The sequence below is a fragment of the Enterococcus massiliensis genome (assembly GCF_001050095.1).
GTDB lineage: Bacteria > Bacillota > Bacilli > Lactobacillales > Enterococcaceae > Enterococcus_C > Enterococcus_C songbeiensis.
This window is the reverse complement of the sequence record NZ_CVRN01000007.1, coordinates 402,093-632,778: the sequence shown is the minus strand read 5'-3', so window position 1 is coordinate 632,778 and position 230,686 is coordinate 402,093. Positions and strand designations below refer to the sequence as shown.

At 40.8% G+C, this 230,686-nt stretch carries 202 protein-coding genes, 3 tRNA genes, 3 rRNA genes, 2 pseudogenes, 1 CRISPR repeat array, 1 riboswitch and 4 other annotated features (2 of these 216 only partly in view); of the genes and pseudogenes, 87 read left to right on the top strand and 123 right to left on the bottom strand.

The features are described 5' to 3' along the window. Both BN1875_RS10270 and yidA read left to right on the top strand, forming a co-directional pair. Nucleotides 1-718, top strand: the 3' portion of a protein-coding gene (locus BN1875_RS10270; RefSeq protein WP_048604749.1) for an HD domain-containing protein. 653 nt of this gene lie to the left of the window's left edge; the window shows 718 of its 1,371 coding nt (coding positions 654-1,371); its start codon lies beyond the left edge, outside the window; it ends in the stop codon at nt 716-718. A gap of 9 nt (nt 719-727) precedes the next feature. Continuing rightward, on the top strand, nt 728-1,543 hold the full coding sequence (gene yidA / locus BN1875_RS10265) for a sugar-phosphatase (protein ID WP_048604748.1): 816 nt from the start codon (nt 728-730) through the stop codon (nt 1,541-1,543). Nucleotides 1,544-1,604: 61 nt separating this feature from the next. Here the strand turns inward: yidA and BN1875_RS10260 are convergent, their stop codons facing one another. Beyond that, nucleotides 1,605-2,048, bottom strand: coding sequence for an NUDIX hydrolase (locus BN1875_RS10260; RefSeq protein ID WP_048604747.1), 444 nt, complete (start codon nt 2,046-2,048; stop codon nt 1,605-1,607). Between the two features lie 166 nt (nt 2,049-2,214). Between BN1875_RS10260 and gloA the strand changes: the two genes are divergently transcribed. Together gloA and BN1875_RS10250 are read left to right on the top strand one after the other, a co-directional pair. Next, nucleotides 2,215-2,589, top strand: a complete 375-nt coding sequence (gene gloA, locus BN1875_RS10255; RefSeq protein ID WP_048604746.1) for a lactoylglutathione lyase — start codon at nt 2,215-2,217, stop codon at nt 2,587-2,589. A 23-nt stretch (nt 2,590-2,612) separates the two neighbouring features. Further along, the gene (locus BN1875_RS10250) at nt 2,613-3,317 is read left to right on the top strand and encodes a gamma-glutamyl-gamma-aminobutyrate hydrolase family protein (RefSeq protein ID WP_048604745.1); all 705 of its coding nucleotides are present in this window, start codon (nt 2,613-2,615) and stop codon (nt 3,315-3,317) included. A gap of 64 nt (nt 3,318-3,381) precedes the next feature. Here BN1875_RS10250 and BN1875_RS10245 read toward each other — a convergent pair whose 3' ends face one another. The 9 genes from BN1875_RS10245 to zapA all read right to left on the bottom strand — a co-directional run bounded on the left by BN1875_RS10245 (nt 3,382) and on the right by zapA (nt 12,781). After that, nucleotides 3,382-4,635: an ABC transporter permease gene (locus BN1875_RS10245; protein WP_048604744.1), complete on the bottom strand. Its 1,254-nt coding sequence runs from the start codon at nt 4,633-4,635 to the stop codon at nt 3,382-3,384. Continuing rightward, nucleotides 4,628-5,527, bottom strand: a complete 900-nt coding sequence (locus BN1875_RS10240; protein WP_048604743.1) for an ABC transporter ATP-binding protein — start codon at nt 5,525-5,527, stop codon at nt 4,628-4,630. The genes BN1875_RS10245 and BN1875_RS10240 overlap by 8 nt, the downstream gene beginning before the upstream one ends. 16 nt (nt 5,528-5,543) lie before the next feature. Continuing rightward, nucleotides 5,544-6,206, bottom strand: coding sequence for a DUF2812 domain-containing protein (locus tag BN1875_RS10235; RefSeq protein WP_048604742.1), 663 nt, complete (start codon nt 6,204-6,206; stop codon nt 5,544-5,546). Beyond that, nucleotides 6,184-6,519, bottom strand: a complete 336-nt coding sequence (locus BN1875_RS10230; RefSeq protein WP_048604741.1) for a PadR family transcriptional regulator — start codon at nt 6,517-6,519, stop codon at nt 6,184-6,186. Before BN1875_RS10230 ends, BN1875_RS10235 begins: the two co-directional genes overlap by 23 nt. A gap of 141 nt (nt 6,520-6,660) precedes the next feature. Then, nucleotides 6,661-8,784 carry a L,D-transpeptidase family protein gene (locus tag BN1875_RS10225; protein ID WP_053082157.1) on the bottom strand — a complete coding sequence of 708 codons (2,124 nt, stop codon included), beginning with the start codon at nt 8,782-8,784 and terminating at the stop codon, nt 6,661-6,663. A 155-nt stretch (nt 8,785-8,939) separates the two neighbouring features. Further along, nucleotides 8,940-9,254 (bottom strand): thioredoxin, encoded by a 315-nt coding sequence (gene trxA, locus BN1875_RS10220; RefSeq protein ID WP_048604740.1) that lies wholly within the window; start codon nt 9,252-9,254, stop codon nt 8,940-8,942. Between the two features lie 85 nt (nt 9,255-9,339). Then, complete coding sequence (locus BN1875_RS10215) at nt 9,340-11,700, bottom strand: endonuclease MutS2 (RefSeq protein WP_048604739.1); 2,361 nt, start codon at nt 11,698-11,700, stop codon at nt 9,340-9,342. A gap of 75 nt (nt 11,701-11,775) precedes the next feature. Continuing rightward, nucleotides 11,776-12,324 carry a CvpA family protein gene (locus BN1875_RS10210; protein WP_048604738.1) on the bottom strand — a complete coding sequence of 183 codons (549 nt, stop codon included), beginning with the start codon at nt 12,322-12,324 and terminating at the stop codon, nt 11,776-11,778. 16 nt (nt 12,325-12,340) lie between these two features. Further along, entirely contained in the window at nt 12,341-12,781 is a 441-nt protein-coding gene (gene zapA / locus BN1875_RS10205) for a cell division protein ZapA (RefSeq protein ID WP_048604737.1), read from the bottom strand. 192 nt (nt 12,782-12,973) lie between these two features. Between zapA and rnhC the strand changes: the two genes are divergently transcribed. Further along, nucleotides 12,974-13,885: a ribonuclease HIII gene (gene rnhC, locus BN1875_RS10200; protein WP_048604736.1), complete on the top strand. Its 912-nt coding sequence runs from the start codon at nt 12,974-12,976 to the stop codon at nt 13,883-13,885. A gap of 58 nt (nt 13,886-13,943) precedes the next feature. Here the strand turns inward: rnhC and BN1875_RS10195 are convergent, their stop codons facing one another. Next, the gene (locus BN1875_RS10195) at nt 13,944-15,398 is read right to left on the bottom strand and encodes an amidase (protein ID WP_048604735.1); all 1,455 of its coding nucleotides are present in this window, start codon (nt 15,396-15,398) and stop codon (nt 13,944-13,946) included. Between the two features lie 152 nt (nt 15,399-15,550). On the opposite strand from BN1875_RS10195, the gene BN1875_RS10190 reads away from it, so the two are divergent. Beyond that, nucleotides 15,551-16,648 carry an NAD(P)/FAD-dependent oxidoreductase gene (locus BN1875_RS10190; protein WP_048604734.1) on the top strand — a complete coding sequence of 366 codons (1,098 nt, stop codon included), beginning with the start codon at nt 15,551-15,553 and terminating at the stop codon, nt 16,646-16,648. Between the two features lie 83 nt (nt 16,649-16,731). Here the strand turns inward: BN1875_RS10190 and BN1875_RS10185 are convergent, their stop codons facing one another. From BN1875_RS10185 to BN1875_RS10175, 3 genes are all read right to left on the bottom strand, one after another. Next, nucleotides 16,732-17,415 (bottom strand): ABC transporter ATP-binding protein, encoded by a 684-nt coding sequence (locus tag BN1875_RS10185; protein WP_048604733.1) that lies wholly within the window; start codon nt 17,413-17,415, stop codon nt 16,732-16,734. Between the two features lie 6 nt (nt 17,416-17,421). Beyond that, entirely contained in the window at nt 17,422-18,498 is a 1,077-nt protein-coding gene (locus BN1875_RS10180) for an ABC transporter permease (RefSeq protein WP_048604732.1), read from the bottom strand. A gap of 349 nt (nt 18,499-18,847) precedes the next feature. Further along, entirely contained in the window at nt 18,848-19,240 is a 393-nt protein-coding gene (locus BN1875_RS10175; protein WP_048604731.1) for a hypothetical protein, read from the bottom strand. Between the two features lie 173 nt (nt 19,241-19,413). On the opposite strand from BN1875_RS10175, the gene BN1875_RS10170 reads away from it, so the two are divergent. From BN1875_RS10170 to BN1875_RS10155, 4 genes are all read left to right on the top strand, one after another. Further along, entirely contained in the window at nt 19,414-19,749 is a 336-nt protein-coding gene (locus BN1875_RS10170) for a PadR family transcriptional regulator (RefSeq protein WP_048605325.1), read from the top strand. Then, complete coding sequence (locus BN1875_RS10165; RefSeq protein WP_197076055.1) at nt 19,739-20,128, top strand: DUF1048 domain-containing protein; 390 nt, start codon at nt 19,739-19,741, stop codon at nt 20,126-20,128. Before BN1875_RS10170 ends, BN1875_RS10165 begins: the two co-directional genes overlap by 11 nt. Before the next feature lie 149 nt (nt 20,129-20,277). After that, the gene (locus BN1875_RS10160) at nt 20,278-21,840 is read left to right on the top strand and encodes an ATP-binding cassette domain-containing protein (protein WP_048604730.1); all 1,563 of its coding nucleotides are present in this window, start codon (nt 20,278-20,280) and stop codon (nt 21,838-21,840) included. 12 nt (nt 21,841-21,852) lie between these two features. Then, nucleotides 21,853-22,281, top strand: a complete 429-nt coding sequence (locus tag BN1875_RS10155; protein ID WP_048604729.1) for a helix-turn-helix domain-containing protein — start codon at nt 21,853-21,855, stop codon at nt 22,279-22,281. Here the strand turns inward: BN1875_RS10155 and BN1875_RS10150 are convergent. From BN1875_RS10150 to BN1875_RS10140, 3 genes are all read right to left on the bottom strand, one after another. Beyond that, on the bottom strand, nt 22,278-22,901 hold the full coding sequence (locus BN1875_RS10150) for a TetR/AcrR family transcriptional regulator (protein WP_048604728.1): 624 nt from the start codon (nt 22,899-22,901) through the stop codon (nt 22,278-22,280). The genes BN1875_RS10155 and BN1875_RS10150 overlap by 4 nt on opposite strands. 124 nt (nt 22,902-23,025) lie before the next feature. Continuing rightward, the gene (locus tag BN1875_RS10145; protein ID WP_048604727.1) at nt 23,026-23,337 is read right to left on the bottom strand and encodes a hypothetical protein; all 312 of its coding nucleotides are present in this window, start codon (nt 23,335-23,337) and stop codon (nt 23,026-23,028) included. Between the two features lie 14 nt (nt 23,338-23,351). Further along, nucleotides 23,352-23,702, bottom strand: a complete 351-nt coding sequence (locus tag BN1875_RS10140) for a hypothetical protein (protein ID WP_048604726.1) — start codon at nt 23,700-23,702, stop codon at nt 23,352-23,354. 246 nt (nt 23,703-23,948) lie between these two features. On the opposite strand from BN1875_RS10140, the gene BN1875_RS10135 reads away from it, so the two are divergent. Both BN1875_RS10135 and BN1875_RS10130 read left to right on the top strand, forming a co-directional pair. Further along, the gene (locus tag BN1875_RS10135) at nt 23,949-24,821 is read left to right on the top strand and encodes a helix-turn-helix domain-containing protein (RefSeq protein ID WP_048604725.1); all 873 of its coding nucleotides are present in this window, start codon (nt 23,949-23,951) and stop codon (nt 24,819-24,821) included. Between the two features lie 104 nt (nt 24,822-24,925). Further along, entirely contained in the window at nt 24,926-25,489 is a 564-nt protein-coding gene (locus BN1875_RS10130) for a sugar O-acetyltransferase (protein ID WP_048604724.1), read from the top strand. 112 nt (nt 25,490-25,601) lie between these two features. On the opposite strand, the gene xylB is transcribed toward BN1875_RS10130, so the two are convergent. Then, nucleotides 25,602-27,092, bottom strand: a complete 1,491-nt coding sequence (gene xylB, locus BN1875_RS10125) for a xylulokinase (RefSeq protein ID WP_048604723.1) — start codon at nt 27,090-27,092, stop codon at nt 25,602-25,604. 58 nt (nt 27,093-27,150) lie between these two features. Next, nucleotides 27,151-28,458 carry a xylose isomerase gene (gene xylA / locus BN1875_RS10120; RefSeq protein ID WP_048604722.1) on the bottom strand — a complete coding sequence of 436 codons (1,308 nt, stop codon included), beginning with the start codon at nt 28,456-28,458 and terminating at the stop codon, nt 27,151-27,153. Nucleotides 28,459-28,638: 180 nt separating this feature from the next. On the opposite strand from xylA, the gene BN1875_RS10115 reads away from it, so the two are divergent. Further along, nucleotides 28,639-29,790 carry an ROK family transcriptional regulator gene (locus BN1875_RS10115; protein WP_048604721.1) on the top strand — a complete coding sequence of 384 codons (1,152 nt, stop codon included), beginning with the start codon at nt 28,639-28,641 and terminating at the stop codon, nt 29,788-29,790. Between the two features lie 66 nt (nt 29,791-29,856). On the opposite strand, the gene BN1875_RS10110 is transcribed toward BN1875_RS10115, so the two are convergent. From BN1875_RS10110 to BN1875_RS10090, 5 genes are all read right to left on the bottom strand, one after another. Further along, nucleotides 29,857-31,062 (bottom strand): M20 family metallopeptidase, encoded by a 1,206-nt coding sequence (locus BN1875_RS10110; protein WP_048604720.1) that lies wholly within the window; start codon nt 31,060-31,062, stop codon nt 29,857-29,859. An 18-nt stretch (nt 31,063-31,080) separates the two neighbouring features. Then, the gene (locus BN1875_RS10105; protein WP_048604719.1) at nt 31,081-31,929 is read right to left on the bottom strand and encodes a MetQ/NlpA family ABC transporter substrate-binding protein; all 849 of its coding nucleotides are present in this window, start codon (nt 31,927-31,929) and stop codon (nt 31,081-31,083) included. 14 nt (nt 31,930-31,943) lie between these two features. Then, entirely contained in the window at nt 31,944-32,624 is a 681-nt protein-coding gene (locus tag BN1875_RS10100) for a methionine ABC transporter permease (protein WP_048604718.1), read from the bottom strand. Further along, on the bottom strand, nt 32,624-33,694 hold the full coding sequence (locus tag BN1875_RS10095) for a methionine ABC transporter ATP-binding protein (protein WP_048604717.1): 1,071 nt from the start codon (nt 33,692-33,694) through the stop codon (nt 32,624-32,626). Before BN1875_RS10095 ends, BN1875_RS10100 begins: the two co-directional genes overlap by 1 nt. Nucleotides 33,695-34,077: 383 nt before the next feature. After that, nucleotides 34,078-34,314: a binding site (T-box leader), on the bottom strand. A 108-nt stretch (nt 34,315-34,422) separates the two neighbouring features. Beyond that, a complete protein-coding gene (locus tag BN1875_RS10090; protein WP_048604716.1) occupies nt 34,423-36,423 on the bottom strand; it encodes a beta-galactosidase in 2,001 nt (666 codons plus the stop codon). Nucleotides 36,424-36,554: 131 nt separating this feature from the next. On the opposite strand from BN1875_RS10090, the gene BN1875_RS10085 reads away from it, so the two are divergent. Continuing rightward, nucleotides 36,555-37,361, top strand: a complete 807-nt coding sequence (locus tag BN1875_RS10085; RefSeq protein WP_048604715.1) for an AraC family transcriptional regulator — start codon at nt 36,555-36,557, stop codon at nt 37,359-37,361. A 42-nt stretch (nt 37,362-37,403) separates the two neighbouring features. On the opposite strand, the gene BN1875_RS10080 is transcribed toward BN1875_RS10085, so the two are convergent. Next, nucleotides 37,404-38,324, bottom strand: coding sequence for a LysR family transcriptional regulator (locus tag BN1875_RS10080; protein ID WP_048604714.1), 921 nt, complete (start codon nt 38,322-38,324; stop codon nt 37,404-37,406). Nucleotides 38,325-38,461: 137 nt separating this feature from the next. On the opposite strand from BN1875_RS10080, the gene metE reads away from it, so the two are divergent. Together metE and metF are read left to right on the top strand one after the other, a co-directional pair. Beyond that, on the top strand, nt 38,462-40,711 hold the full coding sequence (gene metE, locus BN1875_RS10075) for a 5-methyltetrahydropteroyltriglutamate--homocysteine S-methyltransferase (protein ID WP_048604713.1): 2,250 nt from the start codon (nt 38,462-38,464) through the stop codon (nt 40,709-40,711). A gap of 1 nt (nt 40,712) precedes the next feature. Next, entirely contained in the window at nt 40,713-41,585 is an 873-nt protein-coding gene (gene metF, locus BN1875_RS10070) for a methylenetetrahydrofolate reductase [NAD(P)H] (protein ID WP_048604712.1), read from the top strand. A gap of 59 nt (nt 41,586-41,644) precedes the next feature. Then, a CRISPR array of direct repeats spans nt 41,645-43,791; the repeat unit is 36 nt; unit sequence GTTTTGGAAGCATTCAAAACAGCATAGCTCTAAAAC. A gap of 126 nt (nt 43,792-43,917) precedes the next feature. Here metF and csn2 read toward each other — a convergent pair. The 18 genes from csn2 to BN1875_RS09980 form a co-directional block, all read right to left on the bottom strand. Further along, entirely contained in the window at nt 43,918-44,583 is a 666-nt protein-coding gene (csn2, locus tag BN1875_RS10065) for a type II-A CRISPR-associated protein Csn2 (protein WP_197076053.1), read from the bottom strand. Then, a complete protein-coding gene (cas2, locus tag BN1875_RS10060) occupies nt 44,570-44,911 on the bottom strand; it encodes a CRISPR-associated endonuclease Cas2 (protein WP_048604710.1) in 342 nt (113 codons plus the stop codon). The genes csn2 and cas2 overlap by 14 nt, the downstream gene beginning before the upstream one ends. Next, nucleotides 44,908-45,774, bottom strand: a complete 867-nt coding sequence (gene cas1, locus BN1875_RS10055; protein WP_048604709.1) for a type II CRISPR-associated endonuclease Cas1 — start codon at nt 45,772-45,774, stop codon at nt 44,908-44,910. The genes cas2 and cas1 overlap by 4 nt, the downstream gene beginning before the upstream one ends. Beyond that, nucleotides 45,775-49,767, bottom strand: coding sequence for a type II CRISPR RNA-guided endonuclease Cas9 (gene cas9 / locus BN1875_RS10050; RefSeq protein WP_048604708.1), 3,993 nt, complete (start codon nt 49,765-49,767; stop codon nt 45,775-45,777). It abuts the gene before it with no gap. 1,445 nt (nt 49,768-51,212) lie between these two features. Next, the gene (locus BN1875_RS10045) at nt 51,213-51,929 is read right to left on the bottom strand and encodes a hypothetical protein (RefSeq protein WP_048604707.1); all 717 of its coding nucleotides are present in this window, start codon (nt 51,927-51,929) and stop codon (nt 51,213-51,215) included. A gap of 177 nt (nt 51,930-52,106) precedes the next feature. Beyond that, nucleotides 52,107-52,568 carry an RtcB family protein gene (locus BN1875_RS10040; RefSeq protein ID WP_048604706.1) on the bottom strand — a complete coding sequence of 154 codons (462 nt, stop codon included), beginning with the start codon at nt 52,566-52,568 and terminating at the stop codon, nt 52,107-52,109. 552 nt (nt 52,569-53,120) lie between these two features. Further along, nucleotides 53,121-53,384: a type B 50S ribosomal protein L31 gene (locus tag BN1875_RS10035; RefSeq protein WP_048604705.1), complete on the bottom strand. Its 264-nt coding sequence runs from the start codon at nt 53,382-53,384 to the stop codon at nt 53,121-53,123. A 98-nt stretch (nt 53,385-53,482) separates the two neighbouring features. After that, a complete protein-coding gene (gene rho / locus BN1875_RS10030; RefSeq protein WP_048604704.1) occupies nt 53,483-54,778 on the bottom strand; it encodes a transcription termination factor Rho in 1,296 nt (431 codons plus the stop codon). Further along, nucleotides 54,775-56,031, bottom strand: coding sequence for a UDP-N-acetylglucosamine 1-carboxyvinyltransferase (locus BN1875_RS10025; RefSeq protein ID WP_048604703.1), 1,257 nt, complete (start codon nt 56,029-56,031; stop codon nt 54,775-54,777). The genes rho and BN1875_RS10025 overlap by 4 nt, the downstream gene beginning before the upstream one ends. Nucleotides 56,032-56,199: 168 nt before the next feature. Then, nucleotides 56,200-57,069, bottom strand: a complete 870-nt coding sequence (locus BN1875_RS10020; protein ID WP_048604702.1) for a class II fructose-bisphosphate aldolase — start codon at nt 57,067-57,069, stop codon at nt 56,200-56,202. A 321-nt stretch (nt 57,070-57,390) separates the two neighbouring features. Beyond that, nucleotides 57,391-58,998 carry a CTP synthase gene (locus BN1875_RS10015; protein WP_048604701.1) on the bottom strand — a complete coding sequence of 536 codons (1,608 nt, stop codon included), beginning with the start codon at nt 58,996-58,998 and terminating at the stop codon, nt 57,391-57,393. A gap of 246 nt (nt 58,999-59,244) precedes the next feature. Continuing rightward, complete coding sequence (gene glnA, locus BN1875_RS10010) at nt 59,245-60,585, bottom strand: type I glutamate--ammonia ligase (protein WP_048604700.1); 1,341 nt, start codon at nt 60,583-60,585, stop codon at nt 59,245-59,247. A 37-nt stretch (nt 60,586-60,622) separates the two neighbouring features. Next, a complete protein-coding gene (locus tag BN1875_RS10005; protein ID WP_048604699.1) occupies nt 60,623-60,997 on the bottom strand; it encodes a MerR family transcriptional regulator in 375 nt (124 codons plus the stop codon). Nucleotides 60,998-61,163: 166 nt separating this feature from the next. After that, nucleotides 61,164-62,423, bottom strand: a complete 1,260-nt coding sequence (locus tag BN1875_RS10000) for a methionine gamma-lyase family protein (protein WP_048604698.1) — start codon at nt 62,421-62,423, stop codon at nt 61,164-61,166. Then, complete coding sequence (gene hflX, locus BN1875_RS09995) at nt 62,407-63,651, bottom strand: GTPase HflX (RefSeq protein ID WP_048605323.1); 1,245 nt, start codon at nt 63,649-63,651, stop codon at nt 62,407-62,409. The genes BN1875_RS10000 and hflX overlap by 17 nt, the downstream gene beginning before the upstream one ends. After that, complete coding sequence (gene miaA, locus BN1875_RS09990; RefSeq protein ID WP_048604697.1) at nt 63,648-64,565, bottom strand: tRNA (adenosine(37)-N6)-dimethylallyltransferase MiaA; 918 nt, start codon at nt 64,563-64,565, stop codon at nt 63,648-63,650. Before miaA ends, hflX begins: the two co-directional genes overlap by 4 nt. Beyond that, nucleotides 64,562-65,308 (bottom strand): glycerophosphodiester phosphodiesterase family protein, encoded by a 747-nt coding sequence (locus tag BN1875_RS09985; RefSeq protein WP_048604696.1) that lies wholly within the window; start codon nt 65,306-65,308, stop codon nt 64,562-64,564. Before BN1875_RS09985 ends, miaA begins: the two co-directional genes overlap by 4 nt. A gap of 146 nt (nt 65,309-65,454) precedes the next feature. Next, on the bottom strand, nt 65,455-65,964 hold the full coding sequence (locus tag BN1875_RS09980; RefSeq protein ID WP_171000831.1) for a hypothetical protein: 510 nt from the start codon (nt 65,962-65,964) through the stop codon (nt 65,455-65,457). A gap of 440 nt (nt 65,965-66,404) precedes the next feature. On the opposite strand from BN1875_RS09980, the gene clpP reads away from it, so the two are divergent. After that, nucleotides 66,405-66,998 carry an ATP-dependent Clp endopeptidase proteolytic subunit ClpP gene (gene clpP / locus BN1875_RS09975; protein WP_048604694.1) on the top strand — a complete coding sequence of 198 codons (594 nt, stop codon included), beginning with the start codon at nt 66,405-66,407 and terminating at the stop codon, nt 66,996-66,998. A 117-nt stretch (nt 66,999-67,115) separates the two neighbouring features. On the opposite strand, the gene BN1875_RS09970 is transcribed toward clpP, so the two are convergent. From BN1875_RS09970 to BN1875_RS09960, 3 genes are all read right to left on the bottom strand, one after another. Next, entirely contained in the window at nt 67,116-68,066 is a 951-nt protein-coding gene (locus tag BN1875_RS09970) for an NADP-dependent oxidoreductase (RefSeq protein ID WP_048604693.1), read from the bottom strand. Between the two features lie 167 nt (nt 68,067-68,233). Further along, nucleotides 68,234-70,000 (bottom strand): ABC transporter ATP-binding protein, encoded by a 1,767-nt coding sequence (locus tag BN1875_RS09965; protein ID WP_048604692.1) that lies wholly within the window; start codon nt 69,998-70,000, stop codon nt 68,234-68,236. Beyond that, nucleotides 69,997-71,730, bottom strand: coding sequence for an ABC transporter ATP-binding protein (locus BN1875_RS09960; protein WP_048604691.1), 1,734 nt, complete (start codon nt 71,728-71,730; stop codon nt 69,997-69,999). The genes BN1875_RS09965 and BN1875_RS09960 overlap by 4 nt, the downstream gene beginning before the upstream one ends. A gap of 355 nt (nt 71,731-72,085) precedes the next feature. On the opposite strand from BN1875_RS09960, the gene BN1875_RS09955 reads away from it, so the two are divergent. From BN1875_RS09955 to BN1875_RS09940, 4 genes are all read left to right on the top strand, one after another. Continuing rightward, entirely contained in the window at nt 72,086-72,298 is a 213-nt protein-coding gene (locus BN1875_RS09955; RefSeq protein WP_048604690.1) for a DNA-directed RNA polymerase subunit epsilon, read from the top strand. Between the two features lies 1 nt (nt 72,299). Then, on the top strand, nt 72,300-73,979 hold the full coding sequence (rnjA, locus tag BN1875_RS09950) for a ribonuclease J1 (RefSeq protein WP_048604689.1): 1,680 nt from the start codon (nt 72,300-72,302) through the stop codon (nt 73,977-73,979). Nucleotides 73,980-74,045: 66 nt separating this feature from the next. Further along, complete coding sequence (locus BN1875_RS09945; RefSeq protein ID WP_048604688.1) at nt 74,046-74,270, top strand: hypothetical protein; 225 nt, start codon at nt 74,046-74,048, stop codon at nt 74,268-74,270. A gap of 163 nt (nt 74,271-74,433) precedes the next feature. Then, entirely contained in the window at nt 74,434-74,892 is a 459-nt protein-coding gene (locus BN1875_RS09940; RefSeq protein ID WP_048604687.1) for a TetR/AcrR family transcriptional regulator, read from the top strand. A 62-nt stretch (nt 74,893-74,954) separates the two neighbouring features. On the opposite strand, the gene BN1875_RS09935 is transcribed toward BN1875_RS09940, so the two are convergent. The 12 genes from BN1875_RS09935 to ezrA form a co-directional block, all read right to left on the bottom strand. Further along, nucleotides 74,955-75,155 (bottom strand): cold-shock protein, encoded by a 201-nt coding sequence (locus BN1875_RS09935; RefSeq protein ID WP_048604686.1) that lies wholly within the window; start codon nt 75,153-75,155, stop codon nt 74,955-74,957. A gap of 143 nt (nt 75,156-75,298) precedes the next feature. Then, nucleotides 75,299-75,985, bottom strand: a complete 687-nt coding sequence (radC, locus tag BN1875_RS09930) for a RadC family protein (protein ID WP_048604685.1) — start codon at nt 75,983-75,985, stop codon at nt 75,299-75,301. Between the two features lie 61 nt (nt 75,986-76,046). Further along, nucleotides 76,047-76,718, bottom strand: a complete 672-nt coding sequence (locus tag BN1875_RS09925; protein ID WP_048604684.1) for an HAD family hydrolase — start codon at nt 76,716-76,718, stop codon at nt 76,047-76,049. Then, nucleotides 76,711-78,030 carry a bifunctional folylpolyglutamate synthase/dihydrofolate synthase gene (locus BN1875_RS09920; RefSeq protein WP_048604683.1) on the bottom strand — a complete coding sequence of 440 codons (1,320 nt, stop codon included), beginning with the start codon at nt 78,028-78,030 and terminating at the stop codon, nt 76,711-76,713. The genes BN1875_RS09925 and BN1875_RS09920 overlap by 8 nt, the downstream gene beginning before the upstream one ends. A gap of 107 nt (nt 78,031-78,137) precedes the next feature. Further along, the gene (locus BN1875_RS13660) at nt 78,138-78,287 is read right to left on the bottom strand and encodes a hypothetical protein (protein WP_156171213.1); all 150 of its coding nucleotides are present in this window, start codon (nt 78,285-78,287) and stop codon (nt 78,138-78,140) included. Continuing rightward, the gene (locus tag BN1875_RS09915; protein ID WP_048604682.1) at nt 78,277-78,858 is read right to left on the bottom strand and encodes a DUF1700 domain-containing protein; all 582 of its coding nucleotides are present in this window, start codon (nt 78,856-78,858) and stop codon (nt 78,277-78,279) included. Before BN1875_RS09915 ends, BN1875_RS13660 begins: the two co-directional genes overlap by 11 nt. A gap of 105 nt (nt 78,859-78,963) precedes the next feature. Beyond that, entirely contained in the window at nt 78,964-81,609 is a 2,646-nt protein-coding gene (locus BN1875_RS09910) for a valine--tRNA ligase (protein WP_048604681.1), read from the bottom strand. An 87-nt stretch (nt 81,610-81,696) separates the two neighbouring features. Continuing rightward, nucleotides 81,697-81,909, bottom strand: a binding site (T-box leader). A 31-nt stretch (nt 81,910-81,940) separates the two neighbouring features. Then, nucleotides 81,941-82,438 carry a thiol peroxidase gene (gene tpx, locus BN1875_RS09905; RefSeq protein ID WP_261795779.1) on the bottom strand — a complete coding sequence of 166 codons (498 nt, stop codon included), beginning with the start codon at nt 82,436-82,438 and terminating at the stop codon, nt 81,941-81,943. 104 nt (nt 82,439-82,542) lie between these two features. After that, nucleotides 82,543-83,199, bottom strand: coding sequence for a redox-sensing transcriptional repressor Rex (locus BN1875_RS09900; RefSeq protein WP_048604680.1), 657 nt, complete (start codon nt 83,197-83,199; stop codon nt 82,543-82,545). A gap of 150 nt (nt 83,200-83,349) precedes the next feature. Then, complete coding sequence (gene thiI / locus BN1875_RS09895) at nt 83,350-84,549, bottom strand: tRNA uracil 4-sulfurtransferase ThiI (protein WP_048604679.1); 1,200 nt, start codon at nt 84,547-84,549, stop codon at nt 83,350-83,352. 101 nt (nt 84,550-84,650) lie between these two features. After that, a complete protein-coding gene (locus BN1875_RS09890) occupies nt 84,651-85,793 on the bottom strand; it encodes a cysteine desulfurase family protein (protein ID WP_048604678.1) in 1,143 nt (380 codons plus the stop codon). Nucleotides 85,794-85,936: 143 nt separating this feature from the next. Then, entirely contained in the window at nt 85,937-87,658 is a 1,722-nt protein-coding gene (gene ezrA / locus BN1875_RS09885; protein ID WP_048604677.1) for a septation ring formation regulator EzrA, read from the bottom strand. Between the two features lie 334 nt (nt 87,659-87,992). Here ezrA and BN1875_RS09880 point away from each other — a divergent pair, with 334 nt between their 5' ends. Beyond that, a complete protein-coding gene (locus BN1875_RS09880) occupies nt 87,993-89,342 on the top strand; it encodes an aspartate kinase (RefSeq protein ID WP_048604676.1) in 1,350 nt (449 codons plus the stop codon). A 22-nt stretch (nt 89,343-89,364) separates the two neighbouring features. On the opposite strand, the gene BN1875_RS09875 is transcribed toward BN1875_RS09880, so the two are convergent. The 3 genes from BN1875_RS09875 to BN1875_RS09865 are packed head-to-tail and all read right to left on the bottom strand — an operon-like array spanning nt 89,365 to nt 91,567. Continuing rightward, nucleotides 89,365-89,877 (bottom strand): pyrophosphohydrolase domain-containing protein, encoded by a 513-nt coding sequence (locus tag BN1875_RS09875; protein ID WP_231586081.1) that lies wholly within the window; start codon nt 89,875-89,877, stop codon nt 89,365-89,367. Nucleotides 89,878-89,888: 11 nt separating this feature from the next. Then, the gene (locus BN1875_RS09870) at nt 89,889-90,728 is read right to left on the bottom strand and encodes a Cof-type HAD-IIB family hydrolase (protein ID WP_048604675.1); all 840 of its coding nucleotides are present in this window, start codon (nt 90,726-90,728) and stop codon (nt 89,889-89,891) included. Nucleotides 90,729-90,736: 8 nt separating this feature from the next. After that, nucleotides 90,737-91,567, bottom strand: a complete 831-nt coding sequence (locus BN1875_RS09865) for a DUF72 domain-containing protein (RefSeq protein ID WP_048604674.1) — start codon at nt 91,565-91,567, stop codon at nt 90,737-90,739. Nucleotides 91,568-91,657: 90 nt separating this feature from the next. Here BN1875_RS09865 and BN1875_RS09860 point away from each other — a divergent pair, with 90 nt between their 5' ends. After that, complete coding sequence (locus BN1875_RS09860; RefSeq protein ID WP_048604673.1) at nt 91,658-92,626, top strand: asparaginase; 969 nt, start codon at nt 91,658-91,660, stop codon at nt 92,624-92,626. A gap of 59 nt (nt 92,627-92,685) precedes the next feature. Here BN1875_RS09860 and BN1875_RS09855 read toward each other — a convergent pair whose 3' ends face one another. The 3 genes from BN1875_RS09855 to BN1875_RS09845 form a co-directional block, all read right to left on the bottom strand. After that, nucleotides 92,686-93,423, bottom strand: coding sequence for an acyl-ACP thioesterase domain-containing protein (locus tag BN1875_RS09855; protein ID WP_048605320.1), 738 nt, complete (start codon nt 93,421-93,423; stop codon nt 92,686-92,688). 120 nt (nt 93,424-93,543) lie between these two features. Next, nucleotides 93,544-94,872 carry a C1 family peptidase gene (locus tag BN1875_RS09850; RefSeq protein ID WP_048605319.1) on the bottom strand — a complete coding sequence of 443 codons (1,329 nt, stop codon included), beginning with the start codon at nt 94,870-94,872 and terminating at the stop codon, nt 93,544-93,546. Nucleotides 94,873-94,980: 108 nt separating this feature from the next. Then, nucleotides 94,981-95,997, bottom strand: coding sequence for an acyltransferase family protein (locus BN1875_RS09845; RefSeq protein ID WP_048604672.1), 1,017 nt, complete (start codon nt 95,995-95,997; stop codon nt 94,981-94,983). A 170-nt stretch (nt 95,998-96,167) separates the two neighbouring features. Between BN1875_RS09845 and BN1875_RS09840 the strand changes: the two genes are divergently transcribed. Both BN1875_RS09840 and BN1875_RS09835 read left to right on the top strand, forming a co-directional pair. Continuing rightward, nucleotides 96,168-96,551 (top strand): GntR family transcriptional regulator, encoded by a 384-nt coding sequence (locus BN1875_RS09840; RefSeq protein WP_048604671.1) that lies wholly within the window; start codon nt 96,168-96,170, stop codon nt 96,549-96,551. A gap of 1 nt (nt 96,552) precedes the next feature. Further along, nucleotides 96,553-97,911 (top strand): PH domain-containing protein, encoded by a 1,359-nt coding sequence (locus BN1875_RS09835; protein WP_048604670.1) that lies wholly within the window; start codon nt 96,553-96,555, stop codon nt 97,909-97,911. Between the two features lie 106 nt (nt 97,912-98,017). Here BN1875_RS09835 and BN1875_RS09830 read toward each other — a convergent pair. Then, a tRNA-Asn gene (locus BN1875_RS09830) sits at nt 98,018-98,091 on the bottom strand. A 161-nt stretch (nt 98,092-98,252) separates the two neighbouring features. Here BN1875_RS09830 and BN1875_RS09825 point away from each other — a divergent pair. Further along, nucleotides 98,253-98,325, top strand: a tRNA-Thr gene (locus tag BN1875_RS09825). 62 nt (nt 98,326-98,387) lie between these two features. Continuing rightward, on the top strand, nt 98,388-98,837 hold the full coding sequence (locus BN1875_RS09820; protein WP_315968932.1) for a GNAT family N-acetyltransferase: 450 nt from the start codon (nt 98,388-98,390) through the stop codon (nt 98,835-98,837). Here the strand turns inward: BN1875_RS09820 and BN1875_RS09815 are convergent. Then, nucleotides 98,819-99,460, bottom strand: coding sequence for an HAD hydrolase-like protein (locus BN1875_RS09815; RefSeq protein WP_048604668.1), 642 nt, complete (start codon nt 99,458-99,460; stop codon nt 98,819-98,821). The genes BN1875_RS09820 and BN1875_RS09815 overlap by 19 nt on opposite strands. Before the next feature lie 153 nt (nt 99,461-99,613). Between BN1875_RS09815 and BN1875_RS09810 the strand changes: the two genes are divergently transcribed. Both BN1875_RS09810 and BN1875_RS09805 read left to right on the top strand, forming a co-directional pair. Then, entirely contained in the window at nt 99,614-100,588 is a 975-nt protein-coding gene (locus tag BN1875_RS09810) for a ring-cleaving dioxygenase (RefSeq protein ID WP_048604667.1), read from the top strand. Between the two features lie 86 nt (nt 100,589-100,674). Beyond that, nucleotides 100,675-101,292 (top strand): flavin reductase family protein, encoded by a 618-nt coding sequence (locus tag BN1875_RS09805; RefSeq protein WP_048604666.1) that lies wholly within the window; start codon nt 100,675-100,677, stop codon nt 101,290-101,292. A gap of 52 nt (nt 101,293-101,344) precedes the next feature. Here BN1875_RS09805 and BN1875_RS09800 read toward each other — a convergent pair whose 3' ends face one another. The 5 genes from BN1875_RS09800 to BN1875_RS09780 form a co-directional block, all read right to left on the bottom strand. Next, the gene (locus BN1875_RS09800; RefSeq protein ID WP_048604665.1) at nt 101,345-101,695 is read right to left on the bottom strand and encodes an iron-sulfur cluster biosynthesis family protein; all 351 of its coding nucleotides are present in this window, start codon (nt 101,693-101,695) and stop codon (nt 101,345-101,347) included. A gap of 129 nt (nt 101,696-101,824) precedes the next feature. Next, nucleotides 101,825-101,898 (bottom strand) — tRNA-Asn (locus BN1875_RS09795). 8 nt (nt 101,899-101,906) lie between these two features. Then, nucleotides 101,907-102,022 (bottom strand): 5S ribosomal RNA (rrf, locus tag BN1875_RS09790). A gap of 76 nt (nt 102,023-102,098) precedes the next feature. Then, nucleotides 102,099-105,015: ribosomal RNA gene (locus BN1875_RS09785) — 23S ribosomal RNA — on the bottom strand. A gap of 458 nt (nt 105,016-105,473) precedes the next feature. Then, nucleotides 105,474-107,033, bottom strand: a 16S ribosomal RNA gene (locus BN1875_RS09780). The 16S, 23S and 5S rRNA genes sit together here with 1 tRNA gene alongside, the layout of an rRNA operon. 676 nt (nt 107,034-107,709) lie before the next feature. Between BN1875_RS09780 and BN1875_RS09775 the strand changes: the two genes are divergently transcribed. From BN1875_RS09775 to BN1875_RS09760, 4 genes are all read left to right on the top strand, one after another. Beyond that, nucleotides 107,710-108,399: a response regulator transcription factor CroR gene (locus tag BN1875_RS09775; protein WP_048604664.1), complete on the top strand. Its 690-nt coding sequence runs from the start codon at nt 107,710-107,712 to the stop codon at nt 108,397-108,399. Next, nucleotides 108,389-109,564, top strand: coding sequence for a sensor histidine kinase (locus tag BN1875_RS09770; RefSeq protein ID WP_048604663.1), 1,176 nt, complete (start codon nt 108,389-108,391; stop codon nt 109,562-109,564). The genes BN1875_RS09775 and BN1875_RS09770 overlap by 11 nt, the downstream gene beginning before the upstream one ends. Nucleotides 109,565-109,612: 48 nt before the next feature. Next, nucleotides 109,613-109,808 (top strand) — a binding site (T-box leader). Nucleotides 109,809-109,859: 51 nt separating this feature from the next. After that, on the top strand, nt 109,860-111,131 hold the full coding sequence (gene serS, locus BN1875_RS09765; protein WP_048604662.1) for a serine--tRNA ligase: 1,272 nt from the start codon (nt 109,860-109,862) through the stop codon (nt 111,129-111,131). Nucleotides 111,132-111,243: 112 nt separating this feature from the next. Next, the gene (locus tag BN1875_RS09760; RefSeq protein WP_048604661.1) at nt 111,244-112,704 is read left to right on the top strand and encodes a polysaccharide deacetylase family protein; all 1,461 of its coding nucleotides are present in this window, start codon (nt 111,244-111,246) and stop codon (nt 112,702-112,704) included. Nucleotides 112,705-112,768: 64 nt separating this feature from the next. Here the strand turns inward: BN1875_RS09760 and BN1875_RS09755 are convergent, their stop codons facing one another. Beyond that, a complete protein-coding gene (locus BN1875_RS09755) occupies nt 112,769-113,428 on the bottom strand; it encodes a Crp/Fnr family transcriptional regulator (protein ID WP_048604660.1) in 660 nt (219 codons plus the stop codon). Between the two features lie 237 nt (nt 113,429-113,665). Between BN1875_RS09755 and BN1875_RS09750 the strand changes: the two genes are divergently transcribed. Then, complete coding sequence (locus BN1875_RS09750) at nt 113,666-113,989, top strand: hypothetical protein (protein WP_048604659.1); 324 nt, start codon at nt 113,666-113,668, stop codon at nt 113,987-113,989. Between the two features lie 36 nt (nt 113,990-114,025). Beyond that, a complete protein-coding gene (locus BN1875_RS09745) occupies nt 114,026-115,234 on the top strand; it encodes an MFS transporter (protein WP_048604658.1) in 1,209 nt (402 codons plus the stop codon). Nucleotides 115,235-115,332: 98 nt separating this feature from the next. On the opposite strand, the gene guaB is transcribed toward BN1875_RS09745, so the two are convergent. From guaB to BN1875_RS09665, 16 genes and pseudogenes are all read right to left on the bottom strand, one after another. Continuing rightward, nucleotides 115,333-116,817, bottom strand: coding sequence for an IMP dehydrogenase (guaB, locus tag BN1875_RS09740; RefSeq protein ID WP_048604657.1), 1,485 nt, complete (start codon nt 116,815-116,817; stop codon nt 115,333-115,335). A 111-nt stretch (nt 116,818-116,928) separates the two neighbouring features. Next, nucleotides 116,929-118,683, bottom strand: a complete 1,755-nt coding sequence (gene recQ, locus BN1875_RS09735; protein WP_048604656.1) for a DNA helicase RecQ — start codon at nt 118,681-118,683, stop codon at nt 116,929-116,931. A 127-nt stretch (nt 118,684-118,810) separates the two neighbouring features. Further along, nucleotides 118,811-119,503: a DUF1129 domain-containing protein gene (locus BN1875_RS09730; RefSeq protein WP_048604655.1), complete on the bottom strand. Its 693-nt coding sequence runs from the start codon at nt 119,501-119,503 to the stop codon at nt 118,811-118,813. A gap of 73 nt (nt 119,504-119,576) precedes the next feature. Then, nucleotides 119,577-120,677: a redox-regulated ATPase YchF gene (gene ychF / locus BN1875_RS09725; RefSeq protein WP_048604654.1), complete on the bottom strand. Its 1,101-nt coding sequence runs from the start codon at nt 120,675-120,677 to the stop codon at nt 119,577-119,579. Nucleotides 120,678-120,685: 8 nt separating this feature from the next. Next, nucleotides 120,686-120,868 (bottom strand): DUF951 domain-containing protein, encoded by a 183-nt coding sequence (locus tag BN1875_RS09720; protein ID WP_048605318.1) that lies wholly within the window; start codon nt 120,866-120,868, stop codon nt 120,686-120,688. A gap of 326 nt (nt 120,869-121,194) precedes the next feature. Next, the gene (locus BN1875_RS09715; RefSeq protein WP_048604653.1) at nt 121,195-122,082 is read right to left on the bottom strand and encodes a ParB/RepB/Spo0J family partition protein; all 888 of its coding nucleotides are present in this window, start codon (nt 122,080-122,082) and stop codon (nt 121,195-121,197) included. Next, nucleotides 122,072-122,836, bottom strand: coding sequence for a ParA family protein (locus tag BN1875_RS09710; protein WP_048604652.1), 765 nt, complete (start codon nt 122,834-122,836; stop codon nt 122,072-122,074). Before BN1875_RS09710 ends, BN1875_RS09715 begins: the two co-directional genes overlap by 11 nt. A gap of 81 nt (nt 122,837-122,917) precedes the next feature. Next, nucleotides 122,918-123,634, bottom strand: coding sequence for a 16S rRNA (guanine(527)-N(7))-methyltransferase RsmG (gene rsmG, locus BN1875_RS09705; RefSeq protein WP_048604651.1), 717 nt, complete (start codon nt 123,632-123,634; stop codon nt 122,918-122,920). 290 nt (nt 123,635-123,924) lie between these two features. Beyond that, complete coding sequence (locus BN1875_RS09700) at nt 123,925-125,334, bottom strand: glycoside hydrolase family 32 protein (protein WP_048604650.1); 1,410 nt, start codon at nt 125,332-125,334, stop codon at nt 123,925-123,927. A gap of 19 nt (nt 125,335-125,353) precedes the next feature. Then, nucleotides 125,354-126,757: pseudogene (locus tag BN1875_RS09695) on the bottom strand (sucrose-specific PTS transporter subunit IIBC); the annotation flags it as partial. A 111-nt stretch (nt 126,758-126,868) separates the two neighbouring features. Continuing rightward, a complete protein-coding gene (locus BN1875_RS09690) occupies nt 126,869-127,861 on the bottom strand; it encodes a LacI family DNA-binding transcriptional regulator (RefSeq protein WP_048604648.1) in 993 nt (330 codons plus the stop codon). A 126-nt stretch (nt 127,862-127,987) separates the two neighbouring features. Next, nucleotides 127,988-128,632, bottom strand: coding sequence for a FusB/FusC family EF-G-binding protein (locus tag BN1875_RS09685; RefSeq protein ID WP_048604647.1), 645 nt, complete (start codon nt 128,630-128,632; stop codon nt 127,988-127,990). Nucleotides 128,633-128,855: 223 nt separating this feature from the next. Beyond that, nucleotides 128,856-129,809, bottom strand: a complete 954-nt coding sequence (locus BN1875_RS09680; protein ID WP_048604646.1) for an SPFH domain-containing protein — start codon at nt 129,807-129,809, stop codon at nt 128,856-128,858. Then, nucleotides 129,796-130,011: a hypothetical protein gene (locus tag BN1875_RS09675; RefSeq protein ID WP_048605317.1), complete on the bottom strand. Its 216-nt coding sequence runs from the start codon at nt 130,009-130,011 to the stop codon at nt 129,796-129,798. Before BN1875_RS09675 ends, BN1875_RS09680 begins: the two co-directional genes overlap by 14 nt. A gap of 186 nt (nt 130,012-130,197) precedes the next feature. Next, nucleotides 130,198-132,090, bottom strand: a complete 1,893-nt coding sequence (locus BN1875_RS09670; protein WP_048604645.1) for a heavy metal translocating P-type ATPase — start codon at nt 132,088-132,090, stop codon at nt 130,198-130,200. Nucleotides 132,091-132,254: 164 nt separating this feature from the next. Next, nucleotides 132,255-132,635 (bottom strand): annotated as a pseudogene (locus BN1875_RS09665) (HIT family protein). 243 nt (nt 132,636-132,878) lie between these two features. Here BN1875_RS09665 and BN1875_RS09660 point away from each other — a divergent pair. Continuing rightward, the gene (locus BN1875_RS09660) at nt 132,879-133,493 is read left to right on the top strand and encodes a hypothetical protein (protein ID WP_147570594.1); all 615 of its coding nucleotides are present in this window, start codon (nt 132,879-132,881) and stop codon (nt 133,491-133,493) included. A 135-nt stretch (nt 133,494-133,628) separates the two neighbouring features. On the opposite strand, the gene BN1875_RS09655 is transcribed toward BN1875_RS09660, so the two are convergent. The 20 genes from BN1875_RS09655 to rpmH form a co-directional block, all read right to left on the bottom strand. Next, nucleotides 133,629-134,186 (bottom strand): GNAT family N-acetyltransferase, encoded by a 558-nt coding sequence (locus BN1875_RS09655; RefSeq protein ID WP_048604642.1) that lies wholly within the window; start codon nt 134,184-134,186, stop codon nt 133,629-133,631. A 194-nt stretch (nt 134,187-134,380) separates the two neighbouring features. Next, entirely contained in the window at nt 134,381-135,091 is a 711-nt protein-coding gene (locus tag BN1875_RS09650; protein WP_048604641.1) for a B3/B4 domain-containing protein, read from the bottom strand. Beyond that, a complete protein-coding gene (locus BN1875_RS09645) occupies nt 135,088-135,618 on the bottom strand; it encodes a GNAT family N-acetyltransferase (RefSeq protein ID WP_048604640.1) in 531 nt (176 codons plus the stop codon). Before BN1875_RS09645 ends, BN1875_RS09650 begins: the two co-directional genes overlap by 4 nt. 14 nt (nt 135,619-135,632) lie before the next feature. Beyond that, nucleotides 135,633-136,085 carry a MarR family winged helix-turn-helix transcriptional regulator gene (locus BN1875_RS09640; RefSeq protein WP_048604639.1) on the bottom strand — a complete coding sequence of 151 codons (453 nt, stop codon included), beginning with the start codon at nt 136,083-136,085 and terminating at the stop codon, nt 135,633-135,635. A 192-nt stretch (nt 136,086-136,277) separates the two neighbouring features. After that, on the bottom strand, nt 136,278-136,547 hold the full coding sequence (locus tag BN1875_RS09635) for a hypothetical protein (protein WP_048604638.1): 270 nt from the start codon (nt 136,545-136,547) through the stop codon (nt 136,278-136,280). A gap of 132 nt (nt 136,548-136,679) precedes the next feature. Beyond that, entirely contained in the window at nt 136,680-136,889 is a 210-nt protein-coding gene (locus BN1875_RS09630; RefSeq protein ID WP_048604637.1) for a DUF3955 domain-containing protein, read from the bottom strand. 504 nt (nt 136,890-137,393) lie between these two features. Next, on the bottom strand, nt 137,394-137,774 hold the full coding sequence (locus tag BN1875_RS13335) for a hypothetical protein (RefSeq protein WP_053082156.1): 381 nt from the start codon (nt 137,772-137,774) through the stop codon (nt 137,394-137,396). Between the two features lie 205 nt (nt 137,775-137,979). Beyond that, nucleotides 137,980-139,881 (bottom strand): tRNA uridine-5-carboxymethylaminomethyl(34) synthesis enzyme MnmG, encoded by a 1,902-nt coding sequence (mnmG, locus tag BN1875_RS09615; protein ID WP_048604635.1) that lies wholly within the window; start codon nt 139,879-139,881, stop codon nt 137,980-137,982. A 50-nt stretch (nt 139,882-139,931) separates the two neighbouring features. Next, the gene (gene mnmE, locus BN1875_RS09610) at nt 139,932-141,329 is read right to left on the bottom strand and encodes a tRNA uridine-5-carboxymethylaminomethyl(34) synthesis GTPase MnmE (RefSeq protein WP_048604634.1); all 1,398 of its coding nucleotides are present in this window, start codon (nt 141,327-141,329) and stop codon (nt 139,932-139,934) included. 273 nt (nt 141,330-141,602) lie between these two features. Then, nucleotides 141,603-142,985, bottom strand: a complete 1,383-nt coding sequence (gene nhaC, locus BN1875_RS09605; protein ID WP_048604633.1) for a Na+/H+ antiporter NhaC — start codon at nt 142,983-142,985, stop codon at nt 141,603-141,605. 72 nt (nt 142,986-143,057) lie between these two features. Further along, a complete protein-coding gene (gene tyrP / locus BN1875_RS09600; protein ID WP_048604632.1) occupies nt 143,058-144,500 on the bottom strand; it encodes a tyrosine-tyramine antiporter in 1,443 nt (480 codons plus the stop codon). Nucleotides 144,501-144,569: 69 nt separating this feature from the next. Beyond that, nucleotides 144,570-146,438 carry a tyrosine decarboxylase gene (gene tdc / locus BN1875_RS09595; RefSeq protein WP_048604631.1) on the bottom strand — a complete coding sequence of 623 codons (1,869 nt, stop codon included), beginning with the start codon at nt 146,436-146,438 and terminating at the stop codon, nt 144,570-144,572. Nucleotides 146,439-146,728: 290 nt separating this feature from the next. Continuing rightward, nucleotides 146,729-147,985: a tyrosine--tRNA ligase gene (tyrS, locus tag BN1875_RS09590; RefSeq protein WP_048604630.1), complete on the bottom strand. Its 1,257-nt coding sequence runs from the start codon at nt 147,983-147,985 to the stop codon at nt 146,729-146,731. 524 nt (nt 147,986-148,509) lie between these two features. Then, entirely contained in the window at nt 148,510-150,363 is a 1,854-nt protein-coding gene (locus BN1875_RS09585) for an ABC transporter ATP-binding protein (protein WP_048604629.1), read from the bottom strand. A gap of 15 nt (nt 150,364-150,378) precedes the next feature. Continuing rightward, nucleotides 150,379-152,784 carry an ABC transporter ATP-binding protein gene (locus tag BN1875_RS09580; RefSeq protein WP_048604628.1) on the bottom strand — a complete coding sequence of 802 codons (2,406 nt, stop codon included), beginning with the start codon at nt 152,782-152,784 and terminating at the stop codon, nt 150,379-150,381. Further along, a complete protein-coding gene (locus tag BN1875_RS09575) occupies nt 152,785-153,237 on the bottom strand; it encodes a MarR family winged helix-turn-helix transcriptional regulator (RefSeq protein ID WP_048604627.1) in 453 nt (150 codons plus the stop codon). A 446-nt stretch (nt 153,238-153,683) separates the two neighbouring features. After that, nucleotides 153,684-154,418 carry an RNA-binding cell elongation regulator Jag/EloR gene (jag, locus tag BN1875_RS09570; protein WP_048604626.1) on the bottom strand — a complete coding sequence of 245 codons (735 nt, stop codon included), beginning with the start codon at nt 154,416-154,418 and terminating at the stop codon, nt 153,684-153,686. A 17-nt stretch (nt 154,419-154,435) separates the two neighbouring features. Continuing rightward, nucleotides 154,436-155,254 (bottom strand): YidC/Oxa1 family membrane protein insertase, encoded by an 819-nt coding sequence (locus tag BN1875_RS09565; RefSeq protein ID WP_048604625.1) that lies wholly within the window; start codon nt 155,252-155,254, stop codon nt 154,436-154,438. Between the two features lie 23 nt (nt 155,255-155,277). Next, on the bottom strand, nt 155,278-155,622 hold the full coding sequence (gene rnpA, locus BN1875_RS09560; protein ID WP_048604624.1) for a ribonuclease P protein component: 345 nt from the start codon (nt 155,620-155,622) through the stop codon (nt 155,278-155,280). Between the two features lie 119 nt (nt 155,623-155,741). Beyond that, the gene (gene rpmH / locus BN1875_RS09555) at nt 155,742-155,876 is read right to left on the bottom strand and encodes a 50S ribosomal protein L34 (protein ID WP_006703104.1); all 135 of its coding nucleotides are present in this window, start codon (nt 155,874-155,876) and stop codon (nt 155,742-155,744) included. Between the two features lie 536 nt (nt 155,877-156,412). On the opposite strand from rpmH, the gene dnaA reads away from it, so the two are divergent. The 15 genes from dnaA to BN1875_RS09480 all read left to right on the top strand — a co-directional run bounded on the left by dnaA (nt 156,413) and on the right by BN1875_RS09480 (nt 174,282). Further along, nucleotides 156,413-157,741 (top strand): chromosomal replication initiator protein DnaA, encoded by a 1,329-nt coding sequence (gene dnaA, locus BN1875_RS09550; protein ID WP_048604623.1) that lies wholly within the window; start codon nt 156,413-156,415, stop codon nt 157,739-157,741. Between the two features lie 381 nt (nt 157,742-158,122). Beyond that, nucleotides 158,123-159,253 carry a DNA polymerase III subunit beta gene (dnaN, locus tag BN1875_RS09545; protein ID WP_048604622.1) on the top strand — a complete coding sequence of 377 codons (1,131 nt, stop codon included), beginning with the start codon at nt 158,123-158,125 and terminating at the stop codon, nt 159,251-159,253. 221 nt (nt 159,254-159,474) lie between these two features. Further along, nucleotides 159,475-159,714 (top strand): S4 domain-containing protein YaaA, encoded by a 240-nt coding sequence (gene yaaA, locus BN1875_RS09540; protein WP_048604621.1) that lies wholly within the window; start codon nt 159,475-159,477, stop codon nt 159,712-159,714. After that, on the top strand, nt 159,701-160,813 hold the full coding sequence (gene recF, locus BN1875_RS09535) for a DNA replication/repair protein RecF (protein ID WP_048604620.1): 1,113 nt from the start codon (nt 159,701-159,703) through the stop codon (nt 160,811-160,813). The genes yaaA and recF overlap by 14 nt, the downstream gene beginning before the upstream one ends. Further along, a complete protein-coding gene (gene gyrB / locus BN1875_RS09530) occupies nt 160,814-162,760 on the top strand; it encodes a DNA topoisomerase (ATP-hydrolyzing) subunit B (RefSeq protein WP_048604619.1) in 1,947 nt (648 codons plus the stop codon). Between the two features lie 110 nt (nt 162,761-162,870). Further along, complete coding sequence (gene gyrA / locus BN1875_RS09525) at nt 162,871-165,339, top strand: DNA gyrase subunit A (protein WP_171000814.1); 2,469 nt, start codon at nt 162,871-162,873, stop codon at nt 165,337-165,339. A gap of 196 nt (nt 165,340-165,535) precedes the next feature. Continuing rightward, entirely contained in the window at nt 165,536-166,084 is a 549-nt protein-coding gene (locus BN1875_RS09520; protein WP_048604617.1) for a DUF2922 family protein, read from the top strand. Between the two features lie 174 nt (nt 166,085-166,258). Then, nucleotides 166,259-166,558: a 30S ribosomal protein S6 gene (gene rpsF / locus BN1875_RS09515; protein ID WP_048604616.1), complete on the top strand. Its 300-nt coding sequence runs from the start codon at nt 166,259-166,261 to the stop codon at nt 166,556-166,558. A gap of 47 nt (nt 166,559-166,605) precedes the next feature. Beyond that, nucleotides 166,606-167,145, top strand: coding sequence for a single-stranded DNA-binding protein (gene ssb / locus BN1875_RS09510; RefSeq protein ID WP_048604615.1), 540 nt, complete (start codon nt 166,606-166,608; stop codon nt 167,143-167,145). A gap of 28 nt (nt 167,146-167,173) precedes the next feature. Next, complete coding sequence (gene rpsR / locus BN1875_RS09505; RefSeq protein WP_048604614.1) at nt 167,174-167,410, top strand: 30S ribosomal protein S18; 237 nt, start codon at nt 167,174-167,176, stop codon at nt 167,408-167,410. 172 nt (nt 167,411-167,582) lie between these two features. Then, complete coding sequence (locus BN1875_RS09500; protein ID WP_048604613.1) at nt 167,583-169,535, top strand: DHH family phosphoesterase; 1,953 nt, start codon at nt 167,583-167,585, stop codon at nt 169,533-169,535. After that, entirely contained in the window at nt 169,532-169,981 is a 450-nt protein-coding gene (gene rplI / locus BN1875_RS09495) for a 50S ribosomal protein L9 (RefSeq protein ID WP_048604612.1), read from the top strand. The genes BN1875_RS09500 and rplI overlap by 4 nt, the downstream gene beginning before the upstream one ends. Before the next feature lie 350 nt (nt 169,982-170,331). Further along, nucleotides 170,332-171,693, top strand: a complete 1,362-nt coding sequence (dnaB, locus tag BN1875_RS09490; protein WP_048604611.1) for a replicative DNA helicase — start codon at nt 170,332-170,334, stop codon at nt 171,691-171,693. 212 nt (nt 171,694-171,905) lie between these two features. Beyond that, entirely contained in the window at nt 171,906-173,198 is a 1,293-nt protein-coding gene (locus BN1875_RS09485; RefSeq protein ID WP_048604610.1) for an adenylosuccinate synthase, read from the top strand. A 214-nt stretch (nt 173,199-173,412) separates the two neighbouring features. Beyond that, complete coding sequence (locus BN1875_RS09480; protein WP_048604609.1) at nt 173,413-174,282, top strand: DegV family protein; 870 nt, start codon at nt 173,413-173,415, stop codon at nt 174,280-174,282. A 55-nt stretch (nt 174,283-174,337) separates the two neighbouring features. Here the strand turns inward: BN1875_RS09480 and BN1875_RS09475 are convergent, their stop codons facing one another. Continuing rightward, complete coding sequence (locus BN1875_RS09475; RefSeq protein ID WP_048604608.1) at nt 174,338-175,960, bottom strand: ABC-F family ATP-binding cassette domain-containing protein; 1,623 nt, start codon at nt 175,958-175,960, stop codon at nt 174,338-174,340. Between the two features lie 330 nt (nt 175,961-176,290). Between BN1875_RS09475 and BN1875_RS09470 the strand changes: the two genes are divergently transcribed. Beyond that, a complete protein-coding gene (locus BN1875_RS09470) occupies nt 176,291-177,109 on the top strand; it encodes a ZIP family metal transporter (protein WP_048604607.1) in 819 nt (272 codons plus the stop codon). 67 nt (nt 177,110-177,176) lie between these two features. On the opposite strand, the gene BN1875_RS09465 is transcribed toward BN1875_RS09470, so the two are convergent. Further along, complete coding sequence (locus BN1875_RS09465) at nt 177,177-177,371, bottom strand: hypothetical protein (protein WP_048604606.1); 195 nt, start codon at nt 177,369-177,371, stop codon at nt 177,177-177,179. Nucleotides 177,372-177,502: 131 nt separating this feature from the next. On the opposite strand from BN1875_RS09465, the gene BN1875_RS09460 reads away from it, so the two are divergent. Further along, complete coding sequence (locus tag BN1875_RS09460) at nt 177,503-177,928, top strand: GNAT family N-acetyltransferase (RefSeq protein WP_048604605.1); 426 nt, start codon at nt 177,503-177,505, stop codon at nt 177,926-177,928. Between the two features lie 49 nt (nt 177,929-177,977). Here the strand turns inward: BN1875_RS09460 and BN1875_RS09455 are convergent, their stop codons facing one another. Together BN1875_RS09455 and proB are read right to left on the bottom strand one after the other, a co-directional pair. Then, on the bottom strand, nt 177,978-179,225 hold the full coding sequence (locus tag BN1875_RS09455) for a glutamate-5-semialdehyde dehydrogenase (RefSeq protein ID WP_048604604.1): 1,248 nt from the start codon (nt 179,223-179,225) through the stop codon (nt 177,978-177,980). 2 nt (nt 179,226-179,227) lie between these two features. Beyond that, nucleotides 179,228-180,028 carry a glutamate 5-kinase gene (gene proB / locus BN1875_RS09450; RefSeq protein WP_048604603.1) on the bottom strand — a complete coding sequence of 267 codons (801 nt, stop codon included), beginning with the start codon at nt 180,026-180,028 and terminating at the stop codon, nt 179,228-179,230. 548 nt (nt 180,029-180,576) lie between these two features. Here proB and BN1875_RS09445 point away from each other — a divergent pair. The 12 genes from BN1875_RS09445 to BN1875_RS09390 all read left to right on the top strand — a co-directional run bounded on the left by BN1875_RS09445 (nt 180,577) and on the right by BN1875_RS09390 (nt 190,885). Continuing rightward, nucleotides 180,577-181,092, top strand: coding sequence for a dCTP deaminase/dUTPase family protein (locus BN1875_RS09445; protein ID WP_048604602.1), 516 nt, complete (start codon nt 180,577-180,579; stop codon nt 181,090-181,092). Between the two features lie 23 nt (nt 181,093-181,115). Further along, nucleotides 181,116-182,486 carry a DNA repair protein RadA gene (gene radA / locus BN1875_RS09440; RefSeq protein WP_048604601.1) on the top strand — a complete coding sequence of 457 codons (1,371 nt, stop codon included), beginning with the start codon at nt 181,116-181,118 and terminating at the stop codon, nt 182,484-182,486. Between the two features lie 58 nt (nt 182,487-182,544). After that, nucleotides 182,545-183,666 (top strand): PIN/TRAM domain-containing protein, encoded by a 1,122-nt coding sequence (locus BN1875_RS09435; protein ID WP_048604600.1) that lies wholly within the window; start codon nt 182,545-182,547, stop codon nt 183,664-183,666. 222 nt (nt 183,667-183,888) lie between these two features. Further along, nucleotides 183,889-185,346 (top strand): glutamate--tRNA ligase, encoded by a 1,458-nt coding sequence (gene gltX, locus BN1875_RS09430; RefSeq protein ID WP_048604599.1) that lies wholly within the window; start codon nt 183,889-183,891, stop codon nt 185,344-185,346. Continuing rightward, nucleotides 185,346-185,546: a binding site (T-box leader), on the top strand. Its footprint overlaps the gene before it by 1 nt. A 146-nt stretch (nt 185,547-185,692) precedes the next feature. After that, entirely contained in the window at nt 185,693-186,223 is a 531-nt protein-coding gene (gene epsC / locus BN1875_RS09425; RefSeq protein ID WP_048604598.1) for a serine O-acetyltransferase EpsC, read from the top strand. Further along, entirely contained in the window at nt 186,220-187,629 is a 1,410-nt protein-coding gene (gene cysS / locus BN1875_RS09420; RefSeq protein WP_048604597.1) for a cysteine--tRNA ligase, read from the top strand. The genes epsC and cysS overlap by 4 nt, the downstream gene beginning before the upstream one ends. After that, nucleotides 187,626-188,030, top strand: a complete 405-nt coding sequence (locus BN1875_RS09415) for a Mini-ribonuclease 3 (protein ID WP_048604596.1) — start codon at nt 187,626-187,628, stop codon at nt 188,028-188,030. Before cysS ends, BN1875_RS09415 begins: the two co-directional genes overlap by 4 nt. Continuing rightward, nucleotides 188,014-188,859, top strand: a complete 846-nt coding sequence (gene rlmB / locus BN1875_RS09410) for a 23S rRNA (guanosine(2251)-2'-O)-methyltransferase RlmB (RefSeq protein ID WP_048604595.1) — start codon at nt 188,014-188,016, stop codon at nt 188,857-188,859. The genes BN1875_RS09415 and rlmB overlap by 17 nt, the downstream gene beginning before the upstream one ends. Further along, a complete protein-coding gene (locus BN1875_RS09405) occupies nt 188,856-189,398 on the top strand; it encodes an NYN domain-containing protein (protein WP_048604594.1) in 543 nt (180 codons plus the stop codon). Before rlmB ends, BN1875_RS09405 begins: the two co-directional genes overlap by 4 nt. A gap of 62 nt (nt 189,399-189,460) precedes the next feature. Then, nucleotides 189,461-190,024, top strand: coding sequence for a sigma-70 family RNA polymerase sigma factor (locus tag BN1875_RS09400; protein WP_048604593.1), 564 nt, complete (start codon nt 189,461-189,463; stop codon nt 190,022-190,024). A gap of 56 nt (nt 190,025-190,080) precedes the next feature. Continuing rightward, nucleotides 190,081-190,383, top strand: a complete 303-nt coding sequence (locus tag BN1875_RS09395) for a Veg family protein (protein ID WP_390622596.1) — start codon at nt 190,081-190,083, stop codon at nt 190,381-190,383. Nucleotides 190,384-190,453: 70 nt separating this feature from the next. Continuing rightward, the gene (locus tag BN1875_RS09390; protein WP_048604591.1) at nt 190,454-190,885 is read left to right on the top strand and encodes a GNAT family N-acetyltransferase; all 432 of its coding nucleotides are present in this window, start codon (nt 190,454-190,456) and stop codon (nt 190,883-190,885) included. Between the two features lie 50 nt (nt 190,886-190,935). Here the strand turns inward: BN1875_RS09390 and mscL are convergent, their stop codons facing one another. Further along, nucleotides 190,936-191,376: a large conductance mechanosensitive channel protein MscL gene (gene mscL, locus BN1875_RS09385; protein ID WP_048604590.1), complete on the bottom strand. Its 441-nt coding sequence runs from the start codon at nt 191,374-191,376 to the stop codon at nt 190,936-190,938. A 170-nt stretch (nt 191,377-191,546) separates the two neighbouring features. Between mscL and yfmF the strand changes: the two genes are divergently transcribed. The 9 genes from yfmF to mprF all read left to right on the top strand — a co-directional run bounded on the left by yfmF (nt 191,547) and on the right by mprF (nt 203,826). After that, complete coding sequence (gene yfmF / locus BN1875_RS09380; protein WP_048604589.1) at nt 191,547-192,812, top strand: EF-P 5-aminopentanol modification-associated protein YfmF; 1,266 nt, start codon at nt 191,547-191,549, stop codon at nt 192,810-192,812. Further along, nucleotides 192,805-194,103 (top strand): EF-P 5-aminopentanol modification-associated protein YfmH, encoded by a 1,299-nt coding sequence (gene yfmH / locus BN1875_RS09375; RefSeq protein ID WP_048604588.1) that lies wholly within the window; start codon nt 192,805-192,807, stop codon nt 194,101-194,103. Before yfmF ends, yfmH begins: the two co-directional genes overlap by 8 nt. Nucleotides 194,104-194,108: 5 nt before the next feature. Continuing rightward, nucleotides 194,109-194,834 carry an elongation factor P 5-aminopentanone reductase gene (gene ymfI / locus BN1875_RS09370; RefSeq protein ID WP_048604587.1) on the top strand — a complete coding sequence of 242 codons (726 nt, stop codon included), beginning with the start codon at nt 194,109-194,111 and terminating at the stop codon, nt 194,832-194,834. A gap of 22 nt (nt 194,835-194,856) precedes the next feature. Further along, the gene (locus BN1875_RS09365) at nt 194,857-195,756 is read left to right on the top strand and encodes a helix-turn-helix domain-containing protein (protein WP_048604586.1); all 900 of its coding nucleotides are present in this window, start codon (nt 194,857-194,859) and stop codon (nt 195,754-195,756) included. Between the two features lie 79 nt (nt 195,757-195,835). After that, nucleotides 195,836-196,414: a CDP-diacylglycerol--glycerol-3-phosphate 3-phosphatidyltransferase gene (gene pgsA, locus BN1875_RS09360; RefSeq protein ID WP_048604585.1), complete on the top strand. Its 579-nt coding sequence runs from the start codon at nt 195,836-195,838 to the stop codon at nt 196,412-196,414. A gap of 143 nt (nt 196,415-196,557) precedes the next feature. Beyond that, the gene (locus BN1875_RS09355) at nt 196,558-197,799 is read left to right on the top strand and encodes a competence/damage-inducible protein A (protein ID WP_048604584.1); all 1,242 of its coding nucleotides are present in this window, start codon (nt 196,558-196,560) and stop codon (nt 197,797-197,799) included. Between the two features lie 107 nt (nt 197,800-197,906). Continuing rightward, complete coding sequence (gene recA / locus BN1875_RS09350; RefSeq protein WP_048604583.1) at nt 197,907-198,950, top strand: recombinase RecA; 1,044 nt, start codon at nt 197,907-197,909, stop codon at nt 198,948-198,950. A 319-nt stretch (nt 198,951-199,269) separates the two neighbouring features. Then, on the top strand, nt 199,270-200,826 hold the full coding sequence (gene rny / locus BN1875_RS09345; RefSeq protein ID WP_048604582.1) for a ribonuclease Y: 1,557 nt from the start codon (nt 199,270-199,272) through the stop codon (nt 200,824-200,826). A gap of 447 nt (nt 200,827-201,273) precedes the next feature. Beyond that, the gene (mprF, locus tag BN1875_RS09340) at nt 201,274-203,826 is read left to right on the top strand and encodes a bifunctional lysylphosphatidylglycerol flippase/synthetase MprF (protein WP_048604581.1); all 2,553 of its coding nucleotides are present in this window, start codon (nt 201,274-201,276) and stop codon (nt 203,824-203,826) included. Between the two features lie 37 nt (nt 203,827-203,863). On the opposite strand, the gene treR is transcribed toward mprF, so the two are convergent. The 3 genes from treR to BN1875_RS09325 are packed head-to-tail and all read right to left on the bottom strand — an operon-like array spanning nt 203,864 to nt 207,930. Further along, nucleotides 203,864-204,580, bottom strand: a complete 717-nt coding sequence (gene treR, locus BN1875_RS09335) for a trehalose operon repressor (protein WP_048604580.1) — start codon at nt 204,578-204,580, stop codon at nt 203,864-203,866. A 35-nt stretch (nt 204,581-204,615) separates the two neighbouring features. Next, the gene (gene pgmB / locus BN1875_RS09330) at nt 204,616-205,266 is read right to left on the bottom strand and encodes a beta-phosphoglucomutase (protein WP_048604579.1); all 651 of its coding nucleotides are present in this window, start codon (nt 205,264-205,266) and stop codon (nt 204,616-204,618) included. 51 nt (nt 205,267-205,317) lie between these two features. After that, a complete protein-coding gene (locus tag BN1875_RS09325; RefSeq protein WP_048604578.1) occupies nt 205,318-207,930 on the bottom strand; it encodes a glycoside hydrolase family 65 protein in 2,613 nt (870 codons plus the stop codon). 344 nt (nt 207,931-208,274) lie between these two features. On the opposite strand from BN1875_RS09325, the gene treP reads away from it, so the two are divergent. Continuing rightward, on the top strand, nt 208,275-210,263 hold the full coding sequence (treP, locus tag BN1875_RS09320; protein ID WP_048604577.1) for a PTS system trehalose-specific EIIBC component: 1,989 nt from the start codon (nt 208,275-208,277) through the stop codon (nt 210,261-210,263). A gap of 90 nt (nt 210,264-210,353) precedes the next feature. On the opposite strand, the gene BN1875_RS09315 is transcribed toward treP, so the two are convergent. After that, nucleotides 210,354-211,127: a helix-turn-helix domain-containing protein gene (locus BN1875_RS09315; protein WP_048604576.1), complete on the bottom strand. Its 774-nt coding sequence runs from the start codon at nt 211,125-211,127 to the stop codon at nt 210,354-210,356. A gap of 257 nt (nt 211,128-211,384) precedes the next feature. On the opposite strand from BN1875_RS09315, the gene BN1875_RS09310 reads away from it, so the two are divergent. Further along, on the top strand, nt 211,385-212,422 hold the full coding sequence (locus tag BN1875_RS09310; RefSeq protein WP_048604575.1) for an acyltransferase family protein: 1,038 nt from the start codon (nt 211,385-211,387) through the stop codon (nt 212,420-212,422). Nucleotides 212,423-212,428: 6 nt separating this feature from the next. On the opposite strand, the gene BN1875_RS09305 is transcribed toward BN1875_RS09310, so the two are convergent. Next, complete coding sequence (locus BN1875_RS09305; RefSeq protein WP_048604574.1) at nt 212,429-212,845, bottom strand: Hsp20/alpha crystallin family protein; 417 nt, start codon at nt 212,843-212,845, stop codon at nt 212,429-212,431. A 168-nt stretch (nt 212,846-213,013) separates the two neighbouring features. Between BN1875_RS09305 and ispE the strand changes: the two genes are divergently transcribed. After that, nucleotides 213,014-213,865: a 4-(cytidine 5'-diphospho)-2-C-methyl-D-erythritol kinase gene (ispE, locus tag BN1875_RS09300; RefSeq protein ID WP_048604573.1), complete on the top strand. Its 852-nt coding sequence runs from the start codon at nt 213,014-213,016 to the stop codon at nt 213,863-213,865. A 320-nt stretch (nt 213,866-214,185) separates the two neighbouring features. On the opposite strand, the gene BN1875_RS09295 is transcribed toward ispE, so the two are convergent. Next, a complete protein-coding gene (locus BN1875_RS09295; RefSeq protein ID WP_048604572.1) occupies nt 214,186-215,421 on the bottom strand; it encodes a S41 family peptidase in 1,236 nt (411 codons plus the stop codon). A 93-nt stretch (nt 215,422-215,514) separates the two neighbouring features. On the opposite strand from BN1875_RS09295, the gene BN1875_RS09290 reads away from it, so the two are divergent. From BN1875_RS09290 to BN1875_RS09280, 3 genes are all read left to right on the top strand, one after another. Beyond that, nucleotides 215,515-216,417, top strand: a complete 903-nt coding sequence (locus BN1875_RS09290; protein ID WP_048604571.1) for a helix-turn-helix domain-containing protein — start codon at nt 215,515-215,517, stop codon at nt 216,415-216,417. 128 nt (nt 216,418-216,545) lie between these two features. Continuing rightward, entirely contained in the window at nt 216,546-218,399 is a 1,854-nt protein-coding gene (locus BN1875_RS09285; RefSeq protein WP_048604570.1) for a hypothetical protein, read from the top strand. 250 nt (nt 218,400-218,649) lie between these two features. After that, on the top strand, nt 218,650-219,819 hold the full coding sequence (locus tag BN1875_RS09280; RefSeq protein WP_048604569.1) for an IS256 family transposase: 1,170 nt from the start codon (nt 218,650-218,652) through the stop codon (nt 219,817-219,819). Between the two features lie 101 nt (nt 219,820-219,920). On the opposite strand, the gene BN1875_RS09275 is transcribed toward BN1875_RS09280, so the two are convergent. Further along, on the bottom strand, nt 219,921-220,862 hold the full coding sequence (locus tag BN1875_RS09275) for an AraC family transcriptional regulator (protein WP_048604568.1): 942 nt from the start codon (nt 220,860-220,862) through the stop codon (nt 219,921-219,923). 126 nt (nt 220,863-220,988) lie between these two features. Between BN1875_RS09275 and BN1875_RS09270 the strand changes: the two genes are divergently transcribed. The 4 genes from BN1875_RS09270 to yicI all read left to right on the top strand — a co-directional run bounded on the left by BN1875_RS09270 (nt 220,989) and on the right by yicI (nt 226,342). Further along, nucleotides 220,989-222,269: an ABC transporter substrate-binding protein gene (locus tag BN1875_RS09270; RefSeq protein ID WP_048604567.1), complete on the top strand. Its 1,281-nt coding sequence runs from the start codon at nt 220,989-220,991 to the stop codon at nt 222,267-222,269. A gap of 49 nt (nt 222,270-222,318) precedes the next feature. After that, on the top strand, nt 222,319-223,185 hold the full coding sequence (locus tag BN1875_RS09265) for a carbohydrate ABC transporter permease (RefSeq protein ID WP_048604566.1): 867 nt from the start codon (nt 222,319-222,321) through the stop codon (nt 223,183-223,185). 92 nt (nt 223,186-223,277) lie between these two features. Next, nucleotides 223,278-224,072: a carbohydrate ABC transporter permease gene (locus tag BN1875_RS09260; protein WP_048605315.1), complete on the top strand. Its 795-nt coding sequence runs from the start codon at nt 223,278-223,280 to the stop codon at nt 224,070-224,072. Between the two features lie 11 nt (nt 224,073-224,083). Next, nucleotides 224,084-226,342, top strand: a complete 2,259-nt coding sequence (gene yicI / locus BN1875_RS09255) for an alpha-xylosidase (RefSeq protein WP_048604565.1) — start codon at nt 224,084-224,086, stop codon at nt 226,340-226,342. A 230-nt stretch (nt 226,343-226,572) separates the two neighbouring features. Here the strand turns inward: yicI and BN1875_RS09250 are convergent, their stop codons facing one another. Both BN1875_RS09250 and BN1875_RS09245 read right to left on the bottom strand, forming a co-directional pair. Beyond that, entirely contained in the window at nt 226,573-226,887 is a 315-nt protein-coding gene (locus BN1875_RS09250; RefSeq protein ID WP_048604564.1) for a DsrE family protein, read from the bottom strand. Nucleotides 226,888-226,901: 14 nt separating this feature from the next. Then, nucleotides 226,902-227,171 (bottom strand): metal-sensitive transcriptional regulator, encoded by a 270-nt coding sequence (locus tag BN1875_RS09245; protein WP_048604563.1) that lies wholly within the window; start codon nt 227,169-227,171, stop codon nt 226,902-226,904. A gap of 277 nt (nt 227,172-227,448) precedes the next feature. Between BN1875_RS09245 and BN1875_RS09240 the strand changes: the two genes are divergently transcribed. The 3 genes from BN1875_RS09240 (at nt 227,449) to thiT (ending at nt 230,376) form a co-directional block, all read left to right on the top strand. Further along, nucleotides 227,449-229,164 carry an FAD-dependent oxidoreductase gene (locus BN1875_RS09240; protein ID WP_261795780.1) on the top strand — a complete coding sequence of 572 codons (1,716 nt, stop codon included), beginning with the start codon at nt 227,449-227,451 and terminating at the stop codon, nt 229,162-229,164. Then, nucleotides 229,139-229,435: a rhodanese-like domain-containing protein gene (locus tag BN1875_RS09235; RefSeq protein ID WP_048604561.1), complete on the top strand. Its 297-nt coding sequence runs from the start codon at nt 229,139-229,141 to the stop codon at nt 229,433-229,435. The genes BN1875_RS09240 and BN1875_RS09235 overlap by 26 nt, the downstream gene beginning before the upstream one ends. A gap of 198 nt (nt 229,436-229,633) precedes the next feature. Then, a riboswitch (TPP riboswitch) is annotated at nt 229,634-229,735 on the top strand. A 59-nt stretch (nt 229,736-229,794) separates the two neighbouring features. After that, complete coding sequence (gene thiT, locus BN1875_RS09230; RefSeq protein WP_048604560.1) at nt 229,795-230,376, top strand: energy-coupled thiamine transporter ThiT; 582 nt, start codon at nt 229,795-229,797, stop codon at nt 230,374-230,376. A gap of 42 nt (nt 230,377-230,418) precedes the next feature. Here thiT and BN1875_RS09225 read toward each other — a convergent pair whose 3' ends face one another. Beyond that, nucleotides 230,419-230,686 carry the final stretch of a hypothetical protein gene (locus BN1875_RS09225; protein ID WP_048604559.1) on the bottom strand. It continues 506 nt past the right edge of the window, so 268 of the gene's 774 nt are visible here — the last part of the coding sequence; its start codon lies off the right edge, out of view; its stop codon occupies nt 230,419-230,421.

Sequence of the window (230,686 nt, the reverse complement as noted above, 5' to 3'; positions counted from 1 at the left end):
CGCGTTTGCAATGAACGGAATGCATGCTGTGGAAGATTACATCGTCAGTCGCTACCAAATGTATGTACAAGTCTACTTTCACTCAGTTTCCCGAAGTATGGAAGTGTTATTGGAGCACCTGCTGAATCGCGCCCATGAGCTGTATCAGGAATCCCCAGAAATTTTTGAATTGCATTCTCAACTGCTGCTGCCCTTTTTAAAACAGTGTTTCTCTCTGGAAGATTATTTAAAATTAGATGACGGTGTGCTGTCCACCTATTTTATTCAGTGGAGCGAAGAAAGCGATCCTGTTTTAAGTGATTTAGCTAAACGTTGGTTGAACCGAAAACCATTAAAATCTGCCCTGTTTTCTGGCGATAGTCAACTGCCCTTAATTGAAAAATTGCAACAGCTGGTCGAACGAGTCGGTTTCAATCCGAAATATTATACCGCAATCAATTCCAGCTATGATTTGCCTTACGATTTTTATCGTCCGGAATTAGGAAAACACCGCACGCAAATCGAACTGCAGCAAAAAGACGGAACATTGGTGGAGCTTTCCAAAATCAGTCAATTAGTGGCTGCCTTGGCAGGACAAGAACAAGTGGATCAACGCTTCTATTTTCCAAAAGAAATGGTTGACCCCATCTCGCAAGACAACTATGATTTGTTTAGTGATACCTACCAAGAATTTGCCCGTCATATTCATAATGGCGCTTTGGTGGAAACAACCCTTTAGGAGGATTTTATGTCAATCAAATTAGTTGCCATCGACATTGATGGTACCCTGGTCACAAGCAACCGTGAATTAACACAACAAGTTACAGAAACTTTGCAGGAAGCGCATCGTCAAGGAATAAAAATCGTTTTATGTACTGGCAGACCTTTGCCAGGCGTGGAGCCGGAGTTAGAAGCCTTGGGACTTACCGGTAAAGAAGATTACGTCATCACCTACAACGGCTCTCTAGTACAAGCGGTTCAATCCGAGCAAGTAATCTCTGCCTATGAATTGACTTATGAAGATTATTTGGAAATCGAGATGATGGCGCGAAAAGTCGGTGTTCATCTTCATGTTTCCGGTAAGGATGCCATCTACACTGCCAATCGTGATTTAAGTCCTTATACGATTTACGAATCCTTTTTAGTCAACATGCCGGTAAAATACCGCACGCAGGAAGAAATGAATCAAAACATCGAAATGATAAAAATGATGATGATTGATGAACCGGAAATTTTGGATGCTGCGATTGCTAAACTTCCTGACAGCTTCCGCCAACAATATACCGTTGTGAAAAGCGCCCCCTTTTATTTAGAGGTGTTGAACAAAAAAGCCAGCAAAGGTGCGGCATTAGCTAGCTTAGCGGCTCATTTAAATTTGCAATCTGAAGAAATCATGGCAATTGGTGACAATGAAAATGATTTAACAATGATCGAATACGCCGGAACCGGTGTAGCAATGAAAAATGCGATTCCCATGATTAAGGAAGCCGCTGATTATATTACCATCGGTACCAACGACGAAAACGGTGTTGCCGAAGCAATCAAAAAATTTGTGCTTCGCTAAACCAACTTTCTCTAGAAACAAAAAAAACGGGCGAGCCCATTTTTCTTTTGAAAAATGCAACTCACCTGTTTTTTTGTTTCAACCATTGCTGAACAGCCCACCGATGACTCCCCCGTTTTAACAGCAACATCGCATCATCGATACTATGCCATGAAATGTTATTCGTCGTTTCTGTAGGTTCAGCTACCTTTTCCCAAGACGTGACTGCATAAAAATAACCCGGATGATGATAATACGTATCTCGGTGACTAGAATAAAAATATTCGATGGCTTCTCCTAAATAGGAACCAATCGTTACGGTGAAGCCCAATTCCTCCAACATCTCCCGATTAATTGCCATCTCGTGTGATTCCCCGGCTTCAATTTCTCCACCTGGCAAGAAGAATGCGCCATTTGGTGCTTGCACCAAAACCAGCTCATTCTCGTTTTCAATTACAACATATGCCCCAAAGCGCGCTTTATAGGGTTTATCCTTTTCTTTTTTTCCAAAAATTGGTTGCTTCATCATTGCCTCCACATTGTGTATGCTTTATTTTACTCAATCCAATAGAAATCCACAAGTATTTCGTCAGAATATTCACAACAGGGTCTTTTTTTTCAAAAAAAGCGTAACCCTTACGAATACACAGGGTCTATGATAAGATAAATGCAGAAAAGAAAGGATGATGACTATGAAAATGGCACACACATGTGTTCGAGTAAAAAATTTGGAGGCTTCGTTGGATTTCTATCAACAAGCATTTGGTTTTGAAGAAACCCGTCGCCGAGATTTCCCAGAAAATAAATTTACGCTGGTTTACCTGTCATTGCCAAACGATCCCTATGAATTGGAATTAACCTACAACTATGACCATGCAGCATATGATTTAGGTGATGGTTATGGACATATTGCGATTGCTGTCAGCGATTTAGAAAAACTGCATCAAGAACAAAAAGAAAAAAGTTACAACGTTACTGATTTAAAAGGTCTACCCGGTACCGCTCCTTCTTATTACTTCATCGTTGATCCCGATGGCTACAAAATTGAAGTGATTCGGGAAAAATAAGCACTCGATTGGAGAATTATCCTATGAAACCAATTATTGGAATTGCCGGTAGCGATCAGCAGCTAACGGAGCCTGATGCCCACTGGATTGCCTATACACCTCGAAGTTTTGTCGAAGGTATCCAGCAGGCTGGCGGTCTGCCCTTCGTCTTGCCGGTTGGTAATCCGCAAGATGCCGCAGAGTACGTGGCAAGAATTGATAAACTTTTATTAGCCGGAGGTCATGACGTAGCTCCTGTGTTTTACCATCAGTTGCCTCATCAAAAACTAGGCGCTGTTTATCCGTTAAGAGATCGATTTGAACTGGCATTGATTCAAGAAGCCGTTAACCAAAAAAAACCGATTCTAGGTATTTGTCGCGGCATGCAGGTATTGAACGTTGCTTTTGGCGGAACCCTTTATCAGGATCTTTCTTTAAAAGAAGGAACGATCAAACATGTTCAAGCACCTACTCCGTTTCATATTCCGACACATCCAGTTCGTATTGAAGCAACAAGTCAACTGGCAAAAATCGTTGGCACAGACTATCAAGTCAATTCTTTCCATCATCAAATGATCGATCATCTTGCGGATGAATTTCGTATCATTGCAACTGCACCAGATGGCGTCGTGGAGGGCATTGAAAGTAAGCATCAAAAAATCATGGGACTGCAATGGCATCCCGAACTTACTCGAACCACGATTGCCAGTGAGCAAAAAATAATTGAATTTTTCGTCAGCGACTACTAAAAATGTCTAGCCTCCAAATTACGGGGCTAGACATTTTTGCTTGGTTTGATTCTCAGATGAATCTTTAGCGTTCGTTTTTCATTAAGGAGAAGGATTGCTTCAAGGCAGACCACACGCCGTTCTCATTGTAGATCAGCACATTTGATTTATACATTCTTGCAGAAGCCAGCATCATTACCAGTGTTGTTGCTGCTAAAATCAAAACAGAAATCACTGCCCCACCAGTTGTTACGGTATCATTCGCTAAACGAATCGGCATAGTGTAAGAAGACAAGAAGGGAATATACGAAGAGACCCGAATTACGATATTATTCGGATCAGCCGCTCCCAAAATCAAGCCTAACATGTAGCCTGCCAAAGAAAGATAGGTTACAGGCAAAATCGCTTTTGCTGTATCTTCTGCTTTATTGACCAATGAGCCGCATAAAGCTGCCAACACCGCATAAATCAAGATACCCAGCAGAACGAACAAAATGGTGAAGAAAAGAAACGGTCCGAATAAATCCCCCAATGAGAAATTGTCTAAATATTGTTTAACGATCGCCATATTCTTGATTCGGGAATAACTGATACCACCGATCAATCCATACAACGCAATTTGTGTGATAGCGACAAGCAGTACACCAGTCAATTTACCGTAAAAATGAGTTTGAGCTTTTGTACTGGACAAGATTACTTCCATAATTCGTGTCCCTTTTTCTGAAGCAATTTCTTGCGCGATAATCTGCGCATAAGTAATGATAAAAACAAACAACACGATTGTTCCTACATAGCTGACGATGTATTGAGCAAAGCTATTGTCCTCACCGGTTTCCATTTTACCGTCACTGTCGAAACTTACTTTTTGTTTCTCAAAGACAGCCGGCTGCGCCAAACTCGCCACTTGTTCTGATGATAACCCCAAGGCTTGTGCCCGAGCAGAGCTTTGCAAGTTGGATAAGGTTTGCTGAATAATCATTTCTGTCGACTGACCTAAAGAAGATTCACTGAATAAAGTCCCCTTCACTTCGTCTTCTTCCACAGCCAAAACCAGATAGGCATCTACTTTTTCTGATTTCAATTGTGATTGGGCTTTTTCCTCTGAATCGAATGCTTTAAACTGATAATCCTCCGTCTTGCTTTGCGCAAAGGCTTCTGCGACTTGCGGTTCGTCAGAATACACACCAATCGTCTTGATATCTTCTGCCTGTCCGGCAAATAATCCCGCCAAGTAAATCACACCGATGGCAATAAAGGGAATCAAGATCATGATTAGAAAGGAAATCGATTTGACATTTTTCTTGTAGACATCTGATGCAATGATCCAAAATTTATTCATGATCGGCACCTGCTTTCCATTTAAAGATTTCTTCCAGTGTTGGTGGTTGTTGATTAAACATTGGAATGTATCCATTTTGTGTTGCTCGAACAAAGATTTCTTTCCCGGCATCTGGGTCAGTCAATGTAATTTCCAAACTGCCGTCTTCCCGTGTTTTCGCTTCATAGACCCCTTCGACTTGTTGAACGTCCTCCAGTGCTAAGCCTGACTCCAAAAAGACTTTTGTTCGCCCAAAGGATTCTCGAATTTCATGTACTTTACCATTAAGAACGGTTCTGCCATCCTTTAACATAATAAGATGGTCACAAATTTTTTCCACATTGTCCATATTATGGCTAGAAAAGATGACGCAGGAACCCTTTTCCTTCAGTTCAATAATACCGTTTTTCAATAACTCGGCATTGACCGGGTCAAGTCCACTGAAAGGTTCATCTAAAATAACTAATTTTGGTTCGTGGATCAGCGTTGCAATCAATTGCACCTTTTGCTGATTTCCTTTTGACAAGGATTTGACCTTATCGTTTTTTTTTCCTTTCACTTGGAATTTTTCCATCCATTCATCAATTTTTGGTTCGATTTCCTGTTTGGTTTTCCCTCGTAACCGGGCAAAATAAATCAACTGTTCCTGAATGGAAACTTTTGGATAAAGTCCCCGTTCTTCTGGAAGATAGCCAATAATATTGTATTCTTTTGCACTTAAAGGCTGTCCATTCCATAGAACCTCGCCCCGGTCTGCTTTTAAAAAATCTAAAATCAACCGAAACGTGGTTGTTTTTCCGGCACCATTTTGACCAATCAGTCCCATAATTTGCCCATCTTGGATTGAAAAGGACAAATCATCTACCGCTGTGTATTCGCCAAAAGTTTTGACTAAATGTTTCACTTCTAACATCTTTCTTTCCTCCCAATCAATAAAAATTTCCCACGGCAAAGCCGATAATCCCGCCGATTACACCGCCAATTCCCATTAAAACCAGCATATCTCTGCCCAAACGTTGGCGCTTTGCCAGACGCTCCGGTTGGTGAAAAAATGCCGCACGGTTGCGATACTGTATCTGCATAAATAACATGGCAACGCCATAACTGAATGGATAAAGTAGTAGAACACCACCAATAATCATCAGGTATTCTCCCCATCCCCAGTCAAACAGATTTTTTCCAATCAAACTGCCAAGCAACAGGAGCGTTCCTATCAGTGCTACCCAAAAGGATTGTCGCAATAGCCAGCGCCACTCTGCAAAAATGCGTTCCTGATAACTTTTTTGATCTGAAAAAATCAGGGGTGTTCCCGGATCAGCCATAAAATAAAAATATTTGTGACGATAACTACTGATTGCTTTCCACCCACTTGCTTCATAAAATTCCAAGTACTCTGCTACTTCCGCTGGTTTTCCCGTAAAAAAATCAACGGCAAATAATTTTTCTGCCGGCTCACAAGCTTGAAAACTTAAAATACCCAGACGGTTCATCTTCAAAAATTGCCAACCCTGCCGCTTTTTTTCTTGCAGCCGTAGCATTTCTTTTTCGGGATAAAATCCCACATTTAAACTAATGCTGTACTTTCTTTTCATTTGGTTCCCCTTCAATCTTTGCCAGCAGTCCCACACCGGCTTCGTAAAACAACCGCCGTCGTTCAACTTCATGTTTCAGGCTTTTTATTCCCTTTTCAGTGATTTGATAAATTTTTTTACGGTCTGAACTTTCTTCCAACAGAATCAATTGATTTTTTTGCAGTTTTTTCAAAATCGTATACATGCTTGCTGGACCAATTTCAAATGCTCCATTTGTCAATTCGCTGATTTCCTTCATGATTGCATAGCCATGCTGCGGTTTAAGCAATGCCAACAAAATCAAATACGTCGAATCTGTTAATGACTCCTCCATTGCTACTCCTCCTCACAGACTATATCACCAAACGATATATCACATAATGATATAGTAAGCGTTGTCTCTTTTTTTGTCAATAAAAAAATACAAGTTGAAGCAGGGAAAATCCACGCTTCAGCTTGTATAGAAGATACTTTTTTATTTATAAATTTTGACAGGTGTATTGTATGGAATGTTGTAGTAAAACCATTTTGCATCAGGCACCGATAGTCGAATACATCCGTGAGAAGCTCGCTGCCCTAATTTTGCGCCCTCAATGGGATTAAAAGCAGCCGTTGTTCCTGGATAGGCAATCGGAACCGTATGGAACAAATACACCCCATGTTGATGGTAGGAACGGTAATAGGCACCGCCAGAACCGCCAAACCAGAAAGAACTTCCTTTTTCCTGTTGAATCTGGAAATTTCCATAAGGTGTTGGATTATTCCAAAGCCCGGTAGAACACAACATTGTATAAATTGTTTTAGAACCGGAACGGATGTAGACCCGCTGCTTGCTGACAGAAACTTGGATATTCAAATTATTTACCTTCAAAGATGGGTACCGGCCGCCTGTCGTATGCAACCAAAAATTATTTTGGACACTGTAGGTTTGATTGGATTTGATCCAGCCTAAATTTCCTCCCGGTAAAACCAAATAAAGATAGGTACCATTGTTGGTTTTGGCTTCTTTGATTGCCCGGGCCATGTATCCTTTGTAAGTTGCCTTTTTCCCTAACAAACGACTGTAAGGATCAGCATTAGCGAGAAAATTTCCGCTGCCATTTGAAATTTTTACAAAACGATTAATGGTCTTTTGTGAATAAATGACATTCGGTGTCGTAAAGGCACCAGAATTGCCGTAGCCAACCCATTTTCCAGCAGTAGTGTAGAGCGAATAATAGGTTGCTCCATTAAAGTGGCGGTACTTGCCTTTGACTTGTAAAATTTGATTGTAATAACTGGTCGTGTTGCTGCGTTTTTGCCATGAGAAATTTTGCCACAGGGTATAATTCTTTTTGGCGACTCGAACCTTTCGTGTTTCCTTTTGCCAAATTCCGCCGCCATTATTTGCGACTGTGGCTGCTTTGGCATTCAAGTACCCGACCCATTTTCCTTTGTTGTTATACAAAGAATAATAGACTGATCCGTTTGAATGACCGTACTTTCCTTTTGCCAAAAGTGTTTGTCCCGCAAAATTAGCGGTTTTGTTGCGTTTCACTTTCCAATTAAAGTTGCCCCAAATCGTGTAATTTTTATTAGTAATGGTCACATATTTTCCATAACTTTGATAGGTGCCCTGTGCTTGTGTTGTTGCCTTTACTCCGGCGGCATTTATATATCCCAGCCATTTTCCCTTCATGTCATAAAGAGAATAGTAACGTGCCCCGTTATAGTGTTGGTAACGCCCTTTTATTTTCACGGTCTTTCCAAAAAAGGTCGAACTGATTCCACGTTTTTTCTGCCAGCCAAAATCATTCCACAGGGTATAATTTTTACTGGTGATTGTTGCATATTGATTTTCTTTATAAAAAATTCCCTGTTGTCCACTACTTGCAGTCGTACCATTGGCGTTTAGATACCCGACAAACGTTCCGTTGTTCAGATAAAGTGCTAGGTAGTTGGCCCCATTTGTGTGGTGGAAAACTTCTCCCATGCGTAAGGTCCGTTGATAATACGAATCACTTTTGCCTAATTCTTTTGAAAAACTCGGATCTTGCCATCGGGAATAGCCTTTTTTCGTTAATGATACATAGCGATTAACCGTTTCATATGTTCCTGATAAAAAACGAACATCTGCTTTCTTGACCCAACCGATTGCTTGATTCTTTTGGTTAGAAACAGCGACAAAATCCCCTTCAGTCGTTTGCGCAATCATTGTTGTTTTGATTAGCTGTCCTGTTGGTAAGACACTGGTTGTTGGCGACAAAATCGTAGCCTGAGCAGTGTAAACTGTAACTTTTGATTGAACGGGTTGCAAATACTGCCGGTCATTTTTCTGTGAAGTGATTGTGATTTCAGCAACTTCAGCCGGCGCTGTTTCTGTTATAGCCGGTTTTATTGTTGATTCCTGCACCTCACTTGAACTGGTTGAACTGGATTCCTCTGAAGTTTCGGAAGTTAAAGAAGAACTAGTTGAACTGACTTGACTGCTGGTTGTCTCAGAAACAATTGAAGTATCTGTTGTCGTTAAAGACTCAATGGTTTCTGCAGAGCCTACAACTTGTAACCCGCTACTCAAAAATAATATTCCACAAAAAAACACAAAAAATTTCTTTTTCATTTGAATCACCCCTTTTTCATTTTCCCACACTTAATTATAACATGTGGTTTTTCATTTCAACAAACAGGAACTGATTCAATGACAAAGAAAAAATAAAAAAATAACCATCAAAAGATCCTTTACAAGATCTCTTGATGGTTTTATTTTTACATTTTTTATGCGTGGGCTGCGATCAATTGTTTCAATTGGTCTTTTGTATGAACACCGACGACTTTTTCTACAACTTCGCCGTCTTTTTTCAATAACAAGGTTGGAATACTCATGATTCCAAAAGATGCGGGTGTTTCTGGATTTTCGTCTACATCCATTTTTACGATTCGGAATTCATCTTCATCGTATTCTTCCGCTAATTGTTCTAATATTGGTGCTTGCATGCGACAAGGACCACACCATGTTGCCCAAAAATCGATCAACACTAACCCCTTATCTGTTTCTTCAGAAAAAGTTTTATCTGTAATTGCTTTTGCCATTTTTTCTGGCCTCCTCTTTATTATCTGAATCAATTATAGCATTGACCTTTTTTTCTTCCTAATTTCTTGCTTACAAATAGTAAGACTACTTAAAGGTCACAATAGTTGCTCCGTTCCCGCCTTGATTTGCTGGAGCAAATTCAAATTTCTTCACGCTGGAATGGTTTTTCAAATATTCGGTGATTCCTTGACGCAAGGCTCCGGTTCCCTTTCCGTGAACGATCGTCACCTGTGGATATCCTGCCAAAATGGCAGCATCCAAATATTGATCGACTTCGTTTAGCGCTTCTTCATACCGCTTGCCTCTCAAATCTAATTGATTGGGAACTGGGGCACTGCTTGCTGAACGGACGGAATTTACGATGCGTTGAACGGGTTCTTTTGCTGGTGCAACAGACTGAAGATCGGTTTCCGGCAACGTCATTTTTAAAATTCCCAATTGTACTTGCCATTGTTCGCCTTTTTTTTGCAACAGGATGCCCCGCTGTCCGTAAGAGGTGACGAGGACTTCATCTCCAGCTTTTAATTTCTTAGCTTGTTTGGCTTTTTGCAGTACTTTATTTTTCTTCAACTGCTCTTCTTGATGGAGATTACCTAATTTTGTCCGTACATCGATCAGCTCATGTTCTTTTACTTTTGTCTGACCGCCAGCCAGCTGCATTTTTCGCAGATCAGAGATAATTTTCTCGGCTTCTTCTTTGGCTTGTTCCACGATTTCATTGGCTTTTTCCCGTGCTTTTTTCATTTCAGTTTCTCTTTCATCAAAGAAAAAGCTGTAAGCCTCTTTTAAATCTCCGTGGAGTTTTTGCGCCTCCTCCACATAGTGACGAACTTCTAAATACTCTGTTTCCGTCATTTTGCGGCGATTTTCCAAATCTGCAATCATTTCATTCAAGTCTTGGCTTTCACCGTCCATGATTTGTCGGGCTTCATCAATGATATTTTGAGGCAGACCCAACCGCTTCGAAATCTCAAAGGCATTGCTTCGTCCCGGAACACCAATCAGCAAACGATAGGTAGGACTCAATGTATCCACATCAAATTCCATGCTGGCATTGATGGTATTCGCCCGATTATATCCATAAACTTTCAGTTCCGGATAATGGGTAGTCGCCATCACATAGGCAGATTTTGCACCTAATTCATCTAAAATTGAAATCGCCAGCGCTGCACCTTCTTGCGGGTCGGTTCCTGCGCCAAGCTCATCAAAAAGTACTAGGCTGTGGGCATCAACTTTTTCCAAAACGTTAACAATCGTGGTCATATGGGAAGAAAAAGTCGACAGACTTTGTTCGATGGACTGTTCATCCCCGATATCTGCAAAAATTTCTGTAAAAATTCCCATCTGGCTTTCTTCATCCGCTGGGATGGGCAAACCAGCCTGTCCCATTAATTGCAGCAAGCCCAAGGTCTTCAGGGTGATTGTTTTCCCACCGGTATTTGGTCCGGTAATCACGACTGCCTGGTACTCCTTACCAATCGTGATATCATTTGCCACAACCTTTTCACTGTCAATCAGTGGATGGCGGGCGTGCTTGAAAACCACGTGATTTTCCGGACTGATTTGCGGAACAACTCCTTGGACTTCTTTGGCAAAACGGGCTTTGGCATTCATAAAATCTAATTTTCCCAACACATAGGCATTGTGCAAAATATCCTTGCGGTGAGGAACCAACGCTGCGGAAAGTTCTGCTAAAATCCGTTCGATTTCTGACCGCTCAGCGATTTGATGCTGTCGCAGTCGGTTATTTGCCTCCACGATTTGTTTTGGCTCAATAAAAAGCGTTTGTCCGGAAGAACTTTGGTCGTGGACCACACCTCCAAAAACACTTCGGTATTCTTGTTTTACAGGAATAACATACCGATCATTTCGCATGGTCACAATCGTGTCGCTTAAATAGCGGGCATTTTTTCCACGAATGATTCCGTCCAATTGTTCTCGGATCGTTTGTTCGCTGCGACGGATGTTTTGGCGAATACTCCGCAGTTCAGGAGAAGCATCGTCTGTCACATAGCCGTCTTCATCAATCGCTTCCTTTAATCGACGATTCAAGTCAGGAATCGTAATCAGTTGTTCTGCCCATTCATACAAACGCAAAAAATCAATCTCGCTGTCTTCTAGATCATTGATAAATCGCTTGATTTCACTAGTTGTCGACAGTACTCGGGAAACCTGTGCCAATTCGATACCGTTCAAATCGGCACCGATTTCGATTCGCTTCATTTGCGGGCGGATATTTTCAATTTTGGGAATCGGAATTCCCCCACGCAACCGTTGAACCTTTATTCCATCTTCTGTTTCCTGCAGCCAAGAGGTGATTACCGACTCTTCGCTGACTGGCTGAAGTTGTGCCAACTCTTCTTTTCCTTGAGAAGTTGCCAAATATTGTGCCACGAGTTGTTTGACTTTATCAAACTCCATAACACTAAGAATTCGATGATTCATTTTTTCACCTACTTTTCATTCATTCAAAAAAGGCCAGATTAAATAGCTAGTAGCTCAATCTGGTCCTTTCTACATTTACGCTAAAATATTTGTTACCCAAAGCTTTTCAAAAAACCAAGATAAAAATGGTGAATGTTCTACCATTGTACGGGCTGTTACACTCTTTCGAAAGACATTTTGGATGGTCGCTAATGGAACCATCGACAACACATACAAAATCAAAAAGATAACCGTGTAAGCTAGCAACACGTTCAAAACACCACTTAACAACCAGTCATTTGCCGGCAATAACCGTCTAAATCGTAAGTTGTTAAAGAAAATTCCAATAAACTTTGTGATCAGCCAACAGATAAAAAAGACCACTAAAAAAGCAATCGCTGCATAATAAGCCTTATCTAAATCCAGTGCAGTCGTCTGATCGAAGAAAACCATTTTAGAATCTTCGGTAACTGATGGGTAAGGAATGTATAGCTCCAGCTTCTCCGCCAGATCTTTGTAAAAGACATTTGCGAGAATCATGGAGAAAACAAAACCAATCGTATACACAATCTGTAACGGTGCACCACGGCGACCGCCAACATAAAATGAAATAATTAAGATAAGAAGGAGGATCAATCCAAACATTCTTGATTCCTTTCTGCTATTCCTGCGTAGCTTTTTCTTGAATATCCCGCTTGCGCTGTTCATTCAAAATTTGTTGCGCTTCAACATGATTTTTGATTTCTACATCTTGCCGACCAGTACGATCCAGAACATCTCGAGCTTCTGCTTCAATCGCTTCAATTCGTTTGATTCGATTTTCCAATTCGGTGGATTTAATCGCCTGCTTATGTAATTCTTGGCTTTTTTTCTGAAGTTTCAAGAGTTCTTCTTGTTTTTTTAGCTGATCGGAGATCGCATTGACCGCCAATAAAATAGCCGCTTGCTCCGTATCAATTTGGGGAGACATGGCTCTGATTTCATTCAATTGTTCGTTGACCAACTTCGTAACAGTATCCATATGACGATTGCTTTCACGTCCGATGATGGTATATGTTTGGTTGGCAATCACCGCTTTGTAACGCTTTTTTTCTGTTGCCACGGGAATCAATTCCTTCCTAGTTTTACCAGCATTCCTAAATATAACACGCAGACAGCCGTTTCACTTTTCGCAAACTCTTATTTATTATAAGCGAAAAACAAGAGAATTTCTACGGCTAGTCCAAATTATCCCTCACGTTTTTTTCAATCTATGGTAAAATTTACATCAGAGAAAAAAGACAGGATGAAGAAAATGAGCCACGTAGTATTAAAAGTTTCCAAAATAAAGATCACTGAAATGAAACATGCCTATCAAAACGATCTGCTGTCAAAGCAAGTCCCTTATACGGATTTCATTGCCAAAAAAAACGGTACGACCATTACTGCCTACACTTCCGGCAAAGTCATGTTCCAAGGTCCACAAGCCGAGCAAGAAGCCGCTCGCTGGGGAAGCGTTTCAGAAAAAAAGACTCCTACAACAACTGTTCTACCAAAAGATTTTGCGCAAAAAAGCATCATCGGCAGCGACGAAGTGGGCAATGGAAGTTATTTTGGTCCGTTGGTCGTCTGTGCTGTTTATGCTGAACAACCCGTTTTACCAGCTTTACAAAAACTAGGAGTCAAAGATTCAAAGATGCTGACGGATGTTCAAATTCGAAATCTGGCACCTAAAATCAAGGAGCTAGTTCCCTATCAACAACTGATTGTTGATCCCAAGAAATACAATGCGATTCAACCCACCTACAATGCTGTTCGTATGAAGGTTGCATTGCATAATCAGGCAATTTATTTACTGCAACAAAAAATCGCTCCTAAACAGCCGGAAGCGATCCTGATCGATCAATTTACAAACGAAAAAAATTATCGGAACTATTTACGAACTGAAAAAAATCAAGTGACCGAGAAACTTTTTTTCATTACCAAAGGCGAGCAATACCATTTGGCTGTGGCTGCTGCCTCGATTCTTTGTCGAGCAGCCTTTTTGGACGCTCTAGAACAGGCTTCAACTGAAGTTGGTATTCCTTTGCCTTCAGGTGCTGGTGCAAAATCCGATGTCATTGCCGCAAAAATATTAACAAAAGGCGGACTGGCGCTTTTGACCAATTATGCCAAACTACATTTTGCCAATACGCAAAAAGCTTTGAAATTAGCTGGAATGGAATAAAAAAATTTGGTCAAAACCAACTAATCATAAAATTGATCGAGTACTCTTCATTCAACGCTCAACGATAAACCTCTGGCAATATAAATTGGTGATTTTCTTCAAAAAGTAAACCAATCTGTAACAATAAATCTTCCCGACCTTTCGACGCCATAAACTGAATCCCCATCGGCAAACCTTCTGCTGTAACGAATGTTGGCAAGCTGATGGCGGGATGTCCGGTGAGATTGGCAAGCTGAGTGTAGGGAGTGATCACTAAACTTTTTTCAAACATTTCATGGATCAAGCGATCCAATTGCTCCTTTGAAAATTCTGCGGAATGATGCAGTCGTTCACGGATGTCATCGCTTTGCAAATCCGCCAAAATTTCTGGGGCTGGGTGCGCAGTAGTAGGCGTCAGAAATAAATCATAGGAAGCGAAAAGCTGCTCCATTTTGTAGGCAGATTGATCCCATAAATGCAATCCATTAATGAATTCAGCAGCTTGAATATACTTTCCATATTGATAAATTCCCCAAGTCATTAACTCCATGTCTTCTTTTTCAACAGGACGTCCAATTCCTTCTGAAATTTCAGCAAACATCGCCGCCGTTTCACCGCCGTACATCAGATAATAACTGTCGATCAGTGCTCTGCCATCCAGCGGGTACTTGATTTCAGTTACTTCATGTCCTGCCTCGCTTAAAAAAGCCACTGCCTGTTTTACCGCCTCTTGCCCACTTGATGCCACGTCACTACCAACTGGGGATTCTGTTGTAAAGGCAATCCGTAATTTTGAATTAGACGCTGCTTTGTGGTGGTGCCATTCTTCTCGCACCGCTTGATAAGGAGCAACTTTTTCGACCCCTTCTCGCAGTCCGTAAAAAAGACGTTCCGTATCTCTCATTGAAATAGTTACCGCAAAATTAATAGCTGCTCCTTGCCACCCCCGCCAATTATTTGGTCCAGTGGGTATGGCTCCGCGTGTCGGTTTTAAGCCAATCAAGCCACAAAATGCGGCTGGGATTCGAATTGAACCGCCGCCATCACTGGCTCCGGCCATCGGAAAAATTCCTGCTGCAACCGCCGCTGCCGCACCTCCACTTGATCCCCCCGGCGAATGTGTTAACTTCCAAGGATTTCTTGTCGGTCCATAAAGCTCGGGATCAGTGATATTTTTAAATCCAAATTCCGGTGCATTTGTTTGACCAAGAGGAATCAATCCGCATTTTTCCAACTGACGAACAAAATTATCCGTTCGTTTTCCCCGACGCTGACGCAACACACGCGAACTGGAATTCGCCAACCAGCCCTGCTTTTCCTGTCCTAGCATCTTCAATGGAATTGGCAGTCCGGAAAACAATGAATCCGTCGTTTGTCTTGAATGAAATTCCCTGATTGCCTGTCCTTCATCAAACGTAATAAACGCATTCAACGCTTTTTGTTTTTCTACCTTTTGTGCAATGTCCTTCACCAATTCTTCAAAACTGACCTTCTTTTTTGCTAACTGCTCTGACCAATAGATACCATCTTTCATCTTGATCCCTCCTTAGCACTTTTCTTATTCATAGCATAGCTCAAATTTTTCTACAACCCATCTGCTTGATGGGAAGCGAATAACACACGTCACTTTTGAATTATTCCCCATTTTATGGCAAAATACTAACGAAACTCATGGGAGGAATAGGAATGAAAAAAATTGCCATTATTGGCGGAGGCATTATCGGTTTGACCCTCGCTAATTATTTGGATACGAATAAATTCTCAATCACCCTTTTTGACGAGCCCACTGGTCAGGCAACAGGCGCAAGTGCCGGTATCATTTCCCCTTGGCTGTCAAAACGGAGAAATAAAAAATGGTATCGTCTGGCTCAAGACGGCGCAGCTTTTTTTCCAAAATTGATTGCAGATATGCAGTTGGATGAAAAAATCTATCAACAAACCGGCACCCTTCTTTTGCGAGATACTGCGGAGTTGGAAACTGTTGCGCAACTTGCTGAAGAAAGAAAAGCTGGGGCACCTGAAATCGGGGATATCCAATTATTAACGGCAGCAGAAACTCAAGCATCCTTACCACTCTTAAACAAAATTCCCTCACTAAAAATTTCTGGTGGTGGAAAATTGGATGGCAAGGCTTATCTGCAACATTTGACTCGGCGAGCAAAAGCAAAAAATATCACGATTATTTCGGCGACAGCCAATCTTCGTCAGATAGAAACCGGCTGGCAAGTTCTCACGGATCAGCCATTGGATTTTGATTTAGTTGCTTTAACTCCCGGACCACGATTAAAACAACTACTGGCACCACTAGGATTTCACGTTGATCTTCGACCACAAAAAGGCCAGTTAGTCGTTTTTGAAACAAATTTCAAGGAAAGCGGCAACTGGCCAGTGGCAATGTTAGATGGGGAAGCAGATTTGATTCCATTTATGGATGGTACTATTTTATTGGGGGCTACCCATGAAAATGACGCTGGTTGGGATTTGCAGCCCACCAATGAAGCTTATTTACAACTGACGGAAAATAGTCGGCACTTCTTCCATGCACCAGATGAATTATTTTCCCACTTTAAAAAAATACAAGTAGGTACCCGTGCTTACACGGCAGATTTTGCACCATTTTTCGGACCACTGGAAACAGCCCCTTCTCTTGCGGTTGCCAGTGGCTTAGGCTCCTCCGGCCTAACAACCGGACCTTATATCGGTTATCTTTTAGCAGAATATTTCAACACTGGTCAGCTTCAAACCACCCCTTACGAAAAATCCTTGGATACCTATATCCAGTAGTGAATGACATTCCCACTGATCACCACAACATTAAACGACAAATAAGCTGAAACCCATTAACCGGATTTCAGCTTGTTTGGCACCTATTTTTTATTCGGTTCCTCAATCAAGTACCCATCTTCCATACGATACACCCGATCACTCCATTGAATCATGCGAGCATCATGGGTGACCATAACCGTAGCTTTTTCGTTTTCATGGGCTTCCTTGACCAACAGCTTGACCACCTCATAAGCATGATCTGTATCCAAGCTGGCAGTGGGTTCATCTGCCAAAATCAAACTGGGCTCGTTGAACAGTGCTCGGCCAATCGCCACTCGTTGTCTTTCCCCACCGGATAAATCCCGAGGAAACTTCTCTTTTAAATCATAAATATCTAACGAACGCAAAATACTTTCCACACGTTGGTCTTCTTTTTTTCTCTTCTCCACTTTATCGACTAAATAAAATTGCTCCTTTACCTTTAAAAAAGGAATCAAATTGGAACTTTGCAGAATAAAACCGATTTCTTTAAAACGTAGGTTAGAACGCTGTTTGTCCGGTAATTTAGAAAAGTTCGTATCATTAATAAAAATTTCTCCAGAAGTCGGATTTTGCAGTCCGCCGGCAATCGTTAGAAAGGTGCTCTTCCCTGAACCAGATGGCCCAATGATACTGACAAACTCCCCTTGCTTCACAGTAAAATCAATGCCCTTTAGCGCTGTGATTTCCGTATGACCTTTTCCAAATGTTTTGACAATATTTTTCATTACCAGAATATCTTTCATCACTTTTTACCCTCCGATTGCCGTAATAGGATCAACTTTTGCAACTGTTCGAATAGAAAACAGCCCGCCGATAATTGCTACTAACAACAAAATACCGCTGTATAATAACCACTGACCGCCCATGACCGCAAAAGGCATGGCATCAGGCAGGACAAAGCTTGTTCCATAAGCGAGGACAAAGGCAATCGCCACACCCAGCACGCCCACGATAAAGGATTGACTGATGATGGATTTCGCAATGAATTTATTGCTGATTCCCTGTGCTTTCATCACACCAAAAATAGCCGTCTTTTGCAAAGTGATTACATACATAAAAATCCCTACTACCGCAGCAACAACGAAAAATAAAAAGTAAATCATTGCACCAAGAGTCAGATTTTGTGCGGAATACCCCGGTAAGTTTTCAATGAAGTCAGTGGTTGTCAGTTTTTCCAGTTTTGTTTCACTGTCAGCATTGATTTTACCATTTTTCGATTGCAGCACGATGCCATTGATTGGCTTAGCATCCTCAGATAAAAATTGCTGTTTACTGAATTTCAACTTAGTCCAGGTATCTAATGACGTATAGGCAACCGGTGTGACTGCGTAATAAGTCTCGGGGAAAATACCTGTGATGGTTAATTTCTCCGATGAACTGCCGATTTCAACCACATCTCCAACTTTAAATCCTTTATCCGCTAAATTCTTTGAGATAATAATTTCATTTTCTTGATTGAAACCTTTTCCTTTGGTAATTTCTGGGAGCAAAAAAGCATCTTCCGATGTCCCGAACACGGAAATATTGATTTTTTCTTTTCCCTTGGTAATGGCTCCGCTATATAAACCGATAGGTGCTTTTTTTGTTCCTTCAACTGCCGCTAAATCACTTCTTGTCAATTGTGAGGCAGCAAAGGTTTTATTTGCATCCTCAGATAGAACAATTTCTTGAGCATCCCAATCAATAATTACCTTTTTCACTTCTTCTGCCAATCCACTAGCCAAGCCGGATAACATAAAAACCACATAGGCAATTAAAAACATGATACCGATTACTAAACCATAACGCAGCTTTGCATAGCGCATTTCTTTGATTGCTAAAAACATAACCTTCTCCTCCAACATATAAACTATTTCTCAGGTGACACTTTGTCACTCGATTTATTCTAAACTAAAATTCTCTCTTTGTCACAAAAAGAAGCTTGAAAAATTTTTATTTTCCTGCAACCTTTTGCTGCTTTCTATGCTCTAAATTTTTAAAACCTCCAGCGAGAAAACTTTCCCCGCTGGAGGTTTTAAAATTACCGCTCTGAAATACTTCCTTTGGTTGGAGAAAAAGCATCCGTAATTGCATCTACATAATACATGCGACGCAAGGTACTTGATAACACCATTTTTATGACGGATTGCAGTTTTTCTGCCTTATTAAGAGAATCCCCCTTCTTTTGTTTATCCCTTACCCTGTATAACCCAAACAAACCTCATGATAAGGAAACCAGTTCTCTGTTAAAACCACCTTGTCTTTATTCACTTCGTCTAAATGATGCATAAGAAACTGATCCAATTTATTTTGCTTGAAATATTTTTTTAAGTGTATCTTGGGTTGCACTCTTTTCTGATGCTGATCCACTTCTAAGAATCCAGCGATTTCATCATCTGATAAAATCAGGTAAAAACTTCTATCTAACAGCACATCTTCTTTTGAGAATATTGGGGCTTCACTCTGGTAAATTGATAAATTATATTGATTATCTTCCTTTACAAATGATTCACAAAAGATTATTTGACTAGTTTTCTTTATGATCGACAGTTCCTTTTTTTCTATCTTTTTCAATAGAATACTTTTCATGTTCCTCACTCCTATTTTTTTATCAGTTAACTGGTGTGTCATATCTTACAACCTTTTTGTTGCAAATGCAACATTTATTCGTTTTTCTTTTACAATTCAGCTAGTAAGTGGTACTATATACCAGTAGTAAGTAACACTTATTAGTGGGAAAATAAAGAGTCGAGGTGCGTTCTCTGGAAAATCTAACGGAAATGTTGAAAGGTGTGTTAGAAGGCTGTGTGCTGGAAATCATCAGTCAAGAGGAAACTTACGGCTATGGTATCACGCGTCAGCTCAATGATCTAGGGTTCACTGATGTCGTAGAAGGCACTGTCTATACGATTTTAGTGCGCTTGGAAAAAAATAAATTTGTTGCTGTCGAAAAAAGACCATCTGGAATTGGACCACCAAGAAAGTTTTATACCCTTACGGACACGGGGCAGGAAAAATTAACCACGTTCTGGGAAAAATGGAATTTTTTAAGCACACGAATTACTACTCTCAAGGAGATGAAAAAATATGGCAAATAAAATTATCAAAAACAGTTTAGACGTCATGGAAAAAGGACTGGAATCCCTAAAAAATATAAAGAAGGACAAAAAAGAATACCGAGAATTTTTAGCCCGAGTTAAAACTCTGCCTGAAGAATATCACTTTGTTTACGAAAAAATCTCTCACTACATGTGGGGAAATTTTGGCGGCGGTGATGGCTATGATTTAATGGCGATTCAAACAGATTTATTGGAATTATTTGAAGCAAGTGTGGCAGAAGGAAAGAAAGTGTTGGAAGTTACTGGTGAAGATGTAGCAGAATTTAGTGATGAACTGCTGCGAAATGCCAGAACATTGACGGAAAATCAACGGGAAAAACTCAACCGCAGCGTACAAAAAAAAATCAATAAAAAATAAATTGAAGTAAAAAAGTGAGACACATGTCTTGCTTTTTTTTATCCTTTTAATTCCTTTAATTTCCTAATTATCATTATTTTTTTCATTTTATTTCATTTTCACTAGATATATGTTACTATTTAGGAAACAAAAGGAAAGTAGTGAGAACTATGAAGGACATTTTAGGAAAAAACAAGAAATTTCTGATTATCACCTTTATGCTGGTTGGACTTACGACGGTGACAAATTTGGTCATGCCGCTTGTATTACAGGGAACGCAGGCAGAAAACGTCGGTCACTTCTCAAAAATTGTGGGAACGATTTTTGCTGGATTAAGCGGTTCTTTTCTTTTACAACTGTTTCTTTTGATCTACCGTCAAAATTACGCAGCTCATATGAATACCCGCTTTCTTTCTGAATTGATCAAAAAAATGTATCAAATGAAAGTAGCAGAATATGTTCGTCTGGAACCAACTTATCTTCTTAATCGTTGCTTCACGGCAGTCGATGCTCTTTATCTTTTTGTCACTTCTTCATTAAGCGATTTAGCTGGCAGTATTCTAATGTTAGGTGCGGTTTTGATCTTTGCCTATTTTATCCATTGGTTGATTTTTATTCTTTTACTATTTTTGATTCCGTTAAATTATTTTGGGTATCGTTTGATTAATAGGAAATTACAGGAAAAGATGCTGAAGATGCAGCTGCAATCCGCTACGGTGAATAAAGATTTGGTGGTCACCTTGAACAATGTTGATTACGTGAAACAATTTGCCGATTTCTCTTCGTTAGAAAAAATTTTTCACCAAGACCTATTAGCAAGTTATCAAACGCTTGCGGATACAAATAAATTTGCACAAGGTAGCAGCGCAACACTACAATTTATCAATCAGCTTTGCCAAAATGGTCTTTATTTATTTGTTACCTATGATATTTTTAATGAGCAGTTGCCTTTTTCCAGTATTCTGTTACTTGGCATCCTGCTCCCGCTCTTTTTTTCCGCCCTTAGCCAATTATCAAAAATAAATATCGATAAGAAAACCTTAGACACCAGTCAACTGTTTATCACAGAACAATTACAAGAAAACTGCGAGCATGAAGGTGCAACCGCAATTACTGGTATTCAAGAACTCCGATTTGAAACACCTCGTTTTTCTCGGAAAGAAATTTTTTCCTATCCATTATCAGAAAAACTGGTACCTGGAGACGTCGTTTATTTAAAAGGAATTTCTGGAAGTGGAAAATCCTCCCTGTTAAAACTGCTGCTAGGATTTTATGAAGCGGAAGGAATCACAATCAATGGCATTCCCATCAATGACATTAAAAAAAGTTCTCTGCGGCAACACATTTGCTACGTTTCACAGCAGGTCACGATTCTTTCACGAAGCTTAGAAGAAAATATCGGCTGGGGGCGAAAATTAACGCTGGAAGAAAAGCAACGAATCGAAGAGTCGGAGATATTGGCACCTATTTTAAAAACCAAGAACTGGCAGACGATTCTTAGAGAAAACGGAGAAAATCTTTCTGGCGGGGAAAGACAGCGCATTGCCCTTGCTCGGCTTTTGCTTTTACACGCAGATGTCTATATTCTTGATGAGGCAACTAGTAGTATCGACCAGGAATCAACTCAAAAAATTTTGGAAATGCTTTTTAAAAAGACAAATCAGGCAATTTTCATTTATACTAGTCATGATGAATTAAATCAACGGTTTGCAACAAAAATTATTCAATTATAACGGAGGAAGTCCATGAATGAAGAATACATTTATACCGTAGAAGATATTGCAAAAAAATTAGAAGTCACCCCTCGAACAATCCGTAATTATTTAAAATCAGAGATGCTTAGAGGAAAAAAAATAGGCGGAAAATGGCGATTTTCTGAAAAAGAATTGCTGGCCTTCAACTCTGTTGATACCGATGATCCCCATGCGCTTTTTTTCAATCAAAAACCCATTGAAACACAAGCTATGTTAGTGATTGCCTATGTTTTCGACACCACCGAACAGCTAGCTAAAACAAAAAGTCTTCTTCTGGCAGAATTTGATGCCGTCTATTCGGGAAATCAGCGCAGTTTTTATTTTCAAAAAAAAGACGATCATCATGCAGAATTCACATTGATCGGCCCTTTTCCCTATATTTTGCGTTTTGGCGGATGGATCGAAAAACAACTGAATTAATTGTTTGTCTGCGAGCCCTTTTGAAAAATTCCGTTTTTCAGCCATTGGGTTCGAAAAGCGTATTCCTGAAGCAAACGTTCCTTTGACCATTGGTAGACAAAATAATCACTTAATAAATCAATCACGATTTCCATTGTAAACCGTAAAAAAGACATGGCTTCCTCCCGGGAGGAAAATTGAAAGGCGTTTTTAATCAAAATTTGCTGCCACTGCTGATTGAGTCCTCGCATTTGCGCCGCAATTTCAGGATTGTATGTGCGGGGCAGCTTTTCTCCCAAAACCAGAAGTTTCATCCCACGATAAGTATCTGACTGCTTCTCCAATTGTAAAAAATTTAGTAAAAAGCGTTGGATTCCTTCGAAAAATAAATCTTCTTCACCATGAATATCAGCCACGATTTTTTCATGAAGAATTAAGGCGGTATCATCTAATAAGTAATGATACAGGTCATCTAAATCAGTAAAATATTTATAAAAAGTTCCCCGAGAAACCTTTAATGCTTGGATGATATCGGCAACCTTGACCTGATTTAAACTTTTGTCTTCAAATTCCCGTAAACAAACGGATAAAATCTGCTGTCTTCTTTCTTCTGAAAAATTCAAAAAAGTAAGATTTGGCATTCTTTTGCTCCTTTGCTCTCTTAGTTACTTGTACTATAGCATGGAGGTGACAGCTTGTCATTTAAGAACCTGAAAAAACCTCTCTTTGAAAAGCTCAGGCTTTCAAAGAGAGGTTTGATTTTTCTTAAGCTGCAAGAGGCTTGATTTTTACAAATTGTCCCTCTTCCGATTCCAGAATTTTTACGATTTCATGGTAACAAATCATTTCGCTCTTTTCTTCGATTTCCAACAAAAGAACCTCGTATCCTGTCATCGGCATCCCTACCACCAGATTCTTAGTTTTCAGGTGAAGTTGCATGATTTCCAGCATTTGTAGCGACAATTTTTTTAACTCCTGTGGTTTCTTATTCTGTCGCCATTGTTCTTTTTGAAATAGTTGCAGACCGCCAAATAATATGGCATTTTTGACCGTTGCTTCTTGAATGACTTTCTTCATGTAGGTCTCCTCCATCAGACAAGCTGCTGGATCGTGACAGGTTTTTCTGCATGAACAGTCACTGTTAATTTTGGTGTGTAATTTTTTGAAATTTCGTTTAACCGATTCGCCTCTTCTTGTGAGCAATCCACATAAAAGATAATCCCATCATAGTGTTCCTCAAAACGTTGCAGGAAGGCTTCCGCTTGTGACAACCATTGTTTTTTAGCCAAATTATCATAAAAAATAACTTGTTTATTGCGTAATTGTGTCTGCGGCAATTGATTGCCAAAGCCCACAACTGCAATTTTATCTCCTGTATGGTGCCGCTTGATATGTTCCCAAACCTGTGTGATTTTTCGTTCGTTTCCTTCAATAATAAACATGCTAAATCTCCTCTTTCTAAAATGATCAATTTGATTTAGTAGGCAGCAATAGCCTGACTAAAAAGGATTCTCCATGCATGGCTATCACCCCCTTTGATTAAAAAATAACAAACGGTATCAACTACATTGTAACAGGTTAAAAAATTAAAGCAAATGCTGCTACAAAAAAAGAATTTTCTTTTTTCTTGTCCATTTTTCCTCAGATACTGCTAAAATAGAGGTATCACAAACAAATGAGGCCACAAAATGAATTTTCAAACAATCCAATCAATCTATCCCGAAAGTACCTTGAATCTGCTACCAAGTGAAGACCAAGGCATTGTTAGTTTTCCTGTTAGCGAAGGATTCGCCTGGATTAAACGGACTGAGCTCGGTTTAAAGGAAGAACAGCTGTTGCAGGCACTGTTGCCGCAAAAAAAAGCTACCAGTCCGGCAATTCAGCACCAATGGTATCGTATTCTTTTCAAGGACGAACCAGCTGCCAAAGAAACGACTCTCCGAGTAATTCAATTACAGCTAAAACCTAATACCGGTTTTTTGAAAAAAGAATGGCAAAACGAAATCAGAGACATGTTCCCAGCTTTACTGGACTGCTTCTTTTTAGACGACACTCATGTCTTTATCGTGGAAGAAAAAAAAGATACCAACTATACTGCCGAAGAAATTTTCGGACTATTTCAAGCTTTAGACAGCGATTTTGATGTCTACTCGCAAATTTTTGTTGGTGCTTTTCACAAAAATATTCTTGCTATTTATGAAAATTTCCAAGAAGAACGCAAGATTTTCCAAAAACAATTAACGATTGCCGGTACTCAAAAAGAATTTCCCTTCACCCAATCAGCAATCGCCTATCTCGTAGAAGACACCATCAAAGAAAACTTTTTTATGCGCTCTTTTTATGAAGAATGGTTCGTTGATGACATGTCGACAATTTTGCAAAGCCTTTGGCATAATCAAGGAAATGTCAGTTCTACCTCAAAAGAAATGTTTTTGCACCGCAATACGCTTCTTTACCGCTTGGATAAATTCCAAGAGGAAACCAAGTTGGATGTGAAAAATATGGACGATCTGATGTTTTGTCATCTATTGATCTCCTGCTTTGGGACGAAACGATTGTAATAAACACCACCGATATTCCTTTGAAAAAGAGAACTGCCATCCAGTAATCTCTGCAATAATATGAAATCGCTTATACATTTTAATCGGATGAGGAAGGGAATCCTATGACAGAAAAAGAAAAATCTTATGCTGGTTTATTGTATCAACCCAGTGACCCTGAACTTGTTTCAGACCGCGATACCACAGTAAAAAAACTTTATGACTACAACCATCTCCATCCTCTTGACCGTGATGCCCGAAAAACAGCCATTCATGAACTATTGGGCAGTGTTGGAAAGAATTGTGTGATTGAACAGCCGCTTTTTTGCACGTACGGCTATAACACTACGGTTGGTGACAATTTTTTCTTAAATGTGAATTGCAAATTGATGGATAGTGGAAAAATTACGATTGGAAACAATGTCTTTATCGCACCGAATGTTTCTATCGTAACTGAAGAACATTCAATGAATGTTGATGAAAGAATCGCCGGCCTAGAATACGCCCATCCGGTCAATATTGGTGACAATGTCTGGATTTGCACCGGCGCAGTTATCTTACCTGGCGTAACAATTGGCGCAAACAGTGTGATTGGTTCAGGCAGTATTGTTACAAAAGATATTCCAGCAAATAGTTTAGCTGTTGGCAATCCCTGCAAAGTCATTCGTGAATTAATAAATGACAAATAAATCCTGTTAAAAAAGATTCTGCAAAACATAACAAGCCACTAAAGCTAGATTTTTCACTCTAGCTTTAGTGGCTTGTTTTCATTCTTTTTGCTTTTATCTGTGATTCCTTAACTTATCGCTGCAATTCATGGCAGATTTTTTTAGTTGCCGGATAAATTTCACGATAAATTTCATAAAGGTCTTTGTAGCGTGCTACATTTTCTGCAATTGGTTGAACAGCCGGCTGATAGCCAATAAACTGCTTGCCGCAATCGGAAAGAGAGTCATACCAACCAAGACCCACAGCAGCCAACATCGCCGCTCCAAGTCCTGGTCCTTGTTCGGCAGTCAGGCACAGAATTTCCGCATTAAAGATGTCTGCTTGCATTTGTAACCAGTCAGGATTTTTAGCACCTCCACCAACTGAAACGATTCTCTTAAAGGACTTACCGGCAACTTCTTCCATAAGAACTTGAGAATCCTTTAAAGAAAAAGTAATTCCTTCCAATACTGCTCGGGCAAAATGGTTCAATGTGTGATTTGTGTCTATTCCGATAAAACTTCCTCGAATTTTACCATCCACATGGGGCGTCCGTTCCCCTACGATATACGGAGTGAATAGTAATCCTTCCGCACCGGGAGCTATTTCCTGAAGACCGGCTAATAATTCATCAAAAGATTGTTCGGGGGCAAAGGTTTCTTTGAACCAAGTCAAACTATGACCGGCTGCCAATGTTACGCCCATTGAATAAAGCTGATCTTTTAACGCATGATTGAATAAATGAAGCTTTCCCTGATAATTTGGTTGCGCAGATTCTTCCAAAGAAAGAAAAACTCCTGAAGTCCCAATACTTGCCATAGCAGTTTTCGCATCAAAAATGCCCGCTCCTAACGCACCACAGGCATTGTCAGCACCACCGGCGAACACTTGAACTTCCTGAGAAAACCCAAATTTTTCTTTTATCTCTTGGCGAAGGATACCTGTCTTGCCGGTTGACTCAATCAATTCCGGCAAATAATTATCAGGAATAGCAAACTTTTCTAAAATCGGTGTCGCCCACGTTTTTTTTGCCTCATCCAGCAATAACGTGCCCGCTGCATCAGAGTAATCCATATGTTTGGTACCTGTCAGATAAAAACCTAAATAATCTTTAGGTAACAAAATGTGACGTACTTGCTGCCAAACTTCCGGCTCATTTTGCTGCAGCCACAAAATTTTCGGCAGTGTAAAACCTTCTAGGGCAATATTTTTCGTGAGTGTCAACATTTCCTCCCCAAAAGAAGCCATGATTTCTTGACACTGTTTCGTTGTTCGCACATCATTCCACAAAATCGATGGACGCAACACTTCATCTTGTTCATCCAAAACTACCAAGCTGTGCATCTGTCCCGAAAAACTAATCCCCGCCAATTCTTCAGTAAAATCGACGACCGTTTCTTTCAACTCGAATAAAACTTTTTCACAGGCTTCGATCCATTCTTGCGGGTTTTGTTCGCTATACCCGGCCTTAGGATGTAATAAAGGGTAATCCCCCACTGCAGAAGCAATGACTTCCCCTTTTTCGTTGACCACCAATCCCTTCAACGAACTCGTGCCCAAATCGATTCCAACTACGTAAGACATGCTCCACCTCCAATTTTGATGGAATTTCTAATTAAAAAAATGATTCCCATCAACGTTTTTAAACCAAATAATCATTCAAACGTGATTTCACATATTCTAAATGGTTGGATTCATTCGTGATATCATCATGTTCCAGTGCATATTCTGTCAAAGATTCCAAGTTTTCTTCATTAGCGACGATTTTGGCGCCGATGCCTTCTTGGTAGCTAGCATAGCGTTTTTCCTTGATTTCATCGAAGAATCGTTCTTCTTTCAGAGCAGCTGCTGCTTTTAGTCCACGAGCAAAAGTATCCATACCTGCGATATGTGCTAAAAACAAATCATCCATTTCAAATGACGTACGGCGAACTTTTGAATCGAAATTGATCCCGCCAGGTGCGATGCCGCCATTTTCTAAAATTTCATACATAGCCAAAGTGGTGTCGTAAATATTTGTTGGAAATTCATCAGTATCCCATCCTAATAGCACGTCTCCTTGGTTAGCATCGATAGAACCTAACGCATCATAACAGCGGGCTACATTCAACTCATGTTCAAAAGTATGACCCGCTAAGGTTGCATGATTGGCTTCGAGATTTAATTTGAAATCATTTTCCAAGCCGTATTTTTGAATGAATGCCATCGTTGTCGCAGCATCAAAATCGTATTGGTGTTTGCTTGGTTCCATTGGTTTTGGTTCTAGTAAAAATTGAGGTTTATGACCGATTTTTTCACCATAAGCAATCGCCATTTTGAATAGACGTGCAATGTTGTCCTGTTCAAATTTCATATCGGTATTTAATAAAGATTCATATCCTTCACGGCCGCCCCAGAAAACATAATTTTGTCCGCCAAGTTTTTTACTGATGTCCAAGCCTTTTTTGACTTGTGCTGCTGCATAGGCAAAAACTTCTGCGTTGTTTGAGGACGCTGCCCCATTGACAAAACGTGGATGAGAAAACATATTTGCTGTATTCCAAAGCAATTTCGTTCCGGTTTGTTCCATTTTTTCTTTGATTAAATCGGTAATTTCATCAATATTTTGGAAAAATTCTTCCAAAGAATCTCCTTCTGGTGCAATATCAATATCATGGAAACAGAAATATTCCACATTTAATTTTGTCAAAATTTCAAAGAAAGCTTCTACCCGATTTTTTGCTGTTTCCATCGGTGTTTCACCAAACCATGTCCGTTGATTGACCGGACTGCCGAATGGATCAGAACCATCTTGGGTCATAGTATGCCAATAAGCCACCGCAAAACGCAGCTGTTCTTTCATGGTTTTCCCCATCACGATTTCGTCAGGATTGTAATGTCGGAAGGCGAATGGATTTTTGGTTTTAACACCCTCATATTGGATTTTTTCTACATTTGGAAAATAACTCATGTCTGTTTCCTCCTTAAATTTTTCTTGCCTTTAGTTTGTTAGTACGATAAACTAACTTACAAGAAGAATATTAAACGAAACAAAAATGTTTGTCAAGCGCTTTCAAAAAAATATTTTGATAAACTATACATAATTAGGCAATCATTTTTTTACGATGTCCTTTACTATTGGAGGGTTATTATGATTTCAACAAAATACACCATTCGTGAGCACAATGAAGCGAATATTCTCAATACCATCATTAGGAAAAAAGAAATTTCTCGAGCAGAAGTCGCCCAACAAACCGGTTTGAACAAAGCCTCGGTTTCTGCTATCACCAAAAAATTATTAGACGATCAATTAATTTTCGAAACACGGGTCGGTGATGCTTCAAATGTAGGTGGTCGGAAACCCATCATGCTGACTTTTAATCGAAAATCTTCCTTGGTCATCGCCTTTGACCTTGGCTATAATTACATTGAAGGAATGTTGGCATTTATTGACGGCACGGTTGTCGATACCATTTCTAAACGCCGGATAACAGTTACAGCGGCAACGATTTTTAATGAAATGAAGCAGATCATTGATCATTTTATCGAGATTCAGCCCCCTACTCCCCATGGAATCGTCGGTCTGACTGCGGCTATTCATGGATTGGTGAAGCAAGAAAAAATTATTTTTACACCCTATTATGATTTGGATCAAAGTACGTTTATCGAAGAGCTGCAAAAAAACTATGACTTCCCTATTTTTATTCAAAATGAAGCAAATTTGGCAGCATTGGGAGAATATACTTTTACCTCTCAATACCAAAATCTAGTGAGTATCAGCGTCCATAGCGGGATTGGTGCGGGAATCGTCACCAGCGGGAAATTGCAGCAAGGAAAACACGGACAAGCCGGTGAAATTGGTCATTCCATTCTTTATCCTAACGGGCGGGAATGTCCTTGTGGCAATCACGGTTGTTTGGAACAGTATGCTTCCAACAAAGTTACCTACGATCAATTTGGCAAACTGAAAAATCTGGATTACGTGAATTCAGAAATTCTATTACGTTATGTAGAAAAACAAGATGCCGAGGCATTGGCGGCAATCCAGCAAAATGCAGCCCTTTTGAGTGTCGGTATTAATAATATTATCATGATGTACGACCCCGAAATCGTTGTAATCAACAGCTCTCTTTATCGGCGAATTCCTCAAATGGTAAATTTAGTTACCGAAGAATTAAAAAGCCGTTTTTCAGAATCTGTGATTATTCGAAATACATTGTTGGAAGACAAAGCGACTCTATATGGTGCCTTTGCTGTCTCGGCCCAAAATTTTTTAAATATCCAGAAACTGAAGTTGATTTAACCTAAAACAACCTCCAATTGTTAGATTTTTGACCAAACAATTGGAGGTTGTTTCATTTTTTTATAGTTAATTTCCTTTTGCTAAACTTTCTTTGTGTTGGGCTTTGATTGCTGCCAAAAGTTCTGGGTCTTGCAAAAGATCAAGCGCTGTATTTGCCAATAATTCAGCTGCAATCGCAATCGACGCCAAACCTTTTTCACTGCGGGCTGCGGCTTTAAACTCTTCGGAATGCCCTGCAATATAGTCGTCTGAAATGGAAACAGTCGGTTGGATGGTTGGGATAACCTGGCTGACGTTTCCAACATCAGATGAACCTAAACTTGCTCGTTCAGAAGTATCGATTTCATCCGATGGGACGCCGGCTGCTTGTGCATGATTGAAAAAGACTTCATCAAATAACGGTGTGACGATCACATCATCTACTGCATTTTGAAATAGACCAAATTCATAAGAAGTTCCCGTTGCCAATGCCGCCCCTTTTACAATGTTCTCTACCTTTTGGTACACTTCATCCAAGGTTTTGCGATTTGCCGCCCGTAGATAAAAACGTCCCGCAGCATATTCGGGAACGACATTGGCTGCGACTCCACCATCCGTGATAATTCCATGGATATTGACGTCTTTTGGCAGATGCAGGCGCAACCCATTGATTCCGTTGAATACTTGAAGCAAGGCTTCCAGCGCATTGATTCCTTTTTCAGGCGCTGCCGCTGCATGGGAAGCTTTGCCGTAGAATTTGATATCTACCGGATCATTTGCCAAAGATTTCGTGGTTTTGCTGTAACGATAGGCCGGATGAATGCAAAGAGCTGCATCGACATCATTGAAAAAACCTTCTCGCACAAAGCTGCCCTTTGCTGAGCCGTTTTCCCCGCCTTCTTCTCCCGGTGTACCATACACTCGAATCTCACCACCGATTTCATCAATGACTTGCTTCAATCCACTGGCTGCTAAAACAGAGTAGGTTCCAAATAAATTGTGTCCGCAGGCATGGCCGATTCCCGGTAAGGCATCAAATTCTGCAAGAAATGCAAGCGTGGGACCATCTTTTGCAGAAACATAGCGGGCATCAAACCCGGTACGGTGACCGGCAACCTCTTTAGTGACCGTAAAGCCTTCTTTTTCCAATTGTTGGATTAAGGCATCTGAGGAATAAAATTCATAATTGCTGACTTCCGGATGGTCGTGGATATCTAAAGCAAGTGCTTGATATTCTGGTAAACGTTGATCAATAAATTCTTTGATAGTTGCTTCAATAGTTGTAGTTGTCATAATAAATTCCTCCAATTTTTATTTACGGCCAAAGGTTTCCCAAGCTGGGATACTGGAGCCTTTTGATGTTTCTTCAATCACTTTTTCGGTTTCTTTTGTTTGGTACGCGTCAACGACTTTTTGATACACTTCGTTGTCTTTATCTTCCTTGCGGGCAACGATAATGTTCACATACGGTTTTGAATTGTCATCCACTGGTTCCAAGAAAATCGCATCTTCCGTCGGTGTAAATCCGGCATCCACTGCTACACCACTGTTGATCACAGAAATATCCACATCTGACAACGCACGGGCAGTTTGGGCGGCATCTAATTCAGAAATATCAAGATTCAATTTATTTTCCATGATATCCGAAACGGTCGGTGCTTGCGCTTTTGCCGGATCAACAGTAATCAAACCCGCTGTTTGCAGCAACAATAATGCTCGCCCCCCATTTGTAACATCATTCGGAATCGCAACTTTTGCCCCCTCTTTCAGCTCTTTAACATCTTTGATTTTTTCAGAATAAATACCTAATGGCGCATTAACGGTATTCCCGATGGAAACCAGATCCGTGCCATGTTCTTCATTGTAATTATCTAAAAAGAATTGATGTTGAAAAGAATTCAAATCAATGGATCCGTCTGCCAAAGCAGCATTTGGTTGATTGTAATCTGTGAATTTCACATATTCCAAGTTGATACCTTCTTCTTTCAATCGATCTTTCACATCATCCCAAACATCGGTATCGGCACCGATCACTCCTAATTTCACGGTTGTTTCTTTGTTTTTATCTGAAGCTTCTGAGGCTTTCCCCTGATTACTGCATCCTGCGGCTACCACCAAGAATGCTGCCGCTGCTAAAGCGATTTTAAGATATTTTTTCATTTTACTTCCTCCAATTAATGACTGATTTTTTTAATGATACGATTACTTACAAATTGACTAATAAAAACGAGAATTAAAATCAAGAGCGTAGCAACGATGGTGACATCCGTTTGAAAACGATTATAGCCTCTTGAAATTGCCAGATTGCCTAACCCGCCGGCACCAACTGCCCCAGCCATAGTAGTCAACCCGATAACATTAATGATTGTCAAAGCAGAAACCCGGACGATTCCCGGCAATCCTTCGATTAAATAAACCCGGAAAATAATTCCCGCCGGACTGGTTCCCATCGCTTGGGCGGCTTCAATCACCCCAGGATCAACTTCCAACAAGGCATTTTCGATTTGTCGGGCGAAGAAAGGAACTACGCCAACAATCAGTGGCACTAGCGCCGCTTTTTCCCCAATCGTAGTGCCGACAATAAATCGCGTGATCAATGCCAACAGTGACAGCAAAATAATAAAGGGAATCGATCGAACGATATTGATTGCTTTATCTAAAATTTCGTATACCGGACGATTTTGCAGAATTCCCTTTGGTCGGGTAACAACTAAAATCACTCCCAACAAGATACCGAAAACGCCGGCAATCAAAGCGGTCCAAACAGACATGAAGAGCGTTTGTTTCGTGGCTTCAATAAATTCATCGGTGATGCCAATGACATTGGGAAAATATTTTTCAAGAATCGTTTCCATCAGTGGTACCCTCCTTCAACTGCGATTAATTGTTCTTCTGGTTGCTTCAAAATATTCGTGTAAACTCCTTGTTTTTTCAAATAATTCAAGGCTTGTTGCCGCTGTGTGCTTTCGCCAGCCAGTGTGACAATCAAACTGCCTAATGGAACATTTTGTAAAATCTCTACGTTGCCATATAAAATATTCGTCGTTACTTGGTAGCGGCTGTAAAGTTGAGCAATCAGCGGTTCATTGGTTTGATCGCCAACATAAGCGAGTTCCACCAGCCATTCATTTTCATTCAACGAGGCAAACTTAGGATTTCCCAGAATCGTTTCCAGTGCCTGATCGATATGAGTTGCTGTTCGAATGAATTCACGGGTCAGCGCTTTTTGCGGCCGGCTGAAAATTTGGATGCTGTTACCTTGTTCAATAATTTCGCCCTCTTCCATCACCGCTACTTTATTACAAATTTCCTTGACCACTTGCATTTCATGAGTAATCAAAACAATTGTCAACCCAAGACGTTGATTCAATTCCTTTAAGAGCGCCAAAATTTGCAGCGTGGTTTTAGGGTCCAGCGCGCTGGTGGCTTCATCACAAAGTAAAATCTCTGGATCATTGGCCAATGCCCGGGCAATGGCGACCCGTTGTTTTTGCCCCCCGGATAACTGGTTGGGATACGCCAGAGTTTTATCCGACAACCCCACCAGCTCCAATAGCTCCGCAACTTTTTGATGACGTTCCTGTTTCGATTTTCCAGAATATTTTAAAGAAAAATCAACGTTATCAAAAATTGTGCGACTGTTCATCAAATTGAAATGTTGAAAAATCATGCCGATTGCCTTGCGTTTTTCCCGCAGTTGTTTGGCAGATAATTCTGTTAAGTTGGTACCATTAATGATTACCTCCCCATTGGTTGGTCGTTGCAATAAATTGATTACCCGCACCAAGGTACTTTTTCCAGCGCCGGAATAACCAACGATACCATAGACATCACCTTTATCGATTTTAACGTCCACATCTTTTACTGCTTGAATCTGTTCACCCTTTTGTTGAAAAGTGACAGTAATATTTTTTAGTTCAATCATTTTTTCTCCTCCGATTCCATATTTTTTCTAGAGGCAACACATTCGTTTCATGTCTGTCATTCCTCCCAACAAAAAAAAGCATCCTCAAATCAGCGAAAAAATCACTGACTTGAGGACGCTTTTTTGCGTGTTACCACCTCATTTTGACCTGCATTCACATACAGCTCCTCTTCGAGTACAAACATACTCTAGCGCTGTATCGGGCGCAGCCGTCATCGTCTCACATTCTCTGCTCGGGATGATTCACTCCATGACCATTTTCCAAAAATGCCCTTTTGCTTCTTCTCAGCGTTCGAAGCTCTCTGTTGAAAAGTTTCTTTTTGTACTTATCATTTCTTCGTGATGAAGGATATAAAAAAAGCCCTTTTACCGGTCTTGACCAGTAAAAGGACGAATAATCGTGTTACCACCTTTTGTTCGGAAGATACTTCTTCCCTTGACCCGACTTCTTTTCTTTCAAAGAGATCGGTGTTTCTTTTAACGGTGAAACCTCCGAGACTGCCTACTTATCGACACTCTACCCTCCAAGGCCATGTTCAGCTTTTTCGACCTGACGTTTCACACCAACCAACGTCTCTCTTCAACGCGTCCAAGCTTACTTTCCTTTTCATCGGGAACAAATTTCTTATTGACGTTAATTTACAGTAGTTTTTAATCGATGTCAACTCTTTTTCTGATTTTTTTTGAAATGCCAGAAAATCTTCTCTGAAAAAAAGAGTATCTTGTTTTTATTCGGCAATGATTTTTACATCAAAGGGCGCTAACTCAATGGTGCCGCTAAGGGCTGTTTCCGTCAGCAACTCTTTACCGGCAGTTGGTACGGTTACTGTAACAGGTTCGTTTTTATGATTCAGCAGAAAATGATAGGTTTGATTTTCTTTTACTCGGGTCTTCCATTCAATTCCTTCTGGTAAATCAAATGTTTCAATCGGCAACTCTTTTAATAGTTCATCAAATAATCGTTTCATTCCAGTTTCAGACAGCATCGTTCCCACATAATAGGCCATACCGGACCCCTTTTGATTACGGGTGATTACGGGGGTGTCAGCATAGAATTCTCCTTTACCGTAATTTGCCAACACTTCTGCTGTATTAGGATGAATAATGTCACACAGCATCCGACAATCGCTAACAGTGCCATCATTGAAAACAACCTGAGTCGTCTTTTCTGGTGGCAAAGCATCAAATTCTTCTACCCAAATACCTAAAGTTTCTTTTAATGGTCCCGGATATCCGCCAAGATGCACATTATCGGTTTCATCGACTAAACCACTCATCATTGTCGTCACAAAATGTCCACCGTTATTGACATAAGCATCGATTTTTTGTGCTTGTTCCTGATTGATCATATACAGACAAGGAGCGATTAATAGATCATATTTTTCAAAATCGCCATTGATGGAAACCATGTCAACATCAATGTTGCGGGCAAATAATTCTTGGTAGTAATGATGAATCTGATCGACATATTGTAGCTCGATCGTGGGACCACTGGTGTATTCCAGTCCCCAGTAATTCGACCAGTCAAAAATAATTCCCACTTTTGCCGGTGTCACAGCATCTAATAATGTATCCCCTAATTTTTCCAATTCCTGCCCTAACTCAGCAGTTTCTCGAAACACACGGGTATGTTCGTTACCAACATGTTCAATCACAGCTCCGTGAAATTTTTCGCACGCCCCCACGGATCGCCGCAACTGGAAGAATTGAATCGTATCTGCCCCGTGAGCTACCGCTTGATAACTCATATTTTTCATTTGTCCCGGACGTTTTAAGGAATTATAAGGCTGCCAATTTTGTTGACTTGGTGTTTGTTCCATCAACATAAAGGATTGACCGTCTTTTAGTCCCCGCATCAAATCATGGCGCATTGCTGTCAAACTGATCGGGGTATCGTAACTTGGGTAGTTGTCCCAGGAAACAATATCCATTTCCTTTGCCCATTTGAAGTAATCCAAATCTTTAAAGGTTCCCATCAAGTTGGTCGTAATTGCTGTATTAGGATCGTGTTGTTTGATTGCTGCTTTTTCATCGGTAAAATTTCGTAAAATTGAATCCGACATAAAGCGCCGGTAATCGATAGAAAGCCCGGCAAAAGCAGTTTTTTCTGTACCGATTGCATCGCCTAGTGCGTTAGGAACCACGACATCTTCCCATGAGTAAAGTGTGTGTCCCCAAAATGCCATATTCCAAGCTTTATTTAATGCCTCGATTGTATGGTATTTTTTCTTCAGCCAAACACGAAATTCTTTGGCACAATTTTCGCAATAGCAGTTGCCACCATACTCATTCGAAATATGCCAACAAACTACATTTTCCAAATGGCCGTAGCGTTCGCCTAATTTTCCCGCCAGCTTGGCACTGAATTTTCGGAAGGTTGGGCTGTTAGGACAGGCATTGTGCCGTTGACCAAACTTGTGGGCACGTCCTTCAAAGTCCGTCCGATTAACATCCGGGTAGCGACGACTCATCCATGCAGGCAGTGCCGCTGTAGAAGTTGCCAAAACGATTTGATACTTGTGCTTGGTAAGCATTTCAACAATTTTATCCAGTGTAGAAAAATCATAGGTTTCTTCATCAGGCTGTAATTGTGCCCATGAAAAAACGTTAATTGTTGCCGAGTTGATTTTTGCTAAATTCAGGATGCGCATGTCCTCCACCCAGATTTCTTCCGGCCATTGCTCTGGATTGTAGTCTCCGCCAAATAACATGTTTTTAAAAAATGCCATTACTTTTTCCTCCTTCAAAGTGAAAATAGAAAGCCTTTTCTTTTGTCTTCATTCTATCACGGTAAAATGGTAAAATAATCATAGAATCATCTTCAATTCTATAAAAATATGAAACTAAAGCAGGTGGTACCATGCGTTATACTTTTAGTCGAAAAGATTCCGGCCTTCCGTTGTTTGTCGATAGTGTCGGAATTCAATGGGATCAAGACCCTATCACTCGTCCACAAGGATATCCGTATATTCATTGGCTCCATACCCAAGAAGGCGCTGGAGAGGTGAGTGTTGACGGGAAAAGTTTTATTTTAGAAAAAAATAAGAGTATCTTAATCAATCGGTCGGTCCCCCATACGTATGTGCCGACAACCGAAAAATGGTTGACTGCCTATTTTACCTTTGGCGGTGCATTGGCAGCAGAAATTTTGACACTGCTGGGAATCGGTGACTATCTTCTGCTCAATGAGCCACTGCCGGAATTGAATCATTTTATCGAACATCTGGCAAAAGAAATTGATGTGGATGATCCCGCAGCTCCATTAAAAACCTCCGGAATGATTTATTCTTTTTTGATGCTGATCAAAGAAGTCACGGCAAACCAAACCCGCGGAAATAAATACGGCGAATTGATCCAGCCGGTGGTCCAGTATATGAACGATCATTTCGCTGAGACTATTCGCAATGAGGATTTAGCTAAGCTAGTGGGGTATAGTCCGCAATATTTATCAAAATTATTTAAAGAAACGTATCAACTTTCTCCTTATCAATATTTATTGGAGTTGCGTTTACGAAAAGCAAAGGAACTGTTGGCAAACGATGCCTTGCTGCCGATCCAGGAAATCAGCGAGCGTGTGGGCTTCAATGATGTCAGCTATTTTATCGCCGCCTTTAAACGCAGTGAACAAATGACTCCTAAAAATTTTCGTCGCTTCTATCAACAATAACTAAGCAAGGAACTCCCCCATTAAAGGCAGTTCCTTGCTTAGTTATTCGATGGAAAAACCATACCCGCGAATATGTTCCTCCAAACGCTGCAAATAATCTTGCGCAATCGGACTGAGTTCTAATTGACGATGCTTTAGCCAGCCAATCGTGATGGAGTCATCGACTTCCAAAGGGATTGCGACGATTTTGTCATCGTTTAACTCACTGCTGATAATCCCGGAACTGATCGTATAGCCGTTCAACCCCACCATCAAATTAAAAATCGTCGCCCGATCACTGACTTTAATGTTCATCTTGTGGTCCAGCGTACTGAGAATTTCCTCAGCAAAGTAAAAAGAATTAACCTCCCCTTGCTCGTAAGAAAGATAGGGATACTCTTCTAAATCGGTCAAATTGACCGATTTTTTTTGAGTCAGAGGATTTTCCCGACTGACAAATACATGGGGCAATGCCGTAAATAGCGGGGTAAATTCCAGATTTTTTTCTTTAAAGAGCTTTTGCATCACCTGCCGATTAAAAGTATTGAGGTACAAAATACCGATTTCACTTTTAAAACTGGTCAAATCGTCTAAAATATTCTGAGTTTCTGTTTCCCGTAACGTAAACTGATACTCCTCTGTATTAACCTGCCGAATCAATTCCACAAAAGCATGCACCACAAAAGCATAGTGCTGAGCTGAAACAGAAAAGACTTGTTTTCGCGGCGTTTTCTGCTTATATTTTTCCTCCATAAGATTTACCTGATCCAGAATCTGCCGGGCATAGATCATAAATTCTCGTCCCTCATCCGTCAGAGTAACCCCCATTTTATTTCGCAAAAGCAGTTGAATGCCCATCTCATTTTCCAATTCTTTTACGGCATTGGATAAGCTGGGTTGTGTTAAATACAATTCTTTTGCCGCTTCATTGATGGAGCCTCGGGCAACGATTTTTTCTAAATAAGCTAGCTGTTGAATTCGCATGCTGTGACCTCCTGCAATTTTTCTATAGTTTACACCAAGTTATAGTTTAAAACTATAACCAATGATTAGTTTTTTCAGTTATCCATAAAAAGTAAAAAGTGATAGTTTAGTCACTAACAACAAAAGGGGGCTTTTTTATGACAACAACCATCATCGGATTCCCGCGGATTGGGGAACACCGTGAATTAAAATTTCAAACAGAAAAATATTTTCGTTCGGAACTTTCAGAAGAAGAATTACAAACCAGTGCCGCTGCTTTACGGGAAAAACATTGGAAACTGGTCCATGCCAGCGGAGTCGACAGCGTACCCAGCAATGATTTTTCTTTTTATGATACGACCTTGGACACGGCTTTTTTGCTAAATATTTTACCTGAAGAAATTCAACACATCGATTTATCAGGGCTTGATAAATATTTTGCACTGGCTCGGGGATACCAAGGAGAAAAAGGCGATATCAAAGCTTGGCCGATGAAAAAATGGTTCAATACCAACTACCATTACATCGTTCCTAAATTTGAAAAAAACACAGAAATCAGCGTAGTCGGCAAGAAAATTTTTGATGAATTCCTAGAAGCAAAAGAACTGGGTATTCACACACGTCCTGTTCCTTTGGGGCCTTTCACTTTGCTACAGATCAGTGATTTTGCACCCGAAACCCAACCGGAAGATTTTGTGCCGTCTTTGATTGCTGCCTATCAGGAAATTTTTGCAACATTAGCGAATCTGGGGGCCGGTTGGCTGCAATTGGACGAACCGGCTTTAGTCAAAGACATTTCTTCTGAAGAGTGGGCGTTATTCCAAGCCCTCTATGTTCCTTTGTTGCAACAAAAAAATGGCCTGAAGATTTTGGCTCAAACCTATTTCGGTGATGTTCGGGATGTTTATTCCTCGTTGGTTCAGCTTGATTTTGATGGAATCGGTTTGGATTTTGTGGAAGGAATCAAAAATTTAGAACTGGTTGCCAACGGATTTCCTGCCGAAAAAATCTTATTTGCCGGTATTGTCAATGGAAAAAATATTTGGCGGAATCACTACGAAAAAACACTGGCACTTTTACAGAAACTGCCTGCTGAAAATGTGGTTCTAACAACCTCGTGCTCGTTGTTACACGTGCCTTTTTCTACAGAAAATGAAACATTTCCGACCACAATTCTTGACCACTTTGCTTTTGCAAAGGAAAAGTTAACGGAATTAACGGAATTGGCTGCGATTTTTTTCAACAAAGAAACTGCACTACTTGCTGAAAATCAGCAACTTTTTGCTAAAAATCGAACCAACAAAAATCATAAACTAGCAGAGAAAATTACTGCTTTATCTGCTGCTGATTTCACCCGTCAACCAGCTTTCTCTGATCGTGAACAGCTACAAAAGGTCGTTTTTGATTTGCCTCTACTGCCAACAACAACGATTGGGTCCTTCCCACAAACACGAGAAGTCAAACAAACTCGGGCAAAATACAACCGTCACGAAATCTCAGATACAGACTACGACCATTTTCTGGCAACACAAATAGATGACTGGTTGAACTGGCAGGAATCGATTGGTTTAGACGTTTTAGTTCACGGAGAATTTGAACGAAATGACATGGTGGAATATTTTGGACAGAATCTTTCCGGCTACCTCTTTAGCCAAAATGGTTGGGTCCAATCCTATGGAACCCGTGGTGTGAAACCTCCAATTATCTGGGGAGATGTCGTGCGGGAAAACCCGATCACGGTAAAATGGTCCACCTATGCCCAAAAACAAACGACCAAAATTGTCAAAGGCATGCTGACAGGACCCGTTACGATTTTGAATTGGTCTTTTCCACGAGAAGATATTTCGTTAAAAGAGTCTACTTTGCAAATCGCACTGGCAATCCAAGAAGAAGTCTTAGACCTTGAAGCCAACGGTATCCGAGTAATTCAAATTGATGAAGCAGCACTTCGAGAAAAATTGCCTTTACGAAAAACCGACTGGTATTCTGAATATCTGGATTGGGCAATCCCTGCCTTTCGTTTGGTTCATAGTCAAGTGCAGCCCACCACGCAAATCCATACCCATATGTGTTATAGCGAATTTACGGATATTATTTCGGCAATTGACCAAATGGATGCCGATGTGATTTCTTTTGAAGCTTCCCGTTCAAACTTATCTATTTTAGATGAATTGAACGCACAAAACTTTCAAACGCAAGTGGGACCAGGTGTTTACGACATCCATTCTCCACGGGTTCCTTCCACAGATGAAATTCTGCAAACAATCCATGCAATTTTAGCTAAAGTACCAAAAGAAAAACTTTGGATCAACCCAGACTGTGGCTTAAAAACTCGGGGCATTCCTGAAACTCGTGAAAGTTTGACGAATTTGACCGCAGCTGCAAAACTTGTGCGAGAGGAGCTTTAATATGAGTCAAGAGCAGAACGGAGGTGGCCCTTCCTTTTCCTTTGAAGTTTTTCCGCCAAATACCCAAACCGGTACGGAGAAAATTTTTGATACTTTGAATCAGTTACAGGATCTCGCACCGGATTTCATCAGTGTAACCTGTAGCAACAATCAAAAAAATATCGAAACCACTACCCTCAAGTTGGCCGGCTATATTACGAATCAGCTGGATATCCCAACGATTGCACATCTACCGGCTGCCTATTTATCCAAGGAGCAGGTGGATGTGATTTTAGAAAAGTTGCAACTCTTAGGCGTTCGGCGACTGTTGGCACTGCGAGGAGATATCTTTCCTGACATGCCACCAAAAACTGATTTTCATTTTGCCAGCGATTTAATCGCATATATAAAAAAACAAGCCCCGCAATTTGAAATCAGCGGTGCTTGTTATCCGGAAATCCATCCAGATTCTGCTAGTCGAGTGGCAGATGTTAAAAATCTAAAAAAGAAAACAGACGCCGGATGCAACCAACTGATTACTCAGCTTTTTTTTGACAACGAACTTTTTTATCGCTTCCAAGAACATTGTGATTTAGCAGATATCGATGTACCGATTCTCGCCGGAGTCATGCCTATTATTAACCGCAACCAAGCCTTGCGTCTGATCAAAACCAGCGAAGCCAAATTGCCTCGAAAATTTTTGGCCATATTAGAAAAATATGAACACAATCCCCTTGCATTACGAGATGCCGGCATCGCATATGCCATCGATCAAATTATTGATTTAGTCACTCAAAATGCCGCAGGAATCCACCTGTATACGATGAACAATGCGGATACCGCCCGCTCAATTTATCAAGCAACTCGGTCGTTGTTTCAGGGAGTTGGGGTGTAAAATGCAAATCGACCATCTGCTCTTATCTGGAAAAGGATAAGGGAAAATGGTCGGTTTTTGGGTTGGGAGCATTCAAAACAGCATAGCTCTAAAACGATTATTCTCTTTATCTTGAAGATTTTAAAGTTTTGGAAGCATTCAAAACAGCATAGCTCTAAAACTGAATTAAGACTTTTATTGCATTCGAATCGGTTTTGGAAGCATTCAAAACAGCATAGCTCTAAAACTACTTATAATATACGCTAGTTGTTTTTGATGTTTTGGAAGCATTCAAAACAGCATAGCTCTAAAACAATGGATGGCGATATGTACCGCAGAGATTTGTTTTGGAAGCATTCAAAACAGCATAGCTCTAAAACAATGATTACACCATCAACCTCTTTGGATAGGTTTTGGAAGCATTCAAAACAGCATAGCTCTAAAACATCGAATTTGCATAACTCGCTAACGTGGCTGTTTTGGAAGCATTCAAAACAGCATAGCTCTAAAACGTTCTGGTGTTGTGGTTGGTATTAACGAGGTTTTGGAAGCATTCAAAACAGCATAGCTCTAAAACAAGTTATTTGCAACAAAAGCGTGAGTCACAGTTTTGGAAGCATTCAAAACAGCATAGCTCTAAAACGAATCTGCTCTTTCTGCCATTCCGTCAGATGTTTTGGAAGCATTCAAAACAGCATAGCTCTAAAACCATGCACTGATAGCTGATGTAGCTCATTGGGTTTTGGAAGCATTCAAAACAGCATAGCTCTAAAACTAAATTTTCAAAAGGTTCTACGCCAAAAGGGTTTTGGAAGCATTCAAAACAGCATAGCTCTAAAACACCCTCACAACTTAGATAATTGATGGTATCGTTTTGGAAGCATTCAAAACAGCATAGCTCTAAAACATGTGAACACGTTGCAGCCTATTGCGCTCAGTTTTGGAAGCATTCAAAACAGCATAGCTCTAAAACGTGGGATAATCAAAAAATAGTAACTGAAAAGTTTTGGAAGCATTCAAAACAGCATAGCTCTAAAACGCGCAAGTGGGAAAGTGCAAGAGTCTTTGAGTTTTGGAAGCATTCAAAACAGCATAGCTCTAAAACTCACAACAAACGAGAAATCATTGATTGGCCGTTTTGGAAGCATTCAAAACAGCATAGCTCTAAAACACGATATGCGTTTTGACTATGAAAATCATAGTTTTGGAAGCATTCAAAACAGCATAGCTCTAAAACACGCCTCTGCTATTTTCTTAGGTATCTGATGTTTTGGAAGCATTCAAAACAGCATAGCTCTAAAACTTGATTGTAAAGCAATCGTTTTCTAGTATCGTTTTGGAAGCATTCAAAACAGCATAGCTCTAAAACAGCCGCTGTCAATAACCGCGATTGCATCTGGTTTTGGAAGCATTCAAAACAGCATAGCTCTAAAACTGCCTTTGTCAACTCTTTGAATTACACCTTGTTTTGGAAGCATTCAAAACAGCATAGCTCTAAAACTGAGCAATATCAACTACGTGACGATTACGAGTTTTGGAAGCATTCAAAACAGCATAGCTCTAAAACTATTGTGATGGAGTATGAGGATTTTTATACGTTTTGGAAGCATTCAAAACAGCATAGCTCTAAAACAGCAGTTTCAGTGATCGCTAATCGCTCAGCGTTTTGGAAGCATTCAAAACAGCATAGCTCTAAAACAAAGTACAGCTATCAAATGTAATTGACGAAGTTTTGGAAGCATTCAAAACAGCATAGCTCTAAAACTTCCACATGCTAACAAAAGCGTCTTTCAAAGTTTTGGAAGCATTCAAAACAGCATAGCTCTAAAACCTTGGGCTAATATCAAAGAGTTTTTCACAAGTTTTGGAAGCATTCAAAACAGCATAGCTCTAAAACTTGCTTATAGGAAATTACGTTCATTCTCATGTTTTGGAAGCATTCAAAACAGCATAGCTCTAAAACTCTTCAACAATAATTCAAAAGTATGGTCAAGTTTTGGAAGCATTCAAAACAGCATAGCTCTAAAACATTGGTAATAAAGCCGCTTGAATTTCATTTGTTTTGGAAGCATTCAAAACAGCATAGCTCTAAAACTAGTAAACTGCGTTTGGTAGTAGTCATTCTGTTTTGGAAGCATTCAAAACAGCATAGCTCTAAAACTCAATCTCAATAGCACACTCCCATGCACCTGTTTTGGAAGCATTCAAAACAGCATAGCTCTAAAACCTCGCAGAAGTTTTTTGCTTCTGAAAAATTTCGTAATCGCACTACTCGTCCATAGCAAGACTTCAGTTCTGAATGCTTCTATATCAATGTTTAATCAGTATTTTATTTTCAAAGAACACACTTTCATTATACCATGTTTTCGATATGCAAAAAATAATCCTTATCTAAAATATATTGAGGTAGTCCCCTTATTTCCCTTGGCTCTAAAAATAAAACTTCTGCATTATACAACGAGATATAATTATTTAATTCTGCTCTCTCTTTTTCAGTAAGATACGAACCGACATTAATCAAGACCAATAATTTTTTCTTAGAAAGATACTTGAAAATCTGAATAATCTCAATGAGTTTTTCAAATATCGTATCGCTGATTGTTTCAATACAAATACCTAGTGCTTTGAATAGTTCCAGCACTGTAATCTCGTCCTCTTCTAAATCAAGATCATGCTCCAGCAACTCATAACCAATTAATTCACTGATAGTGGCGGTCAATTTATTGATCATCGATTTTACTTCTGGTTTTTCATTTAGCTGATCCTCTAAATCTGAATAAATTAATTTCAACGTGGCGGCTGAATTAATATCATAGCCCAATATATCCGTGATAATCATCAACTCACTTGGTTTAACTGTACGCTGTTTTTCATCAAATAATTTCAAATCACTTTCACCATCATACTGATAGAAAAGTTTGATCAAATGAGAAAAAACTTGTACATCCTCTACGACAAAATAAGTAGATCCTGTCAGTTCTATGGGATTATCTAATAGTGTAAAATTAACTTTCATCATAACTTTCTCCTAAAAAAACAATTCTAGTATCTGAATTCCCTACGGATTTCTCTTGTTCTCCACTTAGATAAAGCATTCTAGAAAACTGTTTTTCTGTTACTGTTAGTACCGTGATCAACCCTTTTTTAGGATTATTTTGTTTCAGACGGGCAACCATCGCTTTATTTGCTGTACCATTCAGAAGAATTTTACTGTAAACAGAAAACTGATGCATAATGAACCCTTCGCTCAGTAAGAATTTCCGAAAACGGCGATAGGCTTTTCTTTCATCAGCTGTTTCTGTTGGCATATCAAACATTAAGATTAGTCTCATATATCGATAACTCATATCCTGAATTCTGGAATCCTTTCCGTTTCTTCATTCAAAACTTTCACCACTTTTTTCGTATAATCACTGGCAATATTTGTTAGGTACATTTCTTTGTTATTGTAAGTATATGTTGCCGTAAATAAATCAAAAAGAGCACGCTTGATTGTTACAAACGGATTGTTGCGATTAGCATAAACAATCTGATCCACAAGCAGACGAAAAGGCTCCATCAAATCACTTGCTAAATTGAAATCATTGAATTGATTAGCATGTTTCAAGCCGAACTGTGTCATACAACCTGATTTAACGATTTCTCGAGCAAATATACTCATTAAAAGCGTGTATCCATAATTTAGTCCTGCATTGATTGCATTATCCGTTTCTCGAGTGAACTCATTTCCAAATAGTGTATTAAAATAAATTCGAGCAGCATGTCCTTCTCGATTACTTGGATCAAAGATCTCTAAAGTTTCGTGTAATTTTAGTAATGCTTTCGATTTTTCATCATATCCTTGATACTTCAAAAACTGACTTTGATTCAAAATTTTTTGTGAGATAATTTCTGTCCAAACGACAGATTTCCGATCCATAGACCAGGAAATCTGCCGAGGTAATTGCAGACTACTATCGTGACGACCATAAAAAGGAAACAATTTTCCAATGGGCAAGCGCTTATCATCGCAAAAAAGGACAAGAATGTTTTCATCCACCAATCGTTTGATAAGCATCGTTGTTAGTGTAATATCCGTTGTTTCTAGTAAAAGCACATCTATTTCTGACAAATGAATCATCTCGTGTTGATCAGAAGATTTAAAAATCAGATGGTTATTTTTGTAAGATAGTTTTGAATGTGTATTAATAACAACCGTCCGCCATCCCATTTAGTCACCTAGTCTCCTCCGAGTTTCATATAAACCGGTAATAGATTGATTGATAATCGTTGCTTCTAATAGTTCATTTACACTTGTATAGCGTTTACGAGGAATTGTCTCCCCGAAAAACTTAAAGTCTGCTGGGGCTCCAAAAGCATTCAATTGCATCAGATCAACAAATGATTGAGCAATCTCTTTGACTTCCGAATCCATATTTTTAGCATACAAACTGAGGATCTTTTCCAAATTTTTATCAACAAGAGTATATTTCTCAGCAAAATCTTTTACATGCGCCATTATCTCTGAGAATCCGCTTTGATGTTCTGTAACATACTTCAAACTATCCGGTTTCTCATTGCAATGCTTGGCATGATATAAAAAAGTAACAAGATGGGCAGGTAAAACCATTTGATTTCCTTTTTGTGCCTCTTTTGCACTAGCAAGTAGTCGACGGCGGCCATCATCAAATTCATACAAAGAATATTTAGGTAACTTCATGCAAATTTGAGGATTTTGATATCCTTTATTTTTCAAAAATTCACGTTCATTCTTTTCAAAAGCTGCTCGTTCCATAATAGTAATTCCGACAATTGTTTTTACAAGTTTCCGAGTCTTGCCTTTTTCATAACGAATGACCACCGAATAAGCAACATTAGGGCTATCAAAACCACCATACTTTGTAGTATCCCATTCTTTTTTTCGTGAAATAAGTTTGTCAGAATCTCCTTTTGGTAAAATAGACTCTTTTGAAAAACCACCTTTTTGTATCTCCACTTTCTTCACAATATTCATCTGCCGATAATTCATTACTTTCTTGACTGTCACAATCTTCTTTTGATTCCAAAGAATCTCACCATTCTCATCAATAATCACTTTGTCTGATTTTGAAAATTCCATAAGATTCGAGTAAAACTGCTTCTTAGCAGTCGCTTTATTCTCCTTAAAGGCATTGAATCGGTGGAATTCCCCATAAACGAATTCAGGTTCGAGTTGTGGATAGATTTTAAGCAATGCAGTTGCCACTACCCCATTCAAATAGGCATCATGTGCATGATGGTAATCGTTAATCTCACGAATTTTATAAATACCGTAATTTTTCCGAAATTGGCTTGTTAGAGCAGATTTCAGGGTGATAATTCTTACTTTACGAATCAGATTGCCTTCTTCATCTTTTTCAGAATTAAAGCGCTGATGCAAAATCCGCGCAACATTTTTGGTAATTTGGCGTGTCTCCACCAACTGACGATGAATGAATCCTGCTTTATCATCCTCCGAAAGCCCACCACTTTCTGCTTTTACCAAATTATCGAATTTTTTCTTACTAATTAAGCCAGAACGATAGAGGCTTTCCCAGAAAGCTCTCATTTTCTTAACAACTTCCTTACTAGGAACATCATCTAATTTCCCTCTGTTCTTAGAAGAACTAACTAGCACACGATTATCCAAAGAATTATCTACAATAAAACTTTGAGGAATAATATGATCGATATCATAGGTAGAAAGTTTGTGGATGTCCAACTCTTCATTTGTATACATATCTTTTCCATTTTGTAAATAATACAGATACAGCCGATCTTTTTGCAATGCTTTATTGTCGACCGGATGTTTTTTTAGAATCTCACTATCCAAATCATCGATTGCTTTTTCTAAATTTTTTAATCGTGGGCGAGAATTTCTTCTACCGTTAGCAGTCGTTTGATTTTCACGTGCCATCTCCACTACGATATTCGTTGGGGCATAGCCCATGATTTCTACCAGTTCATCCACGATTTTCAGACTTTGAAAAATTCCCTTTTTGATTGCTGGACTCCCGGCAAGATTCTGAACAATTTCAATTAAGCTCTCCTCTGAATTAGCTTTTAATTGTTCTTTTTCTATTTCTTCTTTGAAAGTCAAGCGATTATCATTAATCAACTGCATGAAGTTCCGATTAATATTTTTTTTCGGTGCATCATCATTGATTAAATAATCTAGAATAGTCTTATTTGATTGTTTATCATGGATACCGTTAATAAGTTTTGCTGATAGACGTCCCCAGCCAGTATAGTGCCTCCGTTCCAAATCTTTTATCGTTTTTTCACTTAAACGATCCGAAAATTTACTCAACTGTTCTCGAAGCATTTTTCGATCCTCAAAAATCGTCAATATCTTTACAATTTCTTCAAACATCGGTTCGTTTGCTGGATCATCAAGTACTTTAGGATCAATCTTTAGCTTGAGAAAATCATGATATGTGTTAAAACTTGCATTAAATTTATTTTCTATCCCATCAATTATTACGTCATCAAGATTATATTCATTGCGCAAAAAATTGCTTAAATCTTTTTTGGTTACTTTCCGGTGCTGCTTGAATAAATCGATGAAAATTCTTTCTTTTTCCTCACTTGAAAAATTCTGTACCTTCCCTTGTTCATCCTTATACGTTACTTTCGTCAATTCATTATAAACAGTATATTTTTCGTAGAGCATGCTGTGCTTTGGCAAGACCTTCTCTGATGGTAAATACAAATCAAAGTTAGTCATACGTTCAATAAATAATTCTGCCGATTTACTTAAATCAACAACTTCTGCCAAGTTCCAAGGTCTGATTGGTTCGTCTGATTTTCTTGATAACCAGGAAAATCTACTGTTGCCATTGGCTAATGGTCCCACATAGTAAGGAATTCTAAATGTCAGTAAATCTACAAAATTTGAGAATTTTTCTTGTAAAAAAGGATAATACATTGCTTGATGATGCAAAATGGCTTTTAGTTCTTCCAAATGAATCTGGTGCGGGATAATCCCATTATCAAAAGTCCGTTGCTTTCTCAAAAAATCCTCATTTTCAATTTTTTTAAGAAAATATTCTGCTCCATCTATTTTTTCAATCAAATTCGTGATATATTTGTAAAACTTTTCTTGTGACGTTTTCTTGCTATTGTCAATATACCCTGCATAACCATCCGTATTCTTATCATTAAAAATTTCATGGTATTTTTCTGGCAAATTTTTTCGAATAAATTCTTTGAATAATTTCAAATCAGTTTTATGATCCTCGTATCGTTTTATCATGCTGGCAGATAATTTTGCCTTGGTAGAATTATCCGTTACCGTCAATATCCCTGATAACTCTACTGCATTATAGACATTTTTTGCAGCTTCAAAAACATCAGCGTATTCATCGCCAATTTCGCCTAAAAGAGCTTCTAAGGATTCATCATATTCTTCTTTAGAAAATTGTAATTTAGCATCCTCTTCAAGCTCAAACGTTTTTTTGAAATTCCCTTGATTTCCGACAATCATTTTTAAAAACTGATCAAAGGTTCCATTCCTTTTTTCATCTGGAAATAAGGCTAACACGCCTTCTGCCTTTTTAGCCCGAGAGACTTTATCCGCAAAAATAGAACCAATACTGATTGTTTCATCTACCGGATTAAAGGTTTGATTGTATTTCTGAAGGAATGTTTTAAATGTTTCTTCAGTAGATGTATTTTCTGTGCTTAATCGTCCCTCAATCAAAAAATGTCCCCGATATTTAATGATATGAGCCAATGCTAAATAAACAAGCCGTAAATCAGCTTTTTCCTCAGCGTCTGCTAATTCTTTCCGTAAATGATAAATCGTCGCATAATTTTTATGATAGGCAACTTCTTCTTCAATTGTGCCAAAAATAGGATGACGTTCGCTTAGTTTATCCTCCTCTATCAAAAAACTTTCATCTAATCGATTAAAAAAATTAGGATCTATTCGATTCATTTCCTCTTGGAAAAATGTTTGCAGGTAACTAATCCGCTGGCGCCGTCTGAAATAACGCCGACGCGTCGTTCTTTTTAGTCGCGTATCCTTTGCAGTCATCCCTTCATCAAAAAGGTCAACGCCCCAGAAATTTTTCTTTAAATAGTTTTTCTCCGTATTTCCATATACCTTCATTTTTCGTCTAACTAAATCAAGATCCTCTTGAAGAACCGCCCAGCCAACGCTATTCGTTCCGATATCTAATCCAATCGTATACTCTTTACCCACTTCTCTTCCTCCTATACATGTTACCGCTTTCTTTTTTGTGATAACTTAATTAATACGATTCATTCCTAATTACCATGTTTATGCATCTTTTGTTAAAAAGACGATGATTTTTATTGCATATTTTTTTTAATTTGCTATAATCAGTTTGTTGGAAGTTTTCAAAACAACATAGCAAGTTAAAATAAGGCTTTGTCCGTTATCAACTTTTCAAGTGGCGCTGTTCTCGGCGCTTTTTTTGTACCTAAATTCGTTGATAATCGTTGTGGAGATAACAAGCAAACCAAAATAACGTTTTTTATTTAACGTTAGTATTATACCATATTCTATTCAGCAGTTGTCGGAAATTATTCAATATTTCCCGTTAATATGAATATTGATTCCACAAAAAAAGACCTTCCTCCGAAAAGGAAAGTCTTTTTTAATTTCAAAAATGAAATTATTCTGCAGCGTTTGCGTCTTTGAGACCGTATTGAGAGCTGGATTGCTTTCTGGTGGTTCTTTTCAGGCAGAAAACAGCTTAGATACGGGATTTTCAAGAAATAGAAAAACTAATAGAGCTCAGTAAAATTTGATTGAGAAGGTCAAAAGTATGGTCAAAAAAATACTCGCCAATATCAATATATTAAAATTTTGAACTTATGAACTGAGATTTTTAGCCTGCCCGACTCCAAAAGAATGTTGCTTTATATTTTCACAAACTATCGAAAAATGTGTCCAAGGTACTGTCGTGAAACAAACCTGTAATGGATAAAGTGTGTTTAGCAGTCGACAAATGAGAAAACGAGACGTCTTGCTATAGGAAATTTACATATCTTCTTTAATATATCTGAGGTTTCAGGATGACCAGTGGGTTTCAAATAGCACATTGAACTGATATTTTTAGTCATACAAAGTTTAAATTGGCTATACTGCTTTTCAAACTACCTATTTTATACTTATAGTAACAAGCTCTCTAAACTAGCTCTACTCAATAATTCAAGAGATTTTTTCAATTCTTATACTAGCCACTCTTCTAGTGTTATTTCCCGATTGATAATAATCTTAAAGTGTTTTGAAAAGTTTTCAAATGTTCGCAAAATAATTCCGAAAAGATAACGAACAACAACATATAACATAGACTTGTTCATTTTACAGATAACTGACAAAACTTACCGCTAACGCTTTATAGTAAGTTTGGTTGAATTCTTCAATCAAAATCTCAATAATCTGATATACTTGTCACCTAAATAGTTAGACTTATAGTGTTAACAAACGCAACATCCGCTCACTCCCATCGCTAAACGGATTAATCTCAATCTTGTAAAGATCGTGATTGGCATTGGTCGTCCGAATCTTCAATTAGATCATGTGTCAATATACTGGTGCTAATACAAAACGAACTCGTTCGCTTAACTATGATTATTTAAAACAAATAATTTAATCCATTAAATATCTAGCTTTATTTCTTAGATGTCCAATAATATGGACGTAATTTTTTCGGAAAGCACTAGCCTTTGATAATATTCTTGAATATCTGAAATGGTATTAGCTCTATTAATTTCTATGTAGCTCAACCCATCTACCTTAATTTCTCCAATGATTCCGGAATTATCATAGATTATCTTGGGCCATTCACAATCTGTATGTGAATGCTTAGACAATTTAGCAATACTTTTTCCTGCACTTAGTGTGAATATTGAAGCGCCAGCAGTAATATCTAAATTATTAATTCCAAAAGCTAGTGCACTCATTTTATTAGTAATTATCTCGGTGTCCTTCCAAGAAGATGGGTGTGTATCAAAAGCTCTTTCAGTTCTTCCAACAACTAAATAATCTTTATCGAAGCTACTATTAAATTTGCTAATTACTTCAATTAATTCTTTAGGATACAACTTAATCCATGTTATAACTCTATCAAAGTCACAATACATTATTAGTTGATCTATTTTTGTTTCGGATATAGCAAACTTCAGAGCATTTCGTCTTGCATCAGCGGCACCTTTTTTCCTAATAACTTTAACATTTGAATAATTATTGGTACAAATATCAGTAATTGTTTTATCCGTTTTATCGCTAATACATATATATGTTTCTTCAAATATTTCATTAATTATAGGAGCATATAGCCTGATATCATTGATTAATTTCATATATGGATCATGAATTGTAGTTATTAGTATCATATTCTCTCCTTTTTTATTAGATATCATTCCAGTAATTGATATATGGTTTCAATTTACATAAAATATCTATTCTATCCTCAATCCCTTTTATACTAGTAGTAACATCGTCGTCTTCTTTATCTTTGTCATAGTAATATTCTCTATTTGTGATTACCTCACTACTACATTTAGAATTTTTCAGAATAGAGGTCTCGTTATTATCAATATATTTACCCGTTCCGTGCGATCTATATTTTTTTCTGATTTTAAAAAAACCAAATAAGAATGTGTACTAGTTTCACCACCAATGAGAAGTGGATAATTCCTCTTATTAGTGATTTGTAGTCCTCTAGTATGATAAATTTTACTATCTCTTTTACTAATTGAACTATGAGTCAAATCACTTATCAACTTAAAATTAACCTTTTTATTCAAAATATCATTTAAAAAGCTATTTAGAATACTCGAACTTACTTGTCTCGATGCATATGCGTAATTAATCATAAAGTTAACAAAGTCCAAATAACTTTTGCCCATTTCAGATTCATAGTCTAAAAAGAACAATTGCTTTTTTATGTCAGGTTCATTGTATATTCCATGTTTAAGAGTATTTAGAATCGAACTTTCTAAATATTTACCTGAAATAACTTTTTTTTCCAACTAATGTTCCTAGATGGATAATAATTATTACTTGTTTTTTTTAACTGGAACTCCATTTAAAACAAAATCATCATCAGCATATCGGAATTCTAAAAATGGACTTCCTGTAAGCGCAAAATTATTTATAAACTCTTCCTTTTCATTCTGGCTAAGTTCCTCATGAATATTATTACTAAATAGTGGTATATCTTCACGAGCTAATGTTAAATCGTCAATTTCGTCTAGACTATTAATGCCATATTTCTAAAGTTGTTCAAAGTCGATAGTTTGTAGCCTCTTTTTTCTTATTCTATTGTACAATCCATTCTCATCAACTAACTCATTAAGGACATTATTTTTATAATCTATAAGATCATTTATGTGTATTACCTAGAAAACTAATATGACCTGATATAGATTAAATCGCTTTACATCAATATTTTAGATAAAAGTAAAATCCCGATAATTGTTAATAAAACTTGTTCGAGAAGGTCAAAAGTATGGTCAAAAGCGAAAAAAAGCAGACTATCCCTATCAGATAGTCTGCTAAACGTTGATTTAACAATGTTTTGATTATTCCGCAGCGTTTGCGTCTTTGAGACCGTATTTTTTGTTGAAACGGTCGACACGGCCATCTGCTTGGGTAAATTTTTGACGTCCAGTATAGAATGGATGTGAGTCAGAAGTTACTTCGACACGTACCAATGGATAAGTGTTTCCGTCTTCCCATTCAACAGTTTCTTGAGAGTTCTTAGTAGAACCTGACAAGAATTTGAAGCCTGTTGTTGAATCCATAAATACGACTGGATGATAATTTGGATGGATTTCTTGTTTCATGATTTTTTTCGCTCCTTTGCCCTGGTTCATTTGCTGCGCCAGAGTTATTTGTCAATTTACAACAGTAACATAGTATCATGTTTGCTGAGAAGTTGCAATTATCTTTTCGGATTTCTTTTTGGTGCTTTTTTTCCAAAAGAAACTTCTTGAAAAGCAGAAAACAACTGTTCGTTACTTTTGGTTTTCTTTAAAAATTGAACAAACTGCTCAGTGTATTCCAATGAATCACCACTCATATTATTCCGCAATTTCCAGGTTTCTTCCAATTGTTCGGCCGTCATCAATAGTTCTTCTTTTCGAGTTCCGGACTTTTTGATATCAATCGCCGGGAAGATTCGTCGTTCCGAGAGATCACGAGAAAGATGCAATTCCATATTCCCCGTTCCTTTGAATTCTTCATAAATCACGTCATCCATTCGACTGCCGGTATCCACTAAAGCTGTCGCCAAAATCGTCAGACTGCCACCTTCTTCGATATTCCGAGCAGCACCGAAAAATTTCTTAGGTTTATACAAAGCAGCCGGATCGATTCCACCGCTCAGTGTTCGACCGCTTGGCGGTACAACTAAATTGTAGGCACGGGCCAAACGAGTGATACTGTCCATGAGAATAACGACGTCCCGCTTATCTTCAACTAAACGCATTGCACGTTCTAAAACCAATTCCGACACTCGAGTATGGTTGCTTGGCTGCAAGTCAAAGGTAGAAGATACCACATCTCCTTTGACACTACGTTCCAAATCAGTCACTTCTTCTGGTCGTTCATCAATCAACAAGACAATCAGTTCAACCTCCGGAAAATTATCCGTGATACCGTTGGCGATTTCCTTTAAGACACTGGTTTTTCCGGCTTTTGGCGGCGCTACAATCAGGCCCCGCTGACCAAATCCTACTGGTGCAAAAATATCGATCATTCGGGTAGCCAAACGCCCCGGCGTTGTTTCCAAAGTCAAATGACGGTTTGGATATAAAGGTGTAAGGGCTGGAAAATGGGGCCGTTCTTTGGCTTCTTCAGGATCTTTGCCATTCACGCTTTCAACGTGCATCAAACCATAATAACGTTCGGATTCTTTTGGTGGTCGAGCTTTTCCGGCGACTTTATCACCATTACGCAAACTGAATCGACGAATCTGGGAGGAAGAAATATAAATATCTTCCGCACTCGGTCCATAATTGATTGGCCGCAAAAAGCCGTACCCATCTTGCCCAACAATGTCTAAAATCCCTTCCATGTAAAAGAAGCCCTGCTTCTCCGCTTGCGCCCGAATAACCGCCAACGCCAATTCTTTTTTATTCATTTGACTGTAATAAGGAATTTTAAATTCTTTGGCATAGGTGTAGATTTCTTTTAGCGTACTGTTTTCCAGTTCCGCCATTGTTAAGTAGTCGCTCATAGTTGCTCCTTCATTTCAATATCTGCACCTAATGCAGTCAGTTTCTCGATGATATGATCGTATCCCCGCAAAATATATTCAACATTTGTGATGGTCGTTGTTCCTTCTGCCATCAAACCGGCGATAACTAAACACGCCCCTGCTCGTAAATCCGAAGCCACGACTTCTGCACCGTGCAGCTTGCTGGGACCGTTGATAATCACCATGTTGCCTTCTACCTGGGCATTCGCACCCATTCGCACAAGTTCTGGGATATGATTGGTTCGTTTGGCATAAATCGTATCGATCACTTCGGAAGTTCCGGCAGCTTTCAATAGAAGTGGAGTGATTGGTTGTTGCAGATCTGTCGCAAAGCCGGGATAAGGATAGGTTTTAAGGTTGGTAGGTTTCAATTCTTGAACGGGAAAAACTTCAATGGTGTCTTCGCTGATTTCCATCGGTACACCGATTTCTTCTAATTTGGCGATATAGCTTTCTAAATGTTCATAAATAACATTGTTGACCTTGATGCCTGCGCCCATCGCTGCGGCTAAAGACAGATAGGTTCCGGCTTCGATTCGATCAGGAATAATCGAGTGACGGCAGCCGTGGAGTTCACTGACGCCTTCGATACGAATCTCATTTGTACCAGCACCGCGAATTTTAGCACCCATATTGTTCAAAAGTGTTGCAACATCAATAATTTCTGGTTCACGAGCGGCATTTTCGATGACTGTTTTTCCTTCTGCCTTGACCGCCGCCAACATCACATTAATTGTTGCGCCGATTGAGACCATATCTAAGAAAATCCGATCCCCTTTTAATTTGTCAGAACGCAGATAAATCGCACCATGTTCGTTTGCCACAGAAGCACCCAATGCTTCAAAACCTTTAAAATGCAAATCAATAGGCCGTGGTCCTAAATAACATCCGCCAGGCAATCCAACGACAGCTTCGCCGAATTTTCCTAACAACGCGCCCATAAAATAATAAGAAGCCCGTAAGCTGTTGATTTTTCCGCTAGGCATAGGAATTGAAACGATTCCTCGTGGGTCGATTTCTAATTGATTATCTGCAAAATGTGTTTTTACGCCCATGATTTCTAAAATTTCAATCAAAGAGTGAACGTCTTGAATATCGGGAACACCTTCTAGAATCACCGGTGAATCAGCAAGAATCGCTGCCGGAATCAAGGCAACTGCACTATTTTTGGCACCGCTAATCGTTACCTCACCTTTTAGAGGCCGACCGCCGCGAATAATAATTTTTTTCATATATTCTCCTTTTGAAAACTTATGTACCACGACAATTTTAACATACCCCAATTAAAGAAAAAAGAGACAACCCTTTCCTGCAAATTTCTTTAGCAAAAATGGCTGTCTTTCCTTCAATTGATGAAAAAAAACGGCACGGATTTCTCCGCACCGTTGATTGATACTTAATTAAGCTTTGTTTGCTGAACCGAACCAGTCGATATGTTCTTCAGCATCTTTAACGATTGCAGCAACACCTGGTGCCAACAATTTACGAGGGTCAAAGCCTTTTCCTTCTTTATCTTTGCCAGCTTCGATGTATTCACGAGTTGCTTTAGCAAATGATAATTGGAATTCTGTATTTACGTTAACTTTTGAGATACCCATTGAGATAGCTTTTTGGATTTGTTCTTTAGGAATTCCTGATCCGCCGTGTAATACTAAAGGAACATCAGAACCTACAGCGTCAGCAATTGCTTGTAAATGGTCAAATGCTAGACCTTTCCAGTTTTCTGGGTAAACGCCGTGGATGTTACCAATACCACATGCTAGGTAATCGATACCTGTAGCAACCATTTGTACACATTCGTCAACGTCAGCTAATTCGCCAGCACCGATGATGCCGTCTTCTTCTCCGCCGATTGAACCAACTTCACATTCAACAGAAATACCTTTAGCGTGAGCTTTTTCAACAACGTCTTTAGCCAATTTCAAGTTTTCTTCAAATGGAAGATGAGAACCATCAAACATGATTGAAGTATAGCCAACTTCGATACATTCTAAAGCAGCTTCATAGTCACCATGGTCTAAGTGGATTGCAACTGGTACAGTGATACCCATTGAATCAACTAAGTTTGTGATGATATCTTTAGCAACTTTGTATCCGCCCATGTATTTTGCAGCGCCCATTGAAGTTTGAATAAGAACTGGTGCTTTTTTAGCTTCTGCGGCTTTTAGAATTGCTTGGGTCCATTCTAAGTTGTTTGTGTTAAATCCACCAACTGCATATCCGCCTTTACGTGCAGCTTTTAAGAATTCTGCTCCTGATACTACTGGCATAAAAAATTCCTCCTAAGTTTTTGATAAACTTTATTTGTTAAGCAAGCTTAACCAACGCTTCCATTTTAGCAAACATTTGCCTACTTTGCTACTAAAAAGATGAAATTTGACTTTCAATAATTGACTGAACGAATTAAAATATCAGACCTTTTCATTTTATTTTCTGAAAAGATTTCAGTCTTCTCTAGTTATTTATCTGTTTTTCTACGGGTTAAGATAACATCCATTTGAAACTGTTTCAGCCATTTTTCACGAATTTTTTCATGTGAGAATGCTGCTCCTCCTTAAAAATGGAAAGAGCAAGTCTCCTTTTTGAAAAATCTACGCTTCATGTTCAGTCAAAGCTGCGCCAACAAACGCCTTGATCAATTTTTGGGGACGATTTGGACGAGAAATCAATTCTGGATGGAATTGGCAGCCGACGAAGAATTTTTTCTCTGGTAATTCAATGATTTCCACTAAGCGATTGTCTGGTGAAACACCGGAGAATACCAATCCGTGGGCTTCAAACATTTGACGGTAGTTGTTGTTGAATTCATACCGGTGACGGTGACGTTCCTGTACGACTTCTTCTTCATCATAAGCAGTTGCCGTCACTGTGCCTTTTTTCACTTTACATGGGTACAGACCCAAGCGTAAAGTTCCACCAAGATTTTCGACATTTTCCTGATCCGCCATTAAATCAATGATATTGTTTGGTGTATTTTGATCTGTTTCAGCAGAGTTGGCATCTTCTAAACCAACCACATTTCGCGCAAATTCCACACAGGCCATTTGCATACCTAGGCAGATACCTAAGAATGGTACATCATTTTCCCGAGCATATTTGATGGCTTCGATTTTCCCTTCGATTCCGCGATCGCCAAAACCGCCGGGAACTAAAATTCCATCCGCATCCTTCAGTAAGGCATGTACATTATCTGCCGTCACTTCTTGGGCTTTCACCCAGTCGATTTCGATATCTGAATCATAGGCAAATCCTGAATGCTTCAAAGCTTCAACAACAGAGATATAAGCATCAGGTAGTTCAACATATTTTCCTACCAATGCGATTTTTGTTTTCTTCTTCAAATGTAAAACCCGTTCTTCTAATGCTCGCCATTCTGTCATGTCTGCTTGTGGAACATCTAATTTCAAATGGTCACAAACGATTTGATCCATTCCTTGCGCTTGCAGTGCCAATGGAATCGAATAAAGGGTTTCTACGTCACGGGATTCAATTACAGCTTCCGGTGCAACGTCACAAAATTGTGCCAATTTATTTTTGATACTTTGAGAAACTGGTAATTCTGTCCGTACCACCAAGATATTTGGTTGAATACCTAAACTGCGTAATTCCTTCACACTGTGTTGGGTAGGTTTTGTTTTCATTTCACCGGCTGCTCGCAAATAAGGAATCAAGGTGGTGTGAATATACATCACATTGTCCGCACCGACATCTGCCTTCATTTGACGCAACGCTTCTAAAAATGGCAACGATTCGATATCACCAACGGTTCCACCGACTTCGGTGATAATGATATCTGAATCCGTCATTTTAGCTGCCCGCATGATTTTTTCTTTGATTTCATTTGTGATATGCGGAATAACTTGGACAGTTGCCCCTAAGTATTCGCCTTTTCGTTCCTTGCGTAAAACTTCCGAATAAATTTTTCCGGTGGTGACATTTGAATATTTGTTCAAATTGATATCAATGAATCGTTCATAATGTCCTAGATCCAAATCGGTTTCCGCACCATCGTCTGTCACAAAAACTTCTCCGTGTTGGTATGGACTCATGGTTCCAGGATCGACATTGATGTATGGGTCAAACTTTTGGATTGTCACTTTCAATCCGCGGTTTTTTAGCAAACGTCCTAGTGAAGCTGCCACGATCCCTTTACCGATCGATGAAACGACGCCACCTGTTACAAAAATATATTTTGTCATAAATTGAAAAACTCCTTCTACATTTTTTCGCAGGAAAAGGTGCTGTAAAAAAGAAAGAAGCTCCCTATCCATAAATGAATAGGGAGCATAATATCCAGACCTTTTGCCCCTTTTTTCAAGGGTGCCCAAGCAGAATAATACAATCCCCGTATGAAAATGTCAAGAAAATAATGTCAATCCTTTCAGCATTTTCATAAAAAACCGCTGAGCAAATCGACTCAGCGGTACACTTTTTTTCAAGGAGGATCAGTATAATTCTAAATATTGTTCTCTTTCCCATTCAGAAACAGTTTGGCGGAAGGATGCCCATTCCAGCCGTTTTGCTTCTACAAAATTAGCAAAAATATGTTTGCCTAATGCATCCACCATCACAGGATCTTTGCGCAATTCTTTGATTGCGTTATGGATTGTGGAAGGAAGGTCTTTGATTTGAGCCGCTTCACGTTCTGCTTCATTCATCACATAAATGTTGCGGTCCACTGCTGGTGGCGGCGTGATTTCATTGCGGATACCGTCTAAGCCGGCTTGCAGCAAGACAGCCATTGCCAAATAAGGGTTAGCAGAAGGATCGACTGAACGTAATTCCAAACGAGTAGACAAACCACGAGATTCTGGCACGCGGATTAATGGGGAGCGGTTGCGTCCTGACCATGCCACATAAACAGGCGCTTCATATCCCGGAACCAAACGTTTGTAAGAATTGACGATTGGGTTGCAGACAGCTGTGTATGCCCGTGCATGTTCAATCAAGCCGCCCAAGAAATAGTAGGCTGTTTGGCTTAACTGCATGTCCCCTTTTTCATCATAAAAAACATTTTCGTCTCCTTTAAACAGAGACATGTTGCAATGCATTCCTGAGCCATTGATACCAAATAATGGTTTTGGCATGAAGGTCGCATGCAGACCATGTTTGCGGGCAATCGTTTTAACGACTAATTTGAAGGTTTGAATATTGTCACAGGCTTCAATCACATCGGCATATTTAAAGTCGATTTCATGTTGTCCTGGTGCAACTTCATGGTGGGAAGCTTCTACTTCAAAGCCAAGCTTTTCTAATTCCAGCACGATATCCCGACGACAGTTTTCGCCAAGGTCTGTCGGAGCAAAATCGAAATAACCGCCTTTGTCGTTTAGATCCATGGTGATTTCGCCATCTTCATCTAATTTAAATAAGAAAAATTCAGGTTCTGGCCCAAGGTTAAAGGAAGTAAAACCAAGTGCTTTCATGTCTGACAACGCACGTTTTAAATTGCCGCGAGGATCACCAGCAAATGGTTTTCCTTCTGGATTATAAATATCACAGATCAAGCGGGCAACCTTGCCATGTTCGCTTTCCCATGGAAAAATCATCCATGTGGTCAAATCAGGATAAAGATACATATCACTTTCTTCGATTCGAACAAATCCTTCAATGGATGAACCGTCAAACATCATTTTATCATCTAAAACTTTGTCTAATTGACTCACTGGTACTTCTACGTTTTTGATTGTTCCCATGATATCCGTAAACATGAGTCGTAAAAAGCGAACATTCTCCTCTTCTACGATTCGTCTGATATCTTCCTTTGTATTTTGCGTTTTTGGCATGGTATCCCTTCCCCTTCATTTTTCAGCTTTCGCTTTTTTACATCCGCGGTCCTTTTTGTTGAAACGGACTTTGCGGTGTCAGTCCGCCTTGTGAAAGCAGCTCATCATAGAATATTCGGCGTACATCTTCGTCAGTCAACGATTTTGCTTCCTCAGAAACTTCTTGTAGCTTCATTTGGTACACATGTTTAATCCCCGCCATATTCAACCCTTCAGAGAGATAGTCTTTGATTTCCAACAAGATATCGATATCATTTAATGAATACATTCGGCGATTGCCTTCGCTTCTCTCCGGATGAATCAAATCCTGTTCTTCATAATATCGAATTTGACGCGCCGTCAAATCAGTTAATTTCATCACCGTACCAATTGGAAACACAGACATTGAGCGGCGTAACTCTTTTTCCCGCATAATTTCTCTCCTCTCATGATAGACTTGCTTTTGAACTTGTGATAACTATACCAATTCAAAAAAAAGCTGTCAATAGTTTTATGTAAGAAAAACTGACATGAGCGATTTTTTTATTAAAAATAATTCCGACAACAAAAAAAGAGCCCTCCGCAGAAGACTCTTCTAGTTATTTCACTTGATGATACACAGCATTCACTGCATTCGCCACAGCAATTTTGACATGTTCATAGGTCAAACCTCCCTGAACGTACAGAGAATAAGGTTCCCGTAAAGGTCCATCGGCACTCAATTCAATGCTGGCTCCTTGAACAAAGGTTCCGGCAGCCATGATGATATCATCTTCATAGCCGGGCATATAGGAAGGAATTGGGGCAACGAAGGCATCAATTGGTGAAAACTTTTGAATCGCCTGAGCAAAAGTGACCATCGCCTCTTTTTTCTCTAATTCCACCAATTGAATCAAATCCGTGCGGGCTTCATCCCATTTCGGAGAGGATTCAACCCCATATTCTGCTAAGAGAGCGGCAGTAAAAACAGCGCCTTGGATGGCTTGGCTGACGACATGAGGGGCTAAAAAGAAACCCTGTAGCATTTCATGGACATTTCCTAACATCGCTCCACCTTCTGCCCCGACTCCGGGTGTGGTCATGCGATACGCACATCGTTCGATCAATTCTTTTCGTCCAACCAAATAGCCGCCGGTTTTTGCGATGCCTCCGCCGGGATTTTTGATTAAAGAGCCTGCCATAATATCCGCCCCCACCTGCGTAGGTTCTTGCAACTCTGCAAACTCTCCATAACAATTATCGACAAAAATAACGACTTCTGGTGCAATTTGATGAACGAAGTCACACATTTCTTTAATTTTTTCAATTGTAAAAGAAGGACGCGCGGCATAGCCTCGAGACCGTTGGATAGCCACGACTTTGGTTTTTTGGGTAATTTTCTTTTCGATACCATCAAAATCCACTGCCCCGTTTTCCAGCAAATCTACTTGCTCGTAGCCGATTTGATATTCTTTCATTGATCCGATTCCGTTTCCAGTCAGACCAATTACTTCTAGCAGTGTGTCATAGGGTGTACCGGTGATATAGAGCAGCTCATCTCCCGGACGCAAGATGCCAAACAAAGCTGTCGCAATGGCGTGGGTTCCAGAAACGATTTGAGGACGAACCAGGGCAGCTTCTCCACCAAAAGTTTCTGCGTAGACCGCTTCTAACGCATCCCGTCCGAGATCATCATTTCCATAGCCCGTGGAAGGCAAAAAGTGTGTTTCAGACACGTGGTGGTTTCGAAACGCCGCCAATACTTTCCCTTGATTTTCTAAAGCAACTCCGCGAATTTCTTTTAAACGATCGTCAATCTTTTGATCGACTGCCGCTATTTTTCTCACCAATTCTGCATCCAACTCATCTGTCCAGCTCATTCGTCATTCTCCTTATAATAAAAGAATCTGGTAAAGCAAATCCTTTTACTACATATTTTTGCATTTTTTCGTCAAAATCTTCTTTCAAAACTAAGGTTTCTCGTTTGGTGCGACTCAAAAGATTCCCTTCCTCTTGTCCTAAAGCAACGGTGTAGGGGGTTAAAATTTCCATTAACTGAAGTTTTACCGCATCCGTCAAATCGGTTTTGCCTCGACTGCTTTTTGCTGAAATCAGTACATTCGGAAAAAGTGTAGGAACAAAATCTTCCGAAAGCTGATCGGCCTTGTTGTAAACTGTCAACAAAGGCAATTGTTCTAAGTTTAATTCTTTCAATAATTTTATAACGGTCTGTTCCTGTTGAAGGCGATCTTCTGCGCTGGCATCTACCACATGCAGCAACAGATCCATGGATTGACTCTCCTCCAATGTAGAATGAAAGGCATCAATCAACTGAGTAGGTAGATCTTGAATAAAGCCAACTGTATCCGTCAGGGTAACCTCTAATCCTTCTGGTAGTCGCCATTTTTTGGTCAACGGATCAAGAGTGGCAAAGAGTTGGTCCTGTTCGTAGGTTTCTGCTTGAGTCAAAACATTTAAGATTGTTGATTTTCCGGCATTCGTGTACCCTAATAAACCAATTTGAATCGTTTGTCCCGCTTTGCGTTTTTGCCGCGTTCGTTCACGGTGGGCTTCTACCTGTTTCAATTCACGTTTGATGACAGTGATTTTGTTTCTGATGTGCCGACGATCCGTCTCCAACTTCGTTTCACCAGGACCACGAGTTCCGATACCGCCACCTAATCGAGACAAACTTTTTCCTTGTCCAACTAACCGAGGCAATAAGTAATCCAACTGTGCCAGTTCCACTTGCAGCTTGCCTTCTTTGGATCGCGCCCGCAAAGCAAAAATATCCAATATCAACTGCACCCGATCAATGACCGGCAACCCGATTTCTTCACCGATCAGCTGACTTTGTCGGGGTGTCAATTCGTGATTAAAAATAATCAAATCTGCTTCATGAGCATCTGCCAAATTTTTTAATTCCTGTAATTTGCCTTTGCCGATTACTGTTTGTCGATCGACTTGAGGGCGTTTTTGAATCAGAGAGAAAACCACTTCTCCATGAGCCGTCTTGGTCAAGCTTTTCAGCTCAGTCATTGATTCATCGAAATTTTTCCAGGTTTCTTCTGTTTCAACACCGACTAAGATTACACGTTCTTCTGTCATTTCTTTTCCTCCAGCCATTCTGCGACTTCTTTTTCTAAGGAACTTTTTAATGCAGGTTCTTCGATTAAATCCACCCAAACCGGCGTCATTCGATTACGAAACCAGGTCAATTGGCGCTTGGCATAGCGGCGGGAATGCAGTTTAATTTCCTCAGCAACTTCCTCCAATGTTCCCCTACCAGAAAAATATGGAAAGAATTCCTGATAGCCAATGCCTTTTGCTGCTTGAACCTCGGGAAAATCTCGTAATCTTTCCGCTTCTTGAATCAACCCGGTCGTCATCATCAGGTCTACCCGCTGATTGATTCGTTGATACAATCGTTCCCGTTTAGTGGTCAGTCCAATCAAAAAATAATCATAAAGTTTAGGAGGGGGCGTTTCCTGCGTGATACTTTTCCCAGTCAGCTCCAATACCTCAAGTGCTCGGATTACTTTCCGCTGATTGTTGGCGTGAATTTTTTCTGCAGCAACTGGATCTTTTTCCTGTAAAAGCATCCATAATTGCTGATTGCCGTTTTTTTCGGCATAACGGATATATTTTTCCCGTACAGCAGTATCGGCTTCTTTTTCAGTTCCAAGTTGATAATCATGCAACAATGCTTGAATGTACAGCCCAGTTCCACCAACAACGATTGGCAAATGTCCTCGTGCAGTGATTTCCTCGATTTTTTTTCGACCTTCTTGTTGAAATTCAGCGACAGAATAAGTCTCCTGTATTTGCCGAATATCAATCAAATGATGTGGTACTCCCGCCATTTCTTCCTGACTAACTTTGGCGGTACCGATATCTAATCCCTGATAAATCTGCATCGAATCCCCGCTGATGATTTCTCCATCGAATTTTTTTGCCAATTCAATACTTAAAGCAGTCTTGCCGACAGCCGTTGGTCCTACAATTACTAACACTTTTTTCATTTGGTCTTTCCTCGTCGATAGGCCTGCTGAATTGCTTGTGCTTTTTCAGGGAAATTGGTAATGATTCCTCTTACTCCTAATTTCAAGCAATTTAAAATCGCCTCTTCTTTGTCCAATGTCCACGGGCGAATCGCCAACGGATAGTCTGCAATTTCGTTTTGATGGGTTAAAAGCCAGTCATATTTGGGATGAATTCCTTCAATGTATTCCCGACGTACAGCCAATTCTGGTTTCTTTTCAGATTCTCCCATAATCAAATCAAGCTGTGTCTCCGGCTCCAAACGATGAATAATATCCAAGGAGTTGACATTGAAACTGCAATACCAATGCTCAAAGGGCCACTCTTGGCTTTGAATCAATTGAGAGGTTCTTTCTTCAATATCTGGATAATGGTAATTGTCTGTTTTTAATTCAATCGTTAAAACGCCACGATAATTGCGCATCAATAAAAGATCCAATACTTCTCTTAATGTAGGGACCTTCGTTGCTTGGTATTTCGCATTGAACCAACTTCCCGCATTCAATCGTTTGATTTCTTCCAATGTTTTTTCACGAATGAATCCTTTGCCGTTTGTGGTGCGGTCGACTTCTTCATCATGCATGACGATTAACTGACCGTCTTTTGATAAATGAACGTCCAATTCAATCACATCGGCGCCTACACGGACCGCCTCAGCAAATGCCGGCAATGTGTTTTCAGGTCGATTTCCGCTACTACCGCGGTGGGCAACGATTTGTGCCATGGTCCTCACTCCAATCCTTCTTATTGTATCATGGAACGAAAAGGAAGAAAGAGAAAAAAGCTCCTCTTTGTCTTCATTATTCGACAAAAAAAGTACAACGTCTTCTGTCACCTCAATAGGATTCAGATTATCGTTGTACAATTGGTTTACGAAAAATAGGTCAATGTTTCGCCAGAAATCGTCTTTAATTGATTTTTCCGTTCATTAATCAGTTCAGTCAAATCGTCCGTAAAATGCTCCAAAATGACCCGTCCACCTTTATAGGCGTACCCACCGATTTTCATGGTCTCATCCGGTGATAAAATCACCTTTCGTTGGGCGATTTTTTTGAAGAATTCTTCTAAAATATAATTTGGCAAATAAAAATTGTTTTGTGCAGCAAATGATTGCAAATAGGCAAAGTCATCAATCGTGATATAGCAATCATCAAAGCCGTCAAAACTGACGTATTCATCCATTAAAACAGCTCTTTTTTGAAGAATCTCGTTGATTTTTTTATTTAATTGGATTAGGGTCTCGATTTCTTTTACTTTGTGTTCCAACTGGCGGCGGCGTTGCTCTTTACGCTCATCATAGCGAATGCGCAAATTAAAGGCAATGGCGACGACTAACGCCCCCGTCAACACACCGATAAAACCAGAAACTGCAACTGCGATCATGAAGTCACTCCTCGTTCGTTTTAATGTAATAAATTTTCTTTTAGAAAATTTAGTTTTATTTTCACGCCGTATACCATCCCACTAGTTTTCTTGGAGATAGTGAGACTGGCATCCTCGTTTGTTTTAATGTATTAACTTTTCTTGGTAGGAAATTTTGTTTTATTCTCTCCCGCTATTTTCATACCTCTTGGACTCTTAATAAAAGTGGAACTGATATCTTCTTTTGAGAGGAGATGTACGCTATTTATTTTAGCATAAGATGCTTTCCATTTGATACCTAAAAGGCAAAGTTTTCTATTTGACCTTTATTGACCTTACGTGTATACTTTCTTTTAGATGTTGGAAATATTTTGTGGTACACTTAATTCGCAAAACATCTTATACACCCACTAACTAATTACAATTTTACCATGTATTTTAAAGGAGGAACCTGAATTATGAACTTAATTCCTACAGTTATCGAACAATCATCTCGCGGCGAAAGAGCCTACGATATTTACTCCCGCCTATTGAAGGACCGCATCATTATGTTGAGCGGACAAGTTACAGACGATTTAGCAAATTCAATCATTGCGCAACTTTTATTCTTGGATGCGCAGGATTCTGAAAAAGATATCTATTTGTATATCAACTCTCCCGGCGGCAGCGTGACTGCTGGTTTGGCGATTTTTGATACCATGAATTTTATCAAAGCCGATGTTCAAACCATCGTTTTAGGAATGGCAGCTTCCATGGGTTCATTCTTGTTGACGGCTGGCGCTAAAGGCAAACGTTTTGCCTTGCCAAATGCTGAAATCATGATCCACCAACCTCTTGGCGGTGCGCAAGGACAAGCAACTGAAATTGAAATTGCTGCTCGTCATATTTTACAAACCCGTGACCGCTTAAACCGTATCTTGGCTGAACGTACCGGTCAACCCCTGGACGTTATCGAACGAGATACCGATCGCGACAACTTCATGACAGCAGAACAAGCAAAAGAGTATGGTTTGATCGACGAAATCATGGAATCAAGCAATAACTTAGCTTAAATCTCAGAAGACGACCCATTTGTGGTCGTTTTTTTCTATTTCTCGCAAAAAAAAAAATCCTTCCAAACAAAAAAGACGGTTTCCTTTGAAAGAGACCATCTTTTTTTGTTTGGAAAACTACTTGAAACTTTCTTTGGCGAGAATAATTTTGCCAGCGGGCGGATGACCTTCCATTTTTTCATGGGCAAGAATCACACTCGCTAATTCAAAAGGCAGCACTTCTGCGATTTCGATTTCTAACTGTCCTTTTTCATAGGCAGCTAGCAAAGCGGTGAAGGCTTCTTGATCCGAATACTCTTTTGATGGACCAAAATGGAGATATTTGCCTTTTTTTACCCGCTGTTCCTCAGTAGGCAACGTGTTCAGCGCGACATATGTGCCGTTTTCCTTCATGATTCTTACTCCTGCCTCGATGCCACGACTGCCTTTTGTCGCATCAATAACGACATCTGCTTGGTTTTCAAAAATTGTCCCTGGATCTTCTTGATCGTAGGCAGCAAAACCATCAACCTGCCATTGACGCACATGGTCCTCATTATGTTTTGATGCACTAGTCAACACCCGATGCCCTTTTTGTTTCAATAATTGGACCAACAACGACCCGACACCGCCAGATGCCCCTTCTACCATAACGACATCCTCCGAATGCAGAGACAGCAAATGAAATAAGATGTTATAAGCGGTAATTCCAGTCGTCACCATGCCGGCAGCTTCCTGCCAAGACATTTCGTCCGGCAGTTTGGCAGCCTTATGAGCGGGTAAACTGATTTCTTCCCCGTAAGCACCACCGATTGGATGAAGAACGACGCGATCACCAACCCGCAAATTAGTTACATTTTCAGCTACCTCGGTCACGATTCCCCCGCCATCATTTCCCAACACGTAAGGAAATTTCAATGATCGAAAGTCTTGCATTTTCCCTTGACGAAGAGAGACATCGTAAGGATTAATGGCAAATGCTTTGATAGCTACGCGAATATGGTTGCCAGTCAATTCTTTAGGGGTTGCCTCAATTTCTTCAAATACCTCCCTAGCTGGTCCGTAATCCTTGATTGCAAATCGTTTCAATTGAATCACTCCTATTCTTATATCACTTCTTGTAAAAAGCCCCGTTTTGCTAAAAACGGTTACAGTTCCTCTTCTATAGTATAATCAAACCACGAGCAATCGCCTATTTTATTGTTTCAAAAAAAGAAAACGGCCCCTAAGAACCGTTTTCTAACATGTACTTATTTTTATTCTTCCAAAGATGCTTCTTCGGCAAACTGGCTTTGGTACAAGCGACTATAAAATCCGCCCTGTGCCAGCAAGCTTTCATGGGTCCCTTGTTCTAAAATCGCTCCTTGATTCATTACCAAAATCAGATCAGCGTCACGAATCGTTGACAAACGATGGGCAATCACAAAGCTGGTACGCCCTTTCATCACTCGATCCATCGCTTTTTGAATCAAAGCTTCCAAACGTGTGTCCACGGAGCTTGTTGCCTCATCCAAAATCAAGATTTTCGGATCAGAGATCACTGCTCGAGCAATCGTCAGTAGTTGTTTTTGCCCCAAGGAAACATTATCCCCTTCTGAGTTGATGGCCATTTCATATCCATCAGGCATTGTTCGAATAAAATGATCGACATTGGCGGTTTTTGCCGCATCAACGACTTCATAATCCGTCGCATCTAGTTTTCCAAAACGAATATTGTCCCCAATCGTTCCCTCATAAAGCCATGCGTCTTGTAGAACCATCCCAAAAATTGAGCGAACAGCACTGCGGCTCATTTTTTTCGTATCGACACCATCGATTTTAATGGCTCCCTCATTTACATCATAAAAACGCATCAATAAATTGATCAATGTGGTTTTCCCAGCACCGGTTGGTCCAACAATTGCCACTGTTTGCCCCGCTTTAACAGTAAAATTCAAATCCTTAATCAATGGTTTCCGTGGATCGTAACTAAAACCAACATGATCAAAAACAACTTCTCCCTGAATTTCTGCCGGCAGAGTTTGATCGACTTCGTTCATCGGTTCTTCCGGTTCATCAAGAATCTCAAACACTCGTTTTGCAGAAGCAGAAGCACTTTGTAGAATCGAAGACAATTGAGTGATATTACCCATTGGCTGACTCACTTGCCAAATGTATTGGATAAAAGCTTGCAGTTGTCCAACAACGATCACGCCGCCGATCACATAATAGCTTCCTAAAATCGCCATAGCAATATAGGTTGCATAAGCAGTTAATTGTACTAAAGGCATCATCAATCCCGAAATAAACGCCGCCCGAAAGCCGTAATGTTTCAAGGTATGGTTCACTTTTTTAAAGCCCGTCAGCGTCTGTTCCTCACGACCATAAACCTTCAGCACACTGAACCCAGTCATGTTTTCTTGAACGTAACCGTTCAAATCGCCTAATGAATTTTGCATTCCTTGGAAATATTTTTGAGAAATTTTCACGATTCCTCGGGAAATTAACAAGGAAGCTGGAATCATAATGATTGCGATCAACGCCATAATGGAATTGATATAAAACATCATACCAATCGACATGATGATTGCCAAAAAGGCATTGACGATCCCAATCAGTGCTTGTTGCATCGCACCGCTGACAGCATCCACGTCATTGGTTACCCGTGAAAGAATATTTCCTTGTTGGTTGCGGTCAAAATAAGATACCGGCAAACGATTGATTTTTTCATCAATATCCCGTCGCAAATCCCGCATCGCTTGTTGAACGACATTGGAGATTAAGACCCCCGCCAACAATTGGGTCACACAGTAACCGATACCGACTGCAGCAATCCAAATCAAACAGCGGATAATATAAGGAAAATTCAATTCTTCCCCCGCTGCAACATTTTTTGTAATCTCTGTTGTCGGCAAACCGGTAACGTAAGGGAGTGCTGTATTGAAAACTACAGTCAAAACCGTAAAAATCATTACTAAAATAAAGGTTGTTCGATAGGGCTTAATATAGTGGGCCAGTCGTTTCAAAGAAGAAAATGATTTCATCGTGCCAACTCCTCCTCTGACAATTGTGATGCGGCAATATCGTAATACACCGGACAAGTCGCCAATAATTCTTGATGGGTGCCCATACCGACAACATCCCCTTCATTTAAGACAATGATCTTATCTGCGTGCATGATTGTTCCCACCCGTTGAGCAACGATTAAAACGGTCGATTCTGTTGTTTCCTGTTTCAATCGTGCCCGTAATTTGGCATCAGTTTGATAATCCAATGCTGAAAAACTGTCATCAAATATATAAATCTCCGGCTGCCGGATAATTGCCCGAGCAATCGCCAATCGTTGTTTTTGTCCACCAGAAAAATTGGTGCCTCCTTCTGAAAGGTGTGCATCGAAACCATCAGGTGTTTGGGCAATAAACTCTGCGGCTTGAGCGATTTCTGCCGCACGTTCCATTTCTGCTTGAGTAGCATCTTCTTTTCCGTAACGCATATTTTCAGCAATCGTTCCGGTAAAGAGCAGTGCTTTTTGTGGAATATAGCCGATTTTTTGCCGTAATGCCGACAATCGAAACTGACGAACGTCCACACCGTCGACCAGTACTTCCCCCTCGCTCACATCATAAAAGCGGGGAATCAATTGGATTAAGGTCGATTTTCCACTACCGGTACTACCAATAAAGGCCACTGTTTCTCCCGGTTTTGCAGTAAAACTGACATTTCGAATCACAGGACTTTCTGCATGTCCCGGATAAGCAAAAGTCACGTTTTTAAATTCAAGGTAGCCTTTTTCTTTTGTTTCTGTCACTGCGTCTTCTTTTTCTACGATATCTGGTATTGCATCCAATGCTTCTTGAATCCGTCCCGCCGATACCGCCGCTCTAGGGTACATCATAAAGACAGAAGCAAACAGCATAAAGGAAAAGAGTGCATGAAAAATATACTCGATAAACGCAATTAAATCACCGACAAACAGCTCGCCATTGTTGATTTGGATACTTCCTTGCCAAATAATCAGAACCATGACTAAATTGAACAAAAAGAAAAACCCGGGCTGTGCTACTGCCATTAGTTTAAACAAACTTTTCGAACTGGAGGTATAGGCATCATTCACTTTGCCAAAACGTTTTTCTTCAAAGCGTTCGTTGACAAACGCACGAATGACCCGCAAGCCGGAAAGATTTTCTCGTAAAATACCGTTGATCTTATCCAAATTTTTCTGTTGCTTAGTGGAAAGCGGTTCGGAAATTCGAGCAATCGCAACGACTGCAATCAACAGCAAGGGCAAAGCCAGCAAGACATACATTCCCAATCTGGTACTGGTACGCATCACCATGTACAGGCTGACCACAAACATCATTGGTGTCATAAATCCTGTTCGCAAAATATTTTGCATAAAAAGCATGATTTGATAGGCATCATTGGTCACCCGGGTAATCAATGAGGATACACCGATTGCTTCATATTCATGGTGTGAATAATTTTGGATTCGTTCAAACAAATCATCCCGAATATCTGCAACGATATTGGTAGTGATTCGAGAGGTAAAATACCCCAATAAAATATTCATAATAATGCCGACGATTGTGATACCAATCATCAATAGACCCATTTTTTTAATATACTCCATGTCGTTGTTGCGGATCCCAACATCGATCATGCGCGCTAAAATCGTGGGTAATCCCAATTCGATCAAAATAAAGCCAAACACACAAATAAAATCAAAAAATAACAGCTTTTTATAGCGCATTGTGTAATGCCACATTAATTTCAAGCAAAGCCCTCCTTTTTTCGCATTACTTTTAATATAGCACAGGAGTTTTCGCAAGAGAACCACATCCCGCGATAAAAACCAAATTCCGGTAGATTTTCCTTTTCAATTGATCCACTTTCTATACTTCTTACTTCTTTTATGCTAAAATAATGATAATTAGGTATCTTTGTATACCAAACGAACGGTTGAATTTTTGTAAAAACATTCGGAAAGCAATGACGAGGCTTTCTCTTTTTGCTCACGACCTAGTCTGTAAAAAGTATTGAAAGAAAAACGAGGGGTCCCCCTTGCATTTTGTTGTGCCGCCGTTTAACTAAAAACAGTTCTGTAAAAAGCAGAAGAAGGAGAATTTTTTATGATCTATAAAGTATTTTACCAAGAAACAAAAACCCGTAACCCAAAACGGGAACAAACACAATCCCTTTATATCGATGCAGTCGATGAAGTTGCTGCTCGTCAACAAGTGGAAGAAAATACCCCATATAACATCGAGTACATTCAAGCTTTAGAAGGAAGTCATCTAGAGTACGAAAAAGAAAACACTGATTTCAAATTAACGGAGTTTTAAGATGAAAGTTTCTCTTAAAAACAATGAAACCGGCGTTTTTGGCGTCGGCGGTTTAGGTGAGATTGGGAAAAACTGTTATGGGGTTCAATTCCAAGACGAAATTATCATCATTGATGCCGGAATCAAATTTCCGGAAGATGAACTGCTTGGGATTGACTATGTCATTCCTGATTACAGCTATATCGTACAAAATTTGGCAAAAGTAAAAGCTTTGGTCATCACCCATGGTCATGAAGACCATATCGGTGGTATTCCTTATCTTTTACGTCAAGCCAACATTCCGATTTATGCCGGTCCTTTAGCGCTGGCATTGATTACAAATAAATTAGAAGAACACGGCTTGTTACGAGACGCAACCTTGCATGAGATCCACGAAGACACAGTGATCCGTTTCCGTAAAACATCCGTCAGCTTTTTCCGTACCACCCACAGTATCCCGGATGCCTTAGGAGTGGTCGTAAAAACACCTTCTGGCAATATCGTTGCGACCGGAGATTTCAAATATGATTTCACTCCAGTGGGAGAACCGGCCAATCTGCATAAAATGGCACGAATCGGTGAAGAAGGTGTGCTTTGTCTGCTTTCTGACAGTACTAATGCCGAAATTCCAACGTTTACCAAATCTGAAAAAACGATTGGTGCTTCTATTTTAAAGATTTTTGAAAAAATTGAAGGTCGGATCATTTTTGCCAGTTTTGCTTCGAATATTTTCCGATTGCAACAAGCAGCGGATGCCGCAGTAGCAACCGGTCGAAAAATTGCTGTTTTTGGTCGAAGCATGGAAAATGCCATTGTAAACGGACAAAAATTAGGCTATATCAAAGTTCCAGATGGGACGTTCATTGATGCCCATGAAATCAATCGCTTACCAGCAAATGAAACAATGATTTTATGTACCGGTTCTCAAGGGGAACCAATGGCTGCTTTGAGTCGAATTGCAAACGGAACCCATCGCCAAATCCAGATTCAACCTGATGATACCGTCATTTTTTCCAGCTCTCCGATTCCCGGCAATACTACCAGTGTCAATCATTTGATTAACTTGCTGTTAGAAGCCGGTGCGGATGTGATTCATGGAAAATTAAACAACGTCCATACTTCTGGCCATGGTGGACAAGAAGAACAAAAATTGATGCTTCGGCTCATGAAACCCAAATTCTTTATGCCGGTCCATGGAGAATTTCGGATGTTGAAGATTCATACCCAGCTTGCCCAAGACACCGGTGTACCAAAAGAAAATTGTTTCTTGATGGACAATGGCGATATTCTTGCGCTGACTGCTGACAGTGCTCGCTTAGCCGGTCATTTCAATGCCAATGATGTCTACATCGACGGCAGCGGAATCGGTGATATCGGGAATGTTGTTTTGCGGGATCGTCGGATACTTTCTGAAGAAGGTTTGGTCCTTGCTGTGGCAACCATCGACATGGCGAAAAAAGAAGTCTTGGCTGGTCCGGATATTTTATCTCGCGGGTTTGTTTACATGCGTGAATCCGGTGATATGATTAACGAAGGCCAAACAATTTTGTTTAAAGCATTGCGAGAAGCTTTGAACCAACCAAACTGCAATGAACACAAACTAAGAGAAGCAATGTCTTCGGCGTTGCAACCCTTCTTATTTGAAAAAACGGAACGTCATCCAATGATCCTATCCATGATCATGTCTCCGGATGAACAATAAACAGCTGAGGTCCCCGGATGATTTTTGACGGAGGCCTCTCTTTTTTTATTAGAAAGGACGGTTTCCATGACGCAAACCCGAGAAGAATTTATCAATGAACTGGTAGATGAACTGATTAAACGTAAAGGTAAAAAAGTAAAACGCAAAACCAGTCACTTAAAAGAAAAGCGAAAATTTGCTACTCGCCAAGCTGCCGTCGCTTACGAAAAAAAGTGGCGTCTCCGGTACGAAACAGTCCTCAACGATGAACTGGATCGTTTATTGAAAAGTTATCCCTCACCTTTTAAATAACACTGTTTCTTTAAGTCGTTAATTATCCAAAAAGGAACGTTTTCAATCATAACCCTTAATTTATTTGAATATTTTTGATACAAATAATGGTTTTTAAAAATTATCTTCGTGTTTTTTGTGGTATTATGATAACATAATCTTATTTTTTCAGGAGGATATTGTCATGGTACGCACGAAGAAAATCTACCGCCAGCATTTATTACAGGGTGCCTTTCAGCTGATTGTAGAGCAAGGTTTTGAACAATTTCACGCCCGTAACATCGCCAAAAAAATGGCCTGTTCCACGCAACCGATCTATCGTGAATTCCAGACGCTGCAGGAATACAAGCAAGCGGCAAGTACCTATATCCTTGAAAAAGTAGAACAAGCGATTCAGCTTTCTGAAACCACGACGCTTTCGGAACTAACAGAAAATATCTGCAGTTATGCACAGCAGGTCCCAAAAGAATTTCAGCGTTTTTTCCTGATGGATGATTGCTGCCGCAATGAAATCAAACAGGTTCTACGCCAACACTTTCAACAGCTTGCCCCGACAGAAGACTTTGAAACTTTCTGGTATTATACCCTAGGCAAAGCTGCGGTCAAAAGCTTTGAAAAAATCCCTAAAGTGCTCGCTAAATAATTAAGAAAAAAAGCATGACAATTCAGCAAATTGCTGATGTCATGCTTTTTATATACAGTCAACTACGCTTTAACAACGTTTGTTGCTTGTGGTCCGCGGTCAGATTCTTCTACGTCGAAAGTCACTGCTTGACCTTCTTCTAACGTTTTGAAGCCATCTCCTTGGATTGCAGAGAAATGTACGAATACATCGCTGCCGTTTTCACGAGAAATAAAGCCAAAACCTTTTTCTGCGTTAAACCATTTTACTGTTCCATTTTCCATAATAAAAAACCTCCTCGTGCAAAAGCACTTGATTGATTGTAACATTGCTCGCGTACGATAGAGGTGTAACTGCTGTTTCAACTTCTATTCCCAAACAAAATTACATAAATAGTTTACACTCTTATGGGGATTTTTGCAAGCTGTTACATTTTATCAAAAAAACCTTCTTCCCGTAAACTAATGTATTTATCATGTCCGGTGATAATATGATCCAATAAATCAATCCCCATCATATCTCCGCATTCCTTCAACCGACGAGTAAAAGCCAAATCATTTTCAGAAGGTTTGGGATTTCCGCTGGGATGATTGTGGACAACAATCAAACGGGCGGCACTAAAACGCACTGCCACTCGAAAAATTTCTCTCGGGTGGGCAATGCTTTGATTCAGCGATCCCTTGAACAGCGTTTGCTTTTGAATGATTTCATTTTTAGTATTCAAATACAAACAGATAAAATGTTCCTGCTGATAATCTTTTAATTCCTCGATTAGACGAAAAGCCAAATCAAAACTTGAGCGAACTTTGCCTAATTTTGGTTGCAGTGAGCGCTGAATCCGCTGCCCCAGTTCCATCGTTGCCTGCAATTCAATGGCCTTAATCTGACCAATGCCGCGAATCGCCATCAATTCCTCCAAGCTAGCTGCCTTTAAATCATAAAGACTTGGAAATTCTCCCAAAATATTTCCCGCTACCTCCATCACATTATCGGATTTACTACCGGTACGCAGTAAAATTGCCAACAACTCTTGATTGGAAAGAGCCTCCGGACCATAATCCAATAACCGTTCTCGGGGCAGTGAACTTTGCGGAATCATCCGTTTTGCTTCCATAAAAAAACTCCTTTACGCTTTCTGATAATAAATACGCAAAGGAGGTCAAAAATTGATGAAATTAATTATAGAAGCGTTGCAAAAATGACGGCACTTCTACTAATGAATCTAAAACTGCTACAGTCTTTTGTTTTAATTCTTCATCCGGCAATAGCAGATCCGGTACCATAATCACCGGAATTCCCGCAGCATGGGCGGCTAAAATACCATTTTGAGAATCCTCCAAAATAACCAAGCGTTCTTTCGGCAGTTGCAGACGCTGTTGCGCGACTTCAAAAATTTCCGGATCAGGTTTTGCTCGCACAACATCTTCAAAGGATATGATTTCCGTAAATTCATGACTTAGATTTGAAACTGCCAATAATCGATCGATTACTTCCCGTTGATTGCTAGAGGCAACCACACGGGGAAGACCGGCATCATCCAATGCACGCAGCAATTCCCGTACCCCCGGTTTTAAACTGGCTTGTCCCGCCTCAAACATTTCAAGCGTTTTACGGTACGATTGTTCAATAAATTGTTGGACATATTCCGTACCAAAGGTTTCATCAAACAACCGATGATACCCTTCCCATACCTCCTCGTCTGACACCCCAAGAAATCGTAGATACAATGCTTTGTCGTAAGGAATCTTCAACTCATCTGCAACGATTTGTGTTGCTTCGTAATAAATCATTTCCGTGTCAAAAATCAATCCGTCCATGTCAAAAATGACACCTGCTAATCTATTCATTGATCTCTCCCATTTCCAGTAATAATTTTCGCACATCTGAAACAAAATACAATGATCCAGTAATCAACAATAAATCTTCACTGGTCATTTTTTCTAAAATTTCTGCTAAACCAAATTGCCACAGGGAAACGATTGATACCCGCTCATTATTTGGCACAACAAAATTATCATTGAGGGAGATTGCCTTGGGATGGTCAAAGGTTGTCAGATAAATCTTCGCCTTCGGAATTTCCAAAAGAAGATCCAGCATCTCCTGTACATTTTTTGTCGTAATGGCAGAAAACAGAATACTGATTTGATAGTCTTTAAACTCTTTTTTCATGGTCTCCACGAGTCTCTTGACTGCGTGAACATTATGGGCACCGTCAATCATAATCAGTGGTTCTTGACTCAAACGCTCCATTCGCGCCGGCCATTTTGCGCGTTTCAGTCCATTCACAATGTCTTTGTTTTTCAGCGGCAATTGTTTCATTTCACAAAAAAGTTCAAACAACTGAATCGCCAATGCCGCATTTTCCGGCTGATGAGAACCAACAAGAGGAATACTTAAATTGGGCCGTTTTCCCAGCTTGCTTGAATACGTGAACACTTCTCCCCATTCTTCATCCGGATGTAAGTAGTTAACGTGATAGGCTTCACCTAACGAATAAATTGGCGCATTTTCTCGCTGTGCTTTTTGAGTGATGACTTCAAGAGCCGCTTCCGGAATATTCCCAGTGACTACGGGGACATTCTTTTTGATGATTCCTGCCTTTTGTGCAGCAATTTCTTCAATCGTATCTCCCAGCATGTCCATATGATCCATTCCGATTGTTGTAATCCCGGTTAAAAAAGGGGCCACAACATTGGTAGAATCCAACAAACCGCCGATGCCCACTTCGACGACTGCTACATCTACTTTTTTCTCCAGAAAATAATCGAAAGCCATTGCTGTAATCAATTCAAATTCTGTAATATCACCCAATCCGGCATTTTGATTGATATCTTCCACAAAAGGTTGATATTTATTGACATAACGGACCAAATCTTCATTTGAAATATCTGAGCTATTAAGTTCAATCCGATCATTAAAGCGAATAATAAAAGGCGATGTAAAGGTTCCCACGGTCAGCCCGGTTTCTTCTAACATACTGCGTAAATAGCTAACCGTTGATCCTTTGCCGTTCGTTCCCGCAATATGAATCACCGTTAATTTTTTTTCTGGATGTCCTACTCGATCCAATAACGCATTAACCCGCTCCAAACCCGGACGGGGACCATTCATTAGCCGATTGTGAATCCAGGTCACCGCTTCCTCTCCAGTTTTGACCATTTACTCACCCCATTTTCTTTTTGTAGTTTTATTATAACAAACTTCCGATTAAAAGCAGTAAAAACCAGACTCAAAAAACCAAGAGCGCTCGTCTCTTGGTTTCCTAATTAATCAAAATGAATCGTACGATACCATGCTTCCTGATGGTGTTGGTAGGCTTGAGGATTGCCACCTGTCAGAGCAAAGCCACTGACTGCGATCACTCCACCAATGGCTACCAATGCAAACCCGATTTTCCATAACCGCTTAAAATTCATAACTTGGCACCTCGTCTTTCCCACGTCTTAGTAAAAATTGAAAAGATTTTCGTGTGAGTTTAAGAATACCGACTCCTACTTGATAGGTGAAGAGAAAAGAAAGCAGGCCGACACCTATAAATGCCACACCGATTCCAAATTGTGTTAAAAAGAGAAACAAGCCATCTTGTAACGCAAAGAAACTCGTTAAAACGGAAAAAACGCCTCCTAAAATCCCCGCTATGAAAAATGAACCGGAGATCATCACCGGCAGCCACAACAAAATGTAGCCGGTAAAGACTAAACTCAAGACTACTAAAAGCAGACTTCCCCAAAGTGGAAAGCCTAAAACTAACAGCGTTCCTGTCAACCAATTCATTTTTCGTTTTGGACGACTGTTTTTAAACCCGGACTGTCGCAAAATTTCTTCCGGATCCTCCAGCATCAAAACTGCTTCATACTCACTGTAGCCTTTTGCAACCAGTCCTTCGATGATTTCGTCATACCGATTTAAAATAATTGCTTTTTCCTGCGAGTCAACATCGTCCGGCAATAATCGCAACAACTCCGCTAAAAATAATTTCTTGTCCATCCCTGAATCCTCCTTTACTTCTCCACTATACGAGAAAAAGAGCGCAGACACATCCGACCAAAGGCTGAAAAAAAGGAGCGAGACCCTCGTCTCACTCCTAGTAAACTAGCCTTCAATTGTTCGTAATTGTTGGATTCGTTCTTGAACTGCTTGTTGTTTTTCAAGGTAATCTTTTTCTTTTTCACGTTCCTGATCGACAACCTCTGCTGGTGCACTAGCAACAAAGCGTTCATTTGCTAATTTTCCTTGTACTCGTTTAACTTCTTTGTTCCACTTATCCAATTCTTTTTCCAGCCGAGTAATTTCTTCTTCGATGTTGATTAATCCGGCTAACGGCAAATAAATTTTTGCGCCGGTCAAAACAGCAGACATTGCTAATTCTGGCGCTTCCACCTTTTCTGAAATTACCAACTCTTCTGGATTGCAGAAACGTTCGATATAGTTTTTATTTTCAACCAAGAATTGATCAATTTCTTTATCTGTCGTATGGATTAGCAGAGTGATCGGTTTTGATAATGGTGTATTGACTTCTGAACGGATATTGCGGACCGAACGAATCAATTCCTTCAATACTTCCATCCCTTTTGCCGCTTTTTCATCAGTAAATTCTGCATGAACCACTGGATATTCCGCAACCACCAATGAGGTTCCTTGATGAGGCAGTTTGCTCCAGATTTCTTCCGTCACAAAAGGCATAATCGGATGAAGCAGCCGTAAAATTTGATCTAGCGTGTAAACCAAGATGCTTTTGTTGGTTTGTTTTGCTGCATCCTCTTCTCCATACAATATTTCTTTACTCATTTCAATATACCAGTCACAAAAATCATCCCAGATGAAGTTGTACAATTGACGACCCGCTTCACCAAATTCAAAACGGTCAAACAATTCAGTGACTTTTTCTACGGTTTCATTCAAACGAGTCAAAATCCAGCGATCGGCCACGGTTTTTTCACCAGATAAATCAATTTCGTCGTAGGTCATATCTTCCACATTCATCAAAACAAAACGAGAAGCATTCCAGATTTTATTGATAAAGTTCCAAGCGGCGTCCATTTTTTCATAAATAAAGCGTACGTCTTGTCCCGGTGCAGAACCATTTGACAAGAACCAGCGCAACGCATCAGCACCATATTTTTCGATGACTTCCATCGGATCGATCCCATTACCTAAGGATTTACTCATCTTCCGACCTTGTTCATCCCGAATCAAGCCGTGAATCAAAACATTTTGGAAAGGACGTTCCCCGGTAAATTCCAAACTTTGGAACATCATTCGGCTAACCCAGAAGAAAATAATATCGTATCCTGTCACTAATGTGCTGGTTGGGAAGTAGCGTTGATAGTCTTCGCTAGTCGTATCCGGCCAGCCCATCGTTGAGAAAGGCCACAAAGCAGAGCTGAACCATGTATCCAACACATCAGGGTCTTGCACCCAATTTTCTTTGTCCGCAGGAGCTTCCATGCCAACGTACATTTCGCCGGTTTCTTTATGATACCAAGCGGGGATTTGATGTCCCCACCATAATTGACGAGAAATAACCCAATCGTGGACATTTTCCATCCACCGCAAAAAGGTTTGGTTAAACCGTGGTGGAAAGAATTCTACTGCGTTATCCGTTTCTTGATTTGCCATCGCTTGTTCTGCCAAAGGAGCCATCTTAACAAACCATTGGGTAGAAAGTCTTGGTTCAACGACTACCCCGGTTCGTTCCGAGTGACCAACGCTGTGGATCATGGTTTCAATTTTGACTAATCGTCCCAGTTCCTTCAAGTCAGCAACAATAGCTTTACGAGCGGCGAAGCGATCCATACCGGTATATTTACCAGCTAGTTCGTTCATCTTGCCGTCTTCTTCCATTACATTGACCCGTGGCAAATCATGGCGATTACCGACCTCAAAGTCATTCGGATCATGAGCAGGCGTGATTTTTACAACACCTGTACCAAAATCCATATCCACATATGCATCCGCAATGATTGGAATTTCTTTGTCTACCAATGGCAAAATGACTGTTTTTCCAATCAGCTCTTGGTACCGGACATCGTCAGGGTGAACCGCTACTGCCGTATCTCCCAACATTGTTTCTGGACGTGTCGTCGCAATTTCAACTTCGCCACTGCCATCTGACAAGGGGTAGGTCATGTGGTAAAAGGCACCCTCAATATCTTTATGGATAACCTCAATATCAGAAAGGGCCGTCCGTGCTTGCGGATCCCAGTTGATAATATATTCCCCACGATAGATCAGTCCTTTTTCAAAAAGGGTTACAAACACTTTGCGAACTGCTTCGGACAATCCATCATCCAAAGTGAAACGTTCTCGGCTATAATCAAGGGAAAGTCCCATCTTTGCCCATTGTTCCCGAATATGTCCTGCGTATTCCTCTTTCCATTCCCACACTTGGTCAACAAATTTTTCCCGACCAAGATCGTAACGGGAGATGCCTTGTTCCCGTAATTTTTCTTCTACTTTTGCTTGTGTGGCGATTCCCGCATGGTCCATTCCCGGTAACCATAAGGTGTCAAAGCCCTGCATCCGTTTTTGACGGATCAGCATATCTTGTAACGTCGTATCCCATGCGTGTCCTAAATGCAATTTCCCGGTAACATTTGGTGGGGGGATCACGATTGAATAAGGTTTTGCTTTTTTGTCGCCACTTGGTTTAAACAGATCTTGGTCCAGCCATTGTTGATAACGACCAGTTTCTACCTCTTGAGGATTGTACTTGGTCGATAAATTTTTTTCTGTCATCTCAATTCCTCCTGTGTTCTCATTGTAAAAAAATATCCTTGCGGCAAGCCGCTAAAAAAAATAAAAAAGTCCTAAAATGCTTTCGCATCTTAGGACGTAAATTACGCGGTACCACCTAAATTGCAGCAAATTTTGCTGCCTCTTATCTGGTGTGTTAACGATCACCACTCGTTTGATCCTACTGCCTTCAGATCAAAGACTCCCAAGCTACCTTCACTAAGTCTAACGTAAAAGTCTTTCAGCAAGCGACTTTCTCTCTTGAACGAGTTCTTAGCTACTCCTCTTGTTCTTCATCATGGTTTATTCTACAATGAAGTTTTTTGAAAGTCAATCAGATTAGGGCATTTGCTGCGGCAAGCGCCTGCTCATAGTTTGGTTCTTGCGAGATTTCTTGGCTGATTTCTTGGTACTGAACCACACCCTTCGAATCCAATACAAAAATTGCTCGCGCCAAATGACCAAATTCAGGAATCCATAATCCATAGGCATCGCCAAATGAATGGTCCGTGTCGTGCAACATCAACATATCAACACCTTCTTGCCCACACCACGCTGCTTGCTGCTCTTTTGTATTATTGGAAATCGTCACAAAATGAATTGCCGAAATTTTGCTGGCTTCTTGATTGAAGCGTTTTGTCTGCAAGGCACAAACCCGAGTATCAATGTCAGGGATGACACTCAAAATCGTTGGTTTTCCTTTAAAATCAGGTAATGAATGACTTTTTTCCTGCAAGTCCGGCAACTGAAAAAAAGGTGCCTGTTCTCCAACTTGCGGCTGTTTGCCGGGAACCTTGTACATCGTTCCTTTTCGCGATACTTCTAAAGACACTGTAATTCCTCCTATGATTGCTTACTTCACACTGGATAGTCAGCCTATTACTTTGGGTATCTTTACAGTATAGTAGACAAAAATCAAAACAACAAAAAAATTGCCTAGCGGGTTGCTTCGCCTTGATAATTCTGATCGAAAAAAATCAACGTCTGTAATTCTGTCGTCAAATCAATGTATTGTACATGAACATTGGCTGGTACTTCCACACGATCAGGTGCAAAATTTAAAATAGCCGTGATGCCGGCTGCTACAATCTGATCAATCGCCCACTGGGAATAGTGGCTCGGCACGGTGGAGATTGCAACTGTCAATTCTTTTTCTTTCACAACCGCCGCCAAATTACGAACATCCTGTACTACATGTCCATCGATTTCTTTCCCAATGATTTCAGGATTACTATCAAAGACGCTGACGATCGTTAAATTTTCATTGCGGCGAAAATTATTATTAGCTAAGGCTTTTCCCAAATTACCAAAACCGATCAATGCGATCCGTTTTTCATCATTTGTATCTAAAATACTATTAAAAACTTCGATCAAATAGCTGACTTCATAGCCGTATCCGCTGCGGCCCAACTCTCCTAAATGAGAAAAATCCCGGCGAATCGTCGCAGAAGGAATCTGGGTGAGCTCACTGAATTCTTTCGATTTGATACGGGTTACCTCTGCATTTTTTAACATTTTTAAATACCGGAGATACAAAGGCAGCCGTTTTGCTGTCGCTTTGGGAATCGTTCTTAATTTTGTTTCTTCAACCATAACGGAACTCCTTTGTTAATTATTTCACATAATAAGTTTAGCATGAGATACCCTAGTCTGCAAGCGTTTTTAGCTCAAAATGAAAAACAATCGCCAAATAATTTTTGACGATTGCTCATTCATTCTATTTATTTTCAAAAGGCAGATAAATCAAAGTAATTCTTCAAATTCTGCAGTTTGACTGCCTTCGATGCGGTCAATTTTCAAGTTTTCCAATGCACGAAGCATCATCCCTTCGATATCCAAGCGTTCTTCGTATTCCTGCACTTTATCCAAGCGAGGGCGTGTTTTTGGTTGAGGGGGAGCAAAAATCGTACAGCAGTCTTCAAAGGGTTGGATCGCCAATTCAAAAGTATCGATGCGTTCCGCAATTTCGATGATTTCCAATTTATCCATCGTGACTACCGGCCGAATAATTGGTGTCGTAGTTACCTCATTGATTGCTACCATACTTTGTAGAGTTTGTGAGGCTACTTGCCCCAAGGACTCGCCATTGATGATGACCAAGCCCTTACGCATCTCACGAATCGCATCCGTTAAGCGGAGCATCATTCGTCGAGTCAGCGTCATCCAATACCCTTGTGGCACGTGGCGTTTGATTTCTTCTTGCACTTCAGTGAAAGGTACTTCGATAAATTGAATACTGCCCACATATGGAACCAATTTTTCAGTCAAATCCTTGGCTTTTTTCAACGCCTGCTCACTGGTATAAGGAGGGCTAGCAAAATGGACGGCTTCGATTTCTACGCCCCGTTTCATCGCCAAGTACCCCGCCACCGGTGAATCGATGCCACCTGAAAGCATCAGCATGCCACGACCGCTGGTTCCAACTGGTAAACCGCCAGCACCTTTGATCGTTTCATAAGAAAGATAGGCACCATCCAAACGAATCTCTACTCGTAAATTGATTGTTGGTTTTTTCATTTGAACTTGAATCTCAGGAAAAAGATCAAATACTGCATTCCCTAAAACTTGATTCAACTCATTGCTGTCTAGCTCAAAATCATGGTCGCTACGTTTTGCCGTAATTTTAAACGTTTCCTTTCCAGTATAGATTTCCTGCATCACTTCTTGCACAGCTTCTTTCAAAGCCGGAACCGTTTTAGCGACTTGGATACTAGGAGAAAAATTTTGGATACCGAAAACTTTTTGCAATTTAGGAATGATTTCATCACTATCAGCGCCATTCAAAAGCAGGTGCATGCGATCTCGTTCAGCATGGATTTTTACTGCTGGAAAATCCGACAGTGTCCGGCGAACATTTTCTGCCAACTGCATAATAAAACTGCGGCGATTTTTTCCTTTGGTGGATAGTTCACCATAACGAACCATAATTTCTGTATATTTCACGTGATAGACTCCCTTAGGTATTAAATTTTCACTACATATATCCTCCCACTTGCTTTTTTAGTCAAAGTGGAACGACCATCCTTTTTTTTGGACTATTCTTCTTAGTTGATTTTAGAAAATTTTTGGTAGAGTTGATTGAAAATAATCAGGAATTGCTCAACCTCTGCCATCGTATTGCTTTCATCTAAGCTGATGCGGACGGCTGATGTGGCAAGGGCATTGGGTACATGCATGGCATGCAGGGTACTGCTTGCCATCTTCTTTCGGCTGGAGCAAGCGCTTGTTGTAGAAAGGTAAATCTGTTTCTCTTCGAACGCATGCACCATTACTTCCCCACGAATACCTTTAAGGGCGAAACATAAAATATGGGGAGCAAAATTTTCTTCCTCAGAAAAAATCGTTACTTTATCATATGCTGCCAAAGCAGTACGCAAATAAGTTTTCAAAAGCTGCACATGTTGAGGCCGTTCTGCTTTTTTTTCTAAAGAAAGGCGCAATGCTTTTGCCATTGCGACGATGCCCGGCACATTTTCCGTTCCACTGCGATGATTTTGTTCCTGACCGCCACCCGTCAACAACGGAGCGATTTTCCGACCTTTTCGCCAGTAAATAAAACCGACTCCTCGCGGTCCGTGAAATTTGTGAGCAGAAAACGTTGCGAAATCCACTCGATCGGTCAGCCATTTTTCTTGGGGAACTTTGGTGATTGCCTGTACGGCATCCACATGAAAATGAATCTTAGGATGATTCTTCAATACTTCACTGATTTCCCTGATTGGTTGAATCGAACCGATCTCATTATTGACTGCCATAATTGAAACTAAAATTGTTTCTGAACAAATCAGTTTTTCTAATGCGGCAACATCTACGAATCCAGCGGCATCTACCGGTGCAATACTGATATCAAAACCAAGCTCTTGCAATTGTGCCGCAGTTTCTGAGACAGCCGGATGCTCAATACTAGAAATAATCATGTGGCGTCCGTAGGTTTGCTTTTCAATTGCGGTTCCTTTTACTACCCAGTTGTCCCCTTCTGTCCCACCGGAAGTAAACCAAATCTCCCCAGGTGCAACAGAAAGCAATTCTGCAATTTGCTTGCGGGCCTGCTGAAGCAGACGATCTGCCTGACTGCCTAAATCATGTAAACTCGATGGATTACCAATGATCCGTTGGCTGGTTTTTACATATGTATCAAGTGCCTGTGGAAAAATGGGCGTTGTTGCACTATTATCAAAATAAATCATGAAAAAATCCCTCTCTTTTGGAAATTCTTACCCATTATATACGCTGTGTCGCTTCCTTTCAAGGTACAGCTTTTTGTAAGCGATTTTCTTTTTATTCCATAAAAAAACTTGAAACACTCAAAGGAATGTTTCAAGTTCTGCATTTATACTAAATCACGGTTATTGAAGTAGAAACTTTCGATACGTTTGAAAGCACCGGGTTCTACCCGTTCCAGGGAAGCGCCGATTTCATCCAATGCTTCTTGGTAACGATAGTCTTTCGTAAACAGTTGAAGACTCTTGTCAATGGACGCCTTGATTTCTGGATGGGAATGGCGGTAACGATTGGCGTATTGCATCATTTGTTCCGTCAACGCTGCGGCATCCACAAGGTCATGGGTTTTTTCATCCAACAATTCTAAGTCTTCGTTACAAATATCAACCAGTTTGTTGACTTCTTCCATGTTGATTCGGATTTTATTCAAGGCTTTGCTTAATTCTTCTACACGATCCGTCGCTACAAAGAAGAATTCCAAATAATCTCCCGGCAAGCCAGGCAAGCGTTGTTTTTCCACGAAACGTTTTAAGTTGCGTAATTTGAATTCATATTGTTCCACTTTTTCCTGCGCAGCTTTTTCTCCCTTACGCAAGTCATGAAGAGAATCATCGATCTCTACCTGTTGGTTTTCAATGTCATCCAAAATCTTGTAAGCATCTTTGTAGAAAGATTGAACCTCTGAAAAAGGAATTTCGTGATGGGCCATCATCGGCTCGATCTCGCCATTGCGTTTTGCCAACTCATCAATTTCAGATTGGAAACCACGTACCCGGCCTAGCTCATTATGATTCAACGTATAGCTTTGTGCGGTGTGATCCAACTCGATCAATAGCTGACGATTATTTTTCGTTGCATGTTGGATATAATCTGTAATGACTTGTCGATTTTTAAGTACATATTTTTTCGAATCAATTTCCCGTTCCATTACCGTATAAAGAGAATCAATGGCACTTGAAGTATCCCGGTTAGCGACTTCTACTGCGTCGATCTCGGTCTTTTCCAAATCCTTCATGGAATTTTCCACTCGTTTTTTCACGCGATTGATTTCATCTTGGAAATTTTCTTCTGGGAACACGTAATGATCTGCCAACAAGCGTTTGTAGCCATCTTGAATTTCTTTTAACTGATCTGGGAAAGTTTTGTTCAGTTCTTCGTAAGCGGTTGGGATACGTTTGATTACATCATCCAACTCGTAAGTATGTTTTTCTGCTTTTTCCAGGACTTCTCTTGCTTCTACCGGGTCACCGGAGGTATTCAGTGTGACAAACTGTGTAAATTCGATTTCGATGTTTTTGATTTGTTTTTGTAATTCTGAATAGGCTGGACCGTATTCGTCACCATTTTCCCGTAACCCTTTTTTCAGGTCTTCGTAGATATCCAACGCTTTTTGGACTTCAAGGGAGTTGCGTTCTTCGCTTTCCCGTAGTTCCTTCAGACCGGCACGGATTTCTTCGACTTCTTTTTCCATGTGATCCATCGTTGCCTCTGCATCACCGATTGCCGTTTTCGCTTTAAGGAAGCGGAAGGTTTCATTTAAACTCTCAACTTCAAAAATTTGGCTTTCTAATTCAGCGAAATCACTGGTGGAGATATCCGTCCACTTTTGGTTCCATTCTCGAAAGGTATTCTGACTTTGTCCAACCAGATGCATTTTCTTTACATCATCGACTTCTTCGATCACTGGCAGATCAAACAGTTCTTCCTTTCGTTTCTCCAAAACTTTGAGGCGTTCCTCATTTTTCTTGCGCATGAAAAAACTAATCGAGTAGAGCACTGCCGCCACAACTATGACAGCAATTACGATTCCGATGATAACATTACTTCCCATTTAAAGTTCCTCCGCTTTCGAATATACAATGTTTGAAGCCTTAAAATAACTTTGGCTATGCTTATCTAATTGAAATTCTGCTTTTCTTCGCCTGTTTTCAACAAAAGGCATCTACGCTAGATTATATCACAAACCTATGTGGCAATCACTACGTAACGGAAAAAAACTTTTGACTTTTTTCATTGGGGGATTTTCATAAAACGACCTGATTACCAAGGTCTCTTTCTCCTTACTTTCCGTCATTTTTCAATTTATTTTTCATTTATTCTCTGAAAACTTGCTTTTTTTCTCATTTTTTTGTAATCTATATGAAATATAAAATCGAGGCGATAAGATGAAAGTAGCAAAATTTGGAGGCAGTTCACTGGCTTCTAGTGAACAGGTAAAAAAAGTAGTAGCAATCATCAAAGACGATCCCGAACGCAAATTCATCGTGGTTTCTGCGCCGGGAAAACGATCAGGCAAGGATACGAAAGTGACGGATCTGCTGATTCAATTATATAATGAAAAAATAGCGGGAAAAAATCTGGATGTACTATTGCAACTGATTTTTGATCGCTACAAAGAAATCGGTCAGGCATTTAATCTGTCCGAAGAAACGTTGAAAAAAATCTGGCAGGACCTGATGGCGTTAAAAACACTGGAAACCACAGATAATCCCCATCTCTATGATACGATTTTAGCAAGTGGTGAAGACAACAACGCTAAGCTGATTGCCGGAATTTTACAAGCGCAAGGCATTGCGGCACGCTATGTCAATCCGCAGGCTTTAGGCATTTTAGTTACTGATGAACCGGGGAACGCCCGTATCCTGCTGAAGGCTTACGAAAAAATCAATCAGTGGGCAACCTCTGAAGAAGTATTAGTCATTCCAGGATTTTTTGGCTATACCGAAGCAGGCAAAGTGTGTACTTTTTCCCGTGGCGGCTCTGATATCACAGGCTCAATCGTCGCTTCCGGGGTCAAAGCAGACCTCTACGAAAACTTTACTGATGTCGATGGTATCTACTCTGCCCATCCAGGATTTGTCTACCATCCTGAACTGATTAAAGAATTGACCTATCGGGAAATGCGGGAATTGGCTTATGCCGGCTTCACAGTTTTTCATGATGAAGCGCTCATGCCATCTTACCGGGCTAAAATTCCGGTAGTTATCAAAAATACCAATAATCCGATGGCTCCCGGAACAAAAATCACCAACCAACGGGATCGCCATGAAAAACCGGTGGTAGGAATCGCCAGCGATGAAGGATTTACGATGATTTATATCAACAAATACTTGATGAATAGAGAAATCGGTTTTACCCGCCGTATTTTGACGATCTTTGAAGATTTTGGTTTGGGTTACGAGCATATGCCTTCTGGAATTGATGATATTTCCATCGTTTTACGGGCGAATCAATTAACACCAGCAATTGAAGAAGAATTGCTGCGTACCATTGCCTATGAAATTGATCCTGATGAACTGCGAATCACCCATGACTTATCTATGATTATGGTCGTTGGTGAAGGAATGCGGCAACGGGTGGGGATCACTGCCGAAAGCACCGCTGCTCTTGCCCGCAAAAAAATCAACTTAGAAATGATCAACCAAGGTTCTTCTGAAGTTAGCATCATGTTTGGTATTCATAAGGATCAGGAAAAACTAGCTATTCGAACGTTGTATTATACCTTTTTCGATTAAAAAAATGGTCAGAAAAAACGAATTACTCGTTTTCTGACCATTTTTTTTGTTGCTCGATGGCTTTTCTAATCCGTGCTTCGGGGGCATGCTTTTCTCCCCAGTCCGCAGGTTTCAGCACTTTATTTGTTTCTGGATCATAGTGGGGCTTCCCGTCAGGAAAAAGTTTTGCCATGTTGGCTTCATGAACGATCGCCATGATCGGTTCCGGGTCCACGCCCAACAAGGAAAAGGAGCCATAAGTCAGATACAGCAAATCCGTTAACGCATCGACTTGCTCCACTAACGAATCTTCACTAGGCTTTCCTTTGGCAACAATTTTTGCCTGTCCATGATCAATCGCCTGATGGAGTGCTGCAACACCATCATTAAATACCTGCGAATCATTTCTACTGGCGGCATACAAAAATTCCACAAGCTCTTCGATTTTAAAGGCTGCTCGATGTCCTGCTTCTTCAGCTGAAAAAGCAGTTGGGTGTTGCGGCTTTCTAGGATCAAAAATATGGTGGAATTCTTCTGTCATTTCAAAGGGTTTCAATGGATCGTCTCCTATTCAATTACTTGGTAGTGACGCAACGCTTTCGCAATGCCATCTTGGTTGTTCGTATCTGTTACGTACACCGCTGTTTCTTTAACGATGGGCTGGGCATTTCCCATCGCAATTCCCACGCCCACGCCTTGCAGCATTTCAATATCATTCATGTGGTCGCCAAAGGCCATGGACTCAGAAACAGCAATACCGTGATGCTCCAAAAAGGCATGGATACCACGAATTTTAGAGCCGCCCTTTGGTACAATATCCACCGAATAGGGATTAGAACGCTGGAAGTCACACATTGTAAATTGCTGGATCAATTTTTCCGTTTCTCCCTGCACGCTTAGCATCATACATTGATAAATCGGTTGTTTCAAAATCGCCATTTTTTTATAATGGTTTTTGCTTTTGTAGAAGCTCAATTTTTGCAATGTCTGTTTTAAAATGGCTACCGGAAAATGCCGCGGCAAAAAGCGAATCATTTTTTTCCCTGCCATCGATTGACTCAACATCATCGTCCGACTGCCATCGATTTGATCCCGTGCTCCAAACATAATTTGGCGGCTATGGATATCTGCATAGTGAACGATTTGCCGCAAAGTCTCTTGTTGAAAGGCTTGTGCATGGATCGTTTCCTCTTTTGTATAAACCAATTGTCCGTTATAAGTCACGTACATATCTAATGGCAAGTCATTGAGCAACTCTGTGATTTTTACCGGACCCCGACCCGTAGCGACTCCGACAAAAATTCCCTTTGCCCGCGCTTGTTGAATGGCTTTTTTAGTACTTTCCAAAACTTCTCCCCGGCTGGAAAGCAAGGTACCGTCAATATCAAAAAAAATAGCTTTTATCATTGTTCTCCTCAAAATAAATCCAATTGACCTGGATTCAATCCTTGATAGGTCAAATTCATCCGTTCATTTAATTCCATCGCATTTTCTGCCGCATCGCCGCCTGCATTGTTGTTAAAAATCACTACCACATTTTGGGAATCCTCCGCCACTTTTTCAATCGTTGCCTGCAATTCTGCCAATTCAGTCTGTGAGTAATGATACAACGTTCGTTTGCTCTGAGCATCCGGACCTTTCGCCTGCCAGCCAACATCATTTCTTCCATGAAAACGGCAGAGTGTAAATGCAGAATTGGTGACAAAGGCATCCAACGGAACCGTAGTAGACAATTTTTTTGGTTCATCGATCACCGCCAGTGAAAACTGCTGGCTTGACATAAATTGTCGTGTTTTTTCAAGATAGCGGGGCTCATACCAAGAGTAATCCCGAAACTCAATAGCAAGGGACAGGTTTGGAAAGAGTTGCCGTAGCATTCGCAGATGCGCTACACTTTCTTTGGTACATTTAAATGTTGCCGGAAATTGGGCAAGAGCACAAAAAAGACGGTCACTGTCAATCATCGGTGCTAGATTTGTCAAAAATTCCTCTGCCATATCCTGCATCGTTTTTCCTTCCGGCAATTCGTCTTGGCAAGTCAAGCTGCTGGGAAGTTTCATAATAAATTGAAAGTTTTCGGGAATTTGAGTCAACCAATTCTCCACTACTGATTTTTTAGGAACAAAATAATAACTGGTATCTAATTCTACCACTGGTAAATGGCTGGCGTACTCAAACAACGTACTTTTCTTTTTTCCGGTCAAAAATTCGTGTTCATCAAATCGGGTCAAACCAACTCTGATCATCGTTCATTCATCACACCTATTTTTTTTCTTATTAAGATAGTATACAATAATTTTAGGAAAACAGTAAAGATTTGATTGGAGGAACATCACATGACCCGCATACTCATTTTACATACCGGCGGCACCATTGCCATGAAAGAAAATACCTTAACTGGAAAAGTCAGCCCTGATGTTGTCAACCCGTTGATGGATGCCAAAATTGACCTGCCTGACACAGCAGAAGTTATCGTGGAGGATATTTTTAATCTTCCTAGTCCTCACATTCAGCCTAGTCATATGCTGCAACTAAAGGAACGAATCCAGCTTGCTAAACTTGCCGGAATCGATGCTGTGGTGATCACTCATGGAACAGATACTTTAGAAGAAACGGCTTTTTTCTTGGATACTACAATCGGCAATCTGCTGCCGATTGTCGTGACCGGTGCCATGCGCTCCAGCAATGAGTTAGGCAGTGATGGGTTGTACAATTTTGAAAGTGCTGTTCGGGTGGCTCTTGCACCGGAAGCAATCGGCAAAGGGGTTCTAGTCGTGATGAATGATGAAATCCACTCTGCCCGCTACGTGACAAAAACTCATACGACAAACGTGGCAACCTTTCGTACGCCAACGTTGGGACCTATCGGTTTGGTGACCAAAAATCGAATTATTTTTTTACAGGAATTATTACCCACGGTTCATTGGGATGTTGATACCGTGGAGGGCATTATTCCCATCGTCAAAGCCTATGCCGGAATGGACGGGGAATTATTTGAGGCGCTGGCTCAAAATCAAATTGATGGGTTAGTCATCGAGGCCTTGGGTGCTGGCAATCTGCCGCCGCAAACCTTGCCGCCCCTGCAAAAATTATTGGAACAAAACATTCCCATTGTATTAGTTTCCCGCTGTTTCAATGGCATTGCAGAACCTGTTTACGATTATGAAGGCGGAGGGAAAGATCTTCAAGAACGAGGAATTATTTTTTGCAGTGGGATCAATTCACAAAAAGCCCGGCTCAAATTATTGATTGCCAAAAATCGTCAATTGACATCAGAGGCCCTCATTACTTTCATGGCTGATTAATCATCCGCCTTTTTCATAAAACAAAGCACGCTCCCTTGGCAAGGAAAGCGTGCTTTATTTTATTTTTTCCATGTGATGACAGCTTCACAATAGGTTTGTTCTCCCATTCGAATATTGTGTCGGGTTTCTACTTGTCCATCCGCTAATGAAATAACTTCAAAATGACTTTCAATCTCATGGCCATACTCAACTTCTTTATCAAAACGGACATTGACTTCTTGTGGCACATGAGCGCTGAGAAATTCATAGCCTAATACATCGATCATCCAATTAAAATACATCGCATTGTTGACGTGCTGATTGCTGTCGATATCGTAGAAACGAACCCGATAGGTCAAACTTTTTCCCGTTTCAATTGCCGGAATTTTCGGATACCGTTTGATTCGTTTAATTTTTTCACTTTCATAAGGCGCAATGATTTCTTCAGGAACACTGCTCATTTTGCGATTTTCAATATCCATCAAAACGAAAACTGATTCCATTTTCACCAGTTCATTGCCCTCTTGATCCTGCAGCCAAAAATTTCGGTAACAAAAGTACTTGTTGTAGGCGGTGGCTTCTGTCGTGACAAGAATCGTTTCCCCTACGCGAGGCAATCGAGTAATCGTCATCAGGTAATTCGTGATGACCCAAGTCAGCCCGAAAGAACGGACGAACGCCGAATCCCGCTCCAAAAATGCACTTTGCTCTTCGGAAGTCTTGATTGCCACACCGATCATTGCCGGAAAGGTCATGGTTTGGTTCACGTCACATTCATAATAAGCGACTTCATGCTGGTTCGTGTATTTTGCCAAAATTTGCCTCCTAAAATCCAATAGATTTTGCTCTAATACCTTTAAGTATAGCAGAAACTGCAGGAATCGTCCCTGCAAAAAAGAAGAATCAGTTTCCCGATTCTTCTTTTTGCACTTCTTTTGTTATGCTAATGCGCCCATAGGATCCCAAGGTGCTAAAACTTGTGGATCTGCGTCAAAAGCGGCTTGTTGTTCCGGAGTCAGAAAGTCTTTGCGAACAACGATTTGGTAGGTAAATTCATCCATCCACGCATCGCTCATGACAAAGAAGCCGTTGTCACCAACTTTTTCTCCCCAGCTGTTTTCAACTTTCCATTTGGTTGATTGGCCTTCTACCAAATCAACACCCGTCAATACCATCGCATGGGTCATCAAACTTTCGCCAAAATCTAGGCGTTGCGCTTTGGTCATGGTAAAGTCGACATCAAACAACTCATTCATGGAATAAGCATCCAGTGACATGATTCCTGAATCCCGCGTCGAAGATTGACCGACATCACAGCCAAACCAGACAGATTCCCCTTGTTCCAACTGCGCAATCGCTAATTTTTTGAAGGTTGCCATATCCACATTCAAATAACGAACGTCTTTCCCACCCACAACATTTCCTAACATTTCGACCGTGTAAGAACGGTTAAATGGTTTGTCTGCAGTCGGTGCATTGATGATGCTGACATAGTTGTCTAAATCCACATCTACATATTTTTTGTAAAAGGTTTGTGGTGTCAGAGCTTGATCCAGATGGTAATTTTTTTCTTCGTCACGGTATTCAAAATCAAAGCTTTCTGGTGGTGTGCCTAAAGAAATGGCTAGAAAATCATACACATCTTGAAGCATTTTCCCTTTTTCTGCTTGGATTTCTCCCGCTGTTTTTCCATCTGCTACAAGTTGGCGCAATGCGACAGCATCTTTCCGCAATTTTTTATTTAAAAAGGTGTTCAAATCCCGTGAATTTGACGAATTGCTGCTTTCTGGCATTGCCGTTTTAGGAACGACCCCGTATTTTTCAAAAATCGAGACCATCATGTCCCATTGTCCACCGTCTTGTTGAGGGGTTTGCAGCAAGAAGGCAACCTTCCGGCTTGTTACGTCTTCCTTTGCAGTTGCTAAAATATTTTCATAAAAGTAATTGGCTTTTTCGTATTTATCCCAGAAGAAGGTATAATTTTGAGAAAGTTCAAAATCCTTCAATTGGAAAGTGTTCAACATTTTATGACGGAAGGTGTTTAACGCAGCAAACATCCAGCAACGACCGGATTGTTTTTGGTTGGCAACTTTCCCAGTCGCTACATCCACAGAAAAAACCGGAACATTATTGACCTGTGCGCTGACATTTTCCGCAGAAGCCTTGATTCCATTTTTTACCACTGTGCGTTGTAGTGCCAAGTGTTTCTTATTTGCTGCAAAATCTGCAGCAAAGTTTGTAGTCATTTCTTTTGAAATTTCAGACATTTTTTTCATCCTTTCACGTACTAATCTTCCTCATTTTACTCCTCAAAGCCGTGGAAAACAAGATTTGCGGAAATATTCAGAAAATTATTTTCTATTCATGAAAGAAGATCAGCTATCGGGTGCTGTCATAGTCAGCCAATCCACCAACGCATCCAGTTTTGTTTGAAGCCGTTGATACGCCTTCGCCATTTTCCCTGAGGACAAAACAATCGTCAAAAGAACACTTCCAAGAAAAAGTCCGCATAATCCCAGCAATGTCAACTTGGTTTCTTCGATGGCCAACGCGCGCAATCCTTTGATGAAAAAGCCCTGCAAAAGATACACCAGCAACGTATTGGCTCCCCACCTTGTCAAAATGAGCTGTTTGCGGGGAACCAGCGCCAGCACCCCATAGGTTCCGATCAATCCCAACGCCAGCATCAGCATTCGTACCGCACTTCCCAACAAAGGCGAAGCCAAAAATTCTTCGTAAGGTTTCGAACCAAAAACCATGTATTTATTCAAATATTCAATGTTACGGATAAAAAGAAAAATGAAAAACAATCCGGCGATTCCTAAAAGACGATGACTTCCCCGTCTAATGTTATCCACCTGTTCTTTTGTCACATAATGTCCAATCACAAAGAAAGGCAAAAACGCAAAAGTTCGCTGCAACGTCAAATCTCGAGACATGAAAGGCAGATACCCACTTAACAAACTCAAAATAAAGCTGAAGGTGATACCAACTTCCGGTCGGAGATATTGAAAAAGATACAAGGACAACTGCCAGAAAAATAAACTAAGCAGAAACCACAGCGACCATTGGGGAACCAGCAGCTCCCACGAAAATTCCCGCTGTAAACCGATCAGAGAATAATAAGCGGAATAAATCAACTGGAACAAAATATAAGGCAATACCAATTTTTTGAATAATTTTTTGATATTTCCCGGACGATTAAAATTTTTAGTAAAGAAGCCGGCAATCAAAATAAAGGCCGGCATATGAAATGTAAAAATGAAATAATAAAGATCTGTATAAAAAGGATGGTCTTCAATAAATGGCTGCAACAGATGGGTAAAGACCACCAGAATCATCAAAAAAAATTTTGCATTATCAAAATAAGGTTCTCTATTTTGTTTCTTCATGAGGGAAACTCCTTTCGAGCCTTGATGTTTCACTTATTTTCCTAAAAAAAGCTTACTCTCTATTTTAAAATAACATTATTTCCATCCCATTACAGCTACTTAACAAATAGTCATCGATTGCTTTTATGTATCGGTTGTATTAATATATATAATACAAAGAGGTGAAGAATATGTTGTTAGAAATCGATAGTCGCTCCGAGGAACCGATTTATCGGCAAATCAGCGATCAAATCATTTTGGGAATCGCCCGTGGTGATTTACAGGTGAATGAACAGCTCCCCTCCGTTCGTCAATTAGCCGACGAATTAGGTGTCAACATGATGACCATCGCCAAAGCCTACACCTTTTTAAAAGAAGCCGGTTACCTGATTACGGATCGTCGTAAAGGGACCACCGTTCGGCTCCCAGAAAACTATCGGGAAGAGACTCAGCAGGACTATCAAAACCAGTTGGCGGTCCTTTTAGCTCAAGCCGTTTTACATCATCGCTCCGAGAAACAAATTTTAGCAGACGTTCAATATTATCTAAAAGAATTCACCGAAGGAAGGGACTAGCATGCGTATATTTTTAGTCGGCATTTTTATCATTATTCATGTTGTAATGGCACTTTCACTGCGTTTAGCAGGCACACCGCATAATCACGTCTTGTTGGAAAATACCTTAGCACCCCATCACTTAAATGCACCGGAAGTCGTAGCAATCGCGAAGGAGTACAAACTCCGGCTGCTGCAAATTGCCATTGGTCTGAGTATTTTCAGTTTTTTGATGTTACTGCCAAAATACGAAGCCTTCGTAATGACCCTGCTTTGGGTAAATTTGCTGCTACTTTCAGTGTATTATATTTGCGAAATTCTGTACATTCGCAAGCTGCATCGGCTGATCGTTGAAAAAAATTGGCAACTACCTATTGAACCGATTCTTATTGACACCCAGCTCATTCAAACAAAAAATAAAAAACTCGTCTCTTGGCTTTGGTTCCTGCCCTCCCTGGCCCTGTTGATAATTGGCAGTGTACTGACCCTGCAAAAAGATTCTCTCACCACATGGCCTTTATTGTTCAGTACTGCGCTCATTTGGCTGCTATTTATTATTTTCTGGTACTCTCTTTCTCGTTTATCCGTTCGTCCGATGACGAATGACCAAAAAATCAACCGGCAATACAACGATCTGACAAAACATTACTGGTCTCTTTTGACAGTGACCGGTGCTTACATGATTCTTCCGATCCTCTATTTGCCTTTATTCCGTCTGGATATTTCTGGGTGGGCAGGAAAACTGTGGGTCGGTGCTGGGCTTTTTATCTTGATTGCAAGTGCTTTTGCCAGTATCGGCTTTTTACTGCGATTACGTCAAAAACAAGATCAACTGCTAAGTCAGATTCCAGATTACCGCTATATGGGGGAAGATCAGTACTGGCGGTATGGCGTCTACATCAATCCTAATGACACTCGTTTGTTTTTACCGGACCGGATTGGAATGAATATGTCTGTCAATCTTGGCCGTCCTGTTGGTAAACTGATTATGGGAGCGGTTGGACTTTTGCTAGTGGGTGTGATGGTAGCAATCTTATCCACATCTTATCTCTACGACTTTACTGCCGATCCTTTTAAGTTTTCACTAGAAGAAAACCAGGTGGAATTAACTGCTCCTTTAGCCATTTCTTCTACTATTCCAGTAGAGAAAATTGAATCCGTCACATTGATTGACCATATAAACGGAGCGGTCGTTCGTACCAATGGCTATGGCACGGAAAATTATTCAGTGGGACATTTTCAAGTGGATGGCAAATCGGCGAATTTCTATCTCTCCATGCAATCTAAGCCCATTCTACTAATCAAAACCAAAAAAACCGATTATTATTACACCAACAAGAATCCCGAATTGACCAAAGAAGCTTACGAAAAACTACGATAAAAGCACTCCTCTCAAAAAAAGAAAGAGCCTTCTGGTGAGCAGAAACTTGCTACAGCGACAATAAATAGGAGACGCCAAAAAACGGCGTCTCCTATTTATTATTTAACTCCGGCAGTAGGACTCGAACCTACGACATCATGATTAACAGTCATGCGCTACTACCAACTGAGCTATGCCGGAAGAATGTACCCATATAATACCAACTCTTTAATTTTTTGGCAATCGTTTTCCATTTCGTTTGATGATTTTTTTGTTTCCTTCAAAAAATTGATTCTTCTCACCAATTTTCCATTGACAAACGGAACAGTATCAAGTATTCTATATCTTGTGTTAAATAACAGGCCGCTTTAGCTCAGCTGGTAGAGCGCATCCATGGTAAGGATGAGGTCGTCGGTTCAAGCCCGACAAGTGGCTTAAAAATTTCTTTGAAAAAACGCTGAACCTGACCACGGTTTCAGCGTTTTTTCGTACATAAAATTCAAACGAAAGAAGGATTTCTTATATTTATTCGTCCTAGTATCCCAACAGATAAGCCACTGCTACAAAAAATTTTTTACGACAGTCGAAAAGCGGCCTTTTTTTGGGAAGACTCCGCCAAGTACCAATTAACGGATTTCGACCAAAGCACACAAGAAGAACTAGTACTTGTCGCCCAAGACCAGGAAAAAATCTGCGGCTTTATTTCCCTCTACCTTCCAGAAAATTTTATCCACAATTTTTTTGTCGCACCTGAAGCAACCGGTCAGCATATTGGCAAACAATTATTGACAGCCGGACTTGCTCGGCTTGAGCGACCGGCTCGATTAAAATGTGTTTCCAAAAATCAATTGGCTTTAGCTTTCTATTTGAAAAATGGTTGGGAAAAAGAATGGGAGACCATCGCCCCAGAGAATTATTGGAATTTAATTTACACCAAAGAAAAATAATCTGCCAATGCTTGTGGCGTAGCAAATAATTTTTCTGCTCCTGCTGCCGCTAATTCCTCTTGACTGCCAAAACCATACAAAACGCCAGCGGTCGCCAATCCGTTTGCCTTTCCTCCCAGAATATCATGTTTACGGTCGCCAATCATCACGGCGGCTTCTTTGTCGATTGCCACCGTCTCCAGCGCATACGCTAACACATCTGCCTTAGCCGCTCGTTTCCCTTCCATATCTGCACCATAAATGCCTGTAAAATACTTTTCAAATCCCAGCACTGCTAAAATTTCTTCCGCAAAGTGCTCCGGTTTGGAGGTAGCAAGATACAGTGTTTTTGTTTCCGACAACTTAGCCAAAGCTTCTGGAATCCCCTCGTAAACCACGATTTGCTTGATACCCTCTTTTGCATAGTTTTCCCGATAATACCTGACTGCTAGTTCCAATTGTTTATCCGACAATCCAATCTTTTTAAAAGAATCCGCTAAGGGCGGTCCGATAAATGACCGCAGTTGTTCCTCCTCTAAAGTTGGTCCGTTGATTTTAGCCAATGAATAGCGAATGGAGGAAAAAATTCCCTGACTCGAATCAATCAAGGTGCCATCCAAATCAAAAAATAAACATTCTTTCACGCATTTCTCTCCTTTTTATTTCTTCCAAATTTATTTTCAATTCCTACTATACACTAAAATCTACAAAACAAAATAATTGCGGAAAAAAATGAAATCCGATATACTTACTTTTAGTAAGAAATATAAAAGTGAAATTTATTGGAGGCCAAATTTATGGATACACAAATTAGAGGATTACACCACGTTACCGCAATGACATCAAGTGCAGAAAAAATCTATCGTTTCTTCACGGATCTTTTAGGCTTACGTTTAATCAAAAAAACCGTCAACCAAGACGATATTGAAACTTACCATTTATACTTTACCGATGATTTAGGTTCAGCCGGTACCGATATGACCTTTTTCGACTTTCCTGGCATTCCTAAAGGGACAAAGGGAACAAATTCGATTTCCCGTAACTCTTTCCGCGTAAAAAACGATGCTGCACTAGATTATTGGGTGGATCGTTTTAATCAAAATAATGTCGATCACGGTGAAATTCAAGAACGTTTCGGCAAAAAATATCTGGAATTTGAAGATTTTGACAACCAACGCTACCAATTGATTTCTGACGAAAAAAATCAAGGTGTTGCTGCCGGTACTCCTTGGAAAAATTCCAATGTTCCTGCCGAATCAGCAATCATTGGCTTAGGCCCAGCTTTTGTTACCGTTCAAAACTTTGAACACATGCAACTTGTTTTGGTCAATGTACTAGGCTTCAAATTAGTTGACGCAGAAGGCAGCTTCCATCTTTTTGAAATCGGTGAAGGCGGAAACGGCGCAAGCATCATCGTTGAACATCGGACAGATTTGCCGCTTGCCGGTGAAGGCTTTGGAAATGTCCACCACTTGGCTTTACGGGTAGCTGATAAAGAAGCCCTTGAATGGTGGATTGATCGCATCAACCAGCTTGAATTCCCTAATTCCGGCTACACAGAGCGTTTCTACTTTGCTTCTGAATACTTTATGGCAGCACCGCAAGTTTTATTTGAATTAGCAACAGATGGTCCCGGTTTCCTAGAAGACGAAACCTATGAAGCTGCCGGAGAAATTTTATCCTTGCCAACATTCTTAGAACCAAAACGCAAAGAAATCGAGGATTACGTTCGCCCATTCGACACTTCAGATGCAAATAAAAAACGTCAATAATCATTTTTCTAAGCACCTACAAAAATAAAAAAACTGGGCATCCATTTGTGATTCCCAGTTTTTCTCTTACTAAAACGGAGGATTTCATGCTACATTACCAAGCAAACCAACTTACCCAAAAACAAAATTATAAATTCTTGACCGGAACAGTAGCCCCACGCCCAATCGCCTGGATTACTACAAAAAACAACCAGACGGATGTAATCAATGCTGCACCCTTCAGCTACTTTACAGTTGTTGCCAGCAAACACCCCCTTGTCTCCCTCTCCATCAATCGTAAAGAGGGGAAAACCAAAGATACTGCCAATAATCTTTTGGAAAATGGTGAAGGGGTCATTCATTTAGTTACCCCTTCCGTTCTTCATGATATGAACCAAACCGCCGCAACGCTTGCTCCGGCAGAAAGCGAACTGGCTCTGATTGACCAAACACTCGTGGATAGCCAGCAGGTAGCTGTTCCCGGATTTGAAGAACCATTGATTCGAATGGAAGTAAAACTGCATCAATACGTTCCTATTATTGTTGACGAAACTACCATCAGTGACCTTTTTATTCTTGAAGTGACAGACTACTACTTCAATGAAACAATTTTCGATGAGGAAAAAGAATATATTTTAACAGAAAAATTACAGCCAATTTCTCGGCTCGCCGGCAATTTCTATGGCCATCTTGGAAAAACAGAAGAAATTTCTCGTCCACAATAAAAAGAACAGGGGAGCGAAACTTGCCTCTCTGTTCTTTCTTTTTATTTTCCACTTATTTCCGCAAATCAACGATTGGTACAAAGTTATCCAGGACACCACCAGGGCTTCCCAATTTCAAGACTTGTAATCGCTGATCCACAGTAAAAATCATTTCTTCTGCCATGTATAGCTTTGAATATTCCTTGATGTAGATCTTCCCGATTTCACTAGCTATTGCTGCCTCGTAATCACTCAAATCTTGTTCTTCTGATAGGACCAATAAGCGAAAACTGGTATCTAATGAGCAAACACCCATCTTAGAATACTTTCCAACGCCGTCATCCAGATCCAATACAATGACTGCTTTTTCTGAAAGAAATGGCGCCAACTTTTCTTTTGCCTCTTTGCTGAATTGAATATTCATCAAATTACCTCCCTACAACAATCTTGTTGGACTGATCGTAACACAGACCAGCTTTTTTCTACCAACAATCTGTTTGAAGATTCTTCAGAGCACAAAAAAAAAGAGATAGCCTGTGCTATCTCGAAATTACTCCGGCAGTAGGACTCGAACCTACGACATCATGATTAACAGTCATGCGCTACTACCAACTGAGCTATGCCGGAATAAACCAGCGTGGCGACGTCCTACTCTCACAAGGGGCAACCCCTCACTACAATCGGCGCTAAGAAGCTTAACTTCTGTGTTCGGCATGGTTACAGGTGTATCCTTCCTGCTATCGCCACCACACTATTTTTTTCTGAGTAAGTCTTGCTCACTCAAAACTGGATTTGAAGTAATTCCTCAAAACTCTTCCGAGTTTCTTTTGGTTAAGTCCTCGATCGATTAGTATCAGTCCGCTCCAACCATCACTGGTCTTCCACTTCTGACCTATCTACCTGATCTTCTCTCAGGGATCTTACTTTCTTTTAGAAATGGGAAATCTCATCTTGAGGTGGGCTTCACACTTAGATGCTTTCAGCGTTTATCCCTTCCCTACATAGCTACCCAGCGATGCCTCTGGCGAGACAACTGGTACACCAGCGGTAAGTCCATCCCGGTCCTCTCGTACTAAGGACAGCTCCTCTCAAATTTCCAACGCCCGCGACGGATAGGGACCGAACTGTCTCACGACGTTCTGAACCCAGCTCGCGTGCCGCTTTAATGGGCGAACAGCCCAACCCTTGGGACCGACTACAGCCCCAGGATGCGACGAGCCGACATCGAGGTGCCAAACCTCCCCGTCGATGTGGACTCTTGGGGGAGATAAGCCTGTTATCCCCAGGGTAGCTTTTATCCGTTGAGCGATGGCCCTTCCATGCGGAACCACCGGATCACTAAGCCCGACTTTCGTCCCTGCTCGACTTGTAAGTCTCGCAGTCAAGCTCCCTTCTGCCTTTACACTCTGCGAATGATTTCCAACCATTCTGAGGGAACCTTTGGGCGCCTCCGTTACTCTTTAGGAGGCGACCGCCCCAGTCAAACTGCCCATCTGACACTGTCTCCCACCACGCTTAGTGGTGCGGGTTAGAGTGGCCATAACGCAGGGGTAGTATCCCACCAGCGCCTCCATCGAAACTAGCGTTCCGACTTCTACGGCTCCTACCTATCCTGTACATGCGGTACAGACACTCAATATCAAACTACAGTAAAGCTCCATGGGGTCTTTCCGTCCTGTCGCGGGTAACCTGCATCTTCACAGGTACTAAAATTTCACCGAGTCTCTCGTTGAGACAGTGCCCAAATCGTTACGCCTTTCGTGCGGGTCGGAACTTACCCGACAAGGAATTTCGCTACCTTAGGACCGTTATAGTTACGGCCGCCGTTTACTGGGGCTTCAATTCGTACCTTCGCTTACGCTAAGCACTCCTCTTAACCTTCCAGCACCGGGCAGGCGTCAGCCCCTATACGTCATCTTTCGATTTTGCAGAGACCTGTGTTTTTGATAAACAGTCGCTTGGGCCTATTCACTGCGGCTGCTCGTTAGAGCAGCACCCCTTCTCCCGAAGTTACGGGGTCATTTTGCCGAGTTCCTTAACGAGAGTTCTCTCGCTCACCTTAGGATTCTCTCCTCGACTACCTGTGTCGGTTTGCGGTACGGGCCGTTCAATTCTCACTAGAAGCTTTTCTTGGCAGTGTGACATCAGAAGCTTCGGTACTTAAATTTCCCTCCTCATCACAGCTTGTCCTTAACAAGAGTAAGCATTTCACTCACCCTCAGACTCACTGCTTGAACAGACATATCCATCAGTCTGCACTTCTTAGCCTCCTGCGTCCCTCCATTGCTCAAACAAATTCAACGGGTACAGGAATATCAACCTGTTGTCCATCGCCTACGCCTTTCGGCCTCGGCTTAGGTCCCGACTAACCCTGGGCGGACGAGCCTTCCCCAGGAAACCTTAGTCATTCGGTGGACAGGATTCTCACCTGTCTTTCGCTACTCATACCGGCATTCTCACTTCTAAGCGCTCCAGCAGTCCTCACGATCTGCCTTCAACGCCCTTAGAACGCTCTCCTACCATTGTACCTATTGGTACAATCCACAGCTTCGGTAGTATGTTTAGCCCCGGTACATTTTCGGCGCAGGGTCACTCGACTAGTGAGCTATTACGCACTCTTTAAATGGTGGCTGCTTCTGAGCCAACATCCTAGTTGTCTGTGCAACCCCACATCCTTTTCCACTTAACATACATTTTGGGACCTTAGCTGGTGGTCTGGGCTGTTTCCCTTTCGACTATGGATCTTATCACTCACAGTCTGACTCCCGGATATGAATGTATGGCATTCGGAGTTTATCTGAATTCGGTAACCCGAGATGGGCCCCTAGTCCAAACAGTGCTCTACCTCCATCATTCTTACTTTCCGAGGCTAGCCCTAAAGCTATTTCGGAGAGAACCAGCTATCTCCAAGTTCGTTTGGAATTTCTCCGCTACCCACACCTCATCCCCGCACTTTTCAACGTACGTGGGTTCGGTCCTCCAGTGCGTTTTACCGCACCTTCAACCTGGACATGGGTAGATCACATGGTTTCGGGTCTACGACTACATACTCATTCGCCCTATTCAGACTCGCTTTCGCTGCGGCTCCGTTTCTTCCACTTAACCTCGCATGCAATCGTAACTCGCCGGTTCATTCTACAAAAGGCACGCTATCACCCATTAACGGGCTCTAACTTGTTGTAGGCACACGGTTTCAGGTTCTATTTCACTCCCCTTCCGGGGTGCTTTTCACCTTTCCCTCACGGTACTGGTTCACTATCGGTCACTAGGGAGTATTTAGCCTTGGGAGATGGTCCTCCCGGATTCCGACGGAATTCCTCGTGTTCCGCCGTACTCAGGATCCTCCTAGGTGCTGTCCAAATTTCGTCTACGGGGTTTTTACCCTCTTTGACGGACTTTTCCAAGTCCTTCGACTATCTGAACGAACTACCAGATCGGAGTCCTACAACCCCAAGATGCAAGCATCTTGGTTTGGGCTTTTCCCGTTTCGCTCGCCGCTACTCAGGGAATCGAATTTTCTTTCTCTTCCTGCAGGTACTTAGATGTTTCAGTTCTCTGCGTCTACCTCGATTAGGCTATGTATTCACCTAATCGTAACATCCTATCAAAGATGCTGGGTTTCCCCATTCGGAAATCTCTGGATCATAGCTTACTTACAGCTCCCCAAAGCATATCGGAGTTAGTCCCGTCCTTCATCGGCTCCTAGTGCCAAGGCATCCACCGTGCGCCCTTATTCACTTAACCTTACAACCTTACGGTTGGGTTTTGAGTCGTTTCTCTAGCGATAGAGGCGTCCTCAAGATAAAGCTTTGAAAAAACTTTCTTAAAAAACTCTTTTCAACGCGGTGTTCTCGGTTTGTTTTGATTCTTTACTTCAATTATCCAGTTTTCAATGAGCAAAATTCTTTTGTTTGAGAGTGTAAACCTCTCAAAACTGAACAAAGGCAAACGAATGTGTAAGTCTTCCGAATATTTTCCTTAGAAAGGAGGTGATCCAGCCGCACCTTCCGATACGGCTACCTTGTTACGACTTCACCCCAATCATCTATCCCACCTTAGGCGGCTGGCTCCAAAAAGGTTACCTCACCGACTTCGGGTGTTACAAACTCTCGTGGTGTGACGGGCGGTGTGTACAAGGNGTAAACCTCTCAAAACTGAACAAAGGCAAACGAATGTGTAAGTCTTCCGAATATTTTCCTTAGAAAGGAGGTGATCCAGCCGCACCTTCCGATACGGCTACCTTGTTACGACTTCACCCCAATCATCTATCCCACCTTAGGCGGCTGGCTCCAAAAAGGTTACCTCACCGACTTCGGGTGTTACAAACTCTCGTGGTGTGACGGGCGGTGTGTACAAGGCCCGGGAACGTATTCACCGCGGCGTGCTGATCCGCGATTACTAGCGATTCCGGCTTCATGTAGGCGAGTTGCAGCCTACAATCCGAACTGAGAGAAGCTTTAAGAGATTAGCTTAGCCTCGCGACTTCGCAACTCGTTGTACTTCCCATTGTAGCACGTGTGTAGCCCAGGTCATAAGGGGCATGATGATTTGACGTCATCCCCACCTTCCTCCGGTTTGTCACCGGCAGTCTCGCTAGAGTGCCCAACTAAATGATGGCAACTAACAATAAGGGTTGCGCTCGTTGCGGGACTTAACCCAACATCTCACGACACGAGCTGACGACAACCATGCACCACCTGTCACTTTGTCCCCGAAGGGAAAGCTCTATCTCTAGAGTGGTCAAAGGATGTCAAGACCTGGTAAGGTTCTTCGCGTTGCTTCGAATTAAACCACATGCTCCACCGCTTGTGCGGGCCCCCGTCAATTCCTTTGAGTTTCAACCTTGCGGTCGTACTCCCCAGGCGGAGTGCTTAATGCGTTAGCTGCAGCACTGAAGGGCGGAAACCCTCCAACACTTAGCACTCATCGTTTACGGCGTGGACTACCAGGGTATCTAATCCTGTTTGCTCCCCACGCTTTCGAGCCTCAGCGTCAGTTACAGACCAGAGAGCCGCCTTCGCCACTGGTGTTCCTCCATATATCTACGCATTTCACCGCTACACATGGAATTCCACTCTCCTCTTCTGCACTCAAGTCTCCCAGTTTCCAATGACCCTCCCCGGTTAAGCCGGGGGCTTTCACATCAGACTTAAGAAACCGCCTGCGCTCGCTTTACGCCCAATAAATCCGGACAACGCTTGCCACCTACGTATTACCGCGGCTGCTGGCACGTAGTTAGCCGTGGCTTTCTGGTTAGATACCGTCAAGGGATGAACATTCTCTTCTCATCCTTGTTCTTCTCTAACAACAGAGTTTTACGATCCGAAAACCTTCTTCACTCACGCGGCGTTGCTCGGTCAGACTTTCGTCCATTGCCGAAGATTCCCTACTGCTGCCTCCCGTAGGAGTCTGGGCCGTGTCTCAGTCCCAGTGTGGCCGATCACCCTCTCAGGTCGGCTATGCATCGTGGCCTTGGTGAGCCGTTACCTCACCAACTAGCTAATGCACCGCGGGTCCATCCATCAGTGACGCAAAAGCGCCTTTCAACGAAAGACCATGTGATCCTTCGTATTATGCAGTATTAGCACCTGTTTCCAAGTGTTATCCTCCGCTGATGGGCAGGTTACCCACGTGTTACTCACCCGTTCGCCACTCTTTTTCTTTCGGTGAGATAAATCTCGGTGAAAGAAAAAGCGTTCGACTTGCATGTATTAGGCACGCCGCCAGCGTTCGTCCTGAGCCAGGATCAAACTCTCATAATAAAGTTTAAACACGATCTTGCGATCGTTAAGCTCATTTGTTTTGCTAGCTTATTGCTTGCATGTTTCTGTTGCTTCTACTAAAAGAAGCACCTTACACATTTTGGTTCGTTTGCTTGCTTTGTTCAGTTTTCAAAGGTCTACTGCGTTGTTTCAGCAACTTTTAAATCATATCAGATTGACAAGTGATTGTCAACTAAAAGTTTGAAGTTTTTTTCGTTTGAACAAAGTGTTTAAAACGAATTTTCTTCAGCTGCTTAACAGCGACTTTGTTATTTTAGCAATCTGTTTGCCGTCTGTCAATCACTTTTTTAAGTTTTTTCCAAACTTTTTTAATTGCTGTTCTCAAGCGTTGTTTCTCTCTTGCGAACATGTAATAATATACCAAGCATTCGCTTCTAAGTCAACCAAAAGATTGTTGTTCTATCAACATTTTTAAGAATCCGTTTGTAATAGAAAATAATGGTTTTTTTATTCGTTTTATTCTTTTTTATTCCGATGATTTTGTTGTTTTCAAAATAAACGTTCGTGTTTTTTCTATATGGAAGAATCATTCGCTGTTTATAAATCGGAAGTATCGCATCAAAAATGGCTTTAAGTGTCTACTTTTGCTTTTTTTTGATACTATTAAGCTGTGAAGAAGGAAAAGTTGACATTATATAGTAGGAGGAATTTATTTATGAAAATATTAGTTGCTGATGATGACAAGGAAATTGTTGAACTACTGAGCATTTATATCCACAACGAGGGCTATGAAGTGGTAAAAGCTTATGATGGCAAAGAGGCTCTTTCGAAGATTCGCACGACGCCGGATATTGAATTACTGATTTTAGATATTATGATGCCGGAAAAAGATGGGATGCAAGTAGTGAAGGAACTACGGAAAGAGTCGCAGATTCCAATTATTATGTTGACTGCCAAAACTACTGACATGGATAAAATCAAAGGCTTGGTGGCTGGAGCAGATGATTATGTGACGAAGCCCTTCAATCCTTTAGAGGTAATGGCCAGAGTCAAATCTTTGTTGCGCCGAACCAGCATGCAGGTCAAACCAGAACAACCAGATGTATTGGAGGTCAGCTCCCTGATTATCAACAAAGATTCCCACGAAGTCAAAACGGTGGAGGGTAAAGAGATCCAACTGACAGCGTTGGAGTTTGGCATTTTGTATCTCCTAGCCTCTCATCCTAATCGGGTCTTTAGTGCCGACGAAATTTTTGAACGGGTTTGGAAACAAGAAAGTGTGGTTTCTGCCAAAACCGTCATGGTACACGTCAGTCATTTGCGAGATAAAATCGAGGAAGCGACGGATGGCGAAAAGGTCATTCAAACTGTGTGGGGGGTCGGCTACAAGATAGATGCAAAATAAAACCGAAAAAAAGAAACATATCACGTTGACCTCAAAGGAAATCAGCGAGTTATTTGCAGAAGGAATCGTAACGATTATTTTATTGTTACTATTAAATGTCGCCGTTTTGGTGGTACTCTCTTCTGTCATCAACAGCTCCCCTTCATTGACAGATGCTATTTGGGATTCAAAAAATATTTTTGCCAGCCGCTTGGATTCTGACATTTTTTGGAATGGCCGCAATTTTATTTTGCCGCTTTTTCTGATTCTTGATGTGGCGGTTTTGTATTGGCGATTGATTCGCCGGTATCGGCAAATGCAGCTGCGGCATATTATCAGCGAGCTGCACTACATCGCTAACGGCAATTACGATCACCGCATTCCCTTTGAACTACGGGGAGACTTGAATCGGGTTGTTTCCAGTATCAATGGGCTGGTAGACAGTACGGTGGCTGCAATCGAAGATGAGCGGCGAATCGAAAAATCTAAGGATGAGTTGATTACAAATGTCAGTCATGATATTCGTACCCCTTTGACTTCGATCATCGGATATTTGGGGCTGATCGAGGATCGGCAGTATCATTCAGAAGAAGATTTGCTGAAATATACCCACACCGCTTACGTCAAAGCCAAGCAAATGAAGTCGCTGGTGGAGGATCTTTTTGAATACACGAAGGTTCGGCAACCAAGTGTCCCTATCAACATGACCAGTTTTGATATGGTTCAACTGGTGGAACAACTTGCTGTGGATTTTGAACTGGAAGCCAGTAAAAAAGGTGTGCAGATTCAGACGGTGGCTGATGCTCCGCAATTGATCATGGATGGTGATACGGAAAAACTGGTGCGGGTCTTTAACAATTTACTGACCAATGCCCTGAAATACGGCAAAGGTGCCACACAAATCATCATTGAAGTGGAAAAAGCCGGAACAGAAGCTGTGCTGGTGGTTAAAAACAATGGGGAAATGATTCCGAAATATGCGCTGGATTCGTTGTTTGACCGATTCTATCGGGTGGAGGAATCCCGCAATCAGGAAACTGGCGGCACCGGTTTAGGGCTGGCGATCTCCCAAAGTATTGTCGCCTTGCACGGCGGCTATATCTATGCAAAATCTACGCCCCAGTGGACTTCCTTTATCATCCATCTACCTATCAAGCGCAATAGCGCAATGGCAAAAAAGGAATAGTTGACGAAGGAGATTTTTTTCGTTATTCTTAGTACAAACAAAAGAGCTAAAATACAGAGAACCTAGTACAAATCTTCTTTTTTTCAGAGAGCTGATGGGTAGTGCAAATCAGTAAGGGGCGATTTGGAATCCACTTCTCAATGGGTCTTTCGAAAGAAGGAACGTTTGACTTATGTTACAAGTCTTCAAGGGCAACAGAAATGTTGAACTTGGGTGGCAACGCGATCGTTACTTCGTCCCAAGCATAGCTTTGGGGCGGAGTTTTTTTTATTTATAATTTATAGGGGGAACGAAAATGTTAGATGTAAAAATGATTCGGCAAAATTTTGAAGAGGTAAAAACGAAATTAAGTACACGAGGCGTACCGGCAGAAATTTTGACCCGCTTTTTGACATTGGATGAAAAACGCCGTCAATTGCTGGTTCAATCGGAAGATTTAAAAAAATACCGCAATGACGTTTCTGCAGAAATCGCACAATTGAAACGGACGAAGCAAGATGCAGCAGATAAAATCACTGAAATGAAGGAAGTCGGGACGAAAATCAAAGCCTTCGACGAGGAAATCGCCGCAATTGATGAAGAACTGCGAACGATCACGACCACTTTGCCAAATTTGCCGGCTGATTCTGTACCTGTTGGGGCAGACGAAGAGGACAACGTGGAAGTCCGCCGCTGGGAAACACCCCGAACCTTTGATTTTGAACCAAAACCACACTGGGATATCGCAGAAAAATTAGGTATTCTCGATTTTGAACGGGGAGCAAAGGTTTCCGGCAGTCGTTTCGTTTATTACCGCGGTCTTGGTGCACGTCTAGAACGTGCTTTATACAACTTTATGCTGGATCAACACATCTACGAACACGGCTACACTGAAATGATGACACCATACATCGTTAACAGCAATGCTATGTTTGGGACAGGACAATTTCCAAAATTCAAAGAAGATGTCTTTCAATTAGAAAATTCAGATTTGACATTGATCCCTACGGCGGAAGTTCCTTTGACAAACTTTTACAACGGTGAAATTTTAGATGGCAAAGAGCTGCCAATCTCTGTGACCGCCTTGAGCCCTTCTTTCCGTTCAGAAGCCGGTAGTGCCGGTCGGGATACCCGTGGTCTGATTCGTTTGCATCAATTCAACAAAGTAGAAATGGTCAAATTCAGTGATGAAGACCATTCTTATGAAGAATTAGAAAAAATGACCAACAATGCTGAAGACATTTTGCAAAAATTACATTTGCCTTATCGGGTTGTCGCTCTTTCAACCGGAGACATGGGCTTTTCTGCCGCAAAAACCTACGATCTTGAAGTCTGGATTCCTGCGCAAGACACCTATCGGGAAATCAGCTCTTGTTCTAACTGTGAAGACTTCCAAGCACGACGCGCCATGATCCGTTACCGGGATGCTGATGGAAAAATTCATTACGCCCATACCTTGAATGGCTCTGGATTAGCCGTTGGTCGGACAGTGGCAGCTGTGTTGGAAAACTACCAAAATGCAGATGGCAGCGTCACGGTACCGGATGTTTTAGTTCCTTACATGGGCGGCGTCACGGTCATCAAATAATAACGATCGTTAATTTAATTTTTTGTTTGTCTCTTGGGCTTGAAGGAATGTTACAAAGATGTTACAATGCCGTTACAGTTAATAATTTCTATTGTTTTACGGAGGTCTCTAAATGAGTGAAAATCAGCACTATTCGACCCGTAGCCAGCGCCATAGCCAACAGCCGAAAAAAAGTAACACTGGAAAAAATATTTTTACGATTATCAGTATTTTATTTGTAGCTCTCGTCCTTGTTGGCGGCTATTCGATTTTTTCAATGAAGCAGCATCAAGCCCAGGCGATGGAACACTTTACCGACAGCGCCAAAAGCTTGTTGGCAGATATTCAAGAAGAACGGGATCAAAGCGGATTAGCGAATAAGAAAACCGTTAAAGGAAACGAACAGGTCAAATTGGTGATCTACACCCCACAAAATGACAGTCCGATTCCTGATGCAGATAAAAAATTAACCGCACTTGCCAATCAAATCAAAAAACAGGTCAAAGCAGATGAAATGGCGGTTCTTGTCAGCAAAGTTGCTGTCAAGCATGTGACCGATCAATTGGATACCTACCAATTAGTGGCGGAGCATTATCGGTGGAACGAAAAAGAAAATACCTTTAAACAAGCCAAAGGTCTTAGCGAAGCCCCAGTTTATGTCTCACAAAAAACCGGTAAGGCGGTTGCCATCAAAGATGTTATCCCTTCCGAAGCAGATCTTTTGGGTATTCAGCAAGTGATCCAACAAAAAATTCTGGATGCTTCAAAGGAAAAAGGAATGATCGACAAGGTTTTGACTATGCCTCGGATCAGTTTTGATAATGAGATCACTTATACACCAGAAAATCTGACGATCTCCTTGCCAAAAAATGACACGGGAACATCGACCATCACCTTGGCTTACAAAGATATTGCAGCTTATGTCAATACGCAGCTGGTGGATCCGGCAACAGTGAAAGATGCCTTGCCGGTCATCGATCCAAAGAAAAAATATATTGCACTGACATTTGATGACGGGCCAAATGGTGTGACGACACCAAAATTATTAGATATTCTGAAGGAAAAAAATGCTAAGGCGACCTTCTTCATGCTGGGTGAAAATGTGTCTGCCAATCAAGAATTGGTAAAACGTGTCCACGAGGAAGGCCATGAAGTTGCCAGTCATTCCTATTCCCATCCTCAGTTGACGACTTTAAATGCCAAACAGGTCCAAGAAGAAGTTCGCAAGACCGACAAGGCGATTTTTGAAGCCAGCGGAATATTGCCACGAAATATTCGCCCTCCTTATGGCGCAATTGATGGAGCAACCGCAAAAACGATCGGCAAGCCGATCATTCAATGGGATATTGATTCTGAAGACTGGAAATCCAAAAACGCAGCGATCATTACGCCACGGGTGACAGGCAGTGCCTATAACGGGGCCATGATCCTGATGCATGATATCCACTCTGAAACGATTGCGGCAGTTCCCGGCATCATCGATACCCTGCAAGCACAGGGGTATGAATTTGTCACTATCGATACTTTATTGGCGGGCAAACAAAAACCTCTCCATCAATACTTCGGTATGACAGACGAACGTTATGTTGAATAAGAAAAGGCTAAGAGTTGCGGAAATTCCGCAGCCCTTAGCCTTTTTTGAATAATTGCTGAAGTTGTTAAAAAATAATGTTTTCTTTGATAATCTCCAGATTCTTGATCCAGATACGCCGATTTTTTACTGCGATGGCACCCATTTCTTTTAATTGCTGCATCATTCGATTGACAGAGCTGGCCGCTGCGATACCGCAAAAACGAGCGATTTCCTCATTGGTGACGACAAAATCGATCAAAATTCCTTTTCCCTCCACATCAACGCCGAACATATCGTAGAGTTCATAGATCTGTGCGCAGACTGCCCCAAATTTGCCGTTCATCAGCATCTGCTGCATTTTTTTCATAGAATGGAGCAAACGCAGCCGGTAATAATCTTTAACGTAATTTTGCAGCTCCAGATTACTGTTGATGTGTTTCCAAAATTCCACCCGGTCGATGCGATAAAGCTCGGCTTTTTCTGATTCCACCCGAATATTGAAGGGGGCATCGATAAATTGGGAATACTCGTCTTTTAACAAGGAGACGATTTCAAGGCCGTTGATGTATTCAATGTTGAATTCCCGTCCATCCTTTGAGATCACGCTGGTCTTGATTACCCCGCTCTTCAAAATATAGACATGCTTGTCCTGTAATCCTTCATAAATCAGATATTTCTTCTTTTCCTTCACAATGATCGGAAATGAGTGTTCATTCAGATAGTCACTTAAGACCTTACTATCCATTTTTTGGTGCACTCCCTTTTTCTAATAAACAACTTTTTCTCAACCTATAATAACAGATGTACTCATAAGATACACTAATAATTATTTCTGAAAATTTACAAAAAATAGTAACAAATGTTGTTGATTTAGGTTTCTTCCTTTTGTCATTACCGAAAAAAAACAGCAAAGTCGCATTTTTTTTGGTTTCTGTCTTGGTATAGTGACACTCGTAAAGAAAAAAGAAAAGAGGTTTTTACTATGGAACAATGGACAGAATTATTAATTGACCGGCTAGAAGCTGCCTACCGGGCACGTTTTGACCGGGAAGCTGCGTTGGTTTTCCTCAACGATGCCTACCAAGAATATTTGCTTTTGCGAACACAACCCCTAACAGAGGAGAAAGAACAGCGAGAAATCTTGGCACGCTTCATGGAAACTCGGGATTTGTTTATTCGTCAGCTGGTGGATCGCTACCCTTCAAACTATGCCGATGTGGAACAAAAAATCCAACAACTGAAAAACGTTTGTCAGGAAGAAACTGCAACGGTCGATTTTGATATGCGTCTGCACCCAGCCTTTTAACAAGAAACTAAAACTTATTGGAGTGAATGATCCGTAATGGAAGAAAAATTATTTAATAAAGGATTTATTAGTATCACTGTTATCAATTTTATCGTCTTTTTGGTTTATTATCTTTTGATGGTCATCATCGCCGTTATCGCACAAGATCATCTTGGAGCTACCCCCGGACAAGCCGGACTTGCTTCTGGGATTTACATTATCGGCACTTTGCTTGCCCGGCTTTATGTTGGGAAGAAACTGGAATTATTCGGTCGTAAAGCCGTCTTGCGTTTTGGTGCGGTATTTTACCTGCTGACCACCCTTGCTTATTTTTATATGCCAACCATTGCTATTTTGTATCTGGTACGTTTCTTAAACGGATTTGCTTATGGAACGGTATCCACTGCAACGAATGCGATTGTTACCGCCTATATCCCAGAATCCAAAAACGGCGAAGGCATCAACTATTACGGATTAAGTACCAGTTTAGCAGCAGCCATCGGACCTTTCCTTGGTATGGTTTTGCTGAATACCACCAATTTTTATTTCATTATTCTTTTCTCCGTTCTTTTGATCTTATTTACCACCATTGGTTGTTTCATGATGCCGGTAAAAAATATTACCTTATCTGAAGAACATCGGGCATTATTGAATAAATGGTCTTTAGACAGCTTTATCGAATACAAGGTCTTGTTTATTTCCTTTATCGCCTTTTTGATTGGCTTGGCTTATTCAAGTGTGTTGGCTTTTCTTTCTTCCTACGCACAAGTCATCCATTTAGTAACAGCCAGCTCCTTCTTCTTCGTGGTCTATGCTACAGTCATTACCTTTACCAGACCATTGTCCGGCAGAATTTTTGATGCCAAGGGAGAAAATTATGTCATGTATCCCAGCTATCTCTTTTTATCTTTAGGGTTGATCGTGTTGAGCTTTACTTCTGCTAGCTGGATGCTACTGCTGGCTGGTGCCTTTATCGGTTTAGGTTACGGTACTTTCATGTCAAATGGACAAGCGATTTGTTTGAAAAAGGTCAACAGCCATCGGATTGGGATCGCTCTTTCCACGTATTTCATCGGTTTGGATCTGGGCTTAGGTGTTGGTCCTTACCTTATGGGTGAATTACGCAGCTTCCTATCATTTTCCGGATTGTATCTATTTTCAGCGATCATTCCAATTCTTTGCACGGTTTTATATGCTATTTTTTATAAAAAAACCGTCAGCACCAAAGAAAAAAGCGAAGCCGTATCGGAGTCTGTCGCTGAATAATTAGACGGAAACTTCTTTCCTTTTTATCGAAAATTGATTTGTACCATCAAAAAACCCCCACAGCAACTGCTGCGGGGGTTTTGTTAGATTCTCAGTTTTTAAGATTCAACGGAATAGTTTGGTGCTTCTTTGGTGATTTGTACGTCATGAGGATGGGATTCCTTCAAGCCGTTGCCGCTCATTTGGATAAATTGTGCATTTTCCCGCAATTGCTCCAAATTGGCTGCACCCACATAACCCATACCGGATTTCAACCCACCGGTCATTTGGAAAATGATGTCTGAGACACTGCCTTTATAGGCAACTCGTCCTTCAATTCCTTCTGGGACCAATTTATTGGCTTCGTTAACGCCTCCTTGGAAATAACGGTCGCTGGAGCCTTTTTCCATTGCGCCTAACGAACCCATTCCTCGGTATGTTTTAAAACGACGACCTTGATAGATTTCAAATTCACCCGGGGATTCGTCTGTTCCTGCCAACATACTGCCTAACATAACTGCATGTCCACCGGCTGCCAAAGCTTTGACAATATCACCGGAATACTTGATTCCGCCGTCTGCGATGATTGATTTGCCATATTGACGGGCCACAGAAGCTGCATCATAAATCGCAGTTAATTGGGGAACACCCACACCGGCTACTACCCGTGTCGTACAAATTGACCCAGGTCCGATTCCCACTTTGACAACATCGACACCGACATCATAAAGGGCTTTGGTTGCTTCTGCTGTCGCCACATTTCCAGCGATCAACGTTGCTTGTGGGAAGGTTTCGCGAATTTCTTTGATTTTACGAATCACTCCGGCACTGTGACCGTGAGCTGTATCGATCACGATGGCATCTGCTCCAGCATCCAGCAAGGCTTGCGCCCGTTCAAAGGTGTCACTGGTTACGCCAACTGCCGCCGCTACTAACAAACGACCATGTTCATCTTTGGCCGCATTAGGAAATTTGATGACTTTTTCAATATCTTTGATGGTAATCAAGCCGCTTAAGCGGTTATTTTCATCCACGATTGGCAATTTTTCGATTTTATGTTTCTGTAAAATATTTTCCGCATCCGCTAATTTTGTACCAACAGGCGCCGTTACTAATTCATCTTTGGTCATGACTTCTGCGATAGGAATTCGATAATCCGTCACGAAACGCATGTCACGGTTGGTGATGATTCCGACTAATTTGCGGTTTTCCATCGTTTCAACGATTGGCACCCCGCTGATTCGGTATTTTGCCATCAAGTGCTCCGCATCCGCCACCAAATGTTCCGGCGTCAAAAAGAAAGGATCAATGATTACGCCGCTTTCCGAACGTTTCACTTTTCGCACTTCGTCAGCTTGCGCAGCGATGCTCATATTTTTATGGATGACACCCAGCCCACCTTGACGAGCCATGGCAATCGCCATTTTACTGTCCGTTACGGTATCCATACTGGCGCTGATGATTGGGATATTCAATCGAATGTTTTTGGCTAACTGCACTTGCATACTTACCTCGTTTGGCAAAACATGACTTTCTGCCGGAATCAGCAAGACATCATCAAAAGTTAAACCTTTTTTCGCGAATTTTGTTTCCCAGTTGGACATTTCCGTACCACTCCTCAAATTTAATTTTATTTATGAAATTAACAGAAAAAATCAGACAAGTCAAACAATCAAAATAAATTCTCATTTTATTGGCAAAAAAAGTAGGATTTATTAAGAATTGCCGCTGTCTTTTAAGATTTCCAGAAAGGCGGTGCCATATTTTTCCAGTTTGTTTTGACCGACCCCTTTGATCTGCAAAAAATCCAATGTTGTTTGGGGTTGTTTTTCTGCCAGCTCCTGCAACGTTTTATCAGAAAAAATCACGTACGGTGGCAGATTTTGTGCCTGCGCCAATTCGGTTCGCAACCGTCGCAGTTGTTCGAACAATTCTGTATTTTCCACAATCGTTTTGACCGTCGTTTGTTTGCGAGTAACTTTCTGTTTGCCCAGCAGGACTTCGACACCGGTTGCAGAGACCTTCAACATGGGAAACTGTCCTTCCGTTGGTGTTAAAAAACCGGCAGCAGTCAAATAATCAATCAGTTGAACCACTTCTTTTTGACTCCAGTCCTTCATCAAACCATATGTGGGCAGTCTTTCAAAATGCCACTGGCTGATTTTTTGATCCTTTGAGCCGGTCAATACTTTTCCTACAAGAGATTTCCCAAAACGCTCCCCCATCCGTTTGACACAAGACAGAACTTTTTGTGCTTCGATGGTGATATCTGTTACTTCCCGCTCATCCAAACAATTGCTGCAACGGCCGCAATCGGGACCGTCCTCGCCAAAATAGCGCAGGATATAACGTTGCAGGCAGATTTGCGAATGGGCATACTGGCTCATTTCCCGCAATTTTAAATATTCGTTTTGTTTGTAATCAATCGCCATTTCCGACTGATCAATAAAGAATTGCTGAATCTGCAAATCATGAGGAGCAAACAATAAGATTGCTTCACTGGGCAAGCCATCTCGACCGGCACGACCCGCCTCCTGATAATAAGATTCCAAATTACCGGGAACCTGCGCATGGATCACAAACCGGACATTGCTCTTATTGATTCCCATCCCAAAAGCATTGGTGGCCACCATGACCTGAATACGATCAAAAAGAAAATCTTCTTGGTTTTGAGAACGTTCCTGCTCGTTCATGCCGCCATGGTATTTGCCAACCGCAATTTTTTTGCTTTTTAATAAGTGATACAGTCGTTCGACTTCTTTCCGGGTGCTGGCATAGATAATGCCGGCTTGCTCCCGATTCACCCGCAGATATTCCAGCAGATAGGTATCTTTTTGTTCCTTAATCACTTGAAAAGCCAGATTTTCTCGGGCAAAGCCGGTCATCACTTTATTTTCTGGGGGAATCTGCAACCGTTGCAAAATATCTTCCGCAACTTGCGGAGTCGCCGTGGCCGTCAGTGCTACTACCACCGGGCGCTGATCAAACTGCTGAATCGTTTCCGCCAATTTCAAATAACTGGGGCGAAAATCATGCCCCCACTGTGAAATACAATGGGCTTCATCTACCGCTAGCAATTCAATCGGCACATGCCGCAGCAGTTGTTGAAATTCATAAGATTCCAATCGTTCCGGGGCGACATACAGCAATTTGATCTTGCCGTCCACGGCTAAACGCAGCCGTTCATTCATTTCCGGTACACTCAAGGTGCTGTTGATAAACGCTGCCGGAATTCCCATATCGTTCAATGCATCCACTTGATCCTTCATTAAAGAAATCAAGGGGGAAATAACCAAGGTCAAGCCCTCTAAAACCAGTGCCGGCAATTGATAGCAAACCGATTTTCCGCCACCTGTTGGCATAATGCCCAACACGTTTTGATGATGTAAAATTTGATCGATGATTGCTGTTTGTCCCGGACGAAAGGCATCATAGCCGAATTTTTCTTTTAATAATGTTGTTAATTCCAAATCATCCCATCCTTTGGTTCTATTATACGCAAAAAAAGGAAAGAACCCACCTCTCCATTGATTTTCTTTTCAAAACGGATTCGTGAGGTTCTTTCACCTATCAAAAAAACGTCGAAAATTTTCGACGTTAGTTTCTTGGCACGGATAGGCTGCCAACGATGTGGTATTTTTTCTTTAAATAGTAACGCAAACCAAAGGCTGCGGCACCGATGACGATTGTAATGATTGGATCGAGAACCGGATTGATGGCTTTTGGCAACAAAGGCGAACTGCTGAAAACAATAATCCATAATAAGAAGGATGGTACCAGCAATAAGATGGTCTTCCATAATTTTGGTCGTTGACTCTTGTCAGCACCTTTGCGTTCATACTGATAGATGTATTTGTACATCAGGTAGAAGACCCAACCGCCGACCATAGCGGCAAGCAAGAGTGCCAGCATTCCGTAAGATTGACCTTGACCTTTGGCGATAAAGGACATCAGACCGATCATGACGGAGAAAAGTCCCAATAATAACAGGGTATTATCCAGCCACATCAAAACCGGAGAAGATTCCTCTTTTTCGGCAGGTGCACTTAGAATAGCTTCGGTTCGTTCAGAGACAGTACCGAACAATTGGCGGGCAGTTTTGCCCCCTTTTTGTTCTTTTACTAAAACCGGCAGCATTTCATGCAGCGCAATCGTTTTTTCTTCTTCAGAAAGATTGGCAGCATCCAAAGATTTTTTCAAATCAAAGATGTATTGTTGGTTACGTTTTGTTAGTTCTTTTTCTAATTCACGATTTTCTGAAACATATGTGCGCAGAGTTTCTGGCTCCATTTGTTATTCTCCCTTCGCTCTTGACATTTCCAGAGGCAATTTTACCATACCATTTCCTCGTATGATAGTGTTTTTAGACATTAAAACGAAACAACATGACATCTCCGTCTTGCACTTCGTAGTCTTTTCCTTCTAAACGGACCCGTCCTGCTTCTTTGGCGGCGTGCATTGTGCCATATTTGTCAAGATCTTCAAAGGAAACCGTTTCAGCTCGGATAAAGCCCCGTTCAAAATCGGTATGGATAATACCGGCAGCTTGTGGTGCCTTCATTCCTTTGCGGAAGGTCCAAGCCCGAACTTCTTGTTCTCCGGCAGTAAAATAGGTTGCCAAGCCCAATAAATCGTAGGCTGCCCGAATCAATTGATCCAACCCAGATTCTTCGATGCCCATCGCTTCAAGAAAATCAGCTTTGTCTTCATCATCCAATTCAGCGATTTCTTCTTCTGCACGGGCGCAAACAGCGATGACTTCTGCATTTTCAGTCGCAGCAAAATTGCGGACTTCCTGTACATAATGGTTGTTGTCGGCATCAGCTACTTCGTCTTCTGCCACGTTTGCCACGTAAAGGACGGGTTTGCTGGTCAATAGGAATAGCCCTTTAACGATTTTTTGTTGCTCATCGGTAAATTCCACACTGCGGGCGGATTTTCCGGCTTCTAATGCAACTTTGATTTTTTCCAAAACAGCCAATTCGGCAACGGCTTCTTTGTCTTTGGTTTTCGCAACTTTTGCTACGCGATCGTAACGTTTGGTGATGGATTCTAAATCAGCCAAAATCAACTCCAAATTGATGGTGTCAATGTCGTCTAAGGGATCGACACGTCCTTCTACGTGAGTGATGTTTTCATCATCAAAACAGCGAACCACGTGACAAATCGCATCCACTTGGCGGATATGACTAAGGAATTTGTTTCCCAAGCCTTCCCCTTTGCTGGCACCTTTGACGATTCCCGCAATATCAGTAAATTCAAAGGTTGTAGGAACTGTTTTTTTCGGATGCACCAGCTCAGTCAGGCGTTGCAAGCGCCAGTCTGGTACTTCTACCATTCCCACATTGGGATCGATCGTTGCAAAAGGATAATTTGCTGCTTCTGCTCCTGCTTTTGTGATTGCGTTAAATAAAGTTGATTTTCCAACGTTAGGCAAGCCAACGATTCCGGCGGTTAATGCCATGATTTCCTTCACACTTTCTTTTCTAGAATTTTTTTCATTTTCTTTTCAAAATCGCGACGGGTCAACATTACGATGTGGCCGCAATTGGTACATTTTATTTTAATGTCTGCCCCCATGCGGATGATTTCCCAGCGATTGGCTTGGCAAGCATGGGGTTTTTTCATTTCTACAATATCACCTAAATCATACATTAAAACACCTTCTTGTTCATAGTGAGGTAGAAATTTTTTCTGAAATTTCTTCCGTTTTTCACGACGCATATCATTCCACTAGACTACTTGATAAAAGTGGAACTGACATTCTTGTTCATAGTAAGATAGAAATTTTTTCTGAAATTTCTTCCGTTTTTCACGACGCATATCATTCCACTAGATTACTTGATAAAAGTGGAACTGACATTCTTGTTCATAGTAAGGTAGAAATTTTTTTTGATGTTTCTTCCGATTTCACGACGCATATCATTCTACTAGATTACTTGATAAAAGTGGAACTGACATTCTTGTTTATAGTCACACTATCAGGCTTCGTCAAAGTGGATATCCAAAATATCCAGGATGCGGGTCAGGTCATTTTGCGAAAGGTATTCGATCTCGATTTTTCCTTTGCCGTCTTTTTCTTGGATTTCGACACTTGTACCGAATTTATCCATCAAACGGTCTTCGCTTTCCCGTAAATAATAAGGTTTGACTTTGGCGATTCGCGGCGTTTTCTTTTCTTCTTTGGCTTCGTTCATTTGTCCCACTAGCTGTTCTAGTTGACGGACAGTCAGGTTTTCCTTCACACAACGATTGGCAAGCTTCAGGATTTGATCTTTTTTCTTCAAACCTAACAGGGTACGGGCTTGTCCCATCGATAGTCGTTCATCTTGAACCATTTCCTTGACCAGCTTCGGTAAAGTCAACAGTCGCAGATAATTGGCGATGTAAGGGCGACTTTTCCCTAAACGTTCGGCTACTTCTGCTTGGGTCAGCTTGAGATTTTTCATCAACATGTCGTAAGCCTCAGCTTCTTCCAAAGGATTCAAATCTTCCCGCTGCAAATTTTCTAAAACAGCGACTTGCATCATCGCTTCTTCGTCAAACTCACGAATAATTGCCGGAATCGTTTCTTTGACCGCCAATTTTGATGCCCGGAAACGACGTTCACCTGCGATGATTTCATAGCCCTTCACTGCTGATTTGCGCACGATGATTGGCTGAAAAACCCCAGATTGGGCAATGGACGCTGCTAATTCCTGTAACGAGGCTTCGTCAAATGTTTTTCGTGGTTGATAGGGGTTGGGACGCAATTCATTCAGCGGAATCTCAACAACTGCTTCTTTTTTGACATCCACATCTTCCAAGTTGGCAAAATCCTGAAACAATGCATCGATGCCGCGACCTAAGCCCTTGCCTTTATTTTTCACGAGCTAACACTTCCTTTGCTAGAGCTTGATACACTTCAGCACCTTTTGACCGCAAATCATAATCAACAATCGACAACCCATGACTTGGCGCTTCTGACAAACGGACATTTCTTGGGATGATTGTGTCATAAACTTTTTCTTGGAAATAGCGGCGAACTTCCTCCACTACCTCTGCCCCTAAATTCGTGCGGGCATCATACATCGTCAATAAAACCCCTTCGATTTTCAACGTTGGGTTAAAATGTTTTTGCACTAAACGCACCGTATTCAGTAATTGGCTCAAACCTTCCAGCGCATAATATTCACATTGAACAGGAATCAAAATCGAATCACTGGCTGTAAACGCATTGATTGTCAAATGTCCCAATGAAGGCGGGCAATCGATAAATACAAAATCATATTCGTCTCTGACTTCTTCCAATGCTGTTTTTAACCGTGATTCCCGCGCCATCATGGAAGTCAATTCAATTTCGGCACCGGCTAATTGGATCGTTGCCGGTACGATGTCTAAATTTTCGCGAGAACTTGGTAAAATCGCATGCTTGATTGGTTCTTCGTTAACCAACACATCATACACGTCTTTCACGACATCTGGTTTACGAATACCCACACCGCTTGTTGCATTGCCTTGCGCATCGATATCCACAAGCAGGATTTTTTTGCCGGCATAAGCCAGACAAGCGCCAAGATTCACGGTAGTCGTCGTTTTACCGACCCCGCCTTTTTGATTTGCGACAGAAATAATTCTTCCCATCAAGTTTCCTCCTATTAGTTGGTCAAATGGATCAGAAAAACACTCTCATCTTCTGGTCTTGCCGGAAAAATTTTTACGGCATTATTTGATTGGTTGTTTATTGGGCAGCCCCGGTTTGCGGGGATATTTTTTAGGTGTTTCTTTTTTCTTTTCGATCACAATGATATGGCGCTCGTCACCGGTAATCGGCAGCGGAATCGCCCGTTCCTCGATAAACTTGCCGCCAAGCAGCGCAATCGCCGGTTTGGCTTCAGTTAATTCTTCGTCGCTTTTTGCGGCTTTCAGGGCAAAAAAGGTGCCGTTTTTCTTCACCAAGGGCAGACATAATTCTGCCAATACATTCAAACGAGCCACTGCACGGGCCGTCACGTAGTCAAAAGTTTCGCGAAACTGCTTGTTTTGACCGAATGTTTCTCCCCGATCATGATACAGATGAACATTTTCTAAGCCTAATTCCTGTACCAAATGGGTTAAAAAGGTGATCCGCTTGTTCAGGGAATCTACGATCGTAACCGATAGTTGCGGAAAAACGATTTTCAAAGGAATACTTGGAAACCCTGCTCCGGCACCCACATCGCACAAGGCGACTTCTTTCGTGAAATCCGCCGTCAGCGCCAACGTCAAGGAATCGTAAAAATGTTTGAGATAGACTTCTTTTTGCTCCGTGATAGCGGTAAGATTCATTTTTTCGTTCCATTCGACTAACAGCTCAAAGTAGCGGTGAAACTGCGCCATTTGCTTGTCGCTTAAAATGATCTGCTGCTGCAGCAATTGTTGCTGAAATTCTTCAGGTAACATCTCGTTTTCCTCTCTTTTTTGTGAAACAAATATTTGTTTCACGACTTCCTCTACTTTAACGCAAATGGGCTGTTTCTGCAATGGTTTGTGGGAAAATTTACTAAGAGCAGTTGAAGAACTGGCGGAACTTATTGAATAACTCCTTATAATTCTTAGATGTAAAAGCGACTATGAAACAGCCCACTTCTTTTCATTAACTGAGCTAGCATACTTTTGCATACTAGCCAGTTGAAAATGAACAAAAAAATCAACAAGGCAGGGAACATTTCTCTCTACTTTGTTGATTTATTTTATTCTAACCCTTCCATCACTTGAGACGTATCTAAAGCATAAAGAATACTCTTTCCATTGTTTTCACCTTGATAGGTGAGTTGGAGCGCTCCTTCTTCAAAGAATCGACTTGTTGCCACTGCCACACCTTCATTAACAAACAGCTCCAAGCTAGAACCATCAATGTACATTTGTAAATGAAAAAGTTCTGTTGTCAGCTTTATCTTGCGTGATTCCAATTGACCACTCACCCAATTTCTTCTTGTTAAAGAAAGGATTCGCTGTTCTTTTTCATACTTTATCTGCGTTTCATTTTTTATTTTGAAAGCAAAATCCTCAGCACCTTCTGGAAAATCTAAGAGAATTTCATAAGTCAGTTGGTCCACACTTATTTGCCAATCTTTTTGCAATGAAAATGACTTCTTCTGTGAGCGAAGCTGCTGCAATTCTTTAATTGGTTGTTGGATGAATTGATTTTCTTTTGTTGAGAGAATTCTGGGGATCGTCAATCCATGCATCCAGCCAAGAGCATTTGTTGGAAGATTTTTTTCTGCCTCTTCCATCATAGGACCCATCCAGCCAAAAAGGATTCGACTGCCATTTCTTTCAAATGTCTGGGGAGCATAAAATTCAAACCCCCAATCTATTTCATTGAACTGCGCATCTACAAGTTTATATTTTTCCTTTTCTTTTGTGACTTTAAGATAGCCGGTTTGATATAGATTGTGAAAACGGTACTCTTCCGCTTCAAATCCCTGAGGTGAAAAAATCAGAAACTCTTGTTCACCAATCGTTATCAAATCTGGGCATTCCCACATGTACCCACGTTGTGAAAGCTGGGAAATTTCCTCCTCCGAGAAAAGACTTCCCAATGCTTCCCACGTGTATAAATCTTCTGATTGATAAAGGAGACAATCTCCTAATCGAGTTTGTTTCTGGGCACCAAGAATCAATAGATAGCGTTGTTTTTTTCTATCAAACCAAACTTTTGGGTCCCGTACATGGCGTGTATACCCCTCTGGATGAGGTAAGATTGGTCCTCTTTTTTCAAAATGAAAACCATCCTCTGAAGTAGCTAAACATTGATAACTAGATCTTGTTTTGTCTTCATTAATGACATTTCCTGTGTAAAAAACATGCAGAACTCCATCTTTTTCAATCGCCGATCCCGAGTAGATTCCATCTTTATCATACCATTCAGAAGGCTCTAACGCTGCAGAATGCCGCCTCCAATGGACCAAATCCATTGAAGTAAGATGTCCCCATGATTTATTGTCATGGGTCAGTCCGGTCTGATTCCATTGATGAAACAAATGAAAGACTCCTTTAAACTCACATAGTCCATTGGGATCATTTAACAGACCATGTAAAGGAGCGATATGAAAAGCTAATTCGTAGGCTGCTTTTCCTACTTTTGTACTAAGCAACATCTAAAACTTTGCTTTCTGCTAAAATTTCTTTATCGGCAGTAACCATTTCCTTCGTGATCCCAAAAAGATAAGTTAAGATAAAGCCAGAACCGATAGACAGTACGTTTACGAACAAGTATGGTAGCAATTGCCCATTAAGATAAAGCAAGGTTCCAGGAATAACCGTCACGGACATGCCTGTTCCTGCAAGTTGCATCAAACTTGCTGCAAATCCTCCAATTGCTCCACCAATCAGACCCATGATAAATGGTCGAACGTAACGTAGGTTCACCCCGAAAATTGCCGGTTCAGTGATTCCTAGAAAAGCAGATAACGCAGATGGGAATGCTAATGCTTTTAATTTTTTCGAATCTGTTTTTATTCCTACTGCAAGAGTCGCTCCTCCTTGTGCTGCGATTGCACAAGTGATGATTGCGTTAAATGGGTTATTTCCTAGATTTGCTAATAATTGAACTTCTAAGAAATTAAAGATATGGTGGACACCTGTTACAACGATTAATTGATTAGCAAAACCGATGATCAAACCAGCCAGTCCAAATGGTAAATCTAAAATAACTTCTGTTGCAGTCAAAACTACGGTTTCCATAGAATGGAAAATCGGTCCGATTGCTAGTAAAGACAAAATACTCATCACTAACAGTGTTAGAAATGGTGTGAAAAGTAAATCAAATGTATCTGGGATTACTCTACGGAGACGCCGTTCTAATTTTGCTCCCAAAATTCCCGCAATGAAAGCCGGTAAAACCGTTCCTTGATAACCAACGATTGGAATGAAGCCAAAGAACATCAACGGGGTTGCATCACCTGCAGCAACAGCATAAGCATTCGGTAAAGCCGGATTCACTAACATCAATCCTAAAACGATTCCGATAATCGGACTTCCACCAAACACTTTAAAGGTGGACCAAGCTACTAATGCTGGTAAAAAAGCAAAAGCCGTATCAGTTAATACTTGTGTATACAGTAAAAAATGAGGATCAATCGCATCTGGTGTCGTTCCGAAAATAGATAATACTTCTGGTTGAGTCAAAAGCCCACGTAATCCCATGAAAAGCCCTGTAGCGACCAATACAGGAATGATGGGTACAAATACATCTCCAAATGTGCGAAGCATGCGCATGAAAGGATTTCCTGTTTTATTTACTTCATTTTTCAAATTATCTTTAGAACTTTCTGCTACTCCCAGACCAATGACTTCCTCATAAATCTTATTAACTGTTCCTGTACCAAAAATAATTTGATATTGACCGGAATTGAAAAAGGTCCCTTTGACTTTTTCAATCGATTCAACTTTTTCTTTATCAATTTTCTTTTCATCGTTGACCATGATTCTTAATCGTGTTGCACAATGAGCAACCTTTTGGATATTTTCCTGACCGCCCACGGCTTGGATTACTTCTTTTGCAATTTCTCGGTTGTTCAAATTTAACTCCTCCTTATGAGAGACCGTTCCCACATTCTTTTTAAAAGAATCCCACAAACAGCCATTATGTGGGAACGGTCTCATATGATGATATTAGCGTATCATGAAAGCCTATTCATTGTCAACGGTTTTTTTGAATGCGCTGTCTCTAAATAAAACAGACGTTTCAATCATCGTTTCTTTAGGAATTTCTTGTCCTTGAATTTTTTGATACAGCCTGTCAGCAGCCACTTCCCCTACTTCTTTATAATGAAAATCAACTGTCGTTAAACTTGGCAATAGGTATTCACCAAACCCATATCCCCCAAATCCAGTAATAGACACTGTTTCTCCCACCGGAAGTGCCAGTTCATGGGCAGCTTTAATCAATCCTAACGCCATATTATCTGTAGCTGCAATATATAAAGCTTTTGCCTCTTTCTTCATCAATTCTAACCCAAGTCGATACGTGTCTTCTGCACGAAAAGTAGAATGGATTATTTTTACCGAGATACCAGCTTTTTTAAAGGTATCTAATACCCCTGCCTTTCGTTCTATACCTACTGAAATATCTTTTTCTGATACACCGATGTAGACCACATTTTCAAGAGGACTCGCTAAAAGTGCAGTTGCCAACTTTTTCCCAGCTAAATAATTATCATGGTTAACGGAATAGACTTCTTTATGCGATTGACCAACAAAAATAACCGGAATCGGAATCTGATGGACTGTATTTAGATGTTCTTTACTGATTTCTGTCGCAATTAAAATAATCCCAGCAACTTTATTTTGTACCAAATAATTAAGGCTTTCTATTTCTCCTTTTTCTTCAAGATCGGTGTTGGAAATCAAAATTTGGTAGCCTGCTGCTCGTGCCTGCCGGTCGATTCCTTCCAACATTGCCATGACTGAAAGAGAATCAATCCGAGGAATGATTACTCCGATAAATTTACTTTTCTCCGCTTTAAGGTTGCGGGCAAACTCATTTGGTGAAAAATTATATTTATCAATTATTTTTTTTATTTTTTCTGCAGAGTTCTGACTCACGTAGCCCTTATTCAGGTACCGGGACACTGTACTTTTAGAGACGCCTGCTTCAGCTGCAATTTGCTTGATAGTAACCATCTTTTTTCTCCTAAATCATAATCTATGTTTTATTTCATTCAGTGTAACAGAAAGCAATTTAAGAAACAAAAATTACAAAAAAACATTACAATAAAAAGAACAGGAAGCATTACGCCCCCTGTCTCCTTATTTTCTCTTCACCCGCTGAACAAATTGTTCTAACGCTTGCAAATCATACAACTGCTGATTACATGCTTGGCTGTCGACACAAATATAGTTGCCTTTTTTCGTATAGGTGCCGTCGCCGCTTTCTTTGGTGGTTGCTAAAAATAGCGCCACCGTCGCGGTGTGGTTGCAAATGCTGCAAATATTTTTCAAATGATTCGGCGACAAATGACCAGAAACACCGGTCAACTGATCCTCTTGATAAAGTAGGATGAATTTCTTTTGACTGCCAGGATCATTCCAACCAATGTATGAATTTTCCCGCAGATCCATGCTCTCCCAGTCAGGGATTTTTAGTTTCTTGGTTTTGCGAAATACTTTTTCCACTTGCTTGTTGGAAGGTGGGGCAAAAGGAATCACATGTTCCTTTATTTCCTCAAAAAAGCGTTCTGCCCGAGCTTTCGTCAAGGTCGTGTCTAAAATAAATGGCGAGAGTTTCCTAAAAATTTCTGATGTTTCTCCAAGAATTTGTTGGATCTTTTCGATCGTCAATGCCTGCATCGTTTGTACCGTCTTCGGATCGTTAACGGATTGATAGGTATTGATCAGATGATCGACTTGTTTTTGGACGGCAAAATAATCATTGGGTTTTATTGTTGGTTGCATTGTTTTTCCTTTCTTCAAACCAGTGATACTTTGAAGAAATGCACCAAAGTATCACACTACCAGGCGACACTTTTTGGTGCAGAGGATACGAAACGTATCACATGACCACCCCCCTAAAATAATTTATCTCCTCGTTTTTTCTACAAAGGTGATAATAGCCAGTTTTTGAAAAAAATGCAACAAAAAACGTATCTTCAAGAAAAGATACGTCATCTGTTACTTATTATTTATTGCTATCTGCAGCATTCCAAATTTGTTTTAACGCAGGCACATTTCCCAGCTCTGTCATATTAGTCGGTAAAATCACCGTGTTGCCATTGTTTTCTACCACATGTTTAAAAGCTTCAATTCCAAGATAAGCCAGCATTTGATCGTTGAGTTGACTGTCTTGGATAGCCTGATTGATTTCTTTGATCCGTTGTTTTTCTGCTTCTGTGACGATACGGATACGTTCCGCTTCTGCTTGCGCATCAATATGAATACGTTCTGCCCGTGCAGTGGCATCGATTTTGGTTTGCTTCGACCGAGCAGCAGCATCGATCTCCATTTCAGAGGCTTTGGCTTCTGATTCCAAAATGACTGATTGCTTGCGGCCTTCAGAAATCGTGATTTGTGATTCTTTATCCCGACTGGCGGTAATCAATTTATTCATAGAATTAACGATTTCATCAGAAACGGAAATTTCCCCAATGTTAATCCGATCAATTGACAGCCCATAACCCGCCGTAATATCCCGAACACTTTCGTACAGTGCCACGTTGATTTCTTCCGTACCATTCAGCACTTCATTCAAATCCATCTTCCCGATAATGCCACGCAGATTAGACTGACAATCTTGAATCATTGAGAGTACAGAATTTTGGTTATCATAAACAAATGCCCGCACATCGGTTACATGGTATTTAATTGCTTCGTCGATTTCAACGATAACATTATCCTTAGTAATAACACTTTGCGGATCGATTTGAATCGGAATCTGTTTCAAAGAAACCCGTCTTTTGACGTTGTATAAAACCGGAATCAAAAAATGCAATCCTGGTTCCAAAGATTTCACGTATTTCCCAAAACTTTCAACAACTTTGACTTCTCCCTGTTCCACGATAACTACCATCTGTGAAGCCAAAAAAACGACTAAGATAATAACTAAAATCAAGATAATAATACTAAAAATTGCCAATGTAATTCACATCACTTTCCATAAGATAGTTGTTCACCTGTACCAACAATTGATTTGCGTCATATGCGACGACTTCCAACATCACTCCTACATCCGGAATTCCAGCAACTACCTTGTAATCATACCAGCTGCCGTACACTCGAACGATACCGGTATACGTTCCTGTCGTTGTCCGAAAACATTTGCCTAATGTCTTTTCCATCTGATAATCTACCACGACTGCGCCTCCACAAGTAACGATTTATCCGCATTATAGCAGAAAAAACACCCGCTATGTGAAATTTCACGCAAGAAGGAGGGTTTCCTCAAAATGTTTCACATGAAACATAAAAAAGGAAAGATGGATGCAAAATTTTGCATCCATCTTTCCTTTCCTATTAACCCAATTCTACGCTGTCTTTTCCACTAATTGTGGGACGGCTTTTTTGTTGTAGTTGATCAATCGCATAGCATTGAAGATAACCACTAAAATACTTGCTTCGTGGACAAACATTCCGCTTGCCATATAGATGAAGCCAGCCATTAGTCCAATCAGTAAGAAGGCAACTACGCTGATAGCAATGATCACATTTTCCCGTGTGTTCAATACGGTTTTCTTCGATAATTTGTAGGCATGAACCAATGCGGAAAAACTTGATTGCATCAAGACAACATCGGAGGTTTCAATAGCAACATCAGTTCCGCTGCCCATAGCAATTCCGATATCGGCAGTTGCCAATGAAGGCGAATCATTGATACCGTCACCGACAAAAGCAACCCGACGACCTTCTTTTTGGAATTGTTTAACGAATCCAACCTTTTGATCTGGCAGTAATTCAGCATGAACTTCATCAATACCTAATTTATTTGCGACATATTCGGCGGTAACTTGATTGTCACCCGTCAGCATAACCAAATGTTTGGCACCAGCGGCTTTAAGGTTGGCTAATTCTTCCGCAACTTCCGGACGAACGATATCGGAGATACCGATAATCAATTGAATCTTGCTGTCGATGGCTACGATTACGATTGAGCTGCCGGTTTGTTGCAAAGCAACCAAATCTTTTTGTTGTTGGCTGGTCAATGAGACATGGTGGGTTTCCATTAATTTAGCATTTCCGGCACAAACGGTATGACCGTCGATTTTTGCGGTGATCCCTTGTCCTTTAATGGTTTGGTTGTCGCTGATCGACAAGTCATGATACGCAATTTTCTTGTCGTCGGCGTAGCTCATGATGGCCCGACCTAAAGGATGATCCGAAAGAGTTTCAATTTTGGCAGTTAAGCCAATAAATTTTTGTTCCTCTGAGCCATAGCTTTTGATTGCCGAAACGGAAGTCGTTCCTTTTGTCAATGTTCCTGTTTTATCAAAGACAAACGTATCGATTTTTGAGAAAGTATCCATGGCTTCCCCACCCTTGACCAAAATACCGCGTTTTGCGCCATTACCGATCCCGGCAACGTTGGAGACTGGTGCGCCGATAACCAATGCACCTGGGCAGCCTAATACTAAGACTGTGATGGCTAATTTAAAATCACGGGTGAAAAGAAAGACAGCTAAAGCAATCAGTAGGACTGCAGGCGTGTAAAATTGTGAAAAACGATCAATAAATTTTTCTGCATGAGATTTTGTATCTTGGGCATCTTCTACCAATTCGATGATTTTTGCAAAAGTAGTATCGTCCCCAACTTTAGTGGCTTTGATTTTCAAAAAGCCGTCACTTAAAATAGTTCCTGAAAAAACTTCATCAGATAATTGTTTCGTCACTTCTTTTGATTCACCGGTTACAGCCGCTTCATCCGCGTACCCTTTTCCTTCAACAACGACCCCATCAACAGGAATCGCACCGCCGGTCTTGACCAGAACGATGTCTCCTTCTTCTACATCATCGATCTCAACTTCTTCTGTCGTACCATCCGCTTGCACAATCAAAGCAGTCGTTGGTGCCATTTCAGTCAACGATTTGATTGATTCACGGGTTTTTGACAAAGTTTTTTGTTCCAAGAAATTCCCGAACAAGAATAAGAAAGTAACGATGGCTGATTCATTGTATTCTCCGATAATAAACGCCCCGACTACCGCGATGGTTACCAACAGTTCAATACTGATAACTTTTGCCTTCAATGCTTGAAAGGCGTGAATTGCAATTGGGATGACAGCGATAATTGATGCCAATGCCAATGCAAGTTTATACAGTAGCATCACCCCGGCAAATTTTCCAACAAAACCTACGACAATCAACGCAGCGGTAATCCATGTAATATGGTTACTGTGGTCTTGAATCCATTTTTGAAATTTCATTTTTTACTCCTCCATCACTCATTTGATGTACCTAGTGTACGTCCAAATAAGCAGAAAGAAATTGATGGCTGTCAAGTTTTCAAAAAATTTGCACAAAAAAACTCCCGCAAAAAGCGAGAGTGATAAACGGAAAGTAACTTAATTTCTCCAAAGAGGGTTGTGAATCAATTATTGTTTCTTCGAAAATCTAATCTGTGATAATTCATTTTCTCTGGAATGACACCTCGTACCCCACCAGCAGGATTCTCTGTATCATCCTTCTATCTAGGAATCAGGTGACAATGAAAAATCGTCTGTCCAGCGACTCCTCCACAATTCAATCCAATATTATATCCTTGTGGAGAATATTGGAAATCTAACACTTTTTTTGCTTCTAACAACAATTCGCTCATATTTTTTCGCTCTTGTGGAGACAGTTGAAAAAAATTTATCCTATGCACTTTAGGGATGATTAATAGATGCCCTAAAGAAACAGGCTTCTTATCATAAAACACAATACAAGTTTCATTCTCTAAAATTACCGAAATTATTGCGGTACAAAAAATACAATCTCACACTTTATCTCACCCATTCATAATTAAAATTTTCAGTAAGTTTTCCCATTTACTCTACTAATTTTTTATCTGATAAAATAATCATACCACCCTAAAAAACGATTACAATCCGTTTATTTCCTATTTTCTAGGTCTTCTTCCCATGCTATACTTCAAGTAATTAATCTATCACAGATAAATCAGATTAGAACGAATGCACGATTTTTTAATAAAAGTTGGGAGACGGGTGATTTCTTGCTTAGTGTATGTTATTTGTTCGGTCAAGCTGCAAAAAGTCTTTTACGAACAAAAGGGATAGTCAGTATTGGAATACTAACAACTTTATTAACTTTTTTTTCCTTTCTTGCTGTTAACGCCAGTTTGTTTCTAAACCATTGGCATGGGGTGATGGTAACAGATTTACAATCAGAAATAGGCTTCGCCCAAACAGCACCCTTGTTGGCATCCACTATTTTTAAAGGAATGGCGTTTATACTCGCTGCAGCTTTATTGTTTGCGACTGTAGGTTATTTGCGACGAACCTTTCTACAATTAGCAATCATGGAAAAGGAAGAATTTTTTACGATGTATCTTCTTGGTCAAAGCATTCCCAGAATCGGTATTGAATTCGGATTGCAGGCTGTTTATGCCACAGTATTTTTCTTTAGTATCGGCATAGGTTGTGCAAATTTTTTGTTTCATCGTTTCTTGATGGATGCTGAAAAGTCGGGACTTTTCGCGAATATTATCCCTACTTTCTCTCCTTCTTGGTATAGCTATTTTCTTTTAGTTTTTACAAGTCTGCTTTATATTTTTGCTAGAACCTTTTTAGCTGTAAAAAAACAATTCAATAAAAATACCAAAGAATAATTTTCCACACAAAAACAGCCGGCTGGTTAGACCGACTGCTCTAAAGGGAAGAAATGAAAAAAAGTTTGGGTTATTGGGTTGAATAGACTATAACCGGTGCAGCTTAAAACAAACTTAATGCTATGAGCATAATTTTTATTTTTGTCGGTCTTTTTTCCAATCTTCCCGAGTCAAACGTGTAAAATGTTCTGTACGGGTGGTCGCCAACAATGGCACCGGAATATCAGAAACCGTGTGGGCGTATGTAAAACCAGCCTTTTCCTGTACTCGTTTTGATTTTTCATTGCCTTCATAATAGCCGCACCACATCACAGGAATTGCCAATTCTTCAAAGCCATAGCGTAGAATTTCTGTCATTGCTTCCGGCATCAGCCCCTTCCCCCAAAAGGGAACCCCCAGCCAGTAACCAATTTCTGCATCTGAAGAAGCCATAAAAGGCTGCCGTGCTTGTTCCTCATTTGTCATAATACCAATACTTCCGATTACTTCTTCCGGTGCTTCCCTCAAGGCAAGAGCAAAGGTCAGCGGATCAGATAACACTGTTTCAATAATCTCTCGACTATTTTCCACGCTTATATGAGGCGGCCAGCCTGCCATCGGACCCACACGATTATCTGATGCTAGTTCAAATAATTTTTCTCCATCCGCAGTCGTCCATGGTCGTAAAATCATTCGCTTAGTTTGTAACGCCATTTTTCTTCCTCTTTTCTAATACTATTGAACTTATTGTAGCATAATTTCTTTTTTCTACACCATTTTTAAAAAAGCCCACACAAAAACAGCCGGCTGGTTAGACCGACTGCTCTAAAGGGAAGAAATGAAAAAAGTTTGGATTATTGGGTTGAATAGACTATAACCGGAGCAACTTAAAACAAGCTTAACCGATTTTATTTTTCTTCAATCGTAAAAACCGGTGCATCAGCAGTCAGTTTTTGTGAACTCCCGGAAATACTGAAATAGTTTTCCATCAACCGCTGCATTTCATCCATTGCTTGATTTGCCCGCTGTGCTTGTTCTTCGTTGATGGCTTCAATGACCAACAATGCTTCAGTCGTGTCGTCCGTCAACATGGTTCGTTGGGCTTCCCGCCAATTCAAACAGCGGCACACCGCGCCTTTTTCATCATAATAAATAATTTCTTCTGGCAACGCCGGCGCATCCACTTCTGCTCCTAAAGGCAAAAAAGTTTCCCCACCGATGGCTTTGCCTAAATGCAGGTCACCGGCGATTTTTTTCAGATCTTCCCCGCCACAAGGTACGGCATATTTCAAAGAAATACTGTTGTAAATATCCACCAGCGGATTGATTGGTGAAAATTCATGTCCTTGGTTGACCCGCTTCAAGAGAGCTTCGATGGAGGAACGGGCACCTTTTTTTGTTTTAAATTGACTGAATGCTTGCCGCCATTGTGCAACAACAGGATTTTGGCTGAAGGTTTCTTCTGTCAAAAAATGTTGCGCTTCTTTGGCACCGTTTTTCAATAGTTCTTCAAAATATGCGTGATTTTCTGGCTGATTTTTTACTCCTTTAAGATGCAGGACGTTGACTTGCGCATCGGGAAAAAGTGTCCAAAATTCTGGTTCTACACTAACTTTCATAGGGATTCCTCCTCGATATTTTTTGTCATAATCCAATCTGTCTGTTTGTCATCACCCATATAAAAGGAATGAGCACCAACTTTGGCAAAGCCCATTACCTGATAAAAAGCCTTTGCTGCTTCATTGTGCTCCCACACCCCAAGCCAAACTGTCTGATTGCCTTTGCTCTTTGCCAACTGAATCGCCTGTTTCAGCAAATAACGTCCTAATCCCTGCCTTTTAAAAGACGTGCGAATATAAATCCGTTCTACTTCCAAAGCATTCGCGGCAATCGATTCTGTTTGCGCTGTTCCTGTGTTTATTTTTAAATACCCCGCCAACTGTTCCTCAAAAAAAAGAAAATAAAATTCTGAATCCATCTGTTGCAATTCTTCTGTGAGTTTTGCCGAATCGTAGGCTTGCTCTAGATAATCTTGTAGATCTTTGGCAGTATTATATGCGCCAAACGTATCTGTGAAAGTTTCGATACTAAGTTGTTGCAGAGTCGCTAAATCCTCTAATGTACATTTTTTTAGTTGTGTCGTCATTCTTTTGCCTCTTTTCAATACACTCGTTTATACCCTTTTTTTACCTCGTTCCAATCGGTATCAATATTTTTTCTGACCTTTTCCAAAGTTGCGGCAAAATTTGCCACCTCTTCAGGAGTCAGCCCAGACAAAGCCCGTTGATTGGAATAGGCGTTTTCTTTAAGAATCAGCGGAGCAGTCGCTTTGCCTTTAGCGGTGGGAAAAAGTCGTTTGATTTTACGGTTTTTTTCGTCTTCCCGCTTTTCGATAAAGCCATTTTTCTCCAATTTTTGAATCGCTCGGGCAGTGGTGGTCCGGTCTACTTTGATCCGTTCCGCCAATTTATCTTGAATGATTCCCGGATCTTCAAAAATTCGCACCAAATATAAATACTGTCCTCTTGTCAAATCAAATTCTTTGAATTCGATATTGGCGATTGAATCCAAAGCACGGGCAATTACACCGATATCTCTCAAAACTTCCGTCATTCAGATCCCCTCTTCCTTGTAGAAATAATATACAACCTTTTTATTGCATTTGCAACAAAAATATATACAAAAAAACCAGTCGGCTGGTTAGACCGACTGGTTTCTAAAGGGAAGAAATGAAAATGAAAAAGTTTTGGTTATTGGGGTTGAATAGAATATAACGCCGGTGGCTTAACTGAGGCTTAAGAATTTTTAGTGTCGTTTTTTTTCTAATTCTTTCGCCAGTTCTTTTTGTTCTTCGCTAAAGAAATTCGTTGTGCCAAGATTTTCACCCGTCATATCAATGACCCCATTTGCCGCCATCCCGCCTTTATTCAAACCTCCAAGACCCGTATCCACCATCCTATTCCAACCTTTGAGAGGATCTTTGCCTTCTGCCCGCAACTTTGCATTTTTTATCCGCAATTCTTCAGCCTTCTCACGTTTTTGTTCAGCCAACTGCTTTTTCATTTCCTCCAACATTTTGATGACCTCCCTAATTTTAGTTGAATTTTTTTCAAAAGCTCCACGCATTCTTTATAAGTTATTTTTTTGCATTATACAACAAATTCCCACAAATGACAGCCTTTTCAAAACCACTTACTATTAAAAGGCTTAGTGAAATCGCGCCCATCGATTTTTTTGATAGGTGATAATCGCAGAGATACCCGCCACAATCAAGGAAAAATACCCCAATGGAATACAGAAAAATGCGGGTTCGATCAGATACCCCTGTGCATCTACCCGTGAGCCTACTACCGCCGCAACCAAAAAGAAAATGAAGCCAAGTACAGTAAATGTTTTCGTCAACGTATACTTTTTCATACCAATCCCTCCTGTAACAAAAGTACCAGAAAAGAATTAAGAAAAAGTTGAGATGACAAAAATGTTCGTTGGCGATTGTGCAGGTATTAAAAGTGAGGCGTTTCTGCTAAAAAAGATTAGAATCCATTCATCCTGATTTCCAATCTAAAATTATTGCTCATGATAACCAGAAGAGAAAAAGTCCGTATAGCATAAAATAACAAAGGTCACTGATTATCCATGATTTTTTCCCACGGGTTGCTTTGGGAACGAAGTACAAGTCAATCGCAGATAATATCAAGATAACTATAGAAAATGCAATGAGTTGCGAAAAGTTAAAAATGAAAAAAATAGCTGCTATTAGAACAATTGCAATGATAATTGTGATTACATAAATTTTTTGCAGATTCTTGGGTAGTTTATCATAATTACCTAACATAAAAACCCTCCATTATCGAACAATTATTAGTTGTCTAAATAATAGCTAAATCATTGTTATTACGCAAATGAAAGCACTTAATAAAATTAAAGTTTTCCTACCGAAAAAAGAGATAAAATCAGTAATATCAAAGCAGAAAAATAGAGAATACTCCCGACAGTTTTGCCCGTTTCCTTTGCTTCTTCTCCTGGTGGACTAAAGATATTGCCCGCCATCAACCGCAACCACTTGCCCTGCTTGAATTTTTTTCCGACTATTTTGTTGCCGACCAACATCAGATTTCTGTGTGGATTGTTAACTGCGTTCTTTCCCCAACCAGTAGCAAATTCTTCCCAAGTTAACACAGGATCTTCAAAATAAGGACCATCAAATTCCATCCATTTCAAATCCGCCTTTGGTCCATAACTGACTTCCCATAGCGGTTTTAAATCCTCAGTGCCTACTTTCTTTAGCCAAATTTTTTCCATAGTAGCTCCTTCTCTTTGTTAATGTTATTCTACTATAGATTTTCATATTTTCGATAGTTCAATTTTCTTGAAAACAAAAAACTCATCTTTAAAAGGACACAACAGTTACCTGCGAACTTTTAAAGATGAGTTTGTTTATCTTATATAAAATAGGATTGGTAGTCACTTTTAAATGTTTCACATGAAACATCGACATTTCTTACCCTCAAGCCGTTTCCTTCGATACCTTCGCTATCTTCCCTTGTTCGATATACACCATCAAAATACTTAGATCAGCGGGGTTTACGCCGCTGATTCGGCTAGCTTGAGCGATGGTTTCGGGTTGGATCTTTTGTAGTTTTTGTTTGGCTTCTGTCGCTAAGCCGTTGATGGCAGCGTAGTCGATGTTTTCAGGAATTTTTTTGGCTTCCATTCGTTTCAACTTTTCAACTTTTTCCATGGCTTTTTTAATGTAGCCTTCATATTTGATTTGAATTTCGACTTGTTCGACTTCTTTGTGGGTCAATTCATCGTTTTCAGGAACAAATTGTATCAATTCTTGGTAGCTGATTTCTGGTCGGCGCAAAAATTCATTAGCCAACACACCGTCTTTCAGCGGGGCAGATCCTTTGGCTTCAAGAAAAGCTTGAACCTCCGGCGTTGGTTTGATTCGAATGGTTGCTAGACGAGCAATTTCTGCTTCCACAGCGGCTTTTTTCTTCAAATACGTTTGATATTGCGGTTCTCTGACTAACCCGATTCGATGCCCCATTTCTGTTAGACGTAAATCAGCATTGTCATGGCGCAAAATCAAGCGATATTCTGCACGGGAAGTCAATAAACGATACGGTTCATTGGTTCCTTTCGTCACCAAGTCATCAATCATCACACCGATGTAGCCATCGCTGCGCTTTAAAATCATTGGGTCTTTGCCTTGTACCTTCAAACCGGCGTTGATTCCGGCAATCAGACCTTGTCCAGCCGCTTCTTCATAGCCGCTGGTACCATTGGTTTGTCCAGCAGTATAAAGATTTTCAATCAATTTGGTTTCTAATGTTGGGCGTAATTGATGAGGAACCACGACATCATATTCGATGGCATAACCGGTTCGCATCATTTCTACTTTTTCCAATCCGGCGATTGACCGCAACATTTCCACTTGAACATCCTCCGGCATCGAGGTAGAAAGTCCTTGCACATATACTTCTTCCGTATTCAAGCCTTCTGGTTCTAAAAATAACTGATGGCGGGGTTTATCTGCAAAACGGACGATCTTGTCTTCGATGGAAGGGCAGTATCTAGCGCCTACTCCTTCAACGATACCGGTAAACATTGGTGCCCGATGCAAATTGGCTTGGATGATTTCATGGGTTTTTTGCCCGGTATAAGTCAACCAGCAAGGCTCTTGATCGGTTTTGTAGGCACTGTCTGGAGTGCTGTAACTAAAATGATTAGGTTCTTTGTCACCTGGCTGAATCTCGGTCACGCTGTAATCGATCGAGCTGGATTTTACCCGTGGTGGCGTACCCGTTTTGAAACGGGCAATCTCAAAGCCCAATTCCTTCAAACTATTGGCTAAACCAACAGATGGTTGTGAATTATTGGGACCGGAAGAATATTTCAATTCTCCGATAATGATTTCTCCCCGCAAAGCGGTTCCTGCAGTGATTACCACCGCTTTTGCTCCATAACGAGCACCGGTATTGGTGATGACCCCTTTACAGACACCTTCTTCTACGATTAGCTTTTCTGCCATTCCTTGACGTAGCGTCAAATTTTCTTCTTTTTCAATCGTATGTTTCATTTCTGTTGCGTAGGCATGCTTGTCCGCTTGTGCCCGCAATGCGCGAACCGCTGGACCTTTTCCGGTATTCAGCATCCGCATTTGGATATAGGTCTTGTCGATATTTTTACCCATTTCGCCGCCAAGGGCATCGATTTCCCGTACGACGACTCCTTTGGCTGGACCACCGACTGACGGATTGCAGGGCATGAACGCCACCATATCCAAATTGATCGTTAACAGCAAGGTCTTGTTGCCCATGCGCGCATTTGCCAGTGCTGCTTCTGAACCGGCATGTCCAGCACCGACAACGATGACATCATAGGTTTCTGCTTGATATTCCATAAATTTCTTTTGCTCCTTTTTTGGGTGAACTGTTTTATCGTTTTTTGCGACTATTTTCCTAAACAAAATTGACTGAATAATTGGGTAATCAACTCGTCTTGTACACTATCCCCGACGATTTCTCCCAAATAATCCCAACAACGGGTCATGTCGATCTGCACCAAGTCCACCGGCATTCCCAGAGCAATTCCGCTGCTGACTTCACCAAGAGCTTGACTGGCTTTTTCCAGCAATGCGATATGACGTGTGTTGGAAACATAAGAAGCATCCTTATCCCCGGTCTGTCCGGCAAAAAATAACGAAGCGATGGCTTGCTCTAATTGATCTAAGCCAGTATTTTCAATAACGGAAATGGTCAAGATCGTATCTGATTCTGTATATTTAGCCAATTCCGCAGCATCTAGCTGACTTGGCAAATCGGTTTTATTCAGCAAAATAATGCGTTTGCTTGCTTGCGTCAGTGTCAGTAATTCTCGATCTTCTTTGGTCAGTGCCTCGCTTTGATTCAAGACCAATAAAACCAGATCTGCCTCCTTCAAGGCTTTTTTGCTGCGTTCCACTCCGATTTTTTCCACTTGATCTTGTGTCTCACGAATGCCTGCCGTATCCACCAGTTTCAATGGCACACCGCGAACATTAACGTATTCTTCGATGACATCACGGGTCGTTCCTTCAATATCCGTGACGATTGCCTTTTCTTCCTTTAAAAGTAAATTCAATAAACTTGATTTTCCGACGTTCGGTCGACCAATAATAGCTGTGCTGAGTCCCTCCCGCAAAATTTTTCCTTGTTGAGCGGTCACTAATAATTCCTGAATTTGTCCTTGAACTTGAGTTGCTTTTTCCTGTAATAGTTTAGTGGTCAGTTCCTCCACATCATCATATTCGGGATAGTCGATATTTACTTCAACTTGTGCCAAAGTTTCCAGAATTTCCTGCCGCAAAGCTCGAATCAAATGAGAAAGATTGCCATCCAATTGATTCAACGCCAAATTCATTGCTTTATCGGTCTTTGCTCGAATCAGATCCATCACCGCTTCTGCCTGTGACAGGTCGACACGACCATTTAAAAAGGCCCGCTTGGTAAATTCTCCCGGTTCGGCTAACCGAGCACCCTGCCGCAATAAGAGCTGCAACATTTGATTCACCACAACGATTCCGCCGTGACAATTAATCTCAACCACATCTTCTCGCGTAAAGGTTTTGGGTGCCCGCATCACGGAAACCATCACTTCATCTAAAAGCTGGTCATTTTGCGGATCAACGATATGTCCATAATGAATCGTATGCGTTGCCACGTCTTGCAGGTGTTTGCTGCCAGAACGATAGACCTCACCGGCAATCTTGATGGCATCCTCTCCGCTTAAACGTACGATGCTGATAGCACCTTCTCCCGGCGGTGTCGAAATTGCGGCGATCGTATCAAATTCTTTCGTAATTTCAGCCATTTTCTTCTCCTTCGCACAAAAAAAGTGCCTACTCCACCCTTTGAGAAAACAGGGTAGACTCTGCACTTTGACTGCTTGTCTGATTAAATTCTGGTCATAGATTAGCATAATTTCAAGGGTTATGCAAGTTTGTCGAAAAAAATTGCATCATTCTTTATTTCTTAGTTTATTCCTTTATTATAGAAGCTTTCTGTATCCTTATGTACAACAATCAGCTTTTGCAGTCAAACTGACGGAAACAAAAGCTGATTGTTTCTTTACTTTATTGGCTTCCTATTTCCCCACCATATGAGGATTGGTTCGCCGTTGATTTAACAAAAATCCAGTAAAAATAGTCAAAATTGGTGCCAGTAATGGGAAAAATGCAAAAGGCAGGTACTGAACCGCACCAACTTTCAACGTGCCCATAATAAAGGTTCCACTGACTCCCCACGGAATCAGGGCGTTAACTGTCGCTCCCGCATCCGCGATGGTTCGGGACAGATATTTCCCCTCCAGACCGGTTTCTTCAAAAGAATGCTTGAACGTTTCTCCCGGCAAAATAATCGACAAATATTGTTCACCGACGATCACATTGATACCGATACTGCTGATGGCAGTAAACCCAATCAAACGAGAAGGACGATCCATCGCTTTTTTTAATTTATCAATAAGTGTCGCCACGATTTGATATTCCAACAACAAACCACCTAAAGCCAGCGCCAAAAGAATCAAACTGACGGAACTGAGCATGCTGACGATACCACCACGGGAAAACAACGCATCCAGCTTGGCATCTGACGTATGGGCGATAAATCCATTCATCAAAATATTGGCTGTTTTAGTAACCGTGAGTTGCGGATTGTGAATAAAAGATAATACCACCGCTGAAGTCGATCCCAACAACAATGTAGGAATTGCGGGAATTTTTTTGATTGCTCCAAAAAATAAAATCAACAGTGGAATCATCGTCCATGGTGAAATCCAGAAATTAGTCTGAATCGTGTGGATCATCTGATCTACACTTGCCAAATTGGCTGTATGGCTAGTATGTCCTAAGACTATATAAAGGACCACACTCAAAAGAAACGCTGGCAAATCAGTAAACCGCATATTTGCGATATGTTCAAATAAATTGACGTGACCGATTCCGGCAGCCAAGTTGGTGGTATCTGACAATGGAGAAACATTATTTCCTAAAAAAGCACCGGAAACAATCGCTCCTGCTGTCAGCGCATCATTGAACCCCAGAATGTGTCCAATCCCCAAAAAAGCAATGCCGATGGTAGAAATCGTTGTAAAGGAGCTGCCGACAGTGACGCCCACAATTCCGCAAACAACAAAGACTGTTGGGATAAAGAAACGCACAGAGATCAATTGAAAACCGTAGACCATAATCGTTGGGATCGTTCCAGCTAAAATCCAAGAAGCTACTAACACACCGATTAACATAAAGATAATGATGGGAATGATTCCCGGCGTGATTCCTTTCGTAATTCCCCCATGAATCTCATCCCAACTATATCCGCGAAACCGTCCGTAAAATAACAACAACATGAAAACGACCAAAATCGGGATATGGGGAGTCAGATGAAAGCCGATAATAGAAATACCTAGTATAGCCAGCATTAAGAAAAGCAAAATAACGCTCTCTTTGATGGTATGATTCTTTTTCAATTTGATGTCCTCCTTCCATTGAAAACGACAAGGTCGCTGAACTTTTTTCAAGCAGGACCTTGTCGTATTTTTTTAGTGACTATGAGAAACCTTTGAGTAATCCTCTGTCGATTTTTCTACATCGGATTGCCAAGACTGTTTCTTGAAGCCATTGATTATCAATGGAATAACGAACATCACGATGGCAATGATCGCAACCAGTAAAGCATTTTGTAGTGTCGCTGTGCCTAACGTTGCAAAAGCGACTACCACGATTGAAAAGAGCAGCATACAGCTGACGATCCACGCCATCGTATTGCCGGTTTTACCGATACGATAAGGACGAGCCAAATCTGGTTGTTGACGGCGCATTTCCAGTAATGAAATGGCAATCAAAACATACACGATACAATAAATGATGGTGGTGGCATTGGTCAATGTCAGAAAAACTTCGCTGACATCATCCATTACTCCATAAAGCAGTGCAAACAACGAAATTACAACAGATTGCGTCAATACGACATTTTTTGATACGCCATATTTGTTTTCTTTATGAAAGCCGAATTTAGGTGGTAAAAAGCCTTCTCGTGCCACTTGGATGATGGTTTTTGATGGACCTGTGACCCATGCAGAGAGTTGTAGCAAAACACCAAGAAAGACCATGAAACTAAAAATATTGCCGATAATCGTTGGCAAACCTAAAATTTTACAATAAATCAAGATGGGTTGCGTAATATTTGCTAGTTCCATTTTGCCATTTGGTACGACATTTGCTACTAGCAAAGCATTGATTACATTCAACAATACCAAACCGATTAAAGCGGCAAAAACGCCCTTCGTGTAGTTTTTCGTGGAATCTTTTAATCTTGGCATATAGACCGAGCTCATTTCGATTCCGACAAAAATAAAGGTGATACCGGCTAAATATTTCAATGAATCCATATGTTGCAAATCTGGAAGAACCTTCGACCAAGAAAATGCACCAAGATAACCGTTAGAAACCAGACCTACTTTAAATGCAGAGAACAGACCGAGAATAAACATTACTGCAACTGGAATATAAACCCCCAGCCAAACACCAATATTCCCGCCGACTTTTGCCATATCAAATTTTAAATTCAGTACTGTAATAATCCAATAAATAACTAGAATACTTGCTAAAACAAACCAATGATTGTTTCCAAGTTCTTGGTTGCCGATTGTATTGCCCAGCAAAGGGCCTAATGTTGAAGCGACCATGACCATTCCGGGGAACATTTGCACCCAAAGCAACCATGCAACAACAAATCCCCATTTGCTGCCTAATGCTGTTTTCACCCACAATTGTGGACCGCCTTCTTGTGGCAGCATTGTAGAAAGTTCGCCGGAAATCATGGAGATAGGACCAGCAAAAAATAACACAGCAAAAATAGAGTAGAAAATCAATGTCCACCCGACTGCTGCGAGAGTCGGTATACTGCGGACTGTTGCACATAAGGCCATCGTTAACCCGATAAAGGTACCTAGACCGATTTTATTGATAGATGATTGACTCACTGTTGACATCCTCCTAGAAAATAGGAGGCTGCAGCCAGTGAAGAAAAACTGGTTGCAGCCTCGAATTAGTTATTTTACAGCTAATAATTCGTCTGCGTAAATTTTTTCCAGTTTTTCTTGAAGAGCCGCTTTGATTTTGCCGGCGTATTCCTCAAAATTTTCGGCTTGGTTCATGTAAGGTGTCATCACGCTGGCCCGTAAAACCGTTACTTTGCCGGCGCGCTTCCATTCTGCATCTGAAAAACCAAGCTGATTCACAAATTTCAATGGGCTATCGCCATAATCAGGAATCGCAAAATCAGTATGTGAAGTCAAAAATTCATTGCCATAAATACTTCCTTTGACGTAGGAAGAATAATCATAGATATCATGATTTAGTTTGTTCATCGCTTCTAAATCGTCCACGCCTTTTTCTTTAAAGACATAATCCACCATGTTGAAATCAGGATACGTCAACGGATGAACTTCGATTTCTTTATCCCCAACTGTAAAGGACAGGTTATTCAAGAAATTGAAGAAACGATGTGCGCCTTCGATGGAAGCTCCCATCAGTTTGCCATACCCATGAATGTTCAATGGCAATACATGATGCGCCGCCCAAACGCTGGCAGCCGTTGCACCGGCTTTTGATCCTTCCAAAATATAGGCACCTAAAAGAGCAGGAATGTCTGCGCCTTTTTCAAAGACATAGGTTGCAAAATACGAAATAACATCCCGCATCCGGATATCTTGAATCACGATACCACCGGCTGAATAAGGAACGTACCCCATTTTATGGGGATCGATTGTTACAGATTCTGCTTCTTCAATGGCTTTGTAGGCTTCATATACTTCTTTCAAGATATAATTTTTATTTTCAGTGAAGACGCCATTTTGATAATGAACATCTTTTAATTCTTCAAATGGGATAAAGTCATTGTTTTCATCCAAGAAAATTGCCCGACCATAGCCGCCGTATGCTGCATCAACATGCAAATAGAAGTAAAGTCCTTCTTTTTCAAGAGCATGGCGCAAAGCAACAATTTTGTCGATGCCGTCAATGGCCCCTTCTTCGGTAGAACCAACCACACCAACCACACCTAAAATCGGTGTTTTTTCTGCGGTCAGTTGACGGATGATTCGTTCCAGCTCATGGATATCCATCCGGTAATTGTGATCCACAGGAACCGGAATGACTTGATCTAATCCAACACCGATAATATCGGCGGCCTTCAACCAAGAATAGTGCTTGGTTTGTGGAACCAGCCATTTTCCTAATTTTTCTAAATGTTTGCCGCTGCGGGCAGAATGAGCTTTGATCTCATCGATTTTTTCTGGAACAGAATCCAATAAATCCATGATTTTTCTGGTAGGCATATTCAGCAATTCCCAATCGCTTTTGCCAGAAACAAGTTCTGGTGCGACTTCTTTCATCGCAAGCGGTAAGGATTTGATATTGCGGGCGTACCATAAGCCTTCTAAATTGGCTAATGAACCATCGGCAACGATGTGTCCCCAACCATTTTTGTAGCTCATCAAATGAGCAAATTCATGGCCGACTTCTTCTTCCATTTGACTCGTTGCAGGAGAAGATTCGTAAGCGACGTTGTTCCCGTTCCATAGCATCGCGAAGTTGTATGCTAGTAACGATGGCATCAAGGTTTCTGAATTCATGTGTCCCCAGTAACGCCCTGCATTATGCCATGGAACTGAGTGCGTCCGCATCCGCATGGAAATTTCGGATAGAACGTCTTTCATTTGGTTCACAGTGTTTTCGTAACTCTTTGAACTTTTTTCCTCTGGTGTGATGATGGGCATATCTTGTGGCATGTAATTTTGACGCCATCCGAGATGCTCATCCACCAATTCATTCAACAAAGCTTTATAGAGTTGGCCGTTCTCAGCTTTGTCACCAATGAATAGTGCGTGCAAGTTTAGATCATTTGACTTATCAGTCATAATGAACCCCTCCTAAAAAAATATTTTAAATTTTGTCGTTGCCTAGATTACACCTGTTATGGAGGACTGTAAACCAAAATCCGAACATTAATCTCATTATATTTTAATTTTAAGCTATTTTCTCAATTGTACCTACAATTATGAAAAATTAAAAAGGGAGGAAATTTGCAGATGCAAATTTCCTCCCAAGTTTGTATTAACGACGATCGCCGCTCTTTTTTTAGGATGGGTTCCTATATGGGAATTCTTTCATTCTCTCCCAGTTTCTCATGGGAAAAAATTACTAAATTCTAATCCACTACTTCGGCCAAAAAGTAGTTTTTCTTTCCTTTACGGATGACCACAAACTTTCCATCAAAGTGTTCTGATGGATCGATGACAAAATCTAAATCGGCAATACGATCGCCGTTAATACTAATAGCTCCGTTTGAAACATCTTCTCGTGCTTGACGTTTCGATGGTTCGATCTTCGTAGCGACTAAAAGCTCCACGATGTTTTCTGGTGTGCTGGAGATGTCAACTTTTGGCATTTTGCCAAAACCTTGCGCGATTTCTTGCGCATTCAACTCTTTGATATCCCCTGAGAACAAAGCTTTCGTGATTTTTTGAGCTTCTTGCAAGTCTTCTTCACTATGGACAAAACGAGTGACTTCTTCTGCCAAACGTCGTTGTGCTTCCCGTTTTTCAGGGGCAGTTTCGACTTTTTTCGCTAACTCATTGATTTCTTCTTGAGACAGGAAGGTAAAGAATTTCAAGTATTTCACAACATCCCGGTCATCTTGGTTCAACCAGAATTGGTAAAATTCAAAAGGTGATGTCTTGTTGGCATCCAGCCAAACCGCACCGCCGGCAGTTTTGCCGAATTTTGTGCCGTCTGCTTTTAACATTAATGGAATCGTCAATCCAAAAGCTTCTGCTTCTGGGCCTTCGATTTTTCGAATCAAGTCCAAGCCGGCGGTAATATTCCCCCATTGATCTGCGCCACCGATTTGCAGTTGGACGTCAAAGGTCTTATGCAAATGTAAAAAGTCGATGGATTGCAGGATTTGGTAAGTAAATTCTGTAAAGGAAATACCGACTTCTAACCGGCTGGCAACGATATCTTTTGCCAACATCGTATTGACGTTGAAGCTTTTTCCGTAATCTCGTAAAAATTCCAACAAGGAGATTTTTGACAACCAATCGTAATTGTTAACGAAGCTGATTGTCGCATCTTTCCCAAATAATTTGCGCATTTGAGCAGTCAGTGCATCAACATTGTGTTGGACTTGTTCCATGGTTTGCAACACCCGTTCGGTCTTTCGTCCGCTGGGATCGCCAATCGTTCCGGTTCCTCCACCAATCAAAATATACGGATGGTGGCCCGCCAATTGAAATCTTTTCATCATCATGAACGGGATCAAATGCCCGATATGCATGGAATCGCCTGTTGGATCAACACCACAATAAAGTGAAATGCTCTTTTCGTTAACGAGCTTGCGAAGACCTTCTTCATTGGTTTGTTGATTGATGGCATCACGCCATGTTAATTCATCAATAATATTCATTTTATTGACCTCCATCTTTTTTTTGAAAGCAGAAACCTGCTAACTGACAAGTAGTGATTGTGGTGATTACCGGAAAATAAAAAAAATCCCTTAGCTGTTTTCAGCTAAGGGACGATTCTACGTGGTACCACCCAAATTCGTATGCACATGCATACCTCAAACATATAACGCTGTCGCGTGGCATTTTTGCCATAGACTCGCAAAATGTACTTCGTTTTAAAGCATGTGCTAGTTCGCAGCCCCACTAGTTCTCTGAAACATTGGCTTTATCCCTACTTCGTTTTGGTCATTGTCGTTTTCAATAATTACTATACCAGTATCATAGGACCCAACTTTTTCTTTGTCAACCGTAAATTTTTTAAATTTTCATTTCTCCTTGGGATTTTTTGAATAAAAATACTACTCTAACAAGGAGAAAAGCCGTTAAAAAAATTTTTTCGTTTGTTATGATTTTATTAAAATAACAAATTACCAAATAGCTGAGGGCATAAAAAGGACATTGAGAAAACTCAATGTCCTTTTTATCAGACTGCTGCTACAGTTTCAAATTGTGAATTGTAAAGGGAAGCATAGTAGCCGCCTTTTTCGAGCAATTCTTCGTGGGTTCCTTGTTCTTTGATATCTCCGTCTTGCATGTAGAGAATCTTATCGGCATCTTTGATGGTGGACAACCGGTGAGCGATGACAAAGGAGGTTCTTCCTTGCATCAGGTTGTTCATTGCCGCTTGGATCAATTCTTCCGTACGGGTATCAACAGAAGATGTTGCTTCATCCAAAATCAAAATGGGTTTGTCTGCCAAAATCGCCCGGGCGATGGTCAGCAATTGTTTTTGTCCTTGAGAGATGTTGGAGGATTCTTCGTTCAACACCATGTTATAGCCACCAGGTAACGTCTTGATAAAGTGATCCACATGGGCTGCTTTTGCCGCCGCGTAAACTTCTTCATCCGTCGCATCCAAACGACCATACCGCAGATTATCCATGATTGTTCCTTTGAACAACCAAGTGTCCTGCAAGACCATTCCGATATTTTCCCGTAAGTCAGCACGGTTAAATTTGCGGATATCATGACCATCAATTTCGATTGCACCAGAATTCACGTCATAAAAACGCATCAACAGTTTCACCATCGTTGTTTTTCCGGCACCTGTCGGACCAACGATTGCAACGGTTTGTCCTGGGTCCACATGGGAAGTAAAGTCATTGATGATGATTTTATCCGGTGTATAGCCGAAATGAACGTGATCGAAATCTACCATTCCTTTGGCTTTCCCGATCTTCACTGGGTTTTCAACCGTTTGATCTTCTTCCTCTTCTTCCAAGAATTCAAAGACCCGTTCTGCTGCTGCTGCCATGGATTGCAGCATATTAGAAACTTGTGCCAATTGTGCGATTGGTTGTGTCAAATTCCGCACATATTGGATAAAGGCTTGGATATCTCCGACTGTGATCGTGCCATTGTAAGCCAAGACTCCACCGATAATCGCTACTGCCACGTAACCTAAATTACCGACAAAGTTCATGATTGGCTGCATCAAACCAGACAGAAATTGGGATTTCCATGCCGATTTGAACAAAACATCATTTTGCGCTTTAAAATCTTGCAGCGCATTTTCTTCATCATTGAATAAACGGACGATATTGTGTCCGCCGATTGTTTCTTCCACCTGCCCATTAATAACACCTAAGTATTCTTGTTGGGTTTGGAAATGCTTTTGTGATCTCTTGACAACAAACGCAATTAACAGAATCGAAAGAGGTACAATCAATACAGCAATCCCTGTCATCGGTACTGAGATCGACAACATCATTACGATAACTCCAATCACAGTAAAGACAGAAGTAATCAGTTGGGTGATGGATTGATTCAAGCTTTGTCCCAGTGTATCTACGTCATTGGTGATCCGTGACAGGACATCTCCCACCGTCCGGCTTTCGAAATAATTCATTGGCATCCGATTGATTTTTTCTGAAATTTCTTTCCGCATCCGGTACGTAATTTTTTGGGAAACGGTGGACATAATCCATCCTTGAATAATCCCAAAAAGTGATGCAACAAGATACAAACCTAGCATAAATAACAGAATGCCACCGATTTTTTCAAAATCAATGCCGCCGGTTCCTTGATATTTTTCAAGCAATCCGTTGAACAATTCAGTAATTGCCCGGGATAAAATTTTCGGTCCCCAAATATTGAAGATCGTTGACGCGATCGCAAAGACGATAACGAAAAAGACCGCGATTTTATAAGCGCCGATATACGACACTAATTTTTTCAATGTTCCTTTGAAGTCTTTGGCTTTTTGCCCGCCGCCCATATGACCGCCAGGACCGCCGAAACCGCCGCCGCGAGGGCGATTGTTTGTTTTTTCACTCATTGTTTTCGCTCCTCCCTATTCAGCTTCTTCTATGCCTAATTCTGAATTGCTCAATTGTGATTGAGCGATTTCTTGATAGACATGGGATGTTTTGATCAGTTCTTCGTGGGTTCCTTGTGCGACTGCACGTCCTTCTTCCAACACGATAATATTGTCAGCATGAAGAATCGTTGAAATCTTTTGTGCAACAATGATTTGTGTTGCTCCGTGAATATTTTCAGACAAAGCTTTTCGCAGTGCCACGTCGGTTTTATTATCCAAAGCAGAGAAGGAATCATCAAAAATCAAGATTTTTGGATTCTTCGCTAATGCCCGTGCAATGGAAAGCCGTTGTTTCTGTCCACCGGAAACATTTGAACCACCTTGTGAAATAGCACGTTCATAGCCGGTTTCGTTGCCATTGATAAACTCTGTTGCTTGGGCAATTTCCGCCGCTTTTTTCATTTGTTCATCAGAGATTTCTGCATCACCAAATTTGATATTGGATTCGATATCCCCAGAAAATAAGATTCCTTTTTGTGGGACAAACCCAATCAGTTCATGCAATTTATGCAAGGATAAGTCGCGAATGTCGATTCCATCGATGGTGATTCGTCCACCTGTCACATCGAATAAACGAGGAATCAAGTTGATGACTGTTGATTTTCCTGAACCAGTAGATCCGATGATTGCGGTAGTTTCTCCCGGTTTAGCGGTGAAATTGATATGATGAAGCACATCTTCGTCCGCATCGCTATAACGGAATTCAACGCCTTCAAATTTCACTTCTCCCTTAAACTCAACGTCATTGTCTTTCACAGTTGGTTTGTCTGTAATGCTAGGTTCAGTTTTCAATACTTCATCCACCCGTCCAGCAGCAACATTGGCACGAGGCAAAATGATTGAGACCATTGAAAGCATCATAAAGGCCATGACAATTAACATTGTATAGGTAATGAAGGCCATCATATCACCGACTTGCAGTTGACCATCGTTCATGTTGTGACCACCGACCCAAACGATCAATACAGAGATACCATTCATCAATAACATCATGACTGGCATCATGATTGACATTGCCCGGTTGACAAACAATTGGGTCTTCATCAAATCTGTATTGGCATTGTCAAACCGTTTTTCTTCAAATTTTTCCCGTGAAAAGGCGCGGATAACAGAAAGTCCGGTCAAAATTTCCCGTGAAACCAAGTTCACTCGGTCCACTAAATTTTGCAGGGCTTTGAATTTCGGCATGGTGAAGGCTAACAAAGTCACGACTAAAAATAAAACTGCCCCCACTGCAACGCCAACGATCCAGCCCATGCCGGTTCCCGTTTTGGCTACTTGATACACACCGCCGATTCCTAAGATTGGTGCATATAAAACCATCCGGATAATCATCACAATCCCCATCTGGATTTGTTGGATATCATTGGTGTTTCGGGTAATCAAGGAAGCAGGCGAGAATTTTTCCATTTCATTATTGGAAAATTGCAACGTCCGTTCGTATTGTGCGACCCGTAAATTTCTACCGACAGATGCGGCTACCATAGAAGCAATCCATCCAACAATTACTGCGGCTGCCGCAGATAAGAAAGTCAAACCGACCATTTTACCACCGGTTTTGATCATGTAATTGGTTTGGATTTGTTGGGTGTCCATCTTCAAGGCTTTGTATTCTGCCAGAACGAATTGGATCCCAACGGTTTTCATGGAATCTTCTCCAAGATCCCCCATGGCTTTTTGTGTTGCTTTTCGAGCAGCAATGACTTTGTCCGGCATTGCATCAGCAGCTGTTTTCGCTTCTTCTGCGACTTCTTGTGCCTGTGTACCTTTTTCTTGGGCTTGCGCGGCTAAATCTTGTGCTTCTTGACTTTTTGCCTGTGCCTCAGCAGCAGTTTGTGCGGCCACTTGCGGGTCGGTTGCGCTGGCAGCCTCGGTTCCAAGTTTTTGAGCTTCTTCTCCGGCAGTTTTCGCTTGTTCACCGAGAGTTTTTGCTTCTTCTCCTAATTTTTCTGCTTCTGTTCCTTGTTCACTGAGTTTGGTATACGCCTCAATGATTGCCTTTGCTTCTGTACTTTCTTCCCCTTTTGTTTGGGAAGCAGCCAACATCATCATCGGCAGTTCAAAAATTTTAGAAAGTTTTTCTTTCGTTACCCCGTCTTGAAGATCCAAGGTATAAATTTTTCCGTCTTTTGAAAGTTTGTAGTTTTCTTCAATTGTTTTCTTTTCCGCAGCAGTCATAAACATTTCGACTGCTTGAAGGGATTCTTTGCGGATTTTTTTCGGTGTCGCTGTTTCGATCCCTCCTTGTTGAATACCGACATCAACGATATCAGAGGTTAGATTTGGTAAATTCAAATCACTGTTTGCCTGCACGATTAACAGGACAAGCACGGCGAGAATGGCATACCAGTATTTGCCAAGATGTTTAAAGATCTTCATTTAGGTGTCACTTCCTCTTTCTGTTTCATTGTGCATTTCGTGGGAGTATTTCATAAATTTCACGATCAATTCGAGAAATTTCTCGGTATCGTCTTTTCCCATTTTTTGAAAGACACAAACGATTTTTTCTTGCATTTTTTTCTTTTCAGCTTCAGCGGCTTCCTCGCCTGATTTGGTTAGCGTCACTTGGATTCGGCGACGATCATCCGGGTCCATTGTGCGCTGGATCTTCCCTTTTTTCTCAAGGCTTCCCAATAAAGCGGCGATTCTTGCGCTAGAAACATTTAACGCACCAGCCAAATGTTTAGGACTGACGGCCCGATTTTCATGACCAAGATACTTGATCACAACCGTTTCACCACGATTGCTTTTTTCCATCTCACTGAATGCACCATGACGGTTTCGCACCATCAACTGCTCTAATTTTCGTTGCGCTTCCTCAGCGTAGGACATGATTTTCCTCCTTCACGATTAATTAACACTATTAATCACTAACACTATTAATCACTAACACTATTAGTGAATTTCGCTTTGCTATAATAAGCCTATTTTTTTCTGATGTCAACCGATTAAAACCGTGATTTCGCTTACAGTTTTACTTTTTTTATTCCACCCTTCTATGGATGAAAAAATTCCCTTAGCGTGTGATAAAGATACCTTTTTCCTTTTGCAGATTTCGATGCTATACTGACAAAAAAAGAACCGTTTACAAAGAAATTGTTTCTTTTACCTCAAAATCAAAACAAGCCGGGTTCCTCCATCAAACAGGAGAAACTCGGCTTGTTTTTGATCAAAATGACAAACGCAACGTCTTTCACTTTGATAAGAATGATTTCTAGTAAAATATACTTGGTTTCGTAAACGTTGTCAATCGCTTTTTAAAAAGGGATACGTCCTTTTTAGTAATGTTTTTTTACGGGCTCGACAACGAGGTACCGGTAAGGTTCATCCCCTTCTGAATGGGTCTTGACTTGATCGTCATGACTCAAAACAGAATGGATTTGCTTGCGTTCAAAAGCCGGCATCGGTTCGAGGAAAACAGGACGTCCGGTTCGTTTGACCTTGTCTGCTGTCCGTTCAGCCAACCGTTGCAAAATTGCTTGCCGCTTTTGACGGTAATCCCCTACATTGACTACTACTGAAAGTTTATTTTCAGCAATACGATGGATGAAAACCTGTGCCAAATATTGTAAAGCATTTAGCATCTTGCCATGTTTTCCAATCAGAATCCCTTGTTTTTGCGTTTCTAGATGGAAAATGATCAATCCGTCTGCTCGCTCCATTTTGACTAACGCCGGTGCTTGCAGTTCTTTGGTGATATTGGTCAGATAAAGCGCCAATTCTGTCAAAGCAGCTTCATCGCCAAGTTCACTTACCTCGGCTTCAGAGACAGGAGCTGGAGCAATCGGTGCTTCTTCTCTTGCAACGGCTGTCACGGTATCCACAACAGCCTCGCTGATTTCTTCACTGACGGTTGGTTCGAGGGAAACACGGGCATCTTTTTTGCCCATTCCCAAAAATCCTTTTTTTCCTTCTTCTAAAACCTCGATGGATGCTTCTTCTTGCGTAAGTCCTAATGCGGCTAACCCTTTTTGGATTGCTTCTTCCACAGTTGTCCCTTCATAGATCGGCATCTGTTTGACCTCCCTTACTATTTTTTACGTTTTTTCTTCGGTGTCATCGCTTTTTGCAACGCCCGTTCCCGTTCACGAATTTTACGAGCTTCTTCTTCCCGTTCTTTGCGGATCTTGAATGGGTTGTTAATCAAAAGTGTTTGAACGACTTGGAAGGCGTTGGACACTACCCAGTACAAGGACAACCCGCTGGCTAAATTGACACCCATTACCAAGATCATGACCGGCATCACAAAGTTCATGATTTTCATGCTTGGGTTCGCATCGATTTGGCTCATGCTGGACAAGTAAGTACTTGCAAAGGTAAAGATCGCTGCCAGAATCGGCAAGATAAACGTTGGATCAGATTCCCCAAGGTTCAACCATAAGAAATGGCCTTGACGCAATTCCGGTACCCGTTGAATCGATTGCCACAACGCCATCAAGATTGGCATTTGAACCAGCAATGGCAGACACCCGGCATAAGGATTAACATTGTTTTCCGCATACAGCCGTTGTGTTTCTTCCTTTAACTTATTTTGAGTCTCAACATCTTTTGACGCATATTGTTTTTGCAGCGCTTTTAATTTGGGTTGCAATTCTTGCGTCTTGCGCATGCTCTTCGTTTGAAAATGCATCAATGGTAATAAAATGATTCGGATGATCAAGGTGAATAAGATGATCCCGATTCCGGCATTCCCAAAAGATAAGCCTTTAATCGCTTGGGCAAAAGTATAAACAATGTAGCGATCCCAAACTCCCGTACTTTCTGCACTGACATTTCCCGTTCCGCAGGCGGATAGGAAAAGAACCAGTCCTAGCAGACTTGCTAATAAGATAAGCTGTTTTCTCTTCACGAAACAAATTCCCCTTTACTTCTTTATTTAGTTTTTAAAATTTTTGCGAGTTTCAAGACATGTTCCAGATTTGTATAGACTTCCTTGCTATCCAGCTCGCTGATCGCTGGTCGAGCAATGACGATGAAATCAATCTCAGGCACTATTTTTTCCCGCATGTCATACAGGCAAGCGCGAATTTTTCGTTTCACGGCATTTCGTGTCACGGCATTGCCGATTTTTTTTCCTACCGAAAGCCCCACGCGAAAATGCGCTTGTTCAGGCTTATCCAAGCGATAGACCACAAACTTGCGATTGGCAAAAGATGCGCCGTTTTGAAAAACTGTTTGAAAATCACTTTCCTTTTTTACTCGATAGGACTTTCTCATTTCGCTTCCTTCATTTCTCTCTCATTTACCCACTCAACAATAATACCATATCTGCGCCGCTTACTTCATCCTTTTAAAGGAAAAAAGGGCATAAAAAAAACCACTGTGGTTTCAGTGGTTTACGCTGCAAGAACTTTTCTTCCTTTACGACGACGGCTTGCTAAAACACGACGACCGTTTTTAGTACTCATACGTTTTCGGAATCCATGAACTTTTTGACGTTTACGTTTATTTGGTTGGTAAGTTCTTTTCATTACTTCCACCTCCATCAAGATGATCTATCTAGATACTAGACATACTTTGATAGTATAACGAGAACTTATCTATTTTGTCAATAAGAAAACGTGAATTCTTCCGTCGGACAACCAAAGAAATTATCCACATTTTTACTGCCAGCTTGGGAAAATTTGTGGATGCCTTTCAAAGATGTCAACAGCTTTTCAGGATTTTTCCGGAAGTTTTCAACAATTACACAGCCCTAAATAAGTTTTCAACATTTTTTTATTACACTGTGGACAACTTGCTAGAAAACGCCTAATATCGGGCTTTATAATTCACATTCGCTTGTGGATTACTTTTGGACAATAGCAAAGAATCCCCAAAAACTTTTTTTGTGTGGATAACTTTATTGCCTTCCGTGGATAACTTTTATTTTTTTATGCACAGCTGTGGAAAAGATAAAAAACTTTTTTTCTGCCTTTGGCTTTTTTTTTCGTTAATCTGTGGAAAACTTTGCTAATCCATGCTAAATTAGTACTAGTATTCTAAATTGAACCTAGGAGGACATTCTATGTCATCTCTTAAAAGCATATGGGAGGAACTTCAAAACACCTTTCGAAAGGAACTCAATCCACAAAGCTATGAAGTGTGGATCGAGACGGTCAAACCGATTTCTTTTGAAAACAATCAATTGGTGATTGAAGTCCCTACAGATGTCCACAAGACATATTGGAAGAAAAATTTGGCGTCAAAAATCGTGGAAACAAGTTTTATGCTGTACGGCAAAGAAATTATTCCTACCTTTGTAACCCCGGAAGAGGCCCAACAGCTAACCCCGGTGAAAAAAACCGAAGAACCAAAAGAAGTCAGCAAACCAAATGCCATGCTCAATCCCAAGTACACCTTTGACACATTTGTTATCGGGAAAGGCAATCAGATGGCTCATGCAGCAGCTTTAGTGGTAGCGGAAGAACCCGGTTCGATCTATAATCCGCTCTTTTTTTATGGCGGCGTTGGTCTAGGAAAAACCCATTTGATGCATGCCATCGGACATCAAATGCTGCTAAACCGCCCCGATGCAAAAATCAAATATGTCAGCAGTGAAAATTTCACGAATGACTTCATCAACTCCATTCAAAAGAATAAAATGGAGGATTTTCGCAACGAATACCGCAGTGTCGATTTACTTTTAGTGGATGATATCCAGTTTTTAGTCAGCAAAGAAGGCACTCAGGAGGAGTTCTTCTATACATTTGAAGAATTGTACAAAAACAATAAACAGATCGTCCTGACCAGTGACCGGTTGCCTCATGAAATCCCAACCTTGCCGGAACGATTGGTTTCCCGCTTTGCGTGGGGGTTGTCAGTAGACATCACACCACCGGATTTGGAAACTCGAATCGCTATTTTGCGGAAAAAAGCCGAAGCAGAACGGTTGGAAATTCCCGATGATACGTTGAGTTACATCGCCGGGCAAATCGATTCCAACATTCGTGAATTAGAAGGGGCGTTGGTCCGAGTGCAGGCCTTTGCTACCATGAATAATTCCGATATCACCACCAGTTTGGCGGCAGAAGCCCTAAAAGCATTGAAGTCCAATCATGGCTTGGCACAGGTTTCTATTTTGCAAATTCAAGAAGAAGTGGCAAAATATTATCATATCCAATTAAAAGATTTAAAAGGGAAAAAACGGGTCAAAACTATTGTTGTTCCCCGACAAATCGCCATGTATCTCTCTCGGGAGCTGACGGACCATTCCTTGCCGAAAATCGGCGCAGAATTTGGTGGAAAGGATCACACCACTGTCATCCATGCCCACGAAAAAATCGAAAAATTAGTTGCCAGCGATGAAACCATAAAGACCGAAATCGGCGAAATCAAAAATCTGCTGATTCATTAGCATGTGGATAAAAGCGGCAGAATCCCAAAAGTTATCCACACGTTATACACATGGGGAAAACTGGACTGTCCGCACTTTTTCTGAGTTATCCACTGTTTAAACAGCCCTACTACTACTATTATCTTTAATTATCTATTAATAGATAAAGCACCACCGAACAAACAAGAAAAATCCAGACAATAAACCGAACCAAAATCCATGCCTGTTTTTCTAGATAATCCAACGAAATAGACCTAACAAAAAAAGTTAATACAATAAACCGAATAAGGATGTCAGTTCCACTTTTCCAAGTATTCTAGTGGAATGATATACGGTGCGAAAATAAACTTAAATTTTCTTTTAGAAAATTTAATACACTAAAATGAGCAAGGAGAGTCATCTATGAAAGTCACCCTAAATCGTGCGTCATTTATACAAGAATTACAAACTGTTCAACGGGCAATTTCTTCTAAAACTACGATCCCCATTTTGACAGGCGTAAAAATCGTGTTAACCAGTGAAGGATTGACCTTGACCGGCAGCAATGCCGATATCTCGATTGAAACCTTTTTATCAGTGGAAAATGAAAAAGCCCAAATGCAGATCGAGGAAACGGGAGCTGTTGTATTACAGGCACGTTTCTTTAGCGAAATCATCAGACGATTACCAGAAGACACCTTTTCGATGGAAGTGTTAGAAAATAATCTCGTTGCCATCAACTCTGGAAAAGCCAACTTTACCGTCAACGGTTTGGATGCCGACAGTTATCCACATTTGCCAGTTGTCGAAAGTCAAAATCAAATGAAGATTCCGGTACATGTCTTGAACCAACTGATCAATGAAACGGTTTTTGCAGTGTCTCAACACGAAAGTCGTCCCATTTTGACTGGGGTCCATTTTGTTTTAGACAATCAAAAATTATTAGCTGTTGCGACAGACTCTCATCGTTTAAGCCAACGAGTGATTCCTATCGAGCAGGCAGCCAGTGATTTCAATATCGTGATCCCTGGCAAGAGCCTGATCGAATTATCCCGTTCATTGAGCGATGAAGAAGAAATTGTGGAAATCAGCATTATGGAAAACCAAGTTCTGTTCAAAACCGAAAATATGCTGTTTTATTCTCGCTTGTTAGAAGGCAATTATCCTGATACCAATCGTTTGATTCCAGCCAGCTTCAATACCGAAATCGAATTTTCCGTGCCAAAACTATTGGCTGCTATCGAACGGGCGTCATTGCTGTCTCATGAAGGCCGCAACAATATTGTTCGTTTGTCTATCCGCAACGATGCAGTAACTCTTTACGGAAATTCACCAGAAATCGGGAAAGTAGAAGAAGCGCTGAATTACGAAAAAGTAACCGGCGAACCATTGGATATTTCCTTCAATCCAGATTACATGAAAGCTGCATTGCGGGCATTTGGCGATATGAGTATCACCGTCAAGTTCATCTCTGCAATCCGTCCTTTCACTTTGGAACCAACGGAAGGCGAAGCAGCCTTTATCCAACTGATTACTCCGGTTCGCACCAACTAAGAGATGTTTAGAAAGTGAAAATCCTCAGAAATTTTACAGAATAGAATCAATCACAGAAAACGGGCTTAAAATCGATTTTGAGCCCGTTTATTTATTTTTGTTAAAAAAACTCGATTTGGAACAAAACTTCTTAGAAAGAAAATAAACAAGATAAATTTGTTTTTCCCCCTAAAAAAAGGTATAATAAAGCCATATGTCTGCCATAGAATTGAGGGATGAAAATGAAAGAGAAAATCTTTTTGGAAACAGATTATATGACATTGGGGCAGGTGCTCAAAGAAGTCAGTGTCATCAGCAGTGGCGGACAAGCAAAATGGTATCTGGCAGAAAATACCGTATTTGTTGACGGAGAGCCGGAAAATCGCCGCGGTCGAAAACTTTATGCCGGTATGATGATCGAGATACCTGATGCAGGTACTTTTTTTATGACTAAAAAGGAACAACCCCATGAGGCTGACTGATCTCCATTTAAAAAATTACCGAAATTACTCAGAACTCTCTCTTTCTTTTTCCAAAAATCTCACTCTTTTTTTGGGAGAAAACGCACAGGGAAAAACCAATTTATTGGAAAGTATCTATGTATTGGCCATGACCCGCAGTCATCGGACGAATAATGAGCAGGAATTAATCCAATGGGGCAATGAATTTGCGCATATTCAAGGAACGGTGACAAAAAATACCAGCAAGATTCCATTAGAGATCACACTTTCGAAAAAAGGTCGGAAAACGAAAGTTAATCACATGGAACAAAAAAAGCTCAGCAGTTATGTGGGGCAGATGAACGTGATTTTGTTTGCGCCGGAGGATCTGTCGTTGGTCAAGGGCAGTCCGCAGGTGCGGCGAAAATTTTTGGACATGGAAATCGGGCAGATTGATCCTATCTATCTCTACGATCTGGTCCAGTACCAGCATGTACTGAAGCAGCGGAATCAATACCTAAAACAAATGCTGAACAAAGCCGATCCTCTGTATCTGGATATCTTATCCGAGCAGCTGGTGGCATTTGGCAGCAAGGTGCTTTTAGGACGAGCAAAATTTGTCAAACGTTTAGAGTACTGGGCAAATGAGCTGCATCATAAAATCAGCCATGAAAAAGAGACTCTGACGATCGATTATGTTTCAAGTATTCCATTTCACTCTTCAAATTTGGAAGAAATCCAAGCAGCTTTTACCCAAGAGTTGAAAAAAAGCCGAGAAAAAGAACGGCTGCGTTTATCTACGTTGGCAGGTCCTCATCGAGATGATCTGCATTTTGCAATCAATGGCAAAGACGTCCAAACCTATGGCTCTCAAGGACAACAGCGAACGACAGCCTTGAGCGTCAAACTGGCAGAAATCGATTTGATGAAGGAGGAGACCGGCGAATATCCAATTCTTTTATTGGACGATGTCATGAGTGAATTGGATGACACACGGCAGCTCCATCTCTTAGAAACCATTGAAGGCAAAGTCCAGACCTTCTTGACTACCACGACGTTGGAACATGTGAAAAATAAAATGACTGTTGAACCGGAAATTTTTTACGTTCAGCAAGGCGAATTAAAAGGAGAAGAAAACTAGATGACAGAAGAAGAAAAAAGTTTAGTCGAACGCGCCAAAGAATATGATGCCAGTCAGATCCAAGTGTTGGAAGGACTGGAAGCCGTTCGGAAACGTCCCGGTATGTATATCGGTTCGACTAGCTCTGAAGGATTGCACCACCTTGTTTGGGAAATCGTCGATAACTCCATCGATGAAGCGCTGGCAGGTTTTGCGACGAAGATTCAAGTCGTTGTGGAAGAAGACAACAGCGTCACCGTTGTTGATGATGGCCGGGGAATTCCTGTCGGCATCCAAGCCAAGACGGGACGTCCCGCAGTGGAAACTGTCTTTACGATTCTACATGCCGGCGGAAAATTCGGCGGTGGCGGCTATAAAGTTTCCGGTGGGCTGCACGGGGTAGGTTCCTCCGTTGTCAACGCCTTGTCGACAACACTAGATGTCAAAGTGTTTAAAGACGGCAAGATTTATTTCCAAGAATACCATCGGGGTGCTGTCGTAGATGATTTGAAAATCATCGGAGAAACCGATCAACACGGAACGGCGGTCCATTTTGTTCCGGATCCGGAAATTTTTACAGAAACCGTTGAATTTGATTTTGACAAACTAGCTACTCGGATTCGTGAATTAGCTTTCTTGAATCGTGGCTTGCATATCTCTATTGAAGACCGTCGTGGGGAACCGGTATTGAAAGAATACCATTTTGATGGCGGAATCAAGAGCTACGTGGAACATTTGAATGCCAACAAGAATGTATTGTTTCCTGAACCGATCTATGTTGAAGGGGAACAGCAAGACATTACGGTTGAAGTGTCGCTACAATACACAGACAGCTACCACACGAACCTGTTGAGCTTTGCCAACAATATCCATACCTACGAAGGCGGAACCCATGAGTTCGGCTTTAAAACAGCGCTGACACGGGTCATTAATGATTATGCCCGCAAACAAAAGCTGATGAAGGAAAATGATGAAAATCTGACGGGAGAAGATGTCCGCGAAGGCATGACTGCCGTGGTTTCCATCAAACACCCTGATCCTCAGTTTGAAGGTCAGACCAAAACCAAATTAGGCAACTCAGAAGTCCGGACGGTTACCGATCGTTTGTTTTCAGAGCATTTTACTAAATTCTTGATGGAAAATCCGACGATTGGTCGTCAAGTCGTTGAAAAAGGGATGCTGGCTTCCAAAGCCCGACTAGCTGCCAAACGAGCACGGGAAGTGACCCGACGAAAAGGTGCGCTTGAAATCAGCAATCTCCCTGGAAAACTGGCAGACTGTTCCAGCAACGATCCGGAAAAATGCGAATTGTTCATCGTCGAAGGAGATTCCGCCGGTGGTTCTGCAAAACAAGGACGAAATCGGGAATTCCAAGCGATTTTACCAATCCGCGGAAAAATCTTAAATGTTGAAAAAGCAACGATGGATAAAATTTTAGCCAATGAAGAAATCCGTTCTCTTTTCACAGCAATGGGAACCGGCTTTGGTTCCGATTTTGATGTCTCCAAAGCCCGTTACCACAAATTAGTGATTATGACGGATGCCGATGTCGATGGCGCCCATATCCGGACCTTGCTATTGACGTTGTTCTATCGTTACATGCGTCCAATCGTGGAAGCAGGGTACGTTTATATCGCCCAACCACCATTGTATGGCGTAAAACAAGGAAAAAATATCACCTACGTTCAACCTGGAAAACGTGCAGAAGAAGAGTTGCAGGAAGTGATTCAATCCTTGCCGGCAACACCAAAACCTAACGTACAACGGTACAAAGGTCTAGGAGAAATGGACGACCACCAATTATGGGAAACCACAATGGACCCTGATAATCGCTTGATGCTGAGAGTCAGCGTGGATGATGCTATCGAAGCCGATCAAATCTTTGAAATGTTAATGGGAGACCGGGTAGAACCTCGCCGTGCGTTTATCGAAGAAAATGCCCATTACGTGAAAAATCTTGATATCTAGATGAAGGATGTCAGCTCCACTTGTGTAAGTATTTTGTGGAATGATAGACGGCATGAAAATCGGTGGAAATTTAAAAGAAATTTCTTACCTTGACATAAATAAGGAGGAAAATCGTGAGCGAAGCAAAGAAAAATATCCATGATGTAAATTTAACCAGCGAAATGAAAGAGTCCTTCATCGACTATGCCATGAGTGTAATTGTTGCTCGGGCCCTTCCAGATGTCCGCGACGGCTTAAAACCAGTCCATCGGCGAATCCTTTACGGGATGAACGAATTAGGTGTAACACCGGATAAACCCCATAAAAAATCAGCCCGGATTGTCGGAGATGTTATGGGGAAATACCATCCCCACGGCGACAGTGCCATCTATGAATCAATGGTGCGGATGGCACAACCCTTTAGTTACCGTTACATGCTAGTAGACGGCCACGGAAATTTCGGCTCTGTCGATGGTGACGGTGCTGCGGCGATGCGGTATACGGAAGCCCGCATGAGCAAATTAGCGTTAGAGATGTTGCGGGATATCAATAAAAATACTGTAGGCTTTATCAGCAACTATGATGATACCGAAAGAGAACCAGAAGTTTTACCGGCACGTTTTCCTAACTTGCTGGTAAATGGAACTACCGGGATCGCAGTAGGGATGGCGACCAACATTCCTCCACATAACTTGAATGAAGTCATTGCAGCGATTGATTTGTTGATGGAAAACCCAGAAGTGACCAACAGCGAATTGATGGAAGTTTTACCAGGACCAGATTTTCCAACAGGGGGTCTTGTCATGGGAAAATCCGGCATTCGTCGGGCCTATGAAACTGGAAAAGGATCAATCACGATCCGCGGTCGGGTAGAAATCACCGAGATGCCTAACGGAAAAGAACGAATTTTGGTGACAGAACTGCCTTACATGGTCAACAAAGCCAAGCTGATTGAACGAATCTCAGAACTTCATCGCGACAAACGGATCGAAGGAATCACGGATCTACGGGACGAATCTTCTCGGGAAGGCATGCGGATCGTCATTGACGTTCGGCGGGATGTCAGTTCTTCGGTTATTTTGAATAATTTATATAAAATGACGTCATTGCAAACCTCTTTTGGCTTCAATATGTTGGCCATCGAAAAAGGTGTGCCAAAGATTCTCAGCTTAAAACAAATCTTGGAAAATTATGTCGAACACCAACGGGAAGTTGTGACTCGTCGGACAGAATTTGACAAAAATAAAGCTGAAGCCAGAGCGCATATTTTAGAAGGTTTGCGGATTGCTTTGGATCACATTGATGAAATTATTGCGATTATTCGCGGATCAAAATCAGATGATGTGGCCAAAACCACGATGATGGACCGCTTCAAGCTGTCAGATCGACAAGCGCAAGCGATTTTAGACATGCGTTTACGCCGATTGACCGGTTTGGAACGGGAAAAAATCGAAAATGAATACCAAGATTTACTGACTTTAATTGCTGATTTGAAGGAAATTTTAGCAAATCCAGAGCGGGTTTCTGAAATCATCCGAACAGAATTAGGTGAAATTGCCAACCGTTTCGGAGATAAACGCCGGACGGAATTGTTGGTAGGTGAAGTGTTGAGTTTGGAAGACGAGGACTTGATCGAAGAAGAAGAAATCGTGATTACCTTGACCAACAACGGCTACATCAAACGTTTGGCAAAAAGTGAATTTCGGGCGCAACGCCGTGGCGGCCGCGGAATTCAGGGGATGGGCATTCACGATGAAGACTTTGTGAAGACGCTGGTTTCTTGTTCCACCCATGATACGTTGTTATTCTTTACCAATAAAGGAAAAGTTTATCGGGCGAAGGGCTATGAAATTCCAGAATATGGTCGGACAGCTAAAGGAATCCCAGTAATCAATCTATTGGGAATCGACTCCAGTGAAAAGATCCAAACGATTATTTCCGTTGACGGTTCACCAAAAGATGGTCGCTATCTCTTCTTTACGACACTATTGGGTGTAGTTAAGCGGACTTCAGTAACGGCATTTGCCAATATTCGCAGCAATGGACTGATTGCTATCGGGTTGAAGGAAGGCGATGAGTTAGTCAACGTCTTGGAAACAAATGGTGAAAATGTCATCATCATTGGTACGCATAACGGTTATTCCGTTACCTTCAAGGAAGAAGCCGTCCGAGATATGGGACGGACTGCAGCAGGTGTTCGCGGAATTCGTTTACGTGAAGAGGATTATGTCGTTGGTGCAGCTGTTATTACTCCTGATCGGGAAGTACTGGTCATTACCGAAAACGGCTATGGCAAACGAACCGGCGGCGATCAATACCCAATCAAAGGTCGGGGAGGCAAAGGGATCAAGACTGCCAATATCACGACGAAAAATGGTCCACTGGCTGGTCTGACGACGGTAAACGGAGAAGAAGATATTTTACTGATCACCAATCGTGGTGTAATCATTCGTTTCAATGTTGCGACAGTCTCGCAAACCGGACGGGCAACCTTAGGGGTTCGTTTGATGAAGATGGAAGACAATGCCAAGGTAGTTACCATGGCAGCCGTTGATCCAGAAGCGATTGAAGAGGAAGCAGAAAGTGTTGACCCAGAATAAGAAAGTAGACCGCCTAGTTTGTAGGTGGTCTTTTTTCTAAAGCGAGACGTAAAAAAGGAAATGTGGATAAATAAAACCGTCAAAAGTTTTCCCCAGTGGATAACTTTTGACGGTTTCTTTTTACTTTTTTCACAAATTCGTTTGACATTTTGCGCTTTTTTTTCGTTATAGAGGTAAAGGGATCGGAGGGAAAAAGATGCGTTATTATTTGGATACGAAAATTGAACTCTTGTTTCAAAATGGGCGGGGACAGCTCTTTAAGCAGGGAATGAACGATGTCATCAAAGGACCAACAGAAGAAGCGCTGCACCGCTGGACTGAACTTTGTCAGCGATTGATGCCGTCAGAATTTGCAGCTGTTGCAGTTATTGAAACCACACGAAAAATACAAAAACTGGCAAAAGAGGAGGATTATTTAGAAAAAGTGAAGCTGCGAAATTTCAGAAGGGAGGGAGATGCTCGAAAAAAGCTGTCCTTAACTTTTTTGGATGGCAACAATCGTCCCCACACCTTTATGCCGATTGCCTGTCGAGAGGATCTGACCGAAGCAGAGGTGCGGGAGATTATGACAGAGATGACGAAAGTGAAACTTTTTGAAAAAGAAGGCGTTCGTCGGTTTTGCTATATGGAAAGCGCCAAGTATGTGGAGCAAGAAGAACAAATTCTTTTTGAAATAAAAGATTTGAAAAAAGATTCGACGGAAAAAGGCGTATTTAAAACTAGAGGAGAGAAAAACAGCAGCTAAAAATTCAGAAAAGCCGCAATTCTTTTACGAAAAAAGCCTGGAGAATCAGCGATTCTTTGCTTGCCTTTTAGGAACTTTTCCTGTATAATTTGACTTTGTGAGTAGTCTTTTATGACAGCTCTCCTTGCTCTTAGGGAATTCTAAGGGCCAAAGTCCATAGGGAGGTGAAAATCAATGGAAAACACGAAGTATGAAATCTTATACATCATTCGTCCTAACATTGATGAGGAAGCAAAATCTGCTTTGATCGAACGTTTCGATACAATCTTGAAAGATAACGGAGCTGAAGTTATCGAATCAAAAGATTGGGAAAAACGCCGTCTAGCGTATGAAATGAATGGATTCCGTGAAGGCATCTATCACATCGTAAAAGTTTCTTCTCCATCAAGTGCAGGTGCAATCAATGAATTTGATCGTCTTGCAAAAATCAACGACGATATTCTTCGTCACATGATTGTTAAAGAAGAAGAATAAAAATGTTTCACGTGAAACAAATTTTAACGATGAGGAGATGAATCGATTTGATCAATAATGTCGTATTAGTTGGACGATTGACTAAAGATCCTGATTTACGTTACACTGCCAGCGGATCGGCGGTAGCTACTTTCACACTTGCTGTAAATCGCAACTTCACAAACCAAAGCGGTGAACGTGAAGCTGATTTTATCAACTGTGTCATTTGGCGCAAACCAGCCGAAACAATGGCGAATTATGCACGCAAAGGTACTCTGCTGGGAGTTACCGGACGGATTCAAACCCGTTCTTATGAAAACCAACAAGGTCAGCGGGTCTATGTAACGGAAGTTGTTGCTGAAAACTTTCAATTATTAGAATCACGTTCAGCATCTGAACAACGTCGTACAGATGGTGGCGGGTATTCCAATAATTCTTTCAACAATACCAATACAAGTTCTAACTCGAACGCTAACTCCAATTCATTTGGTAATCAAAATCAATCATCTCAACCATCAACCGGAATGCCGAATTTCGATCGTGATACTTCTGATCCATTTGGAACAGATTCTTCGATCGACATTTCAGACGATGATTTACCATTCTAGTATTTTTAGTTGATAGGAGGGAAACAGAATGGCACAACAAAGAAGAGGCGGACGTAAACGTCGTAAAGTTGATTATCTTGCAGCAAATCATATTGAACATGTTGACTATAAAAATGTTCAATTATTGGAACGTTTTATTTCAGAACGTGGAAAGATTTTGCCACGTCGGGTTACTGGTACCGGCGCTAAAAACCAACGTAAATTAACTATTGCGATCAAACGCGCACGTATCATGGGCTTACTACCATTTGTAGGCGAAGAATAATTAGAATTTCAAAGATGGAACAAAAGTCAATTGATTTTTGTTTCATCTTTTTTATGTTATTTAAATGATGGGTTTTCGCGAAAATGTTTCACGTGAAACATCCTAAATCGCATTCACAGGCAAGTTATGATAAAATAAAAGAGATGAAATGAGTTGTAGTGAGGAGTTATCTATGAAAAAAGAAGTTTTTGGGAAACTTGCTTTGCTTTGTTGTCTCTTGCAGGTCCTGAGTCTCCTGTTTCTCAATAAATGGCTGGCAGTTGGCATCGTGATTGTTGCCAATCTTTTTCTTTTTCAAATGCACATTCGTTTGCGCCGATGGCATCAAATCAGTGAGCAGGAGAGTATCCGAATGTCTGCCAGAGTTGCGCAGGAAAACTCCAAATATTTATCTGAGAAATCACCTTCCTTGATCTTTATCTATGATGAGCATCAGCAGGTAGAATGGATGAACCAAAATGCGCTGCAACTGCTGCACAAGTACAGCAAGTCTGTTTGGCAGGACTATTTGGTCAATTTGCTGAATCACAATAAGGAACAGGGCTTGCTGCATTTACCAGATGATGTATATACCTATTCCATGGATCGGAAAAAAGGAATTCTTTTTCTATACAATGTCACGGATCAGGAACGGGCAAAGAAGAAACAATTGGCAATTCGTCCGGGAATCGGAATTATTTCGGTAGATAATTATACCGACGTCGTGGATAAAATGGATGATAAGGAAGTTTCTTACTTGAATTCCCTGATTACCACGGTTATTTCTGATTGGATCAACGAATATCAGATTTTTTATAAACGCCTGAATGCGGAACGTTATTTTTTTGTAGCCCACAATGAAGACATCGATAAAATGGCACAGGATGAATTTTCTTTGATGGAGCGAATCCGCAAAGCCACGGAAGAACAGGCACCACCATTGACCATCAGTATTGGTGTAGCGTATGGTTCAGAATCGCTGGTGAAAATTGGGGAAGTTGCCCAAAATAATTTGGATATGGCATTGGTGCGTGGGGGAGATCAAACCGTTCTCAAAGAAGCGTTGGACGAAGCCAAACCGAAATTTTTCGGCGGCAATACTGCCGGTACCGCAAAGAGAACGCGCGTTCGCTCTCGTGCCATGAGTACGGCGCTGAAAAATATTATCAATGAAAACAATGACATCTATATTATGGGTCACCGTTTTCCAGATATGGATGCAATCGGTTCGGCTTTTGGGGTTGCTTGTTTGGCGGACTTTCAAGGCAAGACCAATTATATTGTGATTGAAGAAAATGAGCTGATTCCTGATGTGGAACGTTGTCTGGAGGAAATCCATAAACATGAAGAGCTGGAAGCCAAGCTGATTACGGTACAACAGGCGATGGGGCAAATCACCAAGGATAGTTTGCTGATTATGGTGGATTACCACAAGCCTTCTCTTTCGATTTCGCAACCTCTTTACGAGCAATTTGAAAAGGTCGTGATTATCGATCATCATCGACGAGGGGATGAATTTCCGTCGAAACCGTTATTGACCTATATTGAATCTTCCGCATCTTCTGCCTCGGAATTAGTCAGCGAATTGATCCAATACGAGAGCAATAGTCAGAAGAAACTTGATAAAATAACAGCAACACTCCTGCTTTCAGGAATGATTGTGGACACGAAAAGCTTTGCGGTACGAACCAGCAGCCGAACCTTTGACGTTGCCAGTTATTTAAAAGACAGCGGAGCAGATGGTGCAATCGTCCAGTACATGTTAAGTACCGATCTAACGTCCTTCTTGGAAATCAGTGAGATGGTGGCAAGCAGTGAATTTATTACCACCAGTATCGTGGTTGCCTGCGGATCGGAAGAAAAGCTGTACGACAGTGTTACCGCCGCAAAAACAGCAGATACGCTGCTTTCAATGAATGGCGTGGAAGCTGCGTTTGTCATCACGAAACGTGAGGACGGCAAAGTGGGAATCAGCGCCCGCAGCAGTGGCAAAGTCAATGTCCAAAAACTTATGGAAACACTAGGGGGCGGCGGACATTTTACCAACGCAGCGACACAAATTTCCGGAAAAAAGATTAACGAAGTGAAAACAATGTTATATAATGAATTAAAAGAGTACCAAGTGAAAGAGGGGACCACGGAATGAAAGTAATTTTTATTGAAGATGTCAAAGGCAAAGGCAAAAAAGGCGACATCAAAGAAGTACCAACCGGATATGCGCAAAACTATTTGCTGAAAAATCATCTGGCAAAAGAAGCGACATCGGAAAGTCTTGCGGAAATGAAGGGCAAGAAAAAAGCCCAAGAAAAACATGAATCAGAAATTTTGGCAGAAGCCAATCAATTGAAGGCCTTTATTGAAAAAGAAGAAACAGTGGTAGAAATCAAAGCAAAGGCAGGAGAAGACGGCCGTCTTTTTGGCTCAATTCCTTCAAAACAAATCGCAGAAGGTCTGAAAAAGCAATACGATGTTAAAATTGACAAACGTAAACTCGAATTGGCGAATCCCATTCGGACACTAGGCTATACAAAAGTTCCAATCAAGCTACATCCTGAAGTATCAGCGACCCTGAAAGTCCATGTGGCAGAATAAGTAACCAAGTGAAAACAACAGCTTACAGGCTCAGAAGTTTCCTTCTGGGCCTATATTGTGCTTTCCTAAAATATCTTGTAGAATTAGTAGACCGAAATGATTTTAAAAAACTGATTTTTCCTAGCAACGCAAACCTGCCAGTTCCACTAATGTATAGTATCTAGTGGAATGGGGATAGAGCATGGGAAACAGACTAAATTTTCTGTAAAGAAAATTTAATACTTTAAAACGAATAAGGATGCCAGTTCCACTAATGTATAGTATCTAGTGGAATGGGGATAGGGCATGAGAAACAGACTAAATTTTCTGTAAAGAAAATTTAATACTTTAAAACGAATAAGGAGAACACAATGGTAGAATGGCAAGATCGGATGCCGCCGCAAGACATTGAAGCAGAACAAGCTGTCTTGGGAGCAATTTTTCTTGAACCAGATGAATTGATCAATGCGATGGAAGTCGTTGAAGCCAAAGACTTCTATCAAAGACGGCATCAAATCATTTTTCAAGGAATGATCAATTTAAGCGACCGCAATGAAGCGATCGATGTAGTGACATTAAAGGCGGAAGTCGAAAAAAGCAATGCGCTGGAGGATATCGGTGGTGTCAGTTATTTGGTGGAGTTGAGCCAGACAACGCCTTACGCCGGCAGTATCGGCTTTTATGCGAAAATTGTCAGCGACAAGGCACTTTTGCGTAATCTGATCCAAGCAGCCAATCAAATCGTTACAGAAGGATTTGAACAAAGCGGTGATATTTCCGCTATCGTTGAAAATGCAGAGAAACGGATTTTAGAGGTTTCCGAGCGCCGCAACAGCAATGGGTTCCAAATGATTGCAGATGTACTAACACAAGCCATCGAAAACATCGATCAGTTGGCACAAAATAATGAAGAAATCACGGGACTACCCACCGGCTACCCAGCATTAGATAAAATGACAGCAGGATTGCAGGAAGAAGAATTGATTATCCTTGCTGCCCGACCAGCTGTCGGAAAAACAGCTTTTGCTTTGAATATTGCGCAAAATATCGGTACAAAAACCGATCGTTCCGTGGCTATTTTTAGTTTGGAAATGGGGGCAGAGTCCTTGGTACGGCGGATGCTTTGTGCGGAAGGATCGATTGAAGCCAGCCATTTGCGTACTGGACAATTGACGGAAGAAGAATGGCGTAATTTGATTATTGCCATGGGAAGTTTATCCAAGGCCAATATTTATATCGATGATACTCCCGGAATCAAAATCTCAGAGATTCGTGCCCGTTGTCGCCGATTAGCCCAAGAAAAGAAAAATCTTGGACTGATTTTAATCGATTATTTGCAGTTGATTGAAGGAACGGGTCGGGAAAACCGCCAACAAGAAGTTTCCGAGATTTCCCGGCAACTAAAAAAATTAGCCAAAGAATTAAAAGTACCTGTCATCGCCTTGTCCCAGCTTTCACGGGGTGTGGAGCAACGGCAGGACAAACGCCCCGTGTTGAGTGATATCCGTGAATCCGGATCAATCGAGCAGGATGCGGATATCGTTGCCTTTTTGTATCGGGAGGATTACTACCAACGAGACGGGGAAGAGGACGCCCCTGAAGAAGCCCACAACGACAATATCGTTGAAGTCATTATTGAAAAAAACCGGAGCGGGGCACGGGGGACGGTAGAATTGTTATTTATCAAGGAGTACAACAAATTCTCCTCCTTGTCACCAAGAGAAGAATTTTGAGCTAAAAGCAGAAGGTTGCGGCCTTCTGCTTTTTTTCTGCAATTTTTTTGATTATTCATGAAAAAAAGGTTTTTTTGACTCAATCTAAAATAATGTTCGTGTTTTACTAGATTAATTAATAAAATTAAAATGAATATTCGATTATTAGTTGCCTTAGGGGAGGATTATTGATACAATAATTCAGGATCAAGAAGAAAGAATGAGGTGTTCGAATGTCATCAGTAGTTGTAGTAGGAACACAATGGGGCGACGAAGGCAAAGGAAAAATCACAGACTTTTTAAGTGAAAATGCAGAAGTGATCGCTCGTTACCAAGGAGGAGACAATGCCGGACATACCATCAAATTCGACGGTGTGACCTATAAATTGCATTTGATTCCGTCCGGGATATTTTACAAAGATAAAATCAGCGTAATCGGAAACGGTGTTGTGGTTAATCCGAAATCCCTCGTGACCGAATTGAACTATTTGAAAGAACACAAGGTGCAAACCGACAATCTGCGGATTTCTGATCGGGCGCATGTTATCTTGCCTTACCATATCAAATTGGATCAATTACAAGAAGATGCGAAGGGCGACAATAAAATCGGTACCACCATCAAAGGGATCGGACCTGCGTATATGGATAAAGCCGCTCGTGTGGGGATTCGGATTGCCGATTTATTAGATAAAGAAATTTTTGAAGAACGGTTACGGATCAATTTGGAAGAAAAAAATCGTCAATTCGTGAAAATGTTTGATTCAGAACCAATCACTTTTGAAGAAATTTTTGAAGAATATTATGAATATGGTCAACAAATCAAAAAATATGTCACCGATACTTCAGTTATTTTAAATGATGCTCTTGATGCAGGTAAACGGGTGTTATTTGAAGGCGCGCAAGGGGTAATGCTGGATATCGATCAAGGAACCTATCCATTTGTGACCTCCTCCAATCCGGTAGCCGGCGGGGTAACCATCGGCAGCGGCGTTGGTCCATCAAAAATCAATAAAGTTGTTGGCGTCTGCAAAGCCTACACATCACGAGTGGGGGATGGTCCATTTCCGACTGAATTATTTGATGAAACCGGCGAACGCATTCGGGAAGTCGGCCGCGAATACGGGACAACAACAGGACGTCCCCGTCGTGTCGGCTGGTTTGATTCCGTGGTAATGCGCCATTCAAAACGAGTTTCCGGGATCACTAATCTGTCATTGAATTCGATTGATGTCCTGAGCGGATTAGAAACTGTTAAAATTTGTACGGCTTATGAACTTGACGGGGAATTAATTTATCATTACCCAGCAAGTTTGAAGGAATTGAAACGGTGCAAACCAGTCTACGAAGAACTTCCTGGCTGGAGTGAAGATATCACCAGCTGTAAAACACTAAGTGAATTGCCAGAAAATGCCCGTAATTATGTACGACGGGTGTCCGAATTAGTCGGTGTACGCATCTCGACTTTCTCTGTTGGACCCGACCGTACTCAAACCAATATTTTGGAAAGTGTCTGGGCACAAATCTAAGCAGCAATAAATCGATCAAAAAGAGATGCTGATTCCGTAAAAAAAACGGTGTCAGCGACTCTTTTTGTTTTTTTATTGCTATTCTATGATAAAATGGGAATAGATTTAAGTGGATACAACTTCACCGAGAAGGTTTCGTGAAGGAGAGACAAATGCGAAAATCAAACTAAATTTTCTAAAAGGAAAATGGATCACCAAAATAGGAGGCATCGTTATGTACCAAATCATTACTGACTCATGCTGCGACATTCCTTTTCAACAGTTGGAAGAAGTCGGGGTTGCTTATATTCCCATGCTGATTGAAATGGATGGACAAGAATATGTAGACGATCTTGGTAAGACCTTTGATTACGAACAATTTCTTGAAAAAATAAAAGCCAATCACCAAGCAACGACAACACAGATCAATGTCGGTCGCTACGTGGAATTTTTCCGTCCTTATGTGGAACAACAAACACCGATTTTGTATTTGGCATTTTCTTCTGGAATGAGCGGTTCTTATAATAGCGCCTTGCAAGCAGTCGCTTTGCTGAAAGAAGACTACCCGGAAGTACAGATTACTGTCGTTGACACATTGGCGGCTTGTGCCGGTGAGGGACTGCTGGTCATGGAAGCACAAAAACGCCAAGCTCAAGGCAAAACTTTGGAAGAAGTAGCGCAATGGGTCGAAAAAAACAAAATGAACCTGCAATCATGGGTAACCGTGGATGATTTGAAACATTTGGAACGAGGCGGACGTATCTCAAAAACCGCAGCGGCAGTCGGCGGGTTATTGAATGTCAAACCGATCATTCATGTGGATGCTACGGGGCATTTAAAAAACGTGGACAAAGTGCGGGGAAGGAACAAATCCTTGCAGAAAGTGGCGGACGAAACCATCAATCGCATCGCTTCTAAAGAAGATCAAATCATTTATATCGCCTATTCTGGAGATCGCCCAAGTGCTGAAAAAGTGGCAGATCTGCTAAAACAAAAAATAACCATCAAAGAATTGAAGCTGCTGCCGATGGGACCAACCATCGCCAGTCATACTGGCTACGGCTGTATCGCTGTCTTTTCCTTTGGTGAAACACGAGTGGATTAAAAACACCGTTTGATTTTCATTACGAAAATCAAACGGTGTTTTGCTCTATTGAAAATCACGCATAAAGTGCGGCAACGCGATCCTGTACGTCTTTACTTTCCAAAAATTCATCATAGGTAGTATCCATCCGGTCAACCACACCTTTATTGGAAACGGCGATCACGCGATTTGCCAAGGTTTGGATGAATTGGTGGTCATGGGAAGCGAAAAGCAGTGAGCCGGTAAAGGCCATCAAACCGTCATTCAGCGCAGTGATGGATTCCAAATCCAAGTGATTGGTCGGATCATCTAAAACCAGCACATTAGCTTTTGAAAGCATGATTTTTGACAACATACAACGGACTTTTTCTCCACCGGAAAGGACATTGACTGGTTTCAAGACATCTTCACCGGAAAAGAGCATCCGTCCTAAGAAGCTGCGTAGGAACGTATTGTCGTCTTCTTCCTTCGCTGCATATTGCCGCAACCAATCCAGAATCGTCATTTCGTTGGCGAACTCCTTGCTGGTATCTTTAGGCAGGTAGGCTTGGCTAGTAGTAACCCCCCAGCGAACGCTGCCGGTATCCGGCGTCAATTCCCCCATGATAACCTTAAACAAGGTGGTGGTCACGATATCGTTGTCTGCCACGAAGGCCACTTTGTCTTCTTTGTTCAGGGTAAAGGAAATATTATCTAAAATTTTCTTGCCGTCAATTGTGACACTGACATTTTCTACTTGCAGTAAATCATTACCGATTTCCCGTTCCGGTTTGAAGCCGACAAAAGGATAGCGGCGGGAAGAAGGCTGGATGTCGTCCAATGTGATTTTTTCCAGCATTTTTTTCCGTGAGGTCGCTTGTTTTGATTTCGACGCATTCGCACTGAAGCGAGCGATAAAGTCTTGCAATTCTTTGATTTGTTCTTCTTTTTTCGCATTTTGTTGGGATTGCAGTTTTGTTGCTAACTGACTGGATTCCAACCAGAAATCATAATTGCCGACATATAATTTGATTTTACTGAAATCAAGGTCAGCCATGTGGGTACAAACTTTGTTTAGAAAATGGCGGTCATGGGAAACCACGATCACGGTATTTTCAAAATCAATCAAAAAGTCTTCCAGCCAATTGATGGATTGGATATCCAATCCATTGGTAGGTTCATCCAGTAGCAAAACATCCGGCTTGCCAAACAGTGCCTGTGCCAACAATACTTTCACTTTTTGTCCCGCAGTCAATTCACTCATTTGCAAATGATGAAGCTCTTCCGGAATGTTTAATCCTTGCAGCATAACTGCAGCTTCCGGTTCCGCTTCCCAGCCGTTCAATTCCGCAAACTCACCTTCTAATTCCGCTGCCTTGATACCGTCTTCGTCTGTAAATTCTTCTTTCATGTAGATGGCATCTTTTTCTTTCATCACGTCATAAAGCCGTTTGTGTCCCATAATAACGGTCTCGATTACGGAATAATCTTCAAAGTCAAAATGATTTTGCTTTAAAACTGCCATTCGTTCGTCCGGACCAATTGTAACATTTCCGGTAGAAGGTTGGATTTCGCCAGATAGTACTTTTAAAAAGGTCGATTTTCCGGCGCCGTTTGCACCAATCAAGCCGTAGCAGTTGCCAGGGATAAATTTAATGTTCACATCATCAAAAAGTTTACGATCAGAAAACTGTAAACTTACGTCACTTACTGTAATCAATGGGTATCCTCACTTTTTCTTATTATTGTCAAGTCTTATAGCATTATAGCGGGGAAAATGGGAAGTTTCAACAAACTTTAAGTAAATTCACATTTTCTGAAGAAATCACCAGATCCTGTTTTTTCAAAAGGTCCAGAGAAAAAGAGCAGAAAAATAAATATCAAACCATTAAAAATTTTGTTTGACAAATAAATTTATTAGGCTTACCATAAAAATAGAAAATTATCATAGCGATAGTAGGCGATTGTGCTATTTTGAAGGCGGAATCATTGTCAAAAAGTGGTCTGCCAAACTATGATAAAGGAGAAGAATAGTTTTGGAGGGTGAGTAATGATCGATTGGATTTTGAGTTTGGCACCATGGCAGCAAGCCTTGGTGGGGACAGGATTTACCTATTTTATGACAGCTTTAGGCGCGGGATTGGTTTTTTTCTTTAAAACCATCAAGCGGGATGTATTGAACATGATGTTGGGTTTTGCTTCAGGAATCATGATTGCAGCAAGTTTTTGGTCCTTATTAGATCCGGCGATCAGTCGTGCGGCTGAGAATGGGGATATTCCTTGGCTGGTGGTCAGTATCGGTTTTGGTGCTGGGGGATTATTTTTGTATGTGGCGGATAAAACGTTGCCCCATATGCACTTTGGTCCGAACAAAGAAAGAGAAGGACTGCCCAGTCATTTAAAACGAACGGTGTTATTGGTATTTTCAATTACGTTGCACAATATTCCGGAAGGGTTGGCAGTTGGTGTGGCCTTTGGTGCGGCGGTAAACGCCCCTAATCCGCAAACCGCCGTTTTAGCGGCGATTTCGGTGGCATTAGGTATCGGTATCCAAAACTTCCCAGAAGGCGCTGCTGTCTCGATTCCTTTGCGGCAAGAAGGCTTAAGCCGTCGAAAATCCTTTATGTACGGTCAGGCTTCCGGAATCGTTGAGCCGATTGCCGGCGTTATCGGTGCAATCTTGGTGACCAAAATGACACCGATTCTGCCTTATGCTTTGGCTTTTGCAGCCGGTGCAATGATTTATGTCGTCGTGGAAGAGCTGATTCCAGAAGCACAGCAAACCACTTCGAGCAAACGCCATTTTGCAGTCTTTGGCACGATGCTGGGCTTTATGGTGATGATGATTTTGGATGTAGCGTTAGGGTAGGGAAAACAAAAAAATCAGTCGATGTTCTATCGACTGATTTTTTTATTTCGGGGAAGAATCTCAATTTTTAATACCGGCGAGACGTGTTGCGATTACTCAACCAGCGAAGAATGAAGTAGACGATTGCCACAGGAATCCCAATTTTGAAGACTAGCCAAATAAGAGAACCGGCAAGACCTAAAACGATTTTTAATAAAAAACTGGCAACGACTAAAAAGCCGACGAATGCTAAAACTTTATAAAGCGTGGATTGATTACTCATAGTATTCTCCTCATTTCCTTTTTTTTAAGAATAACAAAAAAAGCGAAGACTGCCATCGGTCTAGGGAAGTATTCTGGTTTCCCGATTTGTCAGACTTTGGTATGATAAGAAAAAAAGAAAGGGCTGAAAAAATGAAGTTAGTTGTAGGCAATCAGCGTTGGCAGAGGGCGGCTAGTTGTTACATAAGGCTGCAGGTGTTCGTGTTGGAACAAAAAATTCCACTGGAAGAAGAATTTGATGCCCATGATTTAGATGAAACAATCTATGCGGTTTTGTATGACGAAAACAAACCAGCCGCAACCGGTCGTTTTTTGCAGGAAGGAACAACTGCTCGGCTGACCCGGATTGCGACCTTGCCGGAATACCGCAAACAGCATTTAGGCAGCCAAATTATTGAGGCGCTAGAAGTCTATGCGTTGTCCCAAGGATTAAAAAAAGCAAGTATTCATGCTGATTTAACAGCTTTGCCTTTCTATCAAAAGTTGGGGTATGTGCCTTACGGCGAGGTGTATTTAGAAGACGGCGTTCCTTGCCAAAGTTTGGAAAAAGAGTTTTAAAAAAAGACCGGAAAGTTGGCTACACTAGCCAAACTTTCTGGTCTTTTTCCTATTTTCTAACTTGTCCTTCGCCATAAATAATGTATTTTGTGGAGGTTAGAGCTTCCAGCCCCATAGGACCACGGGCGTGGAGTTTTTGGGTGGAGATGCCGATCTCAGCGCCAAAGCCAAAGACGAACCCATCCGTAAAGCGGGTGGAGGCATTGACATAGACAGCCGCAGCATCGACTTCTTTCAGAAATTTTTGGGAAGCAGAGTAGTTCTCGGTGATAATCGCTTCGGAGTGCTTCGTGTTGTATTTATTGATATGTGCGATTGCTTCCTCCACGGAATCAACAACTTTCACTGCGAGAATGTAATCCAAAAATTCGGTTTCCCAGTCGGCTTCTGTTGCGGGAACGGCTTGTTTTAAATAAGCCAGGGCTTTTTCGTCAGCCCGTAGTTCAACTTGTTTTTCTGTTAAAGCCGCTTCGATTTGTGGTAAAAATTCGGCGGCAACCGCTTGATGAATCAACAAGGTTTCAGCGGCATTGCAGACAGATGGTCGCTGGGTTTTGGCGTTGACGATAATATCGATCGCCATAGCTAGTTGGGCATCTTTGTCAATATACACATGATTGTTGCCGGTGCCTGTTTCAATAACCGGAACAGTAGCCGTTTCTTTGACTCGACGGATCAGCCCTGCGCCACCGCGGGGGATCAACACATCCAAGTAATCCGTCAAGCCCATCATTTCGTTGGCGACCTTATGGGAAGTGTCGTCGACAAATTGGATGGCATAAGGATTCTCTTTTTGGGCAGCCAGGCTTTCCTGCAAAATCTCCACCAGAACCTGATTGGAATGGAACGCTTCTTTTCCTCCACGTAAAATTACGGCGTTGCCGGTTTTAAAACAAAGAGAGGCAGCATCAGTCGTGACGTTTGGTCGGGATTCATAGATAATACCGATTACCCCAAGAGGAACTTTTTGTTGTCCGATCATCAAACCGTCGACATTTTTCCACATTTTGTTGACTTCACCAATAGGATCGGGCAACTGGGCTACTTGTCGGATGCCTTCTGCCATTGCGGCGATGCGTTCATCTGTTAAACGCAGTCGGTCTTTCATCGTTTCTTTGATACCATTTTGATCGGCAACGGCTAAATCTTTGGCGTTGGCAGCTAGGATTTTTTTTGTATTGGCTTCTAAATCAGCTGCCATTTGCAACAAGAGCTGATTTTTCTTTGGAGTATCCATCAAACTTAATTGATAGGCACTTTCTTTGGCTTGGGCGCCTAAAACTGCTAATTGCGTCATTCCTATTCCTCCTTGAATAAAGTACCGAGTTCTTTGCCGGCTAAAAGATCAAAAATAATCGCGGGTTGCTTGCCGTTGGCTAAAATCATAGCTTGATGATTTTCTAAAATTCGTTGGGCGGCTTTTAATTTGCTGTGCATACCACCGGTTCCAAATTGGCTGCCTTTGCCCCCCGCTTGATCCATCAAGGTCTCATTGATGGAAGAAATGCGAGGGTACAGTTTAGCAGCAGCGTTTTTGCTGGGATTGTCTGAATAAAAACCGTCGATATCTGAAAGCATGATTAGCAAATCGGCTTTTAGAATTTGCGCAACGATGGCAGAAAGCTGATCGTTGTCGCCAAATTTGGTCAAGTGATCCATTTCATCAATCGACACAGTATCATTTTCATTAATAATCGGAATCACACCCATGTAAAGCAGTTGCTCGAGTGTATTAATCACATTTTTGCGGCTTTCAGGATATTCGACGATATCGCGAGTCAGCAAAACTTGTGCGGTTTGTTGGCTGTAACTGGCAAAACGCTGAGTGTAGATATTCATCAGTTCTACCTGTCCGACGGCGGCTACGGCTTGCTGTTCGGGAATGGCTGCCGGTCGTGTCCCAATATGTAATTTGTTCATGCCGACTCCAATGGCACCAGAAGAAACCAAAATAATTTCTTTTCCTTGATTTTTCAAATCGGCCAAAACAAACGCCAGTTGGTCGATCCCCGACAAATTGATATTCCCATTTGGATAAATCAATGAACTGGTTCCGATTTTAACTACGATTCGCCGTGCTTCTTTTAAAAATTCCCGCATCTTTCCACCTCAAACTGATAGCTGTATTGTTTTTACTATTGTACTAGCTTTTGCCTTTTTTTTCATCTTTATTGTCATGTTAAAAAAAAGGTAGTAAAATCGAGGGATTTTTGGCAAAAATAACCGCACATTATTTTTGCAAATGGTTTGATCGAAAAATTGCCAAGAATAGCAAGTCTGCCCGTTAATCTATCCAATAGAACGTAACTAAAGACCGCTAGTCTCGCACCTTAGCGGTCCTTTGGCTGTACTTTAAGCACTTCTTATTGCTTGTCTAGTCCAACATATTTCCCCTATTTCTGCAACTTGACAAGTGATGAACCTCCCACCTTTCTCATCATGTAAAAATCTCTCAAAATTTTTCCAATAGGATCTGCGTAGTTACTTTCAGATTGTCGACTTGCCTGCTATCGTGGTTTTTTACGGGGATTTTTTCTTTTCCCGGCATTCGTGAAGAAATTATGTAAATTTACAGAATAATTGGCATAAATCCCATAATCAGTGGTGAATTGTGTTAAAATTACACTAGGAAATTTTAGGAGGAACCCATGAAAAAACGAGGCTTTGAAATACTTACCACCTATCAAGAGACGGAGATCACTTTGCCTAAACGGGCAACGCATCACGCAGCGGGCTATGACTTTGAAGCTGCCGCAGAAACAGTGATTCCCAGCATTTGGAAATCAGGAGTTATGGATGCTGCTAAACTGTTGCTGGGGGATCGGGAAAATCTTCAGAAAAAAATCAAACCCGTGTTAGTACCCACAGGGATCAAAGCATATATGGGAGAAGACGAATTTTTGCAACTTGCCAATCGTTCCAGCAATCCCTTGAAGCGTTTTTTGCTTTTAGCAAATGGCGTGGGAGTCATTGATAGCGATTATTATAATAATCCAGACAACGAAGGACACATCATGTTCCAATTTCTTAATTTTGGTTTGACGGATGTGACCATCAAAAAAGGGGAACGAATCGGGCAAGGAATCTTTCTACCTTTTCTAAAAGCAGACCAAGATGAAACGACGACGCAGCGCCAAGGCGGCTTTGGTTCATCCGATAAATAACTGAACAAAGCGGGAGGCTGAAAATGGCAAAAAAAGCGAAAGTCCAGTTTGTTTGTCAAAATTGCGGCTATGTTTCCCCAAAATATTTAGGAAAATGCCCCAATTGCGGCAGCTGGAATTCCATGGTGGAAGAAATCACTCAGGATACGACAGATCGCCGGGTACGGACAACGATCACCGGACAAAAAATGCAACCCACCAAAATCGCAGATGTCGTACCGAAACGAGAACCACGGGTGGAAACAAAATTAGCGGAACTAAATCGCGTATTGGGAGGCGGTGTGGTTCCCGGCTCACTGATTTTGATTGGCGGTGATCCCGGTATCGGAAAATCAACGTTGCTGCTACAAGTATCACAGCAATTAGCAGAGATCGGCGGCAAGGTGCTTTATGTATCGGGAGAAGAAAGCGCAGAACAAATCAAAATGCGGGCGCAACGGTTAGGTTCAATTGATACCGAATTTTATTTGTACGCAGAAACAGATATGCACGACATCAGTCGAGCTATTGAAAATATTCGTCCAGATTATGTCATCATTGACTCTATCCAAACCATGACCCAACCGGATATCACCAGTGTGGCGGGCAGTGTCAGTCAGGTACGGGAAACAACAGCAGAACTGCTGAAAATCGCCAAGACCAACGGCATCGCGATTTTTATTGTTGGTCATGTGACCAAAGAAGGGTCAATTGCTGGACCGCGAATGTTAGAGCATATGGTGGATACGGTTTTGTATTTTGAAGGAGAAAAGCACCACAGTTTCCGAATTTTGCGAGCGGTCAAAAACCGTTTTGGGTCCACTAATGAGATTGGTATTTTCGAAATGCAGGAAAATGGTCTGCGAGAAGTGGCAAATCCCTCCCAAGTCTTTCTGGAAGAACGATTGGAAGGGGCGACGGGATCAGCAATCGTGGTAGCAATGGAAGGCAGCCGCCCGATTCTGGTGGAGATTCAAGCGTTAGTCACGCCGACGATGTTCGGCAATGCCAAGCGCACCACCACCGGATTGGATTTTAATCGGGTCTCCCTGATTATGGCAGTATTGGAAAAACGTGCCGGTTTGCTGCTGCAAAATCAGGATGCGTATTTGAAAGCTGCCGGCGGAGTCAAACTGAATGAACCGGCGATTGATTTAGCCATTGCCGTCAGTATTGCCTCCAGTTACAAGGAAAAAGGGACCAGTCCCACCGAATGCTTCATTGGTGAAATCGGTCTGACCGGTGAAATCCGCCGCGTGAATGCCATCGAACAGCGGGTCAAAGAAGTACAAAAACTAGGCTTTACCAAAGTGTATTTACCGAAAAATAATCTGGTGGGCTGGCAGCCGCCAAAGGGAATCGAAGTTGTCGGAGTCACTACATTATCGGAGACCTTGAAGAAAGTTTTTCGTTGATAAAAAAGAAAAGGAAGACGATTTTACGTGTTCCTTTTCAAAAATAGGAGGAATGACCATGCAGAAACGTGTCATTGTAATTTTAATGGTCGTTGCCGGAGCAAGCTTAGGAATCTCTTTGTTTCCATTGGCTTGGCAGGCAATCGATCAGGCAAGTAATCAATGGCTGAACAATCCATTTACCAACAGTTTGTTAGGCGCACTTATTTTCTTTTTATTTTCTTTAGTGTTGGCAAAATATGTTTCAGCCGGAATCAAAAAAATCGAGGAAAAGTTAAGCGAGCTGAGTTTGACTTATTTACTTTTCGGAGCGGCCGGAGCAATCATCGGTCTGACGATCAGTGTAATCATCTCCATGGCGCTTTATAATATTCAAATTCCCTTTATCAACAGTGTAGTACCGATTATCCTGATGATATTGTTCGGCTATTTGGGTTTTCGAATCGGAACGACCCGCATTGATGAATGGAAGAAAATTTTTGCTCCGCGCAACAAAAAAAGCGAAGGCAGCGAACAAGTACTGGAACGTAAAGCGGAAGATTCTTTTCGACGGTATAAGATTTTAGACACCAGCGTCATCATCGACGGGCGTATCTACGACATCGCCAAAACCGGCTTTTTAGAAGGAACGATCTTGATCCCCAATTTTGTTTTGTACGAACTGCAATATATTGCAGATTCTGGTGACAGCTTGAAACGGGTTCGCGGGCGCCGAGGGCTGGATATTTTAAATGCGTTGCAAAAAGAAGATGGGATTTCCGTTGAAATGTACGATGGAGATTTTGAAGAAATCAATGAAGTTGACAGTAAGCTGATCAAGCTGGCAAAATTATTGGATGGGGTGGTCGTCACAAACGACTACAACTTAAATAAAGTTTCTGAGTTTCAAAATGTGCCGGTCCTGAACATCAATGAATTGGCTAATGCAGTCAAACCAGTGGTTATTCCTGGGGAAGCAATGGAAGTTCTGGTAGTCAAAGCCGGAACAGAGCGCCAACAAGGCGTCGCTTATCTGGATGACGGCACGATGGTCGTGGTGGAAGACGGACAGCACTATATGAATGAACGAATCAAAGTAATCGTCACCAGCGCCTTGCAAACGGCTGCTGGTCGCATGATTTTTGCAAAACCGGCCCATTCTGGTCGGGGGATTGATAATAAAAAAGAGGCAAACGGCTGATCCAGTCGTTTTGCCGGTTGTTCTAGTTTTGCTGGTCGGTTGGCTTTACTAATTGGCTTATTGATTGTACAATTCTAGCTGAAGATTGTATTTTCTGACGGTTAAAAAATCGCCTGAAATGCGGATTGCTGTACAATAGATTCTGAGCAGTCAGTTTGAAGGATTGTTATTGGAAATTAGTGTCGGCAGTCTCAAAAAGACATCAAAGGAAGAGGAAAAAAGATGACAAAAGTACGTGTACGTTATGCACCAAGCCCCACCGGACATCTACACATTGGAAATGCGCGAACCGCTCTATTCAATTATTTATTTGCCCGTCATAATGATGGAGAGTTTATCATCCGCATCGAGGATACGGATTTAAAACGCAATATTGCGGATGGCGAAAAGAGCCAATTAGAGAATTTGACTTGGTTAGGGATGGATTGGGATGAATCCCCTCAAAATCCTGGGAAATACGGACCTTACCGTCAATCGGAACGTAAAGACATCTATCAACCATTGATCGATCAACTCTTAGCAAGCAATCGGGCATACAAATGCTACTGTACCGAAGAAGAATTAGAAGCCGAACGGGAAACCCAACGAGCACATGGCGAAATGCCTCATTATGGCGGAAAATGTGCCTTCTTGACACCAGAAGAACAAGCGGAAAAAGAAGCGCAAGGACTAGAAGCAGTGATTCGTTTCCGAGTGCCTAAAAATACGGAATACAAATTCCACGATATGGTCAAAGGAGAAATCGTTTTTGAATCCGACAATGTCGGCGGCGATTTTGTTATCCAAAAGCGCGACGGAATGCCAACCTATAATTTTGCCGTAGCTGTGGACGACCATTTGATGAAAATCACGCATGTTTTGCGAGGAGACGACCATATCGCCAACACGCCAAAACAATTGATGATCTATGAAGCCTTTGGTTGGACACCGCCTGAATTTGGGCATATGACTTTAATCATCAACAGTGAAACCGGGAAAAAATTAAGCAAACGGGATGAATCAATTCTGCAATTTATTGAACAATACCGGGAACTTGGCTATTTGCCAGAAGCAATGTTCAACTTCATCGCATTGTTGGGCTGGTCTCCAGTCGGCGAAGAAGAAATCTTCACCCAAAAAGAATTGGTGGAAATGTTTGATCCAAATCGGTTAAGCAAATCACCAGCAGCATTTGATGCGAAGAAATTGGAATGGGTCAACAACCATTACATCAAAGCGATGGATCTGGATGCATTGACGGAAATGTGCCTGCCTTATTTAGCAGCAGAAGGACGAGTAGAAGCAAATCCGACTTCTGAAAAACGAGAATGGGTGAAAAAACTTGTTTCACTGTACCAACCACAAATGAGTTATGCAGCAGAAATCGTTGAAGTTTCCGACCTGTTCTTCAATGAACATCCAGTATTGGACGAGGAAGCGAAGGAAGTTTTAGCCGGTGAAACCGTGCCGACTGTTCTAGACGCATTTAAAGAAAAATTGGAAAAAATGACGGTCGTGGATGCACCAACCGTGAAAGCAGCCATCAAGGAAGTTCAAAAAGAAACCGGGATCAAAGGAAAAAATCTCTTTATGCCGATTCGTGTGGCGGTTTCCGGACAAATGCACGGACCAGAATTGCCAACAACGATTGAATTACTAGGAAAAGAAAAAGCGTTGGATCATTTGAATAAAGCATTATAACAAACACGAGGAACAGACGAAGTACCAAAAAAACTGATTTCAGAGAGATTGCGGTTGCTGGAAGTGATCATCAGGTTTTGGGAAATGCATCTGGGAGTGGAGTCGGCGGAAGTTGGCTACGGGTCATGAACGTTACTCATTTTAAGCTAGCTGTCTTGGCTAGAAACAAAAGTGGAACCACGCATACAGGCGTCTTTTGAATAAGGAGACTTATTTGAAGGGCGCTTGTTTTATTTTATACGAAAGTAGCTGTGCGCTTTTTTAATACATAGGCTGATTGTATCGGTAGAAGTTTTTCGAAACAGCAAGGAGTCAGAAAAAATCGTTTAAAGGAAGGAGAGAGCTTATGGGGTGGATGAACCGTGCGATTGCATCGGCGAAGCGCAATGATCCGGCGGCGCGGTCAACGCTGGAAATCCTGTTGACTTATCCCGGTGTTCACGCGCTATTTTGGCATCGTTGGTCGCATTTTTTGTATCGCCATCACTGGTTTTTGTTGGCAAAGCTCAATGCACAATTCTGGCGTTTCTTAACGGGAATCGAGATTCATCCCGGGGCGCAGATTGGTCAAGGTGTTTTTATTGATCACGGCATGGGAGTGGTGATTGGTGAAACGGCGGTGGTAGAAGACGATGTGGTTTTATTTCATGGTGTGACCTTAGGAGGAACCGGCAAGCATACCGGCAAACGCCATCCCACTGTGAAAAAAGGAGCGATGCTCTCTACCAATGTGCAGATATTAGGTCCGGTAACCATCGGAGAATACGCTAAAATCGGGGCAAGCGCGGTTGTTTTGGAGGACATTCCGGCTGGGGCGACCGCCGTGGGTATTCCGGCAAAAGTAGTCAGAATCAATGGAAAGAAGGTTTCAAAATGATTAAAGTGTACAATACCTTATCAAGAGAAAAAGAAGAATTTCAACCAATCGAAGCCAATAAGGTGCGCATGTATGTCTGCGGACCAACTGTTTATAATTATATCCATATCGGCAATGCCCGCAGTTCTATCGCCTTTGATACCATCCGCCGGTATTTTGAATATCGGGGCTATCAGGTGGATTATGTATCGAATTTTACTGATGTGGATGACAAAATCATTCGCGCTGCGAAGGAATTGGGGATCACAGCGCCGGAAGTTGCTGATCGCTTTATTCAAGCTTTTGAGGAAGACACCCACGCCTTGAACGTCAAGCCCGCAACGTTGCATCCGCGAGTGATGGATCATATGAAAGAAATCGTTGCCTTTATTCAAGCGCTGATCGAAAAAGACTATGCCTATGTAGCTGAAGGGGATGTGTATTACCACACCCGGAAATTTGCAGATTACGGAAAATTAAGTGACCAATCCATCGATGAATTGGAAGTTGGTGCCAGTCAACGAACCGGGGAAGAACAAGCCATCAAAGAAGATCCGTTAGATTTTGCTTTATGGAAAGCTGCCAAACCGGGAGAAATTTCGTGGGCGGCACCTTGGGGGGAAGGTCGTCCCGGCTGGCACATCGAATGCTCCGTGATGGCTACCCAACATCTGGGGGAAACGATTGACATTCACGGCGGAGGACAGGATTTGGAATTTCCCCATCATGAAAACGAAATTGCTCAAAGTGAAGCCAAAACTGGTAAAAAATTTGCTAATTATTGGATGCACAACGGCTACGTTACGATTGGTGAAAACGATGAAAAAATGAGCAAATCTCTAGGGAATTTTGTCACCGTCCATGAACTGATCCAAACCGTCGATCCACAAGTGCTGCGCTTTTTCATGGCGACGACCCAATACCGCCGTCCGATTCGTTATAGCGAAACCACATTGAAAGAAGCTGCCACCAATCTGCAACGGTTGCGAATCACTGTAGAAAATGCGGCCTTTCGTCAACAAAGTGCAGACAGCTCTCGACCAGAAGATGAACAAAAACTGGCGGAATTGGCAGAATTGGAACAGCGCTTCACGACGGAGATGGACGATGATTTCAATGCGGCAAACGGAATCACTGTGGTTTATGAATTGGCAAAATGGTTGAATACCTATAATGAAGGGGCTGTGTCGGAAAAAATCCTGAACGCTGCTTTGGAAAAATTAAATGCATGGTTGGCAGTTTTTGGAATTTATTTTACTGCGGATGAGTTGTTGGATAGTGAAGTGGAAGCCTTGATCGCTGAACGCAATCAAGCCCGCAAAGACCGAAATTTCCAACGCAGCGATGAAATCCGCGACCAGTTTAAAGAACAGGGAATTGTGTTGGAAGATACCCCACAAGGCACCCGATGGAGACGAGAGAAATGAAAGATTACAAACAATTGAACGGGTTGGCGCTGGCGTATGTCGGAGATGCAATTTATGAAGTCTATATTCGGGATTATTTGATCGATCAAGGACAAACAAGACCGAATCAACTGCATAAACTGGCGACCCATTATGTTTCGGCAAAGGCACAGGCGGCACTGATCCATGCCATGCAGGAGGAAAACATTCTGACGGAAGAAGAGGAACTCTTTTATCGTCGGGGCCGCAACAGCAAAAGCTACACCAGTGCAAAAAATGCGGACATCACCACGTACCGCATTTCCACCGGTTTTGAGGCGTTGATGGGCTACCTGCATTTATCAAAACAAACTGTGCGCCTAGAAGAATTGATCGACTGGTGCATCAAGAAAGTGAGGGATATGGATGAAAAAGCAAAATAAATTTGAAAAAAAACGCCCTAATCAAAACAAACCGTTGAAGCATCGCGGGCCGCAACATGCTGAAAAGTCCACAAAAGAAGAGACCACCGAGCTTTCCGAAAATTTTGTTTTTGGTTTCCATGCGGTGACGGAAGCGCTGAAACAACAGCGGGGGAATAAATTGTTTCTTCTAGAAGATGGCAGGGGAGAAAAATTTGAACAATTAAAAGAACTGGCACGGGAACTTTCTGTACCGGTCAAATGGGTGCCAAAGCAAAAACTTGAAACGATGAGTGATCGTGGTGTGCATCAAGGCATGGTTTTAGCCATCACCCCGTATGAATATCTTTCATTGGATGAATTGTTGGCAAAAACAAACACGGAGGATCATACCCCTTTTTATTTGATTTTGGATAATTTGGAAGACCCCCATAATTTTGGTTCGATTTTACGGACTGCGGATGCCAGTGGTGTGGATGGTGTCATTATTCCGAAACATCGAGCAGTGGGCATCACCCCCATCGTGGTCAAAACCTCAACAGGTGCAGTAGAGCATGTGCCGGTTGCACGGGTAACCAATCTTGCTCAAAGTATCAAGCAATTAAAGGAAGCCGGATTTTGGATTTTTGGCACCGGTATGTCCGGCACGAATTACCAACAATGGCAGGCAAAAGGCTCGATTGCATTGATTATCGGTAATGAAGGCAAAGGCATGAGTGCCGGTCTGCAAAAAGAAGTCGATGAATTGCTGACGATCCCGATGGTGGGACATGTCCAAAGTTTGAACGCCAGTGTGGCGGCGGGGCTTTTGATGTATGAGGCCTTTCGTCAAAGAAGTGTGACCGAATGAAGAAACAGCTATTACTTGTTGACGGCTACAATATGATTGGAGCCTGGCCGGAATTGATTGTTTTGAAGAAGCAGGAAAAACTGGAAGATGCTCGAGAAAAGCTGTTGGAGATGCTTTCTAATTTCTCAAAATACGAAGGCTTGGAAATCATCGTGGTTTTTGATGCTCAATTTGTGCCGGGAATCACGCAACGCTTTACCAAGTATCAGCTGCAAGTCGTTTTTACAGAAGAAGGCGAAACAGCGGACAGCTATATTGAACGAGTTGCAGGGGAGTTAAATACGCCATTGACTCAAGTGACGGTAGCTACCAGTGACTTGGCAGAACAGTGGGTGGTTTTCTCTCAAGGGGCGTTGCGCACGTCTGCCAGAGAATTGTACAAAGCTATCCAAAAAACCCAAGAAGCGATTCTGCGTCATCGAGAAGACATCAAGTTCAGTAACTTTCGCCGCAATTCCCCGTGGACAGCAGATCAATTGACGGAATTGGAAGGGAAGTTAAAGGAACTCACCACAGATAAAAAGCAACCAAAAAAATGAAAAAATAAAAATTTCCCCTTTGCTATGCTCCTCTTGTAGAACTGACAAGGAGGAGTTTTTTTATGTTGTGGCAAGAAGCAAAAGCGGGCAATGAAGCGGCTTTTTTAGAGTTATTCCATCAATATCGCCCAGTAATCTATCGGGTTCAGGGGATTTATTCTTTGCAGGATTTTGATCAGGAGGATTGGCTGCAAGTGGGGCGTATCGTGTTACAGGAAAGTATCGAGAAATTTCAAGAACTTCGAGGAGCGACATTCGGCGTTTTTTTTCGCCGGAATTTTGAAAATCGGATCAAAAGCTATTTGCGTTACCAACACGCTTTAAAACGGCGAAGCAATCTCAATGCGGTTTCTCTTGAGGAAAAAATCGCCTATGACGGACCAGACTTTTTGAATGACGGCATGAATGTTGCCGATAATCTAAATATAAAATTGATGGTGGAAGAGGCAATGGATCAGGAATTTGTCTTATTTTCCCAATTGGAACGAGAGGTGCTGACGGCCTATTTTCAAGGGAAAGGTTTCAATGAAATTGCCGCAGAAAACGAGTTGTCTTTGAATAAAGTGCGGTGTGCCTATGACCGTTCGAAAGCCAAACTACTTAAATATATTCACGAATGGAACTAGAAAGCGTTTTTAATCCTCATGTTATTTCAAAAAGCTATTGAATTGTGATTTATCTTATGTTACACTTGAAATTTTCTGATAATTGTGTTATAATTGCTTTCGAGGTGAATGCGATGCCAACAACTTTAGCTTCAATCAAGAAAGACCTGGAATGTCGGATCGGCAGCGAAATCATGTTAGTTGCCCAAACTGGTCGGAAACGTCAAACTGAACGACGAGGCGTTTTGACTGAAACGTATCCATCAGTATTCGTCGTCGATTTAGATCAAGAAGAGAATTCATTTGAACGAGTTTCTTACAGCTATTCAGATGTTTTAACACGCACCGTAGAAATCGAATTTTTATCAGAAGCAATTTAAAAGTAAGAGTTTCCGCTTTTCATCAAAAAGCAGAGACTCTTTTTTCAACCAAAGAATCGGAGGAAGAGTCATGGAATATATCGTAAAAACATTTGATGAGCTGACCACAATGGAATTTTATCGTCTGGCAAAGGAACGGGTAGCCGTTTTTGTTGTGGAACAAGCGTGTCCTTACCAAGAAATCGACGAGATTGATCCACAGGCGATCCATACCTATTTGCAAGCTGACGACGGAGAAATTTTAGCCTACACGCGAATCTATCAAGAAGGATCAGCCGTTCATTTTGGGCGGGTTTTAGTCCATGAAAACCATCGAAAAGAGGGATTAGGGAAAAAAATCGTTGAAAAAACCTTACAGGTCATCGCCGAACGTTTTCCCAATCAACCGGTTGTTGTTGGGGCGCAAGCCTATTTGACGGATTTTTATGGCAGCTTTGGTTTTCAAGCAATTTCCGACGTGTATTTGGAAGACGATATCCCTCATATTGATATGGAGAAATAAAAAAAGTGATGCTCTTTTCAGAGGGCATCACTTTTTCTATTCCGAAAAATTCAAAACAAATCCTGCTGGTTGCGATTTTCTGAAGTTTGGACGTTTTCTTTTAACAAATCGCGGATTTCCGCTAAATAATCTTCCGCAGTCGGAACAGTGGTTTCTTCCACCACTTCTTTTTTGTGAAGATTTTTGGCATGGTTGACTGCTCGAACGATTAGGAACAGGACTAATCCGGTGATCAAAAATGTAATAATAGCACTAACAACATCACCAAATTTAAAAACAACTCCCTTGTGAACTTCCCAATCTAAAATTGACAATGCGCCATTTAAGTCATCTGTTCCGATGAAAATCGAAACCACCAACCCGATCAGCGGCGTAATTAAGCCATCAACGATTTGTTTGACGATCCCGGTAAAGGCACTCCCGATAACGACCCCAACTGCCAAATCCAAGACGTCTCCTTGCATGATAAACTGTTTGAATTCTTTGATCATGATATCCTCCTAGTATGAATATGGTAAAGTTTCACGACTAATCTACAATTCAGTATAACGAATGTTGTAGATCTTTTGAAGTAATTTGACTAAAAACAGTGGAATGTATCCTGACAAGCAGCTGTGCTATAATTGACCATGACTTGAAACTACAGAAAAGAGGAATTTCGATGGCGCTACAATTGCAAAATGGCATCAATCTTCATGTACTTCCAACCCAAAAATATAAGACGATTCGTCTGTATCTGCGTTTTTCTGCCCGCCTTGAAAAAAAAGCGGCAGCTGCCCGCACGTTGCTGACGAGTCTTTTAGAGACCAACAGTAAAAATTATCCCACCCAAACTGCATTAAGCAGCCGGTTAGCGGAGTTATACGGCGCAAGTTTTGGCGCAAATGTCGGTAAGAAAGGCAATTTGCATCAAGTCAATATCGGTATGACGATCGTTAACGGTGATTACCTGCAAGACGATCAGGTTTTTCCCCAAGCGATGGCTTTTTTAAAAGAGATTTTATTTTTCCCCAATGTTTCGGAGGGTGCTTTTGACGAAGAGACTTTTCAAATTGAAAAAGACAATTTATTGGCTTACTTAAACAGTATTCGAGAAGACAAGCAGACCTATGCTTCCTTGAAACTGCAACAGTTATTTTTTGCCAATGATTCGGATCAAAAAACGCCAAGCTTTGGCTGGGTCGAAGATTTAGAAACCTTGACTGCCAGTGATCTTTACCAGACCTATCAAGATATGTTGACGAAGGATCAGATTGATCTGTTTGTTGTAGGAGATATCACGGAAGCGGCTGTTTTGGCAGAAGTCCGTCAGTTCCCTTTTGCGACGACGGAACGGGTCCATCCGGAGATTTTTTATCAGCAGGAAGAAACGGTTATTTCAGAAAAAGTCGAACGCGAACCAATCATTCAGGCAAAATTGAATCTCGGTTATCGTATGCCTATTTATTATGACCAACCACAGCGTTTTGCTTTGATGGTTTTCAATGGTCTGTTTGGCGGCTTTCCCCATTCTAAGCTGTTCATGAATGTACGGGAAAAAGCGAGTCTTGCTTATTACGCTTCCAGCAGTTTTGATTCTTTTCGAGGATTTGTCTCCGTGCAAACTGGAATCGATGGACAAAATCGGGAAAAGGTGTTGGGTTTGATTCATGAACAATTAGTCAGTTTAATCAAAGGCGAGATTACCGATGATGAACTGGCACAAACCAAAGCCATGTTAAAAAATCAGTTTTTGTTGTCTTTAGACAATCCACAAGCCTTAATCGAAGTTAATTATTTGGATACTTGGCTGCCACAAACGCAACTGGATGAAGCGCATTTTTTACGGCAGTTAGCAGCAGTAACCAAAGAAGAGGTGCAAAAAGTCGCCCGTGAACTGACATTGCAGGCAGTATTCTTTTTGGATGGGGAGAATGAGCATGAATAAAAAAAGTTACCGACAAATAAACGAAACACTGTATACCGAAGTTTTACCCAATGGCTTGACGGTTTATTTATTGCCCAAAGCTGATTTTCATAAAACATATGGGCTTTTCAGCACAAATTACGGTTCCATTGACAACGAATTTGTTCCCAATGGCGGCACGGAATTTGTGCGGGTTCCTGACGGGATCGCCCATTTTCTGGAACATAAATTATTTGAAAAAGAGACAGGAGATGTCTTTCAAGATTTTGGCAAACAAGGAGCCTCTGCCAATGCCTTCACCAGTTTTACAAAAACCAGTTATTTGTTTTCTGCAACAGAGAAAATCAAAGAAAATTTGGTAACCCTGCTGAATTTTGTACAGGAACCGTACTTTACCAAGGCAACAGTGGACAAAGAAAAAGGCATTATTGGTCAAGAAATCCAAATGTATGAGGACGATCCGAATTGGCGGCAATTTTTCGGAATCATCGGTAATTTGTACCCCAAACATCCTTTACACATTGATATTGCCGGTACTGTAGACAGCATCGCTGAAATTACGGCAGAAGATCTGTATCTTTGCTACCGTACCTTTTACCATCCTAGCAATATGACGTTGTTTGTGGTGGGGAATATCGATCCGGAAGAAATGATGACTTGGATTAAAGAAAATCAAGCAGACAAAGAATTTCCAGAAGCTCAACCGATTAAACGTAACTTTCCAACAGAAACCTTAGCAGATATTCGAGAAAGCAGTTCGTTGAAAATGCCGGTGACCCGACAAAAAGCAGTTTTAGGCATCAAGGGCGAAGAAGCACTGCTTCCCCAAGAAGGACGGGAACTACTGAGATTCAAAACAGCAATGGAGCTGTTGTTCCAGTTGTTATTGGGAAACACGTCGCAAAATTACTTGCGGTTGTATACCGATGGCGTGATTGATGATACCTTTGATTTTGAGTACAATTTGGATCGCGGGTTTCATTTTGCAGATTTTGCCGGTGACACAGAAGACTCGACAGTCTTTTTCCAAGCAATCACGGCAATTTTATTAGGATACCAAAAAGACCCTGAACTCACCGAAGAAAACCTGACGCTTTTGAAGAAAAAGATGTTAGGGAAATATTTCCAATCTCTGAACTCATTGGAATATATCGCCAATCAATTTACGCAAAATCTTTTTGGTGAGACCACCTTGTTTGACGTGCCGGAGATCATTCAATCCATCACTTTAGCAGATGTTTTTGCTGCGGGAGACCAGTTGATTAAAAAAGAAGCTTTGAGCCACTTTACCATTCAACCGGAAAGTGAGTGAAAAAAATGAGAACCGCATTAGTCATGGGGGCCAGCGGAGACATCGGCGAAGCTGTTTGTCGGCGATTGGCAGCAGATGGTTGGTCCTTGTATTGTCATTATTATCAACACGAGGAAAAAGTATTAAATTTTGTTAGCGACTTGCAAGAAGCCTATCCTCATCAAGATTTTTTTATGGTATCCTTAGATATGTTGGATAATCGAAAAATCCCGCCATTTTTACAGGCATTGTTTCAAGTTGACGGGATCGTTTTCGCTTCAGGGTATACGAAATACGGATTACTGACAGAACACACACCAGAAGATATCAGCGGGTTATGGAAGATTCATATGGAAACCCCGCTATTATTGATTAAAGCCCTGCAAGAAAAATTGCAGCGATCACAAAATTCCCGCATCGTTTTTATTGGATCGGTTTACGGCATTGCCGGCAGCAGCATGGAGACGGTTTACAGCGCAGTCAAAGGTGCCCAGCAAAGTTTCGTCAAAGCCTATGGGAAAGAAGTGGCGACTTTGGGAATCACCGTGAACTGTATCGCTCCGGGAGCCGTTGCCACACAGATGAATCATTCCTGGACCGAAACCGAAATGAACGGGTTGAAACAAGATATTCCGCTGGGGAGACTGGCGTTAACAAAGGAGATTGCAGCCGCCGTAAGTTATTTATTTTCCGAAGATGCACAGTATACGACGGGAATTACCTTACCGATAACTGGAGGCTGGTTGTACTAAACAGACTGGAGAAGATGAGCGAGTGGCCAATGAAGCAACCACAATTGGACAAAGATTACGGCAAGCCCGTTTGAACAAAAATATATCCTTAGATGAATTGCAGCAGATTACCAAAATTCAAAAAAGATACTTGGAAGCAATTGAAAGAGACGAACTGGATCAATTGCCGGGGACTTTTTATGTGCGAGCCTTCGTGCGGCAATACGCCGCTGCGGTAGGTGAGAATGGCGACAAGTTGGTTGCTGTTCTGGATGGCAAAGCCTCCCTTGAACCGCCGTTGCCAAAACGGCCGCAGCCGGAAACGGTGCAAGGTTCCCGCAAAGCACTTCATGAAGAAGAACCAGAAAGTCGGTTCAAAAAATTACTGCCGGTGATTTTGATGGGAATCGTTGCGTTGCTAATCGTGGGCTTTGTCGCCTATATGACGTGGCAGGACCGCAATGCTGCGCCGATGATTACTGAATCCTCTATCACAGTAGATGGTTCAGTTGCAGAAACTTCCAGTAGCACCACGGTTTCCAGTACCAAAGAAAGCAGCACGGAAACCCAAGAAAGCACCACCGAATCTTCAGAAGAAAAGAAAATGTCGATCAAAATGGACAGCAACACACAGGCAGAAGCCAATATGACAATCCGTGATGCTGAAAGTCCATTGAAATTAACCTTTACCGGAACTACGGGACCATGCTGGGTCGGTGTGATGGTCAATGGCGGCTATGTTTATCAGTATACTTTGCAAGCCGGTGAGACCCAAGAGACGACATTGCCGGAAAATGCACAAAATGCGACCATCGTGTTGGGTGCCAGTGGGAATTTGACGATCAAGGCGAATGAGGAAGACCTTGATTTTACTGACCCGAATTTGGCGGCATTGCGTAAAAATATCAATCTGACCCTTCAATACCAAGAAGCGACTGAATAAACAGGCTTTTTTAGCCGTATTGATGGAAATAAAAACAATCCTGTTCTTCCTATAAAAGAACAGAGAGGAGAAACGTTGCGTGAATTTACCAAATAAATTAACTGTTGTTCGAATTTTTATGATTCCGATTTTTATTCTAGTTTTAGCAATTCCCTTTGATTGGGGTGTAGTGACTGCCGGGGATGTCTCACTACCGGTCACCCATCTTGTGGCAGCGATTATTTTCGCTGTTGCCAGTATCACCGATTGGTTGGACGGAAAAATTGCCCGTTCCCGTGGATTGGTTACTAATTTTGGAAAATTTGCCGATCCATTGGCAGATAAAATGTTAGTGATGACGGCGTTCATTTTATTAGTTGAATTGGACAAAGCACCGGGTTGGGTTGTAGCCATCATCATTTGTCGGGAGTTGGCGGTCACGGGCTTGCGGCTGTTGTTGGTGGAGCATGGAGAAGTCATGGCTGCTGCTTGGCCGGGGAAAGTCAAGACAGCAACACAAATGGTAGCCATTATTTTATTGTTCATCAATAATCTGCCTTTCCAATTGATGGGCTTACCATTAGACCAAATCATGCTGTATGCCTGCTTAGTCTTTACGATTTATTCAGGAATTGATTATTTCGCCAAAAATACCGCTGTTTTTAAGGGTTCCATGTAAGAAGATCAAAAAGTTCAGATTTTTTCTGGACTTTTTTGTTTTAAAGAAAAAAGGTTGCGTATATATTTGTAGAATGTCAGTGTCACTTCCATCCAGTATGCTGGTGGAATGAAGAGAAAAAAAGTGATAGGAAGGCGTCTTGTATGAAAGCAGAAATTATTGCAGTTGGAACAGAAATTTTATTAGGACAAGTAGTGAACACCAATGCGACTTTTTTATCTGAAGAGTTGGCAGATTTAGGAATCGAAGTCTATTATCATAGCGTCGTGGGAGATAATCGGCAACGGTTGGAGGCTCTGTTGAAAATGGCAGACCAGCGGAGTGATCTCGTCATTCTTTGTGGCGGTTTGGGACCGACGGATGATGATTTGACAAAAGTGGTCGTGGCTGAACACGTGGGTCAGAAATTGGTTCGTAATGAGGCGGGTTATCAGCAGCTTGTCGCTTTTTTTCAGAAACTTGATCGGGAAATGACTGCCAACAATCTAAGACAGATTTTAGTTTTTGAAGAAGGACAGGTTTTTCCAAATGATACTGGCTTGGCACTGGGAATTTTTTATGAAGGGACGACCGACTATTTGCTATTGCCGGGTCCACCAAGCGAGCTGCAGCCAATGTTTTTGCGGTATGTCAAACCGATGTTTCAAACCTATCATCAACAAGACCAACAGCTCTATTCTCGCGTGTTGCGGTTTTACGGAATTGGTGAATCCAATTTAGTAACAACATTGGTGGATTTGATCGAAACGCAAACCAATCCAACGATTGCCCCTTATGCCAAAACAAATGAAGTGACCTTGCGCTTGACTGCCAAAGCATCGGAAGAAGCTGTTGCGGCGTTGCAATTGGATCAAGTGGAAAAGAAAATCATGGATCGGGTCGGTGATTATTTTTATGGCTACGGCGAAGAAAATTCATTGGCAGCTGTTGTGGTAGCGTTGTTGAAGGAGCAAAATCGCAGCATCACAGCAGCGGAGAGTTTGACAGCTGGACTTTTTCAGGCGACCTTGGGAAATATTGCCGGTGTTTCATCTGTTTTTCCCGGCGGTTTTGTTACCTATTCAGCAACAACGAAGCAGGAGTTTTTAGGAATTTCGCCTGAACTGATTGAACAATTTGGTACCGTCAGCCAAGAATGTGCAGAACAAATGGCACAAAAAGCTCGACAAAAAGCCAACACGGATTATGCATTGGCCTTCACCGGAGTCGCTGGACCAGAGGAACTGGAAGGACAGCCGGCAGGAACAGTTTGGCTGGCGCTGGCAACACCACAAGGCATCAGCAGCCGAAAGTATCGCTTTACCCGCGATCGCAGTCATATCCGCCACAGCGCAGTTATGGCGGGACTGGATCTTTTACGACGAGAATTGTTAAAAGAAAAATAAAAATGCGAAAATATGTTCGCTTTTTCTTGCTTTTTCTCTAAAGAAAAGCTATGATAATGGTACGAAAGCAAGCAACATTGGCGCAAATTTTAAGGAGGAAAATCAATTTGGCAGATGCACGTAAAGCAGCGTTGGATGCTGCGTTAAAGAAGATAGAAAAAAGTTATGGTAAAGGTGCCATCATGAAACTGGGAGAAAAAATCGACCAACAGATTTCGACTATTCCTAGTGGTTCATTGGCACTAGATGTAGCATTAGGCGTAGGCGGGTATCCTCGTGGACGGATCGTTGAAGTGTACGGTCCTGAAAGTTCAGGGAAAACGACAGTTGCCCTGCATGCAATCGCTGAAGTTCAAAAACAAGGCGGTACCGCAGCTTTTATTGATGCAGAAAATGCACTTGATCCCCAATATGCACAAAAATTGGGTGTTAATATTGATGACCTTCTCCTTTCTCAACCGGATACAGGTGAACAAGGCTTGGAAATCGCCGATGCACTTGTTTCCAGTGGTGCGGTTGATATTGTTGTCATTGACTCCGTTGCGGCGCTTGTTCCCCGAGCTGAAATCGATGGTGAAATGGGAGATGCTCACGTTGGGCTACAAGCTCGTTTGATGTCACAGGCCCTGCGTAAATTGTCTGGTTCCATCAATAAAACCAAAACAATTGCGATCTTTATCAATCAAATTCGTGAAAAAGTCGGTATCATGTTCGGGAATCCTGAAACAACTCCCGGCGGTCGGGCATTGAAATTCTACGCTACGATTCGTTTAGAAGTTCGTCGTGCAGAACAATTAAAATCCGGCACAGATATTATCGGAAACCGGACGAAAATCAAAGTCGTTAAAAACAAAGTTGCACCGCCATTTAAAATTGCGGAAGTCGACGTTATGTACGGGTTAGGTATTTCCCAAGAAGGCGAATTGCTGGATATGGCTGCAGAACAGGATATCGTTGAAAAAAGCGGTTCATGGTATTCCTACAAAGAAGAACGCATCGGACAAGGTCGAGAAAATGCAAAGAATTACATGCGGGAACATCCTGACATGATGAAAGAAGTTTCTACCAGAGTTCGTGAAGCTTATGGTATTGGCGACGGCACTACAGTTGTAGAAGAAGTCGAAGAACAGGAAGAATTGCCGTTAGATTAAGATTAAAGTCGTTATCTCTTAGGAGATGACGGCTTTTTTTCTAAATGTGGCAGGATTGGCTTTCCTACCCATGATGGTTTAATGGTTTGAAAAAGTCAACGAATAAATTTCGGCGAAATCAGTCAAGCAGTACGATGCATGATAAACTGCTCATACATTCTGCATTATCTGCAATAAAAGTTGACAGTGCTTACTACAAACATTAGAATAAAGTTGTGTGTAAACACACCTATGCAAGTAGGCATATTGATAATTACTGATAACTGTTTATCAAAAAACTACAGAATAATTTTAATAAGATAGTATGGAGGTGTATCTAATGGTACCTAATATTCTCCTCGCTATCATCGGTTTAATTGTTGGTCTTGGATCAGGGTACTTCGTGGCAAAATCTCGTCATGATAAAGAGATTGAAGGCGCTAAAAATTCAGCAACCGGAATTTTGAACAGTGCGAAAAAAGAAGCGGAAACTCTGAGAAAAGAAACATTGTTAGAAGCTAAGGAAGAAAATCAGAAGTATCGGTCAGAAATTGAAAGTGAGTTGAAAGAGAGCAAACTTGAATTAAAATCACAAGAAAATCGCTTGCTTCAAAGAGAGCAGTTACTTGATCGTAAGGACGACTCTATTGAAAAGCGTGAGCACTCACTGGAAGAAAAAGAAGATAAACTTAGTGCGAAACAGCAATTAATTGACGAGCGAGAAAAAGAAGTCGAGAAATTAATTGAAGGACAACAGCAAGAACTTGAACGCATCGCTGCCTTGTCTCGAGATGAAGCAAAAGAAGTCATCATGAAGTCAACGGAAGAAGAATTGAACCACGAATTGACAATTATGGTGAAGGAATCAGAACAACGGGCAAAAGAAGAAGCAGATCGCAAAGCAAAAAATCTGCTGTCTCTTGCTATCCAACGTTGTGCAGCTGATCAGGTATCTGAAACGACGGTCTCTGTGGTTTCCCTGCCAAATGATGAAATGAAGGGACGGATTATCGGACGTGAAGGACGAAACATCCGGACACTGGAAACATTGACAGGTATCGACTTGATCATTGACGATACGCCAGAAGCAGTCGTACTTTCCGGATTTGATCCGATTCGTCGGGAAATTGCGCGAATGACTTTGGAAAAGCTGATCCAAGATGGACGAATCCATCCAGCACGTATCGAAGAAATGGTCGAAAAATCTCGTAAGGAAATGGATGAACGGATTCGTGAATATGGGGAAGAAGCTGCTTTTGAAGTGGGCGCTCATACGTTGCATCCAGATTTAATCAAGATTTTGGGACGTTTGCATTTCCGAACAAGCTACGGTCAAAATGTCTTGAATCACTCGTTGGAAGTTGCCAAATTGTCTGGCGTTTTAGCTGCTGAATTAGGAGAAGACATCCAATTGGCAAAACGCGCCGGCTTACTGCATGACATCGGGAAGGCCTTGGATCATGAAATCGAGGGTTCTCACGTTGAAATCGGGGCAGAATTGGCAGCAAAATACAAAGAAAATCCTGTGGTCATCAATGCGATTGCTTCTCACCATGGTGATGTCGAAGCAACTTCCGTCATCTCTGTGTTGGTTGCCGCAGCCGATGCCTTATCCGCTGCACGGCCAGGTGCCCGCAGCGAATCATTGGAAAATTACATTCGCCGTTTGGAAAGTTTGGAAAACATCTCCAACAGTTTTGCCGGTGTCGAATCCAGTTTTGCTGTTCAAGCAGGACGGGAAGTTCGGGTCATGGTCAAACCAGAAGAGATTTCCGATTTGGATGCTGTGCGCTTAGTTCGTGACATCCGCAAGAAAATTGAAGATGACTTGGATTATCCAGGACATATCAAAGTAACCGTCATCCGGGAAACCCGTGCGACAGATTACGCAAAATAAGCTGAAACGACTTTGCTGAATAGGCAGAGTCGTTTTTTTCTGTTTCTTTCTTTAAAAAAGCGGGTTTATTAGTTTCTAGTAGCAAATTTTCTTCTTTTAGGCTACCATTATTTTATAGTGTGAAGACATCAGTGCGACTATTTCCAAGAAGTCTAGTGGAATGATATACGGTGTGAGAATAAAATGAAATTTTCTACAAGAAAATTTAATACATTATAAAACGAACAAGGATGTCAGTTCCACTTATTCCAAGAAGTCTAGTGGAATGATATACGGCGTGAGAAACAACCGAAATTTTCTGCAGGAAAATTTAATACATTAAAACGAACAAGGATGTCAGTTCCACTTATTCTAAGAAGTCTAGTGGAATGATATACGGCGTGAGAATAAAACGAAATTTTCTACAAGAAAATTTAATACATTAAAACGAACAAGGAGGAACACATCATGCGAAGCGTTGTCCAAAAGGGCCTTCAATGGGTCAAAGCCCATAGTTTCCTCTTGCGATTGATTTTTTTCGGATCAATTATTCTTTTTGTCAGCAATCAAGTGATCAATATCGCCCACGGAATGAGTTGGGATGATGTCTTAACGACAATGGATGAGCAAAATAACAGTACCTTAGTGCTAATGGGGATTATTGGTTTGGTGGGAATCATTCCGATGCTGGGGTATGATTGGGTGACAATCCAAACATTGGAGACACTCGGCAAGCCCAAAATGCCACGAAAAGATTGGCTGATAGCGGCGTGGACGACCAATACCATTAATAATCTAGCTGGTTTTGGCGGAATTATCGGGGCCAGTTTGCGGGCGAATTTTTACGGAAAAGGAATCGATCGCAAAAAAATCTTGGCGACAGTCTCAAAAATCGCTTTGTTCATGCTAAGCGGCTTGTCGATCTGGGCGTTATTTTTACTCGTCGCTTTGTTTACTTTTCATGGGGATGCCTTTTATCAAAAATATTGGATCTGGTTGCTTGGCGGCAGTCTGTACGCCCCTTCTTTACTGATTTTTAGTTATTTACGGCGAAAGAAATTATTTGCTGAATTGTATCCAAAAGGAGTATTGACCCTTTTGGCAACTTCGTTCACCCAATGGCTATCTGCGTTGGCGGTTTTTTTAAGTATCGGTTATTTGATGGAGCTGCCGATTTCGCTGGTGGATGTGGCGCCGATGTTCTTGATTGCGACCCTAATTGGGATGCTGACGATGGTTCCCGGGGGAATGGGAACCTTTGATGTTTTGATGATTTTAGGGATGAGCCAAATCGGGTTGTCTCAAGATCAGACGGTCGTTTGGTTGCTGTATTATCGCTTGTTTTATTATTTAGTGCCGTTTTTAAGCGGTGTGATTCTCTTCTTGACCCAAACCAGTGTAAAGCTGAATCGTTTCTTTGACAATCTGCCACGAATATTTTTGCAGCGGATTGCCCATATCGTAGTCGTTGTGGCGGTGTATTTTGCAGGAATTATGATGGTTCTACTTTCAACGGTGACCAATCTGTCCAATATCAGTCGCTTTTTTGAGTTTATTCTGCCCTTTTCCTTTAATTTTTTGGACCAAACCTTAAATCTGCTGATTGGATTCTTATTGTTAGGTTTGGCACGGGCACTGTTTGCAAAAGTCAAACGGGCGTATTTTCCTACGATTGCCTTGTTATTGTTTGGAATCATCAACACGATTTCCCGCACACGATCGTTACGATTGATGGTGGTTTATCTGTTGATTTTAGCTACTGTTTGGCTGGCTCGGCATGAATTTTATCGGGAAAAATTTGTTTACTCATGGGGAGCAAAAATCTTTGACGGCTGCTTGTTTGGCTGCTTGTTTATTGTCTATGCAGTTGCCGGGTATCACAGTGGTCAGTGGTGGAACAATCAAATCTTAGGAGATAATTTCTTTTTGTTCCCGTCAGATGATGTCTGGTTCTCCGGATTATTGGGCGTAGCGATTTCTTTGATGACGTTGTTGGGATTGCAGCAGTACTTGGCTTTTACAGAAAAAAAACTGGGCACCTCATGGGATGAAAAACGCTTTGCAGCATTGATTCAGCGTTTTGGCGGCACTCGCTCCAGTCATCGGTTATTTTTACCAGGGTATCAGTATTATTATTATCAAAAAGATGGACAGGATGAATTGGTTTTCGGGTATCAAATTAAAGGAAACCGTTGCTTTGTCTTAGGTCGACCCATCGGAAATGAAAAGCTCTGGGGAGAAGCAACCTTGGCCTTTATCTCAGAAGCGGATTTGCTGGGGTATCAGTTGGCTTTTTATCGAATCAGTCAACGCTACGCTGTTTTGCTCCATGATTTGGGTTTCCAATTTACTAAAATCGGGGAAAGTGCCACAGTATCTTTGCGGGATAAATCCTTTGATAGCAGCAAATCTTTTGAACGGCAGGAGTATCATTTTACGTATTATGAACAGTTGCCAGAAGAACTGGTGGCAGATGTTCAGCGGGTCTCTGAGGAATGGTTGAAGGGCAATAAGGAAAAATTCTTTGGCAGTGGTCGGTTTACTAAGGAGTATTTATTGAAAAGTCCGATTGGAATTCTTCGCAAAAAAACACAGGTGGTTGGTTTTATTACCCAACAGCCTATTGATCGTAATTGGGTTTCCTATGATTTGCTGAGGATGCTGCCGGAAGAACCCCCGGAATTAGCCAATTATCTGGTAGTGAATATGCTGAAAGAATGGCAGGCGCAAGGTTATGAACTGGCTGATTTGGGAATGGCACCTTTTGCCCATGTCGGAGATGGTCCTTTTGCTTCCATTGAAGAACGGATCATGAATGTGATCTACAATTACGGGACATTTTACGGATTTCAACGAAATGTTGCTGGTAAACAACGGTATGTGGAGGATTGGGAGAGTTGCTATTTTGCCTATGTGAAGGGCGGAAATTTCTATCTTGCTTCCTTGCAGTTGTTGTTGCTGATTGGAAAAGGAAAAAACAAGGGACCAACACTTGTGGAAGATGTTATGTTGGATGTATAAAAAAGGTATCTGCACGTGAGCTGTGCAGATACCTTTTTTAGGCTTTTCTCCGTCGGGCAAAATCAACGAAACGGAATTTATCCAGCCGATGGATCGACTCGGTGTATTCAAAACAACGGGTGTCTTCCAGATAAACCAGACCGCGAACGACAACGACATGCTGATCCTCCGGCAATAAATCCATCAAATCACGAATCTCTTTGGTCACAGGATCAACGGTCACTTCTTTTTGCGCATAAGCGATTTCCAGGCCTAAATCATTTTCAAAATAATGATAGATGGAATCCTGGGCTTTTTTTTCCGGCAAGTCGGTGATAATCCGAGCATCTAAATAATCAATATCCAAAATCACGACTTCGCCATCAATTTTTCGCTGCCGAACCAATTTCCACGCTTCGGAAGCCACGGGCCAATCCGTGGTTTGATGAAGTTTGGGTGAAACGGCGACTTTCTTGATTTCCACGACCTTGGTTTCATTGTGGATGTTTTGGGCATTTTGCAGCTCCTTGAAACTGGTCAATCCGGAAATTGGGAAATCAAAACGGTTGAGATCCAGCACAATAGAACCTTTTCCCTGCTGTTTTTGGATATAGCCGGCATTTCGCAGCAGATTCAAGGCTTTGCGAACTGTTTCACGTGAAACACCATAAATCTTGATTAGTTGATTTTCGCTGGGAAGCAGCGTTTGGGGAGGATATTCCTTTGCCAAAATCTTTTGTTCCAAATCAAGAAATATTTCTCTAAATTTATTCATGGATTTCATCCTCCCTTTTTTCTTTAAAGCGTTGTTTAGCGTTGGATAAGTTCAGCAATGGTCAATTCTGACAATTCGTGAACCGTCAAATCTGCACCGTGTAATGGTTCGCCAGATAAAACACCGACAGCGGTCATTCCGCAGGCTTTGATGCCATCAATCCCAGCTTGGGCATCTTCAAAACCGATTGCTTCTTCTGGTTGGATATTCAATAATTCGGCCGCTTTAACAAAAATTTCCGGATCGGGTTTGCCTTTTGTCAAGGTTGCTGGATCAACGATGCCGTCAAACAAATCGCTGACACCTAATTTTTCTAAAATAAATGGCGCATTTTTAGAAGCCGAAGCAATCGCACAAGGCACCCCTTGATTGTGGGCAGCGTCTAAAAATTCTTTCACTCCCGGTAACAAATCGGCAGGCGTCAAGTCTTGTAGTAATTCCACATAATGGGTATTTTTTTTCGCTGCTAATGCTTCTTTTTCTTCCAATGTAAACGCATTTTCTTTTCCGCCATGAACCAAAATTCGTTCTAGGGAATCCATGCGGCTGATGCCTTTTAGTTGTTCATTGAATTTTAAATCAACCGTGATGCCAATTTCAGTACCTAAATCCCGCCAAGCAACAAAATGAAATTTGGCTGTATCGGTGATGACACCGTCTAAATCAAAAATAAATCCTTTTTTCATGTCAAAACACTCCTTGTTCATCTTTTAATGGAATAAATATCCTAACGGCTTTTAGTAAGCAATCGTTTGGGTTTCATTTGGTTTTAGTGTAACAGATTTTTTGCCTACTGTAATCGTTTCTTCGCAATTTGCGGTAATCGTCAGACTTTGGTGGGTAACAGCTACCTGATAATCTACTCCGCGAATCGTGATAGCAAAACGAATTTTTTGCCATGCATCTGGTAGGTTAGGGTGGAAATGAATTTTTTCTCGACGGATATCCAAACCGGCAAAGGTCGTCAACGGAATAAACAAAGTGGCGGCCATCACGCCGGCATGAATTCCTTCTGCCGTAGTTCCTCCTTGGATATCACGATAATCAGAATACAGCGCTTCTTGATAAAGTTGCCAAGCCAACTGCTGATCATTTACCATGGCCGCTAATTGGGCGTGAACCACCCGAGACAGCGTTGAACCGTGACTGGTGCGTTGTAGGTAGTAATGCAGATTTTTTTCTACATAATCTTCCGGTAAGTGATAATCCAGATCCGTCAAAATATCGGCAACCTGTGCTTTGGAAAAATTATAAAAAATCATCAAGCTGTCCGCCTGTTTGGCAACTTTATAGGCATCTGCGGATTCGCCTTCTGCATTCAAAATCCGATCCATCCGATAAATATTGCCATATTTTTCTTTGTAGTAGCTCCAGTTGACTTCCTTCAAATCAAAATAACCATCAAATTGCGCAATAATTCCTTCATCGTTGATGGTCAATGCCAGTTGATTTTTGATTTTCTGCATTGCTGTCAACAGATGGTCATCAACGCCAGTTTTCGCCTGTGCTTCACGAAAATCTTCTGCGGGTAATTTTTGTTGTAATGTAGCCAATTCTTCAAAGAGCCAAACCACCATCATGTTGGTATAGGCATTGTTTTTCAACCCGCCTTTTGCTGCATGAGGGTAGCCTTCGTGAAATTCATCCGGGCCCATGACACCTTCGATAGAGTAGCGTTGCAAGTCTTCATCCCAAGTAGCGGCGCTTTGCCAAAAATGAGCAATCTCCAATAGCATTTCCGTTCCGTAATTTTTCATAAAGGCAATATCGCGAGTATTGTGCCAGTATTGCCACACATTGTAAGCAATCGCCAAGGAGACATGCCGTTGCAGTCGGCTGTGGTCTTCCTTCCATTCGCCACTGATGGGGTTCAAATGCAGTTTTTGAGATTGCTCGCTGCCCTCCAATCCGGATTGCCAAGGGAACATTGCTCCTTGATAACCGGCTTCAGCGGCTTCTTTTTTCGCCATTTCCAGTCGACGGTAACGATACAACAACAATTCTTTTGCCGTTTCAGGAAAATGGATGATATAAAAAGGAAAAATAAACAATTCATCCCAGAAAATATGCCCGCGATAGGCTTCCCCGTGCAATCCCCGTGCGGTCACAGAAGCATCCAGCTCCTTGTTGCCATTCGGGGAAGCCGAAGACAGCAGATGATAGGTATGGAGATTTAATAATTTTTGTGACATCAAATCCCCTTCAACAGTGATTGCGGCTTTTTGCCAAAGCTGTTGCCATGCTTTTTGTGATTCGTGATAAAGCGTTGTAAAAGAAGGCAGTGGCGAAAAACCGGCAAAATCTGGGGGTGTTTGTCGGAATTGTTGGACATCCACGGTTTTTTCTAGGGAATACCAGTCCTTTTCATGGGCTGAAATCGTTAGATGTTGGGAAATTTTTTCTGTCTGCTCTTCATTGATAAGTTTCGTCAAATCCAAGGTATCACTGGCAAGTGCCGAAGTTTGTCGGATGGTGATACCGGACTGGTTTGTTCGGGCATCCAAGCGAGCGTATTGCTCATGCGCCTGCAACACATCAAGCGTCAAGTGATGACGGGTCAGGCTGCGGTAGCGGGCGACATTATAATTGAATACTCCACCATCTGCTTCGGATACCAAGGTGATTTCACCAGAAAAATTGATCGGCGAAAAGCGGTAAACCAGGCTATAGCGATGCACCTCTGCCATGCTGGCGATTTTTTTTGTCTGGATCGCGATTTTCTTTCCATTGTTTAACTGAATTTCACTCCAAGATTGAAATAACCCTGTTCGTAAATCTAGTTGGCGTTTCATCGTCAGTACTGTATTGTTTGCGATATCAACTGTTTCGCCGTCTACGATTAAATAAATTTTTTGCAAATTTGGTGCATTGACAAAATCTTCATTGTAAATCGTCTGTCCGGAAACCTCTGAAGCTGCGGTATTATACAAGCTGGCCAAATAGGTAGCAGGATAATTTTCTTCGGTGATGGTCATTTCCGGCGTTGTCCCCCGCAGACCCATAAAGCCGTTACCGACTGTCAACAAGGATTCCACAGAATATTCGTCCTTGCCGGGAGCGTACCCATGATAAGTTATCAGCCAAGGTAAATCTTCCCGTTGCTTTTCGGCATCCTTTGTATAAACGAAGGGTAGGTTCAGTGCTTCCGTCAATGTTTGAGCGGCTTCAAGAATCCGACCTTCCTGTGAAACCAAAATTTCTTTCTCAGCGTGGATTTCTCCACCATCAAAGGATCCCGATACCTGCTGCAAATAGGCTTCCACCTCTGTCAACGTGTCAAAAACAGCCGGCTGATCAACTCCAATGACCTGCCATTGCGGATCAAGATACGTGATTTGTACATTTTTCATTACGACACTCCTTTTTAACTTGTCTATACATGCAAGAATATTATAGCGGAGAATGTAAGCAATTACAATTAAAAATTATTGTTTTCTTATGTTTTTAAATAAAAACAGTAAAACATATCTGGTGAGAGAGTACAAGTGATAGTTATTTAACAAACTGTGAAAAAAATTTTTAAAATATTGATACAAACCTATTTTTCTTGTGAAAAGAAGATGTCTATGATTTCTTTAAAAAAAGAAAGTTTGAATTATTTTTGTAAAACGCTTGCATATATTTTGTTTACACGTTATTATTAATTTGTAAAATAGACATATATATACAAGTTGATATGAAAGGGGTTTTATCCATGGGTAAATATCAGGCGGATGTTGAAAAGCTGCTGAAGGACATCGGCGGCAAAGAAAACATCGCGGCAGTGACTCACTGCGCAACACGAATGCGGTTTGTACTAAACGATCCAGACAAAGCCGATGAGAAAGCAATTGAGGATATTCCAAGTGTAAAGGGAATGTTCACCAATGCGGGTCAGTTCCAAGTTATCATCGGGAATGATGTTCCAACGTTTTACAACGAATTCACGGCGGTTTCCGGTGTTGAAGGAGTTTCCAAGGAACAAAGCAAGTCTATTGCGAAAAAGAATCAAAATCCGATACAACGAGCAGTTGCAGTTTTAGCAGAAATTTTTACACCAATTATTCCAGCAATCATTGTCGGTGGGTTGATTTTAGGTTTTCGTAATGTATTAGAAGGTATCGATTTCGGGAACGGCACGATTGTTTCACAATCGGTTTTCTGGAATGGTGTCAATGATTTTCTATGGCTGCCGGGGGAAGCAATTTTCCACTTCTTGCCAGTCGGGATTACTTGGAGTGTGACTCGTAAAATGGGAACCACCCAAATACTGGGGATCATTTTAGGGATTACCTTGGTTTCACCACAATTATTGAATGCCTATGCGGTAGGAAGTACAGCGGCAGCAGATATTCCATTTTGGGATTTTGGTTTTGCGCAAATCGACAAGATCGGTTACCAAGCGCAAGTTATTCCGGCCATGCTGGCAGGATTTATGTTGGCTTATTTGGAAATTTTCTTCCGAAAACGGATTCCTGAAGCGGTTTCTATGATTTTTGTTCCGTTGTTTGCTTTGTTGCCTACGATTTTGGCGGCTCATGTGGTCTTAGGGCCATTCGGTTGGTGGCTAGGCAGCGGTATTTCCTTTGTCGTAAATACAGGATTGACGTCATCGGTCAGCTGGTTGTTCAGTGCACTGTTTGGGTTCTTATATGCACCGTTGGTTATCACGGGATTGCATCATATGACCAATGCCATTGATATGCAGTTGATTGCTGATTTTCAGTCAACCAATTTATGGCCAATGATCGCGCTATCCAATATTGCCCAAGGTTCGGCGGTGTTGGCAGTTTATTTCTTACACAAAGGCAATAAAAAAGAAGAACAAATTTCAATTCCAGCAACGATTTCTTGTTATCTGGGCGTTACAGAGCCTGCGATGTTCGGGATCAACTTAAAATACGTTTATCCTTTTATCGCTGCGATGATCGGTTCAGGTCTGGCTGGTATGTTCAGCAATCTGATGGGAGTTCGTGCCAATGCGATCGGTGTCGGTGGTTTGCCAGGGATTTTAGCTATCAATTTCAATATTGGCGGTGGCGGACTTGCCTTCTTGGTGGCGATGCTGATTGCGATTGTTGTACCGTTTATTTTGACTATCGTATTCCGTCGTCAAGGAATCTTTAATAAGATCGATCCTGTCGAAGAAGCTACTGGTAATCTTGCGCCTGAATTTGCTACAGCCGGTGTCAGCGTATCAAATGTTGCGACAGAAGAAGCTGTTAGTGCAACGCCAATAGCTACGACTGAAGAAAAATTATATGCACCAGTCGATGGTCAAGTCATCGCAATTGGGGAAGTTTCCGATCCTGTTTTCTCCCAAAAAATGATGGGTGACGGATTTGCGGTTCGACCAACAGCCAACGAGATTTATTCACCGGTTGCCGGAAAAGTGACCAGCGTGTTTGAAACGAAGCATGCGATTGGTCTTTTGACAAAAACCGGAGCAGAAGTCCTCGTGCACATGGGACTAGATACGGTTGAGTTAAAAGGAGCACCTTTTGATGTGAAGGTCAAAGAAGGGGATGAGGTCACACCAAATACCTTGTTGGCAATCATGGATGTCGCTGCTGTCAAAGCGGCTGGAAAAGGAACTGATGTATTGACGGTTCTTACTAATGCAGAGAAAGTCTCAAGTCTGACACTGACAAAAACCGGCGAAATCAAAGCCAAAGAACATGTCGGTGAAGCGGAGATGTTGTAAGTTGAAAAATCAAAAAATAGCCTAGCGAGATTATTTCGCTAGGCTATTTTTAACCTTCAAATAGAAGAAAATATTTCTGAAAAGTAGGCATTAATTCTTTTCTGGAGTGTTGGGCAAGTGATTCAATTCTTCTGCTGAAAAGAGTAACGTGCCAGTGTTTTTGGCTTCGTAAAAATTATTGGAAGCTGAGTCTCGTAGCTTTTTTTTGTTTTGGAGATAGATGTTTTTTCCTATATTGAGATCTGGATTTAGTTGAACTTCTCGTTGGCTCGGGATGACTATTTTACTCTTTTTATTGCTGCTAAAGAGAGTGTACTCACCAAATAACAGAAGTCCAATTCCCGTTTCATCCCTACCGTTTATTAAACCTGAACGTTTCGCCAACTTAACAAAGGGTTTAGTTGTTTCAAAATAAATAGTGTAGGAAACATCTGTTGGGAGGGTAATTCTTTCGTCAGTTATGTCTAAGGTAATTGTTTTTTCTGGTAGCACAGTTTTCTCAATTTTCGTGATGACAATATCATTGGCATCCAATAAGGCACCATCTACCCAAAAGATAAGAACAAGCACTGTAGTCAAGCTGATGGACAAAATACCTAAAAACAAGAGTAGTCTCTTCAACCATTTTTTCTTTTTAGTATCGAAAGTCAATTCACTGACCATTTCCTGATCATCCTTCAATAAATAATCTAATGGCAAATCAAAAAATTCACTAAGTTTGACTACCTGATCCAAGTCAGGATAGCTTTTGCCTGTTTCCCATTTCGAAACGAGTTGTCGCGTGACAAAAAATTGTTGGGCGAGCTGTTCTTGGGTCAAGTCATTTTCTTTCCGGTGTTCTTTGATAATTTTTCCGATGTTCATTTTCTTGTCTCCTCTACCAAATCTTTCTTGAGTATATCAAAAAAAAATTTCCTTGGTGGATTCCTCTCAAATCTGTGATGCAACGAATCGTAACATCCTGATTTATCAGTCTTTAACAAGTGGAAAGAAAAAGTGTCAAAAAAATCTGGAATGGGTGAATCTGTTGCTTTTTTCTTGTTCTTTCACTTAATAAGATGGATTAAGTAAAAAAATAAAAGGAAATCCATTATTAAAAGAGGAAAGAGAAGGAAGAATATATGAAACGTTTACCACTCATGGATTTGGCTCAATTTGTTGCCGCATTATTGGTTATTCTGATTCACTGCGGTCGGCTGGTCGAAAATGAAGTGCTGCATTTTGTTCTTAAAAGTCTTCTTGCAAGAATAGCAGTACCATTATTTTTAGTAATCAACGGCTATTTTTATCGAGAAAAACAAAAAAAGGATTCTAGCTACCCCAAAAGATATTTTTGGCGACAGCTGCAAGTCTATTTCTTATGGAGCTTGTTTTATCTGCCTTACGGGTGGCAAATTCTTCAGGAACAAAAAATTTCTTTTTTTTGGTACCCTGCAGCTTTCATCGTTGCGTTACTATATTTGGGTAGTTGTTACCATTTATGGTATTTTCCGACCCTTTTGATGGGGATTAAATGTAGCAGTTGGTTAACAAAACGTTATTCATATCCAGTCTTATTTTGTCTTGCCGGAAGTTTCTTTTTTCTTGGTAGTAGTGAAACCTACAGTGCCTATTTAACAGGTATCCCAGCTTTCCTCTACGAAAATTACCAAAAAATTTTTTTCACCACACGAAATGGGGTGTTTTTTGGTTTTATTTTCGTTTTGATGGGTTTTTTTCTAAGTGATTATCCACAACATTCTTTATTCACTCGGAAACCTGTTTTCAAGTTGGGGGCTAGCTTGATCTTATTTGCAATCGAGGGCAGTATTGTTTTTCACCAGCAAGGAACAGACAAAAATTTTTTCTTTGCTCTTATACCCATAAGTTTGTTGTTGGCTTCTCTTTTACGAAAGGACTGTTCTTTAAAACATACAAGGCGGTGGAAGGAGTACAGCAAAGGATTGTTTTTCTTGCACCCTTTCTTTTTAGAGATTATTCAAAAGACTGCTGCTATCGCAGATTTTCGGATTTCTGGTCTACAGTTGTTTTGTTTAACAGCGCTAATGACGTTACTCTTTTTAATTGGTAAAAAGCAAGGAGAAAAGGTTTTGAAGGGATTTTTTTTTGCCGAAAAAGACTCTTCGAAAAGTCAAAAAGTACCTTTTCGAAGAGTCTAAAGAAACTTATTCAATAGCTATATTATTCCCCGGTGCATCTTTATAACCGGCTTTTGGCAGGTTCAGGGTCAGTACGCCATTATCGAATTTGGCTTTGATGTTTTCGTCGTCGATGCCTTGCATAGTGAAGCTGCGTTGGTAGGAGCTGCTGGAACGTTCGCGACGCAAATAGCGACCGGCATCATCTTTTTCTTCTTTTTCAGAAGATTGAGTAGCGGTGATGGATAAAATATCGTTGACATAGCTGACTTTGATGTCTGTTTTTTCAACTCCCGGCAAGTCGGCCTTCACGATATAATGGTCGTCATATTCTTTGATGTCCGTGGAAATCTGCCGTTCCTGCCAGAAATTATTCATCAGCTTTCCGAACAAATCCTCTGCGTTGCCTAAATCTTTTAAATCTCTTGGAATCAAGTTTGCCATTAGATATCCCCACTTTCTTTTTTTTCTAGTATAATTGTAGAATGAAAGCGCCGTTTTTAGCAAATCAAACGATTGTTTTTTCGGTAAAAATGCAAGAGTCTTTCTATACTTTTACTTTCTGCTATGATAGAATACACAACGACTCTTTTCAGATGAGTAGGTGAGAAAATGGAGATAATCGAAAAAGCACCGGCAAAGATCAATCTGGGACTGGATGTTTTGTTCAAACGACCAGATGGGTACCACGAGTTGGCAATGGTGATGTCCAGCGTTGATTTGGCAGATCGGCTGACGATGGAAGAATTGCCGAATGACCAAATTATTGTAGAGACCAACAAAGCATTTTTACCTGTGGATCAGCGAAACAATGTCTACCAGGCGGCGGTCTTAGTTAAAAAACGCTATGGCATTAATAAGGGAATCAAAATTTCCATTAAAAAACAAATTCCTGTGGCGGCTGGTTTGGGCGGAGGCAGTTCCGATACAGCAGCAGCTCTGCGGGGCATGAACCGCTTATGGAATTTAGCCCTTTCGGATCAGGAATTGATTGAGCTGGGGATGGAAGTTGGGACGGATGTTCCTTATTGTCTTTACGGCAGAACCTCTGTTGTTGCCGGCAAGGGGGAAATCGTAACAGGAATTGATCCCATGCCTCAATGCTGGGTCGTTTTGGTGAAACCCCGGGTGAGTGTGTCTACCCGCACGATTTTTCCCGAGGTGGATGTAGATAAAATTCATCATCCGGATATTCCTAAGCTGACAGAAGCCATCCGCAACAATGACTACCAGCAGATGATTCGATATATGGGCAATGCGTTGGAGGATGTCACAATTCAGCGGCACCCTGTGATTCAAAAAATCAAGGATCGTATGATGAAATACGGGGCAGATGTGGCATTGATGAGCGGCAGCGGACCGACCGTTTTCGCTTTATGCCGTCAGCATTCTCGGGCACAACGAGTGTACAATGCGCTTAAAGGATTCTGCGATGAAGTGTATCTGGTACGAACGCTAAAGTAAAGAGCTTGATATAAGTTCACAAAAAACCATTATGGCTCTATACTTTTTGATGCTGATGAGATTCACCAATATCAAAAAGTATAGAGCCATAATATATTGTAAATCTGATGTGCCTACCTGCCTATCAAATGGAGATTCCAAATAATCTAGAAAACAAAATGAGAAACAGAGATTTGTTAAGAACTTTTGATTCTTATTTTATTTTTTTTCAGCTCGTTCCTTTATTATCAGTTTCAGATTGCTCAGTACAGAGATACCAATATCCATTTTTTAAAACAAACTATGTTGGTCTAAACTAGTTTATAGAAAATTAGTTTAGGCTATTTTTCTGTTAAATAATCTAGTGCAAAAGCTAAATCAACATCTTTTACTAAATGTTCCCGCGTGAAAGGAATACGAATATCCGGTACCACACCTTTACCCAGAAGACCGGCTCCCCGATCCACTCGTGAATGTTTACTTGTAGGATACATAATCGTAAATTCTGGATAGCTTTGCTCTACACAATTTGCATAATCATTAGCTCCTAATGTATTGCGGCCGATGATAGTCACTTTCTCTGACCGTTTACATGTTTCTACAAATTGATCTCCGGAAGAGCCGCAAGAGACATCTGTTAAAATCACGATTTTTTTTGGATAGGACTTTCCTTCAAAAGAATAATCAAAATCGTTGAATCGGGGAACCATTCCCATTCCCCGATGGTGCTCCCAAAAAATCTGTTCTTTTTTCAGAAATGGATGGAAGGTTTCAGGTAGTTGTTCTATGACTTCGTTTGTAAACAGCTCCTTTCGCAAATCATAGGAACGTTGGGTTACATTGAAAAAAAAAAAATCTGACGGTGCAACTAACTGGCTAATGGATCGATTTTTAGTGAAAAGATAAGGCAACAGCGGAAAATAATTTATATCCGATCCACCAAGATTAATTCGTACATCAATAATCAAGTGAGGAATGCTTGATAAGTCAGTTGTATTTTTTTTAAGTAATTCGATGATTGCTGAATCATCTGCAAAATCAGTTAATTTTAGATAACTGCACGTGTTAGATATTTTTTTATAGATAAATTCTGGGTTGTAGGAAAAGGGATGAACTTCTTTTACCAGTTGATAGGAAGAGCCATTCCTCACTGTTACTTCCTGTGCGTAATTTAGAATGAAGCGAAAGTCTTGACGCTCATGAATTGGATCAAGCAGGTCTTGAAAAGAATGAGAAACCTGTGAAATGGATTTGCCATCAATGGCAACGAGTTCACTTCCAATTGGCAGAGGAGAATTTTTTCCACAAGCTGTAACATAAAGAGAATTCTCAAACCGTCGAACAAGAAAATTATTCTCCCAAATTTGCTGTGTGTGATCTTTTATTGCCAAATGACGATCTTGAAAACTGAGTAAAAATTTTTCTGTTTCATAAAAGAATTCTTTATACGTAGCGCATTTTTCTATTTTTTTTAAATAGCGTCCCGCATTTGGCAACGATTGTCGCTGAAAACCGGCGTAATCCACATGAGTTAAGGAAATAATCTCCTTTGCATAATCTATATAATTTTGTACCATAATCACTACTCTTTTCTTTTTTTTAGTATTTTAAGTATAGAAAAGATATAATAAAATAATCGAATTTATTGCATAAATGCAAGGAGTATGAGAATGGATTTTGGAAAAACATTTAAACAAGTACGAATACAAAAGGGTCTAACTCTTCGGCAAGTCAGTGGAACTGCTATTTCAGAAAGCCAGCTTTCACGATTTGAGAATGGGAAAAGCATGCTGACAGCAGATCATTTTTTTAAATGTCTGGCAGCGGTCAATATTTCTGCCGGGGAGTTTCAAGCGTTGATGGAAAAAGAAGAAAATGCCCAGAAAACAGTGATCCAACGAACAATCCGACAACTAACAAATACCTTTCAATTTTCAAGGCTGCAGGAGATGGCTGAAGAATTGAAACAGGCCAGTCAATTTGAGGATGATTGGCAACACCATTCCTATTATTTGATTCAGGGAGTGTTATGGCTGAATCAAGAGCAATCGCCGAAAGATGAGACTGGTAAATCTTTTTATGGTCAAATGTATTTGGAACGCTATTTTTTTCAGATTCAAGAGTGGACTTTAATAGAAATTAACGATTATTTGCAGTTGTTCCCTCTGCTTTCTGTTGAGAGTGTTTGTATTCAATCCCAAACAATTTTAAGAAAAATTAAAACTTATCCGCAAAAAAGTGTCTATTTTCGGTTCTTACTGAGTCTTTTTTCCTACTATGTTTATCACGGAGAGATTACTTTGGCAGAAAAGATACAAGAAATTGTTGAAAAGGAATCTAAAAATAACGATTCTGTGATGGGGCAGATTTTAGTGATTTTCCATCAAGGTATCCTAGCGAAAATTATGGGTGATGAAAAACAGTGTGATCAGAAATTTGATACTGCTTTGTCATTATGCCGAATTTTAAAGCAAAATGAGCTGGCTAAAACCTTGCGGAGGCGTCGGAAACGCTGGAATGTCTACCCGGATTTTGTGGAGTTGGTTACAATGGTGGAGTTGTTTCAGGTGTAGGAGTATGTAGAGAAGACGAAATTAAAAAAGGGAGTAAATTTTAGAGATGAATGTGGTATTCTTGGAAGGAGTGAAGGAGTTACATCTTAATAAATAAAGTAATTAATACAGTTGTTGAAGGTGAATGAATGAAAGATTATTTGGAAACTTTTGCAGAGTGGTATCCACAATATTTGGGACATGTAAATTACCCTGTGTACACATCGAGAGTGTATTCGGTAAAAAAACGTGATGAGCTTTATGGAAAATTAACATTAGAGCAAAAGAATTTGATTGATGGTCATAGAAGATACAAAATACGATCTCTCTTTTTGAAAAACAATTACATGAGGGAAACAGAATGGGAATTTGAAACAATTAGAATTAATTTTGATTTTAATTCGAAAAATACTGCTTTACATGAAAAATTGAAATGTAAATGTGGGCGTCCCTTGAAATATCAATTTATCATCCGTTCAAAAAAAACCAAAAAAATGATTAAGTTAGGAATTAGTCATTTCTCAGATCACTTGAATATTCCTTTAGATGTAGCACGGGAGATACAAAAGGGCGTTAATAATGTAGATATTGCAATGGATCAATTATTGGAACTAGTGGATAGACAGATTCCATTTCCAGAAAATCTTTGGCAAAGATATTGTTACGCTTTTTATCGAAACAATCAATTAAGAGAACCAGTGTCATTAAATACTAAATTGGCAAAACGAACATTCGATTTTCGTAAAGCGAAAATGCCAATTTATGTATCAGATTATCAAGAATTGGAAAAAGAGATAAGAAAAGTTAGTCGCCAGTCTTTACAACTAACTGAAGATAATTTTTATAGAGAAAAAGTGGTTTATGAAAAATTTGTAGAGGACTTTATATTAGATTTAGATGGTAATAATCTATTCAATCCAGAATGTTTTTTAGCTAAAAATGCAAAAAAACTAAGTGAAAGAAACTCTAGTAAAATTAGAAAAAATTATTTTCACTCAGTTTTTAACGAACTAAGATCTTTATCTAGCGATAGTTTCAAAGCAGAGCGCAAATGGGGTCAGTTTTCAAAGTCATTTCATGTAAATCAGGTGGATCCCATTATTAATCAATTGATTTTTGATATGTATCAAAAGCATAAATTTTCGCCTAATTTCTTTTTGGGTCTTCCAAGATTAATAAGAAATGGATTAATAAAAGAGCGAAATGAGTATCTTCAAACACAACAAAAACAAAATAAAGTAATTGAATTAGAGAGAAAAAAAGAATTAGAGATTAAAAAGAAACAACAACGAGAACAATTGGAAATATACATCAATAATCTTCCAGAATCTTTTTTTGAGACATTTGCTGATCTCTTGAAAATAAAGAGTGTAGAGAATCGGAAAGTGATGATTAGATATTTTATATCTGATTATCACGGTTTAAATAGCATATTGGAAAAAATTATGCAAATAACTGACGAGTTTTGTGAAATATATAATTTTCAAGAAATTTTTCAAGAAATATCTCTCACATTCTCCAATAGATTAGCATCATATCATTCAAATGAAAAAGTAAATTTTGGACTGAAAAAAGTGGATAATTATAATTTTGAAGGAATCCATTATTTTGGGAACTATTTACATGAGGTATGGCGAAATATACCAAAAGAATATCAGAAAGATTCTCTCACATTCTTTTGCCAGTTAGCCAAAGAAAAAAATGATTTTTTAGCGGAGGCAAGTACTGCGTTAAAATTACCTGACTCAGATGAATTCTACATGTCTATCATAAAAGTGTTGAAAAATGAGGATAAAAAATCGGAGGATATACTTTGTGAAGAAATAGAATTTATCTTTGAACGATTCGAAGTTAGTGATTGGGAGCTGGCTTTTACTTTATTAGAGTCTTCATACGAGTATAAATCCGGAAATAGTTTTGAAGAAGCATTTAATAAAATTCCAACTGAATTTAGAAAGAGGTTAATGCTGTTTAAAAATCAGATGATTATATCTGATTTATAGATAGGCAAGAATCAAAAAATTTGTCTTAGAGTGCTTGTTAGTAAACTATAATATTGATATATAAGTAAAACATTGTTAAGTAAATTCTAACAATGTTTTACTATTTTATTGATGAAAGTTACAATATATCATCCCGTATATTGATAGCGTAAAATATTTTGTGTAAATAGAAGTTTAGGATAGGAAAAAAGAAAGTCCATTCTGTAAAATTAAAGTTACCACAACCGAAATTTTATAGGAGGACTTTCTCATGACTAATTTTACTACAGAAATAATGGAAACACTACTCAATAAAGGTGATTTGGATGATTTGTTTCGTCGTCACCTAGAATTGGCTATTAACGCTTTATTACAAGCTGAATTAACGGTATTTCTTGACTATGAAAAGTATGATAGAGCTGGATTTAATTCAGGTAATTCCCGTAATGGGAATTATTCGCGCTCTTTTAAAACAGAGTACGGTGAATTGAATTTAGTAATACCTAGAGATAGGAATGGAGACTTTTCTCAACAAACCTTACCTGCTTACAAAAGAACGAACGACTCTTTGGAAACGACTATTATTCAGCTATTTCAAAAAGGAATTACTATGTCCGAAATCTCTGATCTAATCGAAAAAATGTATGGTCATTATTACACACCACAAACTATTTCAAATATGAGTAAAATTGTGTCTGAAGATGTTTCAGCATTTAAAGAAAGAACTTTAGAAGCTAAATACTCAGTCATTTTTATGGATGCTACTCATATTCCCTTAAAAAGACAAAACGTATCAAAAGAAGCTGTCTATATAGTAATTGGTATCAGGTTGGATGGAACTAAAGAGGTTCTAGGATTTACTATAGCTCCAACTGAATCTGCTTATGTTTGGAAAGAGATACTTCAAGATCTAAAAGACCGTGGTTTAGAAGAGGTTTTATTAGTCGTAACAGATGGTTTAAGTGGTATTGACGATAGTATTCATAGTGTTTATCCAAATGCTCAATTTCAACAATGCTGTGTCCATGTCTCTAGAAATATTGCTCATAAAGTTCGCGTTAAGGATAGAAAAGAAATCTGCGATGACTTTAAAACCATTTATCAAGCGGCTTCAAAAGAAGAAGCGATTGTTCAAATAGCTTTTATGACAGATAAATGGAAAAAGCAGTATCCACGAGTCGTGAAATCACTCATGAATCCTGCTATATTAACTTTTTATAATTTTCCTCCATCAATTAGAAGAACTATTTATTCAACTAACTTGATTGAAGGATTTAACAAGCAACTAAAAAAATATACAAAGAGAAAAGAGCAATTTCCTAATGAAGAATCTCTGGAGAGATTCCTAGTTTCTCAATTCAATCAATATAACCAAAAGTTTTTAGGTAGAGTGCATAAAGGATTTAAGGAAATTCAAGATACATTAGAATCAATGTTTTAACTTAAATACTGGAATGGATTCTCCATTTACACATAATTCTTGACGCAACCCGTATATTAGTCAACCATAGAGATAAAGGTCATTGGTTTTTGGTTTGGAAATTAAAGTAATGTGATATTACTAGGATTTTTTCTATATTCGGAGGGTGTCATGTTAGTTTCTTTCTTAAAAACACTAGTAAAATAGTTGGGATCTTCAAACCCAGATTCTAAAGTAATATCAATTATTCTTAAATTAGTATTTAAAAGAAGATACTCTGCCTTCTTTATTCGCATCTGATTCAAGTAAGTAAAGAACGACATTCTAAAATTTTTTTTGAAAAAACGACAAAAATGTTCTTTGCTGAAGCCGATGTGTCTGCTGACATCATTTAGAGTAATTTTATTTTTGTAGTTCTCTTCCACATAGAGAACTATTTTTTTACATTTATACGAGTTTATTTCATTTTTATTATCAGTAGGCTCATCATATCTAAACAGTTTGTCCCCATTGATATATAAGTTTTTTAAAAAAAATAATATATTGGCCTTTAATGACAATTCGAAGAAAGGTTCCTTTAACGCAAATTCATCTATGATTTTTATCACATATTTTCTGAGGTTAGAAATGTTGGACAATTCATTTGTAGCATGCAAAATATGTTTAGATGGAATTTTTATTAAGGAATCAATATAGGATTGCTGAATCAAATCTGAAGAATGGCTTTCAATGAAAAAAGAATCAAAAACGATGGCAAAGAAAGCACATTGGTTTCCTTGATAATTTACAGCTCCGTGCAACTGATTTGGAGGAATGAATAAAATATCCCCCTCCTTAGCAATATAAGAATTTTCCTCTATTTTGACTTCCATAGTTCCTCTTGAAATATATAGAATTTCCATTTCTCTATGCCAATGGGTATGGATCATATTTTTTCTGTTTTCATCATGATTAGTAAAATGCACTGCGATGGGAAAAAGGCTATGTCCATGTTCTGTTATTTCTTTTAATGAGGTATCAATGTCTTTTTCACTTGGATTTGGTGTAAAGATATAGCTACTCATTTTATGATGACCTCTTTTCTTTAGAATATCAATATTGCAAGGTAAATAAGCTAAGATAACGATTACATATTAACATAAATATCAATATAATCAATTTGTTACTAAGTTTAATTAGGGGGAAAAGTCATGAAAAAAACTTTTTGGTTATCTGGAATTGCTTTAGCAAGTGTGTTGTTATTGGGAGGCTGTGGAAGTTCTGGTTCTAAGACTTCAGCTGATGGTAGTGTTACGTTAGAGGTTTTTAATATTAAAACAGAGACGGCAGAACAAATGGACGATTTAGTTACAAAATTTGAAGAAACACATGATGATATCAAAATTAATATGACTACTGTTGGAGGTGGAACAGATGCTACGGCAGCCTTGCAGTCTAAATTTTCTTCAGGAGATGAACCAGACGTATTCATGTTAGGTGGATTGGCTGATGCTCAAACATGGGAGCATAAATTGTATGATTTAGGAGATACCGAATTAGCAAAAAATGCTATTGACGGAACTTTAGAAGGAGCAACATTAAATGATACTGTTTTAGGTGTTCCTATGAATATTGAAGGTTACGGCTGGTTAGTAAATAAAGAAATATTTAAAAAAGCTGGAATAGATGTAACGTCTATTCAATCTTTCGCAGATTTTGAAAATGCGGTCAAAACAATTGATTCAAAAAAAGCTGACTTAGGTTTAGATGGTGTGTTTGCATTTAGTGGTGGTGAAACATGGGTTTCAAGTCAATTTAGTTCAAATTTTATCGCTCCAGAATTCAATAATAGTCTTAAAGAAACCTATGAAGCTAAAAAATTAGAATTAAGCTACGCTGATCAAATGAAGGAATATGCCGATTTAGCTATCGAATATAATGCACAACCACTAGAATCAATGGATTATAGTACGTCGGTGGAAGAATTATTTGCTGGTGGAAAAGTCGCTATCGTTCATCAAGGAAATTGGATTATTCCTACGTTGAATAGTTTAGATGAAAATTTTGCAAAAGAAAGATTATCTATTGTCCCAATGTTTGTTGATGATGGAGCAAAAGGGAAAATTGTCGCAGGACCAGCATGGTATTGGGCAGTGAATAAAGATAAGGATCAAGAAGTTATTGACGCATCAATTGAATTTCTAAATTGGATGTACACAGATGAAGAGGCAATGGATGCAATCATTAATGAATTTGATTTTATTCCTGCATATAAGAATTTTTCAAGTGAAGATATTACTGATCCTTTGTCTAATGAAGTTTATACCTATTTAAGTGAAGGAAATACGGTTCCTTGGGTACACAATTCTTATCCTGATGGCTATGGTCAAAATGTGTTTGGCGTTCAACTTCAAGCTTATGCTGCAGATCAGATTTCTTGGGAAGAATTTACAGCTACATTGAAAAAAACGTGGGATGACGAACGTAAATAAAAAATAATAAAGGGGAAGTTCCCCTTTATTATAGTTTAGGAGGAGACCAATGTTAACGAATCGCTCAAAATCATTTTGGTTATTATTAGCACCAGCTCTAATTTCCTTGGCGATTGTATTATTCATTCCATTGCTGACAGGGACCTACTATTCATTAACAGATTGGAATGGAAATACTGTTGGAAATATTATTGGATTTGACAACTACATTCGAGCTTTTCAAGATCAAGGATTTATTGATAGCTTAATTTTTACAGCAAAATTTTCAGTGGTCAGTATTTTGTTAATTAATGTTATTGCTTTATTGTTAGCTACACTCGTGACACAAAAACTAGGAAGATGGACAACTATTTTTCGTACAGTATTTTTTATGCCCAATCTTATTGGGGGAATTATTCTTGGTTTCATTTGGCAATTCATCTTCAATAAAGCATTCGAGAGTATAGCCGAGGTCACAGGAATTGATTTCTTTAATGGGTGGTTAAATACACCGGAAACTGGTTTCTGGGGACTGGTAATCTTATTTGTTTGGCAAATGAGCGGATATATGATGCTGATTTACATCTCATTTTTAAATAATATTCCAGAAGAAATTCTTGAAGCAGCGGATATGGATGGTGCTAACCCGATACAAGTTTTCGTAAGAATTAAGTTACCTATGCTTATGCCAGCATTTACTGTAACGTTATTCTTAACGCTTTCTAATGCATTTAAGATTTATGATCAAAATTTAGCTCTAACACAAGGTGGACCTTTTAACTCTACCCAAATGACTGCTATGAACATCTATAATGAAGCATTTTCTATGAGGAAAATGGGTTTTGCACAATCAAAAGCAATTATTTTCTTGGTCATTATTGTTGTTATTTCAATTATCCAAATCTCAGTAACACGTAAAAAGGAGATTAGTGCCTAATGAAAACTAACCAATCTTTTTCATTAAAAAGTGATATATCGAATCAACGGATAAAAGGAAAAAGACAAAGGAAAATAAAATTAAAAAAAGCTATGCTAATTGGCTCAGGCTTGCTCCTTTCTGTATTTTGGTTTTATCCATTCTTTTTAATTATTATCAATTCTTTTAAAACAAAGACAGAGATTTTTCAAAGTACGTTAACACTGCCTAAAGGAATTACTTTTGGAAATTACACGACTGCAATAGAACGATTAGATTTTGCCAGAAGTGCTGCAAATTCAATAATAATCACTGTTGGGTCATTAGTATTGATTGTGTTCGTATCGTCGATGGCGGCTTATGCTCTATCTAGAAATACTAGTAAGGTCAGTTCACTTATTTACTTTATTATCGCAATTGGACTTTTGATTCCTTTTCAAGGAATCATGATTCCTTTGATTTCTCTTTTTGGAAAAGTTAGCATGTTGAATCGACCAGGGTTAATGATCATGTATCTAGGGCTTGCAACAAGTATGTCGACCTTTCTATATTATGGTGCGCTGCGAGGCATTCCTAAATCTTTAGATGAAGCAGCAGTAATAGATGGGGCGAATACATTTCAAATTTATTGGAAAATCATCCTACCACTTTTAAAACCGACAACGGTTACCGTTATCGTTTTGAACTCCCTGTGGTTTTGGAATGATTATCTGTTGCCATCGTTGAGTGTTAATAAAGCAGGAATGTATACAATACCACTAAAAATGTTTTTCTTTTTCGGGGAATTCAATAAACAATGGCATTTAGCATTGGCAGCGTTAGTTATTGTTATTTTACCAATTATTATTTTGTTTGTTGTATTACAAAAGCATGTTGTTAAAGGAATATCAGATGGTGCAGTTAAGTAGGAGGATGAATAATGAAATTTACTAAAGGGTACTGGCTAACAAAAGAAGGATTTACTTTAAATTATCCTCAAGAAGTAATCGATTTTTGTAAGTCAGAGGATAGATTAGAACTATTTTTACCTTACAAAAAAGTAGAAAGACGTGGAGACACATTAAATGTAGGAATGACTACGCTACGATTTGAATCACCGCAAGAAGATGTAATTAAAGTTCGGCTGACACACCATGATAGAAATATTCACGAGCCAAACTTTTCAGTTCTAGAATCGGAGGTCCCGGTTATTATCAACACATCAGAAAATGATTATTTTTCATTTAAATCTGGTGCATTGGAAGCTAGGGTTCCTAGATCTGGTGATTTTAAAATCAATTTTTTGGGAAATGGAAATTTAATTACATCCTCAGAGTATAAGGCACAAGCAGAAGTGACTTCAATAGATGGAAAACATTATATGCGTGAGCAATTATCTCTAGATCCTTATGAATTTGTTTATGGAATGGGTGAAAGATTCACTCCATTTATAAAAAATGGGCAATCCGTAGATATCTGGAACGAAGATGGTGGAACTGGAAGTGAGCAAGCATATAAAAATATTCCATTTTATCTTACAAATAAAGGATACGGTGTTTTTGTCAATCATCCAGAAAAAGTTTCATTTGAAGTGGGTTCTGAAAATGTCTCTCGGACACAGTTTAGTGTTGAAGGAGAAACCTTAGAGTATTTTTTAATTTATGGCCCGGATATGAAGAGTGTGCTTAAAAAGTATACAGATTTGACCGGAAAACCAGCATTGCCACCGGCATGGTCATTTGGACTATGGTTATCAACTTCCTTTACTACAGATTATAGTGAAGAAACGGTAATGTATTTCATTGATGAAATGCAAAAACGAGAAATTCCTTTTGATGTATTCCACTTTGATTGTTTTTGGATGAAAGAATTTGAGTGGTGTGGGTTTGAATGGAATAAGGAATTATTTCCAGATCCACAAAAATTGTTGAAGAAAATTCATGACAAAGGTCTAAAAGTCTGTATGTGGATTAATCCTTATATTGGACAGAAAGCCAAAGTATACCAAGAATGTAAAGATAATGGCTATTTTATTAAATCTACAGATGGAAATGTCTGGCAATGGGATCTATGGCAAGCTGGACAAGGAATTATTGATTTCACTAATCCGGAGGCACGTAAATGGTACAAACAACAACTAAAAGAATTAATTGAACTGGGTGTGGATTCTTTTAAAACAGATTTTGGTGAACGAATTCCAATTGATGCAGTTTATTTTGATGGATCTGATCCTAAAAAAATGCACAATTACTACGCTTATCTTTACAATGAAGTTGTTTTTGAATTATTAGAAGAGTTAAAAGGAGAAGGGAATGCAGTCGTTTTTGCTCGTTCTGCTTCGGTAGGATCACAAAAATTTCCTGTTCATTGGGGAGGGGACAACCTTTCAGAGTATTCTTCTATGGCAGAATCGTTGCGTGGTGGACTATCATTTGTCCTCTCCGGATTTGGTTTTTGGAGCCACGACATCGGTGGATTTGAAGAGAGTGCTGAGAATGATCTATATAAACGTTGGACACAATTTGGATTACTTTCCACTCATAGCCGATATCATGGAAACATTGAGTATCGAGTTCCATGGAATTTTGGAGAAGAAGCAGCATTAGTTACGAAAAAATTCTCAAGATTAAAAAACTCTTTGATGCCATATATATATTCTCAAGCTGTTGAAACAGCAAGCACCGGTGTTCCAATGATGCGTCCGTTATTACTAGAATTTCCTGAAGATTATACGACTCATACAATCGATAAACAATATATGTTTGGAAAGAATTTGATGGTGGCGCCGATCTTTAATACGGAGGGTAAAGCTAAATTTTATCTTCCAGAAGGGATTTGGACTAATTACTTGGATAACACCACATTATCTGGAAATGAATGGTACAACGAAGTATATGATTATTTCAATTTGCCATTAATGGCGCGTCCAAACAGTCTAATCATTGAAGGAGATACCGTTAACACAGCTTCGTATGATTATTCCAAAAATTTAATCGTTCATGCATTTGAAATTACTCAGCCTGTTGTAGAATCCATTTACGATATTGATGGAAATTATGTTGGAAAAATTTTGATTACTCCTAATAAAGATAGTTATAAAGTAGAAGTAGAAAATCTCAAGAATGTAAAGATCATCTTTAGAAATAGGATGATAGAAGGCATGAAAAAACACGAACTTGGATCTGTAATGAAAGTTTAAAAATTATTTGTTTATCAACAATAGTGTTATTAATGAAAATCGTCAAAGCAATTAGAGCAGATTAATCTAAAAAAATTAGTGGAAAAGCACAAAATTCTAACATTCAGAATTTTGTGCTTTTCTGGTCTTTTGAAGCAGGTTCACGAGATTACTCCAGATAGAGTCCTATATTTTTATTCACCAATATTAAAAACATAGAGATAATTTTCTTTTTTATCCAGTAATTCTTTTCAAGCCTTCACATACCCATACCCGACACTTTGCAGTTCAACCAAATCTAGAACCCCAGCAGGGACGACAGTCACATTTTCAGGCAAGTCGTCCTTGCTGATTTTATTTGCTTTCATGGCGTTGTTACAGGCGTGAAATTGCACACTGTTAGTTTGAATAAAAGGAAGGTTTTTGTTCTCTAAATATCCTTTGATGGCGATGCCGTTGACCGAGACTACAATGGTAATGTCTGAAGATGCTTTCAGTAAATTTTTTACATTTTTTGATGTTTCGCTCCACTTTTCTAATTCATCGATATGGAAAACAACTTTCATAGGGTTCCACCTCGTTATTTTTTAATAATCATGTTAATGGCTTGTTCTAATTTTTCCGCTTGTTCTTTTGGATCTTTTTCAGGGTTTTCGAAACAGTTTTTTAGATTGTCTGCCACAATCATGCCCATAACCCGATCAATGCTGGAACGAACCGCGCTTAACTGGGTAATGACATCGATACACTCTTTTTCCTCTTCCATCATCTTTTGAATGCCGCGAATTTGTCCTTCTGTTCGCCGCAAACGATTGATGATTTTTTTTTGTTCTTCGGTCGTTGTCGCCATCGTCTCGCTCCTTCAAAATTAGTTAATTGAATTATACCTATCGAGGGTATATCCGTCAATGTTTTGACTTGATTAAAATTTTTTTCGATTAGGAGAGTTGACAAAGCCCATTTATTAAGTTTAAATATACCCTGCTAGGTATACAGCTTAAAAAGAATTTGCTTTTATTTTCTTATCAAAAAAAATTCATTTTATTTTTAATTTACAAATAAAACAGTCTAATTGCGTTCTTTTTCTTGTGGGATACCGATTTATTTATACCACTAGCGGTATATTTATTGTCAATCTTTTTAAAAAAACTCGAACAAACAAGGAGGAAACAGAGATGAAAATTATCATTGTCGGTGGTGTCGCCGGTGGGATGTCGGCTGCGACTCGGTTGCGCCGCTTGATGGAAGATGCGGAGATTATTGTTTTGGATAAGGGACCCTATGTGTCTTTTGCCAACTGCGGGTTGCCTTATCATGTGTCCGGTGAAATTGCGGAAAGAAATGAATTGCTGATTCAAACGCCGGAAACTTTACAGGCGCGTTTTAATTTGGATGTTCGACCGAATCATGAGGTAACCGTCATTTCACCAGAAGAACATACAGTTACTGTCAAAAGTGAAGCAGGTACAAAGGTCGAATCCTATGATAAATTAATTTTATCCCCAGGGGCAAAACCTTTTATCCCACCAATTAAAGGGTTGTCGGAAGCCTCGAATGTCCATACGTTGCGGAGTATTCCGGATCTAGATAGAATCATGGCAGGAATCACCGAAACAACGGAAAATGCTGTGGTGATTGGCGCTGGATTTATTGGTTTGGAAATGGCAGAAAGTTTACAAAAACGCGGTTTAAAAGTCACGATTGTTGAGTCAGCACCCTTTGTTTTATCAACCTTGGATGAAGAGATGGCAGCCTTTGTCAAAAATGAATTGCAGCAAAATGATGTTCGTGTCATTACGTCTCAAGCGGTGACAGCCTTTGAAGAGGCTGGTAAAAAAATTATTCTAGAAGATGGACAAGTTCTTTCCTCTGATCTTACGATTTTGTCTGTCGGTGTTCGACCGGAAAATCAATTAGCAGAGCAAGCTGGACTAGAAATTGGATTTCATGATGGAGTTGTTGTAGACGAGCACTACCAGACCAGTGCCCAAGACGTTTACGCGGTGGGGGATGCTATTGTGGTCAAACAGCAAATCACTGGCGAAGATGCGTTGATTTCCTTGGCTTCTCCAGCGAATCGCCAAGGTCGTCAGGTGGCGGATATCATTGCTGGGCTTCCTCGAAAAAATCAAGGAAGTATCGGAACTGCCATTGTTCGTACCTTCAATTTATCGGCAGCCTCAACTGGGTTGAGTGAATGCAGCGCAAAACAAGCAGGCTTTGATGTCTCTGTTGTTCATGTTTCCGGCAAAGATCATGCAAGTTATTATCCAGAGGCAACAGATATTTTATTGAAATTGGTGTTCAACGCCACGACCGGAGAAATCTATGGCGCTCAAGGTGTGGGAGAAAAAGGAGTGGACAAGCGAATTGACAGTTTAGCGACTGCCATCAAAGGTGGAATGACGATTGATATGCTGCCGGAATTAGAATTTACTTATGCGCCGCCCTTTGGTTCAGCAAAAGATCCGGTAAATATGTTTGGCTATGCCGCTTTGAATCTAGCAGAAGGTATCAGCGAATCGCTACAATGGCACGAGCTTACGCAAGAAGTAGCAGAGGGCAAAATTTTGTTGGATGTGAGAACGAAAGAAGAATGGCAAAATGGGCGATTCAAGCATTCCTACAACATTCCGTTACATGAGTTACGCTGCCGATTGTCGGAACTAGATCCTGCTAAAGAATATATTGTCAGTTGTCATAGCGGGATGCGCAGTTATTTAGCAGAAAGAGTATTAAAGCAGGCGGGGTTTCGTGCCAAAAGTTTGGACGGCGGCTTTGCCTTGTATCATATAATCAGACCGGAGGAAATTGAAAATGTATCGTTCAATCGGAATGCCTGAATTTTATCAAAAAACAAAACGTCAGTCTTTAGCAATCATCGATATTCGAGAAACCCATGAGTATCGCTTTGGACATGTACCACAAGCCGTCAATTTTCCTTTGAGTGAATTAGGATCAGCCTATGGAAAATTAGACACGGACAAGGAATATTACATCATTTGTCAAAGCGGCTCACGATCGACAATGGCCTGTAACTTTTTAGCGGCAAAAGGCTATCGTGTGGTGAATGTGATGGGTGGCACCTCCGCTTGGCTAGGTGGGTTGGAATAATTAGAAAACGATAAAACCAACGAGATAAGCCGAAAAAAAGTGGCGATTAGCAACCAAAATAACCGATTGTTCGTCGTCATTTATTAGTAACCTAAAAAAGTTTCACATGAAACAATTTAATCGGACTTTCCAAACAAATCTCTTTCAATTTTTTTAAAATATGGTATTCTTGACACGTACCAAAAAATTAAATAGAACGCGCTCGCAAAGGGGAGTCCATTTGGGCTGAGATTGAGGAAACTCTAAACCCTTCGTACCTGTTTCGATCATTCGAACGTAGGAATTGTGACGGAGATAGAAGTAGATGATGCTTCTCCTTTGTGAATTGTGACGGTTCTAAAAGGAGGAGTTTTTTTGTTATGAATAAATCAATCAGAATATGGGTGGAAGGAACGATTATTGCCGCTTTGGCGATGGTATTGTCGCTGATTCCACTGGATATCGGTGCTAGTTTTTCTATTTCGTTGGGGCAGATTCCCTTGACGATTTTTGCCCTGCGCCGAGGCTGGAAACCGGGGTTGGCGGCAGGAGCGATTTGGGGGCTATTGCATTTTCCGATGGGGAAGGTTTGGTACCTCAGCGTAATCCAAGTATTGATCGAATACCCTATAGCCTTTACCTTTGCTGGTTTGGCGGGATTGTATGCGGTGAAATTAAAACGGGAAATTGGCAAAGGCGATGGCAATAAAATAAAGCTTACTTTGATTCAAGGCGCCTTTGCGGGAGCTTTGGCACGTTATTTCTGGCATTTTGTTGCCGGTTGGGTCTTTTGGGGTTCCTACGCTCAGTGGGGAATGAAACCGTGGCTGTATTCGCTGGTCATGAACAGTGCTTCTGGTTTGGCAACAGCAGTGACCACAGCTGTTGTCGTTGTTCTCAGTTACACTCTTGCGCCACAATTATTTACGCCAAAAGCGACAAATTCTCTTTCCTCAAACTAAAAAAACGTTTCTTCAATTGACTTTGTCGTTGAAGAAACGTTTTTAGTTTGGCAAAAAAATAAGATCTTCGTCTTCATAATCGATTTTCCAAGTTCGTTTGACGCTATGATAGGTCAAGGTTGCGACCCGCATGTCTTCTAAGTATTGGCTTTCTTGTTTACGCAAGCCGGCGTCTTCTACGATGTAAATCGGAATTCGATACTCTTTGTCAATCAATTCTGTCTGATCGAAGCAAAAGAGGGTTCCTTCTTGAAACAAGCCTTTCAATTCCTTTAAGCGTTCAATCGAAAGCTTGTCAACAGAGGTTGCT

Bases quoted from the DNA above. Each gene is read 5' to 3' on its own strand.
- BN1875_RS10240 (WP_048604743.1), bottom strand. From the start codon at position 5,527: ATGTTAGAAGTGAAACATTTAGTCAAAACTTTTGGCGAATACACAGCG.
- BN1875_RS10015 (WP_048604701.1), bottom strand. From the start codon at position 58,998: ATGACAAAATATATTTTTGTAACAGGTGGCGTCGTTTCATCGATCGGT.
- BN1875_RS10160 (WP_048604730.1), top strand. From the start codon at position 20,278: ATGAAGGACATTTTAGGAAAAAACAAGAAATTTCTGATTATCACCTTT.
- gloA (WP_048604746.1), top strand. From the start codon at position 2,215: ATGAAAATGGCACACACATGTGTTCGAGTAAAAAATTTGGAGGCTTCG.
- BN1875_RS09305 (WP_048604574.1), bottom strand. From the start codon at position 212,845: ATGGCAAACTTGATTCCAAGAGATTTAAAAGATTTAGGCAACGCAGAG.
- radA (WP_048604601.1), top strand. From the start codon at position 181,116: ATGGCAAAAAAAGCGAAAGTCCAGTTTGTTTGTCAAAATTGCGGCTAT.
- rnpA (WP_048604624.1), bottom strand. From the start codon at position 155,622: ATGAGAAAGTCCTATCGAGTAAAAAAGGAAAGTGATTTTCAAACAGTT.
- BN1875_RS10115 (WP_048604721.1), top strand. From the start codon at position 28,639: ATGATTTCAACAAAATACACCATTCGTGAGCACAATGAAGCGAATATT.
- rlmB (WP_048604595.1), top strand. From the start codon at position 188,014: ATGAAAAAGCAAAATAAATTTGAAAAAAAACGCCCTAATCAAAACAAA.
- BN1875_RS09265 (WP_048604566.1), top strand. From the start codon at position 222,319: ATGTTAACGAATCGCTCAAAATCATTTTGGTTATTATTAGCACCAGCT.
- BN1875_RS10165 (WP_197076055.1), top strand. From the start codon at position 19,739: ATGGCAAATAAAATTATCAAAAACAGTTTAGACGTCATGGAAAAAGGA.
- hflX (WP_048605323.1), bottom strand. From the start codon at position 63,651: ATGACAGAAGAACGTGTAATCTTAGTCGGTGTTGAAACAGAAGAAACC.
- BN1875_RS09290 (WP_048604571.1), top strand. From the start codon at position 215,515: ATGGATTTTGGAAAAACATTTAAACAAGTACGAATACAAAAGGGTCTA.
- yfmF (WP_048604589.1), top strand. From the start codon at position 191,547: ATGGCGCTACAATTGCAAAATGGCATCAATCTTCATGTACTTCCAACC.
- BN1875_RS10135 (WP_048604725.1), top strand. From the start codon at position 23,949: ATGAATTTTCAAACAATCCAATCAATCTATCCCGAAAGTACCTTGAAT.
- yfmH (WP_048604588.1), top strand. From the start codon at position 192,805: ATGAATAAAAAAAGTTACCGACAAATAAACGAAACACTGTATACCGAA.
- BN1875_RS09845 (WP_048604672.1), bottom strand. From the start codon at position 95,997: ATGAAGAAACAAAATAGAGAACCTTATTTTGATAATGCAAAATTTTTT.
- BN1875_RS09635 (WP_048604638.1), bottom strand. From the start codon at position 136,547: ATGTTGGAGGAAATGAAAAAGCAGTTGGCTGAACAAAAACGTGAGAAG.
- BN1875_RS09405 (WP_048604594.1), top strand. From the start codon at position 188,856: ATGAAGAAACAGCTATTACTTGTTGACGGCTACAATATGATTGGAGCC.
- BN1875_RS09925 (WP_048604684.1), bottom strand. From the start codon at position 76,718: ATGAATAGATTAGCAGGTGTCATTTTTGACATGGACGGATTGATTTTT.
- treR (WP_048604580.1), bottom strand. From the start codon at position 204,580: ATGAATAAATTTAGAGAAATATTTCTTGATTTGGAACAAAAGATTTTG.
- BN1875_RS10005 (WP_048604699.1), bottom strand. From the start codon at position 60,997: ATGCGGGAAAAAGAGTTACGCCGCTCAATGTCTGTGTTTCCAATTGGT.
- BN1875_RS09520 (WP_048604617.1), top strand. From the start codon at position 165,536: ATGCGTTATTATTTGGATACGAAAATTGAACTCTTGTTTCAAAATGGG.
- BN1875_RS10035 (WP_048604705.1), bottom strand. From the start codon at position 53,384: ATGAAACAAGAAATCCATCCAAATTATCATCCAGTCGTATTTATGGAT.
- BN1875_RS09965 (WP_048604692.1), bottom strand. From the start codon at position 70,000: ATGAAATCATTTTCTTCTTTGAAACGACTGGCCCACTATATTAAGCCC.
- trxA (WP_048604740.1), bottom strand. From the start codon at position 9,254: ATGGCAAAAGCAATTACAGATAAAACTTTTTCTGAAGAAACAGATAAG.
- BN1875_RS09770 (WP_048604663.1), top strand. From the start codon at position 108,389: ATGCAAAATAAAACCGAAAAAAAGAAACATATCACGTTGACCTCAAAG.
- BN1875_RS10045 (WP_048604707.1), bottom strand. From the start codon at position 51,929: ATGATACTAATAACTACAATTCATGATCCATATATGAAATTAATCAAT.
- ezrA (WP_048604677.1), bottom strand. From the start codon at position 87,658: ATGGGAAGTAATGTTATCATCGGAATCGTAATTGCTGTCATAGTTGTG.
- BN1875_RS09460 (WP_048604605.1), top strand. From the start codon at position 177,503: ATGAAGTTAGTTGTAGGCAATCAGCGTTGGCAGAGGGCGGCTAGTTGT.
- BN1875_RS09745 (WP_048604658.1), top strand. From the start codon at position 114,026: ATGGAAGAAAAATTATTTAATAAAGGATTTATTAGTATCACTGTTATC.
- BN1875_RS09435 (WP_048604600.1), top strand. From the start codon at position 182,545: ATGCAGAAACGTGTCATTGTAATTTTAATGGTCGTTGCCGGAGCAAGC.
- BN1875_RS09750 (WP_048604659.1), top strand. From the start codon at position 113,666: ATGGAACAATGGACAGAATTATTAATTGACCGGCTAGAAGCTGCCTAC.
- pgmB (WP_048604579.1), bottom strand. From the start codon at position 205,266: ATGAAAAAAGGATTTATTTTTGATTTAGACGGTGTCATCACCGATACA.
- BN1875_RS09880 (WP_048604676.1), top strand. From the start codon at position 87,993: ATGAAAGTAGCAAAATTTGGAGGCAGTTCACTGGCTTCTAGTGAACAG.
- BN1875_RS09325 (WP_048604578.1), bottom strand. From the start codon at position 207,930: ATGAAAAATGTACAAATCACGTATCTTGATCCGCAATGGCAGGTCATT.
- proB (WP_048604603.1), bottom strand. From the start codon at position 180,028: ATGCGGGAATTTTTAAAAGAAGCACGGCGAATCGTAGTTAAAATCGGA.
- yaaA (WP_048604621.1), top strand. From the start codon at position 159,475: ATGAAAGAGAAAATCTTTTTGGAAACAGATTATATGACATTGGGGCAG.
- BN1875_RS09670 (WP_048604645.1), bottom strand. From the start codon at position 132,090: ATGAAATTTCAAAAATGGATTCAAGACCACAGTAACCATATTACATGG.
- BN1875_RS09645 (WP_048604640.1), bottom strand. From the start codon at position 135,618: ATGACGACACAACTAAAAAAATGTACATTAGAGGATTTAGCGACTCTG.
- BN1875_RS09445 (WP_048604602.1), top strand. From the start codon at position 180,577: ATGAAAAAACGAGGCTTTGAAATACTTACCACCTATCAAGAGACGGAG.
- serS (WP_048604662.1), top strand. From the start codon at position 109,860: ATGTTAGATGTAAAAATGATTCGGCAAAATTTTGAAGAGGTAAAAACG.
- xylA (WP_048604722.1), bottom strand. From the start codon at position 28,458: ATGAGTTATTTTCCAAATGTAGAAAAAATCCAATATGAGGGTGTTAAA.
- cas2 (WP_048604710.1), bottom strand. From the start codon at position 44,911: ATGAGTTATCGATATATGAGACTAATCTTAATGTTTGATATGCCAACA.
- BN1875_RS09690 (WP_048604648.1), bottom strand. From the start codon at position 127,861: ATGGTTACTATCAAGCAAATTGCAGCTGAAGCAGGCGTCTCTAAAAGT.
- cas1 (WP_048604709.1), bottom strand. From the start codon at position 45,774: ATGGGATGGCGGACGGTTGTTATTAATACACATTCAAAACTATCTTAC.
- BN1875_RS09260 (WP_048605315.1), top strand. From the start codon at position 223,278: ATGCTAATTGGCTCAGGCTTGCTCCTTTCTGTATTTTGGTTTTATCCA.
- BN1875_RS09920 (WP_048604683.1), bottom strand. From the start codon at position 78,030: ATGGTCAAAACTGGAGAGGAAGCGGTGACCTGGATTCACAATCGGCTA.
- dnaN (WP_048604622.1), top strand. From the start codon at position 158,123: ATGAAAGTCACCCTAAATCGTGCGTCATTTATACAAGAATTACAAACT.
- BN1875_RS09915 (WP_048604682.1), bottom strand. From the start codon at position 78,858: ATGGACAAGAAATTATTTTTAGCGGAGTTGTTGCGATTATTGCCGGAC.
- BN1875_RS10150 (WP_048604728.1), bottom strand. From the start codon at position 22,901: ATGCCAAATCTTACTTTTTTGAATTTTTCAGAAGAAAGAAGACAGCAG.
- BN1875_RS13335 (WP_053082156.1), bottom strand. From the start codon at position 137,774: ATGGAAAAAATTTGGCTAAAGAAAGTAGGCACTGAGGATTTAAAACCG.
- BN1875_RS09235 (WP_048604561.1), top strand. From the start codon at position 229,139: ATGTATCGTTCAATCGGAATGCCTGAATTTTATCAAAAAACAAAACGT.
- metE (WP_048604713.1), top strand. From the start codon at position 38,462: ATGACAACAACCATCATCGGATTCCCGCGGATTGGGGAACACCGTGAA.
- BN1875_RS10095 (WP_048604717.1), bottom strand. From the start codon at position 33,694: ATGATTGAACTAAAAAATATTACTGTCACTTTTCAACAAAAGGGTGAA.
- BN1875_RS10020 (WP_048604702.1), bottom strand. From the start codon at position 57,069: ATGCCAGTAGTATCAGGAGCAGAATTCTTAAAAGCTGCACGTAAAGGC.
- BN1875_RS09755 (WP_048604660.1), bottom strand. From the start codon at position 113,428: ATGGATAGTAAGGTCTTAAGTGACTATCTGAATGAACACTCATTTCCG.
- gyrB (WP_048604619.1), top strand. From the start codon at position 160,814: ATGACAGAAGAAGAAAAAAGTTTAGTCGAACGCGCCAAAGAATATGAT.
- BN1875_RS09280 (WP_048604569.1), top strand. From the start codon at position 218,650: ATGACTAATTTTACTACAGAAATAATGGAAACACTACTCAATAAAGGT.
- mprF (WP_048604581.1), top strand. From the start codon at position 201,274: ATGCGAAGCGTTGTCCAAAAGGGCCTTCAATGGGTCAAAGCCCATAGT.
- BN1875_RS10000 (WP_048604698.1), bottom strand. From the start codon at position 62,423: ATGAGCTGGACAGATGAGTTGGATGCAGAATTGGTGAGAAAAATAGCG.
- BN1875_RS09890 (WP_048604678.1), bottom strand. From the start codon at position 85,793: ATGATTTATTTTGATAATAGTGCAACAACGCCCATTTTTCCACAGGCA.
- ychF (WP_048604654.1), bottom strand. From the start codon at position 120,677: ATGGCATTAACCGCCGGAATCGTTGGCTTGCCTAACGTTGGAAAATCA.
- BN1875_RS09485 (WP_048604610.1), top strand. From the start codon at position 171,906: ATGTCATCAGTAGTTGTAGTAGGAACACAATGGGGCGACGAAGGCAAA.
- BN1875_RS10080 (WP_048604714.1), bottom strand. From the start codon at position 38,324: ATGCGAATTCAACAGCTAGCTTATTTAGAAAAAATCGTTGCCCGAGGC.
- BN1875_RS09275 (WP_048604568.1), bottom strand. From the start codon at position 220,862: ATGAGTAGCTATATCTTTACACCAAATCCAAGTGAAAAAGACATTGAT.
- BN1875_RS09710 (WP_048604652.1), bottom strand. From the start codon at position 122,836: ATGGGAAGAATTATTTCTGTCGCAAATCAAAAAGGCGGGGTCGGTAAA.
- BN1875_RS09940 (WP_048604687.1), top strand. From the start codon at position 74,434: ATGGTACGCACGAAGAAAATCTACCGCCAGCATTTATTACAGGGTGCC.
- rpsR (WP_048604614.1), top strand. From the start codon at position 167,174: ATGGCACAACAAAGAAGAGGCGGACGTAAACGTCGTAAAGTTGATTAT.
- cysS (WP_048604597.1), top strand. From the start codon at position 186,220: ATGATTAAAGTGTACAATACCTTATCAAGAGAAAAAGAAGAATTTCAA.
- BN1875_RS09285 (WP_048604570.1), top strand. From the start codon at position 216,546: ATGAAAGATTATTTGGAAACTTTTGCAGAGTGGTATCCACAATATTTG.
- BN1875_RS10250 (WP_048604745.1), top strand. From the start codon at position 2,613: ATGAAACCAATTATTGGAATTGCCGGTAGCGATCAGCAGCTAACGGAG.
- recF (WP_048604620.1), top strand. From the start codon at position 159,701: ATGAGGCTGACTGATCTCCATTTAAAAAATTACCGAAATTACTCAGAA.
- mnmG (WP_048604635.1), bottom strand. From the start codon at position 139,881: ATGGAATATCAAGCAGAAACCTATGATGTCATCGTTGTCGGTGCTGGA.
- treP (WP_048604577.1), top strand. From the start codon at position 208,275: ATGGGTAAATATCAGGCGGATGTTGAAAAGCTGCTGAAGGACATCGGC.
- BN1875_RS10100 (WP_048604718.1), bottom strand. From the start codon at position 32,624: ATGGAAACGATTCTTGAAAAATATTTTCCCAATGTCATTGGCATCACC.
- radC (WP_048604685.1), bottom strand. From the start codon at position 75,985: ATGGAAGCAAAACGGATGATTCCGCAAAGTTCACTGCCCCGAGAACGG.
- BN1875_RS09270 (WP_048604567.1), top strand. From the start codon at position 220,989: ATGAAAAAAACTTTTTGGTTATCTGGAATTGCTTTAGCAAGTGTGTTG.
- BN1875_RS10210 (WP_048604738.1), bottom strand. From the start codon at position 12,324: ATGTTTGGATTGATCCTCCTTCTTATCTTAATTATTTCATTTTATGTT.
- BN1875_RS09860 (WP_048604673.1), top strand. From the start codon at position 91,658: ATGACCCGCATACTCATTTTACATACCGGCGGCACCATTGCCATGAAA.
- BN1875_RS10190 (WP_048604734.1), top strand. From the start codon at position 15,551: ATGAAAAAAATTGCCATTATTGGCGGAGGCATTATCGGTTTGACCCTC.
- BN1875_RS09985 (WP_048604696.1), bottom strand. From the start codon at position 65,308: ATGGCACAAATCGTTGCCCACCGCGGTAGTAGCGGAAATCGACCTGAA.
- BN1875_RS09500 (WP_048604613.1), top strand. From the start codon at position 167,583: ATGAAAAAAGAAGTTTTTGGGAAACTTGCTTTGCTTTGTTGTCTCTTG.
- rpsF (WP_048604616.1), top strand. From the start codon at position 166,259: ATGGAAAACACGAAGTATGAAATCTTATACATCATTCGTCCTAACATT.
- BN1875_RS09585 (WP_048604629.1), bottom strand. From the start codon at position 150,363: ATGAGTGAAAAAACAAACAATCGCCCTCGCGGCGGCGGTTTCGGCGGT.
- BN1875_RS09840 (WP_048604671.1), top strand. From the start codon at position 96,168: ATGTTGTTAGAAATCGATAGTCGCTCCGAGGAACCGATTTATCGGCAA.
- BN1875_RS10180 (WP_048604732.1), bottom strand. From the start codon at position 18,498: ATGTTTTTAGCAATCAAAGAAATGCGCTATGCAAAGCTGCGTTATGGT.
- mnmE (WP_048604634.1), bottom strand. From the start codon at position 141,329: ATGGCTGAAATTACGAAAGAATTTGATACGATCGCCGCAATTTCGACA.
- glnA (WP_048604700.1), bottom strand. From the start codon at position 60,585: ATGCCAAAAACGCAAAATACAAAGGAAGATATCAGACGAATCGTAGAA.
- BN1875_RS10090 (WP_048604716.1), bottom strand. From the start codon at position 36,423: ATGGCATTTTTTAAAAACATGTTATTTGGCGGAGACTACAATCCAGAG.
- epsC (WP_048604598.1), top strand. From the start codon at position 185,693: ATGGGGTGGATGAACCGTGCGATTGCATCGGCGAAGCGCAATGATCCG.
- rnjA (WP_048604689.1), top strand. From the start codon at position 72,300: ATGAAAGTTTCTCTTAAAAACAATGAAACCGGCGTTTTTGGCGTCGGC.
- rnhC (WP_048604736.1), top strand. From the start codon at position 12,974: ATGAGCCACGTAGTATTAAAAGTTTCCAAAATAAAGATCACTGAAATG.
- BN1875_RS10230 (WP_048604741.1), bottom strand. From the start codon at position 6,519: ATGGAGGAGTCATTAACAGATTCGACGTATTTGATTTTGTTGGCATTG.
- BN1875_RS09775 (WP_048604664.1), top strand. From the start codon at position 107,710: ATGAAAATATTAGTTGCTGATGATGACAAGGAAATTGTTGAACTACTG.
- BN1875_RS09245 (WP_048604563.1), bottom strand. From the start codon at position 227,171: ATGGCGACAACGACCGAAGAACAAAAAAAAATCATCAATCGTTTGCGG.
- BN1875_RS09310 (WP_048604575.1), top strand. From the start codon at position 211,385: ATGAAACGTTTACCACTCATGGATTTGGCTCAATTTGTTGCCGCATTA.
- BN1875_RS09730 (WP_048604655.1), bottom strand. From the start codon at position 119,503: ATGGAGCCAGAAACTCTGCGCACATATGTTTCAGAAAATCGTGAATTA.
- guaB (WP_048604657.1), bottom strand. From the start codon at position 116,817: ATGTCCAACTGGGAAACAAAATTCGCGAAAAAAGGTTTAACTTTTGAT.
- BN1875_RS09805 (WP_048604666.1), top strand. From the start codon at position 100,675: ATGCTACATTACCAAGCAAACCAACTTACCCAAAAACAAAATTATAAA.
- BN1875_RS09935 (WP_048604686.1), bottom strand. From the start codon at position 75,155: ATGGAAAATGGAACAGTAAAATGGTTTAACGCAGAAAAAGGTTTTGGC.
- BN1875_RS09650 (WP_048604641.1), bottom strand. From the start codon at position 135,091: ATGAAAGTTAGTGTAGAACCAGAATTTTGGACACTTTTTCCCGATGCG.
- BN1875_RS09480 (WP_048604609.1), top strand. From the start codon at position 173,413: ATGTACCAAATCATTACTGACTCATGCTGCGACATTCCTTTTCAACAG.
- BN1875_RS09575 (WP_048604627.1), bottom strand. From the start codon at position 153,237: ATGTCCTACGCTGAGGAAGCGCAACGAAAATTAGAGCAGTTGATGGTG.
- BN1875_RS10175 (WP_048604731.1), bottom strand. From the start codon at position 19,240: ATGAAAAGTATTCTATTGAAAAAGATAGAAAAAAAGGAACTGTCGATC.
- miaA (WP_048604697.1), bottom strand. From the start codon at position 64,565: ATGAAAAAAGTGTTAGTAATTGTAGGACCAACGGCTGTCGGCAAGACT.
- BN1875_RS09850 (WP_048605319.1), bottom strand. From the start codon at position 94,872: ATGTCTGAAATTTCAAAAGAAATGACTACAAACTTTGCTGCAGATTTT.
- BN1875_RS10110 (WP_048604720.1), bottom strand. From the start codon at position 31,062: ATGACAACTACAACTATTGAAGCAACTATCAAAGAATTTATTGATCAA.
- rny (WP_048604582.1), top strand. From the start codon at position 199,270: ATGGTACCTAATATTCTCCTCGCTATCATCGGTTTAATTGTTGGTCTT.
- rpmH (WP_006703104.1), bottom strand. From the start codon at position 155,876: ATGAAAAGAACTTACCAACCAAATAAACGTAAACGTCAAAAAGTTCAT.
- BN1875_RS09955 (WP_048604690.1), top strand. From the start codon at position 72,086: ATGATCTATAAAGTATTTTACCAAGAAACAAAAACCCGTAACCCAAAA.
- BN1875_RS09910 (WP_048604681.1), bottom strand. From the start codon at position 81,609: ATGACAGAAAAAAATTTATCGACCAAGTACAATCCTCAAGAGGTAGAA.
- BN1875_RS09400 (WP_048604593.1), top strand. From the start codon at position 189,461: ATGTTGTGGCAAGAAGCAAAAGCGGGCAATGAAGCGGCTTTTTTAGAG.
- rsmG (WP_048604651.1), bottom strand. From the start codon at position 123,634: ATGTTACCTGAAGAATTTCAGCAACAATTGCTGCAGCAGCAGATCATT.
- BN1875_RS10195 (WP_048604735.1), bottom strand. From the start codon at position 15,398: ATGAAAGATGGTATCTATTGGTCAGAGCAGTTAGCAAAAAAGAAGGTC.
- BN1875_RS10260 (WP_048604747.1), bottom strand. From the start codon at position 2,048: ATGAAGCAACCAATTTTTGGAAAAAAAGAAAAGGATAAACCCTATAAA.
- BN1875_RS09870 (WP_048604675.1), bottom strand. From the start codon at position 90,728: ATGATAAAAGCTATTTTTTTTGATATTGACGGTACCTTGCTTTCCAGC.
- BN1875_RS09295 (WP_048604572.1), bottom strand. From the start codon at position 215,421: ATGGTACAAAATTATATAGATTATGCAAAGGAGATTATTTCCTTAACT.
- BN1875_RS09865 (WP_048604674.1), bottom strand. From the start codon at position 91,567: ATGATCAGAGTTGGTTTGACCCGATTTGATGAACACGAATTTTTGACC.
- rho (WP_048604704.1), bottom strand. From the start codon at position 54,778: ATGAGCGACTACTTAACAATGGCGGAACTGGAAAACAGTACGCTAAAA.
- BN1875_RS09390 (WP_048604591.1), top strand. From the start codon at position 190,454: ATGGAATATATCGTAAAAACATTTGATGAGCTGACCACAATGGAATTT.
- clpP (WP_048604694.1), top strand. From the start codon at position 66,405: ATGAACTTAATTCCTACAGTTATCGAACAATCATCTCGCGGCGAAAGA.
- BN1875_RS09760 (WP_048604661.1), top strand. From the start codon at position 111,244: ATGAGTGAAAATCAGCACTATTCGACCCGTAGCCAGCGCCATAGCCAA.
- BN1875_RS10185 (WP_048604733.1), bottom strand. From the start codon at position 17,415: ATGAAAGATATTCTGGTAATGAAAAATATTGTCAAAACATTTGGAAAA.
- BN1875_RS09720 (WP_048605318.1), bottom strand. From the start codon at position 120,868: ATGTATGATTTAGGTGATATTGTAGAAATGAAAAAACCCCATGCTTGC.
- BN1875_RS09655 (WP_048604642.1), bottom strand. From the start codon at position 134,186: ATGGCGTTACAAACTAAGCGAATGATTTTACGACCATGGACGACTGCG.
- rplI (WP_048604612.1), top strand. From the start codon at position 169,532: ATGAAAGTAATTTTTATTGAAGATGTCAAAGGCAAAGGCAAAAAAGGC.
- BN1875_RS09315 (WP_048604576.1), bottom strand. From the start codon at position 211,127: ATGAACATCGGAAAAATTATCAAAGAACACCGGAAAGAAAATGACTTG.
- thiT (WP_048604560.1), top strand. From the start codon at position 229,795: ATGAATAAATCAATCAGAATATGGGTGGAAGGAACGATTATTGCCGCT.
- BN1875_RS10245 (WP_048604744.1), bottom strand. From the start codon at position 4,635: ATGAATAAATTTTGGATCATTGCATCAGATGTCTACAAGAAAAATGTC.
- BN1875_RS09395 (WP_390622596.1), top strand. From the start codon at position 190,081: ATGTTACACTTGAAATTTTCTGATAATTGTGTTATAATTGCTTTCGAG.
- yicI (WP_048604565.1), top strand. From the start codon at position 224,084: ATGAAATTTACTAAAGGGTACTGGCTAACAAAAGAAGGATTTACTTTA.
- BN1875_RS09675 (WP_048605317.1), bottom strand. From the start codon at position 130,011: ATGGAAAAGACATTAGGCAAATGTTTTCGGACAACGACAGGAACGTAT.
- BN1875_RS10085 (WP_048604715.1), top strand. From the start codon at position 36,555: ATGCGTTATACTTTTAGTCGAAAAGATTCCGGCCTTCCGTTGTTTGTC.
- BN1875_RS09810 (WP_048604667.1), top strand. From the start codon at position 99,614: ATGGATACACAAATTAGAGGATTACACCACGTTACCGCAATGACATCA.
- BN1875_RS09355 (WP_048604584.1), top strand. From the start codon at position 196,558: ATGAAAGCAGAAATTATTGCAGTTGGAACAGAAATTTTATTAGGACAA.
- BN1875_RS10145 (WP_048604727.1), bottom strand. From the start codon at position 23,337: ATGAAGAAAGTCATTCAAGAAGCAACGGTCAAAAATGCCATATTATTT.
- yidA (WP_048604748.1), top strand. From the start codon at position 728: ATGTCAATCAAATTAGTTGCCATCGACATTGATGGTACCCTGGTCACA.
- BN1875_RS09470 (WP_048604607.1), top strand. From the start codon at position 176,291: ATGATCGATTGGATTTTGAGTTTGGCACCATGGCAGCAAGCCTTGGTG.
- BN1875_RS09415 (WP_048604596.1), top strand. From the start codon at position 187,626: ATGAAAGATTACAAACAATTGAACGGGTTGGCGCTGGCGTATGTCGGA.
- ymfI (WP_048604587.1), top strand. From the start codon at position 194,109: ATGAGAACCGCATTAGTCATGGGGGCCAGCGGAGACATCGGCGAAGCT.
- BN1875_RS09250 (WP_048604564.1), bottom strand. From the start codon at position 226,887: ATGAAAGTTGTTTTCCATATCGATGAATTAGAAAAGTGGAGCGAAACA.
- dnaA (WP_048604623.1), top strand. From the start codon at position 156,413: ATGTCATCTCTTAAAAGCATATGGGAGGAACTTCAAAACACCTTTCGA.
- BN1875_RS09685 (WP_048604647.1), bottom strand. From the start codon at position 128,632: ATGCAACCAACAATAAAACCCAATGATTATTTTGCCGTCCAAAAACAA.
- tyrS (WP_048604630.1), bottom strand. From the start codon at position 147,985: ATGAATATTATTGATGAATTAACATGGCGTGATGCCATCAATCAACAA.
- jag (WP_048604626.1), bottom strand. From the start codon at position 154,418: ATGCCGATCTATGAAGGGACAACTGTGGAAGAAGCAATCCAAAAAGGG.
- csn2 (WP_197076053.1), bottom strand. From the start codon at position 44,583: ATGATGAAAGTTAATTTTACACTATTAGATAATCCCATAGAACTGACA.
- BN1875_RS09640 (WP_048604639.1), bottom strand. From the start codon at position 136,085: ATGACGGAAGTTTTGAGAGATATCGGTGTAATTGCCCGTGCTTTGGAT.
- metF (WP_048604712.1), top strand. From the start codon at position 40,713: ATGAGTCAAGAGCAGAACGGAGGTGGCCCTTCCTTTTCCTTTGAAGTT.
- BN1875_RS10215 (WP_048604739.1), bottom strand. From the start codon at position 11,700: ATGAATCATCGAATTCTTAGTGTTATGGAGTTTGATAAAGTCAAACAA.
- BN1875_RS09465 (WP_048604606.1), bottom strand. From the start codon at position 177,371: ATGAGTAATCAATCCACGCTTTATAAAGTTTTAGCATTCGTCGGCTTT.
- BN1875_RS10140 (WP_048604726.1), bottom strand. From the start codon at position 23,702: ATGTTTATTATTGAAGGAAACGAACGAAAAATCACACAGGTTTGGGAA.
- gltX (WP_048604599.1), top strand. From the start codon at position 183,889: ATGACAAAAGTACGTGTACGTTATGCACCAAGCCCCACCGGACATCTA.
- BN1875_RS09835 (WP_048604670.1), top strand. From the start codon at position 96,553: ATGCGTATATTTTTAGTCGGCATTTTTATCATTATTCATGTTGTAATG.
- BN1875_RS10235 (WP_048604742.1), bottom strand. From the start codon at position 6,206: ATGAAAAGAAAGTACAGCATTAGTTTAAATGTGGGATTTTATCCCGAA.
- BN1875_RS09630 (WP_048604637.1), bottom strand. From the start codon at position 136,889: ATGAAAAAGTATACGTTGACGAAAACATTTACTGTACTTGGCTTCATT.
- BN1875_RS10025 (WP_048604703.1), bottom strand. From the start codon at position 56,031: ATGAAAAAAATTATTATTCGCGGCGGTCGGCCTCTAAAAGGTGAGGTA.
- BN1875_RS13660 (WP_156171213.1), bottom strand. From the start codon at position 78,287: ATGAATTTTAAGCGGTTATGGAAAATCGGGTTTGCATTGGTAGCCATT.
- BN1875_RS09945 (WP_048604688.1), top strand. From the start codon at position 74,046: ATGACGCAAACCCGAGAAGAATTTATCAATGAACTGGTAGATGAACTG.
- BN1875_RS09580 (WP_048604628.1), bottom strand. From the start codon at position 152,784: ATGAAGATCTTTAAACATCTTGGCAAATACTGGTATGCCATTCTCGCC.
- BN1875_RS10225 (WP_053082157.1), bottom strand. From the start codon at position 8,784: ATGAAAAAGAAATTTTTTGTGTTTTTTTGTGGAATATTATTTTTGAGT.
- BN1875_RS09700 (WP_048604650.1), bottom strand. From the start codon at position 125,334: ATGTTGCTTAGTACAAAAGTAGGAAAAGCAGCCTACGAATTAGCTTTT.
- BN1875_RS09900 (WP_048604680.1), bottom strand. From the start codon at position 83,199: ATGGTTGAAGAAACAAAATTAAGAACGATTCCCAAAGCGACAGCAAAA.
- tdc (WP_048604631.1), bottom strand. From the start codon at position 146,438: ATGACTGATAAGTCAAATGATCTAAACTTGCACGCACTATTCATTGGT.
- dnaB (WP_048604611.1), top strand. From the start codon at position 170,332: ATGGTAGAATGGCAAGATCGGATGCCGCCGCAAGACATTGAAGCAGAA.
- xylB (WP_048604723.1), bottom strand. From the start codon at position 27,092: ATGTCTTACGTAGTTGGAATCGATTTGGGCACGAGTTCGTTGAAGGGA.
- ispE (WP_048604573.1), top strand. From the start codon at position 213,014: ATGGAGATAATCGAAAAAGCACCGGCAAAGATCAATCTGGGACTGGAT.
- BN1875_RS10155 (WP_048604729.1), top strand. From the start codon at position 21,853: ATGAATGAAGAATACATTTATACCGTAGAAGATATTGCAAAAAAATTA.
- BN1875_RS09800 (WP_048604665.1), bottom strand. From the start codon at position 101,695: ATGAATATTCAATTCAGCAAAGAGGCAAAAGAAAAGTTGGCGCCATTT.
- mscL (WP_048604590.1), bottom strand. From the start codon at position 191,376: ATGATCAAAGAATTCAAACAGTTTATCATGCAAGGAGACGTCTTGGAT.
- BN1875_RS09455 (WP_048604604.1), bottom strand. From the start codon at position 179,225: ATGACGCAATTAGCAGTTTTAGGCGCCCAAGCCAAAGAAAGTGCCTAT.
- BN1875_RS10105 (WP_048604719.1), bottom strand. From the start codon at position 31,929: ATGAAAAAATATCTTAAAATCGCTTTAGCAGCGGCAGCATTCTTGGTG.
- BN1875_RS10130 (WP_048604724.1), top strand. From the start codon at position 24,926: ATGACAGAAAAAGAAAAATCTTATGCTGGTTTATTGTATCAACCCAGT.